This window comes from Parabacteroides sp. AF14-59, from assembly GCF_003479515.1.
GTDB lineage: Bacteria > Bacteroidota > Bacteroidia > Bacteroidales > Tannerellaceae > Parabacteroides > Parabacteroides faecis.
On record NZ_QUHH01000001.1, the window covers coordinates 115,344 to 346,029 of the forward strand.

The window sequence follows — 230,686 nt, forward strand, 5'->3', positions numbered from 1 at the left end:
GATGAAGCATCACGGCGGATACTCGCAGTCAGGAAATACCGGTCATCATAAGAATAAGAGCCACGGGCATATACAGATACCTGCGATTCCTGCGTACGGCTTTCACTTGGTTTTGTCTTTGTCCAATCCGTACCGTTTACCAGATTTTGTGAATATTCATCCTCGTCGGGGAAATTATATACAGTTACATTCGCATCTCTGTAAGAGTTATAACTCATTGAATAACCACCCATCACATTCACCTGATGCTTACCGAACATCTGATCATACGTTGCGACCGTTTCCCACAACCAGTTATTTGTACGTGAATACATCAGATTCCGTGAGTTCTCATCATTTGTTTTACCGATCTCAAGTACACGGACGCTAAAATTTTCATAATAATTATTTTTTGTCCCGGCTGAAAACTCTGAACGAATCTTCAAATGCTCGATAGGATCTATCACCAGGCTTGTCGTTGAAAACAGTTGCTGATTCGGGCGATTCTGGTTTAAACGCATCAGGGTTGCCACAGGATTCACTACTTCTCCGAAAGTTCCGGCTACTCCCAGGTCTTTTGCCCACAAAGGGACTGTCCCTCCAAATTTTCTTTTCCCATAATCATCCAAAACATAATTACCATCCTGGTCCATTTCATAAACAGTAGCGGAAGGAGGCATAAACATGGCTGAAGCTGTGACCCCCGTATGACTGGAAGTATTTATGTCGCCTCGTCCGTTTGTATATACATAGTTCACACGTTCGGAAAGAGATACCCATTTATTAATCTTGAAATCGATATTTGCTTTTACCCCCAGGTTTTCCGCATAGGTATTAAGTAAAGTACCCTCTGTCTTGTTATATTCAGCGGAAAGATAAGATTTCAAAGATTCACTACCTCCATTCAAGGAAAGAGCATATCGTTGTATCTTACCAGTACGAAATATTTCATCGATCCAGTTCGTATGAGTTTGCTGCCCATAAGGATAAATATCGGGATCGATACCGGCCGGTATCGAAACTCCGTCCACATTGGCTGCATCGGTACGTACTTTCACATATTCTTCGGCAGTCAGCACTTTCGGTTTTCGCCAAGCCGACTGAACGCCATAACTGGCACGAGCAGAAACAGTAATTTTACCCTCCTTCGCCTTTTTAGTCGTTACAAGGATCACACCACCCGAACCGACATTCGTTCCATAAATAGCAGCAGAAGCCGCATCCTTCAGGATCGTGATGGATTCCACATCTTCCATATTGAAAGGAGCGCCGGATACACCATCTACTACATATAAAGGTGCTTCTCCGTCACGCGAACCTTTTCCGCGAATCGTTACAGAAGGTGACGACATCGGATCGCCGCTATTATTAGCGATCGTCACACCGGCTATCTGTCCCTGTAAAGCCCCGATCACACTTGTCGAACGGCTCTTTACATCATCTCCGATATCTTTTTTGGATACGGCAACAGAAAGATTCGATTTACGGGATTCCTGTCCGTAACCGATTACAACCACCTCTTCCAGATTCACCAGGTCATCTTCCAGTGAAACATTGATTTGCGAACGACCGTTCACTTTAGTTGTAAAAGGTTTATATCCCAGATAACTGATTTGCAATTCTGCATCCGCAGGGACTTCCAACTGATATTCCCCATCGATATTCGTGAGTGCTCCATTGGCAGTTCCAGTCTGTACAACAGTTGCTCCAATGATAGGTTCCGATGTTTTTGCATCAAAAACCACTCCTCTCACGCTGATTTGTTGCGCAAACAACACGCTCACGCAACAAAACGTGAGAAGAAAATAAGTAACCAACAATCTCATGTTCAATGATTTTAATTAATGTATTTGTTTTATGCTATTTAATATCTTATGAAAGATTTCAGTATTGGGATAAATTCCACAGAAATGTGAAGCTCCGGGACCATAGGCGAAAACAGGAACCATTATCGGTGTATGATCATCAGTCATATAACGAGCTGTAATATGTCCAGACTCACGATCTCCATCAACCAAAGTCAGCCCACCGGTCTCATGGTCGGCTGTCACAATAACCAACGTTTCTCCATTACTGTCGGCAAATTTCATTGCTTCAGCTACTGCTTTATCAAAACTAAGTGTCTCCATAACAGAGCCAGGTAAAGAATTGGCGTGCCCGGCATAATCAACTTTAGCACCTTCCACCATCAGAAAAAAACCTTTTTCATTCGTTTCTTTCAGTTTATCGATAGCAGCATGAGTTGCCTCGGCAAGCAATGGTAGCGACTCCTCGGTTGTAGCCTGCCCCATCCGTTCATCTATACAGATAACCTTTCCTTTGACCTCGTTAATATCATCTATAGTAGTCGTTATATTATATTGAGGTCTCAACTCTTCAACCAAATTACGGCTATCTTTCCTTTTGGTAAGTACATTCATTCCACTGCCGTTCAATAAAGTCAGAGTACCTTTCAGAAGCCAATCGGTTATTTCATCCGTATTGTCACGCTCCGTTGCATGACCGTAAAAAGCAGCAGGAGTTGCATCTGCAATATTGCCTAATGTAACGACTCCACAGGCAAATCCGTCAGAAGCCAATACTTCCGACAGAGAAGCATATACCTCACCATCTTCACTCATGCTGATATAACGGTTACAATTAGATTGTCCTGTAGCAATCGAACTTCCGGCACCCGCCGAATCTGTGGTGTACTGGTCTTTCGCATTGGTCTGCTGTAACCCTACATATTTACATTGCAGAAAAGAAAGACCTTTATTTACCGTCTGGGCAGCACAAATCTGAGCCAGTCCCATTCCATCACCAATCAAAAGGATCACATTTTTAATCGGTTTTTCAGTACCGTCATTCAGGTAAGTCGGCGTGTAAATTTCCACTGGCTTTGTCAGCATCCTGTTCTTTTTACCGAAGCCCCGGAAACCGGCGGTGGTTTTATCCAGCCTGTCGGTTCGGGTAACTTCTTCACTTAAATTGAGCGTATCAGAAATAATCGAGAAATTCTTACTTTCAAAATTGTGAAAGAAATCGGAGCAAGCTTCCGGTTTATCCGTATTAATGATATCCACTCCCATATTATGGAATGTATTCCACGCTGTGATACCATCCGGAGCTCCCCAAAAACGAATCGGTTTTCCCAAAGCATGAACCTTTTCTATCACGTTTGCGACCAGTTTCTTTTCCGGAGCAATCATGGCTCCTTTTCCATTCCATACAGAATAGCGACCGAAAGCATCGCTGATTATCCCGACTCGTTCCAATTGTTCCGGGGTATAGTCAACACCGACTTGTCCATCGAAATAGATATAAGACGGATATTTGGAAAAATCAGACGGAACCGGACAGTTTCCGGTAATTACAATACGAACTGCTGCCGGATTAACAGCCGGATCAAAAACTTCCGGATATTTATTCAACTTGGAAACCAGACAATCGAGAGTCGGTTTTTCCGGTGTTTTGAGTTCAATCAGTAATTGCAGTCTATTATCGGAGTTTTTCCAGGGACGTCCGTTATTTCGTTTATATAAAGAGAGTATAGGCTCTATATATAATTCATCCAGTGTAGATGCCGTACCCAATTCTTCCGGATCATGTGCAACCAGAAGTTCTCCGGTTTCCTCTACTGCGTACACATCCGCTTCGATTGAGTACAACTGCTGCGAATAGGCCTGATAAAAAGGAACCCGCTGACGGTAATCATTATGAGAATGAATCAGGACAGCCTGTTGTGCTGATAAATTTCCGAGTGGAAAAACAGTCAAAAAGCCAGCGATTAAAAGCGAGTTAAAAACAGAAAAGCGTCTTTTATTTATTTCCATTTTCTTTTTGTTTTTCTTTGTTTTTTTACGACCGCAAAGGAACAATGCGTATATTAAGAAGAAGTTTACATGATATTACATTTTTGTAAAATGTTGTTATCTTTGTCCCCGAACGTTCGACAGGGATTAAACTTCCCTGCTCTACTTAATTAAATACCGGTTAATGAATAGCTATATCATCCTCTCCATAATTGCCGTTTATTTTGGCATATTGTTGCTGATCGCCTGGATCACAGGTAGAAAAAGCACAAGCAATGATGCGTTCTTCCTGGGCAACCGTAAATCACCGTGGTATATCGTTTCCATCGGGATGATCGGGACATCGCTTTCAGGTGTGACTTTCGTCTCGGTCCCGGGAATGGTACGGAGCATAGATATGACTTATATGCAAACGGTTTTCGGCTTTTTCTTCGGATATATATTAATAGCTAAAGTATTGTTACCGCTCTATTACAAACTACAACTGACATCGATCTACTCCTACCTCGGAGACCGTATCGGACGAAGAAGTTACAAAACAGGAGCTTCCTTCTTTCTACTTTCAAAGATCGTCGGGGCAGCAGCACGACTTTATCTGGTAGTCCTGATCTTGCAGCATTACGTATTCAGCACCTGGAATATTCCTTTTTGGGTAACCGTCATTATCAGTATTTTCCTGGTATGGCTATACACGTACCGAAGCGGCATAAAGACGATCATCTGGACAGATACACTCCAGGCTCTTTGCCTGGTCGCTATGCTGGTCGTTATTATATGGAAAGTCAAAGATGCCATGGAACTAGATATGGGAGGCATGGTGCGGACATTGACAGAGAATCCTCATTTCCGTATTTTTGAATTCGAGGATTGGCACAGTACGCAACATTTCGTGAAACAGTTTTTCAGCGGAATCTTTATCACCATCGTCATGACCGGACTCGATCAGGATATGATGCAAAAGAACTTGTCCTGCAAAAGTCTGAAAGATGCACAAAAAAATATGTACACGTACGGTTTTGCCTTTACGCCGGTGAACTTCCTGTTCCTTGCCCTCGGTGTATTGTTACTAAGCCTTGCCTCACAAAAGAATATCGAATTGCCGGTATTAAATGACGATATCCTGCCTATGTTTTGTACTTCCGGCATATTGGGACATTCCATTCTGATCTTCTTTACGATCGGTATCATAGCGGCGGCTTTCAGCAGTGCCGATTCAGCATTGACGGCATTGACCACCTCTTTCTGTGTCGACATCCTCGGAGTGGAAAAGGAAGAAGCAACCAAGGCTAAGCGCACCCGCCTGATGAGCCATTTGCTCATCTCTGTCTTATTTGCCATAATTATCCTTATCTTTAAGGCCGTAAACAGCCGTAGTGTGATCGATGCCATCTATATGATTGCTTCCTATACTTACGGTCCTTTACTGGGATTATTTGTCTTTGGATTATTCACAAAAAAACATCCGCGTGACAAATATGTTCCTTATATATGTATCTTTTCACCGCTGATCTGCTTTGCAACGGATTATCTGGTGAAACAACATACAGGCTATGCCTTCGGTTATGAAATGCTGATGCTGAACGGAGCAATCACATTCTTCGGATTATGGGCGGCCTCAGTCAAACACAAAACAATAAAAGCGTAAGAATATGGAAATCAAAAGTGCAGAATTTGTTATCAGTAACACAGACGTAAAGAAATGCCCCGCAGGTAACTTTCCGGAGTATGCCTTTATCGGGCGAAGCAATGTTGGCAAATCCTCCCTTATCAATATGTTGACAGGCAAGAAAGGATTGGCTATGACTTCACAGAAGCCGGGAAAGACTTTGCTTATCAATCATTTTATAATCAACAACAACTGGTTCCTGGTTGACCTGCCGGGTTATGGTTTTGCCCAACGCGGAAAAGAAGGCAGGGAGAATATCCAACGGATCATCGAAGATTATATCCTGGAACGTGAACAACTCACAAACCTGTTTGTCTTGATCGACTGCCGCCATGAAGCACAAAAGATAGACCTGGAATTTATGGAATGGCTGGGTGAAAACGGCATCCCTTTCTCTATCATCTTCACAAAGATCGACAAGATCAGCAAAGGACGCTTACAGGAAAATCTGAAAGCTTATCAGGAAAAGTTACTTGAAACATGGGAAGAACTCCCTCCGATGCTTTTCTCTTCTTCCGAGAAAAAAGAAGGACGGGACGAAATACTTAACTACATAGATACAATAAATAAAAGTTTGAAAGGTTAGATCATCCGGGAGCGACATGGCTCTGGTTACATGGATATCGCCACAGTTATACCGGAGCGGAATGCTCTCCGCTCCGTAAGGTCACGCTTCACCAAGTATAATTGCCGTGTGACCGCAGCCTCCTGAAAGAAAAAAGTTTATTTCATTGTCTTTATTAAAAAAATAAATACATTTGTACTTTATCAAAACCGAAAGGAGTAAATATATGAAAGCAATGGAATTACAGGGTGAACGCCTGGAACTGTTCAACGAAATTATCAACCTTGACACAGAAAGTATCGAGAGAGTAAAGAAGTATGTCAAGCGGATTGCATCCAACAAATCTAAAATATCCCGTAGGGTAACTGTTGACGATATCGACTTCGTTACCGATGAAGAGATAGAAAGTGCCATGCACCCGTTATCCCATGAAGAAAAGATGGAAAGTCTTAGGTTGGCAGAGGAAGATTCGGTCTATTACACACAAGATGAAATGCGAAAAGCTGTCGCTTCATGGAGGAATCTTTAGTTATTGCATGGAAACGCACAGCAAGAAAACAAGCTCGAACAATTTATGCCTGGTACAAAAAAGAAATGGGACTTAGAGCTGCAGATAAATTCATTAATGGGATTTTAGAAACCGTAGACTTGCTGGCATTAAATCCCAATATGGGATCTTATGAACCGGAAACCGAAACATGTAAAAGAAATTATCGTTCCTTTGTCGAACATAGAAACCATAAAATCCTTTACTATGTAGAAAAAAAGACAATCTACATTGTTAGCATTTGGCCTAACAGCCAGAATCCAGAAAGCTTTATCAAACAACTAAAATAAACAACAAAGGAAAGCCCGGCAGCTTTCCTTTTGTTGTTATTTTTATCCCAAAGCTTCCTTTAACTTCGCAATCATGCCTTCATACTCCTTATCCGACAAATAAACCTTCTGCGGATTCATAGTGAACGTACCTCCGAAGTCAGGGCCGTCCTCATATTTGGGAGCCAGATGGAAATGAAGATGTGAAAGTTTATCGGAATAAGCACCGTAATTTATTTTTTGCGGATTGAATACCTTCTGCATGGCACGTGTTACCTTTACCACATCTGCCATAAACGCATTTCTTTCCTCATCGCTCAACATATTCAGATCATGCACATGGTCCTTATAAGAAACCAGGCAACGCCCATAATATGTTTGTTCCCTGAAAAGAAACAGTCTAGATACGGATAAAGGAGCTATTTCGATCATCAGATCGTGTAATGTCTGATTGTTCGTGCAATACAAACAATCCTTAGGATCACTTAAATTCATGTTATATAGATTTATTAAATTGACGCTAAAGTAAACATAAAGCCCGGTAAAAGCAAGGAACTTCTACCGGGCTTTCCCGAATATTTTATATCAGCCTATCAATAGCTGATCTTACATCCGATAAAATAACTGCGCGGAATACCCGGACCATAGATATATCCGGCATCACGTTTCTCGTATTTATCAAAATCATCCTGATAGGAATTAAAGATATTCTGAACACCTGCATTTACCTGCAAAGTAACAGACTGGTAAAGAGGGAAGTCGTATGCAACCTTCACATTCAGGTCAAAGAAATCTTTTGTCTTCTCTTCCCGGTCTTCCGGAATATAACCAGCCAGATGCTGAACCAGCATACTCCCGGTATAAGTACCGGTCAACGAAGCCGTAAATCTTTTCACCGGAGTAAATGAGGAAGTGAAGTAGCCATACACATCCGGCGAACGGAACATCTTTTTCTGAGGTTCCAGATTCTCATTCTCGCTCCAACTTTCCGGCTCTTTATAACGGCTGCGCTGGATAGTTGCACCTGCCTGTATCTGCATCCATGAATATACCGCCTTTGCTTCCAGGTTAATCCCCATTACACGAGCCCCTTTCCCGTTACGGCGTTCCATCAGCAGGTTGTTATCATTGTCACGTCCTATCTCTTCCAGGATGAATACATTTCGTAAATCCGTATAAAAACCTTCTACAAGGAAATTAGTCTGGACCGGACCGAAACGACGATAAAAATCGGCAGAAAGACTCACACTCTGCGAGTTTTCCTCTTTCAGGTCGGGAGATATCTGAATAATAGCCACATCACCACCTACAGCCGTAATATGCAAATCTTCATCGAACGCCTGCGGAGCACGGAAACCGCTTGAATAGGACATACGCAGATTCACATCGCTGATCGGATTAAAACGCACATTGGCACGCGGACTGAATATAGCATGATCAATCAGGTTATGCTTATCCATACGCGCCCCGACAAGAAAACTCCATTTCTCATTCTTCCATTCGTTCTGCAGGAAAACACTTCCGATATGCACTGTCTGCTCGATCGTACGGTGATAACCCAGCATCTTATCCTGCAAATCATCGTAGTTATATTCAGCACCACCGGTAAATTCGGCAGGCATAAACAGGCATTTATCCCATTCATACGAATACTGAGCGCCACCCACAAAAGTCATATCCGTCGTGCTGCCATAAGCATTCGGATTCTTATCGGCACCGTAATAACTGCTTCTTTGCGTATGTTGGGCAGAAGTATAGACATTCAAACGATGCTTATAATCTTTCGAGAAGAGATCGAACTTCAACCCGCCCCCATTGATATTATGCTCCGTTTGCTCGGCTATATCCGCTTCATGAGGAGGCAGATCCAATAAGTTACCGCCACGACGGTATTCATTGATATTATGATATTCGAAAGTCAACTTCGAATAAGTGCTCGTCTTCAGATAAGAACGGAAACCAAGCGTACGGGCATTCAGTTTTCCCAGTTCGGTAAAGCCGTCGCCATCATGGTCGTAAGCCCCGCGATAGCGGTTCTGTCCGAACATATAGATGCCCGCCTTATGATCATCTGTCACCAGCGATGCATTGATTGTCGTGTTATTATCCGGACGGTCGCCGCCAATCATCGTTAATGAATGGGCGATCTGTGCGGAATTCCTCAAAGGCTCTTTTGTAATGATGTTGATCGTACCTGCAATAGCGGAAGAACCGAATAAGGCTGAACCTCCCCCACGCATGATCTCCACACGCTCGATCATATTTGCCGGGATCTGCTCCAAACCATATACACCGGTCAGTGCACTGAATATCGGACGGCTATCCACCAGTATCTGCGTATAAGGACCTTCAAGTCCATTGATACGGACCTGCTGGAATCCGCAATTCTGACAGTTGTTTTCCACACGTACACCCGGCTGGAAGTTCAGACCATCCGCCAAAGAGGTAGCATGCGTCGTCTCAAAAGTTTTCGAATCGAGCACATTCACAAGTGAAGGAGCCAGACGGCGGGTTGTCTCGTTACGGTTTGCCGATACGACCACTCCGTCCAATGCAACCAAATCCTCTTCCGCATCAAAATTGACTTCCAGAGTTTTCCCTTTTTTCAAAGTTACCGGCTTCTCTATAGTCTTAAAGCCTAATGTTTTCATCACCAGTGTATACTTACCTTCCGGCAGGTTTTTCAGGTAATAATGACCGGTTGCATCAGTCGACGTACCGATCGTCGTTCCTTTCAGGAAAACATTGATAAAAGAAAGATGCTCGCCCGTTTTCTTATCCAATATATGCCCTACGATATTGGCATCCGACGGATTCAGGGTCGGAGCATCATCCGCCCATGCCGTCGTAAAGACACAGCACAGGCACAGTATAAGAGTTATAATCTTATTCATTGCGATTTGTTCTGATAAATAGGTAATGTTATAATGCAAAACACGGTACTTCCTAATCCGAAATACCCGATGTTTTATATTTTTGACCCAGGTCAAAAACCTTTTTGACCAAGGTGATAAACGTTTTTGACCTGGGTGGTAAACGTTTTTGACCTGGGTCGAAAAATTAGAAGGATGGGATGTTTTTATTAGATACACCTATCCTTATCAATTGAAGTATTACTATTTGTTATCAGAAAACAGGAGGAGCACGAAGGGAAAGCTGCCCTTTGTCAGGGTGCGCATAGTCCGGATAGACCGGATATTCAACTATTTCAGCAATTTGTTGTGCACTAAAATTCAGATAAAGAGCATGTACTGCTCCGTCTTCCACACTAAGCGTTGTCAGTATGTGGAATAATTGTATTTCGGATAAGGAAGCATGATGGTGGCAGGCACCGCCGTTCAATTTCCCGAAAGGATGCGAATGGACAATCGTCGTACCATGTTCTATATGGACATGAATAAATAACGTAATGCTGCCATAGTAGGCGATAAAGATCACCGGTAACAGCCATTTCAGATATTTATTCATTGTTTGCCTCACACCCATATTATTTAGAAGGTGCAAAATTACAAAATATTTTTTATACATTTGCTTTTATATGTAATACTATTTCCTGCAACTAACCACTTCTGTATTTGTTTTAGGAATAAGGAAATAAACAGTAATAAAAGGAAAACAATATATATATGAAGAAAAAGCAACAAACGGATGCTGCAGTACTATTCGATGCCTGGTGTGAAGTATATAGTACTTCCGACCTGCCACTTCCGGATACTCTCAGGGAAATACAAATCGATGAACTTATCCGTAAGAATAAGCAAGCAGCCTACCATTATCTATATAGTGACATTCCACTAAAGAAAAGACTGGTCTGGCTGAATAAACTATTTTCAGACTGCGGCTTGACAGACTATGAACAGTTGCTGGGATTATTGAAAGAAAACTCTAAATTAATCCGCAGGAATATCGAAAGACTCCTGCTCGACAAAGAAAAGAAAACCCGCAAATTACTTGAACAACTCTATCCGGAACTGGATGAAGAGTCGCAAAACTGGGCCAGGCAATTATTCAAATACTGGGACAATACACATGCTTCCGCTGCCAAAATCAAATTCAGGAATAAGCAGGCAGTCATCGACTATTGCAGTAAGCATATCGAACTATATTGTACGCAACAGATAGCCTGGTTACCGCAAAAACCTTATACAAGACTCCACTGGGCAAACGAAACAGATGTGGATGAGTTTGTACCCCGCCATGTAATCCGGTACGTATTAAGTGAATATATGTCTCTTAATCAAGTTGTCCGGCTACATGCCTGCGATGCGATCGTACCTTTCATCGAGGAAGAAGAATGGCAGGCGATGATGGAAGAACTGTTCCGCTACTGGCAATCGGATAGTGCTGAGGCAAACAGAAGGATGCTTCTGCTCCCTTATTGTTTTTACGGTTCCGAACAGCAGATCGCACAGCTGTCTCCTTTGATCAAGTCGTGGTCGAGAGCCTCCCGCAAACAACTTTCCAGATTTGTCCTCAAGCTACTGGGAATAAAATCGAGTCCCAATGCCCTCCGTATCCTGAATGAATGGATGGAAATCTCTCCCAACGGAACGTACAGGACCACGTCATGGAACGCATTCCGTCAGGCAGCCATCCGCAAAGGCATGACTGTAGAGGAACTGGCAGACCTGATCATTCCAACTTTCGGTTTCAATAGCTCGGCAGAGAAAGAGGTAAGCTATGGCACACGGACTTTCCGTGTAACTCTGAATCCGGACTTTACACTTTCTGTATTCGATCTTGAAAAACAGAAAGTAAGCAAATCGCTCCCCGCCCCGACTAAACACGATGACCGTAAAAAAGCAGAAAAGGCCCGGGAGGAGTTATCTACTTTAAACAAAGTAGTCAAAACCCAGACTAAAATTCAGCGGAAACGCCTGGAACAGTCTTTAAAGAACGGACGAACCTGGCCCCGGAAGATATGGCAAACTATCTTTATAGAAAACCCGGTTATGCGGTATATCACGACCGGACTTGTCTGGGGTGTCTATAAGGAAGGGCTACTAAGGGAGTCTTTCCGGTATATGGAGAACGGAAAATGTATAACTGTCGATGAAAAAGAATTTATCCTTTCTGACGATGCAATCATTTCCCTGGTACATCCGGTCGATCTGACTTCCGAAATATTATCCGGATGGAAGAAGCAACTGGATGATCAGGGAATAAGCCCTCTCCTTCCACAGTTAACTGCTCCGGTATATTATCTGAGTGAAGAGGAAAAACAGGTAAATACGATTACCCGTTATTCCGGGAAACAAGTTTATATCAGTAACATTTACAACTTTGAAACGGCGGATATAACAACCCGGATTGAAAATGACATTCTCTATATTATAGATAAGTCGCTAAATATTGTGATACAACTACCGTTTGTTACTGAAGGAAATGAAGTTCTTTTGAAAGAGATATATTTCTCTTCATTGGGAGAAGATGAAGATATGGAAACTATCCGATTGCCTAAAAATGAAAAACTGCCGTTATCAGCCATACCGGAACGAATTATCTGCAGCATATTAAATATGCTGATCAATGCTTTTTCACTGGAGAAATAAACAGTTGCCAGTTCAGAAAATAAAACGATCCTGTCCCCACTCCAAGCACGGGGACAGGCAGTCTACTATATTCACTTAGTATTTCGTTTATCGAAGAATTTCTTGAAAAACAATATCTGGTAATCGATGGAATTACTCCAGTATTCGCCATTATGTGCGCCCGGACGGACAATAAAGTCGTGGTCGATCTTATATTTCAGCAGCTTTTTATGGAAATCGTTATTTACTTCAAAGAAGAAATCGCTGTAACCGCAATCGAAGATCAATGCCAGATCGCCATTCTGCAGGCGGTCTACCTGATTGATAACCGTATGATTATCCCATACCTCCTGATTCTCGCTTTCCTTCCCCAGCCGATCGCTCATATTCCAGTTATTCGGGAAAGGACGGATATCGACACCGCCACTTGTACTCCCCGCCGCACCAAAAATATCCTTGTGACGGAAAGAAATCCACATCGCACCATGCCCTCCCATGCTAAGACCGGTAATAGCACGTCCTTTACGATCTTTTAGGGTCGGATAATTGGCATCTATATAATTGACAAGCTCTTTGGAAACAAATGTTTCATACCGATAGGAAGGATCGACCGGACTATCCCAATACCAACTGTTCTTACCATCCGGACAGACAAACATGATCCCATATTGATCTGCTATCTCCGGTAAATTAGGCTTTAGGCCGATCCAGGTTTTAGCATTTCCGCCATAGCCATGCAGTAAATAGATGACCGGAGCTGCCTTCTTCCCATTTCCCGGCGTTATTATAACAGTCTGAATATCCTTGTTCATCGCATCACTGCGAACATGGATAGTATCGACTACTGCTGCTTGTGCAGACAGGATAAAAAATGCTACAAGCGATAATAAAAATATCTTTGCTTTCATGATCTGTATAGAATTTATTAGTAGAAAGCAAAGATATTCATTTTTTGGTTAAAAGACTTCTTTCCAATGCTTCAGATTTGTATCGATCGTATCCATTACCTCTTTTGAACGTCCTTCCATCAGTAACTTGTACATAGTCTGTGCAAATCCCAACATTTGTGTAAACTCGATCTTCGGCGGCATCGCCAGCGCGTTCGGATCGGTCATGATGTTGACCAGGACAGGGCCGTCGGAAACAAAAGCTTTTGTAAGCGTCGGCAATACATCCTCCGGCTTGCTGACATTATAACCAGCCATTCCCATCGAAAGGGCGACACGTGCAAAGTCCGGATTCAACATCGTTGTCTGCCAGTCAGGCAATCCGGCAACTTCCATTTCCAGCTTAACCATTCCCAGGGAACGGTTATTGAAAACGATCAGTTTAACAGGCAGTTTATATTGTACGATCGTCGCCAGATCACCCAACATCATCGAAAGTCCGCCATCGCCACACAGAGCCACCGCCTGACGTCCCGGATAGGCTAAAGCAGCTCCGATAGCCTGTGGCATGGCATTCGCCATCGAGCCATGATTGAAAGAACCCAACATTTTCCGCTTCCCGGTAGCCTGTAAGTAACGAGCACCCCAGACACAGGTCATACCAGTATCGACAGTAAAGACAGCATCGTTCGATGCGAGTTCGTCGATAACGGAAATAACATATTCGGGCTGGATCTTTTCTTCTTTTCCTTTTACTTCGGCAGCCGATCTCAGGTTTTTCTTTACTTTATCATAATGCGCCAACTGTTCTCGCAGGAAACTATCATTCGTTTTTTGACGGATCAGAGGGAGCAACTCCTGCAATGTATCTTTTACATCACCGCAAAGTCCCATCTTTATCTTAGCACGGCGCCCCAAACGGTTCGCTTTAATATCTACCTGAACGATCGTATTGTTCTGCGGCATAAAAGCTTCATAGGGAAAATCTGTTCCCAGCAAGACCAATACTTCTGCTTCATGCATACTGTAATAACCGGAAGGCATACCCAACAAACCGGTCATTCCTACTTCATTCGGGTTATCGTACTGGATTTCCATTTTACTTTTAAATGAATAAGCCACCGGAGCATTCAGGCGTTGGGATAATTCGACCAGTTCCTTATGGGCATCTTTCGCTCCTATTCCACAAAACAGGGTCACTTTTTCAGCTTTATTCAACAGGTCTGCCAACTCGTTGATCTCTTCGGCAGAAGGGCAAACACGCTGTTTGGTAGGAAATGATTGTTGGGAGGATTCTCCCGGAGTTGCCGTTTTCGATGTCAGGTCGCCGGGTAGCCCGATCACTCCTACGCCCCGGAAGGAAAGGGCCGCTTGTATAGCCCCCTGCAACATACGGGGAAACTGCTCCGGGGTAGTTGCCACCTGGTTATAATAACTGCAATCTTCAAATAATTTGATCGTATTGGTTTCCTGGAAATATTCTGTTCCGAACTCATGGGGCGGCAGCGTGGAAGCAATAGCCAATACCGGAGCTCCTGAACGTTGTGCGTCATACAAACCATTGATCAGGTGGACATGCCCCGGGCCGCTGCTTCCTGCACAGCAAGCCAGCTCACCGTTCAACTGCGCTTCGGCAGCAGCAGCATAAGCACCTGTTTCTTCATGACGGACGTGTATCCATTTGATCTTTCCGTTTTTCCGTACAGCTTCATTCACCTCGTTCAGACTATCCCCCGTGACAGCATAAATACGCTTCACACCTGCTTTTTCAAGCGTGTCGACTAATTGTTCTGCTACATTCTTTGCCATAATATATTTACTTTTTCTTTTATGTTTTGTTTTATAAAAGAACTATGGTAGAATGCAAAATGTTTTGAAAACAGGAAAAAGATTATATTCTAGTCCGCCTGATATCCATCCGTTAACGTCGATAGAAAAGCGATAATAGCAGCCTCTTCGTCCTGTGTCAGACCGAGGTTGCCGAGTTCTTCTTTGTTGACAGTTGCTGCAAATTCAGGTTGAGGGTATTCTTCTACATCGCGAACATTATAGAAATGGATTATTTCTTCCAATGTATTAAAATAACCATTATGCCCGTAAGGAGCAGTCAGAGCTATGTTACGAAGGGTCGGAACACGAAACTTGCCCGCTTCGGTACTATTCCTCAGAGTACTTCCCAAACCCAGATCAACCGTGTCGCGACCACAAGAATTGTAAGGGAACGGCGTTGCAAAGAAAGGGTTATCCGGATTGGAAGGGATTCCTAAATTATCATAGGTATGATCGGTAAACAAGACCTTTCCTGCTCGTTCATCCGGTTCCAATATATGGCATTCGGCACAAAGCCCTTTTTCTTTAAATAGTTCCAAGCCTTGTTGCTCCTGTGTTGTCAGTTCACATTTACCCGCTTGCCAGGCATCGTATTTAGATGAGAAAGGGTTCATCTCTTCCGAACGTTCATAGGCAGCAATGGCATTTGTTATGTATGAAAAGAGAGAGTCATCGGATGCCGGCTCTCCATATATCCTCACCAAATCCCGGTAGTAACCGGCACGGCGCACTTTTGCTACAACCATAACATTGTCATGATTACCCATCTCCAACGGGTTTGTAAATGGTTGCGCGGCCTGCTCTTCCAGTGTGTTGACACGTCCGTCCCAGAAAAGTCCCCCGACATACGTCTCATCCTCTTCGTTATAATGTAACGGCGGGATATAGCAGGTATAGGCGGAAGTCATTGAGTTGCGGTTACTGAAGCGCCCTTTGACAGCACCTTCAGAAGTGATACGGGAATATATATCTGCAAAACCCTTTTCTGCAGTGTGACAGGTTGCACAGGATTCACCCACAGGTTCCGAAAGATTTTCATCAAAGAAAATCTTTTTACCCAGTAGTTCTTTTTCACTTAATCCGGTATGCTTGTCCGGCTGACATGCAAACAATAAAGCAACACAGACCATCATTCCGGTTATCTGTTTCGTCTTTCTAAAACTATGCATATAAGATGAATTTCTTTATCCGTACAAATATATGATTTATTGAGTTGCATAGCAATAGATTTTATAAGTGTATATTTATCCTTTCTGTCACAAAATAGTTACCTTTGCAGCGATTGTTTAGGGAAATAGTTATGGGAACTTCAAAAGAAATGACATCCGGGGCAGCGCTACCGTTGATCTTCAACTTTGCCATGCCGGTATTGCTGGCTAATCTGCTTCAACAAACCTATTCTTTGATCGATGCGGCTATTGTTGGTAAATTTCTGGGAATCGATGCTTTTTCCGCTGTCGGGGCGAGTACGTCTGTTATATTTCTTATCATAGGATTTTGTAACGGATGCTGTGCCGGTTTCGGTATTCCGGTGGCACAGAAATTCGGTGCAAGAGATTACAGCACGATGCGGAAGTATGTTTCCATCAGTTTGCAGCTGGCAGCAGTTATGTCGGTTATCATTGCAGTCGTTACAAGTATATATTGTAAGGATATTCTAAGGATGATGCAAACTCCGGAGAATATTTTTAAAGATGCTTATTTCTATTTATTGGTTACTTTCATCGGCGTACCCTGTACTTTCTTTTATAATTTGTTGTCCAGTATTATCCGCGCTTTGGGCGATAGCAAGACCCCATTCTGGTTCCTGCTTTTCTCTACCATTCTGAATGTGATCCTCGATCTGGTTTGTATCCTGGTATTTAAATGGGGAGTTGCCGGTGCTGCCATAGCCACGCTTCTTTCCCAGGGAATATCGGCTGTTCTTTGTTTCGTTTACATGTATCGCCGTTTTGAGATATTGAGAAGTACACGGGAAGAGAGGAAATTTCAATCGAAACTGGCAGGAAACCTGATGTGGATAGGCGTACCGATGGGGCTTCAGTTCTCTATCACTGCTATCGGCAGTATCATGTTGCAAAGTGCCAATAATGCACTAGGGTCGGCCTGCATTGCAGCCTTTGCATCGGCTGTGCGTATCAAGTCATTCTTTATCTGCCCTTTCGAAAGTTTGGGAATTGCCATGGCTACCTATACCGGACAAAATTACGGGGCAGGCAAACCGGAACGTATCTGGCAGGGTATCAAAGCCAGCGGGTTGATGATGATCGTTTATGCCGCTTTTTCATTCCTTATACTGATGTTGGCTTCACGCGAACTGATATTTATATTCGTCGATCCTGCAGAAACGGAAATTATTAAAGATGCCATTCAGTTCCTGCATATATCTTGTTCCTTCTTTCCTATTCTGGGTATTCTCTGTATTCTTCGTTACACGATCCAGGGAGCCGGATTTACCAATCTGGCAATGCTTTCCGGCGTATCTGAAATGATCGCCCGGACACTCGTCAGTATTTATGCAGTACCGGCTTTCGGGTTTCTCGCTGTTTGCTTCGGTGATGCCACGGCATGGATGGCAGCAGATCTGTTTCTGATTCCTGCTTTTATATATGTATATAGAAAGATCAAGAAATAAGGCAACCAGGGCATGCTATTAGGGAATGCAGATAGCGCAGAATACGCAAAGTAATCGAATCTCAGCAAGAAAGACTATCTATCCTTTCAGCCTTCAGCCACCCTTACGCATTGAGAAACAATTATTTCAGCTGAAGGGTGAATAAAATGTTACAATACAAATAAAAAATCCACTTTCAAAGCATATATGTTTTGAGAACAAAACACCTATGTTTCGCATTCAAAAGTCCTGACTTTACATTTCAAAACACAGGACCTTTTTCCGGTACCTACCGAATCACGGATGAGTGCTTACCCATTTATTTTGAGTAACGACCTGTTTATTTTGAGTAACGTCCCACGTTTCAGCCTGTCGCCTTTGAGAAACAGGTCACACAGCTAAACTGAAGGCTGAAAGGTGATAAATAGAATGCTACTGAGAGGGACAAAAAATACTTATGTTTTTAATGACAAATACTTATGTTTTACGAATCAAATACTTATGTATTTTGTTGATATCCGATAAGTCTGTCTACTGGAATTTTTAAGGGTAAGAAGTTTTTTCCGCGGAGAGAGCGGGATTCGAACCCGCGAAACCCTTTAGGGGTTTACACGCTTTCCAGGCGTGCCTCTTCAACCACTCGAGCATCTCTCCTTTAAGGAAGAATTTTGAGAACGTAAGCTCTCCATAAAACAAAAAGCAGCCTTTTTTGCTGCTTTTGCGGAGAGATAGGGATTCGAACCCCAGGAACCTTTCAGTTCAACGGTTTTCAAGACCGCCGCAATCGACCACTCTGCCATCTCTCCAATAAATCAAAATTGCCAGAACGTATTTAAACGTTGCTTTTCAAAGCATCTGGTCTCTCTTGTTTACGGGTGCAAAAGTAGGTAAAAGATTAATACGCTCCAAATATTCAGGAATTATTTTTATACTATTCATTTCAAAAAAATACTACAAAATAGTCCTTTTATTGTTTAAGTTTCTGATACTCTTCGCAAACAGCAACCATCATAAAGATTGAATTAATTCACGCTGTGCCTTAAAAAAAGCAACTCTTTGCCTCTCTCCACTAACAGAAATCATAATGGAAGAACGGATAAGAGCCCGTAGCCACTTCCGTAGTTTTTCATAAGTTCCTTCATCCAGTGAGGCGACAGAACTCAGAATAAACGTTTTGATCATGCTTATATGGTAGTTTTTAATTTGTACGCACCAGTAGCTCGTATCAAAATTCACACTCGATATATAAATGAAAACTTTATTCCCTGTCTCTTCAAAATAACCACGTGTTGCCAGAATTTCCATCTCATCCAGAAACTTCATCAACTCCTCTTTCAGAAGCTCCACATCTTCCTTCCCAATCAGATGGATACTCATGAAATAATTAATGTCGTTCACCAGATATTGGAATATCAACGGATCAAGTATATAATAAGAATTACGGACATATCGCGATTCTTCTACACTTGCCAGCTGTATTCCAACAAAACGGTCGGTAACCTCGATTTCATCAAAACGCTTTGCTTTCCCCGGAACCCCACATTGATACAACCATTTAAAAAGATAAAAACGCGAGATATACTTATAATTCATATAAAGCTGTTGCGGCAATATATTCGTACAATCGATCAGTTCCGATTTTTCATCCTCGCGGGACAAACCCAATACATCGACATATTGCTCCAACATATCATAGTCTATCTCTTTCGGATTCACAAAATCAACCAACTTCAGCTGAAACGGCCTGCTTTTAGCTGTAACCGTACCGACTAAATTATCCAATGATATGCCAAAAGCGTTTGCTATAGTAACAATTTCAGCAAATGTAAATGCAACTTCCCCCCGCAAACGTCGATACACAGCTTCTTTCTCAATACACAACAAATCGACTAACGCGCTTACTAAGTTTGTTTTCTGAGGGAACTCTTCTTTGATCGTATTCAGAAGGTTATCATACAAAAGTTCTTTTTCCATGTCAAAGAATTATAAGTTTTAATATCAACACACTGTTTTCATGCAAAGGTAAACAAGGAACCCATAAAAAAGTTACCGGATAAACCGGCATAGCTCTTTTAAATATCCAAAAAAAACTAAGAAAACGAACAGACATTGAATCTCGGTCACCGATAAAAGCAGAAAGTTCCGTTAATAATATATAACCTCATTTTTAAACATTTACAAGGCATTGATAACTTCACGCTGTTTCTCAAAAAATTGAATACGTTGCCTGCCCCCACTGACGGAAATCATAGTCGACGACCTGACAATGGCCTCAAGCCAGGACGAAATACGTTCATAAATCTGGTGATCCAACGAAACGACAGCATTCAGGGTAAATGTTCGTATCAAGCTGACGCGCAAGTGTTTTACTTCTACACAACGATAACTTGTATCGATATGTGTTCCTGATATATAAAAATAGACATTATTTCCCGTATCATCAAACTGTCCCTTGAAAGCCAGAACTTCCATATCATCTAAAAACTGCAGCAAATCTATTTTTAATAGCAGCAAATCTTCTTCGCTCAATAAATGAATACTGATAAAATAACGGATATCATTCGCCAGATAATAAAAAATCAAGGGATCCCAAACATAGATGGTTTGATTAATCCGTTTCGCCGCAGCCACACTTTTCTCTTGTATCTTTTCAAGACGTTCCGTTGGATAAACATCCTGGAACCGGAGTTTCTTATTAAATTCTTTATTCTGATAAATCCATTTGAAAAGAAAAAAACGAGAGATATTTTTATAACTTAAATAAAGGGATTGGGGCAAAATGCCGGAACAGTCCATTACTCGCGATCTTTTATCGTATTTACCTAAATTATGGATATAGATATAATGCTCCAACATTTTGTAATCGATATTGTCCAAATCACCATAGTCAACCAGTCTCAATTGGAAAGGCCTGCTATTTGTAAACCGTCCTCCAACCATATTATCCAACGAAATACCCAAAGTACTGGAAACAATGGCTAGCTCAGAAAACGAAAACGCAACCTCTCCACGCAGTCGACGGTATACCGCTTCCTTCTCCAGATCCAATAAATCCACAAGTGTACTTGTCAGTATTCCCTTGTTCGATATTTTATCTCTGATAGCTTCCAGTATATTTTCATATAACAAATCCCTTTTCATAGTCTAATCTTTTCATGCCAGCTTACATCTTAGTAGCTTTCATGCTTATAATCACAAATATAACAATCGATTAAACGGGAGTCAATAGTATAAAAAAACAAAGCCGCCCAGTTTTCTGCTATTTTCAAGAATAACCTATTTATCCGGTTCCCACATAATCAAATAACACAAGAAACAGAAATCGACTTACGGTAATCACCACGTCAGTAATATATAAACCGGTAAAAAAAGAGAAAAGAGAAAACCAATATTACATAAACAGTTATATTCTACCCTACTCGCCTCAATAACTCTTATTATAGCTCAAAAAAGAAGATCCGTTATCTATTTCATCAAAAAAACAACAGTAATACTTATTATCAGAGAAATGCACTCAAATAAAAAAACATATATTTACTTATACAAATATAGTCAATAACAAAGTAAAAACTAACCCCATAATGTAAACTCAGACAGGATGACAGCATCCTCTCATAATGTACATAGGAATGTGAATCCGAATCAGTTAAAAAAGCCAAAACCTATCTCAGTAATATAAATGAAAATTGCAGCGATAAAAGGGGATGCTGCTAAAAGGGGTTGTCCGTTCTGACGACAGGTTGTGAAATCTACAAAACGGCAGCTCCTTTTCTTTCAGAGATTCAAATACATTCCTTATCTTCGTAAACTAAAATAATAAATATATGTCGCTTACAAAAATATTTTCGTTCATAGCAATCCTATCCCTCCTTTTTTACTCTTGTATAAAGGATGATGATAATGACACAATGATTAATTATGTGAATGTTGGCAATCAGATACCTTCATTCGCTGTTGAAGATACGACTGGAAATACATTCAGCTCCAACCAATTCCTCGACAAACAATCATTACTGGTATTTTTCGGTACTTATTGCCCTGACTGCAAACAGGTTCTACCGGTTATCGAAGAAGTCTGGAAAGAGATGAAAAACGACAGCAAATTCCAACTGATAGCAATTTCCCGGGAAGAAACAGCCGAAGCTGTCTCTGAATACTGGAAAGAGAATCAATTGACAATGCCGTTTTATCTGGATCCTACCCATGGCAGTGTTTTCGCTCTCTTTGCCAATAATACTATCCCGCGAATATATATCATAAATCAGAATAAAGAAGTCGTATGGATGGCTGTCGAGTCTTTGGATATTTCAGCAAAAGAACTAATACAAATAATTAAAGAACTGAAATAAAAAGAAACTGACAATCATTATTCCTTCACAACAATACGGACAGGTCCTAATAAACCTGATTCCAATAAAGGAGATTCTTTGGTATAATGCCTGAAAGTAGCAAAAGTATATCTTTTGCTTGGTCTTTCTTTCTCATTAATCAACCATTCCGGCCATTGCCCATCGACAATTCCATCATCCTGTTTAAGCTCATCTCCTATCAATCGATTGACCCATAAGTTCGTAACCTCTATTCTGAGCTCATTTTTCCCTTTTTTCAAAGCATCTGTTATCTCCACCTCCCAAGGGTTCGTCCAAATCACTCCTAAATCTTTACCATTCAACCAAACCTTCGCAATATTCTTGACCTGCCCCAAATCCAAATAAATTGGTTTCTGTGAAGATTGACTGTAATTAAATGATTGACAATACACTGCTGTCCCGGAATAGTACTTTATACCTTCATCCGGACACTGGCTCCAATCCTGCAATTCTTTAAACTCAACATTAGCAGGACCTCCCCACTTCGGATCAAAAGAGACTTGCCAGCTCTTATCTAATTTCTGTATCTCTTTAGATAATGAAAAATTCTTCATACCTAAACCAGGTTGAGGTTTTCCGTCAAAAACGACAAAGAAACTCTGATTGGGTTCAAACGACAAATCGACAGACGTACAAGTACCATCATCTGTGAACGCCGGTAAATTCCGTATCTCCCCATTAACAGGATTCCATAACTGCGGTTGTTTACCTGTCACACGAAAATGACAAACTGTATTCAATAAGTCCCTGGTACGATTGGACACAAAATAGAAATCCTGTTCGTTCACCTTTTTATGGATGTACCGTATCTTTCCTATGTCCGATCTGAAATCATCACCTAGTTTCATCTGATCCAGTAGACCGGAAGTTAATGGGTAATTCGGATAAAGATTATCTGCCTTATCTCTAATATCCTGTCCCCAATAGACCTGACCTTTACCATAAGTACGTTTTACGAGTCCTGCCGGAAGATCTTTGCCACCCCAAAGATCTGTAATCATCGTCGATAATACCTGATCGCATACAGGATAATCGGTTAATCCGGGAGCATGCATAGGAGGTATTCCCACCAAAGTAGCACCATCCTCTACCAATGACTTTATTTTATCCAATAACCGGGGAGTCATCGTTTCAAAAACAGGAAGTACCAACAGACTATACTGCATTCCGGAAGGGAACTTTATTTTTCCGTTCTCAACTGAAGCGTTGTATAACAAACTCGGCGGACAAGCATCGAAGTTATGTCCTTTTTTATCGATTAAGAAATCGCCCTCCAAGGCAGAGACAGGAGCTCTGAATACAAACGGAGCCTCTTCCGGCGCCAGATAAAGAACATCCGCCACTGTTTGCCCTTTCTGTAGCAGATACTGGCAGCGAGCTATATACCGATGGTAACCGTCTACATAAGGCCACCAAGTCTGATTCCGATCCCAATGTACACCATAAGGGCCCATGGTCATTCCCGGACGCAGATCATCCCGCAACGCCTGATGTTGAAATGTATGAAAGGTAAGCCGGTTAATTCCTGCAGCAAAAGCCCAGTCGGTCTGGTCTTTCATAGATGCCGGATGTTGCTTCCAACCATCTCCGGCAGCAGTAAAGGCTTCCGATGGCACTACACGCTGGCCTTTGATATTGGCTAAAGAGCTTCCCTCTACAGCACTAAAAGATGTATTATACCCACCCATACTCCAGAATTCGCACATCGGTATATCAGCCGAAGCACCCAATTCCAGATCCTGCATCGGATTCATATCATAAGGCTCTATAGAAAGCTTCATGCCATGTTTATGAGCATAAGCCTTTACAAATAAAGAGTGATTTTCAAGCATCAGTTCCTGCATAGTCTGCCGTAGATCCCACAAAAAGCGTTCACTGGTTTGTTTATCTCCCACAATATAGCCAGCATAAACCGGATAGTAAGGTTGAGGATCATACCCTCTCCTTTTTTTAAACTCCTGGCGGAGCTTCGGTGTCCAGTTCTGTGCTCCCATCTCCCAACTATCCATATGTAAGATTTTCAAACCTCCGGGTAAAAGTGTATCACGTTCTCCCAACAAAGAGAATAATTCTTCCGTAAAAACACGAAGATGCGCCATTAAAGCGGTCGTATCTGCTTTATCACATTCAAAACCGACTCCGGGCAGAGGTGCCGGACGTGTTACAGCTCCGTTATTACGAACACCAACCCGCATAATTGTCCATTCCCCCGCAGGAACATCCCAGGTAACAGTCCCATCAACCAATGACCCGGTTAAATCGACAATTTTATCGAGGTGAATGACATCACCCGAATTCAAACTGAGATCGTCATTATCCCTTGACAAGAATTGCTTCACTCCTGGAACTGAACTATAAGGAGCTCTATAGTATAATGCTTTTTCATGAATATCTTTTATAAAAGTTTTTTCATCTGTCTTCGGAAAGGCTAAAACAGCTACATCTTTATAAAAGGCCTGCCATCTTTCTTTCAACTCAGGAGTAAAAGCTCCTTCTCCAAAATAAGGAGGCATCGGATCCGGTTTAGTTAAAGATACTGTTTGTTTTCCTTTCCCGGTCACATGAGTTACAGAAGAAACCAGGCTTTGCATGGATTCCTCTGCTTTTACCCAGGGACCGCCACTTCCCGTCCAACCGGGACCTATACCCAGTATCATGCTAATCCCCAACCGCTCACATTCCTGAACCGCATGTTTAAAACAGTCCTTCCATTCCTCGCTCAAGAAATCTACCTTTCCACGAGGTATACCGACATTTACTTCCAGAAATACAACAGAACCGATACCAACCTTCTTCATAGATTCCAAATCTTTTGTCATTCCTTCTTTAGACAAATTACCATCCATGAAATACCAATACACACCAGGACGGGCTGAATCAGGTGGGGTCATAAAATTTTTCCGTAACATATTCGTATCACTTTCAGCCTGACAGGTACTTATAAGTGTAAAAAGGCTGATGCTCACCAACCAATAAAAAACATTCTTCATCATACAATCAAATTTAAAAGGTTATAAAAGTTGATTCAGAAAATCCGGAATACGTTGATATACTTTATCGACAGTACAAATATATCGGATCTGCTTCATTCTGATTTTAGCATTATGACTTTAGATTTCTAAAAAATGACAACATCCGCCTTAATTCCTTTATTTGTGTTTTTGCCTATAAACCATATATTCTTTTATAATCTTCATTATTTTACAGCCCTTGAATTTTCAAAAATGATATTTATATATTCTTTTTTGACAAAAAAATATTCACGCATTGTTTAGACTGTATTATTATATTATTTTTGACCTGATTTCAATTTCCTAAAAGATACTAGCTTATGAATACACAACACAACAACATTCGTTATCTGAATATTAATTCAATAGATAAGCAATGGGGATTAACTGTTACAACCGCCGGTTATCAATGTATCCCGCCACATAGTATCTACCCATCCAAACGGCAACATCCTCAAAGTTATTCTTTCAACCCGGAAAAGGGACGTATATTGACAGAATATCAATTAGTTTATATTTCTCAGGGAAGCGGCTTTTTTGAGTCTCAATCCTGTAAACGGATAAAAGTCAAAGCCGGGACCATGATCCTGTTATTCCCTGACGAATGGCATACGTATGCCCCAGATGAGGAGGGTTGGTACGAACATTGGGTCGGTTTCAAAGGAGATCTGATTGAAAACTGGATAACCAATAAGTTCTTTTCCAAAGAAAACCCCATCTTTGAAATTGGCATAAACGCCACTATCATAGGATTATACGAAGAGATTGTAACCCATACCATCAAAGAACAAATAGGGTATCAACAATTAATATCCTGCATCGTCCTGTATCTGATGGGAGAAATCTATTATAAAGAGAAAAATAATTCATTAACACAATCAGATATTGTAGAAAAGATCAACCAGGCGAGAGCCATTATGAAAAAGAAACTGGATAATCCTATTTCAGTAAAGGAAGTTGCTCAAAAACTAAATGTCAGTTATTCCTGGTTCCGGAGTACTTTTAAAGCGTATACAGGTGTATCTCCACTGCAATACCAATTGCAGCTCCGTTATTTACGGGCTAAAGAGTTATTGAGCGAGACTTCAATGAATATTTCCGAGATAGCTTATACGCTTCATTTCGAAACAATATCTCAATTTTCTACGTTTTTTACAAAAAAAGAAGGCATGTCGCCTTCTCAGTTCAGAAAACGTTGCCTTCAATAAAAGATAGTAGTCCATATGATCATAACATTCACTGGAGAATATGATTATATGGACTATTCGCCATTGTCAGAATGACAACCGCATTGTACAACGGACACCTTTCGTCTGGATACCCGGATGATCACGATAGTTCAAACGCCAGACATAATCGAGACGAAGGAACTGAAAGATATTTTCAATGCCCACACTTGCTTCCATATACGGAGCTTTTCCCAAAGTATAAGAGCCATAAGGGAAGAGATATAGTCCATCCTTCCCATTTGCTGGATTATTCTTATCCGTCAGATGTCCCCACAAACCACGGAAAGCAAAAACTTCCCTTGCTTTCAACTTCTTGATAAGAGGAAGACGATTCAGGAGATTCCCGTTCATATAATATGTCAAATCCCAGGACGCATATTCATCATTGATGAACTCCATCGCATTCATATTCGTATAAGCTTCCGGTTGAATGGTATAAGACAGGTTGGCATTCGGAAGGATCAATAACGGATACGGGACCTTGGTCCACACTTTCCCTGCCTTGGTGATAATATCCATATAGCCGAAAGCGGAGAACCATAAACGCTTCTGGATTCCGATGTCTGTACGATGATAATCATAAGCCGATCCTAACAAGTCTTTCTTCGCCATCACATGGCTGAAATTAAAGATCAAAGCATCATATGTGATCGGAATACGGTTGTTACGCGTCTGATAAAACTTTTCATTCCTGGCATAACGGAATTTCAACTCCAGTTCGGTCATATCGTAATGTCCGAGACGACTGATAGTACCATCTGTACCGATACGGTCGAAAACCGCATATTCCGTGGCATATTCACGACGGTTACGAACAATGGCATTATACGACAGGCCATTATAATGCTCGTAAGAATAACTCAACTCAGCCTGTCGCAAGTAAGTGGCCCGTGTATCCTTTTGCCGTCTTATTGTCAAAAGAATATTATCTTTACTGGTGTACATATATTGTTGCCCCAACTTATTGATGTCATACATATACTCAAAACGGATTGAGTTCATCGGGAATTCTTTGCGAAACTCCTTACGATCATTGAACGAATATTCAACAAGAGCATTATATTTCAGTTTCTCATCTTTCGTACCATACGCTACATAGCCATCGAAAAACAAGTTCTTGTTGAAAGCTGGCGTCGTTGTTCCTCCCACCCTGAAGCGAGCGCCTTCGATCGAATTGCCACTGATCGTTGTATTCATCGGACCAAATTCAAATTTACTTTTCAACGGGTCCTTATTGGTATCGATATAACCAGATACGAGGGTCGTTACAACCTTCTCCGTTACATAAAAGACCGGGACAGAACGTAGTTTTGCCATTAGATTTTTCACCGAGTTCGGATTCTTTTTCACCGCTTCTTCCGGACGATTGCTTGCCCAGAAATCTTCCGGCTGTCGATAAGCCTCTTTCAAAGTAATGACCGGGGCATTTTCTTTAAAGACCCAAGCCTGTTCAGCATCCAGCTCCTCAAATGACTGATTGCTGTAAATATTCAAACGCCGTGCATACATTCCCTTGGTCTTTTCGTTTAATTTGAAATTCACGCTAATATCATCCTTTGTAATGACACGGGTACCCTCCGGAGTCCGTTCAAATATCTGCTCAATCGTCATTCTGGAAACAAAGTTCAGATTGATATCTTTCGGGACATTGAGTATTGCTTTTTGAACAAAAAAAGTGGAGTCAAGCGTCACATACAAATGTCCCGTAAAACCAAATGTTTCCGAATTAAAGGGAACAAAGCCCAAGTCCACACATTCCTGCCCATTTATATCCAGCGTATCGAGCAAATAATATTTATAGTAGTTAGGTCCGATCGTGGAAAGCGGACTTACAAACCTCTGCAGGAATAAAGGCACATCATTTTTGAAAATATCGACTTCCCGGAACACTTCATTCAATACCTGCTGTATCCCGTCACGAGAGAATACTTCATCTACACCCGATGATTTATTCCCTTTCACTACATGTTTCTCCAACTTCGGATTTTTACGATAATAAACCGTTTCGACTTTTTCTTTTTCTGAAACCGGCAAAATAGTTGTACCGATATCGAGCGTATCTATAAAATCGACCAGAAAATCGAACTTACCGGTCTTACCGTTCTTTTTAGGTTTCGGCTGATAATCATTCATCGCAAAGATCATTTTTTCATACTGATCGTACTGAAAATAATCATGGTTACGAGGATTGTTCCTTTCCCGCAAAGCGATCACCTGTTTTACAAATTCGACAGCCGGATTTTCTTTTTTACTGTATTTTTCTTTCTTCGGTTTGATAACGACCTCATTCAAGGTAATCCCGTTTGGCGCTAACTGTATTTTCAGATCATTTGTTTTTCCCTGAATAATTTTCACTTCTTTCGTGTCATATCCCAGATACGATACTTGCAGGATCCTGCCTGTAGCCGGGGCAGAGAATGAAAAACAACCATCTCCGTCGGTAGCCGTCCCCAGAGTGGTCCCCTTGAATATAAGGGAGACATAAGGCAGTGCCTCTCCTGTAATCGAATCGGTTACAATACCCTTTATTATCGTATTCTGAGCATTTGCCATCCATACGGAGATCAAGGATATCAGCAAAAAAACGAACTTCTTTCCCATCACAACTTCCTATCACCTATTTTTACTTTATCCCTACATAAGACACAACAAAAATACGACAGTATCTTTTTTATCGAGTGTCCCGAAATACGCACATAATATTCTAATGGGCATCAATGAATAAAGAACCACATGCCACTCAGGTATGGCCAAACTTATAATTGGGTATATAACTCCTTACAAAATTTCTCGTGCTTCAGGCGCATGTAATAACAAATGGCAGTCATCACGACAATTTCAAAGAAGAAATAGAGCCAGGGCAAATCAATCAGACAAGTGACGTATAACACAATGGCACGAGTATTGAACGTGAGAATGTTAGTCCATTTCATCAGGGGTAATGAAAGGGTACGGAACTTGTCGCGAAAAGATTGCGGGATATTCTCCATCATACTGTATTTTTCACGCAACTTATCCATCAGCAACTGAAAATCAGGAGTCTGTGCTTCCTGCCTTTTAGTATAGCCTACATAAGTTTTCAGGAACGCTTTCCAAAGGAAGTTACCCTTCCAGGGCGTTTCATCATATATCTTTTGCTGTTGTGCCGACTTATCTAATTCACTACCAGCCTCACCTTTCAGAAAAAAGAGATGGATCTGACGGTAATAGTCGGCAAGTCCGCATTGACGGCTGTGGCAACCAAAACCGGAATATAACGCCAAAATAAAGAGTATCAGTGTAACCACCAGCGTATTCTGCTGATTATTCTCAATACCCAGAATACGAAATTCAAGCTCATGGTGGATATAAAACCGATAGACAAGACCTAGATAGATGGGAATGAACCATACCTCGCTGGCTGCACCGTCGAGAATCCGTCCCAATTTGGTTTTCTTACCCGTCATACGAGCCAGTTGTCCGTCCGCACTATCGTAGAAGTTCGCCCAGGCCAACAATAATATGGCTATTATATTACACAATAATCCGCTCATTCCTTCTGTACGGAAAGAACCTTGTGCAAAGAAAAAGGCAGATCCCGCACCGATAATCATTGAAAGGACAGTTACGGTATTGGGATGGATATCCAGACGTTTGAAAAAAAGTGCCCACTGATAACCGATAGGACGTGTCCAAACAATATCAAGCCATTCTTCGGTATCATCTGACTTATAAGTCGATTTGACATTTTCTGCCATACATTTATTCTATTTGATTCATTGTTTATTACAATATTACAACTGAGCCAGGTATTTATCCTGCCATCTCTGGTAATATTCGGGCTTATCTATCATCAGTTGTCCCTCAGGATCGATGAACAACTGGACGGTGTTTCCTGTGGCACACAGCACATTGTCATGCTCACGGTAGACTTCATAGCTGTAATCAAGCCGTGCACCCGGTTTATAGATATAATGCGTATGCACTATAACCACATCGTTCATAACGAGAGGCGCACAATATTTGATATGGATATCATAGATGGGGGCATAAATACCGGAACGCTGCATATCTGCATAACCTATGCCGGGATAATGCCTGCCGAATGATTCGCGTCCATCCTCAAAATAGGTAATGTACGCCCCATGCCACACCCTCTGCATCGAGTCTATCTCACTGAACTTTACCTGTACTCGACAAATATCTTCAAGATATTTCATCAGGATTGGAAATTAATGACGTTGTCGTTGATTGCGACATTATATACATCGTTTATAAAAGTCATATTGAATATAAATTCTTAAGTATACAATCCCCCATTGATTGAAATCACATTACCGGTAATGTAACCGGCATTCGGAGAAACCAGGAAACCGACCGCTTCAGCCACTTCTTCGGGAGTACCGAAGCGCTGGGCAGGAATAGTCTTTTTCAATATTTCCTCATCAAGGCCTTCCACCATATCAGTCTTAATAAAACCGGGTGCAATAACATTGGCTGTCACGTTCTTCCGTGCCACCTCCTGGGCCAGTGCTTTTGTCGCAGCAATGATGCCTCCCTTGGCTGCAGAATAGTTGGTTTGTCCCGGCATTCCCTTGAGACCGCTCACACTTGCCATATTGATGATACGACCGAACTTATGAACCAACATAGGTTGTAACAACGGTTGTGTCACGTTGTAAAAACCATCAAGAGTGATGTCGAGTACACGGTTCCAGTCCTCTTCCGGCATAAACGCCATAACATTATCACGCCGTATGCCTGCATTATTCACCAGCACTTCGATATACTCCTCTGTATGGGCGCTCTCCCATGACTCGATCGCATCGCGGGTCTCCCGATAGTCGCTTACATCAAATTTCAGCATCTCGCCATCCTGACCAGTTTGCCTTACCAGTTCAAGCGTCTTTTCGGCTTCCGCCGTATTGTTTACATAGTTAATAATAATACGATAACCCATTTGGGCCAATTTCACACAGACAGCACGACCAATGCCGCGGCTGCCTCCGGTTACTAATGCATACTTCATGGTTATGTTCTTTTTAATTTTTTACGATATTCCATATATGCTCTTTTCCAAGTATTTCCGCACAAGTAAAAAGCGCAGTCATTGTCACCCCATGCAGACCGTGCAGCATAAGGTTCTGTCCCGTAAGGAACAGATTCGGAATAGGTGTACGCGGTGAGAGCACAGTCATTACCGGATCTCTGAAATCCTTACGCAGACCATAAGCAGTCCCCTCAGGAGTAAGGGTGTAATCACGATAAGTCAGCGGTGTGCTAGTATAATATCCGGTGATCATATCCCGGAGTCCGGGAATAAATCGTTCTGCCAGTATAATACATTCCTCTGCCACACGCTTCTTCATGGCCTTATATTCTTCACCACGACGGCCGACCTCTGTCATATTCCATGGCTCACACTTACTCCAAAGCATAGGAGTAAGCAAATCCACTTGCTGCACATACTCACTACCATCTTCCGGAATCCGGCAACTTACCAGCACTCCGCTTACCGGACTGTTTTCAAGATAAAACGTCCATACATTAGGTTGATCATAGACATACTGATTCCAGTTGAAGTATTTAAGCGTTCGTGACCTGATACAAAGCGATACAGTGAACATACCGAAGGTGTTTTCCAGTCCGGCAATACGGTTACGATAGATTTTTTTCATCCTATCACTCTGTTTTACCAGATCGCAAGTAACGCCAGGATGCACATTACTGATGAAAATATTGCCTTCATAACTCTCCCCGTTCGAACATACAGCATGTACCAGTTTTCCGTCTTTCTCTACCAGTTCCTGTACTTCGGAATTGCATAGGATCTCGCCGCCATGCCTGCGAATGTCATCAACCAGTGAGTTTACGATCAACGAACCGTCTCCTTTCAACCGCCAACTACTCTCTATGAAACTACTATTGCCATGAGCAAAAGTAAACAGAGGAAGTGATTCCCTCCTCAACTCCATTTTCAAAGAAGTACCGCAAAGCACGTTTATCAGCAAGGGATCACGAAACGTTTCTGTCAGATATTGATAAGCACTTGTTTCAAAAAGTTTAAAGGGGAATGACGGTTTTCCGGATTGAGGATTCAACATATCGAACTGTTGCTCTTCAATTCGTTTCAACATATTTACATATCCGTTCAGAGCTTCACGTTCAGCAGGAAAATCTTCAGCCAATGTCCTGACAAACCTATCATACCCTTGTGCAAAAGCAAAGGTACGATCCGCTATTGTTACCCGGTCAAAATAGGTATCAAGGCGTTCCCACGGCAGACGTAGTAATCCCAGATATTCGAATATAGCATGTAGTGTCTGACCTTCATATAAACCTCCTACATAATGAAATCCCGTATCGAAAGCCAATCCACGTCGCTTGTAACTAAGAAGACAACCACCGGCTTGCGTTCCTCTCTCAAGCAGAAGAACATTCATTCCGGCGCGCGAAAGAATATGAGCACATTCCAGTCCACCCAATCCGCTGCCTATAATAATTACATCGTATTTCATTCTTTATTCTTTAAGGTAGAATACTATCTACAATCATATCACCCTTGTACTCCATATACGTCCTTTCCGTATCGGTTATTGCGGCCGTGACGGTGAATCCCCTGTCGATAGGCAGAACAGTGATCGTCACATTTACTTCCGGACAAACGACAGGTGAAGCAACTGCTGTCATGCGACATTGCTTTATAGTGCCGATCAGTAGTTTTTCCTCCGTCAACTGCATAACACATTCCTTGATGGTCTGGATATTACAAACTCCGGGACATACCGGATTACCAGGAAAATGACCGCGATAAACATCACAATCAGGTAAAAGGACAATACGAAAAACGGCATTCAATCCTTCACCACACCTATCGACTATCTTGTAATATTTATTTTCAAGTAACATAACAACTCTGTAGATCAACTATTTTTCTCTATGAAAATCTTCATTTGCGTATCGGCTATTATCTCATCCCGAAGACGGATTTCACCGGTGATGACAGCCACACCGGCTATCTCTGTACCCATGGTGATAACAGTACGCAATTCATCATCTACATGTGGACGACGATAACAATGAAACTTTTTCACTTCACCTATATATCCCACAGGAGGAATAACAGCTCCAGAAGCCATAGCTCTGTACCCTGCGAATGCTGAAGCCGACTGGGCTATATGTTCGATAAGTCCCGGTTCGGCAAGCAAGCCATCCTCGTCCATGAAATAGTTATCATCTCTGACTGTAAGCGAAGTTACCGCCACATCTCCATCTACATCTATCAGTTTATCGACCATCATGATAGGATCACGTTGCGGGATCAGATTCTTTATATCTTCATTAACCATTCTGCCCGAAATGTGACTCTATATAGTCATACAGATTATCAAAAGTCTGAATCTCCCGTAAATCAGTTGCCGGGATCTTTATTTTATAGGTCTGTTGGATAATAGCCACCAGATCAACCAGACTGAGGCTGTCCAGGGAGAGCGTATCTTTCACATTAGCATCCGGTGTAAAAAGAGTCGGATCAACTTCAAATTCTTCTGCCAATATCGCATTTACCTGTTTTGTAATGTCTTCACGTGCCATAATAATATATTTTATCAGTTTGTTTACTATATGTTTTTTACAATGAGAGTCGAGTTTGTTCCACCGAACCCGAATGAGTTGGAAAGGAATACGTCAAAATTTTCTTCACGTGTCTCCGGCACTACATTGATACAGGCCGTCTCTTCGTCAGGATTCACGAAATTAATGTTTCCTGCAATAAAACCATTTTTCATCATCAGCATCGAATAGATCAGTTCGCTGGTACCCGCCATCCACATTTCGTGTCCCGTCTGGCTCTTGGTGGAAGTTACCGGCACTTTGTAATCACCGAATATCTGAGCTATAGCCAATGCCTCCCTGCTGTCACCGATACGTGTAGAAGTAGCATGAGCATTGATATAACCTATCTGATGTGGAGTCATATTGCCGTTTTTCAAGCATAATTCCAGTGAACGGGCAGGACCGGATATATTCGGAGTAGAGATATGGTCACCGTTACCTGAAAATCCCCAGCTTACTATTTCTGCTAATATGGGTGCACCCCGCTTAATTGCATGTTCATAACTTTCGATTATCACTGTTGCTGCACCACCGCCAGGTACCAGGCCGTCACGATCACGATCGAACGGGCAACAAGCTTTTGCGGGTTCGTCTTCACGCATGGAAAACGACTGAATACCATCGAACGAAGCCACACTGTATAAGTTGGCCTCCTGGGCACCTCCACATATAATACAATCCTGTAATCCGCTACGTATAAGAGTATGTGCCAATCCTATCGCATGGGAACCGGAAGCACAGGCAGCAGAAGCTGTCAGATTAATGCCACGCAATTTGAACAGGCACGCAAGATTCATTGACACGGTGGAGTTCATCGACTGAAAGATGGCACCACTACCGCAAGCGGATGTATCTTTGAATTCACGAAACTTATCGAGCGCATGCATGGTAGCTTCGGCTACAGAATCGTTTCCATAAATAATGCCTACCTCATGGCTGTCGATATAATCCTGATCCAGCTTTGCATTTTCCAGGGCCGAACGCGTAGCCATATAAGCATATTGTGCTTCTTCAGGCATAAACTGTCGTAAATTACGAGGAATGAACGGTTTAAGGTCAGGCAGTTCGATATCGGCACATAAAGCAGAACGGAATCCGGCCTCTTTACGTTCCTGACTGAAAACGATACCGCTCTTGCCGCCATAAAGCGAATCGCGTACATCTTCGAGCGTCTTTCCCAGGCACGACCATATACCCATGCCCGTTATCACTACTTTTCTTTCCATAATTGTCATTTTCGTTTATAATTTCTTTTTATAGCATCGCCTTCTCTTTATGAAAGTTGGGTTCAGAGGTTTCCATTGCGTCAGTTCCCTGATATTGTCCTCCAGTTGAGGACCAGTTTCCGCCCATTTAAAGTGGTGTTTATTATAGATTGGTATAAGGTCATCAAAAAACAGTGCATTCACGCCCAATCCCTGATAGTCAGGACGCACAGCCATTAAAAGCAGTTCCGCTTTCTCTTCCTTTTTCCATTTCAAAGCACGAACAAGATGATACCATCCAAAAGGGAAAAGTTTCCCTTTTGTTTTTTGCAACGCATGCGATAAACTGCCCATCGTTATTGCCACGCCTACCACTTCACCGTTTTCATTCTCTATGACAGGCAACAATTGCTTATCAACCAGCGGCAGATATCGTTTGATATACAAATCAATCTGTTTATCCGACAGTTCCGTATAACCGAAGAGAGGCGCATAAGCCACATTCAGCAGGTCGAATACCTTTTTTCCATATCCTAGTTCTGAAATATCAGTATTAGTCAACTTTTTGACATGCAATCCGAACATCTCTTTTGCTAACCCGGCCACACGGGCATATTTAGGAGGGACTTCTTCAGGGACTTCAATACATACCTGCACCCAGTCGACCTCTTTCTCATAACCCAAGGCCTCCATATGCTTGGGATAGTAAGGATAGTTATATATTGCAATCATCGACCCCAGTTTGTCAAAATCCTCGATAAGCATACCTTCCTTATCGAAATCGAAGATTCCCATCGGCCCTTGTATATAATCCATACCTCGCTCTTTACCCCATTTTTCCACAGCTTTCAGCAAAGCAGCCGACACAGCCGGGTCATCAATAAAATCAATGAATCCAAACCGGACATTCTTCTTTTGCCATTTCTCGTTGGCATGATGGTTGATAATACCTGCTATGCGGCCTACAGGTTTCCTGTCTTCATCGTATGCAATGAAAGGCTGTATATCGGAAAATTCCAATCCCGCATTCTTACGTGGATCGAAAGCCTCGCGAATATCCATATCCAAGTCGGGAACATAGTATTGGCAGCCGGTATACAACCAGCCTGTAAACTTCACGAAATCGTCCATTTCGTGTTTCGTCCCAACCTTTTTCACATTGACAATTTTCATAACGAGAGTAAAACTATGAAAGGTTTTCCTAATTGCAAAGCGAGTAAAAATAGCTGCGACTAATCCACCAGTATTGGAGAATTTAAGAATATTTTCGGGAAAGTTTATGGAAAGACGAACTCATTTTTTATAACCCAACTGTTTACGAAACTCTTTCGGAGAACACCCCAGATGGGCCTTCACATATTTTCCAAAAAAAGATATGTTGGTAAACTCCAGGTATTCAGAAATTTCTTTGATAGATTTATCGGTATGTGTCAGGAAATGCTGAATATCGTCTGTGACATATTCATTGATCCAATCCATAGCAGTTCTTCCACTAACCTTTTTACTTACAGTCGATAGATATTTGGAAGTAACGAATAACCTATCGGCATAATGGCTCAGATTACGCTGCTTTATTTCACTGTTTGCCAGTATTTCTATAAATTTCTTGAATAAGATATCTCCCTGTTTCATAGAAGTAGGGGTTGTTTCAATCGTATTATGGTCCAGATCTGCCAGCAACTCATAGATAATAGCCCGCATAAAAGTAGTCATAACCTCTTTATGATAAGGTGGCTGAGGAAATTTTAATCTTAAACGCATGATCTCAGAATATAGGGAAAACAACTGTAGGCTCTCCTCTCCTATGCAAATGACCGGATTTTGATTGAACTGAAAAAATCTGTTCCAAATATCACTCCCATAATGCAAGAGACTTTGGAGAATGCGGGTAGAAAGACATACTGCATTCCCCCTGAAAGAAGTCCTGTTTTCATGATCATATAAAATAATATTAGGTTTGCAAATTAAAACTTCATACGGATGGAGCGTATAGAGTTTAGCATTCAAATTGACCTGCATTTTTCCTTCCAGACAGGCGATTATCATAATCATATCTTTCGATAACTTGACAGATCCGCGTTCCGTCATATCTTCCAAGTGTTCTATTACAATAATGTCTTTATCAGTATACGTGATACCGGCATTGATTCTTTCACTGGCATCCAGGATATCATTTATACCCACTTGTCGAATTGTATTTTCTCTTTCCATATCTACATAGAATTATCACTTCCATGCAAATATAACTGTATCAATGTATTCTAATATGCTACATATCACCCTAAAAGTGTCCTATTGTTCCTATTTCAAAAAACAAGAAGCATAACAGAAAATTTGTTACAGATAAAAAACAAATGACTTATATAGAATAACTCAAAAAATAAGATTTATACGAATAATACAAGAGAAGTAAAATAAGATTTTGATATTCAGAAGTTTAAAGTAAATGTGCGCGGAATGAGATTCGAACTCACACACCGTAACCGGCACTACCCCCTCAAAGTAGCGTGTCTACCAATTTCACCATCCGCGCTAATGGTGCCCAGAACAGGACTCGAACCTGCACGCCTTGCGACACACGCACCTGAAACGTGCGCGTCTACCAATTCCGCCACCTGGGCATTTCCATTATATAAAAAAGGCGGCCTCTTACCGCTCTTATTATCTGTGAGCGAAAGACGGGACTCGAACCCGCGACCCTAACCTTGGCAAGGTTATGCTCTACCAACTGAGCTACTTTCGCGATAACGGGTGCAAAGATATAGGTATTTTTTTATTTTCCAAAACCGGAAGATACTTTTTTTATACTATTTTTTCCTTCCCAACCCGTTCAATTTCCTATCTTATTTTAATACAGTGAGTTTCACTCTGAAAAAAAATTCAGATGCGGGAAACCAGTTCACTGAACAAAGTAGTCATTACAGCTGCTGATTTATTGGCAGCAACGATCACATCAGCGCCGTCGTTCACAAAATCGTCTGCAAAATGATATCCTTCATTCGTGATAACCGACATACCGAACACTCTCAATCCGGCATGACGCGCTACAATAACTTCAGGAACCGTACTCATCCCGATAGCATCGCCTCCTACCCGACCATAAAAAGCATATTCGGAAGGTGTCTCAAAAGACGGACCGGTCAATCCTACATATACACCTTTCTTTAAAGGTATAGCATGTGAAGCTGCGATCTCTTCTATCGCACAGATAAACTCGCGGTCATAAGCACGTGTCATATCCGGGAAACGGGTTCCGAACAGTTCATTATTCGGACCGATCAACGGATTTGGCATCATATTGATATGGTCGCAGATAATCATCAGGTCGCCAATTTTGAACGTATTGTTTATACCGCCTGCCGCATTCGATACCAATAAATTCTTTATCCCCAACAGTTTCATCACGCGAACAGGAAAAGTAACCTGCTGCATCGAATATCCTTCATAATAATGGAAGCGTCCCTGCATAGCGAGTACTTGCTTTCCACCTAACTTTCCACAAATAAAATTACCTTTATGTCCTGCAGCCGTCGAATGCATGAAATGAGGTATTTCGGCATAAGGGATCACGATAGCCTCCTCTATCCGGTCTGCCAAAGAACCCAATCCGCTACCCAGGATAATGGCTGTCTCCGGATTGCCGGTGATACGCGCGGCTATAAATGCTGCCGCTTCCTGATATTGTTCGTTTGTATAACTCATATTCATAATTTATCGTTTAATCAAGTTATAGGCTATTTGGGCAGCCCGCTCCATAATCTCATCTTCGCCCGGAACCTTTCTATCCCGCATCAGGACTTTTCCATCACAGATCACCGTATCGATACAATTTCCGTTAGCCGCATAGACCAGATTGGATATGAAATTGAAATTCGGTATAAATGCAGGCATATTCAAATCGATCAAAGAAAGATCGGCCAGATAGCCTTCAGCTATTTTTCCTGCCTTCAGGTTAGCAATAGCTGCTCCATTGGCTGTCGCAGACTGGAATATCTCGTCGGCAGTAACGGCTTCAGGGTCTTTTCTCCAAACCTTTCCCAATAAAGAAGCCAGCTTCATTGCCTCTATCATATCGAGATTATTGGATGACGAACAACCGTCCGTTCCCAATCCAACCAAAATACCTGCCTCACGCATCTCCTGAAACTTAAAGTGCATACCGGAAGCCAGTTTCATATTGGATGCCGGATTATGTGCCACTTTTACCTCATGGTCTGCCAACATACGAATTTCATCGTCATCAACATAAATGCCGTGGGAGATCAACAAGCGGGGAGACAACACTCCCAACTTATATAAATAGCGGACAGGTGTCAATCCGAAGTTCTTCACGGAGTTTTCCACTTCACCTTCTGTTTCCGCCAGATGTAGCTGGATCAAAACATTGTGTTCCCGTGCAAAAGCATCCGCCCACTGCAGTAATTCGCCGGAAACGGTATAAATAGCGTGCGGACCTATCGAAAAATGTATCCGCTTGCTGTAACGATCCATTTCATTATATAGTTTTTGGATCGTTTGTTTACTTTTCTCCGTCAACTCCGGTTTAAACTGGTCGAAACAGGCACTGGAAATATTAGCTCTGATACCCATCTCTTCCACAGCCTCTGCGGTTGCATGGAACTTATGGTACATATCAAAGAAAGTGGTTGTCCCGCTTTTTATCATTTCCAAACAAGCTAGTTTAGCTCCCCAATAAACATCCTCTTTTGTCAGCTTGGCTTCGTTAGGCCATATTTTTTCTTCTAACCAGGGCATCAGCGGCATATCGTCGCCAAAACCACGAAACAAAGTCATTGCAGCATGACCATGTGTATTCACAAAACCGGGAATTACGGCTTTACGACGACCGTCTATAACAGTATCGGCCGTTACAGGAACGTTTGAACCTATCTGTTTGATGTATTTGTTTTCTATATAAATATCGGTAGCTACTCCATTCAGTTCTACCCCTTTGATCAATATGCTCATACAAATTTCGCTTTCATATTCTTTATCTTCTCTTCACGGATACGTACCAGCAAGTCTGCTTTCTTATCGCGTTTTACTGCTGCATAAGCACAACTTTCCTTTACTTCGACAACACCGAGATCCTCTTTCTCCAAACCGCCTTTCTGGAAAAGGAAACCGACAACATCCTTTTTACTCAGCTTGTCCCGTTTACCGCGGTTGATCGTCAGTGTCACCCATTCCGAACGAAGAGGCTTCTTGGCTTTCTCCGGCAGGAAAAACTCATCCGGTTCACGGGTGATATATTCAGGGACAGTTTCCACTTCGTTCAAGATCATAAAGGCATTTCCTTCCGCATTCATACGGGCCGTTCGCCCGTTTCGGTGGATAAACGCCTCTTCATTGATTGGAAGATGATAATGAATGACATTCTTCACTTCCGGAATATCCAGTCCACGGGAAGCCAGATCGGTGGAAATAAAGACAGAAGCACTGCCATTACGGAAAAGCGACAAAGCCCGTTCACGTTCCGGCTGCTCCATACCTCCGTGGAAATATTCATTATCCACACCCATCTCGGTCAGGTAATTGCTGACACGTTCCACCGACTCACGCTGGTTACAGAATACCAAAGCCGATTCGCCTTTTAGTTCGCCCAACAGTTTGTATAACGTTTCCAGTTTATCCTTGATCGGAGATTTCACGATACGCAAAGTCAAACCTTTCGCTTCCTTTACACCTGTCAGGAATGACAAACGGACCGGTGCCGTAATACCGGTAAAAGGCGGTATTTCGACAGCTTCCGTTGCCGAAGTCAACACCCTGCGACGCACGCCCGGAAGGTGTGCCAGAATCTCTTTCATCTCATCCTGAAAGCCTAATTCCAGAGACTTATCGAACTCATCCAGAATCAGTGTCCGGACAGTATCCAAATCGATATTACCCCGTTCCAGATGGTCGAGGATTCGTCCCGGAGTTCCGATCAATACGGTCGGCGCATGTTCCAGACTCTTCTTTTCCGTCCGGATCGGATGACCGCCATAACAGCAATTCACCTTATACCCGGCACCCAGAGAACGGAATACCGTCTCTATCTGTAAAGCCAGTTCACGCGACGGAGCGATGATAAGCGCTTGTATCTTTTTCTCCTCGTCAGTCAATGTAGTAAGCAAAGGCAACAGGAATGCCAGGGTTTTACCCGATCCTGTCGGACTAAGCAAAACCATATCTTTGGTTGTACCGGCATCCAATACGGCCTGCTGCATTTCATTCAACGCCTCGATACCTGTATTCGATAAGGCACGGGCTACGATCTCATTTTGTGTCATTTGTATTCTTTATAAAATTCGGCAACCGATTCAATCCCTTTATAGAAGAAGTCCAACATGCAACTCTCGTTAGGAGAATGAATAGCGTTCTGTTCGAGTCCGAAGCCCATCAGGACGGTCTTTATACCTAATACCTGCTCGAAAGTGGAGATAATAGGAATACTTCCTCCACGACGTACAGCCAGCGGCTTCTTTCCGAAAGCAACCGTACAGGCTCTCTCCGCTGCCTGGTAAGCAGGCAGGTCGATCGGACAAACATAACCCTGTCCACCGTGTTTCGGTGTGACTTTTACCTTAACACAGGCAGGAGCCACTTGGTTTATATAATCTTCGAATAGCTGGGATATTTTCGTATGATCCTGATGCGGAACCAACCGGCAGGAAACTTTTGCATAGGCTTTCGACGGCAACACAGTCTTGCTTCCTTCTTCCGTATAACCGCCCCAGATACCACAGATGTCGAATGACGGACGGCAACTGTTCCTTTCCAGTGTCGAATAACCTTTTTCACCGAACAGGGCATCCACACCGATCGCCGCTTTATATTTTTCTTCATTGAACGGGATCTGTGCGATCATCTCCCGTTCTGCCGGAGAAACTTCTTCTACATCGTCATAGAATCCGGGGATCGTGATACGTCCGTCGGCATCGATTATATCCGCCATCAGTTTACATAATACATTGATCGGGTTAGCTACTGCCCCACCGAAATGACCGGAATGCAAATCACGGTTAGGCCCCGTCACTTCGATTTCCCAATAGGCCAGGCCACGCAGGCCGGTTGTCAATGAAGGTGTTTCGGCACTGACCATGCTGGTATCAGATACCAGGATCACATCTGCTTTCAACAATTCTTTATGTTCGCGGCAGAAGGTTTCCAGGCTGGGAGAACCGATCTCTTCTTCTCCTTCAAAGATAAACTTCACATTACATTTCAGCAGGTTGAGCTTCAATGCTGTCTCAAAACCTTTCACCTGCATCATCGACTGGCCTTTATCATCATCGGCTCCACGCGCCCAGATACGACCATCGCGTATTTCCGGTTCGAACGGCTGGCTTTTCCACAGTTCCAACGGTTCGGCAGGCATTACATCATAATGAGCATAAACAAGTACGGTCGGAGCATCCGGCGAAATAATCTTTTCACCATAAACTACCGGATTTCCTTCTGTCGGCATAACCACTGCTTTGTCTGCACCGGAAGACAACAACAACTCTGTCCACCGTTCGGCACAGGCTGTCATATCCGGTTTATGTTCGTGTTTTGCACTGATTGACGGAATACGGATCAAGCTGAACAGCTCTTCCAGGAAACGATCTTTATTGGATTCTATATACGATTTTACTGTCATAAAACTGGAGATTTAATTTTAAATTTAACGTTTTTATTTAGGGTTACAAGTTTACGAATAAATTACTTAAATCTACCTTTTATTGTCCTATAAAATATATCAGAATGTTAACTTTCCATTCCTATGTTTACTGGAATCTACTACCACCAAGTGCATGGAACAGGTTAATAACCCCTTGTATTTTATCAAATTGATCCTGCGCCTGTACTAATTCCGCATCCAATAAGGACTTTTGTGCAGTCAATACTTCCAGATAATTCGTAGAAGAATATTGCATCAATAACTCCGTTTTATGTACAGCTTCCTGTAAAGCACCAACCTGTTGCTTTCCTATCTCTATCCTTTGTTGGGCAACCTGCCATTGCACCAGAGCATCGTTCACTTCTTTCCCTGCATTCAAAACAGATTGTTGAAATGAAAGAGAGGCCTCTTCCTGCCGCGCTTTCGCCACTTTCAGATTAGCGATATTCGTACCTTTATTAAATAATGGTTGTGTCAACGATCCTACTGCGCTCAATAACAAACTACCGGGATTCAGAATCACACCGCTACCGTTATTTGTCCATCCGGCAGTACCGGAAAGCATTATGTTCGGATAAAAAGCTGAACGTGCTGCATTGGTTGAATAAAAAGCCTGCATCAGATTAAATTCCGCCTGCCGTATGTCGGGACGATTAGATAAAAGCTGCAAAGGAACCCCGACCTTCAGCTCTTCCGGAAACAACTGTTCCTCCAGCGTCTTCCGTTCAATCGTTTGTGGTGCCATAGCCAGTAAAACAGACAAACTATTTTCCGTTTCACGGATACTTTTCTGTATGGATAGAATAGAAGCTTCGAGTGCCAAATGATTTGCCTTAGCCTGAAGGATAGCAGTATCATTCGATTCCCCTGCCCGTTTCAATGCTTCCAAAGTCTTTACCGTACGTGACCAGCTTTCCAATGTTTCTTTATTGATTACAAGTTGTCTGTCCAACATCAACAAAGTATAATAACTATTCGCGATGGTAGCCACCAACTGTGTCTGTACAGCCTGTTCATACGCACGGCTTCCTTCAAGTGCAGCTTTCGCTCCTCTTTTCGCATTCGTTACTTTACCGAAAACATCTATTTCCCAGCTTGCCGACAAAGCTAAATTATACGTCTTACCAGGAGCAGAGCCATCGAAGCTGCTAACTCCGCCCTCCGGATTCAACGATAAAGAAGGAAGATAGGAAAGACGGGCATTCATCAGGACAGCTTCGGCTTCCTTCACCCGCAGATGAGCGATATTCAGATCGGTATTATACTCCAATCCCCTTTCGATCAGGTTCTGTAATAAATTATCTGTAAAAAGTTCTTTCCAGGAAAGAGAAGCGACTGTCGCCGTATCTTCCACTGTCATATCCCGATACAGTCCGTCCGTATTGACCTCCGGACGAGAATAAGGTTTATATATCCTGCAACCTGTCATCAGACAGATTGCAAGACTTAAAATAAATAACTGTTTCATACTCACTTTTTCTTTCCTATTTCTTCTAATTCCGTTTGTATAGACCAATCGGCATCTCCCCTGGAGGCTTGTATCGGTCTGACTTTCTCCTGTAGATATTGAAATACGATGAAAAGACCCGGGACAAGGAATAATAAAGCCAACGTTCCGACAAGCATGCCGCCTACCGCACCGGACGCCAACGAACGGCTTCCGTTTGCACCTACCCCATGCGCCACCATTAACGGCAACAGACCAAATACCATTGTCAGAGCCGTCATCAGGATCGGACGCAAACGAACTTTTGCAGCGGCAAGAGCAGCCTGCGTCAGTGACATTCCTGCTTCCCGGCGTTTAGTCGCATATTCCGTCAGAAGAATAGCTGTCTTAGCCAGCAATCCGATAAGCATGATTAGTCCGGTCTGCATATAAATATCATTCCCCAACCCGAACAACTGGGCAAACAAAAAGCTACCCAACAATCCGCAAGGCACCGAAAGAATAATTGCGAACGGAATAAGAAAACTCTCATATAAAGCACTTAATATCAAATAAACCAACAAAAGACAGATACCGAAAATAATAACGACATTATTAGTCGTCTTGCTTTCTTCACGTGAGATGCCTCCGAATTCATATCCGTAATTCTTCGGCAACACCTGATCCGCCGTTTCTTTAATGGCCTGTAATGCATCTCCCGAACTGTAACCGTTTGCCGGTGAACCGTTGATCGAGATCGAATTATAGAGGTTGAAACGCATTAAATCCTGCGGGCCATACGTTTTCGTCAACTTTACAAACTGGCTCAGCGGTGCCATTTCCTCACCGACCCTTACATAAAGATGGTTCAGCGACTCCGGTGTGACACGATATTCAGGATCTGCCTGGATCATCACACGGTACAATTTAGAGAAACGGTTGAAGTTGGATACATATCCGCCGCTATAATAGCCTGAAAGCGTTTCCAATACTTCACCCGGAGAAATTCCTGATTGTTCGCATTGGGCGGCGTCGATATCTACCCAATACTGTGGATAGTTTGTCTCGAAAGCAGAATAAACGGCTTCAATCTCGGGACGTTCGCTAAGTGCAGCCACAAAATTATCTGTTACTTTCTTGAAAGCGTTCAAATCACCGGCAGTCTTGTCCTGTATGTAAAGTTCAAAACCGCTACCCATACCATAACCTGGGATCATCGGTGGCGTCATAGCGAATATCTGCGCATCCGGAACTTCAGTCGATAAACCATAAATCTTATTCACTACATCGGCAGCAGACTGCCCTTCCTCCTTTCGTTCATCCCAATGTTTGAGCGAAAGGAAATACATACCCATGGAAGGTCCCGAACCTGAAAATGAATAACCTACCACATTGGCATTGTATTCTACCTCAGGAATCCCTTTAAGTTGTTCGTTCATCTGCTCCATCACCCGTTGAGTCTGAGGCAGAGATGAACCCGGCTTGGAGTTCATGCTGATCATTACGGTTCCCGTATCTTCATCTGGAATCAGTCCTGTCTTGGTATGTTGTACCAGAAAAACAAGTAAAACAAGTGCAGTCACCAATGTGCCCCACATCAGCCAACGACGTTTGACAAACAATAATACCCCTTGTACATAACGTTTGGTCATCACATCAAAAGCTGCATTAAACGCTTTACGGAAACGGGCTGCAAAATTATCCTTTACATTCCCGGATTCATCTATATAAGGAGTCAATAACAAAGCACAGAGTGCCGGAGACAATGTAAAGGCATTGACTGCCGAAATACCGACGGCAACAGCCATTGTTATACCGAATTGGGTATAGAATGCTCCCGAAGTTCCTCCCATCATAGACACAGGTATAAATACAGCCATAAAGATCAAGGTCGAGGTAAGAATAGCCGAAGATACTCCTTTTATTGCATCATTCGTTGCCATATAAGAGGACTGATATCCCACATCGAACCGCGCCTGGACAGCCTCGACCACCACTATCGCATCATCCACCACCGTGCCAATGGCCAATACCAGAGCAAACAATGTCAATAGGTTGATCGAGAACCCGGCTACCGACATAAAGGCAAACGTACCGATAATGGAAACAAAAATTGAAATAGTCGGGATCAACGTAGAACGTATATCCTGCAAAAAGACATATACCACCAGGATTACCAGCAAGATAGCCTCCAACAAAGTTTTTATCACCTCATGGATCGAAGCATACAGGAAACGGTTTGTGTCGTTCAGTGTTATAAACTCCATTCCTTTAGGAAGGTCACTGCTTATCTCTTCCAGTGTGGCATCGATTTCATTGATGATAATTGATGCATTCGACCCGGCAGTCTGAAACACCATTGCCAGTGCAGCCGGATGACCATTTACCTCCGTTGCATAATTATAAGCCTCATCTCCCAGTTCAATATCAGCAACCTCACGTAACCGTAACACATCGCCCCCCGGCAAAGAACGTATCACAAGATTACCGAACTCTTCCGGTGTAGAGAAGCGTCCACGATACTTCATGGTGTATTGATGGGTATTATCATGATTCTCTCCGAATGCTCCCGTAGCTGCTTCGATATTCTGTTTATCCAATACAGCCGAGATATCTCCCGGAACCAGTTTATACTGTGCCATCTTATCCGGTTTGAGCCAGATACGCATACTATAATTGGAACCGAATTGCATAACCTGCCCTACTCCGGCAATACGCTTGATGCGCGGTTCCACATTAATCTTCATATAATTATTGAGGAACTGGCGATCGTAAGCATCGTCCGGTGAGTAAAGAGCAAAAGTCTTCAACTCAGCGTTCTGCTGCTTCATGGTCGTGACACCGATCTTGGTTACTTCGGCAGGCAGCAAACTCAAAGCTGTAGAAACACGGTTCTGTACATTCACTGCCGCCATATCTGCGTCGCTTCCTTGTTTGAAAAAGATATTGAGGAACACATCGCCACTATTTGAGGCCGTGGAAGTGATATAGTTCATATTCTCCACCCCATTGATTGCTTCCTCCAACGGGACAATGACACTTTTCTGAACAGTTTCAGCATTGGCTCCCGGATAATTGGTAAAGACCTGGATCGTAGGAGGGGCAATATCGGGATACTGCTCGACAGGCAGTGTAAACAAAGAAATAATCCCCATCAGAACAATTGTTATGGAAATGACAATCGATAAGACGGGACGGTCTATAAAATATCTTAGGTTCATACTTTTTTATTTTATTGTTTTTCGGTTTCTTTGACAAGTATCTCCATTCCGTCTTGCAACAATCCGACACCTTCGCTGACAATCCGGTCGCCCGGCCGAAGACCTGAGCGAACAATATAGTCAGTACCGTCGTTCAGCTTTTCTATCTGTAGCTGAACAGCGGAAAGTTTTCCGTTTTCCTGCACTTTGTAAGCAAATACTTTATCCTGTAATTCATAGGTAGCAGACTGAGGAATAACAATCACATCATCCATTTTATAAGGAATAACGACATTACCGATCCCGCCACTAAATAACATACGGTTCTCGTTCGGAAATACGCTTCGTACCGATACTGTTCCCGTCTGCTGGTTGATAACCCCGCTGATACTTTCGATATGTCCGTTTTCCTCATAGATGCTTCCATCATTCAACTGCAGTTCGATCGACGGCATCTGCTTTATCGTTTCGTCCGGCGAACCATACTGCCGGATCAATGCCCGGAGGCGATTTTCCGTCATAGAGAAATAGACATACATTTGTGAATTGTCCGATACGGTGGTCAGCGGTTGAGCCATCGACGGATTAACCAAAGCACCTGTCCGGTAAGGAAGTATCCCGACAATACCGTCCGACGGACTTTTTACTTCTGTGTAGGAGAGGCTGTTGCGGGCATTCACTTCCTGTGCCTGGGCTTGCTCCAGTCCTGCATTGGCAACAGACAGTGCATTCCGTGCTGTCGATAATTCATATTCCGAAATGACGTTTTCACGGAACAATTCCTGTTTACTTTCGTAAGTCAGGCGGGCTGTTTCCACTTGCGCTTGTGCTGCATGTACATTGGCCGTCGCTGTTCTTAAAGCAGCCTGGTAAGGAACCGGATCGATAACAAAAAGAGTTTCTCCCTTCTTCACTTTTTCGCCTTCCTGAACACAAAGCCGGAATATCGTACCCGACACTTGCGGATAAATTTCAATATCCTGTCGCCCCCGGATAGAGGCTGAATAAGATTCTTTGATTTCCGCCGGAGTAGACGTCACGGTTAATACTGGATAAGCCTGATGAAACTCCCCTTCTTGTTTATTCTTACAAGATATCAGAAACATAAAGCAGAGAATGGTAATAAATTGAGATAAATTTTTCATACGGTTACTAATTTGAACAATCTTTCATTATCTGGAACTATCTCCGGTAACAACTGATTTTACCGGAGCGCAAAGATATAGTTTGTCGTAACCTGATCACATATCATAATCCTGTCATATCGGGTACTTTTCAATACAAATCAAAGAGGGATTCTAAAAAAACATACTATCTTCGCGGAGAAGATCCGAATAAAATATGACAAATATAAAATACGCTTTACACCGACCTGGAAACGAAAATGCAGCCGGAACAACCGACCTGAAAGAGAGTATAGGACATCCGTTGGATCCAAACTGTTGCACAATCCTGTTATGTACGGCGGGGATGGCTACTGTCTCTACCAATTTCCAAAAGCGGATATTGAAAAAAGGAGATGTAGTCTTTATCTTTACCGATATAGTATTCGTTACGATCGAAGTTTCAGATACATTTTCCGCCCTGTATGTTTCGCTTTCCGAAGAAGTGATGGAAGAAGTCTTTTATAAAATCACTCCCACTTCGTTTTGGAATTTCATATATGACCACGTCATTCTCCATCTATCGAAAAATCAATCCATGCTACTACATACGTGGTATCAGCAAACAAAATGGATTATTGACGAATGTGCACAAGAATATAAACTGACGCTGTTACGTAACAACATCCACAGTCTTTTTATGGCTATCGACAGTGAAGCGAAAGAAAAAAATATAGGAATCAACGATCACTATAAAAGAGATCAGACATGGGCTATCCTGGGAAAGTTCGCCAGCCTGTTAGCTGAGCATTGCCATCAACACCGGGAAGTAAGCTTTTATGCAGACAAACTCTGCATAACACCTGATTATCTTTACAAATTGGCTTATAAAGGAATGGAGCAAAGCCCCAAAGAGATAATCGAACAAATGATCATCGTAGAGATCAAAACTTATCTTTCCAATACTAATTTGTCTATTAAAAACATTGCAGCTGAGATGAATTTCGAAGATCCGTCATATATGTGCCGTTTCTTCCGGAGACATACCGGGTCGTCGCCGACAGAATACCGGAATATCTACTTAAAATAATACTCACGAAATAAAACCAATTAAAAATGGAAACAGAATTAATTTTCGCGACAAGAGAAGATTTTCAGGAGTGGTTAAAGAATTACGGCCAGACAAACGAGGGTGTCTGGTTACTATTCGGGAAAACAAAAACATTAAAAACATTATCCGCAGAAGAGGCGTTGGAAGAAGCATTATGTTTCGGTTGGATCGACGGGCTGATCAACTCTATCGACGAGCACAAATACAAAAAGTACTTTTCCCAAAGAAGGAAAGGAAGCAAATGGTCGGAAAAGAATAAAAAGATTGTAGAAAAGCTTATCAAAGAAGGAAGAATGACCGGGTTCGGAATGCAGGCCATCGAAGAAGCCAAAAGAAGCGGAGAATGGGAAAAGGTACGGGACAGAAATGTTACCGATACTCAAAAGTCTGAATTTGAATCCCTGATAAAAGACTACAATCAGGCTTATGCTAATTACCTTACGACAGCAAAGTCGACTCAAAATAATTTTATCGGCTTCTACTTTGAAGCAAAAAGAGAAGACACCCGGCTGAAAAGACTGGAGAAAATAGTCGGGTTATTGGAGCAGAACAAAAAGTTAATGTAAAAACGGCCACTCTTTTCATGCTTTGATATTTGGTATTTCCCCGATATATCCCGATCTTTATCGGAATTAATAAACCTTGAATTCTACAAAGTTATGGAAGAGTCGTTTGATTTCTCAAAAGTACCATATGATTTTGGTATGTGTGCAGCCGAGAACTGCCCAAAAGCAACTACCTGTCTACGCCAGATCGCTTTAAAGCATGCTCCCGAAGATATGATTTTCCTGCGGATAATGAATCCAAACACATTAAAGAAGATGAAAGGAGCATGCAAGCTTTACCGCCCTAACAACAAAATCATTAATGCCCTTGGATTTATGCGCACGGTAAATGCGTTGACCTTAAACGTCGCAGATACTTTCCGGTTACGGATGATAACCTTTTTAGGCCGGAAAAATTATTATCTGAAACGTAAAGGGGGAGCACCTTTGTCACCCGCCGAACAACAATATGTCGTCACCCTTGCCCAGGAGTTGGGAGTTGTTCTGGAGGAGTATTTCGACGGATATGTAGAGTCATATAATTGGAATAAGTAATCCTGCTCCGACTTCTTCGTTAGTTTCCGTAAATTTCCTAAGCAGGAAACGCCAGTTCCCTGCTTAGGAAATTACAGTTTCCCGCGAAGGAAACTGGAGTTTCCAAAGCACGAAACTACGAGGAAACTGTAATAAACTAGTAATCAGACAATAGTCGTATTTTTAACAGGATTACTTTTTCACCAGATTAATCAGCCATTTCACCATCTCCGGATCATTATGAGAGAGAAACAAACTTTTCTTTTGGTCAAGCATAACAATAGCCTGCATATCTTCTTCTGATAAGGAGAAATCAAACACATCCATATTCTCGATCATACGTTCTTTATGCGTCGATTTCGGAATAACGATCACATCCCGTTGAATCAGATAACGTAAAGCAACCTGTGCAACCGACTTTCCATACTTTTCACCGATTGTTTTCAATAGTTCATTAGTAAAAAAGTTATTTTTACCCTCTGCAAATGGTCCCCATGACATGACCCGTGTTCCATATTCCTCCATGATCCTCTGGGGTTCTATTTGCTGATTGAAGACATGTGTTTCTACCTGATTGACAGCCGGTTTTATCTCACAGCACTCCGCCAGATCGACAAGACGGTCGGGATAAAAGTTACTCACTCCGATAGCACGTGCCTTTCCTGCCTTATAAGCCTCTTCCATCGCACGGTAAGTACCGTAATAATCACCAAAAGGTTGGTGTATCAGGAGTAGATCGACATAATCACTCTGCAGTTTACACAAAGACTCAGCGATAGATGCTTTTGCCTTTTCATATCCGGCATTGGAGATCCAAACCTTGGTTGTAATAAACAATTCGTTCCGTGGAATACCACTTTTACTGATTGCATTCCCTACACCTTCTTCATTAAAATAGGCTTGTGCCGTGTCGACAGAACGATAACCTACGCTCAAAGCATCCAATACACAACGTTCACATTCTTCAGGTGTCACCTGATAAACTCCATAACCTAAAATCGGCATTTCAATGCCATTATTCAATTTCACTGTTTCCATAATCTCTTTAATTATCAATTATTTTCATCTGAGACAAAGCTACTAAATTATATCTACTTATTATCCAAATTCATCACCTGTCCAATCACCGGAACGATCAATTCCAAAGAGTTTTCTTTTGCCATCTCAATTTCGTTTTTCAACGGTTCGTCCCAACGGTGCCTGGCTAATGCGTATTTGGAATGATGGACAGTCACGACCTTACGGGCTTTCAAATCTTTGGCTGCCTGCCCCAAATACTGAGGCATCGTATGGATATTACGCCATCCCTCATTGTACTGTCCGTTTTCCAGAATAGCCAGATCGATATCCGGATACTGTTTGCCTATTTCTTCAAAATGAGTATCGTAACCGCTGTCCCCTCCCATATAGACTTTATACGAAGGAGCTTCCAGAAGGAAAGAAGCCCACAAAGTCTTATTCGATGTCAGTCCCCGACCGGAGAAATGACGGGTTGGCAGACAACGGACCGTAAAGTTTTCGTCCGGCAACGCACTTTCGTACCAGTCCAGTTCAATAATATTCCCTTTATCGAAGCCCCAATATTCAAAATGTTCGCCCACACCCAAAGGGCAGATTACTTTACGGATGCGATCTTTCAGCCGGATTACCGTCTGATAATCCAAATGATCCCAATGGTCATGGCTAATAACCAGATAATCGATATCCGGCATATCTTCCGGTTTATATATATCCGTTCCTTTAAAAGGCTTATTGACAAAGGAAACCGGAGAAGCCATACAAAACACCGGATCGACTAAAATTCGTTTACCGGACAATTGAAGCAGATAGGAAGAATGACCGAACCAGACCATTACATTCGAATCGTCCGCCAAGTTTTTCAGATCAGATTTGATCGCCGGAACCGGAACGTCTGGATTCAGTCCGTCAGGTCTGGAGATCAGGAAATCCCACATACTGCGCAAACGTCCTTTATCGGAAGTCATTAACGTTGTCGGATGTATATTCTGAAACTCTCCGTTTTTATAGTGGGGAGAATGTTCTATTTTTTCCAGTCGTTCCCCTTGCGGCAGACGTCCGAAAGCCGGTTGATTGATAAAAGCAACCACTACCACACCCAAAACGATCACTATACCTATTATAAGTCCTGTTATCATATACCATCTATTTTTTATTTTCATATCTAATCCTTTTATATAAAACAAAAGTACATCCCTTTTATCAGAAGTCTGGTAGATAGATTACTGATATTTTTACCTTTATCACTGTTCTTATTTGTTGATTTTCGCTTATCTTTGTTAAATATTAAACCTTGAATCAAATTAAATAAGAAATCATGAAAGAATTTGAAGCAGCACTAGTCAGTGAAGGAAAGAGTGAAAGAATACCGGAAGAATACAATTTCTTTGGTAAAGTGATTGGTGAATGGGATCTTGACTGGAACGACCACCTCAACACACCTACTCCCAGACGTGTAAAAGGAGAATGGATCTTTTCATGGGTACTCGACGGAATGGCAGTACAAGATGTCTTTATTGTTCCGTCGCGCACAGAAAGATTGATCGATATCCAACCGGACGCAGCTTACGGGACTACTCTCAGGTTATTTAATCAGGAAAAATGTCTTTGGGAAATCTTCTACGGATGCCCGGAAGAATGTGCCCGGCTGGAAGCCCGGAAAGAAGGAGACGAAATTGTCCTGACGGAGATAACTTCGCAAGGTATGAAATGGATATTCTCTGATATTACAGACAATTCTTTCACCTGGCGAAGTACCGCCATCAACGAAGACGGGGAATGGATCACTTTAGCTAAAGTTTTCGCAACCCGTAAAAAGAAATAAAACTTAATTCTGCATCCGATACTCATTCGGAGAAGTTCCCACACACTTTTTAAACAAACGGGTAAAGTGCTGCGGATACTTAAAGCCTAATTCATAAGCGATCTCACTGATGGAACGGCTGGTATCGAGCACTTTCTCTTTTGCCATATCGATAAGATATAGCTGGATTTGCTCCTGCGCAGATTTACCCGTTTCCTTTTTTATCAGATCACCCAGATAATTTGCCGAAAGATGTAACTGGTCGGCACAATACTGAACAGATGGCAGCCCGATATCCTGCGGTTTATCCGACTGGAAATAGTCGTTCATGATCTTCTCGAACTTAGCCAGTGTATCCTTATTTGCTTCTTCGCGGGTAATAAACTGACGGTCGTAAAAACGGACGCAATAGTTCAATAGCAGTTCGATATTCGAAACGATCAGCATTTTACTATGCTTATCTATTCCATGATGTAGTTCCAGTTCTATATTTTTCAGGCAATCGATTACTATCTGCCGTTCCTGTTCCGAAAGATGAAGTGCCTCATACACTTCATAAGAAAAGAAACGGTAATTCTTAATGTTACGACCGAGAGAAGTACCACGGATCAAATCGGGATGGAAAAGCAGCGCCCATCCTTTCGGCTGGATATATTCTCCTTTCCGGGCAACACCTACCACTTGTCCGGGGGCAGTGAAAACCATCGTGCCCTCTTGATAGTCATAGTAATTACGCCCGTATTGCAGGTCACCGCATTTCACATCTTTCAAAAAGACTGAGTAAAAGCCATATCTCAAACGTGCACTTTCTACCTGTACCTCACATTTTGAAAAGTCGACAATACTGATCAGCGGATGCAATGTTTCCAGCCCCATCCGGTCATTATACTGATAAATGTGATCCATTTCTCTAATTTCCATCATATGCTTTCTGTTTTGTTTTCACAAAGTTAGATGTTTTTTGCGTCATTTTTTCATCTGTTAAAGCAAATCAGTAATAATGGTAGATATACCTGTAATATGTGTAATCGTTAACGGGAAAAACAAGAATAATTTTGCATCAGTAATAATCAACAAAATATTCAGAGACGTATATGTTAAGAAAAATCAGACTAACTGCTGCCGTCATTTTCTTTACCCTGATCACCTTGTTGTTCCTTGATTTCACGGGGACAATACATCAGTGGTTCGGTTGGATGGCGAAGATACAATTCCTTCCGGCATTGCTGGCGGTGAATATAGGAATAGTGATAGGGCTTATTGTCCTGACATTACTGTTCGGACGGATCTACTGTTCGGTTATTTGTCCTCTGGGAGTATTTCAGGATGTTGTTTCATGGATAGCCGGAAAACAAAAGAAGAACCGTTTTTCGTATTCCCCGGCAGTTAGCTGGTTGCGTTATGGGATACTTGCTATGTTTATACTTGCGATGATTGGAGGTTTCGGTTCGCTATTGGCTTTGCTGGCTCCATACAGTGCCTATGGGCGGATCGCCTCCAATCTGTTCGCTCCTTTCTATCAATGGGCAAACAATGGACTCGCCTATCTCGCTGAACGGATGGATAGCTATGCCTTTTATACGGTAGATGTTTGGATGAAAGGAATAGCCACTTTCAGCATAGCCATCATAACATTTATCGTACTGACTATATTAGCGTGGCGTAACGGACGAACCTACTGCAATACCATTTGTCCGGTAGGAACCATCCTCGGCTTCCTTGCCCGGTATTCTTATTTCAAACCGGTTATCGATACCGAAAAATGTAACGGTTGCGGATTATGTGCCCGGAATTGTAAGGCTGCATGCATCGATACCAAAGAACACCGGATCGATTACAGCCGTTGTGTAACCTGTATGGATTGCATCGGGAAATGTCGCCGGAATGCCCTGAAATATGTACCGGGACAATCGCTGCCTAAAAAACAGGTTGAAGCAACCACTTCACCATCGGCTTCGGCGTCAGTATTGCCATCGGCATCGGCTCCTGCCACGGAAAAATCCGCTGCTTCACGCCGTCACTTTTTATCGGCTGCCACCCTGTTTGCCGTATCAGCCACATTGAAGGCACAAGTCAAACCCGAAAAGAATGTAGATGGCGGTTTAGCTCCGATAGAAGACAAACAAAAGCCGGAACGCCTCACTCCTATCACTCCTCCCGGATCATTAAGCGCACGAAACTTTACCGGACATTGTACTGCCTGCCAATTATGTGTATCCGTCTGTACCAACCAGGTACTGCGTCCGTCCGGTAACCTTATGACCCTGATGCAACCGGAAATGTCCTATGAACTTGGGTATTGCCGGCCGGAATGTACCAAATGTGCGGACGTGTGTCCTACCAGCGCCATACAGCCGATCAGTGTAGCCGACAAATCTGCCATTCAGATCGGACATGCCGTATGGATCAAAGACCTTTGCGTAGTCAATACCGACGGTGTCGATTGCGGCAACTGTGCCCGTCATTGTCCGACAGCTGCTATACAGATGGTTCCCAAAGATCCCGAAGCACCCGACTCACCGAAAATACCGGTTATCAATACCGAACGTTGTATCGGTTGCGGAGCCTGCGAACATCTTTGTCCCTCCCGCCCACTGAGTGCCATCTATGTGGAAGGACACGAAATGCACCGGACCATTTAATATACCCGAAAATCATCAAAACAAAGCATCATGGAAGAAAAGAATAAAAAGAATATAGACCGACGGAGATTCCTGAAAGTCTTAGGCGGCAGCACACTGGCATCGACAGCCTCACTTTATAGTTGCAAACCGGACAAAAACGCATCCTTCCGGGGAAACGGTTCCGGTGATATTCCTGCCGAAATGACCTATCGCACCACGCCCACGACAGGCGATAAAGTATCCTTATTAGGATATGGCTGTATGCGTTGGCCGACAGTTTCCAACAGCAGTGCAAGAGACAGCAGCGACGAGATCGACCAGGAAATGGTCAACCGCCTGGTCGACTATGCCATTGCACATGGCATCAACTATTTCGACACATCGCCTGCATATTGTAAAGGACGTTCGGAGCATGCCACAGGTATCGCTCTCAGCCGTTATCCGCGCGATACCTATTATATTGCCACCAAATTATCCAACTTCGCGCCCCAGACATGGAGCCGTGAAAACTCGATGGCTATGTATCGTAACTCTATGAAAGAGCTGCAAGTCGACTATATCGACTATTACCTGTTGCACGGTATCGGTATGGGGAATGGTATGGAAGATTTCGAAGGACGTTATATAAACAACGGTATACTCGATTTTCTGCTTGAAGAACGAAAGGCAGGCCGTATCCGCAACCTGGGTTTCTCTTATCATGGAGATATCAAAGTATTCGACTACCTCCTCTCCCGTCAGGACGAGATCAAGTGGGACTTTGTCCAGATACAGCTCAACTATGTTGACTGGAAACATGCGAAAGAGGTCAACACCCGGAATACCGATGCTGAATATCTATACGGCGAATTACAAAAACGGAACATCCCCGCCATCATCATGGAGCCGTTACTGGGAGGCCGTCTCTCGAACGTACACGACCATATTGCAGCGAAACTGAAACAACGCAGTCCTGAGTCGAGTGTCGCATCATGGGCTTTCCGTTTCGCCGGAACATTCCCGGGTGTATTGACTGTGTTAAGCGGAATGACTTATATGGAACACCTGCAGGATAACCTCCGCACCTATTCCCCACTGGAACCGCTGACGGATAACGATCTGGCTTTTCTGGAAGAGACTGCCGTACAAATGCTACGCTATCCAACCATCCCTTGCAATGATTGTAAATATTGTATGCCTTGTCCGTATGGTTTGGATATTCCTGAGATCCTCTTGCATTATAACCGTTGTATCAATGCCGGAAATATTCCCGAAAGCCAACAGGATGAAAATTATGCGAAAGCGCGTCGTGCTTTCCTTGTCGGATACGACCGTAGTGTTCCCCGGCTGCGTCAGGCCAATCATTGTGTCGGCTGCAACCAGTGCAATCCTCATTGTCCGCAGAACATCGATATTCCGAAAGAGTTGTTACGTATAGATAAATATACGGAACAGCTGAAACAAAACTTATTATAGCAGCCGGATATATGAGCTAAAAAGAAAAACAATTTGAACGAATAAAGAACAGGGCATTGTCTTAAAACTGCTACTTTTGTCCAATAAAGATTATATATATGAAAGTGTTACTTATTAATGGAAGTCCCCGGAAAGAGGGAAATACATTTCTGGCTTTGTCTGAAGTGGCAACAGCTTTGGAACAGAATGGCGTCGAAACCCGTATCATCCAACTCGGCAATAAAGCCGTACAAGGTTGCATTGCCTGTAACAAGTGCAACGAATTGGGAAAATGCGTTTTCAAAGATAAACTGTATGAAGAGATACGTGAAAATCTTCAGGATATAGATGGATTGATAGTAGGTTCTCCCGTATATTACGCCGGGCCTAACGGTTCGCTTTGTGCCATCCTTGACAGAGTCTTTTATTCCTGTTCGGATATGCTTGCGTACAAACCGGCAGCCGCAATTGCAGTCTGCCGACGTGGCGGAGCCAGCGCTACCATCGACCGGCTGAACAAATATTTTACGATCAACAACATGCCTGTCGTCTCTTCACAATACTGGAACATCATACACGGCCGCTTGCCCGGCGAGGCTGCACAGGATGCCGAAGGTTTACAAATCATGCGGACACTCGGGAAGAATATGGCCTGGTTACTGAAAAACATAAAAGCCGGGGCACAGCCATTGCCGGAAACTGAAGAGCGGCAAATAACGAACTTTATCAGATAATATTATCTGTCTCATCTGTAGACGTTCAGAGACATAATCACAAAATCAGCCAGATTGTTATGCATTAAACAATCTGGCTGATTCAACTAACAAGCTATAAAAATTATAATTCGTCTATTTCTTCAGCCGACAACCCGGTGCCTTGGGCTATTGTTTCGACTGAAACTCCCTGCTTTTTTAAGTTTGTTGCGATAAGGCGTTGTTCTTCTTTCTTGCCTTTCTTTAAACCTTTTTCCTCGGCTTCCTCCACAGCATATTCCAGCGTAGCACGCCAGTCACGGTAGATCTTCAGATTCTCCTCATAGACGGCACGTTCGTGAGCAGTCATTGTTTCCAGGTTTGCCACATCGAGCAAGCGCTTGAAAGCATCATTTTTTTCCTTGAACGGAGACATATCAAATAAATTCATATTCTTCAATATATAAATCGTGTTTTCAAGAGGCGTCTTACATTCCTCTTCACTCAAATTGAACAGGTCGAACGACAGATAGATCTGTTTCAGCTTGACCTCGCCAAATGTTTTACCTGTTGCCTCGTCGGCGAGGACTACGTCCGTACGCCAGCTCCGGAATTCCGGCAAAGATAATAGAATCCCCGGTTAAAGAAACAACGTTGCGGACAATTCTGCATCTCCAAAATAAATCTACTCCCGTCCACATCTTCGCATAGGAGATCGAAGATCACCGTGCGCTGTTCTATCACTTCGGGTTGGATTTCTTTATCAAGATAGGTCAGGTCTTTGATCTGGCGCTCGCCTTCGAGGGCAGCATTGATAAAGTCGATGGCTACTTGCTTTACTCCGAAAACGGATTTAAAAGCTTTGTCTAACATAATGTTAACGTACTTTTCCATATGTCAATGGTTTTAATGGTCTGTTACCAACTAACAGGTAACAGGACAAAGATAGTTGTTTTTTATTGATTTCAATGCTTAGAGTTGTTTTTTACAACTTATTTTTCATGGCATTTGTGGATATGGTAACTTCTCTTTCATCTTAATCGTCAGCGGCACCCTCCTTTCCCCCGGCAAAAATCATCTATACAATATCCCCGTCGGTTCTATCCTCCGGCTTATTTGCTCATTGAACCATCCTGTTGTTTTCTATACTCCGTCGGGGTACAATTATATTTCTTTGAGAATGCCCGATAAAAGGTGGAGCGGTTGGTGAAGCCGGATTGAAAGACTATTTCATCGATGGTCAGTTTTGTTTTTATAAGCAAATCGGCAGCTTTCAGTAACCGACAGTTATTGATCAGTTCAGCTAGAGTGATCTCTTCAATCTCTTCCAGCTTACGGTAAAAGGTACGAAGACCTATGTTCATTTTCTCAGCGATCAATTGCGCAGACAGGTCTTTGTTCCTTAGATTTTTATTAATGATCTTCAATATATCATTGACGAATTTCTTATGCTCTTTATGGGATAACTTTCCGTTCTCTAACGTGTATGAACTTAATGGAGACGAGAAATATTCACGGAGACTTTCTTTTCTCTCCAACAGGCGTTGGACGGAAGATTTCAGGAAATCCACATTAAACGGCTTGGTTATATAAAGTTCTGCTCCGGCATTCAGCCCCGCAGTCTGCCCTTCAATATCCTGTCGAGCCGATAACAGGATAAAAGGGATATGAGCAGTTGTTTCATCCTCTTTTACCTGCCGTGAGAAAGTCAGGCCATCTGTTCCCGGCATAATCACGTCACAAATGATAAGGTCGGGGTGTATATCTTTTAATATTTCAGAGGCCTCAATGGAACCTGCAGCTGTCAATACATTATAATCGTCCCTGAATATATCGAAGATAAGCCAGCGGATTTCTATTTCATCATCCACAACAAGCAGTGTCGGTTTCGATCTGTCAATAGGACTTTCAGGGATTTGCCAGACAGGTGTACGTTCCAGATTATAATCAGGCAACAATACAGCCGTCTCTTCGTTCGATCCGTCAAGAGAAGCTTCGAGGTAAGGCAGTTTGATCCTGAAATGTGTCCATTCATCCGGGATACTCTCTACTTCAATCGTTCCGCCGAGCAAATATACCATATTGTAAGAGATTGCCAGACCTAACCCGTTACGCGACCAGAATGAGGTATTGTCACTTTGTTCAATGTTCTGCAGAATGCGGTATCTGTCAAACAGAGTAGGAATATCTTTTGCAGCTATCCCCTTTCCGGTATTGGAGACGGTGATATACAAATTATTGGAATCGGTTCCGATCCTGACAATTACTTTCTTCTCGTTTTCCGCGTATTTGAATGCATTGGATAAAAGATTGAGAAGGATGGTGACAATAAAATCCTTGTCGGAATTCCATTGAATAAAAAGGGATATCTCTTTTTCAAATCTTACTGCATGCGACTCCGCCATATCGGTGAATGAATCCACCAGTTTATTGGCTAAAGCAGTTATATCGACAGGTATTATCACAGGTTTTTTATAACCCGACTCGATCCGGTTGAATTCGATCAGATCCTGTATCAGCGAATTCAACCTCTCGGCATTCTGCTTAATGATGGAAGTGTATTTCCGGGCGGGTTCACTCAAGTTCTTCTGCTCCATCAAACGGTTGCAAGGGCCGTAGATAAGCGTTAACGGCGTACAGAACTCATGGGATATATTCGTGAAGAACTGGAGCTTGGACTCGTATATTTCCTCTTTATGTTTCTGTTCCATCTTCTGCAGACGATCCGCTTTTTTCTTTCTATTGTAAACAATCCATATCCGGGTGACAAGCCCTGTCACAACCAATAATAGTAAAAAATAAATGCATCGGGCCCAGGATGAAGCATACCACGGAGGTAAAACTTCGATATTTAGTTTATAGATATAACTTTCTTTTCCCAGTACTTTATTATAATACTTTATATACAATGTATAATTCCCCGGATGAAGGTCAGCGAAAGTGATTATATCGGAACTTCCGTTGGAAGTCCATTCCTTTTCACCGCTATCCAACTTATAATAATAGGAATAACCATTACCGTTCAGATAGTCGGTCGCAGAGAAAGAGAGCGTAAAGAAATTCTCGTCATGCGAGAGTTTCAGAATCGTCTTTTTTCCTTTCTGCGACATAAATTCCTCAACAGGATACTGCCTATCCCGTATAGTGATCGTCCTGAAATAGACTGGCGGCATATAGTGCTGCCCTTCATCATAATAATTGCGACGGATAGTAACAAAGCCATTGGTTCCCCCGAAGAAAAGCGTCCCGTCATTTTCATTTTTGAAAGAGGAACCTTCATTAAATTCGAGTATCGAAAGACCGTCATGATGATCGTAAGTGCGGAACAATTCCTGATCTGTATTATACAAGATCAACCCCCGGTTAGTACTTAACCAATAACCGGCAATGGTGTCAGGAAGAATACTATAAATACTGTTGGTCGGGTATTTATTGATCTCATTCAATAATTTATAATCGTCCGGGCCATACTTTACCAACCCGTAATTGGTTCCGACCAGGTAATTCCCGTGATAATCTTTCTGTATAACATTGGTTTCATTGATCGTATTTCCTTCAAAACGGATATTTTCCCAGGTTGATGTTGCGATATTCAGCCGGAAGAAGCCTTCTCCCTTATTCATGCACCATAAAATAGAATCGTTTTCCGGATAGATATATTGAAAACGATTGGTAAACTCGTCATCTTCACGGACTGTGAATTGTTTTACAACCGCTACTACAGGATGGCTGTCCTGCCATTCGAGTGTTGCCTGTATGATCCCCATGCCAAGCGTAGATATCCACAATAGGGAATCGCGTTCATATATATCGGATATGAATGCTACATTTCTATTCCCACATAACACAGGAACAGGAATGATACGTTTTTCTATCCGGTTAAAATAGCTGAGTCCGTGTTCACTTCCGATCCAGAGGTTATCCTGTCGACTGGATGAAAAAGAAAGGATCGTATTATCCCGTAACCCACTATTTGAAGTAGAGATCAATTCCATACGGTGATCTTCCACCTTTTTGTCCGGTTGAAAATCAAAGACACGAAGAATACCGTCTCCCCGGCTACCCAACCATAAAGTATTCTCTTTGTCTACGAACAAAGCATTTACAGGTTGCCGTAATTTTAACGGAAGATCATTCAGGTGAACAGACCGGATGGAATACAGGTCTTCCGAACAGGTAAATACACCGTGTCCAGAAGTTCCTACCCAAATCATATCCTGATAATTATCCTTACGCAGACAGTTGATTCCACCGGTAATCTCCAATGTATCGAAATAATAACCATATTCACCTTTCCTAAGCAAGGATAATCCTTTCGTCTTAAAGCCGATGAAATAGTCGTCATGGAATTTCAGAAGGGATGTGATGTCGTCTTTTCCGGCAAGATAATCCTTTAAAGGATATACGGGAAAAGCTTTACGACTGGATGTATCGAATTCATACAACGTATATGTGTTATCCACGAAATACGAGATGTTATCTTCGTTCGCACAATAGACGATACCGGCGGGATGCTTATAACCGGGCAAAGGGAAAAGGTTCGCATTACCTTGCTCGTCTATCTGAATGGAAAAACAAATGTTGTCGCCGTTCTTCCGGAATATCCACAATCGATCGGAGTCATCGATAAAGAAATCGGCTATATCGTTTGCAGCCAGATCAGGAATGAATTTTTGCTCAAATTGTTCCTGATCCTTAAGCGTATAATAAATGCTATTGTTACCCTGTATCAGGAAGATATTTCCCCGGCTGTCTTTATCGAGAAAAGCTATCCGGTTAAACATATCGAACGACTGGGTGACAGATGTTTTCAAGTCAATCTTATATAATCCGTGATAAGTCTGAAGCCAGACCTTCCCACCGGTCTGCTCTATCTTCTCAATCCGGCTACCGGCAAAATATTTCTCGCCGTCCCTGGGGCTGTACTTTATAATACGTTTTCCATCATAGATATCTACCCCACGGCTCGTACCTATCCACATAAATCCTTTTTCGTCCTGATAGAATGAAAAGATGTTGCTACTGGAAAGGTTTTCCGCGTTATTTATTTTCCGCAGGTTGAAACCCTTCACCGACGGAGCGATCAGTAAAAGGGCCGATAAGAAAAGAAAACAATAAAAAGTTCTCTTCCCAATAGCGATATCGAAGAATGAAATCATAGACAAATATAGTCTTATTTCCTGTCTCCGCTATGTCTGACAGTGACAAATGTATCTCTCTCCATGACACGCCGATCAGATCTCCCATTATCTCTTCTTCGTATAGAAAGCACTTGATTAGTTTTGCGACATCAATCATAAATATATCATCATGAAAGGTACTTTAATTCTTATTCTTTTAGTGTTCAGCTTCCATTCCGTTATGGCTGTTTCTCCCCGGATAAAAGGGATGATCCGGGATAAAAGCACAGGCAATCCGATCGAATTTGCGGATGTCATAGTATTAAAGAAAGGGGAAACAGCAGCTGTTTCCAGTACGCTATCCGGAACAGACGGATCTTTCCGGATAACAGATATTAACGATGGGGAATATTCATTATTGGTCAGGTTGATCGGATATGATGTCTATACCCGTGAAACGATTGCGCTTCGCCCCTCCCAGCCCGTATTGGATCTGGGTATTATCGAATTGCAACCACTGGAAGTCGGATTATCCGAAGTCGTAGTGGAAGGTACGAAAAGACAGATCATCTATAAACTGGATAAAAAGATCATCGATGCCTCCAACAACCTGATGGGAAGCGGCGGTACGGCTGTCGATATTCTTGAAAACACTCCTTCCATACGGGTCGATGTCAATGGTGACGTAACATTCAGAGGGAGTAGCGGCTTTAAAGTATATATCGATGGAAAGCCGAGCTTCTATTCTGGTACACAGGCATTGCAACAGATACCGGCCGGACAGATAGAAAATGTGGAAATCATCACTACCCCATCGGCACGTTATGATACGGATGGTGAAGTCGGCATGATCAACATCGTCACTAAAAAGCATAAACGACAGGGTATTAACGGCATGGCGAATATGTATGGCAGTACAGCTCTTTCCAATGGAGTCGATTTCCTTATCTCCCAACAATTGAATAAATTACAATGGCATTTTGCCGGACATTGGAACCAACCGATCCGGGAAAGCCACTTCAATCAGCAAAAAACAACTATTGTCGATGATGTAACAACAACATCCATCTCTCATGGTCCCAGAAAAGGGAAGAACTACCATTACGGATTGCGCGGAGGCATCGATTATTCTTTCTCTCCGAAAACATCCGTCAACGCAGAGTTGCAAGTCGTCTACGACAAATTCACCCGCGACGGCAACCTGGACTACACGGAAACCCGCAAAGACGCTACCGGCGAATCCGCCCCGCATAACTTCAACAGCCGCGATGAATTCGATCTGCACTCGACTGTCAATATCGGGAAAGCCGGATTTTCCCATAAGTTCAATGACGATGGACATGCACTTTCCGGTAGTTTCATGTTAGGATATGAAGGAAATCCTATGGAGTATTTCCAAAGCGACCTGTTTGATAAAAACGACCAACGTCAACAGGGGCATCGTGCCTGGGAGGATGAAATACGTTGGACGGTACGGGGTAATGTCGACTATAAATATCCTTACAGCAAGACCGGTTATTTGGAGAGCGGCTATCAGTATCATTCTTACCTGGAAGACGGCGATTACAGTATGCAGTTCTGGAACCCGGAGAAAAAGGAGTTCTACTGGCGCGAAGATATTTACAACACATTCTATTTTCAACGTGGTATCCATTCGGTTTATCTGATAGGCAGCGATAGTTATAAGGCATTCGATGCACAGGTCGGCGTCCGGGGCGAACATACGCACCAGGTATTACGCAGCTCCATCGAAGGTGCAAATCGGAAAGTAAACCGTTTCGAAGTTTTTCCTTCCGTACATATCGGATATACACTTCCCCATGAACAGAAACTGACATTTGCCTATTCGTACCGAACCAACCGTCCGGAACTCTTTTACATGGAGCCATATATCACGTATCGCGATTACTATACAGCCGAGATCGGAAATCCAGACATCCGTCCTGAATATATACATTCCTTTGAACTGAATTACAAAAAGAACTTCGGAGAACAGTTATTACAATCCAGCTTGTTTTACAGGTCGAGAAAAGATAAGATCGAACGCTTGCGTGTCCCGTATCAAGCCGGAGTAACCCTCGACTCTATGGCAAATGTCGGAAACGACCATGCTCTGGGTCTCGAATTAAACGGACAACTAACGATTAACAAATGGTGGAACCTGAATGTAAACGGAAACATTTACTACTATAAGATAGTGAACGATATTCAATCGGGTGGAAAGAAAGAGACCAGTACGAATTATGATATTACATTAAATAATATGTTCCGTGTATTTAAGAACACTCGCATCCAGTTGGACGGTAACTTCGTAGGTCCGTCGGTTACGACGCAGGGACGGTCGGATGCTTTCTGGTTTGTCAACCTGGCAATCCGTCAGCAACTGTTCAGTCCCAACCTGCAATCGACACTTTCTTTCCGGGACATATTCAACTCTGCCCGTTACAGAAGCGATATTACAACAGCAGACCTACAATCCATTACACGCATACGACCGGATTATCCGGTTATAACCTTGTCTATCAGTTATACATTCAATAACTTCAAGAGAGGTTCACAAAACTCACGGGATAACCGGGATCTGTTTGAAGGAACCAATCATTAAAAAAGATCTTAAGGGTGTGCCAAATGTCCGTATAAAACCGTAAAAAGGGTAATCTTTCCCCTGATTTGGGTATAGAACAGGATGTATATTTCTTGTAATTTTGCATTATGAAAATATACATCTAAAAATTAAGTTTATGATACTCAAGGATTTTTTACAAGTTATCCGGACACGGGGGCCACTCAATACACCGGAAATCCATCGTTTCATGGATGAGATGAGCAATGAGGCACGGCGTATCACCTTCGAACTGAACGGTTCCTATCATACCTCCGACGAGGTTCGGGCATTACTTTCGCGATTGTTCGGATACGAAGTCGATCCGACACTGCGTGTATTTCCTCCATTCTATACTGATTTTGGAAAGAATATACAAGTTGGTAAAAATGTTTTTATCAATGCCTGCTGTCACTTTCAGGATCACGGCGGTGTTACGATCGGTGATGATTGTCAAATCGGACACAACGTTGTATTCGCTACCCTCAACCACGGTCTTACACCGGAAGACCGTAAGACCACCTATCCTGCTCCCATTGTACTTGGCAAAAATGTCTGGATCGGTTCGAATGCCACTATCTTGCAAGGCGTAACCATTAGCGACAATGCCATCGTTGCAGCAGGAGCAGTCGTAACAAAAGATGTGGCAGCAAACACGGTAGTTGGCGGTGTTCCGGCAAAGTTCATCCGGAACATAGAATAATGTGTGGAATAAGAAATTCAGAATGAATTCATTTTGTATATAAATAGCTATTTACATTAAGATTTCAAAAAGATATTTCCTATCCGATAAATAATTACTTCTTTTGCCCTCCATACAGAGATGTTTATTAATGGGCGATAGTTGTATTGACATAAAAACGATTGAAGCCTTATGGAATAGCAACCATAAGGCCTTTGAAGCTGTTTTTATAACCTATTACAATAAAACGAAGGCGCTCATATACGGATATATTAAATCAGAATCCGATGCAGAAGAACTGACGGAAGATCTATTCGTAAACCTCTGGATCAACCGTCAGTCTATCGATACTTCCAAATCTTTCGACGCCTACTTACACACGATCGCCCGTAATGCCGCCATCAATTACCTGAACCATAAATACGTACACTTAGCTTACACGAATAAATTCCAGTTTCAGGAATGTAGCTCTACTTCGGAAGAAGACCTTATAGCCAGGGAACTCGGCCTATTGATAGACGATCTTGTCGAAAAAATGCCGGAACAACGAAAACAAATTTATATCCTTAGCCGGAATGAAGGATTAAGCAACACGGAAATTGCAGAACGGTTAAACACGACAAAAAGAAACGTGGAAAGCCAGTTAAGTCTTGCTCTGAAAGAGATACGAAAGGCCATATCCACATTTATATTCTCCCTATTCTGATCTTTTTTTCCAAAAATCTCCTTTTTCTTACTGAGTTTTTCCCTCTTCGCCTGTATATATAATAAAACATAGAAAATGGATAATAGCAACCTATCAAAAATCATCAAACGATATTTATCCGGACGCTTTCCAAAGGAAACCGAAGAAAGGGTCCAAAGATGGATTATTGCAGACAAGGATACAAAAGAAAAAGAAGAAGCCTCATTCGAATATTGGAACGAATTGGACACCGAAATCAATGCAAATACTTATTCCGCATTGAAACGGGTGAATCAAAAGATCGGATATTCAGAAAGGCAAACGCCCCATATTCCATTCTACAAGAAAACTTTACGGATTGCCGCAGTACTTATTCCCCTCTTGCTTATCACCGGAGGATACTTGTATTATACTCAGAATAAACTTATCGAGATCACTGTCGCATACGGAGATACCCGGCATCTATTCTTACCCGACAGTTCTGAAATATGGATCAATTCAGGATCGAATATAAAATATCCAAAATCTTTCACGGGCAACCAGAGACTGGTATACCTTGAAGGTGAAGCGTATTTCTCCGTAAAAAAGGATCTGGCAAAACCATTCAGCGTAAAAACCGAACAATTATCCGTGAAAGTTCTTGGAACAAAATTCAATGTCAAAGCCTACTCGGATGATGAAAACATAACAACAACACTTACAAACGGCAAAGTGGAAGTCAGTACCCAATCCCGGGAAAAACAAATTCTCAAGCCGAATGAACAACTGACATATAACATCAAAACCTCTGTAATGAATATTGAAAATATATCACCGGCAGAAACCGATGCCTGGATTACAGGGCAGATATTATTTATCAATTCATCATTTCAGGATATAAAGCAAACATTGGAGAGACGTTTCAACATTACAATTGATGATAAGACGAATATTCCGGTGTCCAGGCTATATACAGTTAAATTCCTGAAAGGCGAAACACTGGATGAAATCCTTCAGGTATTGAAAGATGTTATCGGCTTTACCTATCAACAACAAGGAACCCATATCATATTAAATCAATAATACAAAGACAAACAATGGATCGAATTAAATCAATACAACTCTATAAGATCATCATTTTACTATTTTTCATTACTTTCTCTTTTGGAGCTATCGCCCAAAAGAAAGAGAAAAAAATCTCCATACAAAACAAAAGCATATCGATCAAAGAGGCATTCTCCGAAATAGAACAACAAACGGATTATAGCATTGCTTACGAACAATTAGCTTTGGACCTGAATAAGAAAATATCTCTTTCTTTGAAGAATGTCAATATCGATAAAGCCCTGAAAGAGATATTGAACAACAGGCAATACACCTATAAGATAAACGGCTATCACATTATTATATTCCCAGTCAGTAAAGAACAAGCTCCCGACAAATCAATAGAAAAACCCATGCAGACAATACGAGGAATCGTTACCGACTCCAAAAGTAACACTCCGATCGAATATGCGACAATAAGTATTTTAAGAAATCCGTCTTTAGGAGCTGTCACTGACAGTCTTGGTGAATTTTGTATAAAGGATGTACCTGTCGGACGCTATAATATACAGACCTCCTATATGGGTTATAACACCAATATAGTCAATGAAATACTTGTCACTTCCTCCAAAGAAATACATCTGGATATCTCATTGAACGAAAACATGCAACAGCTGAACGAGATCGTTGTACATCCGGAAGTAAAAAAAGCAGAACCCGTAAACCCGATGGCCATTACCGGAGGACGGATGATCAGTATGGAAGAAGCAAGTCGGTTCGCCAACGGATTTGACGATCCGGCACGTCTGAGTTCCGCCTTTGCCGGTGTGGCCGGAGATGTAGGAACAAATGCAATTGCCATTCGCGGAAACTCTCCACAATATACACAATGGCGACTGGAAGGGATCGAAATCCCCAACCCTACCCACTTTGCGGATCTGGCCGGATTAGGCGGTGGTATCTTATCTGCATTAAGTACCCAGATGATCGGTAATTCTGATTTTTATAACGGAGCCTTTCCTGCCGAATACAGCAACGCTTTATCGGGTGTTTTCGATTTTCATATGCGTAACGGGAACAATCAGAAATACGAATACGCATTTCAATTAGGATTAATGGGTATTGATTTAGCATCGGAAGGACCGATCAGTAAAAAACGGGGAAGTTCGTATCTGTTCAACTACCGGTTCTCTACAACCAGTCTTGCCAGCGGAGGTGAAAGCAGTCTGAAATATCAGGATCTTTCGTTTAAATTCCATCTTCCTACTAAAAAGGCCGGAACATTCTCTATTTGGGGATTAGGATTAATCGATAAAAATAAAGCCGATGCAGAAGAACGTTCCAAATGGGAAACACAAGTGGACAGGCAATCGGCGAAAAACAATATGACCAAATTAGTCGGGGGAATAACTCATAAGTATTTCATCGATGAAAATACTTACCTACGTTCTTCCCTGTCTGCCACTTACTCAGAAGATCATATATCGGCGGACCAACAAACGCTGGAAGACAAATCAGTACCTGTCGGAGATATCCGGAACAGGAAATGGGATATCGTATTCAATTCCTTTATAAACAAAAAATTCAGTCCGTCTCATACCAACAGGTCCGGGATTACCATTACAGGACTAAACTACGATCTCGATTATAAAGTCAGTCCAAATTTCGGTTTAAATAAACCGATGGAACAAATATCGAAAGGGAATGGAGAAAGCATGGTACTGTCGGCTTTCAGCAGTTCGGTTCTTGCCATTAGCCGGAATATGACAGCCAGTTTAGGTATTACCACTCAATATTTTGCCCTTAATGACAACTGGTCTCTTGAACCCCGGGTTGCCCTGAAATGGATGCCAGTAAACAGACACTCATTCTCTGTCGCTTACGGTCTGCATAGCCGCAGAGAAAAGTTGGATTACTATTTTATCGAACAAGATATCGACGGTAAAAAAGCAACCAATAAATATCTCGATTTCTCCAGAGCACATCATATAGGATTCAGTTATGATTGGAATATCAGTTCTAATCTTCATCTGAAGATAGAGCCTTATTACCAGTATTTATACAACATACCGGTTGAAGGAAATTCATCTTTCTCCTTGATCAACCATGAAGATTTTTATTTAAACAGAATATTAACCAACAAAGGTGCAGGTAAAAACTATGGTATCGATATAACCCTGGAACAATATATGACAAACGGTTTTTATTATATGCTGACAGGTTCCGTCTTCAAATCTAAATATAAAGGTGGAGACAACATCTGGCGAAACACAAGAATGGACAGAGGCTTTTTACTAAATGCCCTTGCCGGAAAAGAATGGATGGTCGGAAAGAGGAAACAAAATATGTTTAGTGTCAATGCCCGTCTGTTTTTTCATGGTGGTGACCGTTATACCCCTATCGATGAAGATAAAACAAATGAAGAACATGATATTATCTTTGACGAATCCAACGCATTCAGCAAAAAGTTCAGCCCGGTCCTGAACGGTGATATCTCTGTAAATTATCGAATAAACAAACGAAAACTATCCCACGAATTCTCATTGAAAATGCTCAATGTCGGAATGCGTACCGGAATGCATTTCTATGAATATGACGAGAAAACAAACAAGATAAAAAAAGAAAATGGCACAGGGATAATTCCGAATGTAAGTTACAAATTGTATTTCTGATTCAGAATAGCCACCTTCACAACCCCATCCAGACGATTTTCAAAGACACGATAAGCCTCTTCAATCTCATTCAACGGAAATTTGTGAGTAATAAGCGGAGTGGTGTCTATCTTACCTTGTTCGATCAATTCGAGAATCTCGGCACAGTCGCAACCGTCCACGCCTCCTGTTTTAAAGGTCAGGTTCTTTCCATACATATCTGGTAAAGGAAGAAGTTGGGGTTTATCATAGAGGGCAACAACGGTGACAATCGCATTGGGTCGGGCACAATCCCACGCCAAACGGAAAGTATCTTCGCTACCCGCTACCTCCAGGACTACATCTGCACCGCCGTGATCGCTGTTACGAAGTACGAAATCCTTGCAGTTTTCGGGTTCCGTCACCAGCATATCCGGGTAATGTTCACGGACAAACCGGATTCTTTCAGGGGACTTTTCACAGACAATGATACGTCGTGGCTTCTTCAGCATCACACAAAGCAATGTACAGATACCGGTAGGACCGGCACCAATGATAAGCACTGTATCATCATTGGAAATCTCCGAAATGCGGGCTGCCCAAAAACCTGTAGCCAACACATCACCAACAAATAGAGCTTGCTCGTCGCTAACCGTCTCCGGAATACGGTTTAATCCACTGTCGGCATAAGGAACCCTGACATATTCTGCCTGACCGCCGTCTATACGACATCCTAAAGCCCAACCGCCATTGGGATCCGTGCAGTTGTTGACATACCCATGTTTGCAAAAGAAGCATTCCCCACAGAATGTCTCTACATTTACGGTTACCCTGTCCCCCGGTTTGACGGAAATAACATCAGGACCTACCTGCTCCACAATACCTACCATCTCATGCCCTACCGTTATTCCGGGTACGGCACGTGGTACACTACCATGTTTAATATGCAGATCACTCGTACAAATACTACCCAGCGTCACACGCACGATAGCATCACGTGAATCTTTTATTTCCGGTTCCGCCTTCTCGCGCAGTTCGAATTTACCATGTTCAATATATGTATATGCAAGCATAATCTCTTTCTGTTGATTAATAGATTTTACAAAGATAGCGATTACACGATAATCATATCCTACTCTTAAAAAAACTTCCTACTTTTGTATTCGAAAAACATTCCATAATATTCATGCAACATAACTCTCTATCATATCCCACCCTGCTCCAACGTCTCACCATCGACAGCAAAGATGATGGGAATAAATTTACGATCTGCAACCGGGTAGATGAAATAAAAAGACTGCTGGAATCAAGTAATTACCGGTTAATTCACGAAGGATCTCTTTCACTTATCTATGCCCGGCAAACAGATCCGGCCGAATGGAACACACTTATATCTTCTCATATCGATTGTGTCTATCAGAATTGCTTTATGGAAGAGGCCGGTGATTGTTGGAAAGGGACTTTCGACAACAGTGCGACCAATGCCGTAATCATCGACCTGATGCTGCGTGATGAACTGAATAACAATGTAGTTATAGCATTTACCGGGGATGAAGAAATCCATTCGGGTGGCGCCGTCGAAGTGATGAATGTGTTGCACAAAGACAAAGTTCACCTCGCCCTCGGCATCATACTGGACGTAACCGAAGAGGGATGGGAAGACGAAGCGGCCTTTTCCATAGAGAATGACCGCGGATTCGATATACTGACAGGTTATCATATCATTCAACTACTCCAGTCTTCAGAACAACCTTGCACGCTGGTTCATCAAGCCGAACCAGATGAAACCTGGGATTACGGCAAAGGTATTGAAGGTACTTTCCCTCCTCTCCCTTGTCTTAGTCTTTGCCTACCGGCTTCAGGGGAACTTCATGGAGAAAAAGGAGTCCTGATCAGAAAGGCCTCGGTCGAACCGTATTCACGGCTGTTGAAGGAGATTTCATCTTTAACCCGGGAATCAACGGAATAGTATCGATCAGTTCCAGATGTTTTACCATATCGAGCGTTCCCTGTTTGTATTTCTGGAAATGAGGAGTTTCGATATGGCTTTTATAGGCTGTTTCATCCGCATAGATTTCAAGTATAGTCACCTCATTCGGATGATCCTTTTCAGCCATTGCATAAAGTAGCAGTACACCCGGTTCCAACCGCATGGAGGCTTCTATCTCTTCCTTCAGATAATCATTATATTCAGCCAACCGTTCCGGATCGACTGTAATTTTCGACAGACGTACCATATTTTCAGCTTCTTGTGCGATCACCGGAATAATCACGGTGGTCAGCAATAAAACGATTAGTAACTTCTTCATTTGCTTTATTTATTTTGTTTCTTATATTAAACCTAACTTCGCTGGTTTTATTGTCTTTCAAATTTCACCGCTATATCACCCGCCACATTCAAAACCCCGATACCATCACCGTCGATACGACCGATCTTAATCAGATCGTTGCTTTGCGACCAGTTTTTACAGAAAATAGCGACATTACCCCACGGTACATAAATCGTAATATCACCGGGTGCGGGTGAGCAGCCCCGTGTCACACCAGCCGTCGTCAGCGCAGGCGACGAATAAAAAATCTTTTCAGTAATATTGTTATAATCATTCAGAGTCACCTCCAAAGGCAAACGCGAGAGGAAATCCCGTGCAGCAGCATTGTCTTCCATCGTAGCCGTAATCGTCCGGCTGCCGACTGTTATATTTAGTTTCATAGATGTTGTAGGAGTTTCGGGTTGTTCAGATGTTTCAGGTGTTTCAGGCATCACCGGATCATCGTCCGATCCTCCGCAGGCAGCCATCGACATAACGGTCAACAACATCAATGGAATTAATAAAAACTTTTTCATATCACTACTATTTATCAGATTATCTTTGTTTTAATTATTCTGATACAAAAATAGAGTCTCAGAAACACCGGGACTTTATACATTTTACTGATAATTGTACCCTAATCATGGATTCTGAAACAACGATAGAAATCGTATGAAGAAAAGAACTACATTTGTAATGTATAAAAATAGAAAGCGATATGGAAGAGATCAATAAAGATGAAATTATCGAACTAGACAGCGTAGATCGTTACAACAAAATCTTCGGACTTGAAACCCAGCATCCTTTGGTGAGTGTCGTCGATTTGACCCAGTCCACACAATGGCCTGAAAGAGCCTGGTTCCGATATGGGGTGTATGCACTATTCCTGAAAGATGTCAAATGCGGTAACATCAAATATGGTCGTCAATATTATGACTATCAGGATGGGACTATCGTCTGCTTCGCTCCGGGACAGGTAACCGACCTGGAAATGCTACCGAACATACAGCCTCATGCACACGGTATTCTCTTTCATCCCGACCTGATACATGGTACCGCCCTCGGTCAGGAAATCAGGAACTACTCTTTCTTCTCTTACGAGACCAACGAGGCACTCCATCTTTCCGAAGAAGAGCGGCAAACTGTCATGGACTGCTTACAGAATATTTCAAACGAACTGAAACATGCCATCGATAAACATAGTCGCCGGCTGATCTGTGCCAATATCGGATTATTACTCGACTACTGTATGCGTTACTATGAACGTCAGTTTCAAACACGGGGTGAGGTAAACAATGACATCATCGTCCGCTTCGAACAGTTACTGAATGATTACTTCGAGGGAGACGCACCACAAAAAGAGGGATTGCCATCCGTGAAATATTTCGCCGACAAGGTCTTCCTTTCCCCCAACTATTTTGGCGATATGATACGTAAACAAACAGGACGTACCGCCTCTGAGTATATACAAGACCGAGTAATAGGAGTGGCAAAGGAAAAATTACTCTCATCCGACAAAACGATGAGCGAAATAGCTTACGACCTCGGCTTTCAGTATCCTCAACATCTCAGCCGCATGTTCAAACGGGTAGTTGGAATAACTCCCAATGAATATCGGATGCAGAACTGAGCACTCAAATATCTTTACCATATGTTTCCCGTATCCGGAATGCACTATATACCGCAAACAATGAGATAACCAGCAATACACCGAACGAAAGCAAATAAGAATCGCGGCCATATATCTGCAAGCCGTCGATATGTTCCGGCTCAAACCTGTCCATCAGGAAACCGACAACATTACCTAAAGCTGCAATCACCATATATGCAATAAAAGTGTATAAACTCAGTGCCACACCCCAGATATCCGAATAATTCGTTTCTTTGATAAGCGCAACTATTATCGGAGATATATTAGCAGCAAATGCCATCAGCACGAAACTTCCACCGGTAAGCCATGGACTATGTATTCCAAAAGCGATAGCCAAAACAAGCAATAGAAAAGACAACGCCGTACCGATTCCGGAAAAAAGCATGAATATCCGTCGACGATCGCCCAGCAAACGACTCAACCCCGGAGCCAACAGACTATTGGCCGCACCTATTATCATAAGAACTGTCAGTACCCACCCTGCCCCTTCTGCACTCATCCCCGAATAGTCTTCCAGAAACTTCTTCCCGATCATACTTTGCACCACAAAATAGAGCCCGAACGTAAATGAACCACAGACAATCACATATATATTATGTTGCTTTTTCAACACATCCAGAAAACGACGAAAGTCGAAGCGGGCACTCTGGGCAACAACAGGCATCGGAAGAGAAACCTTCGTCAAAAGAAATCCGGCATAAGCCACACCCGAAACGATCCCGGCCAGGATCAACGTCGATTGCCATCCCCACGCTTGTACACCTGCAATAAAAGGAGCATTTCCTGCCACACCACCCAAATAACCAAGTACCATCACAAAACCAAGCATCAAAGCAAAATTACCGGGAAAGATACGGTTCGTCTCTTTGGTTATACTCAGATAGACACTGGCAGACCCCATTCCTACCATAATACGTGCAGCATAGAGCATCCACAACGAAGGAGCTAATGCCGAAAGGATACTGCCTACGACCAAAAGCAATCCGCCCCACGCCATCACACGCACCCCGCTGAAGCGATCGACAAACAAACCGACAAACAGCTGGCTGAAAGCATACGTATACATAAATATAGCACCTAACCCCGTTACACTACTTGCTGCAGTAGAAAAATGCTGTTGGATCTCATTAAAGGTCGCCCCCGGTATAACCACTTTTTGCAGGTTTGCAAAGAAGTAGAGCAATACGGCAAAGCCCCACAACAACCACAATCTGAATTTTGAATCTGTCAATGTCTTATTCATTAGTATATCAAGTTATAATTTATACTTAAAAAGAACTTTTTTCATGCTACAAACATACGCCCATTATTCCTCCACGACCATACACAGATTACAGGTTCATCTACCAATATCACTTTTTTAATTACTGACACACAGACAGTAAACACAAATCACTGTTTCTTATACCAATATTACATATTTAAGACTCCGGCAGTATCTACGTACCGGAAAACTGTTATTTTTGTGACAGATAAAAACGAAGACAATGGATAAGATTTTAGAACTGGAAACGATTCATGACTATCACTCCTTCATCGGATACGAAACGTTGCACCCGCTGATCAGCGTTATCGATTTCTCGAAAGTGAAGCCACTGAGACATGCCCGCAAACGATACGGCTTTTATGCCGTTGTATTGAAAGATGTCAAATGCGGGGATGTGCGCTACGGTAAGAATTACTATGATTATCAGGAGGGAACCCTGGTCTTTATCTCGCCGGGCCAGATTGTCGGGAACGAGGATACGGGGGAAACTTACCAGATGAAAGGCTGGGCATTGTTATTTCACCCGGACTTATTATGGAAAACACCTCTCGGACAGAAAATGCGTGAATATACATTTTTCTCTTATGAAGCAAATGAGTCGCTTCATATATCAGAACGTGAACGACAAACATTTCTGAACTGCCTAAACGAAATACAAGAGGAACTGGAACGCTCCATCGATAAACACAGTAAATCCATCATCACAGCCAGTATCGAAGTTTTACTCAATTACTCGATGCGTTTTTATGATCGCCAGTTTGTCACCCGTGAAAAGGTAAACCATGATATACTGACCCGTTTTGAAATGTTACTGAATGACTATTTTGAATCGGATAAGCCGGAAACAATCGGGTTGCCATCCGTACAATATTGTGCCGATAACTTACATCTCTCCGCCAACTATTTCGGAGATCTGATCAAAAAAGAAACCGGAAAGTCTGCACAGGAACACATACAATCGACCGTGATTAACCTGGCGAAAGCTAAGCTACACGATCCGGAGAAAACGATTAATGAAATAGCATATGAAATGGGATTCAAATATCCGCATCACTTCAGCCGGTTATTTAAGAAAATGACAGGAATGGCACCCACCGATTACCGGCAAATGAGTTAAACTGTAATATTGGTTTACTAATCCGTAATCTGTGTATTTACATGCTCTAAGTTTAGCTTTACCTTTGTTATATATAAATGAGAGTTCATAAATAACAAAGGAAACAGAATCATGAAGTACAGAGAATTAGGAAGCAGCGGACTGAAAGTATCCGCCATCGGTTTAGGTTGCATGGGAATGAGCCATGCTTATGGAACAGTCCCCAACAGAAAAGAAATGACAGAGCTATTGGCTCAGGCAATCGATCTAGGATATACCTTTTTCGATACCGCCGAGTCATACGGGACACCGGATAATCCGCACGATAATGAAGAATTATTAGGAGACGCATTAAAATCTTTTCGGAATAAAATTGTAATTGCCACTAAATTCGGTATCCGTTTCGACACGGAAAGCGGCAAAGTCCCCTACCCGCTTATTACAGACTCGCGCCCTGAAACAATCCGAAAATCAGTAGAAGGTTCCCTCCGCCGCTTGCAAACAGATCGTATCGACCTCTATTACCAGCACCGTGTCGATCCCGGTATCGCTCCGGAAGAAGTGGCAGGTACCATGCAGGACTTGATCAATGAAGGCAAAATCATCCATTGGGGTATTTCCGAAGCGACAGAGAATGTCATCAGGCGTGCGCATAGTGTTTGTCCGCTAACAGCTGTGGAAAACCGTTATTCGATGATGGCACGCCATTATGAAGTCTTGTTTCCGGTTTTGGAAGAACTTGGCATCGGATTCGTTCCTTTCTCACCACTTGCCAACGGACTGCTTTCCGACAGATACAATCAGGATTCCAGGTTTGAACCGGGTACGGATTATCGCAGTTCCATGCCACAATTCAGACCTGAAAGTTTTGCAGCCAATCGACAACTGTTAGACATGATAAGAATTCTTGCTGAAACAAAAAACGCTACACCGGCCCAGATATCACTTGCCTGGATGCTTTGCAAGAAACCCTGGATCGCTCCTATACCCGGAACACGCCAACTGAGCCGTTTACAAGAGAATGCCGGTGCATCCGATATTATACTAACAGCGGAAGAAGTGAAACAAATAGACGATACGCTCGGCAGAATGAATATGTCTGAAGTTTTTGGAGGGACAAAAATAAAAGCGAATGAAAATAGAACATGAAAAACAAGTTCCATATCTGAAATTTTATAATTCTGCATTACCTATATCGCCCTTAATCATTAATCAGGAAATGTAACCTGTTCTGTAAATTCACCTCTGCCATGCCGCCATCGACATCCAGATACAACAGGTTCATTTCCGGATAGAACTTCCTCAACCGTTTCTCGATACCTTTCGCTACAATATGATTGGCAATGCAACCGAACGGCTGAATACAAACAACCCTCTTTATCCCCTGACGGGCATAGCTGGCAACCTCTCCGGCTATCAACCAACCTTCGCCGAACTGATTGGACAAATCCAATATCTCCGAAGCATATTTTGCCTTTACATATATTGATTTGGACGGCACATGAAAACGATAACTCTTCACGATCCCTTCCACCTTCCTGATCTTGTCATTCATATATTTCCAGAATATAGGGCTCAGGAAATGCTTAAAGAGATTATCCTTCTGCAAACCATTCTTTACGTTGGCCTGGGAATTTACGAAATACTGCATCACGAAATCAATGATCGGAGGCGTGACCACTTCCATATTCCGGGAACGAAGCCATTCGGTAATATGAGCCTGTCCGTAATTATTGTATTTCACATAGATCTCCCCTACCAGGCCGATCTTCGTAAACTCACGGTCGTAGATGTCAACTCCGTTAAAGTCGGCCACAGCCTGTTCCAACAAGGAAAGCAACGCTTTATGATCGTTTCTGCGGATCACTTCCCCCCCCCTATCGATATAAAAATCAAACAGATGCTGCGTCTCCCCTTTCTTCTTTTCCCGGATGATCGTACTGCTATACATCTGCTGTAATGCATCCGCATAGAGAAGCATATAAACAACAATATCCATCAATTTAAGAACCGGCAGTTTAAACGCCTTCTGATCGTTCTGAAAAACCTCTCCGGCAGCAAACACCAACACCGGAATATTGGAAAATCCCGCGTTCATCAAACCGGATTTGATCTGTGCCAGATAGTTCGTAGCCCGGCACTGACCGCCTGTTTGCGTAATGGCAACCACAACATCATCCAGGTCATATTTACCCGATTGCAACGCCGTGATAATATCTCCCAAAATCAATGTGGAAGGATAACAGACTTCATTATGCCCGTAGACAAGTCCGGCCTCCGCTGAAACCGTATTGGTCTTTGGCAGATTGACGATCTTATAACCTGCCAGTTCTCCGAGAGCCGGAATGAAAGGCGAGATAAAATCGGCAAACCAGGGAGCGAGTATTGTCTTTTGCCTGTCCTCTTTCTTATAGGCAACATCATAGCCCTGGAATGTCTTCGTTCCTGTTACCGGATCAGGTATTATCACCTTCAAAGACTCGATCAGGGAACGCATACGCAACCGGACAGAACCCGGACTGGCTATTTCGTCGATACGTAAGATCGTATGGTTCTTGCCAGCTTGCTTCAATATTTCCCCGGTTTCATCCATAAAGAAAGAGTCGGGACCACAGCCGAAAGAGTTCAGTTGCACCAATTGCACGTTCTGGGGAAGTTTGGCGACTTCCATGGCTGCTTGTACGACCCGGTTAGGATAAGACCATTGCGAGACGATATTCAGTTTACCGAACCCTTTACTTTCCTTATGACGGAAAATATCGTCGGTGAACACATATACTCCCATATCCGAAAGGATTTGCCCTACCTTCTGATGGATCAGTGGATCTGTATGATAAGGCCTGCCCACTACCACGAATACCAGCTTATTCTCTCTGACCGCCTGGTCGAACAAAGCTTTTTGTTTATCCCGCAAAGCATCTTTCGTTTCATTGCGCTCTTTCAGCGCTTTCACAAAGGCTTTTCTGAAAACAACCTCCGATACGCCCAAAGAAGAGAGATAAGTAAAACAGGCTTTCTCCAGTGCTTTGTCATTACTAAAGGTAACGACAGGTTTGTCGAACGGAATACCGAACTTTTCCTCCGGTTCCATAGAGCTCCGGATCACATCCGGATAACCGCTCACGACCGGGCAATTGTATGAATTGACCGATGAGTCGAACTCTTTTTCTTCCTTCACAATCATCGGATAGAAAATACGGTCGACCTTTTGCTCTGCCAATGCCAGGATATGCCCGTGCACCAACTTGGCCGGAAAACAGATGTTGTCAGACATCACACTTCCGACTCCTTTCTGGTAAAGAGCTGTTGTAGACTCGGGAGACAACACCACTTCCAAATCACATTCGGTAAGCAAGGTATGCCAGAAAGGATAATTCTCAAACATATTCAGTACCCGCGGAATACCGATCCGCAAACCGGATACAGATGTCTGCTTTTCACCACTACGGGCAAAAAGGATCTCATTCTTTCTGTCAAATGCGTTATAGCCTTTCTCTGCAGCCGTGGCTTTGCTAAAGAATACTTTCTCGCATTTATTTCCTGCATAACAAATATTCCCGTTATCAAACCGGAAACGAAGGATCGAACATTTGTTCGTACATCCTTTACACTGTAATTCTTTTGTATCCACCGTATTTACATCCGGCAATACTTCCTCTCCAGTAAACAACGTCGGCTTCTTATCAGCCTGCCACATCTTCCGGGCATATAAAGCAGCTCCTAACGCTCCCATCAGTTCGGGATAGTCGGTGGTACTGACCGATTTGCCGGACAGGAGTTCGAGCGCACGGTAAACGGCATCGTTGCGGAATGTTCCGCCCTGCACCACGATATGTTCTCCCAAAAGGTTAAGGTTCGTAATCTTCAGCACCTTGAACAGACAGTTCTTGATGACCGAATAAGCCAAACCGGCTGCAATATCGCCTAACGCGGCATTTTCACGCAATGACTGTTTCACCTTCGAATTCATAAAAACAGTACAGCGTGATCCCAGGTCACTGGGATATTCTGCCAGGCAGGCTGCTTTCGTGAACTCTGAAAGCCCCATATTCATGGTTGCCGCAAAGTTCTGAAGGAAAGAGCCGCAACCGGATGAACAGGCTTCATTCAGTTCGATATTCGATATGACCCCGTTGCGGGTGAATATGGATTTCATATCCTGTCCGCCGATATCCAGTACGAAGGAGACTTCCGGGTCTACATATTGTGCACCGGATAAATGCGCCATCGTTTCCACGATCCCGTGATCGAGATTTAATGCCGACTTGATCAAGTCTTCCCCGTAGCCTGTCGCCGCAGATGAGATAAAGCGGAATGTAACTCCTTTGTTTTTGGCTTCCTGATAAAATCCGTTCAGTCCCTCGATCACCTTCCTCAGGGAATTTCCCTGGTTGGTGCCATAGAACGTATAAACGATATCACCGTCCGTATCCATGATCAGTATCTTGGTTGTCGTGGAACCGGAGTCGATACCCAGAAAGCATTCGATATTTTTCTTCGAACCGAGTTCTGCCCGTTTTAAAGGTTTTATCTTCCGGTTCTCTTTCCAGGACTGATATTCCTCTTCATTAGCGAATAAAGCAGGTAATACATCTTTCCGTTTATGATCCTTTATTCCCAGCTTTTGTATCAGTAAGGATAGGTCTTCGATCGTCTCTCCCTCCCGGTTATAAAGGGCAGTTCCCCATGCCGGAAAATACTCACTGTTTGCCGGGACGATCAGATCTGCTTCATCCAGGTTCAGTAGTTCGACAAAAGAGTCTCTTAATGCAGGGATAAACGTCAGCGGACCGCCTATACAAAGTATCTTCGGTTGTATATCGCATCCCCGGGCAAGCGTAGTCACACTTTGCACAGCGACAGTCCGCAAGATCGACATGGATATATCGGGAACCGGCACATTGCGGGAGATAAGGTTTTGTACATCCGTTTTCGCAAATACACCGCAACGGGAAGCTACCGGGTATAACTTTTCATACTTCAGCGCCTGACGCCCCAGTTCTTCGACAGGAATATTCATCAGGTCGGCCATCTGGTCGATAAAAGCTCCCGTTCCACCGGCACAGCTTCCGTTCATACGGATATCCGGCTGTTTTCCATCTTTAAAGAATACCATTTTGGCATCTTCACCACCCAGATCTATCAGCGTATGTGTATCCGGATATTCTTTATCTACTACTTCTATAGATGCAACAACTTCCTGAACAAAAGGAATGCCTGTCCGTTCGGATATCCCCATGCCAGCCGATCCCGTAATGGCTATCGTAAACCGGCAATCAGAGAACCGGGAAGTGATAGTATTCAGTTCTTCAACAAATAAGGTATTAAAATCAGCCTTATGACGTCTGTAAACTTTGTAAATGATTTCATTCCGGTCATTCAAAACAACAACTTTCAATGTAGTGGAACCGACATCGATCCCGATACTACAAACAGTATTTGGTTTCATATTAAAACGATTATAATAAATCTATACGATAATCTAAATTGAGGGTTATAATATTAGTGGTTACCCTGGTATTATATATGTAGCAGATAAAAACTTATGGTCTCAACCCGCTAAAGATCAAATCAATCACACGTTTCTTGTGTGCTGTCAGAATTTCGTTATATTCAGTTTCCGACCGGTTCGCAATTCGGATGGCTAATCCTCTGAACATAAACGGAAACACACATAACGACAAGATATTTAAGCCCAGATCGATTGCCGGAATATCCTTTATTGTTCCCTTTTTTACTTCCTCAGTTATCCTTTCGGACAATCTTGTAAATATTGCCAGAGGATCACGTTCCACCAACTTCTTGATCAAGGTATCGGGACTCTGATTGACTTCATTCAGGATAAAAATAGGAATCTGAGGATATTCGGACAATATCTCATAATAGGTGCTTATCCATGCTTCTACCATATCGTAGAATGGCATATCCGATGTCAAAGTTGCGGAAACACGTTTAAAGAGAATTTCAAATGCTTCATCGAATATTATCTCGAAAAGATTGTACTTCGACTCAAAATAATATTTTATGTGGGCGACATTAGTACCTGAAGCTGCCGCTATATCACGGATACTGGTTCCGGCATAGCCATTTTTAATAAATAAGTCACGGGCTACATTCAGTATCCGGTCACTTACATCTGATGTTGATTTCTTTTTCACCATATCAATTTAAACGATTGTTTAAGCAAACTTAAACGATCGTTTAAACATGACAAAACATTTACTGTTAATAATTATCAACGAGAAAACAACAGGTATCTGACTGAGACTCTAAATATTAGCTATCTGCTTTGATTATTACAGTTTTCTTGACTTATACCGAGACCGATTTTTTTTCTATTTCACCATGTCTCTATCAATACCAAATTTTTCATCCGTTTGGCATTTTCCGGCAGGCTCCACATGGACTAAAATATCATATATATTGTCTATCGAGTCTTCTATACTCTTCTCTACTTCATCGGCAATCTCATGGGCACGCATTAAAGTCATTTGCGGGTCTACTTCTATATCAAGCGTAATCAGATACAGATTACCTACCATTCTCGACCGGACACGATGCGGATTACCTGCACCGGGCACTTTCTCTACAGCTTCAAATATCTTATTATATACGTTGACATCTTTCACCCCATCCATCAGTTCGACATTGGAATCCATAAAGATACCGATAGACGATTTGATGATAAAGAGGCTGATCACCAACCCCGTGATTGAGTCGAGTATAGGCAACTTAAATATAAATGTAAATATCAACCCTAACAGGACGCCGCATGAAATAACCACATCATTACGCATATTGACAGCATTAGCGATCAGCATGGAACTGTTTATTTTCTTTCCTTGTTTATATTGGTAAGTAGACAACAAAAGTTTACCGATAATAGAAAAGACCGTAACATAGATGGCAATAGCCGATGGAATCTCTTTCGTCTCGTTCGAAAAGATACTTTCAACCGACGACACTAACATCTGTGCACCTGCATAAAAGATCACTAACGAAAGTACCTTAGTGGCAATACTCTCCGCTTTCTCATAACCAAACACATACTTCTTGGAAGGTGGCTTGTTCATCAAACGTGCCGTAAAGATCATGACAACAGATATAACCACATCGGTTGCCGAATCAATACCATCCCCAATTACAGCCAAACTCCCCGCCAACAAGCCGACAACAATTTTAGATACGGACAGTATCGCGTTGCCTATCGTACTTACCCATGAAGTTCTAATCAAGATTTTCTCCCGTGACATACGTATTATTTACTCCATCTTTTTAATTGTGGGAAAAAGGAGTTCATGTTATCGAGCGCAGCTTTTTCATCAAAAGCAGGGTCGCCTTTAAACAATTCTTTCATATGTCGTAAGCTGATCTCTATCATTTCATTCATAGTCACATCTTGTGTAAAAGTTCCATCCTTATAGCAGTAAATACAATAGTCGTTATTTTTACTGTTATCCGTGTTTGTTCCAATTACCTTGTCATTTTCAAGTGGCATACCACAACTCTGGCAAAATAGTTTGTTCACAATGTTCTACTAATTAGGTTTATAATTATTATCAGATATCGAATAAATCTATATTACTCTCTAACTGTCTACAAAGCTAACAATTATTTAAGAATCAGCGATGATTACATCATATTTCCTCTGCCCTTCTTTTGTGTAATAGCCCTCACAGCAAAAACAGTTTGTCCGCACAGCAAAGTCCGAATCATTCCTATCCCCTACTTTTGCCAACAGATATAAAACCTATAAACAAAGAAGTAATATGAAGAAAAGAAAAATCGGTGCAGCAGGACTGGAAGTCTCGGCTGTAGGTTACGGATGTATGGGATTAAGTCATGGTTACGGTGAAACTCCGGAGAAAGACGAGGCTATTGCTTTAATGAGAAATGCCTATGAATTGGGATGTAATTTCTTTGATACGGCAGAAGCCTATGGTGCCGGAGAGAATGAGAAACTGGTGGGCGAAGGCATTGCTCCGATCCGGCAGAATCTCATTCTGGCTACGAAGTTCAGAATTTATCCGGATGAAGAAGTTTCTACGATGCCCCAATTGATGAAGACCGTGGAATCGCATCTGGATGCGTCTCTAAAACGCCTCAAAACGGATTATGTCGATATTTATTATCAGCACCGTGTCAGCAAACAGATCCCGGTAGAAGCGATTGCCTGGTGTATGGGCGAACTGATAAAGAAAGGGAAGATACGGGGCTGGGGACAATCACAATCCACTGCCGAACAAATCCGTCTGGCACATGCCGTCACACCCATGACAGCCGTGCAAAGCGAGTATTCCATGATGGAACGCATATTCGAGAAAGAAGTCATTCCTGCATGTGGGGAGTTAGGGATCGGCTTTATTCCGTTCAGTCCGCTGGGCAGTGGTTTCCTGAGTGGGAAATATACTCCTGCACAAGAATATAAGGGTGATGATGTGCGCCGGGTAATTACTCGTTTCGAGAAAGAAAATATGGTAGCCAACCAACCGTTACTCGACCTGCTTCATCAGTTTGCCCAGGAGAAAAATGCAACTCCGGCTCAGATATCTCTCGCCTGGATGCTGCACAAATATAAATTCCTTGTTCCGATCCCCGGTTCACGTAAACCGGAACGTATCGCAGAGAACCTGCATGCAGCCGATCTCGAACTAACTCCTGGAGAGTTTAACCGGATCGAGACGGAACTCGCCAATATTGAGATCCACGGTAACCGGACAGACGAAGATATTGCCAGGCTTTACCAATAAAACTTAGTACAAATTCCTCCTTTTGCGGATAAAATCGTATTTTCGCCTTCAAACAATAATAGATATGGAAGACAGACATTTCATCAACTACTCCAACATCTTTCTCAATATGAAAGTCAGTGAGGACACGATATGCGACCTCGGCATACCGGAACATTGCCTGCTTTATGTTTATTCCGGTCAGGTAGATTTCCGGGAAGACAACCATTCCATTATAGTTAGTGCCGGGGAATGTGCCTTTATCCGCAAAGGGCATCGGATAAAAATGACTAAATACAGTGATAAGAATACACAGGTCTATCAATCCATCCTTCTGAATTTTCCCCGAAAATTCCTGTTGGAATATTACCGCCATCAGGGTAAAGATAAATTTCCGGAAACAGCCAGACGGAGCAAGACAAGTATCCTGAAAATACCTTCACGCCCTGATGTCACAAGTTTGTTTGAGTCCATCTTCCCTTATTTCAGTTCATCCGACACACCCGATAAGGAGTGGTTGGATATGAAACTGAAAGAAGGATTATATGTCGTACTGAAATCCGATGCCAATGTTTACGCCTCCTTATTCGATTTTACCGAACCCTGGAAAATAGACTTAATGGGGTTCATGGAGGAAAACTATATGTACGATCTGTCTATGGAAGAACTGGCGACATACACCGGACGAAGTCTGACAGGGTTTAAGAATGACTTCCGGAAGGTAAGCGAACTTACTCCGCAGAAATGGATCATCAGGCGACGGCTGGAAACTGCCCACGAGTTGATTGCCAAGCAACATTATAAAGTCAGCGAGGCAATGATGAATGTCGGTTTCAAGAACCTGTCACATTTTTCAAGGATTTACAAAGAGGCTTACGGACTGGCTCCCAGTGCCGGCAGATAACGTAAATAAAGCGTTCGTATCAGAACTAACACCGGCAAACGAATATCTGTTTTTCCGAATCATCATTAAATGCTTCCCCGTCAAATCCTCCGTATTTGTGAATAATATTAAAACCGTTCCATTCCAAATATGAATCCAATTCTTGCGGGAAAAACATTCTCATATCCAGATTTTGAATCGAATTGAACTCACCATTGATAAAGTAATGCCATTCGATTCGATTAATCTGAGTCGTATTTTCATATCGCATTGTCTGCTTTATCAATACATCTCTTCCATCGTCTGTTGTATATGCAGCAATTTCCATCGGTTCTTTTTCGCCTTCTACGATATATCGAATATTCGGATTAAAGCAATCCAACAGAAATAAACCTTCGTCTTTGAGATGATTTTTAACGACACTGAATGCCTTAAATAAATCTTCATTTTTATATAAATGATGGATTGAATTAAATGGAATAAAAATAAGGTCGTATTTTTCCTGTAAATTCAAAGTCCTGATATCAGCTTCAATAAAAGGAATTTCCAATCCTGCTTCGGATGCTTTAATCTTTGCCTGGTCAAGCATTGAAGAAGTATAATCAACCCCGGTAATATCATACCCGTCCTTTGCTATCGGAACAGTAAGCCTGCCTGTGCCGCAACAAAGTTCGAGTATTCGGGTCTCCTTACCTTTCGGCAGCCACTGTTTATAAAATTGCAAATCAGTCAGACCGGTATTCATGCCATCATAAATATTTGCATCATAAATTAAATCACCTACTTTATAATCACTATTCATTTACGTCCTCCAGATTTATTGTTTTATGTTTTTATTACCACTCTGCTCAAAACCTATGTATAACTCTATCCATTCCCCGGATAGTTTCATCTATCGTTGTTGTTTCATATTAAGACGTTCACCATATTCCGATGGTGTAATCCCTTCTTGTTTTTTGAACATTCGGCTGAGGTGTTGGGGATATTCGATTCCGAGTTCATCAGCCACCTGAGTGATGCTTGCCCCAGTTGCGAGTGCATTTTTCGCCCGTTGAATGACATATTGACGGATATAATTGCTTGCGGTGTCGCCTGTTGTCTTTTTGATCATATCTCCAAAATAGTTGGACGACATACAGAGTTTGTCGGCACAATATTGCACGGTCGGTATGCCAAGTGTCAATTGTATTTTCTCCTCGAAATAATTTTGTAGCAGACGGTCGAACTTTATGAGTATATCCGAGTTTTCCAGTTTTCGGGTAATGAACTGCCGGTTGTAGAAACGTTGGCAGAAGTTCAGTACCAATTCGATATATCCTACTATGATAGCGTTTTGCAGTTCGTCATGTCGTTTCTGAAGTTCATCCCTTATCTGCCCCATCAACGAAACGAATACGTCATGTTCTTCATCGGTCATGTGCAGGGCTTCATTGACACGATAATCAAAAAAGGAATAATTCTTTATGCCCTTTTCCAAATGAGTGCCGTGCAGCAGGTCAGGATGAAAAAGCAATGCCCATCCTGTCAGCATGACCTGTTCGCCGTTATCTTCTTTGCCTCCTATCTGACCGGGAGCCACACAGATGACAGTCCCTTTCTTGTAGTCGTATTTACCGCATCCGTATGACAGATCTATCTCCGCTTCATCATGGAAAAAGATACCATAGACGCTATAATTGTTCAGACTATGACGAATGGGAGACACTCCCGCATAGTCGATGACACTGACCAACGGATGGTGATCGGTGTGTCCGAGATAACGGCTGTAATCGCTTACGTTTCTTATTTTCATAATCCTACTCATGGCATCATGCGATATCTGATATATGCAAAAATACATTATTTCAAATGAATAGTCGAATTTCAGCACATCAAAATCAGTAAAATAGGTACAAACTACCCACTTATCGTTACAACAGCTTTTACAAGCCTTGCTAACTTTGCATTATCAAAAAGAAGAATGATGAATAAACAAATCGATATTCCCGCAGCATTATATGACGATGAAGTAATATGCTTCATTGCAGACCGCTATCATACCACTCCGGAAAAAGTGGTTCAGTGTTTTCTCGCACAGGACAGTCTTGTCTCCGAACCGGAAGAAGATCCCATAGCTTTTCGACTGGAGAACAATGAAATGGAAATATTGCGGGGATTGACTCATAACAGTTATTCATAAAATTTACAAGTTATGGTTAGAAGAGATTTTCTGAAAATGTCATCGATGGCAACAATATCGTCAATCGGTACATGGACGGGGGTATCTAAAGTCTTTGCACAATCCCCGTCGCAGTCTAAAGACGTACGTTCTTATGACGGCAATACGTCGGACAGTATGGAATATCGCCAACTCGGAGGACTGGACATATCAGCCATCGGCTTGGGATGTCTGCCTATGGTGGGTTACTATGGCGGCAGATACAATAAGTATGAAATGATAGCTCTGATCCGCCGAGCCTATGACAAGGGCGTTACTTTTTTCGATACGGCAGAAGTCTACGGCCCCTATACCAGCGAAGAGTGGGTCGGCGAAGCCCTCGCCCCGTTCCGCGACAAAGTGAAAATCGGTACGAAGTTCGGATTCGGAGTCGAGGAAAAACAACCGACTGCACTCAACAGCCGTCCCGACCATATCCGTCGGGCGGTAGAAGGATCCCTGAAACGCCTCCGCACCGACCACATTGACTTGCTATACCAACACCGTGTCGATCCTAATGTACCGATGGAGGACGTGGCCGGAACCGTAAAGGATTTGATGCAGGAAGGAAAGGTATTGCACTGGGGCTTGTCCGAGGCCAGCGCCCGTTCCATCCGCCGGGCACACGCCGTTTGTCCCCTCTCGGCTGTGCAGAGCGAATATGCCATTTGGTGGAGAGAACCTGAAACCAAAATCTTTCCGACACTGGAAGAACTCAATATCGGCTTCGTACCTTACTGTCCACTGGGGCGTGCGTTTCTCACCGGAATAATCGACGGTAACAGCCGTTTCGAGAAACCCGACCGCCGGGCAACACTGCCTCAGTTTACGCCAGAAGCATTGAAACACAATATACCGCTCATCACTTTGGTACTCGAATGGGCACAACGCAAAGGAGTAACACCTGCACAATTTGCCCTAATCTGGATGTTGTCGCGCAAGTCATGGATTGCTCCGATACCCGGTACGACCAATCCGTCACACTTGGACGATTTTCTCGGAGCAGAGACAGTCCGCCTTTCAGCATGGGAAATGGAGGAATTCGACAAGGAGTACGCAAAAATCGACCTGATGGGTCATCGGGCAGATCCCTTCACAGAAAGTCAAATAGATAAATAAAAACAAATAACTTCATCCTATAAATCAAATAGCAATGAACAAGATTCTTTTAATTTCAGTATTCACCATTTTAACACTCAATGTCATGGCACAAGAAAAAATAGTACAGACAGCAGGGCGCACCCAATTAGGCGAGTTCGCCCCCAAATTTGCAGAACTCAACGATGATGTCCTTTTCGGCGAAGTATGGAGCCGCACCGACAAACTTGGTCTGCGCGACCGCAGTTTAGTGACCATCACCTCCCTCATTAGCCAAGGTATCACCGACAATTCGCTCGTTTTCCATCTTCAGTCGGCAAAGAAGAACGGTATTACCCGCACCGAGATTGCCGAAATAATCACCCACATCGGTTTCTATGCCGGTTGGCCCAAAGCGTGGGCGGCATTCAATCTGGCCAAAGGCGTATGGGCGGAAGATTCTACCGGTGAAGACGTCAAGGCCGCTTTCCAGCGCGAAATGATTTTCCCTATCGGCGAACCCAATACTGCATATGCACAGTACTTCATCGGTAACAGCTACCTTGCTCCCGTTTCCCGCGAACAAGTATCGATAGCCAATGTTACTTTTGAACCTCGTTGCCGCAACAACTGGCACGTACACCGCGCAAAAAGCGGCGGCGGACAGATGCTCATCGGCGTAGCCGGACGCGGTTGGTATCAGGAAGAAGGCAAGCCGGCAGTGGAGATTCTGCCTGGCACAGTGATTCATATCCCTGCTAACGTCAAGCATTGGCACGGAGCTGCAGCCGACAGTTGGTTCGCTCATTTAGCATTCGAAGTCCCCGGAGAGAATACTTCCAATGAATGGCTCGAACCGGTGACGGATGAAGAGTATAACAAACTCGAACAGAACAAACAATAAATATATGGAACAATTAGATGTATTCGATTGCTCGAATGTGCTTATAGCGAGCTATTTCACTGACGACCGGGGATGTGCCCACGAAAACAGGGAACATACGCTTATTTATCTATGTTCCGGTGAACTGGAAATAGAGGAGCGTGGAAAGAAAACTGTTTTGCATCCGGGGGAGTGTGCTTTCATGCGGCGCGATAACCGGATGTGGTTGCAGAAAAAGGTTGAGGATGGGAAACCGTACCGTTCTGTCGTGTTGAAATTCTCAAGACCTTTTCTGAGAGAATTTTATCAGACTCTTAACCGACAACAAATTCCGACTGATTCTAAACGCGATAAAGTAAGTCTGCGTGTATTGCCAGGCAACAGACCGGACATTCGTTCACTGTTCGAATCCATCATACCCTATTTCGATGCAGGTGAAAAACCGTCTGAAGATGTACTGAAGTTAAAAATGATTGAGGGAGTATATGTACTACTCAATACCGACAGGAACCTTTACGCCTCGTTGTTCGATTTTGTGGAACCGTGGAAAATAGACATTCTTGACTATCTGAATAAAAATTATATGTGCGACCTTTCGATGGATGAAATTGCAAGTTATACGGGACGTAGCTTGGCGACTTTCAAACGAGACTTCGCCAAAATCAGTGACCTGACACCACAGAAATGGATTATCAGACGTCGTCTGGAGGCTGCACATGATTTGATAAAATCAGGTAGAAAAAAAGTGACGGAAGCCTGTTTCGATGTGGGTTTCAAAAACCTGTCTCATTTCTCCAAAATATATAAGGAAGCGTATGGGGTTGCCCCATCATGGTAAAAAACAGAGATGTATTTTCGTAAAACACTACTTAACTAAATGAACTTTATAACAAACCCTTTTGAGCCTCGCAGCAAAGTCGTTGCGAGGCTCTCTTTTTACCTTTGCCTACAGAACATTAAAACATAAAATCATGGAAAAGAACAATCAAATGAATCTCAGCCGTCGCGGATTTCTCAAGACGGCAACCTTGACAGGAGCAGCATTAACCATGCCCACCGGACTGGATAAAGTCTTTGCAGCGAAAACGAAACAGACGGCAGTCTCCGATAACGACAGTGATGCCGCTCATATTACGGGACATCGTATATTGGGTACGGGAAAGGCAGCTTTCGAGGTATCGACACTCGTCTTTGGTGTAATGGGTATGACTTACAACCGCAGTCAGCATCCGGACAAAAAACAGTGCATCCGATTGTTGCATGAAGCGGTGGATCGGGGTATAACACTCTTCGACACGGCTATCATCTATGGGCCGTTGACTAACGAAAATCTAGCCGGAGAAGCATTATCCGAATTCAAAAACCAGATCAACGTAACGACTAAATTCGGACATGAAGTTATCGACGGGAAAGCCACGGGTCGTCAGAACAGCCGACCGGAGACTATTCGTCGCTATTGCGAAGAGTCGCTCCGTCGCCTCCGGCTCGAATCGCTTCCCATGTTTTACCAGCACCGCTCTGATCCGGATACACCGGCGGAAGAAGTGGCATCGACCATTGCCGACCTGATGAAAGAGGGCAAGGTACAACACTGGGGCATGTGCGAAGTCAGTGCCGAGACCATCCGTAAAGCTCATGCTGTTTGCCCGTTGACGGCTATACAAAGCGAGTATCATCTGATGCACCGGCTGGTAGAGGAAAACGGAGTGCTCGATACCTGTCGGGAGTTGGGGATCGGCTTTGTTCCGTACAGCCCGCTGAACCGTGGATTTTTGGGTGGCTGCATCAACGAATACACGGTTTTCGATGTAAACAACGACAACCGCCAAACCCTGCCACGCTTTCAACCGGAAGCGATGCGTGCGAATACCCGTATCGTGAATGTGCTTCAAGCCTTCGGCCGCACACGAGGCATGACTTCGGCACAAGTGGCACTCGGCTGGTTACTTCAGAAAGCACCGTGGATCGTTCCCATCCCCGGAACAACAAAACTGGCGCATCTGGAAGAGAACCTGCGCACGCAGGAATTTACTCTTTCACCCGAAGAATGGAAAGAACTGGAGGATACAGTAGCCGCTATTCCCGTTGTCGGAGACCGATACAATGCCGAGCAACAACGTCAGGTAGGTCGCTAAAGAATCAATCCTGCAAGACTTCTCAAACTTTCAGCATTGGAATAATTGTTTAATTATAAAATAAGAATCATATGAAAAAGTACCTGTATCTACTGTTTGCCACTCTTATAGCGGTAGGATTAAATGCATGTTCTCCCGATGATAATGAGCCGGATAACCCGCAGACCGAGACTCCGGAAACACCCGACAATCCGAATCCGGCCCCAACGGGCAAGACACTGATTGTATATTACAGCTACACGAATAATGTACATTCTATTATCAACGATCTGCAGACGCAAATAGAAGCCGATGTGGTAAGGGTTGAACCTACCGAAAAAGGGATAGACTATGCCGCCAACAATTATGCGATTGGCAGTGCATTGATTCAGGCAATCCGGGATAATCCGAACGATGCGAATTCTTATCCATCTATTGAAACGACAATTGATAACCTGTCCGATTATGACAGAATCATCATAGGCGCACCTCTCTGGTGGAGCAATATGGCTGCGCCCCTGCAAACATTCCTATTTCAATACGGCAGTCAGATGGAAAGTAAAAACATCGGTCTGATCGTATCGAGTGCAAGCAGCGGAATCAACGGTGTCGAGTCCGATGCCAAACGGCTCATTCCGGGCGGAAACTTCCTCACACCAAGCCTATGGATACGTTCATCTCAAACATCCAACTGTCACTCGATGATTGCCGACTGGCTGAATGAGATCAATTAAACAGCAGATAATGATAACACCTCTTTTTATGGGCGATATCGGCATGCAGGAAGTACAGCGAGCGACAATTGCACAGTTAGAAAATCCTCTTCCCGTGCAAGATGCTCTGTCCTTTAAATGACAGTGTCTTGTCATACTGATGGAAATGTTTTGCCATAGTAATGGCAAGAGTCTGCCAAAGACATGGCAGAGCTCTGCCACTACTATGGCAGTGGCCTGCCAAGCCTATGGCAAAATCCTTTCCCCGTTACTACCAGGCATAATCTTCTACATAGGCATCAAACTTCGGTGGTTCATCAATTCCACATCGTACCAGAATGTGCTGTATCTCTTTTTGTTCGGCAGGAGAAAGTAAACGTTCGCCTTTACGAACCCGATAGTAAGTTCTTTCACTGAAAAGGTTTCTCAAACGAGAGATGACGCTTTTCATCTGTGCGTAAGGCAGATTATCCAACAAACGTGTAAAGCCTTTGGCATAAATAACTTTCACGTCAGGACGATAATGCGGACACTCTCCCTCCAGTGTAACCTGGTATTTGGGACTAATAATCATCCAACGCTCGACGCTGTCCGAAATATCCTGTTCTGCCAACTGTCGCAAACAAGTAGAGGCTTTGGGGCACTCCCGTTTTAGGCATAAAGCATAGTTGAAGGGAATTTCCGGGAAAAGATGTTTTTCTTCCATACTAGTGATAAGTGTTTATTGTGTTAGTTTTCGATATAAGATTAATCAAACCAATCGTGTAAATGTAAGCATTCTTTTGGTGTAAACAGAGTGATTCCGGCAAAAAGGAACTAAATAGATATTATAATTTACTTATTGTAACTATTATATTCCTCATCACTTACCGGTTTCAACCATACAGTCATACAGTCAGCCCATTCTCTCGTCCGGTTATTACTGTCTGAATAAATTCGCTGTCGGGACTTGCTCCATGCCAGTGAGGTATATTGTACGGGCTCCGGGGGCGAAAGTGACTGAACCTACTTCATTTTGATCAAGGCTGTCGGCTAAAATCAAATAGCCGGAAAAATCTCTGTTCGGATAATGGGGTAATCATATTTATATCAATTAAAGAGTAAATGCAAAATGACTATTTGGCAACAATATATTACCTTTGTGCAATGGTAGTTGACTAAAATGAACTGCTAAATAGTGATATATAGCTATTTTGATAATGAATCAAGAGATAAAAGACATTCTACAAGAAATATATATTGACCACAAGTTGCAGGATGTCAACTTGGATTATCTGGTTATAGATAAGTATAAATCTGATTTGGAAAGACTATCAAAGCTTAGTGATAGGTGCTTTTTTATTGTCGATTTACACACATTTGAGTATGTCTATACTTCTGCTAATTTTAAGAATATCTTTGGCTTTACACCTGCTGATAAGTCGGATGGTGTGAGTAATGGTAATTTATTAGATTCTAAAATTCATCCCGATGATTTTCTTGACTATAAAAAAACAATGCAAAAAGTAGGAGCTTTTCTTCTCCAACATACCAAAGAAGAACGTCCTAATTTTAGACATGTTTTTGAGTTGAGAATCCAAAATATGCAGAATCAATATATTCGTGTTTCATGGGAACGGCAAGCTTTAGAAACTGATAAATCAGGGAATCTATGGCTAATGTTAGGTACTATTCATGTTTTGTCGAATCAAAGTAATGCAACTAACTTTAATAGCTTCTTTATAAATCTGAAAACAGGAGAACAGATTCCTTTTAATTTTCCAAATGAACCTCACTTTGAGCTAACCCCAAGAGAGAAAGATATTTTGATCCTTATTCAACAGGGGTTATTAAGCAAAGAGATTGCCGAGAAATTGTTTATTAGCGTAAATACGGTTAATATTCATCGGCAAAACATCCTACAAAAAATGCAGGTTGGTCATTCGATTGAAGCATTGGAGTTAGGACGTAAACACGGTATTCTTAGGTAGTTATTTGCAATAAATAACTATGGTTCGAGTTTAGCATTTTTTGAATTGCAACATTTAGGTCATTACTTTTGCTAATTTTACAACTTTCAATATCATAGGCATTTGCAAGAGACAAAAAATCAGGATTTTTAATCTTGTATTTATCTGCTGCTGTCTCGTCTAATAATATAATCTTTATATCTAACCCCTGTTGTTTTATCACTCCTAATTCTTTGGCGGTAGCCTGAAATTCTAAGGTTCCTGCCACCAGACATATTGTCTTACCCGGAGCTGCATATTGGGCTCCGATTGCAGCAGGCAGCCCAAATCCTGAAACACCATATATATCTGATTTAATAACCTTATTGAAACAGAAATTATCTCCGTCAAAAAAATCATTCGGAACTTTATCGATAACAAGCACCATTTCCCTCCCGTTTTCGCTAAGGCATTTTAGTATCTCTGTGTAAAATTCATTTCTTGGAAATTGACATTCTCCCAAAACGCTCTTTTCAAAGCCTTTATTTTTATATAGTTGTGTATTATTTGAAATATATTCTGCCATTCCTGTTTGAGCATCTTTTGTTATGTCTAATAAGACCACCCCCGGAGGATCTGCCATCGCAATAACAAAAGCCCTTTCGACTGTACTTGCCATTTCGTCAGCATTGCGAATTTGATAATTCCACTTGGTAATAGGAGCCGTGATACTAAGCATATCTACTTCCTGGAATGCATCTGTTCCAATTAATCCTGAAGAAACCTGACCTGTTATTACTACCAAAGGTACTTCACTATAAAATGCATCTGCAACACCTGTGATTGTATTTGTTGCTCCCGGTCCGGATGTTACAATAACTACACCAGGCTTATTTGACAATTGTGCATATCCGCACGCCGCATGTACTGCTCCTTGTTCATGCCTAACAAGTATTTGCTTTATCTCATCGTGGTTAAATAGCTTGTCTAAAATTGATATTACACAAGCCCCCGGATACCCGAAAATGGTATCAACGTTGTGATTAGCAAATACTTTAATTAACATTTCAGTTCCTGATAGCTTCATTTCTATGTACTATAAATAAAGTACAAAGTTAGGGCTACTCACTAACGAGAGCAATAGTGAAATATAACTATATCATTGGATTAGAATACTTCTTTTGATGAGTTGAAAAACATCAATGAAGCCAGTTCAAAAATAAAACTGACAGGCAACCGTTATCCCGAAGAACTGGAACGGACAACCGGGTTATAAAGACGAACTTGCGCGTCTATATTCACTGGGTGTCATATTTCCATATTTCTTAAAGAAGCGAACGAAATGTTGGGGATACTGGAATCCCAGTGAATAAGCAACCTGTGTGATTGATTTCTCCGGGTTCAGTAATTCCTCTTTAGCCAGGTTGAGCATTTTCAATTGGATGTACTCTTTAGCAGATTTGCCTGTTTCCTTTTTTACAAGATCTCCAAAATAGTTGGGAGACAGGCAAATCTTGTCTGCAAAATAGTTAACCGTAGGTAATCCTGCTTTAGCGGCAAGTCCGGAATCCAGATATTCGTCAAGCAATCTTTCAAAACGGGCCAATACGTCCAGGTTCATGCCCTGTCGTGTGATAAACTGACGGTCATAAAAGCGCATGCAATAATCCAGCAGCAATTCGATATTGGTACATATCAATCCTCTGGTATGTTTGTCTATCGCATGTTTCAATTCTGTCCGGATGATAGACAGTATATCCCTTATGATCCGGAGCTCTTCTTCCGACAGATGTAAAGCTTCATTCGACTCGTAAGAAAAGAAGGTATATTTTTTGATTTTCTGCCCTAATGACGTTCCGCTAATAAAATTAGGATGAAACAATAAACCGATGGTCTTCGGAGTCGTTCCCGTGAAATCATTGGAATAACCCACCGTCTGACCTGGTGCAATGGCAACAATTGTTTCGGCATCGAAATCATAAATGCTTTTTCCATAATTGATCACACACCCTTTGGTCTCCTTCAGGAAAAGAGAATAAAAGCCGAGAGTCATCCGGTCCCTTCGCTGGCTTTCCGGCTTGTTAAGGTCGACAATTGCCACCAGCGGATGAAGGGTTTCAAAACCGAACAGGTCGTTGTACTGTTCAATCGTATCTACTTTAAGAATCTCATCCATAATATATTAATATTTGATCCACTACAAAAGTAATTCGTTTTTTCCTTATCCTCATCATCGCATGGAAAGAAACCGTAATAATGGTAATGCTTCCCGTAGTTTCGGTAAACTTGAAAGTCAAGTTACTTTCTTTTTCCTGTTATCCATAATAGTCGAGAAGTTCTCTTGTCCCCACTGTATTATATTTTCTAAATGAGGTATTAAAGTCATCCCAAAATCAGAAACATAATACTCTACACGTGGGGGAACTTCCGGATATACTTTGCGATGCACCAAGCCGTCGGTTTCCAATGAACGAAGTGCTGTTGAAAGCATTTTCTCAGAAATAGACGGAATAAGTTTATACAATTCATTAAAACGCATAATTCCGTTTTCCCGAAGTTTCAATAACACGACTAATGCCCATTTATCTCCCAACCATTCTAATACAGGAGAAGCGGAACAATATTCATAATCCAATTTTTTTCTCATTTTTTTCGTAATCAAACAAATTGATACTTAGAAAAACTAACCTAAACGTAAGTAACTGAGTAATAACACAGTTCTTCTTTTTACCAAAAGAACGTCCTAACTTCGCTCCCACAAAAGTAACAAAATATTTTTTTAAGGATTTAATTTATCAGATTATGGAACTATTACATTTTACAGGACAAGTTTGGCGACCACCTTATGAAGCAAGTTCCCAACTGTTACAAGTAACAGCAGGATGTACATATCACAAATGTAAGTTTTGCAGCTTGTATCATGGAACAAAATTCAGGTTATCTCCTATTTCAGAGATTAAAGAAGATTTGAAAGTCATTCAAAAATATCAGCCTAAAGCCAGACGCGTATTTCTGACAGGTGCTAACCCTTTTGCTTTAAGCTACAATAGATTGCTTGAATTGGGCTTACTAATTCGCAAATATCTCCCTTATTGTGAAACAATCGGTACATTCTCCCGCATAGCAGATATTAAGCCTAAAAGTGTAGAAGAACTGAAAAATCTACGCCATTTAGGTTTTGACAGTATCAGTATCGGAACGGAATCAGGGGATGATGAAACACTGACAAAAATGAATAAAGGTAATACAGCCTCCGAGATATTAGAGCAATGTCAGAAGTTGGAAGAAGCTAATATTCGCTATAATTTGGTCTACCTGACCGGACTTGCAGGAAAAGGGAAAGGACAACAAAATGCAACAAATACGGCTGCAATATTTAATCAGTTACATCCTTTTACCATCAATTTTGTATCTCTGACCGTTTTTCCGGAATCAGAACTTTATCAAGAAATACAAGCCGGCAAATACGTAGAAGCGACAGAACATGAACGTTTGTTAGAATTACGAACATTTATTTCAACACTTACTATAAAGACTACTTTGCTGGGAAACACGGTTTCAAATGCAATTCCATTCGTAGGTATGATTCCTAACGATAAAGTCCGGATATTAAAGGATTTGGATGCAGCAATCAAACAACTTAGTGAAACAGAATTAAGGCAATACAGAGATCATATAATATCTTTATAAGAATGAGTCTTTTATCAAAGTAAAGAAAAAGCCCTGCAATGTGATAATTACAGGGCTTTACTTTACATCTTTCGAGGGTCGTACGAAAGAAGGAACTTTCTTCTACGTCTGGTAAACAGAGAATAAAAAATAATTTGTGCTACTGACATACTGCTGTCATTCGTACTTAGTATCTTTGTTTTAAAACTAAAATAGATATATCATATTATGAATACAGAAAAACCATTAGTAGACAAAGATTATATATTGTTCAAAATCGGAGGTAAAGGTGGTTGGACCTTTGTTGAAATCCCTGAAATCCCTATGCCCAAAACATCATTCGGGATGTTGAAGGTAAAAGGAAAGATAGATGACTACGAGTTTTCCAATTTGAATATGATGCCTATCGGGAACGGAAATATAGGTTTACCCATCAAGTCGGCAATAAGGAAGAAAATCAAAAAGGAAGCTCCTGATACAGTTCATATTACTTTATATGAGGATAAAACTCCATTGATAATTCCGGAAGAATTACTTTTATGTATGGAATATGAAGAGGGAGCATTAGAAAAGTTTGAAACTTATAGCGATGGTCAGAAAAAGGCATTTATCGACTGGATCAATTCTGCCAAAACAGAACAAACCAAAGCTGACCGTATCGCTAAAACCATACTCAAAGTGCTAAACGAGGATAAGTTTTATTAGAGTTACTTTATTGGCAAAAAAGACAAATACAATAAAAATGGAAATAAAACATAAAATACAGTTTGGAACTACTACCGATAAATTAGCAAAGAAAGTTCTAACAAAAGAAAAGATAGCAACATCTTCCTTATATGACTATTATTGTATGAACCTAAAGGAAACAATAAAAGAGAATGAATATGCCTATATATTGGATTCACATGGTAGAGAGGTATGCATCATACAGATCAACAAGATTAAAATTGTTGAATTTCAAAATATAACAGAAGAATTTGCAATTGCCGAGGGTGATGGAAATTTAGAAAACTGGCTAAGAATACATACGGAATATTATTCTTTATTATTAGAAAAAATAGGGAAAAAGCTTACAGGAGAAACAAAACTACTCTGTGAGTGGTTCAAGGTATATCAAAGCGAAGAAAAAGAAAAAGCCCTGTAATATATATTACAGAGCTTTATATCTTTTGCTTCTTTTGAAAGCGGTCCGGACGGGACTCGAACCCGCGACCCCATGCGTGACAGGCATGTATTCTAACCAACTGAACTACCGAACCAATGTTTTCATATCGCATCTCTCTCGATTGCGGTGCAAAGGTAGATAATATTTTTAATTACACAACAGTTTCATACAAATATTTCACATCGGATCGATTATTTTTTTACTTTTGTCCCCCATATAAACTATAACAGACATGAAGAATACTCCAGTAGATTATCAGACTGCCAGACGAATAATAGATGGCTACGGATTACCGGATTTCGGGAAAGCTACAATCCGTGAAGTTGTTGCCATATCCACACAATTGGAACAGGAAACAAAAACCGAGTTCATACACATGGAAATGGGTGTTCCCGGACTGAAAGCAGCGCAAGTCGGTGTCGATGCGGAAATAAACGCACTAAAGAGCGGTATCGCATCCATCTATCCGAATATCAACGGTACGCCGGAAGTAAAAGCAGAAGCATCCAGATTCATCAAGGCTTTTATCAACATAGATATAGCACCGGAATGCTGTGTTCCGGTAACCGGTTCCATGCAAGGAACATTCGCCTCTTTCCTTACCAGCGGACAATGTACGGAAGGAAAAGACACCATCCTCTTCATCGATCCCGGATTTCCGGTTCAGAAACAACAGATCGTCGTGATGGGATATAAATACGAATCATTCGACGTCTATGAATATCGCGGAGAGAAACTGCGTGCCATCCTGGAAGAACACCTTTCAAAAGGCAATATCGCAGCCATGATCTATTCAAACCCGAATAACCCTGCCTGGTTCTGCCTGACAGACGAAGAACTGAAGATCATCGGAGAGATGGCAAACAAATATGATACGATCGTGATCGAAGACCTCGCCTACTTCGCTATGGATTTCCGCAAAGAGCTCGGCAAACCTTTCGAAGCTCCTTATCAGGCAAGCGTTGCACATTATACAGATAATTACATCTTACAGATCTCCGGTTCGAAAGCATTCAGCTATGCCGGACAACGTATCGGTGTAACTGCTATCTCCAACAAACTTTACCACCGTGCTTATCCGGGACTGACGAAGCGTTATGGCGGCGGCACTTTCGGTACTGTTTACATCCACCGTGTATTGTACGCCCTGTCATCAGGAACCAGCCATTCGGCACAGGTAGCATTGGCCGCCATGTTCAAAGCAGCCTCCGACGGCCAGTTCGATTTTATCTCGGAAGTAAAGGAATACGGGCGCCGTGCCGAAAGACTGAAAAAGATTTTTACAGACTACGGCTTCACGATCGTTTACGATCATGACCTGGACGAACCGATTGCCGACGGCTTCTATTTCACGATCGCTTATCCCGGAATGACCGGCGGAGAATTGATGGAAGAACTGATCTATTACGGAGTAAGTGCCATCTCTTTAAGCACGACCGGCAGTAACCAGGAAGGTCTGCGCGCTTGCACTTCGTTCATCAAACCGCACCAATATGACCTTCTGGAAGAGCGTTTAAAGCTATTCAAAGAAAATCATACCCTATAATTAACACAAACCCGGCATTTATTTTACACTTATTAACCCAAATGCCGGGTTTTTCGTTTGCTTCTTAACATCAAAAGCCATATATTGTCGCTGTGTATTAACAGTTAAGCGATCTTATCATGGCATCATACAAAAATATCTTCAAAATAACGCATAATAATCTCCTGCCTGCACAAGGTAGCATACTCATATCAGAACCTTTTCTGCAAGATGCCTATTTCCAACGCTCCGTTGTTCTGCTCGTAGAACACACAGATGACGGATCAATGGGATTAGTCTTAAACAAGAAAACGGATCTGGTAGTCAATACATTTTTTCCGGAACTGGAGAAGTTCCCGGAGATACCGATTTACCTGGGAGGCCCTGTAAGTGCCAATCGCCTGTTCTTCATTCACTCACTGGGTGATCTGATTATCCCTGATTCCCTGAAGATAAAAGACCATCTCTATTTTGACGGTGATTTCGAAGCGTTAAAACGTTATATCCAGAATGGTCATTCTATTGACGGGAAAGTAAAATTTTTCCTCGGTTATTCAGGCTGGACAGAAGGTCAGTTGGGTAATGAGATCAACCATAACTCATGGGTAGTAAGCCACGCATCGAAAGAAAATGTGTTGCTGGCCGACGGAGAGGATTTTTGGAAAGATTCATTGGGAGAGCTTGGCAGCAATTATGAAGCATGGACAAAATATCCCAAGGATCCGTATCTTAACTAATTATCTTTCAGTCCGTACCTTTTGCATTACCAAAACGTCGGAATATCCTTTTTCCGTCAGGACCCAATCTTTCATTATTCCGGAAAGAACAAACCCACAACGGGTAAATAAGGCCTTACTGGCTTCATTCTCTATCGGGATATGAACAAATAACTGGTGCAATTTCAGAAACAGAAAAGCATATTCCATCAATACATGCATCGCTTCCGTAGCAAATCCGTTCCCCTGATAAAGCGGATCGACCAGAATACCGATGCCTGCACGCCGGTGATGGGGCTCGAAGTCATACAAGTCGACCGTGCCGATAGCTGCTCCTGTCGAACGCAACTCGATCATCAGACGCAATTGCCTGGTATCGAAAATATCCCGGTGTGACTCCCGGATATACTCTTTCAATATATAACGGGAATATGGGGACATAGTGTTACCCAACTCCCATAGGTCAGGATTATTCTCCCAACGATATAAAAGTTCCAGATCTTCCGGCTCCAGTGCACGAAGCCGGATCATTTCATTTTCCAGTAGTGCCATATTACTTCCCCGGTGATATTAATTGTCCACTCTCTGTACTATAAATATGATAGGTTACTTTTTTGTCAACCAGCTTATCCATAAACAAAAGCATTTGTTCAAAACGAGCATCCGGATAACAAAAGGCATAGTCCGTGAACTCTTTCATCTGATTACGGCGGCAAATGGCATCCATCACACGCTCTTCACTCAAGTTCCATAGATTAATATGCTCCAGTTCAGGCATACGCTTGGCACAAGCCGCTTTCATTGCTTCGAAATGCTCTTCCCGGCAAATCACCAGCAAACGGCGGTGTTTGTTATTCGGCTTTGTCCGAACTCCCAACATCCGTGACAAAGCAGCCAGAGATGCACGCAACAGGATAGCCATCTTGATAAAAAATCCCATCAGCCAGCCGGACTGCGGATAATACTTTTTGAAAAAGATCAGCATAGCCCCGTAAAATGCCTTCACATATTTCATGTCGCCATGCTTGGTACTTTCTCCCTTATAATGAAGGATACGTTCGGGAATATAGTAATTCTTATATTCACCCAATACCAGACGGTATGATAGGTCAATATCTTCACCATACATAAAAAACGCCTCATCCAGCAAGCCGACCTTATCCAAGGCCTCATGACGGAGCAACATGAAAGCACCAGCCAATACATCGACTTTATGCTGTTTCTCCTTATCGAGATAAGCCAGGCTATACCTGGAGAATATACGCGATTTAGGAAACAATTTCGACAAACCGAATATCTTGCAGAACGAAACCCAAGGAGAAGGAAAACTTCGTTTACTTTCCGGAAGGAAAACGCCATGCCCATCCAACATCTTCACACCGATACCACCGGAGTTCGGATTCTCATCCATAAAGAAACAAAGGGTCCGCAAGCTCTCCTCTCCTATCACCGTATCAGGATTCAGCAACAAAACATATTCTCCTTTACACTGGCGGATAGCCTGGTTATTCGCTTTTGCAAATCCCGGATTATCTTTATTCTCTATAAACAGGACTTCCGGAAATTTAGGACGCAAATAATCGATGGAGCCGTCAGTCGAATTATTGTCAACAACAAAAACCTCCGCATCCAGTCCGGCTATGGCAGCACGAACCGAAAACAGACACTGCTCCAGAAAATACTTTACATTGTAGTTTACAATAATAATGGATATCTTGGTTTCGTACATAAAGAGTCTGATTAAATTTTTATCGAATCATTAAAGCTAGTCCGGTTCACAATGGAACGACCGAGAGTTATTTCGTCAGCATATTCAATCTCGTCACCAATAGACACCCCACGGGCAATCACCGTAATTTTCACTTCATAAGGAGATAACTTGCGATATATGAAAAAGTTCGTCGTATCGCCCTCCATCGTTGTACTAAGTGCCAGCACGATCTCCCTCACTTCGTCATTCGCCACCCGCTGCACCAGACTATCTATCTGCAGGTCTCCAGGCCCTATACCGTCCATCGGGGAAATAATTCCTCCGAGCACATGGTAAACGCCACGGAACTGCCCGGTATTCTCGATAGCCATCACCTCCTTTATATTCTCGACTACGCAAACGGTAGAATGGTCGCGCTGCGGATCAGCACAAATCGAACACATGTCGTCATCACAAATATTGTGGCACACCTTACAATATTTCACTTCTTTCCGCAAAGCCAGCAAAGCCGAAGCAAAGTTTTCCGTATAACCTTCATCCCGGCGAAGCATATACAAAGCCAACCGGAGAGCCGTTTTTCTTCCTACTCCCGGTAGCGAAGCCAGCTCGTTCACAGCATTCTCCAATAAAACGGACGGATATTTCTGAGTCATTGATTACCTTTCTTTGACCACAAAGATAATTAATTCCGCACAAACAACTCTATCCGTAATAAATAACGAATCGTTTTTATTAAAAATATCAAACCAATCAAAAACTTCATATTTTTGACACATCCATACAGCCCTTATAAAATCATATCTGTGAAACAATGTTAGCACACAGAATATTTTCTACTAGAAAATTGTTTTATTAAAAAATAGAATATAAGTTTGCAGTATCATTGCAAGTAGAAATATTTATCAGTAGAAAACAAATAAGTAAACGCATGGCAAAGTTATTTTTCAAGAGACATTGGCTTACACTGCTAGGGATAGCACTCGGCGCCGCAGGGGGATTTCTATACTGGAATTTTATTGGTTGCACAACAGGAACCTGCCCTATCACATCTTCTCCTATCAACAGTTCGGTTTGGGGAGCAATTATAGGAGGTTTATTGCTCAGCTCTTTTCAGAAAGAAAATAAAATATCAACGGATAAAGATCAATGATATGGAAGCACTATACAAGAAACAGGCATATTCACTGTTCGGAATGTTTACACTGGCATTGCGCCTTGTAGTCGGCTGGACTTATTTTTCTGCTTTTTGGAGAAGATTAGTACTTGAGAATAAACTTATCCCGGATACGGCAGGTTATATAGGAGAGAAATTCAACCATTTCCTCCCTAACGCATTCGGAATAAAACCGGTGATAGAATATCTCGTTTCAAATCCGGATCAACTTTGGTGGGCGATGGTCGTTTTCACGATCATTGAAGGAATTGTAGGCCTGTTTTTTATGCTCGGTTTCTTTACACGGTTGATGAGTATCGGAGTGTTGAGCCTTGCAACCGGTATATTATTAGGTTCGGGATGGCTGGGAACCACTTGCGTGGATGAATGGCAAATCGGGATATTAGGTGTCGCAGCAGGCTTTACCCTATTCCTGTCCGGCGGAGGTAAATATTCTCTGGACAACATAGTCATTCCCCGGATTCCACTACTAAATAAGTATGCCTGGACAACCTGGTTGACATCCGGCCCGCTTCCACTCGATGAGAAGTCATCGGGAAGACTTTCGGTAGCCGGTGCAACAGCCATATTGTTTCTCTCCCTCCTGACCAATCAGGTATTCCATAATGGAGTATGGGGAAAGCTACATAATAAGTCTGTCAAACCGAAGATAGAAATAAACGATGCCAATCTGGGCAAAGAAAAGTTGTCATTCACCGTCTATCGTGTAGAAGGTGTGGATGTATACGGATCCTTCCTGATCGGCGTTACTTTGAAAAATGCAAATGGCAATATCATCCTCGACAGAAACGGAGAGGAATTATCTGAATTTCCGGAAACAGATATCCGGAATATGTATATAGCGAAAGTGGCTCCTGGTAAGCATAGCCTTGTCATCCCTTTGGGAAGCAAAGCGGAGCTGACAATAAAAGATGAAACACTCGCCAATCTGCCCAAAGGTGACTACGAGTTGACATTGACAGATATCAGCGGTATTACCTGGAAACAGAAACTGAAAAATTAATTATTAACATCAATTCAAATCCAAATGAACAGTAAAAAAATCTTCACATTATTAGTATTGGTCGTAGGTTTCATGACTTTATCCTCCTGCAAAGGACAAGCCAAAAACGCTGCCGGTGAAACAGAAAGCAGCCAGGAAACAACAGCCAATACACCTGTCCATATCACAAAGGCTGATTTTCTGAAAAAGATATACAATTACGAAGCCAGCCCCAACGAATGGAAATATCTGGGAGATAAACCCGCCATCATCGACTTTTATGCAGACTGGTGTGGCCCCTGTAAAATGATCGCTCCTTCTCTGGAACAACTAGCCAAAGAATATGCCGGAAAGATCGATATATACAAAGTAGATGTCGACAAGGAAACTGAACTGGCACAGGTTTTCGGAATACAAGGTATCCCGGCATTGCTGTACATCCCCATGACAGGGAAACCCCAGATGCTTCAAGGAGCATTGCCTAAAGATCAATTAAAAGAAAAAATTGAAACTATTTTACTGAAAAAGTAAAAGCATTCTATCCATAACTAAAAAAGAGGTATCCCAATAAAGGGACCAGACGCAGACGACGCAGGATTACTCCGCGTTCGTCTGCATCCGGTAAAGAAGCTAATAACTCACCGCCACCCTCAACATCGCAATATGATACCTCTCATTTCCAGTCCGTATAAAATGGAATGCCGGTTGCACGGTAAAATGATCCGACACCGTATAATTCCATGTTATTTCCAAAGCCCTCTCCCGGACATCGGAGAAAGAAGCCTGCGAAAAGATCACTCCCAAAGCATCTTCCTGTGAAGCAGAAAGTATCCCTCTGAAAACGCCACCGGCAGCCACATACCGTCGGCAGTCATTACGGTCGGACGGAGCAAAAGAATACTGTCCCAACACCCCCGCCGAATAACGTCCCGAACGCCAACACTCCTGTTCCGCAGAAAGCCAGCAGGCATAATTCACCCGCCAATGTTTTGCCGACGACGTTTCTGTCTGCGCCTGCACCTGTTCCGACGGCAAACGACAGTCAGACGCATCACCGAGACAATTGCTGCCATGTACAACAACACCCAAATTATAAGAACCATGATAACTGTTGTTTGTAGTATAACTTATTTCTGCCAAATCAAGCAAACCATCCCGGCGTGGCGCAACAGTAAAAACCGAACTTCCCCGCTTAAAAGGAAGATAAGCCTTCCCGTTATAGAGACTATTTTTTATCCCGATCTTCTCATTTATCCGATATTCCAGATGCAGACAGACAGCAGACAAAGGATAGTTCGCCAACATATAATTAGCCGATAACGTCGGATAAATTCCACAAGAACTATTCGTGAACAAGGAAGCATATGGAGTCGTAAAATAATCTTCATTCACATTCCGCAATCCCCCGAACAGAAGCACCTTTCCTATCTGCTGGGAATACCCCAGAATAAAAGGACTGAAAGGCAGATTCTCCTCTTCTATATTCGAAAAGACCTGCCTGTCCCCGGCAATCCGTTCACGGGAAGTCTTGTAGACAGAAATCGTCTGAACCTCCAACTTCCCGTTACCCCATAGCCCCAGCCATTCCATCGGTACTGTAGCACGAAGAGAAAGAAGATTCACCCAATTCAACCGCCTGCCGAAATCCGACTGTAACTCAGTTGTGTACTGAACGGATACTTCCGGCTTCTCCCGGGCAAAAACCACTTTCTCCTCGCCCATCTGCAACACTATTACAACCAGCGTGTAAACCGTTTTACGTACCATTGTTTTACGAATTGAGTCAACATACAATATCCAAGTAAAGTCGCAAGCAGCCAGGGGAAATAACTCAGCGGCAGCGGTACAAGCCCGATAGATGCACCTATCCCTGTAAACGGCAGGAGGATACCGATCGCCATGATCGCAAAAGTGGTGAGTAATACCGGCCATGAAGCCCGGCTCTGTATAAACGGTATCTTCCGTGTACGGATCATATGCACGATCAATGTCTGCGAAAGCAACCCTTCCACGAACCAACCGCTCTGGAACAAAGCCTGATGTTCCGGCGAAGTACACCCGAACACATACCACATCAACAAATAAGTCGTGATATCGAATATCGAACTTATCGGCCCGATGCAGATCATGAAACGGCTCAGATCGGAAGCATCCCACTTACGCGGCTTCAGCAAGTATTCACGGTCGACCTTATCGAACGGTATCGTCGTCTGCGAAACATCATACAACAGGTTCTGTACCAGTAAATGAATCGGAAGCATCGGTAGGAAAGGCAGGAAAGCACTCGCAGCCAGCACACTGAACATATTACCGAAATTCGAACTCGCCGTCATCTTGATATACTTCATAATATTACCAAATATCTTACGCCCTTCGAGAACACCCTGCTCCAGCACCATCAAATCCTTTTCCAGCAGAATGATATCGGCACTCTCCTTAGCAATATCGACCGCCGTATCCACCGAAATCCCGATATCCGACTGACGCAAGGCCGAGGCATCGTTGATCCCGTCCCCCAGGAAACCGACCGTATTCCCACCCTGTTGCAGTAACGTGATAATACGCATTTTCTGCATCGGAGTCAGTTTCGAATAAACCGTCGTATGTTGCAGTTCCTTCACCAGTTCCTCATCCGTCAGCTTCTCGATCTCCGGTCCCTGCAACGTATGCGTAATATCTACACCGACCTGACGGCAGACCGCTTTCACCACAGCTTCGTTATCACCGGATAACACCTTCACCTCTACACCATGCTCATGCAACTGTCGGATCGCTCCGGCTGCCGACGATTTGGGAGGATCGAGGAAAGCTAGATAACCGATCAGCACCATATCCATTTCATCCTCCACCGAGAAATCCAGCTCCTTTTCTATCCAACTCTTCTGGGCAACCGCCAGCACACGCATACCGTCACGGTTCATCCGCCCGCTTATTGCCAAAGCAATCTGCTTCAGTTCATCCGTCATCGGGCATACTTCACCGTTATATTCCACATACGAACAGATCTGCATCATCTCCTCGATCGCTCCTTTCGTGATGATCTGCCGTTTACCGTCGTTATCTTCCACGATCACCGACATGCGGCGACGGGTAAAGTCGAACGGAATCTCGTCCACTTTCCTGTATTTATCACCCAGATGTTCGAAATCCAATTCCTTCGCATGCGAAAGGATCGCCTTGTCCATCAGGTTCTTTAGCCCGGTCTGGAAATAACTGTTGAAATAAGCATGTCGCAACACACGCAGATCATCATCCTCATGTACATTGAGATATTTCTCCAACACGATCTTATCGCGCGTCAATGTCCCCGTCTTATCTGTACAAAGAATATTCATCGCCCCGAAACTCTGTATCGCATTCAGATTCTTCACGATCGTCTTGCGGCGTGACATGCTGACAGCCCCTTTTGCCAGATTGGAGGTAACGATCATCGGTAACATCTCCGGCGTAAGACCGACAGCAACCGACACGGCAAACAGAAAGGCATCGAACCAGTCCCCTTTGCTCAACCCGTTGATCAGGAACACAAACGGAACCATCACCAGCATAAACCGTATCAGTAACAAACTCACCTTATTGATTCCCCGGTCAAAACTTGTCTGCGCCCGTACCCCCGTCAGGCTTTTGGCAATCGTCCCCAGATAGGTAGAACGCCCGGTAGCAAACACCACGCCTATCGCCGATCCGCTCACCACATTCGACCCCATGAAGCAGATATCATCCAGCTCGACCACACTACCTGTCCGGTGCGTCCTGTTCCCCAGTTCCGCCCTTTTCTCTATGGCATCCGACTCGCCCGTTAACGACGACTGGCTAACAAACAAATCCTTAGATTCCACAATACGGATATCGGCAGGCACCATATCTCCGGCAGCCAGGTAAACGATATCCCCCGGCACAAGTTCAGCGATATTCACTTCCTGCCCGTCTTTTGCACCCAGGCGATAGACGGTAGCCGTATTCTTCACCATCCGTTTCAAGGCATCCGAAGCCCTGCCCGATTTCCATTCCTGCACGAAACGAAGCACCGCACTCAGCATCACCATCGCCGTAATAACAATAACGGTCACCCATTCCCTGTCTTCCGGCGCAGCCATCAGGACATCTATCACCAGCGAAACAACCGCCAATGCCATCAATATACCGATAAAAGGATTGATAAAGGTTTTAATAAACATGATCAGCCAACGGTCACGTTTTTCGCGTACGATTTCGTTAGGCCCATGAAAACGTAAACGGTCTGTAACTTCTCCTTCCGTCAGTCCCAGACGTGAAGTGTCGAAATAACTGAACACAGATTTCAGTGGTTGAGTAGCAGCCAGGAACACCCGTTCGCTGTTGAAAGAGATTGCGTTGTTGTTCTTTCTTTTCTTTCTTCTGATCCACATGATAACTCTCTTTTGTGAAGCCCCCTGCTCCCAAAGCAGGAGGTCTCCGGTTTGGTATTCGTTTTATGTCTCTCTTTTTGACAGCACAAAAGTAGAGACACCCGGCCAGACAAGCCGTTAGAGAACTATTAGAAGGGTATTAGAGAACCATTAGAATTTTACTGTTTACTTCTGTTTTCTAAATATTATACCTATATATAATTATATAATGAACAAACCAACAACATCACTCCTACCACCCACTTTGGAAAAGAAAACTTCGCCACACTATTTCCCTGAAAAGATTCCGTATCAACCGAACGGCTCTCATCTGCCGAACCGGAACTAACAACCGATTCAGCCTCTACCTTCCCCTGCTCCTTAATAGCAACGCGAGTAACAGACTGTACCCCATCCGACCGACAGCTATCGAACACGACATGCTCTATACCGATCACCTTATTACGTGAAGTCTGATACAGCTTTCGCAACAACATACTATCATTATGAAGGCTATGCACCTCCCCCTTTATCTCTCGATGTTGCACTCTACGCCACCCGGCACTACAACCGGGCAGCAAAACAACCAACAAAACCACAGAAACAAACAAATTCCTCCCTTGCATATCCACACCTATCCCTTCCTTCATTTATTAATGATCACCTGATAACGATTCTCTCCATTTACCCGAAGCGACAAATGCAGGAATTTCTTCTGCTTATAAAGAATCGCCTGATCAAAAGGCAATTTGCTAAAAAGCAACACATCCAGTAACACCTTCGGATCAGGCACATAACAATCCGCCGCCTCCCCCTTCACATGCTGGCTCGAAGGTACACCACCCACCAACCTGTTCACTTCCGGACTCCGATAACCACTTGTGATTGCAATCGGTTTCCCATAAGCAACCCGCAACGGCTGTAACAACCGTTTCACCAACTCTATCATAAGCAGCCTCACCTCAAACGACGGCTCATTCAACAACCCATTCTCCACCGCCACCCTACTATACGTCATTTCCTCCCAGGTAAAATCCCTACTTATCCTCTCTCCCATTTTGTACCGATTTTATTTTATACGAATAATCCACCCCAAACAAAGCCCCGGCAAATGTGCAAGTCTCCCCGAAAGCCACCAGCACGCTATTATGAATCTCCCCTTTCGGAGCAATCCAGAAACCGGAGAAGAGAAGTACAATCCCGCTCATCACAAGCAGGATTGCCATCACCAATTGAACAGTCAGCCTCTTTCTCATACATCCCCTTTCTTCTTACATCCCAACTGCCACCAGCCGACCGCCGACTCTATTCAATCACCGGTCTGTCATCCTCACCCGAATCTCCCTTCTTTTTCTTAGGTTTCGTATCTTCGTCCTCCTCGAACTTCACGATCTCACTCATCCAGCGCAGACTCGTTCCCGGCGAGAAGATCACACGCGCCTTCTTTATCATCGAAGCATTGAACGCCTCCTTCGTTTCAGCCCCTCCCGAACGGATCGAAAGACGGAAACTACCGAACTCACCTACCTGCACAATACTCCCCGAACGAAGTTCCAGACTCATCGCCCAGTTCAGCGAATCCAATATCGCCTTCACATCCGCACTTGACATCGCCGAACGGCTGGAGATCAACTCACACAACTTCGCCATATCGCAGTAACTCGACGACCTCGCCATCGCATAAGTCTTAACCTTGTCCTTATCATCCCCACTAAGAACCTTACGTTGTACCTTTCTGAATTTTAATGTCATAGCTTTTATACATTTAATGATTAATACTAAAACTGAATTACTCGATTTCCGGTCTGTCTCCCGACCCCGAACCTTCCTCTTTTTTCTTAGGCTTCGTAGCTTCATCCTCCTCAAACTTCACGATCTCGCTCATCCAGCGCAGACTCGTTCCCGGCGAGAAGATCACACGCGCCTTCTTTATCATTGAAGCATTGAACGCCTCCTTCGTTTCAGTCCCTCCCGAACGGATCGAAAGACGAAAATTGCCGAACTCACCCACCTGAACGATACTTCCCGAACGAAGCTCCAGACTCATCGCCCAGTTCAGCGAATCCAGTATCGCCTTCACATCTGCACTCGACATCGCCGAACGACTGGAGATCAACTCACACAACTTCGCCATATCACAGTAACTCGACGACCTCGCCATCGCATAGGTCTTAACCTTATCCTTATCATCCCCACTAAGAACCTTACGCTGCACCTTTCTGAATTTTAATGTCATAGCTTTTATACATTTAATGATTAATACGATTGTTTCCGGAGAACGAGACAAAGGTATAAGCAGGTAGATAGGCGGATATCAGCGCAAAACATTCGTGTAAAATAGTATATAATAAGACTTTAGAAGCAATCAAAATCTTAAAATACTATTTTCCACGAACCTTCACACTGATAAATCCTGGTTCTTATTTAACGTTTATCAGGAGAACAATCATTATTCTGTAGGATTATCGATACCCTTTCGGGTATTCTTTTATCAGAACCACAAAATAAATACCCTTTCGGGTATCAAATAAAAAACATTCATTATATTTGTACCCGAAGAGGTATCAAATATGAATAACTTATCATTAAATGAATACGTAAAATCAAAGCGCAAGTCGCTTGGATTATCACGTGAAGAACTTGCATTGAAAGCTGGTGTCGGTCTCCGCTTTCTACGTGAACTTGAACAAGGAAAAGAAACCTTGAAGATGGATAAAGTAAATCAAGTACTAAAACTGTTCGGAATGCAACTCGGTGCCATGCCTATGGACAGGAATAATTTAATAGAACCATGAAACAGGCTAAAATTTATATGTATAGTAATTTTGCCGGGATTCTTACAGAAGATGAAAACGGTTATACATTTATCTATAACCCTGAATATCTTGCAAGTAAAGATGCAGAACCGATCAGTTTAACAATGCCTTTGACAGATAAGCCATATACCAGCAATATATTGCATCCGTTCTTTGATGGATTGATTCCTGAAGGTTGGTTATTAGATATTGTCGAAAAAAACTGGAAAATCGACAATAGAGATCGTATGTCTTTATTATTGGCCTGTTGCAAAGATTGCATCGGTGCAGTTAGTGTTCAATCCTTTTAATACGCAATTATGGAAAGATGTTTATATTGCTATCAGCCATTAGAACAACACGAAACAGACTTTCATTCGCGATGTTCAAAAAAAATATTCGGAACAGCTACACCTCCCCTTCTTCCTTATAGTAAAGCTGATATTGAATCGCTAGCTTTAGAAGTGGTACGCTCGCAAGTTACTATCACAGGTGTACAACCCAAACTATCTGTTGATTTAAAGAAAGAAAAAGGAGGAGAAAAACGTTTTACAATTGTAGGTTTATGGGGAGGTTACATCCTCAAACCACAAACTGAACAATATGCTAACCTTCCTGAAAATGAAGACTTAACTATGCATTTAGCCAGATTAGCAAAGATAAATACCGTTCCTCATTCACTCATACGTTTTAAAGATGGTTCGCTAGCATATATTACCAAACGAATAGATCGAGACAAAAAAGGCAATAAAATACCTATGGAAGATATGTGTCAGTTAACAGAGAAACTAACTGAACAAAAATACAAAGGCTCCCATGAACAGATAGCCAGGAAGATTGTAGAGTTTTCTGCAAATCCCGTCCTGGACTTAATCAATTACGTTGAGGTTTTATTATTCTGTTATCTTACAGGTAATGCAGATATGCATCTAAAAAACTTTTCTCTCTACAAAAAGATAAAAGAATCCACACTAACACCTGCTTATGACCTCTTATCGACTAAACTGGTTATACCTGAAGACACAGAGGAACTAGCTCTCACTCTAAACGGGAAAAAGCGTAAATTAAAGAAATCAGACTTTGACAATCTACTAAAAACGATGAAAGTAGAAGATAAAGTTATCGAAAATATATATGATAAGTTTAGGAAAGTACTTCCTTTATGGTATAACTTTATAGATATATCATTTCTTCCTGAACAAATGAAAACAGACTATAAATCTTTAATAGAAGGCAGATCATTTATATTAAACAAGTGATAGCTGTATATCAAAATTTAATTTTGTCTGATAGTAATCAGTGATTTGACAAGCTCTTTTTTCATAATCCATTCTTTATTTTAGGACAAAGAAGCCTTTTACTTCCTGTTAGGCACACAGATTATGTCCATAAAAATCTTAACTACAACCTTACATAACCATCAAAGTTTAAATTTTTCATTAAATTTTAGCTCAATTACATAATAAATATTATCTTTGTAAAATAACGACTAGTATTATATCCATGAACAAATACACAAAAAAAATTAGACACTCTCTAGAACTTATAGAAGGAGTTTTAGAACTTGTAAATAAAATATCAAACTATAAAAGAAGAGAAGAGTTTGAGTTATGTTAATAAATAATACAGATCAATTAACATCAATATTACAACTACAAAAAATCATAATACTTAAAAATAAACAAGATATTGATTTTTTAGTTTAAATAACTATCATAAAGTACTACATGGGAGAATGGTCTAAAAAAATTGGAGAATATGGAGAAGACATCGTAGAGAAGTTCTTATCCATTATTGGATGGAATGATCCAGCTAAAGGAGTTGTTATACCTTGTATGAAAACAAACAATGAACATCTGAATGGAAAAGGAAAAACATGCGAAACTCATGGAATTGATTTTTTATATTCATATTCTAATCCATTAGTTGATAATCAAATAAATAATGTTGTAATATCAGTTAAATATAAAACTGAAAAATATCCTAATAGTCCTACTAAGTTATTTAAAGGATTTGTTGAGGATTTAATCATGCAACTCGAATGTTTTGATTACTCAGAGACAAAAGAACGACTATTAGATGGTAGAATGTGTAATTCTATTAATGATATTGGAGTTTTGTTCTGGTTAAATAACAAGGCTGAAAGTAATGATGATCTAATATCTATTATTTCTTCATCAAGAATAGATAGATATGCTAATAAAACTATTTATATAATGGACAACAAAAGAGTAGCATTTATTCTTGAAATAATGAAGTATATAAAAGTACAAAATCATCAATATGATTATTCCTTTTATTATCCATGTACAGGACAAAATATAAATCCAATAAATAGAACAAATACAGGGAAAATATTACCTGTAGAATATTTAAACTCTAGTATCATCCCAATAAAATTAGAAAACAAAGATAATCATAAAGAAATATGCCTTTTTATTGGAGTATTGGATAATTTTGATGAAGATGATTTTACTCGACTAATGGGATTAGCAAAAGACATATCAACATCTCTTGCCGGTCAAGTTATTATAGCATTTCCAGACTATAGCGAATTAGAACATGGAGAAGCCGTAGCAATTGCAAAACAAAAATTTCAAGAGGCAGAATATACTAAAACAGTTAAAGTCATCAATTTTAATAATCCATTAGCTTTTTTCTAATTATGAATACTAAACACAATGATATAAATAAAATCATTCCGTATGGTGAATCATTGAGAGGTTTTGTGAATCAAAAGTTTATCTCCCAATCAGAGTTACATAGAATTTTAAAAGAAAGAGGTATATTTACTTTAAACTCTGAAAAAGATTTCATTGTTCCAATATTGCAAACATTATTACTATCTCCTAAAGAATTTGATAAAATAAGAGATGCTTTTACTGCAAAAGAAGATAATGAAAAAAAAATATCAAGAGATATTAATTTTGTTTCTGATAAACAATTATTTGACCCGGAAATTTTGTCAATTAATGTAACAGATTTCATAAAAAAAGAATTACCTACATGTACATTAGAACAACCTATTAGATTTAAAAGGGTAGAAAACAATCCCAATTACCTAAAAGCAGATTTCATTATCCAAAGAAAAGATATAAATAAATCCTGGTATGAACAAACAAATCTTTTCAGAGGAAGTATTGAGTTTATCAATGATAAAGGTAAAGGGAGAGCTGTCATAACTCATACTGCACCAGAGACAAAAGAATTAGCAATATTTATCATGAATCAACAAATAAAAAAATACAAAGAAAGAAAAATTATTCCTGAAAAAGAAAAACTTAGAGAAATCATATTTAATGATTTCTCTAATGAAAATCGTTTTGTATTCTTCTATCGATTAACAAATCATCTTAAATCTGAGTTTTTTACATGTGATAATATAAAAGATATCTCTATAAAACCTGAGGACGGCACATTACCTAAAGAAATAAAATGGATGGAAAAAATGCAAAAAATAGTTTTAACAGGAGAAGCATTAGATAAAAAATACTTTATGAATGAATCAAAATATCATAAAGATTTAATTTTATGGAGTATTGATGCCTCATTTACTTATAATTACAGAGGAGAAAAAGGAAAAATGATCGTTAGTATGGGATTCCCTGATTACATGACTAGCAAAGGGAGTAAATCCGAATTTGAATTAAATATATCTTCTCTATCACCTGAAAAAACTTTAGATTCGAAAACTAGAAGAATACTGAAAGACAAATTATTATCAGAAATGGATAGACAAAAATCTATAGTTTATAATAAATATCTTGAATACAAAAGAAAAAAATGAATATAAATTTCATAGATGCGCATATGGAAAACTTTAGTCTCCACAATGTTGGAAATAAAGTTGCAGATGAAGGAATTATTTTATCCAAGAATCCAGTAATAGTAGATAGTGAAGTACATGAATTAATATCACATTATTTCTTATCTAAATTTAAATTTCAAGAGTTATATCAATTCCATCATGATATTGATTTGAAATACAATGAAGTTTATGATTTTGCATCTAAGATTTTTAGTGATTCAAATTCTTTACATGAACAATCGATCAATCTTGCTAAACATTTATATAAGCAAAGTAAACATCCTCAAATAAAAGGAGGAGATCTTTATATAGCTCTTTTTAAAAACTGTATAATTAATAATGATATAGTTGAAGCTATTGGAATATTTAAATCAGAAAATAAAGATACATTTTTAAAAGTATATCCAGTGGAAGAAAATTTTAAAATAGAAAGTCAACAAGGCATTAATATTAACAAATTAGACAAAGGATGTTTAATTTTCAATACTGAAAAAGAAAATGGTTATATTGTTGATATAATAGACACAACAAACAAAGGATTAGAAGCTAAATATTGGACTGAAGATTTCCTAAATGTCAATCTCCGAAAAGACAGTTACAATCAAACAAAAAACATGCTTACTTTATGCAGTGATTTTATATCAAAATTACCTGAAACAGAAGGAAAAATCGACAAAATATCACTGTTGAATAAAAGCAAAAATGCCTTAAATAAACCATCCATTAATATAGATGATTTTATTCATGACGTCTTTGAAAATCCAGAACTCATACAGAATTTCAAACAACATAAAGACAGATTTCAAGAAAAAAGAAATTTTCAATTTGAGAACAATTTCAACACATCTCCTCAAGCTTTAAAAAAGAAAGCTTTTGGAAACATGACAACGATTAAACTAGACGGAAATTTTGATATTAATATTCATGGTGGTGAAAAATTTATAAAACGTGGTTATGATGAAGAAATAGGAATGTTTTATTATCAACTTTTTTTTAATGAAGAAAAATAGTCGTATATAGAAATTTTCATAAATTGAATATCATATTTGATAACTTGTCACCAACACCTCTTTGTTGGTAATCTCACTTTTGTTAATATCCCACAAGCGTCCATATCTGAGCACAAATCAAAACAACCATAGCAACATGATTTATAGAAATGCGCAATCTGTACACAATCTCGGTCAAAAACAGCACCCCCCAATAAACCAAACAGGAAACCCAAGCAACTCCACTCAGCTGCCCACCCCAAAGCTTTCCCCTATCCTCATCCCTACATCTCAAATATTTACTACCTTTGCCGCCAATTGTAAATCATAAAACGAAACGTCATGAGTAAATATCCATTTATGCTGATTACGTGCCTGTTTATTGCACAATCTGCTTTTGCACAATCATATTCCAAATACTTTCGCCTGGAAAACCAGGATACCGTCAACTTTACTTTTACTGTGAGGAAGCCTGATATTAAGGCAATAGACTGTTATCCTCAACAGATTACCCAAATATCGAAAAACGGGGGAAATTACGAAATTTCACTCACCACTATCAACCCCTACCTGGATGGAAGCAAACTGGCTAAAATGAAAGAAGCCAACTATGACAAATCACGGGAATACGACAGAGAGATCGCTAGGTTTTTGCAATCTACCCCGTTGATAGATGCACAAAATGAACACGTTAGACAAATTGCCGATACACTGTTCAAAGATGAAACACAGACCTTTGTCATAATAGAGAAAGCCCTTAAATTTGTCTATACCTATCTGTCACCTTCTGACTCCATTGCCAAACAGATCGATGCTGGGATTTGCAGAACCGTAGATGTCAATACAGTTATCCAGACAAGAAAAGGTACTTGTAGCGAATATACCAATTTATTTACCGCATTGATGCGCTATATGAATATACCGACCCGTTTTGCAGTAGGATATTGTTATGTTCCCGAATGGAAAGCCGAAAGTACCCATGCCTGGCCCGAATGCTATATAGAAGGTGCAGGTTGGTGTTCTGTCGATCCGACTTTTCCTTCATATATCTCCCCTCATTTTGGTATGGTTAGGATGCGTTACGGAATAGATTACGAAGATTGCGACATCAGAACCCTAAATTATGACATCGAGCCGATCGAGTTTACAAAGAAATGACCCTATGACGACAGAAGATAAAATAAAGTATTTTGAAAATAGGGAAGATTGGAGAAAGTGGTTGACACACAACTTTGAAACCAAAGACGAAATTTGGTTCGTCTTCCCTTGTAAGTCGTCAGACAAAAAAAGTATTACATACAACGACGCTGTTGAAGAAGCCCTTTGTTTCGAGTGGATTGACAGTACGATAAAAGCGCTTGACAAAGAACATAAAATTCAGCGTTTCACACCTAGAAATTCCAAAAGCACATACTCGCAAGCCAACAAAGAAAGACTTAAATGGCTATTGGAAAATAAAATGATACACCCCAAATTTGAAGACAAAATACGAAATGTTCTGTCTGATCCTTTTATTTTCCCAAACGATATAATTGACAAACTGAAAGAAGATAAGATAGTATGGAAAAACTATCAACAATTTTCCGACCCATATAAACGTATCCGAATCGCATACGTTGAAGCAGCAAGAAAACGACCAGAAGAATTTGAAAAACGATTAAACAACTTTATCAATAAAACGAGAGAGAATAAAATAATAACGGGATTCGGTGGCATCGGAAAATACTATAACACTTAACAAACATCCGAGTTTTACAAGACTTTATTCAATACACCCCACTAAATTCTACCAGCGTCATCTTACCGATCAACACTAACGCCTCTTCGTAAGCAATTTCATCCTTGCCGATATGCCCGGCAAGTGTTCCGACCTTTCCGCAAATCTGGAAACAGATCAGAACGGACATAGCAATATGATTTATAGAGGTTTGTGCAGTCCGTTCAACGACTTCTGTCAAGTGAAGCATTCGGATAAACAAGATAGGATACCGGAGCGGACAGCGAAGGCAAGACATGACGGTTCTTTGTATTATGAAATCGATATATGACTGGCGGTCATGGATGATTACTTCCCGGATGAACTTCTGGTGTTTTTTTGGTAAGGTAGACCATATCGTGAAGGCTAACTTATAAATCTTTTCACGTAAATGGTTGCGACCTTCTTTCGACATTTTGTCGAGACTTCGGTTAAAAACTCTCGCATCGGGCACCTTACCACTAGGGAATAATGCTTCTAATTTGTTCAGCTTCTTCATGATATATTCTGATAGGCATTGAATAATCAATAGGGAAAATCACATAACAAGATGTATTGGGACACAGATTTAAAATCCATCAGATTAAAAATCTGCACCCCAAATACAATCTATTTTCAGGGATTCAACTCTTCGAGTAAAAACTTTCCGGGTTTGAACTTAACACTTGTACGTGCCGGGATCATATAAGAAACACCTGTTCGGGGATTTCGCCCTTCCCGCTCATTTTGTTTCCAGGGCATGAAACTACCGAACCCTTGTAACACGACAGAAGTATTCTGTTTGATCGCTTCCGTCAATACTACCTGAAAGGTATTTACAAATTTACGCGACTGTTCTTGCGTGACATGCATCTGTACAGCCAATTCGTTTACTAAATCTGCTTTATTCATAATCTGTTATATATATTATTTTCTAATTTCAGAGACCGGTCACTTGACTTCTCTGACACAACGTAGGCACCGTCCATCTGCATCCGCGTTACCATAATCATAACTACGACTTTCCTCTTTTTCTAATATTTTCACCATGGAACGGTGTATATTATCTCTATTAACCGAGCAACTCCAATAAAAAGAATTACTAAATCCACCGACAAAATACTCAGAGTTAGACTGATACGTTTTTCTAATTGAATACAGCTCTATAATAGTAGGTAAGCGCCAGCCATCCTTTTTATTCAAACAATAATCCCTTGCAGAAGTAGTGTAAGCCCAACCACAACTCTCTGTACTATCCACCTCAATAATATAGGTCTCTTTCAGAATGCAAGTTTTGGAATCCCCCTTATAATCAACATATTCAGCCGATCTCACATTTCCTTGATCATGAGCAAAAGGAAGATAATACTCATCAGGTCGAGCTGCAACAAAAGCATCTACTATATCTTGAGTAATCGTAACAGCATTTTTTATGGCCTTTTTTTGTTTTACCGTAACCGTTTTTGAATGGTTTCCCCCTGTCACAGCGATAATAAACGTTGCAGTACGAGCTTCCTCAATATTAGCCTCTGCATTAAACGTTAAAGTCTGATCACTTCCTGTCGCTACAGAATTTTCAATATCCGACGATATTGCAGTACTACTACCATCCTCACGAGTCACTGTCCACGGTAAACCTTCTGTTCCATTCACAGTTATAAAGTCGGAACTCTCCGTACTCGGCAGATCTATCACATCTTTAGATACAGTAAAAGTTGAACCCGACTGCTTAATAGCCACATCCTTTGTTATATTTCCGGCTTTTACCGATATATTACCGGTATTCTCTGTGCTATTCAAATTGAGTTCGCTCGTTTTATATCCAAAAGTCTGTTCGTTACCATCGGTAGTACCGGAAGTTGTACCCGTCAATACCAACCAATCAGGCGAGGTTGCAGAATATAATAATCCGGGAGTCCCTTTAAATGTTAATGTGCCGCTGGCATCTGCGGTAGCTGCCAATGTGATCGGATCACCGGAAGCAGTCAACTCTGAAGCTTTTTGAGTTACTTTGATATCCTTCGTCAAGCCGGCATCTGTTCCACTGACCGCATTACCGACCTTTACAGTGATTACCCCCTCACGAGTAAAAGCATCCGGATTAACAGCAGCATCAAAAGTAATCTTTTGGGCTGTACCGGTTGTTGGAGTTCCCGAAGTCCCACCCGTTAAAGAAATCCAGCCGTCGGGTAGTACACTGGCTACCCAATCCAAACCGGGGGTTGCCGTAAATGAAGACTCGCCACTTCCTCCTTTGGCTGCAATATCGCTCAGCGTAGAACCCGTCACAGTAGCCCCCGACTGTTCTACGGTTATTTCCTGTTTCAGATTAGTATAAGCAGGATCACCCACGGATGCCCCGGCTTTCACTATTATCTTTCCGTTGCGCACCTGGGACGATGGATTGACAGCCGTCGCTTTTACTTTCAACGTTTGCTCACCGTCCGGAGCCTCACTACCCGATGTAGTCGAATTAGGAACAGCCCAATCCAGCCAGCCGTCACCGTTTAAAGCAACCTGCCATTGCAAGCCTTCAGTTGCAGTAAAAGTCGATTCTCCTTCCGAATCCGTTACTGCCGCCAACGAAATATCCTTTCCTTTTGTCAGGGTCGAACCGCTTTGAATGATTGTTATTTCCTGATCCTCTCCATTTACATCTATCTTAAAAGAGACTGATCTCTCTTCCGCTTTCGGATTGGCCTCCACAGCCTTAAAGACGACATTGGCAGGCCCCTGATGTGTTATGGTTGCCCCCGGCTTGATCTCACTGCCGTCCAACAAGGCTGACAACCAGAAAGGCATATCGAACACCCACTGCTGCCCCGGACGGGCTGTGATCTGTATCTCTTTTTCACCGCCTTTCTTAGCGGGCATTCTGGTCGGATCTACCTCGATAGGAGGTATCTCACCGACAGTAATACGTTCGTCGGAAACGTCTATACCTATCAAAGTCACATTCATGGTATAGTGGGAATTGCGTACAATATCATAATTGTTCTTGTCGCTACCGGGATAAAACCGGAACGTAACATCTTTATACGATACTCCACCCTGCACAGCCTCTCCGGTCAGTTCGATACAGGTTGCATTCGTCACACCCGTTCCGATCTTCTTTTTTTCAACGTCGACAGCATCAGCCCCGCTGACAGTACCCGCCATATTCTCAGGCAAATACCAGTAAACAGTCGCACCGGAACCACTCGCCGTACCCGTATAGGTGACATAACCGATACCATCCGTTGTCAACTGCGTTTCGGGAGCTTCAATCTGCGACAGGGTCGGTGCGTTCTTCAAAACGACGGAAGCAGGTTCAAATGTAAAATCACTACCTACCGAATAGGTAAACGTGATCTTGGCAATGAGACGCGTCAGTTCCACCGTAATATCTTTTATACCTTCAGCCTGAACCACGCCCTCCCATTTTCCCATCATCTTGCATAAGTAATTATCCGGCAATCCTTCAGCGGTCGAAGTATAAGCCAATGTATGCTTTTTTAAGGTCGTTTCATCGGCTATCGCACCCAGATCACCGGCATTCGACACGAAATAAACATGGCTCTTACTATCTTTCTGGCTCTGTTTCAGTTTCAGGTTGACGGTAGTACCGGTCATAGAAGGAAGATACTCGTTCAGCAAACGCTTACCCGTCGCCGCATCGTACTGCCCGATCCACAGGCTGGCAATCTGATTTTCCTGCACCTCCGACAACGGAGCGACAGCTTTAGTCTGTACCGAGTCCCTTCCTCCTACAACCAGTGTATCCGAGTCGATCGTGCCGTCAGAGGTGAAAGTAATGCTACGGGTAACGGGAGTCCGGGTAGCCTGCACATTCAGGTTAAAGCTGGCATCCACATCTGCCAATGTGTGCGGAGTAATCCCTCCCTCTTCTACTTCCGTCCGTGTACAACCGCCTGCAACCAACAGAAACAACAATACAAACAACCTTATTTTACTTACTCGTTTCATTGTATTTCGATTATATATATTCGTCAACTATCTCCCCTCCCCCGACATTACCATTTCCAGTCCACATTATTTCCTTCCACGTCACAACCGTTACAGTCGTACCGATCCCTTCATTGATGTCGGGATCAGGATAAGGGGTATCGGGACTTCCCACATTATCGTCTGTGAAAACGACCGCATTCCAGTCCAGCACCTTCATCAGCAAGCTACTTTCGTTATTCTTCACCTCTAAGGTAAAAATATAGCGTTTGCCTTCGTCAAAAGTGATATTCTTGTCGATAGTCGCTTTCAGGGTCGCCGTTTCATCGTTCCTCACCACATCGATCTCTACCTCGAAAGGCTGGCTGTCTTTGGGAAGGATAATTCCTTTCGTCTTGTTCAACCCCGAATTGTCCGGATCGGATTCCGGTTCCACCGGCTCGAACTCCCCTTCAATGAATACGACCTGTGCATCCGTCCCGCTACCTCCTCCCGTAGGAAGAATACCGGTATCGCTGCCTGCTATCAGGTCGGCTCCCGAAGAGGAAATCCTTTTTATCACCAGCCCCGTTCCGTACAGTTTCCTAAAAGAGGAGGCATTGTCGGGGGAAGGGGCAACATTGAATACCAACATCGCACATTTCCGCCGGAAAGTACCGAGCGTAACCTGTTGCGAATCTTTCGTCACCGCCACCCCGCGAACAAAGCCGGTCATCACATCTTCTTTATGGGGGATACCTGTTATCTTATAATAGCCATCCTCCCCTTTTTGCAGCGGACGAGCCGGAGAAACGGCATAGAAATCGTAAACGCCTCCCCGTACGATCAACCCCTTGCCTTCTCCTTCCACCCGCTTTCCTTCGGAATCAACCAGGCAGGGTGACAAAGAACCGTCCGCTTTTACCACATAGGTGGCCTCGAACGTAGGAGCCTCCGTAGAGAAGGAAGCCTCTTGCGATTCACCGCCTACCTTACCGGTAAGCCATGCCCCGACACGTACGGTCGTCCCAACAGGTAAAAGAGTCGGTGACGGAAAAACAGTTTCCTCTGCACGGGTCAGGAGTTCCGGAACACCCAAATCCGGCTTGCCGAAACTGACCGCCACCAGCCGAGCCGTTTCCGGCATCTCCTCCACCGGACCGGCTGTGCAACCGGCCAGTAATCCTATCAGATATATCAAATACCGTTTCATTATTATAATGCTTTTATACAGTGACTGATAGTAACCCTCATTCCATCGGAATATCATACTCCCCGCCATCATTCCAGTCCGCCACCCGGATATCTGTCAATTCAATCCCCTGCGCCTGCATGCGGATATTATAGATATAATTATATCCCTTCTCCCACTTGGCTGTAAACGTGCCCGGATCAGTCCCGTTACTCCCGGACGGTTTCATCGCAAATACCCGGCCGTCATTCAGCGTCAGCTCCAATGTGGCACTCACATCTGTCACCGGAATAGCCAACCCGAAAGCCTGGACAGGCGTTTGACCGGTTTCATCCGCTGTCTGTACACTTCCGATACCGCGCATATCCCCATCTGCCGTAAACATCAGTTGATCGACTGCCGTCAGCGTACCTTCCAAACCGCCTGTCGAAAGGTTCAGTTTGGCGGAGGTAGACTTTTTAAATCCTCCGCTACTTTTCAGTACCACCTTCTTTATCAGGCAACCGGCAAAAGCCTCTCCCTCCTCCGATACGCGGAAACTCACCTTTGCCAGCGCATGTTGCATCAGAAGCGACACCTCCGGATGCCAACGGTCTACCTGCCCTGTCGCCTTACAGTAGAGATAATCATCCTGATCGGTTTCCCATTGAACATCGGTCGTAACATCCACCGGCTGACCGCCGTCATTAAAGTTGAACTTCTGCTTATCCAACACCTTGACACCACTCATCAACGGCACTTTCGGAGTTCCCGAAAGCGACACGCTTTTCTCGGACGGGGTGTAACCATAGACTGTCCCTTTCTCCGTATACAAGCAAAGGGGCTCCTCTCCTTCCGCTAATTCCCAGACCGGTACGGCAGCAATGGCATTGTAAGTAAACGACTGGCTTTTGATGCCACTCGCATAGAAACTTACTGTACCGCTACCGTTCTCTTTGGTGACGCATACGCCTACGGATGTGAGCGGATTAGGGTTGGGAGTCTTATCGCCGGGGCCTCCCGTTACGATGCTTCTCGACTCCACCTCCAACGACAAGCCCAGGCTCTTTATACTCAGAGGAACACCCTCTTCCGCATCACCGCCACCGGGCCCGGGCGGAACTATTTCCGCCTCGGTACAAGCTGTACACAGCAATAAAAACACAGTCGGTAATAGGTATAAGAACTTTTTCATGGGCTACACTTTTTACGGAGTTATTACAATGGAATTTCGTCCTGTTCGTTATCGACCCAGGCTTCTACCGCTACATCCATTATTGTCAGCTTGTTACGACCAGCCGAGAACGTATAGATGTAATTAGTTCCTGCTTCCCAGGCATTTCCCGGCAGAGTGATAGGGTAAACAACAGATGAACCTGAACTTTCCTGCAACGTGACTTCCACATCTATCTCATTGTCTCCAAAATTTATTATCGGGTAGATTACCGCACTAACCGTCCGGGATACATTCTTTCCGTTTATTGAAGAGGTAGAAGTTCCTGTCGCAATAAAAGCATGTTCACCTTCCGTTCCTCCTTCGTCGATCTGTCTCATCAATATATAGTTCGTTACCGTACGGGACAGACTGGTAGTAGTCGATGTTTCTGTGATCGTTCCGTCTGTCAATGCCATCTTTCCATCTCCAGTCTTAAACAGGTTTGAACCGCCGGTATGATTCTTTATCTCAAACTTGGTGAAGTTCACGTCCTTATCGCTCAGATGTCCCCCGTCGTACACACGAAATGAAATCATTGCCATAGCATGTTTCATATCCAGATTGATCTTATAACCGGGATTTTTTTCGTTTTTATTATCCGGATCTGCATCCGATGCAACAGGAGTCTCTCCGCTGGCACGTCCGTTATTGACATAACGACCCTCTTCTCCGGCAAAATACAGGTAGTCTTTTTCTGTTGAGAGTGAAAGGTTTACCAGATCGGCCTTAGCTGTTGCCGCCCATGCATTGGTTTTCCAATATTTTTTCGCATTGTTTGCTGTGGCATCGATTTCACCGCTGGAGAGAACTGTTACAGGGATTTTAAGGTCGGATTCTTTGCTTATGGATAGTGAAAGATCCGGATCATAAGGATAATAAGCATACACTTTTCCAACCTCTTTTGTCAGATAATAAGGGGCTTCTTTTGTTGATTCATAAGTATCCTTCTTTTCCTTGATCGAAATCCAGTTCGCTCCTTTTTCATCCCCCATATACCAGATATGGTGACCTGTATATTCCGTTCCGTCGGGAGTGTACCAGCCGGTTGCTCCGCTGTTTGTTACCAATACACCCAGTCCCGGAGCATAATCGGAACTGGTGAATTGCTCCACAGGATAGGTGATCGTTTCACCGCTTACTACCGATTTCGTTACCGCCTTGGTTCCCGCATCTACTTTCAAATTGGGAGTGATACCTAAAGATACCTGACCGTCGTTACCCGGTTCCGGGCCGATCTCTGTTTCTGTCTCCGAACAGCTTGTCGCTGTCAGAAGGGCTATCAACATAACCCACATTGTCTTAGTTGTTTTCATTTTCCTTCGTTTTAAAGTGTTTATATTTAATATTTTATATCGGCATATCATCCTGTTCATGATCCGTCCAGGCTTCCACACTGACAGAGGTTGTTTGTATTTTACTCTTATCCGTAAAGAAGAGTGTTACAACATGGCTTTTACCTGTCTGAAAGCCACCTTCGATATGGAAGGAGACCTCCGAAACTGTTTCATGTTCGGTTCCCCTGCCGTCTTTCGTCGTTGTTATCCGAAGGTGCAACGGGTGTTCCGCTGTTCCGTCAACCTGAGAAACCGGAAGCAGGAGATATCCTTGCGGTTCGGGAAGGTCTTCACCGACCGTTACCTCCGGAATGGGCAGGTTCGCTATATCCTGCACCGGGATATTCTTTATCCAATCATCTGACGATATATCGTTTAAACGGGGAGTTTCCTGCTCCAAATCCAGTGTCTGCCGTGTATGTACGTCTACCGCTTCAATCGTTTTTATTATTCCCCATCCATCAGCATGGTCGCTGTAACAAACCAAACGAACCTGTGTCAGTAAATGGCGGAACATACAGGTTTGTATCGGTGCATACCCGCTACCCGTCAGGATTCCCGTTGACATAATATCCGTCGTTCCGTCAACAGTAAAGGTTACTTTGCCCGCTCCTGCAACGGATTCCGACTCACCCTTTGCCGGATAATAGCCGTGCAGGCGGATACGGCGACCGTCCTCCGGATATGACTGGGACTCGGCGAATACGATCGGACGGTTTCCCTTCCCGCCTCTTCGTACTGCTTCATATATACCCCATGTGCCATAACCTTCTCCTGGGACGGTCGTTTCATCCTGCCGGGCAAAGAAAACCTCCAAATCTTTTTCATAGCCGGAACCGATCACTCCGCGCGTTGATTGTCCGATCGCACCTTCCAGGCAGACCGCTGTTGCCGGAACCGGTTCCGGAGTAGGATTGCTGTCTGAACAGGCGACGAAGCCCAGAAGGATGGCGATGGATATGAATGCTATGACTATGAAGTTATTCATGATTTTGATAGTTGTCTTGTTTTTTTAATTTACACACCCCCTGCCCCCTCTCGAAGAGGGGAAAGGTTACTCTTTGGGGGTAATGATAGTACTGCCGTTATTACCCGGTTGCCACTGGGCGATACCGGTTTCTACCGCTATTTTGCCGTCCTCCGTAAAGGTGAGCGTGATAAGGTGCGAATAACCGGCTTTCACGCCTTCACTGATATTGGAGACGGTTACGTTCAATGTTTTGGGATTTCCGTCATAAGTTCCTTTCACCTCTAAACTGACAGGTAAATCTTCTGTTCCCATATTCGCTGTCGGGTAAAGCAACAGATAGCCGGTCGAAGGCTTTTCAGCATCCGGAGCAGAAACTGTAGAAGGGCAGTTTTTAACTGTCAGCGTTTGGTTGGTCGTACCTGTTGCCATAAGTTGGGCACCCTTGGTTTTATCGAGCGATAGTTTCAATCCCGTGGCAACATTCTTCACTTTGATGGAAGCGATCGCCGTCCATTTTGCGATCGCTCCGGCAGAACCCGTACATTTGAACTGCAATTGGGTCAATAGATGATTGAAGGTAAAAGTCTCAAACTTATCCGTCAAAGAACCGGTCTGGACTCCCGTGGCCATTATATCCTCCTCACCCGTAATCGTGTAAGTGACACTGACCGGGTTAGTAGTTCCGCTGTTCAACGCCTTTCGGGGATAGTAGCCGATCAGAATCGATTCGCCGTCTTCCGCCAGATAGGTTTGTTCGGGTTCAAACGTTAGAACCGTGTTACCTGTTCCACCTGTGCGGACAGCATCGATCGACGGGTTATTCCATTGAGCACCCGTTGTTCCGGGGTTATCCAGACGGACGAACGAGACTTCCAGGTCGTTCGTATAACCGCCGCTGATCACAGCACGGGTAGCCTCCGCTATTCCGGCATTCACCTCTATTGCCTGCGCCGTTCCATTCGTTACCGGCTCTTCCGTGTTTGTGCAACCGCCTAAGAAAGCTGTTCCCAACAGACTCATGATCAATAATTTTTCTGTTTTCATATTATACCAGTGTTTTATATTGTTATTAAGGAGTAACTACACCCGAACCGTCACTGCCCGGTTTCCAGTCCGTCAGCGTAATCGTTAAACCGCTTATTTCATCATAGCGGACAACCAGGTCAAGTATCACATGTGTCGTGACAGTTGCGGTGAACGCATCTTTCACCTCTTCCGTTATATCCGTCGATGAAGCAACCTCGCTTCCATCCGCCAGTGTCATCGTCAGGCTAAGGTCGACAGGTTCTTTGCCTTCCTCTTCTCCCTCACCCGGGGATAAACCGAACAAACTCAGCGAAGAGGCATATACACCCGGGCTGACCTCTTCCGGCTCGAACGTCATAAAAGCAGGCGTATCGAACAGCGGCTTGCCGGAAGGGATATGAACCCGTGACGAAACACCGGTCAACCTTCCGGACAAGACCGCCGGAACGACATCATCCTTATCTCCTCCTGTAACCTTTATATTCATTTCCAATGTACGGACAAGGTTTGCCGGAGTTAATTCCTTTGCTACCGTTTCACCTCCGACTACCTCGATCTGCTCCAGACCTGTGCCGTACAAGCTACCCGGACAGGCGATCTGTACGGAACTCGATTTTAACGAAGAAAGTTGTTGTGCCCTGCCGCAGGCTTCCTCATATCCCTTCTCCATTTCAAGCGTGACACCCGTACAACCTGTATTACAGACGGCTACCCGGTAACGCCCCAAAGGCAACGTACCCTCATATCCCGAAGCGTCACCTGTACGCATGAGCGGACTCTCCGAATCTTCCGGGTAAAAATACCAGGTCATATTATCCGGACAACTACTGTTTTGCTTGCGAAGCAGCAAACGGACTTTCCCATTCTTCTCCCAATCCTCGTCCGTCATACGGTAGGCACAAGACGAAATCACCATAATCCATGCGGCACAGATCACACAAACGGCTACCTGTATCATTACATATCTTTTATTTCTTTTATCTCTTTCCATAAAATACCTCCTATCTGATTTGAAAACGATATGATAAGCTGATCTTTAAACCGACCATAAAACCCGTCGAAGCAAAACGCGTTTCCAAATAATTACGGTTATCGAGCGGATCATAGCGGTATTTCTTCCCACTGAAAACACTGCGGTAACCGGCACGGACACGCATATCTACCCCAAAGCCACCGACCAAAGAAAAGCGATAACCCATCGACAGACCTGCCGACCAAAAACAACCTGTCCGTCCGTAAAGCATATCTTCCGACAGGTCGATCGCGCTTCCACGCACATCGAAATCTCCATATTCTGCGAACAAACCGGTATTCAATCCGGTAAACCTTCCCGAAGGGGATAGCCAGACGCTGGGTTCGAGGGAGATTTCGGACACAGCCCAACAGTCACGCGTCTTATCTTTATAAGCAAAGTCGGAATATATGCCGGACAAGGCTACCGACCAACGACCGGCGAAACAACACTCCACCTCCAGGTTCGGCATGAATGCACCCGTTTCTATTTTGGTATCACCGGTTCCTAAACGAATTGACGGGACTACACCGCACCAGGGAAGAAGGTTCGTTTTCACAGCTAGATATACAGGGCTTTGCTTCACCGGAGTTTCTTCCATCCTTACAGATTCGATTGACCGTTTTTGTTCCTCGGGAACAACTTCTTTGCCGACTGTATCTTTCTGTTTTGTCACCACCCGCACTGTTTCCCTGGTTGTTACGGTCGTAGCTAAAGCAATGTCCGGCTCTTCTATCCGTTTACTACGGCGTACCGTATCCGTTACGGAAGCCAAACGGTAATCTTCCAGTTCCGTACGGTCGAAAAGAGGATCGTCGATACGGTACACTTCACGGTCGTAACCTCCTGTCTCGCCACGACGGTACAGGTCTACATAAGGGACTGCACCATACTCACCGATGGCAGCCTCTACCGCTACCGGGTAACGGCTTTCACTGTAATGAATCGAGATGTTTGCAAACCACGGAAGTGGTTTATATACCTTATAGACATGTACCCGATCGCGATAGTTTCCGCTACGGTCGATATAAAAGGCGACACAATCATGGGGAATATCGAAACGGGTTTTCAGGTAGGCACGGATACGCCCCGCACGCAGTGAGGCTTCGTTCACAACCTCTTTATCTTCGTATTCATAGGCATTCACATGCGAGACGATCAAAAGGTGACAGTCGCCTTTCAGGATTTGATCGCGGGATGCGTCGAGTAAACCGCCCATCCGTTCCAGTTGGTAGGCGTTATCTCCGTAATCGGCAAGGAACAGGTCGTTGTCCCGGCGGAAAGAAAATAGGAATGATTCAGCCTTATAATAGGTCGTAGTCTGGGCATCCGCTCCTATCCCCAAAAGGAAGTTGAACAGTAACAGGAAGATTGCTCTTGCCTGTATTTTCCGGTGTAGACCTTTTATCCTATACATATTAATATATAATACCAGTATGTTCAATATTGAACAGTAACCATGATTATCACTAACTCTCTGTAAATATCCACCTTATTTATATAATAAGGGTAGAGGGTAAAAAAAGCCCTCCCTGAAAGTGTCCGCTAAGGAAATTTTCAGGGTGAAAAATGAAGGATTGATGTCTTTTTGAGTCTTTTTGGAGGAAGAAACGGTACTGCCGGAATAACAGTTTCTCTTAACAGATTTAAAAACGATAGCAGTCCCAGCCCGTCTTATGCCATCTTGTAATGAAAATCATATACTATGGCTAAAAAATAGGTTAACTTGTGAAATTTAGTAAAATAAATACGCTTTTTTTAAGAAAACACCCTACACTCCTTGTTTTTTCATTTTTTTCTTCTTACGTTTGTCACGTACTTCATTACAATTCAGTATTTTTCTTATTTATAAAACACTGATTGTAAGACAGAAAGAGGATGTTCTCCCTTATTATATAAATAAGGTTTACCCCACCCGCAAATAGCAGCCGATCGTCTCAGAAACCTGACGGTTTGCTTTGGCAACTTCCGATACGTCAAACTCCTTTAAATAGATACGGGTTGTCCTTTCCGACGTATGTCCCAATGCCTGACTGATCACGCCGATAGGTACATGCAGGTGATACGCCTCCGAAGCCCAGGCATGACGGAACGAATAGGTCGTCAATGTTTCCGGCAAATTCAGCATCACACTGATATCTTTCAGGTATCGGTTTTCCGTTGCCAGACAGGCTTTATACTGTTCGTGGGTCATATCTTCCGATAATACCGGAAAAAGATAGTGCCGCTCTGCACTGCAGTAGCGGTCGATGAGCATCCGCATCTCCGCCGACACTTCCATCCGGATCAGTACCCCCGTCTTCTGACGGCGGTATTCAAGCACCGTACCGTTCTCCACCAGGTTCTCGCCCGTCAGATGCACGATATCCACAAAAGGGATACCGCAGGCAAGGAAAGTGAACAGTGCCAGGTCGGCTGCCAGTTGCTTGGTCGGTTCCTTTTTCAGATCGAGTGAAGCGATCTTCTTTATCACTTCCACCGGCACAGCCCGTTTACGTGTCTCCTCCCGTTTCAACCGCAGTCCGGCAAAAGGCGATCTCTCCTGCCGTCCCCTACCGAACGGCAAAGCACGGTTATACATCGCCCGAAGGCAACTGAGGTAACTGTTCACCGTATTGACACGCAGCCCTTTCCTCTGCAGCCACAACTGGAAGTCCTGCACAAGTTCCGCCGTCACATCCTTATGTGCCGGCCCTACATCTGTGATAAAGCATTCGAAATGGTTCCGTACAGCTCTATACAGATCGGCGGTACTCTCATCTCCCCGCCTACGTTTATCCTGTTCCTGCGTCGCCATCAGCCCGCAAAAATCTTTTCTCTTCATAACTCTTCCTCCATTCATTTTCAGATCGATCAAAAAGATAAAGATAAACATTCCCCCCTTTCAAATTGTTCGTTTTTCACCTCCCCAGCTAACAGCACTCCCCTCCCAAATCCTTGTTCCAGAGGAACAAACCGACCTCACCGCCCCGTTTCCCTCCCTTCATCCCCGTTCCTCCCGGAAATCATTGCAATGATTCTCCCCCATCATCACAATCTCCCCACGAAGTCATCACAATGACTCCGCACACTCATCACAATGAAGGGGGGTAATCATTGTGATGAAAAATTTAACACATGAAAAAGGAATAGATTTTCTTCAATTATTACTCCCTAAAATGGAGTATATACAGCTCCCCAAAAGCTAGAAGCATCTTTTCGGCAGATCGTTTTCAATAAACAAATTGTAGCTGGTCTCGCCTTTTCCCTACCACTTGCTCTGAAAACATTACAATGATCGGCATTATCATCTAACTAAAATATACTTCTATCTTCTATGGAATATCTTTATGTCAAACCTCAAATCCCGGTGAAGCAGAAAAAAATTATCCTCTTATCTCCCCTCTTCATCGAGAGCCGGGAAATAAGAGGATAATTACCAAATTGACAATTTACTATAACAATACAATTATTCTAAAATCAGTTTTTCCAACGAATCAATAAAAACAATAGCTTGTGGGTAAAGTTCTTCCACTTTATCCCGCGTCATCATAATATAATCATCGTAGTCACCTGTCTGACGATTATCATATAGAATAGAGAAAAAGCGAGCTTGCTCTTTTGATACTTGTCCCGATACAACAAATTCTTTTCCAAATGCCTGTCTCACCCCAGAGTGGGTCTTGACACTAATGCCTTTTTTAAGCAATAATGCAGCTACAGCATAATAACAAGCATAATACATTCGATTAGTCGCCGTATTCCAAAAACCATGTTCTATATGTACAGTAATTTCCTGTAAAGTATCTTTCGCATTTTGCAAACGTAAAGCGATCAAAGCTGTTCTCTCATCGTCTGTCATAATACTACTCCTTCCTTCATTACATTCTCATAAAAAGGAGTAATCAGATTATTCCAAAACTTCTTAGGGAAAACTCGCGGACTAATTATGACACCTGTTTCAAACTCGATATCATAAAGAGGATAAGCTATTTCCTGTTCTTCTTTCAGTGAAATATTATCCTTATTTACCAGTATCAGTACATCTATATCACTATCAGGACGAGCATCCCCTCGCGCTTCACTTCCATAAAGTATAGCTTGAGCATCTGGGGCAACACGACGAAGAACTTCACGGATGCGATTTACTATTTCAGGACGTCTCATAGGATTCTCCTTTCTTTATTAATAATATATGTACTCTGCAAATGTAACAAATCCGGAGAGAATAGCAAGAGGATTTCAGTATTGTAATATTCATAATTGAATGATTTAACGATCTATTATTACTTTTCTATAGTCTCCATCGCTTTTCTTCTGAAAGCCATTTCTCAGTAATACCTTTATAGAAATAATATTTTCCTCCACCGGATCTGCCGCAATTTCTTTGCCTCCGATTTCAACAAGTTTTTCCTCCAACATCTGAATAATCCTTTTGCCAAGACCTTTATTCAAATATTCCTCCTCACCGATCAGATAACCAATTTCAAATGTATGATTTTCCTCTACTACATCTCCATACAGCGCGTTAAAATCATGCCCGTCTTCTTCCAAATCTTTCAAGAAAAAGCAATCAGCATAAAGACAATACCCAATCCTCCGATCCTCATGGCAAACAATAAAGTGCTTTAAGAAGTCATATTTCCCATCTCTTTCCCTTATCTCATCCAGCCAATCCTCTTTATCACCAAACCATTTCGATATATACTCCTTATCCAACCATTTATCAAAATATGGTATATCTTCATCCATCAGAGGTTTTAATACAAGTTCTTTCTTATTAATCATGAATTTATTCGTTATAGTATTTTATTTGATAACATCCATTCCTTTGCACTCAAACAAAAGCCATTCAGTCCTAGCTGGCTTCAAAATATGAAAGCTCCTTACAAACTTAAAAGCCATTTCCATACAGGAAGGACTTCAATTGTTTTTCCGCCCATCTCTATCGTCCGTTCCGTATCGCGGGTAATAATCAATAGTTTCTTACATTCTAAGACTTCGGTAATTTTCAGCAAGGCTTTTACTTCCCGGTCAAATGTTCCATCGCTATTGTCAAGATTGTAACAAACCTGAATAGCTGTGTAATCATCAGGAATGTAGAAGTCTACCTCAATACTTTGATTATAAAAATAAACAGCATCATTTCGCCCGTATTTACGCAATAAATTCACGGCTACCATATTCTCCAATAAAGAAGTATTCCCGTCCAATAAAAAAAGATTCAGAATACCGTTATCCGTGAAATAATACTTAGGTGAAGTTTCTTTATCGACCAATTTCCCTGCAATATTCTGTATAGGATTAATAAGCCATGCATCTCTAGCGTATTCCATGTAGTTTATAACTGTCTGCGTTCCAACCTTTGCTCCGGTAGATGATACAATATTTGCAATCCGGGTAAATGACAAAGGTTGCTTGACGCTTTCGGCCAGTTTCTTGAACATGATACGTAAAGCGAATGTGTTATCTACCGTATGACGGGCTGCTATATCTCCCAGATAGATTTTTTGATAAACACTGGTCAGATAATCCCGTTTAACCAATAAATCAGCTCCTTCCGGGAATCCGCCAAAATAGAAATAGTCATTGAATTTTCGCAATACTTCGGCTTTGCCTTCCGTTGATAACAGGTGATTGGAAGTAACAGAAACATCGTTTGCCGTCAAAAACTCTTTGAAAGAATACGGATAAACATCAATAGGAATATAACGTCCACCTAAAGTTGTCTGAATGTCCTGACTTAACATTTTAGCATTACTTCCCGTAATGTAAACTCGATGTTTCGTATCAGCCATACGACGAGCAAATTTTTCCCATCCGGAAACGTTTTGTACCTCATCTAAAAACAAAAGAGGTTTCTTTCCATACATTTCTAAATGAACTTCCAATAACAGATTTAAATCTTCTGCTTTCATTCCGGTAAGACGTTCATCTTCAAAATTGATATAAAGCATTTCATCCCACTGTACACCTTGTGCTAGTAGTTGCTGCATCCGTTGATATAACAGGTAAGACTTTCCCGCTCGCCGAATACCCACAAAAACATAATTTCCAAACTCCTCAAAAGTGAAACTTCGTGGAATCACCTTATATTTGGGGACTTCCACTTGATTGTCAGCGATAACCGTTTTCAGAATATTTTTATCCATATCTTTCTATATTTATTCTCCAAACAATACAAATATAGTCCATTTTTATTTTATACACAAAACAAAAATAGATGTTTATCGTTTTACCGACAAAACAAAAACCATTCTACCCTAAAGTTTGTATGTCTAAAAAATAATACAATACAGTGCAGGAATCCGAAGAAACCTGCACCATATAAAAATAAAATCAGGAATTTGCTTTGCGCTTCTTCACTTCTTCCACGAGCTTTGTAAAAGATTTATCCCTTTTACGTTTCTCATGTTCGGAGGCGGAGAAATGCCAGGCTTCCCGCTTTAGTTTCAGATAGCTTTCATACACTTTTGTATCTAACAGGCCCTTGTCGACTGCTTCCTGCACAGCACAATCAGGTTCATTGGTATGTGTACAATCCTTGAAGCGACACGATTCTGCATAGCTGGAAATTTCCAACATTTCAGCAAGTGAATCGGGATTATCTACAGCCAATCCAAATTCACGGATCCCCGGAGTGTCTATTAAAACACCTGAACCGTCCATCAAGACCATCTCCCGGCGGGTGGAAGTGTGCCGTCCTTTTCCTGTGGACTGGCTTATATCCGATGTCAACAGCATTGATCTTTCACAAAGTGCATTAACAAGAGAACTCTTTCCCACACCCGACGAACCAACAAACACCACCGTTTCGCCTTCCGAGATGGATTCCCGTAACCGGGAAACTGTCTCAGGATGAAGGATACTGGTGAAAAACACCGGCATCCTGCTGGCAAGATGTTTGATCGCCTCTTCTACCACCTGTTTATCAAAAGGCAGATCGGATTTATTGAGTATCAACACGGGATCGATACCTTCTTCCAGTATCTGAACCATGAAACGTTCGACCCTGCGGATATTGAAATTATCATCGAGGCTCTGCACAATAAACGCCTTATCCACATACGATGCAATCGCCTGTTTCTCGGTTACTGTTCCACTTTTCTTACGATACAATGTCCGTTCACGGGGCAGCATATCAACGATAATCCCTTTACTATCGTCGAAAGGTTGAAACAGAATCCAATCGCCCGTACAAGGCAGTTCAAAGCCAGATCTTCCATACATCATATTTCCCGTCAACTCGCATTGGAACAATCCGTCTTCAGAAATAACTTCATAACAGGTGCGATGCACGACAGCTATCCGTCCGTGAGATAACGTATTATATGCCGATTTTTGTTTCAGTTGGTTCAACCTGTCATTCCAACCATACATATCCAAACAGATCATAGCGTTATCTTTTTAGCGATATAAAACACATAGCCGTAGAATCCTTTGTACTTACGGTATAATTCCTCTTCGTGATGTGACATCGCGATAAGTTCTTCGGCAGTTTTATTTCCCGGATATTTGGCTAGAAACTTTTCCCGTGCTTTAACCAAAGGCGCAAAATAATGTTCTCTCCAGCAAGTTTCAGGCAAAATAAAAGAAGCGACAGGAAGATATCCGGCCTTTTGTATCAGGGCTACCTGATTGGGAATGGTATCTATTTCCGGATAAGCCTCCATCCAAAAATCATGGATCTCTGCGGGACGTTCTTCGGTAAACCATGTGCTTTCGGAAACAGCGATATATCCTCCTGTTTTCAGATATTTACGCCATTCGTTCAGTCCGCGTTCAAAGCCAATATTATAAATGGCTCCTTCCGACCAGATCAGGTCTAATTCACCTTCTCCAAAAGGAAGGTTATCCATTGAACCGACGATTCCTTCCACTCTATCCTGAAGATTCAGTTTCCTGGCATTGTCGTTGAACCGGTCGATGAATCCCGGAAAAAAGTCGAGACCTGTAATATGTCCCGGTGCATGCTGCGCCAAGGTCATTGTCTGTCCGCCTGTACCGCAACCCAAATCGGCAATAAGAGACCGGTCGGTCAGGTTATCTATAAAACTCAATGCTTTAAGGGTCACTTCGGGACTTCCAGGTCCCTGACGTTCCGTGTTTAAAAAATATTCGCAGATTAAATTAAAATCGAATTCGTGAATTGTTTTATTTTCGTTACTCATTTTCTTTATGTATATAGCATACCCGTGAAAGCATAACAATGCCGTCATCATTGTACACTGATTAAAATTGAATTAATACAATAGAAATTACACCCGAGCAGAATTACCCGAGAATAAACGAAAGGACAACCTGTACAAGGAATACAGATTGTTTACTACACCAAATCCGATTTAAATAGGTTGTTTAACATGCGGCAAAGGTACATAATATTTTATATTATGCTAATTATATATGCGGAAACTCCACCACAAACACAGTCCCTTCACCCGGATAAGAATGAACATAGATATTTCCTTTGTGGAGGAAAACGATCTTTTGAACCAACGCCATCCCTATTCCATTGCCGACAGCATAGTTACGGTTACTGCCACGGTGAAAGGCGGTAAAGAGATGTTCCATATCCTCTGCGGGGATTCCGATACCTGAATCGGAAAAGCGGAGGATGGATTTTTCTTCATAGAAAGATATCTGCACCGAGGAAGTTTTGTCATCAGAGAATTTACAATTGTTCTCCATCAGGTTGACAAAGGCAGTTTTCAATAGATAAGCATTCCCGGAAACGGTGATCATGGCATCGTCGTCAGTCTCTTCTTCAAAAAGCAGATTGACCTTATACTCCTTATTGGCTTTTAAAACCAGTTCGCGGGCATCGAGCAACAACTCGTCCAAGCGTACCTCTTCCATACTGATCTGCTCCGGCTGATAACTGGCACGAGCCAGATTAAGCAAGCCCTCAGACAATTTCACAACCTTATCCGCATCCGTCAAAGCCTCTTCCACCGCTTTCCGATAGGCTTCACCGGAACGCTCCTTGAGAAGCGTAACCTCCAGACCACCGATCAAGGCAGCCATAGGTGTACGAAGTTCGTGAGAAACATTACTGACAAACATTTTCTGCGCATCGAACGACTGCTCCAATCGGTCGAGCGTATGGTTGAAGGTCACAGCCAACTCTCCCAACTCGTCTTTTTCGTCCGCTACCGGAACTCTTTCGTCCAGATTGGATGCCGTTATCTTCTCCACCTTCCTGACAATATTCGAGACAGGCGACAAAGCACTTCGCGACAGAAAATACCCCACAACAGCCAGTACCGCCAACCCGACACCCCATAATATCAGCAGGATATTCCGTAAAGCATCGAGCTTCGCATAGCCATAACCGTCAAATGCAGCAGCCGTGATAACATAGTCTTTCCCCTCAAACGGATACAAAAGTCCGACCACCTGATAATCTCCTTCAAAGAATTCGATGGATTTCTTTTCGACAATACGTCGGATCATTTCCGGAGTTTCTTTCACCCGGTCTATCTCTTTGGCATCATGATAGAGTAGATTGAAATCCGGTTCGTAGACAGCCACCTCCACCTCATCGATAAACTCCCGGTTATTCATGTAAATAGATTGCATAGTAGCGGCATCGACCTTATGTTGCAGGAATAGATTTGCTTTCGTAATCCCCTCCTTTTTCAGGTCACGATAGAAAACACTTTTCCGGTTACTTTCCGACAAGAACCAGATCATTCCCATCAGAAACAGGAAGACAGTAGCTGTGACTGCCGTATAACGGATCGTCAGTTTAGTCCTGATTTTCATCGGTACGCAGTATAAAACCCATGCCTGGCTTAGTATGGATCAGTTTAACAGGAAAATCACGGTCGACCTTCTTTCGGAGATAATTGATATAGACATCGATAAAATTAGTCCCCGTATCGAAATGAGTATTCCAAACCTTATCAGCTATCTCTGCACGCGACAGGACACGCTCCGGATTCTCCATCATATAAGCCAGCAAATTAAACTCTTTAGGTGTCAGTTTTATCTCACGTCCATCGCGAAAGACAGACTTGCCGGACAGATCGATACGAAGATCGGCATAGTTTAACTCCTGGGGCTGTGTAGTTTGCGAAGCGACAACTTTTCTTTTCAGCAGCACCCTGATACGGGCATCCAGTTCGCGGAAATCGAAAGGTTTGACCATATAATCGTCCGCCCCGGCATCGAAGCCGTCCAACTTGTCGTCGGTTGTACCCAAAGCAGTAAGCATCAGAACGGGGATATCCGGATTCAGTTGCCGCACCTCTTTCGTCAGCTCAAAGCCGTTCATCTTCGGCAGGATAATATCAGAGATCACCAGATCGAACCCCGAAGCCCTAAAAAGACGCAACCCCATCTCCCCATCAAAAGCCACCGACACCTGATAACCGGAATCTTCCAGACCTACCTTCAGGAGCTCCGCTACACGCTGTTCATCTTCTACTACCAGTATTCTTGTCATGGGAAAAGGCTTTTACAAATTACAGTGAATGATATCTGCAAATATAATCATTAATTATAAATCAGACATCACCCCTCTCGGGTATGCATCTATCCCATACAAAGATGAAAACATTATTCTTCCGACAAACTGAACTCCTTATTAGAGAATAATTCGGCCAATCCCGATATCTGCTTCAAACGCAATATTTCATCTTTATCCATTCCTATATTACGCTGTATCCAGGTATCGGACATACCACATTTGGAAAGTTCGGAGACTATATGACTCATCAACTCGATATTATGGGTGCCGCGTGCCCTGTTATGGCGAATCGTCGATGCCATTCTATTGGACAGATCTTTTTCTATGACAGTAACGGGAAGCATTCCGTGTTCACGTTCATATATACGTTTCGACGTTTTCATGACCATATAACGGTGATAACCGTCAACCAATTCATACATATCTTTCTCCGGTACATAATAGCATACGCAAGGTGAGGTGAAGCCATCTTCCCAGATGGAGACTTCCAGTAATTGCATTTCCGGGGGAGCAACCACATTGGGATTATAGCTGTTAGCCATTACTTTTTCAACCGGAACAGGTCTTACTTTGTAGACAGGGCTAGTATATTCCTCCATATAATTCAGAGTTATAAAGTTGTAAAATATTTTCCTTTTGCTTTCTCTCATGAATATTCAATGAGAATCCCATATATTTACAATAGTAATCGTTTTTCAGAATACAGATACAAACCCGTTTATAGGTCGGCAGTTCCTTAAATTCCGGAATATCGATATCATCCAGATATTCCATACGGACCGGTTTCTTTTTTGTCTTATAATTCGTGCTATCTTCCACCCGGATAGGGATCCCGATCTGTTGCAGTTTCTCGATCGTTTCCTCTGCAAGGCATCCTCCTTTATCCCGCCAGAATTTTATGCTGACAGACAACTTCTGTAAATAACCGTTACGCGTCTTCTCAGGCAATGTTTTTAACAGGAATTCCATATAAGACTTCCAGGTCATTCCTTTAGGCAACTTGACCGATTGCCATCCCAAAGCGGAAGTGCCGCCATATAATCCGGCAAAACCGACACCGTTGACCCGTCCGATCATCTTTCCCCACATATCGGGATCTATCGCCCGGTATAGTTTCAGGCTAGCCAGCGCCTGGGAAATAAAAGGACTTGCTACCCGCTGTTTTTCAAGAGGCACTCCGGCCTGATAATACAAGTCGTACAAATGATTATAATCCCATTGAAACTTACCGTTGGCAATCCATATATCTTTCGTTTTCCAATCAAAGATAGGATAAGCGTTATAGACACGAGGCATTACCTGATGAACCCATTTCAAACGCCGATAGGTCTGTACCTTACTTTTTATATGGATAGCCCTCCATCTGTTGAAGCTCTCCTGAGTACGTATCCCGATTAAACAGCAAGTTCTTCCGGCCTGCTTTTTCTCATGCAGCCATCCTGCAAACAACAACTGAAACTGATAATCCCACATGTCTTCATTATAGAATGGAAAATCTTCAGCTTTCAAAGAGTTTTCAGGCATTTCGTTTACCCAGATATTTTGCTGTAGCTTATCCCAGGGACGCCAATAGTTCTGGAACATCGAGGTACAGGTCGGTACTTTGAAGGGAACACAAACTCTATATATTTCCAGAATATCCGCATTAGAAGCCAGTGTCCGGTCTACATAAGATGTCGTTTCCTGATACTGCACCTCATAATCCATATGAAATACCCCCAGTTTTCGCTTCAACCGGTGTTCACGTATATAGTCGATACACAAATTCAACAGCACACCGCTGTCTTTACCACCGGAAAAGGACACATATATATTATCGAAGTCGGAAAATATCTTATCCAACCGCGCTTGTACTGCTTCGTAAACATTTATCTTTTCTCTCATCATCGCATCTATATTCCATTTTAATATATAGTTTCCACTTTTGAGTTACAAAAAAATGATTTGAAGCAAAAATATCTTCATGCCGGGTATGAACGACAGCCCGTATGATTGAAGTGTTTTTGAAATGCTCCAGAACAGCATCGATCAGGGATGACATCGTTTTATTGTCCTCCCCTCTCACATAATAGTTATTGATAACTACACAGGTACTTTTGATCTCAACAGGTATAAAGCCTGTAACCATGTCTCCTTCAATGGCGACGAACCATAAATAGTGTTTAGAAGTTTTGAATGGGTAATTATTATTTTGCCGCAGCACGCTACAGTTCATCACCAGTGGAGCGACCAGTTCGTATAGCCTCGGGGCAATTCCGGATAATACTTCTATACTCATATTCCAAAGAGACTAGGACAACAAAAATCTTTTGAAATACAAAATTAAACAAAATACTGTTCCAGGTTCATTATTTGCAAATATTTTAACTTTAAATAGCGAGCTTCACCCTTTAATTTTCAAAAGTAGCAGATAATAAAATGTATTATCATCCCGACTAGATACAACACAAAAAGTTTGTCATTCGGGACAACAAGATCATCCTACCTTTTGTTATTCAATTAGAAAAACGAAAGATCATGAGAAAAGCATTGAATATTATTATCCCTATCCTGATTTGTTTCCTGGTAGGACTTTCCGCCAGTTATTTTCAAGCTGACGCAATAAAGAACTGGTATCCGACTCTTATAAAACCGGTATTAACTCCTCCAAACATCACCTTTCCTATTGCCTGGAGTATTATTTATCTATGTATGGGATTATCTATCGGATCAATGATCAATTCTGGGAGTGAACGAACAAGATTTTTCATTAAAGCTTTTATCTTCCAACTTTTCTTCAATTTCACATGGAGCATCGGTTTCTTCTATTTTCAGAATCCGCTTATCGGCTTCCTGAATATCATATTGCTCGATATCTTCGTGATTAATTACACCTTGAAAAGTTATCCCGTCAACAAAGTTAGCTCACTACTCTTCATTCCCTATCTAATATGGCTACTGTTCGCTACTTATTTGAATGGGTATATTTTGATGTATAATTGATTGTAAAAAATAAGCCGGATCATGTCCGGCTTCATCTTATATTATCCTATCAATCCAAATTATAAAGTTTCAACTTATTATACAACGTTTTCCGATCGATTCCCAATAGTTGGGCGGCACGGGTTTTATTGTTGCCGGATTCCTGGAGGGCACGTTTGATCAATTCGCTTTCGTGAGCTTCGTCTTTCAAGAGGATGCGGGTGTCTTTTGCAGGGGCATCCGTTAGTTCTTCAGGAAGTTCATGACGCGTAATATAACGTCCTGTAGCCAGAAGTGTTGCATATTTGATGACATTCTTCATCTGACGCAGGTTTCCCGGCCATGAATAAGACTGGAAAAGTCGGATCGTCTCGTTATCGAAACCGATAATATCTTTCTGTAATTCCGCATTTGCCTGGTCAAGGAAATTATTAGCAAAAAGCAATAAGTCCTCTTTACGTTCTTTCAGGTCCGGAATGCGAACCGTAAATTCGTTGATACGGTGATAAAGGTCTTCGCGAAAATCACCTTTCTCTATTGCAGTACGCAGATTCTCATTCGTTGCCGAAATTAACCGTACATTAATAGCTATTTCATCGTTCGTTCCGATCGGTTTTATTTTACGCTCCTGCAGAGCACGAAGCAACTGCACTTGTACCTCGTAGGTCAGGTTACCTATTTCATCCAGAAAAATCGTACCGCCTTGTGCCGCTACAAATGCACCGGTTTTATTATCTATCGCCCCGGTAAACGAACCTTTCACATGGCCGAAAAACTCGGATGCAGCCAAATCTTTCGGGATAGCACCGCAATCTACAGCGATAAACGGCGCTTTACTACGGTTACTCTGTTCGTGGATACGACGGGCAATATATTCTTTTCCAGTACCACTCGCCCCCGTTATCAACACGGACATATCCGTCGGAGCCACCAGACGAACATGGTCGAATAACTGTCGGGCAGCAGGACTTTGACCTTCAATATAAGTATTACTCTCCGATGATTTTACAGCCAGACGATGTTCTGCCGGTACCGTTTTTATCAATTCACGTATCTTTCCCAATAATTCTTCCGGATTCAACGGTTTGGCTATATAGTCAGAAGCACCCAGCTTGATTGCCTGGACAGCCGTTTGTATTTCTGCATAGCTTGTCATCATGATCAGTGGCAAAGAGGTCTGTTTCTCTTTTACCCATTTCAACAGATCGATCCCGTCGCCATCCGGTAAACGCAAATCGGACAGGATAAGATCGTAACCTCCGTTTTCTATCTGACGCTTTGCATCTGAAACAGAGCTAAATGTTTTTACTTCGAAGCCCTTTTTACCCAACCAGGTCTTTAGCATCAAAGAAAAAGTTATATCATCTTCTACTATAAGAATCGACGGCATACATTATTAGATTAAAACCTCTGACAAAGATATATATTTTAACGGAAAATCAGGAACAAATCCAAGTCGCTTTACGCCATGCTCCTTCGAACGGCCCCTGTTTATGATTCTTTAACCACCAATGACAGAAGCCTAACTGAAGGATGAACAACAACACTCCTACTCCGAAACTGGCAGTGACACCCAGGTATTTATACAATCCCAGACCATAACCGAAATAGATAAACGAACCTATAATCGACTGGCTCAGATAATTAGTCAAGCTCATCTTTCCATAAGGAACTAATCCATATAAAATTTTATGGGAAGTTGCCTGTTGCCACAGAAAAACAAAGACAGAAACCAGAACACACATGAATGAAAAGTTACGGAAAGAGGATACAATCGTATTCATCGGAGTAAGCATGCTCCTGTTCGTCAATAAATCCGGCAACGACAAAGACAAATAATACAGAGGGATGAAACAAATAAGACCGATCAAGAAGGCACGTTGCCAAAAAGTACGGTGTTCCGCAAGATTCACAAACAACTGTTTACGTCCGATCAACATACCCAACATGAATAAAGATGCAGTCTGGAAAAAGCGTCCGTAGCTCCAGCCCCATAGAATGCTGAACAGTTGGCCATCCCATAAATTCGATTTGACCATCTCCCAAAAATCAGGCTGGCTGAGGAATGGATACATTTTTCTGTGATGCACCAGCCATTGCTCGGCCGAAGCCATATAATCAGGATGCAGCATTGCATAAAAGAATTTACCCCATTCCACAGGCTGAAGCATCAGGATAACGGCAGCAATTAATACAGCACGATCACTCCAGCGGCAAACAAGAATGAGTACGACACCGATTATTGCATAAAGGACAAGTATATCTCCCGGAAAGAAAGCCCCGTTGAAGCAACCTATAACAAACAATAAACAGAGCCGCCACAGAAAACGCAAACGGAAATCCTTGCCTTTTCTGGCCTGGTTATTATACTGAATAAAAAAGCTGAACCCGAACAATAAAGAGAAGATCGCATAGGCCTTCCCTCCAAAAAGGAAAAACAGTGTGTCCCAGACTCCTTTATCCAGGCTTTTCATAAAATCAGAAGTGACTTCCGGAAATTCGTAGAAATTAAAATGTTCGATATTATGTAAAAACATAATCGCCATAACGGCGAATCCTCTTAACGCATCAACAACTTCAATGCGTGGTGACTTGAGTGGCATTTCGTGCTCCATGGTAAAATAGGTCTTTTTTAATATTGGGCACGAATTTAACAAATAAACCTAACCAAACAAAAAAAGCATCCCCAACAGATGCCTTTTTTGTTTCGCAGACTTAAATAGAATACTCAGAAATAATCTTTCTTTGTTTTAAACGGCTTAAATGTAGAAACGTCCACTTACGATTCTGTAAATATGAATGCGAATACCGTGCCAGAATCCGTAAAAGGTCTTCGTCTATTTCATAAACTCTTATAACTTAACAGAAAAGAGAGATAAAATGTTTTAGCTAACAAAAATATAACAAGGAAGATACTGGGGAACATAATACACAATTGGGGATTTTTTCTACAAACCTGTTCCACAAAAAGGCTGTTATCAACTAACAACCGCCGACTAGGCTCGCTGCCTGATCGATAATCTTTTTCACTTCGGCGATTACCTCCGAAAGCAACGATTTCCATTCTTCTTCAGGCAATGTGGCAGCATTCTTCTCTATAGTTCGTAGCTTTTCAACCAGAGATGTTGCACCCAGCATTGTGAACAAGGGAACCATTTTATGAGATGTTTTTGCAGATAGTTCCCGATCGTTATCACGTAAAGAGTCTTCAAGCAGAGCATTACTCTTACCTGTTTCTTCAATAAATGTCTTCAGGATAGATACGGAAGCATCCCTGTCTTCACCGGCAAAAGCCGTCAGCGAATCAAAGTTGAAATCGGAAGTTACCACCAATTCCGTCGACAACAGTTTATTCAATAAAGAGATTAACTGGCGGGCAGTAAAAGGCTTATTCAGAAAACCGGTAAAACCGGATTCCAGATAATGGTCATGCTCATTCTCCACACTGGCGGAAAGCGCAATGACCGGGATCGAATCACTACCCGGAATGCCGGATTTACGTATGCTTTCCAACAACTGATAACCATCCATTCCCGGCATCTGAATGTCCGTAATGACAGCATCGAAAGCGGTATTCTGTAATAAAGAAACTACCGAGAACGGATCGGTACAACAAGTTACTTCCACATGATTCTGCCGCAGATATTCTTCTGTAAGAGCTAACTGTAGCGGATCATCATCAACCAGCAGGCAATAAACTTCACGTCCGGCAAAAGAAGGTCCGGACGGCTCCACCGTAATTTCTTCCTCCGGTGCAGGAAGAACCTGAACATCGGCCACAGTAAGCGGCAACTCGATGGTAAAGTCACAACCCTGTCCGACTACACTCTTCAATGAAAGTTCTCCTCCCATCAATGCCGTCATCTTCCGGGTGATAGATAAGCCCAATCCAAACCCTTCCGCTTTTTCAGTGGCAGAAAGACGGGTAAATTCTCCGAATATACGTTCCTGCTCTTCGGGAGGGATTCCCGGACCGGAATCACTTACCAGCACATTCAGCCGAGCACTGTTATCAGTTAAAGCAGTGATGGATATCACCATGACAACCCGTCCCTCACGTGTAAACTTAAGGGCATTCGACAACAAATTACCCACCACCTGGCGGATACGGATCGGATCTCCGATATATAACTTATCCGTCCCTTCTTCTTTCAGATTCAGGACAAATGTAAGATCCTTCGATTCGGCAATCGGCCGGAAACTGGTAAATATCTCATTGAACAAGGCCGACACGCTGAATGGAACCCGCTGTATCTCCATTTTCCCCGATTCAAGCCGGTGAAAATCCAGCAGGTCATTGACCAGTGACAAGATATGACTGGAAGAACCGGACATATTTTCCAGATAATACTGCTGCCGTTCGTCCGGATGCCTTTTCAGCAAAAGATCTATATATCCGATGATGGAAGAGAGCGGAGCCCTGATATCATGGCTGATCGTCAACATCATCTTTTCCCGGCTATGCAACAGGTCTTCGGCATACTGCTTCGCCTTCTCCAATTGCATTCTGTAATATTTACTTTTCGAGACATCACGGGTGATCATAAAGATAAAGATGATCACAATAATAACAGAGACGACAGCAATACCGGCAATCAGCAAAGATGTTTCACGCAAAATCAACTGTTTGTTCTGCATACGTTCCAACGAAGCGTTCACCTCTTCTTCTTCGATATCACGTAATATCTGGTTGATCTTACGGGTAACTATACTATTATTATACCTCAGATTGGCAGCACGCTCCAGCAACTGATCCGCCAACAGTTTACGTTGTCCCGCAACACTATCCTGCAGGCTTTTCAGCACACTGGCAATCGTATCCGAAGGATTATAAGCGTTCACCAGGGTATCCGTCACGATCTGGCGGGTTGTATTGACGATAATACTCGTATCTTCACGGCTGGGAGAGAAAGCGTCTGCCAGACGGCGGAAAAAACCGCGCGGCTTCTTTTGGGAAAAGATGGTATCCTGCTTGACTACCACATGTTCTTTTATCTCCTTTTGCTCGATGAATGTATCCTGTTCGGCTATCACCTTTTCGATATTGATCGTATAAAGATGTTCCGTATTCGTTTCTTTCCAGGTTTCCAGCAAACGCCGGGTATTCAACCGTTTCTGCCTTAACAGCATATCGATCGTATCGATCTTCAATAATTGAACTGAGTCGGTGATCAGGACACGCAGTGAATCCATATTGCTGTGAGCCTTATTCAATGTCCGGTTAAAGTGATTTACATCATTCTGAGGCATACCGACCAACTGCCCCAATGCCTCACTTTCATAAAGCAGTGATAACGTATTTGTTACAAGGTAAACTTTCTGGCGGGCTTTTCCGTCCGGTTCTTCCTCACCGGCCACCTGTTCGATAATCCGATAGATATATACGACAGAGCAGATCGCTATTGCAATCAACAACAAATATCCCAGAATAACCTTAAGGGTAATATGTCCACTTTGTTCTGCCATAAAACAAAGGTAGAAGTTTATCTCAAAAAATCAATCCTTGTCGTAAACAATTCCCCATTTGTCCAACATCTCGAAGTCGGTTTTCTTCAGTCCGACTTTCCAGAAAGGTACGGGATCATCATGATCTCCAAGGTACATACGATCACGGACCGTAAAAGACGGATTGGACACCGCCAACGTAGAATCGGAAACATCCGTATGTATTCCGGCAAGATCCAGTACTGTATGGAACACGCTGTTCGTGCTGACCGGCAGAGCCTGATGCGCTTCTGTCATCTGATATTTTTCCGGATAAGTTTCACGGTATGTATCCGAGAACCAAATCACATAGGGTATATGCAACTGATAATAAGTCGGAATCGGAGATGCATGCAGATAACGCGCACGGGCATCATCGAAAATATCTTCACCATGGTCACTCAGATAAAGCATGGAAGCACAGGCATTCGTTTTTGCCAGCATACCGGCAATTTCGCTCAGTACGTAATCTGTATAAAGGATTGAATTATCATAAGCATTGCGCAATTCCTTTTTATAGGAGGCACGGATTCCTTCCGCTTTATCCGGCTTAAACAGAGAAAAATCTTTCGGATAACGTTCGTGATAATTAAAATGCGATCCGTAAGTATGAATCACAAAAAACAGGTTTCCTTCTGTCTTATCCAGTTCTTTTTGCAGATAAGGGAGCAATTCTCCGTCATGCAGCGAAGTAAGATAAGCTGATTTCGGTTTAAATGTACTCATATCGATGAAAGCATCCGCCTCCCGGTAAAACGAACCGATCATCGAAGTACTCAGATTTTGATTGGCTATCACCACCGTATGAAAACCGGCTTCCCTAAAAGCGGTAACGATACTCTTTTCATCATATATCACTCCGTAATCTTCCGCACTGGCTGCCGACAGAATGATGGGGACACTCTTATGCGTATTATTGGATTGTGTCACCACATCGGTAAAATGAACCAGTCCATCCAGTTTTTCCATCCGGGGAGTCGTTTCCCGCTCATAGCCATACAAACTCCATTCCATAGCACGTGAAGTCTCTCCGACTACCAGCACATAAATTTCACGCTTCCCGCTGGCCTGTTCCGGCTTCATCGCATTGAATCTGAAATCAGCGGATGTGATATGATAGTTGCTGTTTTTCTCCGCTTTATTGATCGCGAAGTAAAGATTATAAAGGGCATTTCCCGGATAAAAATCATCTTTCAGAGAGACCTGATGCCCCTGGATCGGAGCCAACAAACAAAGAATAATCCCCAAAATGAAAACACCGAAACTCCGTATGGCCCATTTCTTACGGAAAGACCCTGTCAATTTCGCTTTCATCCGGACAGACCAGGTAGCCAGCAATAAAGTCGGCAACGTATAAAAGAAAAAGACACCTATAATCACCAGAAAGATATTTCCAAGCAATTCACTGGCTTCGGAGGCTGTCGAGCTGGTCAGATTCAGGAACATATCCACAGCAATGACCGATTCGCCGAAAAGGTGAAGCAGCACCAATTGCCCTCCGTCCAGTATGACTTTCGGCAACAGGCACCAGACTACGATTCCCGGTTTACGTGCCAGTAAAAGGAGACCGACCCAAAAAGCATAAGGTAATATCAAAGAAGCAATCCCAACTGTGACAGGCAACGGTTCTGTAAAGAACAAGACACAATTAGGAACAATAAACAGCAACGCAAACAGGAACAGTAAATGTTCCTGGGATGTGAACCAATCCCTCAACTTTATAAAATAACTCATCGATATACCGTAATATTCCTAAAAAAACAACTATTCTTTTCTCTTCTCCCGCATTCATTTACGGGCGAACTGCAAAAGTAGGTGTTATTCAGCATATACTCATACTCAGCACATACAAAAAAAGTTATTTCATGATTATTAAAAATGCAAGTCCTTTTGATTAAGAACTTGCATTCTGCTATTTGTCACAAATAAATATTACTGAACAGTAACCTCATCCAGGAAGAACCAGGCCGGGTAGCCCACTCCATAATGCCAGGACGGACAGGTTTTAACACCTTCAATCTCCACTTTTATATAGCGGGCCGTTACAGGAGAAGGAACATCGCACTTAACTCCTACAAATTTCACCTGTACGGAACGGTCTTCCTCCAGGCTCTTTTCGCCGAACGGCTGCCAGGTCTTATTATCTGAAGAGATAGAATAAGTTACTTTTCGGGGAAGTAATATCCATGCCCCCAGCTGGTGAAGGAAGTCACTTTCAACCAAACGGACAGGCATGTCTTTTCCCAAATCGAGGATAAAGGAACCATCGATCCCCTCCCATCCTATCCAGCTTTCCACGAAAGTGGTTCCACCGAACAGTTCATCGGTCAGGGCTGCCTCACCTAAAGTTTTATATTTACCGGACGGTTCCTGCAACCAGATAATCTTCGCACCCTTTGCCAGGTTCTTTGCCTTGCCGGGCAGATAACGCTCAGTATATAGTTTACAATATTCAGTCGGCGGATTGTTCCGTTCATTCAGGGTCGGAATATTGAACTCGCGCGTACGTTCTTCAAACAGAGCCAGATTGGCTTTTACCTCTTCCAGGTCGTGATTTCCTTCAGCACGTGCTATTTCCAGTCCGGCATATTGCAACGGCAAACGGGATAACCGTACCCGTTTCAACAGAACGGGATCGTCAGCAACCGCTTGCTCTGCCTGGTCGAACAATTCGTTATAACGCTTACGGCAATTCGTATTCAGCATACCATCCTTATGCGTAACCGGCGAGTCATAGATCCAGAGACGTTGTTTACTGGCGAGCAAACCGCCTTCCAATAGTTTCTCATATTGATAGATATAGGGAGATGCTGCCCCATAATAACCATCCATAAATGTCCGCATCAGTGAATCGGCATTCTGATAAGGGTTCCACATCAGCTTGCTGACCATATAAGCGCGCATCTCCGGGAAATCTCCGCCCTTCGATCCTCCGATCTGCGAAAAATGCATGGTAGCATGGTGATCTTTAAATAACTGAATATTCTTTTGCAGAATCGGGAAATTCGGGAAAGGGGAAACGTAATTATCAAAATTGATTCCGTAATCCCATACAAATATATTATTACTGATAGCAGACCAGCCTTCCATCGCTTTCATAAAATCCTGCCCGGAAGCATTGTCTGTTAACGGCACTTCGCGATCACAGTCAATATCGCAAAGCATGATGTTGACATTCGGCAGCGGCTTGACATGTTTGGGCGGATGCATGGTATATAAATAAGCCAACGTCGAAAATTCCTTATCCGGAAAACGGGCCGCCAGTTTATTCAGGAAATGGATCAGACTACCAGACGGACCTCCCTCCTGTTCGTCGAGCGCCTTACATGACGGACAACTGCAATTGGTAAAATTACCATCGTTCTGGCTGACGGAAATCATATTCTTTCCGGGATTGGCCTTAAAGATCGAATCGATCTTCTGCGCAGCCATCTCGAATACTTCCGGGTTGGTCAGACACCACTGGCTGGCTTTCCCGGGGCGGCGTTCGCCATTGATGAACGAATAATATTCGGGATGCGATTCTCCGTATACGTCCGAAGGAAGAATACGATCGAACGTATGCACCCACATTCCTCCGGCAAAGACTTCGGATGGTTCTTCAAAACGGAACCATAATTTATAGACAGGGTCTTCCCGCAAGGCATAGCACTGGCTTTGGCGGTAACGGAAGGCAGGATTCTCCGCACGGTCCAGTTCCGGAATAACCACAGTAGAACGTTTCTCCAACCTATAAGCATCTGCACTATAATAGGCAACTCCGAGATAATCTTCCAACAAAGTTACGGCTCCATAGATATTCCCTTTATCGCCGCCACTGCTGATATAAACAATTCCATTATCTGTTTTCAGGCGAAATCCGTCTTCAGTCAGGCCGGAGGTATCTTTTCCTCCAATCACGATATCTCCTTTACGAGGGGATTTATCCGTCAGTACAGGCAAAGATGCTCCGCTTATCCGTTGCACAAAATCCTGCAGAAGAAGTGCCGCCTGATTATCTACGGAATTATCCTTTTCTATCAGAATACGGGATACAGGTTTACCCTCTTTCACTACAGTCACCTGGGCTTGCAGGCAGGTGGCTACAGATAAAAGGAATGCAGTACATAGGTTTAGTGTTCTCATGTTCATAAGTGTTTAGTAGCTGTTTTTACAGCTTTTGTATGATTCCTATAAATTCTTCATTCGTTATATCCAGTTCCGGCTCTTTGTAATTCACATAATCTTCAAAATAATCACTGGCGATATCGGCAACGATCTCTTTCCCTTCCAGGCCATAGGAAGAAACCAAATCCTCCACCTTACTTCTTATCTGCCGGATCACCTGCAAACGATCTTCATATCGATCCGGTTTTTCCATATCTGTAACATGTTCATTACGGGCAACCAGATATACGACCGTGTAAAATTTATCTACATTACCGAACACTGGGATAAACAACGCTTTTTTATCTTCCGGCAGAGCAGCCAGAAATTCTTGTATCTTAGTCATAATTCTCTTTCAATTAAATTCTGTAGGACAAATCTACACAAAATATCCCTGACTCACGAAAACACACCGACACATTTTTGAGAATCCGTAAATTAGGTAAATATATCCTTGATTCTGGTACAAAGCCGCTTGTTGTAATCCGGTAATTTTGTAATGTGAAATTAATAGAGAATGACATTACCTAATTAAACATTAAAAGTATGGCAAGAAATTCATTCCGGAAACTACGTATTATAATGGTCGCATGCTTTTGCATCATGGGAAGCTTATTCGTTGCAAGCTCCACTAAAAATGTTGTTACAACGACAGACATATCCGAAGCGACAAGTACTCATTTAAAAACTGATATAGCAATGAACGAAAATCAGAATTTAACGCAGATGTGGGACAAAGTGTTCCCACAAAGCGACAAGGTTGATCACAGTAAAGTGACCTTCCGTAACCGCTACGGTATTACGCTCGTAGCAGATTTGTATATACCTAAGAATGTCACCGGCAAACTGGCTGCCATCGCCGTCTCCGGTCCGTTCGGTGCCGTAAAGGAACAGTCGTCGGGCCTCTATGCCCAGACACTTGCCGAGCGCGGATTCCTGACTATTGCATTCGATCCTTCGTATACGGGCGAGAGTAGCGGTGAACCCCGATATGTAGCATCGCCCGACATCAATACAGAGGATTTCAGTGCAGCAGTCGATTACCTCTCGACACGCGATGACGTCGATCCCGAACGTATCGGTATCCTCGGTATTTGTGGTTGGGGTGGCATGGCACTCAACGCAGCAGCTATCGACACCCGCATCAAGGCAACGGTAACTTCGACGATGTACGACATGAGCCGCGTCAATGCCAACGGCTATTTCGACTCGATGGATGCCAATGCCCGTTATGAACTCCGGAAACAACTCAACGCCCAGCGGACGGAGGATGCGAAGAACGGTACGTATGCGCTTGCCGGTGGTGTAGTCGATCCGCTGCCTTCCGATGCTCCGCAATTCGTGAAAGACTACTATGACTATTACAAGACCAAACGCGGTTACCATCCCCGTTCACTCAACTCGAATAATGGTTGGAACAAGACCTCGTCCTTGCCGTTCATCAACATGCCGCTGCTCTCTTATAGCGACGAGATTCGTAGTGCCGTACTCGTAATGCACGGTGAGAAAGCTCACTCCCGCTATTTCAGTGAAGATGCTTTCAAAAAACTAAAAGGAGATAATAAGGAGCTGATGATTATCCCGGGAGCGAACCACGTAGATTTATACGATCGGATGAATGTAATACCTTTTGATAAGTTGGAAATATTTTTCAATAAGAATCTATCCAACTGAACCACGGATGAAAAAATCTATTAACTTTAGGGCCTATAAACGAATTAAAAATCTGATATTCCGACTAAAATTAACGCATTATGATTAAAAGAGAGAAAAGTATTGAACTGCTGAACAGAGCAGTAGCTGATGAAATGACAGCAGTCAACCAGTACATGTATTTCCACTTCCGTCTGGATGATATGGGATATGACTTGTTATCAAGCCTTTTCAAACGTACTGCCATTACTGAAATGATGCACGTAGAACGCCTTGCCGAACGTATCCTGTTTCTGAAAGGTGAAGTAGAAATGAAATGCTCCGGCCCGGTAGAAAAAATCCACGATGTAAAAGCAATGCTTGAAAAAGCGGCAGAAATGGAAACCGGAAGTGTAGACGATTACAATGCATGGGCTAACGAATGTGCCCAACATGCAGATTCTGCTACCAAGAAGGTATTTGAAGGTTTGGTTATCGAAGAAGAAGGTCATCTCGACCAGTTCGAAACAGAAATCGAAAACATGGAAAACTTCGGTGCAAACTATCTGGCATTACAATCTATCGAACGTAGTAAAATTATTTCTTCGGGCGGCACTCCGGCAGAATAATATAAAAAGTTGTTATAAAAGACCACTATATAAAGTGGTCTTTTATAACAACAATCTTTTCAAAAATATTGAACATCAATTCATTATCATTCTAACGGTCTCAACTAGCCTCAACGGAGCTAATGTAGTATCGACTTGTCTTAAAAACCATTTTTCATTGTACGTCAATTGTTCCCCAGGTTGTAACACGGTATATGGTCCATGATTTTCCAATTCTATATAAGTCCCTTCCTTCTGAGCAAAAATCTCAATCTCACCTTGACCCGGAGAAAGTTCCGTAATTGATATATCTGGATATTTTTTGATAAATAACAAGTTATCTATCAAATGGGCCAGCCATCCTTCTTTAGCTGTAGAAAATAACTTTTGAGGTTCCGGAACAGAGTCTTTGTTAAAATGATACCAAAGTATGTCATCATTAACAAATACCCCTTTCAAAGAAGATGCTGGTAAATCCGTATTTTTATCAATAGGGAAAAAACTAACTCCGCCTTTTGTACGACAAACATCCCATGCCGCCACTTTTTTCTCTTCTCGCGAAATATTAAAAATAGAATATGCAATCCTTACAGAAGAATCTCTCATATCAATACTGAATTTTTTCTGAAAACGAAAACCACTGACAGTATCAGGTTTACTATCCAATACTAAAGTATCCTGATCCATCCTAACGACATAAGACTCTGTATCTAATACTGGATATGGAGGCCATCCCCAATCACGCTGGGGAGACGGCCAAAGAGTCGAACCATAATTCAACTGATGCACTGAAGCAGGACTCAGTATTTCTCTTCCATTATAAGTATAAGAAAGTATACGTCCACCTTCGCTGGATGAAACAGAAAACGTATTGTTCCCTACAGATAATGTATGTACTCCTTCATTATTGTATTTGGTCATGGAAGGTGGAACACTACCCATCGAAATACCAAATGTAGAAGAAGGACGAGGCCCCATTACAAACACCAACGTTCCTCCTGCCATGATATCCTGATGACGGAGATACAACTTATTATAATCCATCCCATTTAACGAGACTGATTGAATATAAATATTTTCCGAAGTTAAATTCTTTACTTGCACTTCAAAAGGCTTGTTGCCGACATTCAAAGTGGCCTGATCGATCATTGGTTTACCAAAAACATATAATCCTTCCGCCGGATTAACAGGATAAAAACCTAAAGCACTAAAAACATACCAGGCAGACATCTGCCCACAATCCTCATTACCACAAAGTCCATCAGGCAAGGTTGTATAAAGTGTAGTCATAATCTCATGTAGCTTTTCCTGACTTTTCCAAGGCACTCCTGCATAATTATATAAATAAGCAACCTGATGGCTTGGTTCGTTACCATGAACATACTGTCCTATAAAACCAGAAATATCTAAAGGGACATCTTCTCCTGAGACATTTGAGTGCAAACTAAATAAGGAATCCAAAGCATTAATAAATTCATTATCCGAACCAAATAAATTTATCAATCCCTGAACATCATGGGGAACAAAAAAAGAATATTGCCAAGAGTTTCCTTCCACCCAATCACATTCGCCATACGAAGAATAGAAAGGATCAAAAGGACGGCGTGGTTTCCCTATAGAAGAAACACCATTCATCAATTTATATTCTTTATCAAAATAGACGGAATAAGATGCCGCTCTTTTCATAAAATAAGCAAAATCATCCGTTTTCCCCAGTTCTTTAGCTAATTGTGCAATGCACCAGTCATCATAACAATATTCTAAAGCAGTTGCTACTGATTTATTATATTTATCATAAGGGATATAGCCATACTCTTTCAGATATTTCACACCAAAATCATTTTGCATAGCCGACATGACCATTGCTTGATATGCTTTTTCCACGTCATACCCACGAATACCCTTAAAATAAGCATCAACAATAACAGGAATAGCATGATAGCCAATCATACAATTGGTTTCACTTGCCCATAAAGGCCAAACCGGCAATAAACCGTACTCATCATACTGACGAAGCATAGAATTTATGATATCATTAACCGTATTCGGAGCTATAAGAGTAAACAAAGGATTAGCAGACCGGAAAGTATCCCATAAAGACATTACTGTATAATTATTAGAACCATCTGTTTTATGAACCTTTTTATCGAAACCCCAATAATCATTATTGACATCAGAAAACAGATAGGGGGCCAATAAGGAATGATACAAAGCTGTATAAAATTTTTTCATCTCTGCCCTATCAGCTTTCACTGCGATTTTTGACAATTCTTTTTCCCAGCTATCACAAGCCCGTTTATGAACACCATCAAAATCCCAACCGGGGATTTCCGTATCCAGATTCCGTAATGCATTCTCGATACTTACCGCAGAAAGACCAACCTTAACAAAGATGACTTCTCCTTTTTCCGTATCATAATTAATCAACGCTTTTAGATTTTTCCCTACCGCCTGCTTCAAACCACCAGAGACGACCTGATCGTCTATAACCAGATTACAAGATTTAAAAGGTTTTGAAAAACGAGCAACAAAAAACAACTGCTGGTTACTCCAGTATTTTTCACCTGGTTCACCCCAACCTTTCGACAAACGCTTCCCTGCCAATGTCTGATCATCCACGATCTGCAAAGAAGTCTCTTTTACACTATCTGTCGAATAATGATGAAACAGATCCAATAAAATATGCGCATCATCCGTTGCCGGATAAGTATATTTATGGAAACCACAACGAGGAGAGACAGTGAGTTCCACCATAATATCATAATCCAGTAGTTTCACTTTATAATATCCAGGCGACGCAGACTCCTCTTGATGAGAGAAACGGGAACGGTATCCGGTATCTGGATTTTCGCGTGTTCCGGGTACCACATTAACCGCTCCAACAGTCGGCATCAGTAAAACATCCATCAAATCACTACGTCCTGTACCGGATAAATGCGTATGGCTAAAACCGATTATAGAGCTATCTGTATAATGATAACCAGAACACCAGTCCCATCCTTCTAAATGCGTATCAGGACTTAATTGAACCATTCCAAAAGGAACAGCTGCACCAGGAAATGTATGTCCGTGTCCATCTGTCCCAATAAAAGGGTCAACATAACTTAGAAATTCACTATTCTCAATGTTCGTTACTTTACCTGAGCTACATGCTATCAACAGAGTGAACAATATAAAAATAGAATAATAGTATTTCATAAACAATTAGTTATATTAAAAAGATCTCTGTTCAATTCCAAAATATGTTTGACAAGACAAAGCTACATTCTATTAAATTCATAATCTTCTATTTAGCAAATGAAAACTCCAATTCATTTGCCCAATGTTCTTTCCAATCCGGATGAAAAGCACGACTGTTTTTCTTGGAAACACTTCGTTTACGTGCCAGTTCCATACAAGCTCCGCGAGCACCATCATCATTTACCCGACAGGAGAATTTTATCTTTTCTCCGTTATCCAACGATTTTTTAACATCCGGTATTTCACTCCATGGAATAGCACATTCCGTATATAATGTATTACCTTCACGACGTGTTACTAATTTTCCATCCTTCACCGCACCATCATAAGGTGATTTAGGTTGGCGAGGATAGAAATGCTTACGGGGCATCCCCGGAACCAACATACGCCATATCTCAAAGCCTCCTCCATATTCGGGTGCTACAGTATTCAAGGCATATTCATAATCTGTACATTTATAACCTACGTAGCGAGGTATCGTTCCCTTGGGATGTGACTCCATTCCATCTTCACCAATTGGCAAAACATTGAATGCTATCAAAATATTATCGGTAGGTTTATCCATAGAGGCATCAGGCAATACGGGGTCTTTCCGGTATGAAAAACGACGGACACCTTCCGGCCATTTCAGTTCAACAAGATCATCATAATCAACTGTTTTACAAGAAACTCCAGCTGGTAATTCCGGAGTAAATCCAACCAGATAATAACCGTTTTGACCATAGATAGATTTCCAGTTTCCTAATGTATCAAAGTCTTTTTTTACCATCGTAGCAGCAGTTTTCCCCGTAACGTTCTGTCCAGCTACATCAAAAAACAGACCGCCGAGTTTAACTGTATACCACCAACCTTCTGCTGTGCAACGAATTCTTACTTTCCCAGACAGATCCAATATCAAATAAGTACCATCCCAGACTTTAGGAATACGTTGAGTCATCAACTCTTTTCCTGTTTCCTGATCGTACACAACAACCTCGATATTATATTGGTCTATATCCGGAAAATAGAGAGCTGTACGAATAAATTTATCAGCTGGTAAATCCAAATCCACACCTATGGAACGAGTTGTTTCCGTATTTTCAATATAATTCATCACACGGGCTTGACCATCCGGAGCTTGAAGAGCTCTTTGGTCTCCGTTATCAGCACTCTGCTTCCTTTCCTCGGAGTGCATAGCCCAAACTGTTTGCATACGAGCCACATCCGGATAAAAGAAATCATCGTCATTACGAGTTTCAAAACGATAAGTTCCTTTATTGGGTGTTTGATCTGCTACTTTTGCCGCAAAATAAAAATATTGATCATCGTAAGCTAAATAAGCAGTGGCCATACCATCTGCATTCGTTTCAAACTCCTTGAACGGATACCAGGCTGCTTCTGTCAACGAAACACTTGCACTGGAAGAACCTTTTATGGTTTGAGGAATCACATTTGCCCAATCGTCTAATTTTCCATCTACTTGAATAGTTTTTCTAGAAATGTAGTTAACATGCATATCTTCCCAATGTACAGCTACCCCATCCTTGCCTCCATCAAAATAGACATCCAATGGATATGTATTATCTGCAGTTGCTTCTCCTCCGGCTATATTTACAGAAATAGTCCTTGTCTCATTAGGTCCTAATGAGACTTTTTCCGGATAATTCAGTTGTAAATTTCCTAATTTCACTTGGAGTCTACCACTAACTTTCCTATTCAATATATTCGTCAGAACAAGATCCATTGATGAATGATCCGATACCGGTACAGTCATATCCTTTGCCATTATTTCCAAAGGTTCATATCCCTCAATACGAGCATTTTTCAACGCATACAAAAGCTGTGAAAATGAGCCTTTGCGACCATCAGTTCGCATATAATACCCCCTATAGTTAAGTGGAATTTCATACTTGCCATGATGAGGTTGTATCACATTCCCGTAAAAATCATATAAGATAAAAGAAGATTGTGCGTTCAAAATAAGACTCCCATCTTCCATTGCCTTATAACTGTTTAGGGCATCTTCTGCCTTAGCACGTTCTACCGAGCCTTGCGGCATAGTTACTATTTTTTTCCGGAGTGCAATCTTTTCCGCAATTTCCTTCTGGCTTCTTACATTACGGAACAAGATGTTTTCCGCACCGAAAGCTTCCCCCAAATCTCCGGTAATAACAACAGTCCCGTCATCTATATTTTTCTCATACCCATCGAAAACCATTACCCAAGGTAATCCGTTCTTAAATAATAATTCTTTAAAGTCTCTCTCTCCGATCAGAGCCTGTACAGCCCCCATGGCAGCTGCTGGTGACCAAGAACTATGAATGGATGGTATTATCTCCACTCCGTTCGTCGTACGAACTTCCATATTCGGAACTGTATTATGAGGATCGCCAGAATACATATATCCGCCATAAATTCCCATCGAACGATCATATCCTGCAGAACGATTGGCTGCCACAACCAGCCCTATACGGTCATCCGTATTTCCAACCCAACTTTCAGTATCCCAAATCAAAACCCTTCCTTTATGATCTTTACGGTTATTCCATTCGGGATATAGAACCGGGGATTCCATTCCCTGATAATGAATAGACAAAAAATCAAAAAACGGTAACATATCCATTGTTCCGTCACTGAATAATTTATCCCAAGCATTAGAATTCGAGTCACAGCCACCTATCAATACGTCCACTCCCTCCTTACGTGCTTCCATTACACCTTCGGCCATCGCTTTATAGATTTCACGATAACGTAGCATGTCGGCCTGCCAACCGGAAATAGAAATACCCTCCCAAGGTTCGTTCCAAAGGGAAACTGCTGTAACCGGCCCATTCGGCCATCCATGTTTCAGACACAATTCTTTTACATATTTCTTAAAATCTTCATCCAGTGAAGGAAGCCAGGAATAATCCTGTTTTGTCCGTTTATAAACTCCATTTTCATCCAGAAAAGAACGCTGAGTACCCAGAGGTGTCTGTGACTGTCCTTCACCAAACATCAATAGGACAGTTATATTATTGTCTTTATAACGTTTCATCTCTGCATCCATCCGACGCATTTCATTTTGATAATTACTCATAGTAGTCGGACAGTAAGATGCTCCGTATCGGATAGCCTGTACACCAATCCTGCTTAAAAAATCGACACCCAAATCATCCAATGATTGTTTCGGATACTGCATCTTGACAGGTGATGGTTTCATACTACGTACAAAACTGGTAGCCAAACGCCTACCATATTTTCCTAAATCGAACACAATAGCATAACCTCCGAAGATATCCGGAATTTCCGGTAAAATCTCCATATCAATATATCCATTCGGAGATATTTTGACAGGGGTAGAAATCGTCTGAAGCTCTTCAATCTTATACATCTCCGGTAACCAAATATCATTAGGTACACCCCTTGCTCCATAATGTATCACATATATAGATGCATTAACATCAATAAAGTCTTCCGTGTTACTTATCAATTGAAAAGTAAATTTCACTTTTTCTCCTGGCCAGAATACATTAGCTGGAGCACTTGAATAAATAGTTTTGATATCATAATCGTAATGCCGTAGACCATTTTTTACTCCCATGACATTTTCATATCCAATCCACTCATAAGGTTCTTTCATTTGTGCATGCAATAAGCAGGAGAACACACATAAAAATACCAATAACAAATATCGCCTTTTCATATCTTCATTTTTTATTTAAACTGTTTAATATCCGATCCTTTTACATCTCCAGAATCTTTTACAACCAAAGGTTTAACATTCTGAACTAACTTACATTCCACATTCGTCAGCGTTGTAGCCATTACATTATCAAGAAAAAAAGCCGGGCGAACTTCGGAACCATTATATGACAACTTTACATTTTCACATATCAGTTGTTTTACATTCCGAATAAACCATCCCCAACAAGGTAATATGCGTGAATCTACATGTGGTTGTCCAACTTCAATATTATGCAGCGACGGATCGTCATGTCCTTCATATTCAATCGAGATATCACACAACCGAACTCGTTCGAAAGTACCACCTTTCCAACTCTCCACTGAGGATGCAGATTTTGTTATACAAGTCGCTTTTATTCGTTCTACTTCTATCGTACCACACTCATTGTCCTCATTCAGGATAAACATGAAAGGATTATCCAGATTATCTATTGTCAAATCGTGAATAGAAACATTGTCGACTCTTCCCGGAGCATTTCCCCATCCTCCTGGCTGTAATAAAACAGCAGATAGCATATTGGTTCGTTTATGTTCCTTTGAGGTTCGATGAGGAAACACTCCCGGTCCTTTAAATGTACAGTGAGTTATTCTTAGACCAGTTGCCGGCATAATCATGCGAATACCATTACAGGAAGAGTTAATATAACAATCGGTTATTGTCATATTTTCCCAGTAACCTCCGGCTATCGCGTCGTCACCGGTATAAAATTCAGAATTACGTATCAAAATATTTTTACCTCCGCGAATATGTATACCGTCCCATCCTTCCTTAATTGTAAGATGCTGAAAAGTTGCATTTTCTATTTCATAGGCCATAAAAGCATAATTTGCAGCATGAATAACTGTGATACCAGATAATGTTATATTCCGCGACTCTCCGAACAAAATAGTATGAGGTCCCCTCATGTTTTCCTCTCCATCCGGATCAAAAACATGGTCGCCATCAATTACTCCTTCACCAGAAATAGAAACATCTTCAACTCCAACCCCTAATATCAAAGCTCGGTTCCAGTTATATTTATCTGCATTATCATATTTCTCCATCTCTTTGGCCGGTATATAAGGAGCATAGTCTTCTAATTCCGAAACACCTTTAATAACAGCCTCCTTTTCAAGAAAAAGTGACACATGATCCTGGAGACGGATCGTTCCGGTCAAAAAAACACCGGATGGTACAACAACCGTTCCTCCTCCTTGTTCGGAGCAATACCGAATGGCTTGATCGAATGCATGTGTATTCAATGTTTTTCCATTTCCCTTTGCACCGTAATCCCGCACATTAACTCTTAAATCGGCAGATGACGCAATAGCCCGTACTGCCCCATGAAGCAAAACCAGACAAATGAATAACTTTATTATAATCTTTACATTCATGACTATGATCTTTATATTGTATAAGTATAGACCTGATTCTTCGAAGCTCGTATTTCTTTCATTCGAGAACTTTTACCGGAAAGAATTGTCTTTACAACCGAACTTTTAGGTAGATGATGGTGAAAATCGCTAAAAGCCCATAAAACATATGTATTATCTTTATGATACAGCACACCTGCCTCATTTTCCAGTATTTCGCGATCATATAAATAAGGTTCTACTTCATTATATGCTTTAAAGAAATCGAATGTCGGAAACTCATCGTCTTTACCTCTGACCGGAACAAGCTTTTCTTTATCAACATCCCAAAAGACGAACCAGGACATCCTGTAAGCCAACCCTTTAAATAAAACATCAAGAGGATCAAAACCCAAATTCCGTATCTCCTGTGGTTCAAATGTTGCGATACAATCCGTCCAAATATACATACAATCGAGCCTCATCTTTACTCCCGGACCACTGCGATGGACACCAAACACACCAATATCTTCCCCTGTATAATGATACCCCATTTCCTGCATATCACGTATCATGCTGATATGGGCCGGATACTGGGAAAAAATGCCTTTCGCTGGTTCTTTTTTGGGGCGATAATATCCTAAATTATCTAACTGGTCCAATGTGGCACCACCTTTACGAACAGCATTCATATTTTGAACATGATGAAATTTATTACTCGTCATATTGAATGAACTATCCAGAAAAATCCCCCGGATACCGATATCATCATGTAGTTTTTTCCAGCATTTCATCCAATAAGCATAAATATCAGGATCACGCATATTCAATGCACAAAAACGTGGTGTATAATGATCTGCCTCTATCGCATTAGAAGCATTTCTTATCCAAGGCATTTGTGCTTTCTGCACAACCTCCATCACCGAACCCTCGACCGGAAGACGTCTCAGACGATCAGTTGGTTTTTCTTCCGCATAACTAAACATCTCTGCTAAAGAAGAAATAGCAGTATTTCCCCACATCTCGACCGTCACACCTGCATCATTTGCCTTTTTACATAATTGACGCATATTGTCTTCACCTACAGTATCAGCGATTTTATAATCGATATTACAACACATATTAGAGACTCCATATACATTCATCGTATTCTGACATTCATTAGGCAAAAAAACAGTTTTCAATTCGGCAGCAATAAATGCAGGCATTGCCCGATTTATATACTTATCCATATCTGGTATCTGCCATTCTTCAATCACACCATAGGTAGTCACACGTTCCCGTTTCAATCCAGCATTTTCATGCAAAATATCATAAATAACATCTTTGGCTGCTTCATATATATTAGCCGCTTGAACTTCGGTTAATTCTCCTGGTAACCACAACACTTCAACCGGAGATGTTTTCAGTTCATGCCCTAAATCTGCACAATGCTCATGATAATGAACTAACTCCGACTTTCCTTCCTCTTTTTCGAACAAAGAATTAATGTGTTTAACCTCATTAGGCCAGGTAAGCAATGTCCCTTTTGAAGAGGTTGTGAAAGTGAAGCCCTGTAATGTTGTTTGCAAAGGATGAAACTGGAAAATATTAGGATTCTCAATACCCGGTAAATACCATTCGGAAGAATAGAAATCTTTATTTGTTCCAAATTTAACCTTAGAAGGAACTACGCCACTACGCATCCAGAATTCATTTCCTATCACATCACCCCCTATTTCCCAAGTTCCTCTATCCAGAATTCGATAGATAGGAAGTGTACTACTATTATACACATACTGATAAGTAAATCCCTGCCACGTTTTATTTCCGATTTCACGTGTCAAAGGTTTCAATATGAGTTTAAGTGTGGTGTCCTTTGCCGGTTGCGGACCTTCTGTCCAATCCGATAAATTCCGTCTGTTACGCACCGTATGAAGCATCCATTCCATAAGACCGTCATTTATTTGATCTGCCGAAAATATCAGTTCTATAGAATCATCCGTTATTTTCTGATCAACCAAACGATAATTCAGTAAACGAATTCCATCAGGTGTCGTAATCTCTACAAACATAGGTCTTCTTGGACTTCTAAGTTCAATCCCTCCTATGCTAATACTTCCCAACCCTAAAAATTCGTCTCCGATCATTATCGTTTCAATCATTACATCGTTCTTCAATGTTGATCGAGTTGTTTTTCTGGTTCTATTCTCTTCCGTCATTGAAATTACAGACGGAACAGCTAATAATCCCAAAGCAGCTGTTGTAGATTGCTTTAAAAATGTTCTTCTTGTTTTCATGTGTATTACTTTTTTGGATAAATATATTTCAAGATAATTTACTATTTATCGACTGAACTTTGGATTACAAAGACGACAGACCATCTATCCCCCAATCTTTATTAGGCTCACTTCCCATTGTTAATTCAAGAACTCCACCATCCATTATATCATGATAAGTTATCCAGGTCCTGCTATACACTTTTCCATTAAAAGTTGCAGACTGGATATATTTATTTTCTGGTTTATTATTTTTTGTAACAATAGAAAACGATTTACCATTCCGCACGAAAATATCAGCCTGATCAAAAACCGGAGAACCTATAACAAAAATACTAGAAGCAGGATTTACCGGATAAAAACCAAGTTGGCTAAAGAGCAGCCATGAAGAAGTCTGACCACCATCATCGTTTCCGGGAATACCATCAGGGTGATTCGCATATGTCCGATTCATTACTTCCCGGACTCGTTCCTGAGTCTTCCATGGCTTTCCGGCAAAAGCATACAAGTAAGCAATATGTTGAGACGGTTGATTACCTTGAGCATACTGACCGATCACCCCACTCACATCTGCTGCATATATGCCTGTCAGGAAAGACGGTTGTTCAAACAACGTATCCAGTTTTTCAATAAATCGGTGTTCACCACCTATTAAACCAATCAAACCTTTTATATCATGCATTACATGCCAAGTATATTGCCAAGAATTAGATTCCATAAAATCATTGTCCGCGAATTGATGAGAAACAGCTCGAGGATCAAATGGAGTTTTCCATGAACCATCAGACAAACGACCACGCATGAAACTGCAAGAACTATCAAAGACATATTTATAATTAGCCGATCGTTGCTGAAATAAACCATAACAGGCAGAATCACCCAACTCCTTTGCGACCATTGCTATATTCCAATCACAAAAAGCATATTCTAATGTTTTTGGAACTGACATATTTACAACATCAGCTGGAACATACCCTTTTTTTACATACTCTGTATACCCGGAAAAACCTCCTTTTATAGTATTTTCGATTAAATAGTATAAAGCCTTTTCCCAATCAAACCCTTTAAAACCTTTCATAATTGCATCAGCTATGACTGGGGCAGATGAATAACCGGCCATATTATATCCATTCTTACCAGCCAAGCACCATACAGGTAACAAATGCTCTTTGCTCAAATCGGCCTGACACAACATAGAATTGATCAGGTCATTTATCATATCCGGTCTAATAATCGTCAACAACGGATGAAGCGAACGGTATGTATCCCAAAGAGTAAAGAATGTATAATTCCTAAATTTCTGACTATTATGTACGCAAGCATCCGCACCCAGAAAATCTCCATTCACATCATTGAATAAAAACGGAGCTAATGAACAATGGTACAAAGCTGTATAAAACTGAACTTTTGCATCATAATCTGATGAGTGTATCTTTATTTTGGATAATGTATGATTCCACTTATTCTTCGTACGCTCCACCACTTTATCAAAATCCCAATCTGGAATCTCTTCTTTCATATTATTTTTCGCATTTTCTAATGATGTAAATGAAACTGCAACTTTTATTATAACCGGATCCTCACCTGCATTATCAAAAAGGATTGCAACCTTTATATTATTACCCGAAAGAGAATCCGGTATATCTTTTATTACATCACTTTTTTCGAAAAATATTTGTGAAAAAGTTCTTGAGAATTCTGCATAAAAATAAGATTTAACACCATTTTTAGTCAATCTGAAACCACTAATCGACTTTTCATTTTCCTTCTTTATCCCTGTTAACATTGGATTTGCATATTCTCCTAGTCCATGTTCCAAATCGACAATTACATGACCGGATTGATTTTTGGGGAACCAATATCTATGCATACCCACTCTTTCAGTTGCAGTCAATTCAGCCTTTATATTATAGTCTTCCAAAAATACGGAATAATACCCCGGAGCAGCTTTTTCCCCAACATGAGAAAAACGCGAACGATATCCTTCTTGTGTTTTTTTGTAATCTCCCGGTTCAAAAAGAATATCTCCGGTACAAGGCATAAACAAATAATGTCCAAACCCCATCCCATTACCACTTGTATGATTATGAGAAAACCCAAGCATAGAATAATCAGAATAATGATATCCAGCACTCCAACCAAAACCCTCCGTATTGCAGTCAGGACTAAGCTGGATCATTCCGAAAGGAGCCACAGCTCCCGGAAATGTTAAGCCTCCAAACGCATAATGACCTGGATTTTCACGAATCTCATCATATGTAACACTATCACCAGGATAAGCCTGAACCCATCCTCCTGTTCCGATAAACGGATTAACAAACTTTGTTAAATCTTCACCTGAATATATCTCTTCTCCTGTTACATTTCCTGTAAAAAAAGACAAAGAGACTATTACCATAAGAAAAATAATTTTCTTTCCCATGATTACTATTTATTTATCTATGTAAAACTTATTAGCTATTCCATACCGGAATTCCAGATTCTAAGACTAATAAAAATTTATTATCTATCTCATTTTTATTTCAGTCTGTCAATTTCTGATCTATTCTTTTGATATTTTCTTTGGGTTGATCCTCCTTGCTAAAAAACCAATTTCCAAGAACCAAATAATCCATTTCAGTACCCATAAAACAAGCATAAGCATCTTCCGGCGTACATACAATCGGTTCGCCGCGTACATTAAAACTCGTATTGACCAACACACTACATCCAGTCAGTTTTTTAAAAGCTTTCAGCAAAGCATAATAACTGGAATTTGACAGTTCCGTCACTGTCTGTACACGTCCTGTAAAATCCACATGTGTAATAGCTTGCAATGAAGAGCGATGATAGTATAGCTTTTCCTGATAAGAGAAATTATTATAATCATCCGGAACCGGAAACCTGTATTCCGGCTTTATTTCAGCAACCAATAACATATAGGGAGAAGGTACATTCAATTCAAAATACTGAGCGGCATCTTCTTCCAACACAGTCGGGGCAAAAGGACGAAAACTTTCACGGTATTTGATTTTCAGGTTCAACTTTCTCTGCATCTCCTTATTACGAGGATCCGCCAAGATAGATCGATTACCTAATGCCCTCGGACCAAACTCCATACGTCCCTGAAACCAGCCTATGATAAAGCCTTCATTCAACAAAACTGCAACTTTGTCATATAAAGTCCCATCATCAAATCTTCTCGCTACAGCTCCAGTTTTCCGTATCATATTCCGGACATCCTTGTCCGAAAAAGAGGGGCCTAAATATGCACCGGACATTCCGTCTGGTTTTTCGCATGCCCGTTTTTCCTGAAGATAAATATGCCACACAGCAAGGGCAGCTCCAATTGCTCCACCTGCATCTCCAGCAGCCGGTTGAATGTAACAATTCTCAAACAATCCGCTTCTTTGAATTTTTCCATTTGCTACACAATTCAATGCGACTCCTCCGGACATTACTAAATTCTTACATCCACTCACTTGTTTAGCAGTGGCCACAAGTTTTAATAGAACTTCTTCCGTAACCTGCTGAATAGCATAAGCCAGATCCATATATTCCTGTGTCAGTATACTTTCCGGTTTTCGGGGAGGTAAACCGAACAATTTCTCCCATTTCCGGTTATTCGTCATTTTTAATCCTGTCGCATAATCAAAATAATCCATATTCAAAAGAAAAGAACCATCCTCCCGAATATCTATCAAAAAATCTTTTATTAAAGAAATATATCTCAATGTTTTTTCCGACTTCATACCATAAGGAGCCAACCCCATCAATTTATATTCGCCACTATTTACGCGGAACCCGCAATAATAAGTGAAAGCAGAATATAACAACCCTAAGGAATGAGGAAATTGAAGTTCCCGCAATAACGATATATTTTCTTTGTAACCTCGACTGATCGTCGTAGTAGCCCATTCCCCAACACCGTCCACCGTCAGAACTGCCGCTTCTTCATAAGGTGAAGGATAAAATGCACTTGCTGCATGCGATAAATGATGTTCTGGAAAAAGAATTTTTGAATGAATGCCAAATGTTTCCAATTCTTTCTTCAGAATTCGTTTCATATATAATTTTTTCTTAATCCATACCGGAATCGCCTTAATAAAACTATGTAAACCTTTCGGAGCAAATGCATGATATGTTTCCAATAATCGTTCAAACTTTATAAAAGGCTTTTCATAAAAAGCGACATACGAAATATCCTCTCCATTCAAACTAGCCTCCTGCAAAACATAAGTAATAGCATATTTCGGGAAAGACGAATCATGCTTCTTTCGCGTGAAACGTTCCTCCTGTGCAGCTGCAACAATACGGCCATCTATTAATAAAACCGCCGCACTGTCATGATAGTATGCCGATATACCTATGATTGCTTTCATTTTTAAAATATTGAATAGATAAAAGGAGCCAAGGCCGAACCTTGGGTCAATACGATCAACAAGCTAAAGAAAAGAAGAGTTAATATCAATGGTATTAACCAGTATTTCTTTCTCGTTCTTAAAAAGCTCAAAAATTCTTTCAGAAATTCCATATCTTTATATTTTTGTTACTTTGATAATTAATTATTAAAACTGATTTTCCATATCTTCAGCTTTATATATCTTATTTCTCATGACAAAGACACTACCTACTCCTTTTTTAAAACTACGCAAACATAAAGTATCTTTAAAAAACAATTTACGCAATAAAGCCATAGGCGTTACTATCAGATAAAAGATCAGAGTCAATATAATCGCTGAAAAAAGAAGCTCTACAAGTAAAGCAAAGCCGAACCACAACCAAGAAAGCGGTGTATAGATAACCGGAACCAACCCTGTAACCAACAGGGCTAATACTGCAATTTGATACCACACCGTCCCTCCCGACACTAATCCTACGACTAATAATGCCAAACCCAGGACCACTCCAACATCCGTATTTTGTCTTCTACTTATCATATATTTCCATATTTTGCTGCAGCTTCTCTGTTCCCTATCTTTGAATAAAGGACAAATATTTCCTGCTTTAGTTCCACGTTACCAGGCTCTTCTGCTAATATCTTTTTACAAGATACTATTTTCTGAGCAATCTCTTTCATTGGTCTAAAATCAATCCTTCCATTTGCTGTAATCAAAATATCCAGAAAAGGTAATGCCTTTTCTGGCATATCCGATTTCATGTAAAGTATAGCCAACTGACGAGCCATTACCGGTTCTTTCTTCAACTTATACGCACGGGTTGCATAACGGATGCCTTTATTATATTCTTTTGCATCTATACATAAATTTACAATTTGTTCATACATTACATATTCATAAGGATATTCCAAAATAAATGCTTCCCCGACTTTAATTGCACGAGATAAATCCCCTTTTGCTACAAATGCCTTTAGTAACTTATACATAGCAACTTCCCATTTTATTGTATTAACAGCTAACCCTCCGGCCAAAGCCTCTTCCAATGACTTATCTTTTTTATCATCGGGGGCAATTGTTTCATTAAAAGGCCAGCCTTCTTTCAATAATAAAGTTGCATACTCCCCACATAAAGAGTCCACAGCAGTCAGCGGTAACTCTTTAAACTCCACTTCTACATCGGTCTGTTTAGCATTATTAGCATATAAAAAAGAAGACTGCTTAAAACTCTTAACTAATGCTTCCGAAATCAGGAAATGACCTTTTAAATTAGGATGCAAATGTTCTAACATCAACTCCTTGCCGATAATAGAGTCTGAAGCATATCCTTCAAACATCCTTTCTACATCCACAAACACAACATTCTTATACTTACGGGCCAAACGCTCCGTTATTTCATTTATTTCTTTCGGAGCTCTAAAACGTAACGCGTCCAATTCTTTTGCTTGCATATATTGTTCCTTAGCTTTTTTCTTATCCCCCCTTTTATAAGCCAGGTCTGCTTGATAAAAACAATAAGAGGCATTCAAAGAATCCGGACCATCCACACTTATGAAAGGTTTCTGATCTTTCAAATTACAAACTGTATTCGTCAAAAAAACTCGTATTCCGACTTTCTCATATTTCGCCAAAGTTTCATCTAAATTCTTTTCATATTGTTTAATTCCACCTTTATACAAATCGGATTCCAAAGGAATTTCCTGCTTTTTAACCATCCTTTCCATTAATGTATGGTCATAATCAGTTTTATTCCCATCAGGAAAGAACGCTGCTAAAATTTTCGATAATAGCTGGCCAACCTTTGTTTTTCTCAATTCTACTCCCAGCCTTGCAATCGTGATTTCACTTCCTAAAGTTCCAGTAGAACCAATTCCTAAAGCTCCGTAATATTCATTATGGCCAGCATTGATGATAACTGCATCCGGATGCTGAGCAATGATTTCATCTGCAAAGTCATAAACAGCATATGAATTTAAAGCCGTCATCGAAAGATTAATCAATTCCAGATTAATATCCGGAAAATCCTTATGCAAACGATAATCCAGCATACGAGGAAATGCACCATTATGGAAATAAGGAAAACCTACAGCTGTTGATTCACCTTGTACAAAAATACGAACTACATCTTGAGGTTTCTTTTTCAAAAAACGCTCAATGTTACCATTTGTCGCATTTTTTTCTTGTAGAAAATAGCGCAGAGAGACTTTTTCATTCAAATGCAATAGATAGGGTTGCTTTTTATCCTGTATAAATAAAGAAAGATCGTTTCCAAAGTCTATCATACGCAATCCTCCCTCCAGTAAGAATAATATTATTATCGGAAGAAAACCTGCTACAACCTTGAAATACCAATCTTTCTTTATTTTCATTTTAATAATTCTATTTATCAGTTAATACAATACCAATTATTCATTCTCATATCCGATACTCTGCTTAATATTAGGATTATCTTCCATTTCCTTTTTGGGTATTGGATAATATAAATCTTTAGCATCATAATGTGGTGCTCCGGAACGAGTAGTCTTATACCATTTGGAAATTTCTTTATCCAAGGTTTTCCAACGGCACACATCCACCCAATGTTGTACACCTTCAGCACAAAGCTCCAAGAAACGTTCCTCCCGAATGTCATCTCTCAACTGATCACCACTCGATTTTATATCATAGGACAAATCACCATCATAAGCACGCCTGCGGACACGGTTAACATATTCACGAGCATTTGCCTCATCTCCCGTTGCCTGGCAAGCCTCTGCATACATTAAATAAACATCTGCTAAACGCATCAAAAACATATTGATACCCACACAACAAGATTTTTCATAGGTAGAATATGTCAAAGGCACATATTTTCCGATACTCCAACCTTTAATATTATCTTCAACATCCTTATATTTAGCAGTAACAGTTGTATTTCCATTCATAATTACAGGTGTTCCTGGTTCCAGTGCTGTTACTTTAAGACGAGGATCCGAACCAAAACGTTCTATATTTGCATCATGGAAGTAAATATTCCCCCATCCGGCAGCTTCCACATTTCCATCCGGATTGATAAAGCATAAAGATGCCACAAAAGCATGCATAGAACCTTCACCACCACTCCAGTTTCCCCAGCCAGACGAAGAACCATCTTTCAAATTGATTTCAAGAATAGACTCATTATTAAACTTTGTCTGTGACTCATTAAACATTTTCGAGTATTCCGCAAAAGGAACAAGCTGTTTTCCTGAATTATCAATTACATCTTTTAATTGTATCTTAGCTTCATTATACTCTCCCTGGTACAAATTCACCTGACCAATAAAACTTTTTACTGCATACTTATCAGGACGCGAATAATCTGCCTGGCTTGTCCAATGATCCGGTAACAATGATTCAGCCTCTTTATAATCTTTCAGAATTTGGGCATAAACTTCATCCACCGAATTCCTTGTAGCATTCATTTGATCTGAAGTGGTCGCAACCTGTGTTCGAATAGGAACTCCTTGCTTGCTACCATCTCCATTACAAGGAAAACCTTCACCCCAGAACTGAATTAACTGTTGATGTCCCCAAGCCCTCCAAAAGAGAGCTTCACCATTTATTTGAGACAGACGGACAAGTTCATTTTCCGTAAAAGAACTTTTATCAATTTTTGCAGATTCAGCTAAAACAGTATTCGCACATTGTATCACTTTATAATATCCCCACCAAAGAGTTTGGACATAGCCATTATCAGAGGAAACCTGATTGGTCGCCTGCTGGTTCCAATACGGATCTGCAGTCCAAGCCATGTCTGCCGTGTGATCCACAATGAATGAATGCTTGGACATTACGCGTTTTCCATACAATTCAAAACAGATAACTTCCGCATAACAAGAAGTCATCAATGATTCCATATCAGACATTGTTTTCGGAAAATAATTCGGAGATAATGTTGATGGATCCGATAAATTCAAAAAACTGTCAGAGCAGCTGTTAAAAGTAATAACTGCTATTAAAAGAAATATTATTTTTTTCATATCCTATCCTACATTATAAAGTTAAACTAATACCCCCCATCACAGATTTAGCAGCCGGGAAGCGTGTAAAGCTATAAGTTGTTCTTTCCAGATATCCCCCACTCAACTCCGGATCTCCCTGAAATTTACTGAAAGTAAGAATATTATTACAATTAATAAATACCTTTAAATCTTCCACATAAAACTTAGACAACAATGATTTAGGTAAATTATAACCTAAATGCAAATTCTTCAATTTCAGATAAGAACCATTCTCAACAAAATAAGAAGAGAAATTTTTAAAATTGCCATTCGGATCCTCCCTTACCACACGAGGATGTTCCGTACTTGGATTCTGAGATGTCCAGGCGTCATACACTTTATATGTCGTATTATAATCGCCATAGAAATTTCGTTCGTAAGCTTTTGCATCGTTGAAAATATCAAATTTCGCATTACCTACCCATCCCATTATTAAATCAAAATTCTTCCATGAAAGACTAATATTCAGACCATAAATCAACTTTGGCCAAGGATTTCCAATATAATCTTTATCTTCATTTGTAATTTTACCATCTTTGTTTATATCCTTATAACGAAAATCACCGGGAGCTGTACCAGCCTGTTGATAAATTCCGTCTGACGCTTGAGCATTCAAGCCATCAATTTCAGCTTGATTTTGAAATATACCTTCCACAACATAACCATACAATTGTCCCATCGGTTGTCCGTTTTCAGTACGATATTGCGAACTATTCCAAGTACAATCGCCACTCGGACCTCTCCAGATAATCGGATTAATCTCATCATTCAGTTTTACAACTTTATTTTTATTTGTGGATAAGGTCAAAGCCACATCATAACGAAAGTCTTTATAACTGTCCCGGTATTGTATCATAAAGTCAAAACCTTTATTATTGATTTCACCGATATTAGCAGGATAAGTAGGAATACCACCGTTGCCCGCACTTGTTCCCGTCGAAATAGGTACACCAATCCAATACAACATGTCCGAAGTATTTTTATTATAATACTCTGCTGTAACATTAAGTTTGTTATTCAGGAATCCAACATCCAACCCTAAATCAAACTGAGCAACTTCTTCCCACTTAATAGATGTATTAGCCACTTTTCCATACCAAAAACCTCGTTGTACAGTCTCACCATCGTATGAATAATACAATAAATTATTTGTAAAAGAAGGTTCATACAAAAACTGACCAATTGTGTTATTTCCTATTTTACCCCATCCTCCACGGAGTTTCAATTGTGACAACCAATCAACATTATCAGCAATAAATGATTCTTTAGCAATATTCCACCCCAATGATAAAGAAGGGAATAAACCAAAACGATTATCAGGACCAAAATTATCATAACCATCTCGCCTTATTGTCGCTTCAAACAGATATTTACTATCATATGCATAATTGAAACGGGCAAACTGTGATAAGCTTCTGCTACGTCCTTTACCACCTTTGATATCTTTTTCTCCTGTACCCAGCCCCATATCTTCTGCAACCTGAACCGGAAAACCATTTTTCCAACCACCTGCACTTGAACTTTCTCCCTGAGAAGCTTCATACCCCAACATACCTTTTAAATAATGTTTGTCCGCAAAAGTATGATCATAAGTAAGCGTATAAAACATTCTCAATGTATGACCAGAGCCATAATCTTTGTTATATTCATTACCTCTGGACAATGAACCTATATTCCATGCCTCCTGAAAATCATTATTGGCATAAGAACTGAAATCTCCTGATAAATTTGCCTGGAATTTCAAGTCTTTAATGATTTCCCAATCCAATATAAAATTTGCTTTTCCCCAATAGTTCTTATTATCACGATGATGTACTAATTCGTCCATTACAGCATTGGTACCTTCATAATATCCACCTGCCGGTTGCTTACCCCAACCTCCACCTGATACATTTTCAAGGTCATATACTTTCATTGTCGGGACCTGACGATAAGAAATACCCAAAGGGTTCGATGGATGGTCATTGCCAAATCCCATCGATACAATTTCCGTAACCTTAACTTTTTTATTGATTTGTGTACTACTGGCTATACGAATACTTGCACCTTCATTCCAGTTTCCTATTTTAAAACCTTCATTTTTATTATACTCAGCAGACATATTGAAAGACGTTTTATCTGTACCGCCTGTCATTTGAATAAAATAATTTTGTTTCAATGCATTTCTCCAAATTTCATCATTCCAGTTCGTGTTAGGCAAAGAAGACGGATTATCCCATCCTGATTGCGGATTATTCGGAAAACCAGCAGCTAATTTACGATCAATAAAATCTGGTGTAGATAACATTGTCGGAACATCTACCGGCATGGCAACTCCTACATTTACTTTTGCATTAATATTAATACGACCAGTTTTTCCTTTTTTTGTTGTAACCAATATTACACCACCAGCAGCTCGTGCACCATAAATTGAAGTAGAAGCAGCATCCTTCAGAATCTCAATAGATTCAATATCATTAAAATTAGGAGCTCCACCCTGTATTCCATCTACAATCCATAAAGGATCAGAACCATTGATAGAAGCCGCTCCACGGATAATGATATTTCCATTCGATACATTCACACCGGCAACACGTCCTTGAATAATTTCAGTAACGCCTAAATCCAGATCTTTAAATGTTTCGGGTTTAACAGAAGCTACAGATCCTGTTATATTAGATTTTTTCTGTACTCCATAACCAACAACTACGACTTCATCCAATGCTTTATTATCTTCGTTCAGAACAATATCATAAGCCGTTTTATCTGTTACAATTTTGATCTCCTTATCCAAATAACCGATATAAGATATTTTTAAAATACCACCGACAGGAACAGATATTTCAAATTGTCCATTCATATCGCTAACGGTTCCATTAGATGTCCCCACAATAAAAATATTTGCTCCAATAACCGGATCGCCATTTATATCTTTAATCGTTCCGGTAATTTTTCTAGATGTTTGCTGTACAATTGCATCTCTTACATATAAAGCAATATGCCGGTCTGTAATTTTATATTCCAAAGCATTATTGCTAAATAAAATTTTAAGCACCTCATCAATAGATTGATTCTTAAATCTAACTGATACCTTTTTATTCAGGTTAACATCATTGACATTATATACGAACGTAAAATCCGTTCTTTTTTCTATCTCTTTAATCACCTGAGAAATAGTACCATTTTTCACATCAAGAGTGAGTCTTGCTGTTTGAGAGTAAGAAGTTGCCATTGCCCCCCATATACTCATGAAGAAAAATAGAATAGTGAATCTCATAATAATAGTTGATTTTTTTACATTCTCACAGGGTATACAAATTCCCCTTAAGTACTTTTTGAGATAAAAAAGTACTCTTATTAAATGATTATTCATACATTTGTAATGCTAAAAGGTTATTACTCGGTAGTTAGTAGCTACCGTTGAATTAAAAACATTTAGTTTTAAATTGGGAATGTTAGTAGCGTTCCCAATTTTTTATCAAAATCATGTTGAATCCATAATATGCCTGCTTTTAAGGTTAAACATCTTTATTTACTTGTGATATAAATTTCTCCTTTGACTTTTTGATATTTATATTTAGCAGAGACCTGAAGTATAGATAATATTTCATCCAATGTTTCATGATGAAAAAACTGAGCAGTAAACTTTTTCTTGGCAAGCATATCACTTTCGATATGAATAGAGACATCAAAAGCTCGGCTCAAAGTTCTCATAACCTCCTCCAACGTATTATTTTCAAAATGAAAAACACCATTCACCCACGCAGAATATAAAGCTCCACTTACTTTTTGAACCTTCACTTCTCCATCTGTTCTGTTATATAAAACCTGTTCATTAGGTGATAATATAACATCAGCCTTTCCCGTGTTATTATTGTCGGCAAAAACTGCAACCGTTCCATCCAACAGTGTGGTTTCAATTATATCGGTCTTCGAATCAGAATGTATATTAAAAACCGTTCCCAGAACTTCCACCTTCATTCCATCCATTACTACAATAAAAGGTTTTTCTTTATTTTTAGTTATAGAAAATAAAGCCTCCCCGGTAAACTCAACTTCCCGGTTTTGACTCGTAAACACTTGTGGATAACGAATACTGGCATTACTATTCAGCCATACAACAGAGCTATCAGGTAGTACAACTCTGGTTTTTGAACCGGATATCGATTTTACCTCCAGATAAGACATCTGAGATACGTTCTTCTCGCCGGAAGATATTATAAATAAAGAAGAAACGATCAACAAAGCCAAAGAAGCTGCAATCGAAAGATATTTCCATACAGAAGAAACTCCGATAGTTCTGCTTCTACCACATTTGATCCTATAGCAAACCTTATCAAATAGGGTATTTGGATCAGAAACGATCGGAACAAAATGAACTCGTTCAATATATTTCTGCAATTTCTCATCTCCAATTATATCATCATGCTTTTTCATTCTATACATTCGTTTCTAATAAAGATGATATTTTGGGGCCTCCCCCCTAATAGTAAAACCTACTTTTTTTATTATTTTTTTCATCATGCAGACACAGACGTCTCAAAAAGACATGTAAACCACTATATATCAATAACTTAAAGCACACATTTTCTAGATTTAATTCTATCGTTTCAAATTTACTTACCATGTAAAGCATAAACATTTAAATATCTATCCAACCTATTCATCATTAATATTCAACACCTAAAATCACTACAATTAAAATAAAATAACCATAAAAAAAATTCTAAGTCCCTTTATTTTCTTCATTCAACTTTCACTTTTTATTCTACCTTTGCGAGACAAAATAGTAAGAGGTAAGTAATGAGTGACAATATAGAAGATAAAAACCTGATCAAAAAAATTTCACAAGGAGATGAAGGGGCTTTTCGTGCTCTTTTCGATCAGTATTATCAAAGCTTACTCAGTCTTTCATTCTATTTTTTAAAATCCAGGGAACTTGCAGAAGAAGTGGTAGCTGATGTTTTTTACGCTATTTGGTTAAAAAAAGAATCACTGAACAAAGTAAACGATATTAAGAACTACCTTTATATTTCTACTAAGAACCAAGCGTTGTTGTATATTAGAAAATCTCCATTTATTGACAAACAACCTATTGATTTATATACGATTAATATTGCATCAGAAGAGTCTGATCCGGAAACAAAGTTACTGGACAAAGAATATCAAAAAATAATTCAAGAGGCAATTTTATCTCTTCCCGAAAAATGTAGAGAAGTGTTCCGGCTTTTCCTATCTGAAAAGTTGAAACATAAAGAAATAGCACAAATACTCAACATTTCAGAAAAAACAGTAGAAGCACATATCACAACTGCTTATAAACGAATTGCTTCATATGTAAATAAAGAATATAGTAAAGAGAAAAACATCAACAAAATGTTAAGCATCTTTTTCTAAACAAATATTTACGAACCATTTATTACGGTATTTACAACACAACCACAAACAGACTTTTTATAAAACAATAGACAAAATATCCGCAAAGCGCCATCTTCACCACCACACTGAGCAGGAATCCGATAAACGCTCCTATTCCGGCTTTAAAAGCATCTATAGACTTTTTACCTCCAAGCAATTCGCCTATCACTGCACCGGCAAACGGTCCGAACAATATCCCCCAGGGAGGAAAAATGAATATCCCCGCAATCATCCCTATCACACAACCCCAGTTGCCCCATTTACTTCCTCCGCCATACTTTGTACCAAGCACCGGGGTCAGATAATCCAGCAACTGCACTACCACGACTAAAACTCCCCATATAACCAGTTGAGTAACGGAGAACTGCACTTTATCCGTAAAATGAAGCAACCAAAGTCCCAAATAAGACAAAGGTGGTCCCGGCAGAACGGGTAAAAAACACCCCGCCAACCCGACCAGCAGGCAAATAGCCCCTAATATGATCAAAAAGATATCCATCTCTTCCCGCTAAAACTGTTCCAGAATCTGAATCCGTTTCTCTATCGGCGGATGCGTTGCAAACAAACCGCTCATTCCACTCAATGCACTCTCAGCTTGCTTTCCCGGATGCTGGATGAATAACTGGGCGACATCGTCACGTTCGACAGCCTCGATATCTGGATCTACTGAAATCTTCCGTAAAGCACTTGCTAAAGCTAACGGATTCTTTGTCATCTCCGCCGATCCGGCATCCGCCAGATATTCCCTTTTCCGGGAGATGGCAAAACGCATCAGTATAGAAAAGAAATAACCGACCGCTGCCACCAACAAAACCAGTAGCATCAACAGAACGGCTCCGTTCTTTTCATCTCTCCTTCTTGAAAAAGAAGAATAATAAGCCGAACGCATAGCCAGCTGCGCCACCATCGCGAAGATGCCGACAAACACAATCGATATGATAAGCAGCCGGACATCATGATTACGGATATGCGACAGTTCGTGAGCGATCACTGCTTCCAGCTCCTGATCATCCAACTTATCGATGATTCCCCGCGAAAGTGTCACCGTATAGCTCCTCTCATTGATTCCACTGGCAAAAGCATTCAGAGAATCATCGTCTATCACATTGATTTTCGGCATCGTCATACCCTGACTCATACAGAGGTTCTCTACCAGATTATACACCCGTTTGTTTTCCATACGGCTCAAAGGCCTGGAGCCGGTCGCTGAATTGATAATACTCGTATTGGCAAAATAAGCAATCAGAAACCAAATCAGCACGCCACCCAGCACATACGGTGCGATCTGTACGAAAAAGCCCATAGCCAACTGCATCTGTGTAACCTCCCCCGGCATCCGATAGTCTCCTCCGCCACCGCCGAGAAGCATCACATACAGATAACAAAAAAGCAGCACCAGCACACAGACCAGCACCGGAAAAAGACAAAGCAAGAGCAGCGAACGAAAATTATTCCTGCTCTGCTGTGTTTGTATACCAACGTATTGCATACTTAGAATTCAATTTTGGGAGCTTCTTCCAAAGTGGCCCGCTGTGCGCCCAGATCGAACATGATCTCCTTACGGAATCCAAACATTCCGGCGATCAGATTGGACGGGAATGTCTCCACTGCATTATTCAGCTCTTTAGTAGCCGAATTGAAATAACGTCTTACAGCAGACAATTTATTTTCCAGATCGGCTATTTCTTCCTGCAACTGGAGGAAGTTCTGATTTGCTTTCAGGTCGGGATAAGCCTCCAAAGTAATCTTCAACCCTGCCAATGCAGATGACAACGCATTTTCCGCCTTGATCTTTTCGTCAATCGTATGAACGCTCATCGCACCGTTACGCGCATTGATCACCCGTTCAAGCGTATCTTTTTCATGGGCAGCATATCCTTTAACCGTTGCAACCAACTGAGGGATCAGATCGTGCCGTTGCTTGAGCTGCACATCTATATCCGCAAAAGCATTTTCACGGTTGTTCCGCAGCTTGACCAGCGAATTATACAACGAGATTATCCACAACGCCAGCACGACAATTACTACAATAGAAACTATTAGTACCATTTTCTTTCTTTATTATATTAAGTTAGAATCTGCCCAAAGATATAAAAAGTATTTTGTAGTCATGATTCTTCGCCCGATATTTGTAATTCAATACAACTATTTCAGTATCATTTGCTCATCCGCAAAATAGTTTCATCCCAAATACAACCAGGCTGGTACGCTGCTATTACAGGAAGCTAAACAGATGATCATTTAATCAAGATTTAATATCAAACTCCTCTTTTTTCCCGACAGATTTTAATACCTTTGAAGCCACATAAAAATAAAAGTTGGAGATGATACAAAAAGAACTGATCGACGACCTGCAACTTAAATGGGGTCGTATACAACAGGCAATGCAAGCACAGCATGCAGATGCCTGCCTGCTGAGTGTAGATGTAAACCTGTATTATACAACCGGACGGATTTTCAGCGGATATTTCTATCTGCCTGCAGAAGGAGCACCCTGGTTCTTCGTCAAACGTCCGAACGGCCTGACCGACGATCATATCGAATATATCCGCAAACCCGAACAAATAGCCGAGATATTCGCCGCACGCGGTATCCCGATGCCGGAAAAACTGTTACTGGAAGCCGACGAGTTGACATACAACGATTATATCCGCCTGCAATCCATATTCAACCCGAAAGAAACAGGTAATGCAACCGCCTTGATGAGAACCCTGCGCGAGATCAAAACACCGTGGGAAATCTCGCAGTTCCGTATCTCTGCCGAAAAACATGCCAAGACATACTCGGAAATTGCCGAATGTTTCCGTCCGGGAATGACCGACCTCGAATTTCAGTATGAAATAGAAAAACGCATGCGCCAGAACGGTTCGATCGGAATCTTCCGTGCATTCGGGGCTAACATGGATATCTTTATGGGAAGCATCCTGGCAGGTGAAAATGCAGAAGCTCCCTCTCCTTTCGACTTTGCCCTGGGAGGCAATGGCATGGACGCATCCTGCCCGCTCGGAGCTAACGGCACGATCCTGAAAGACGGGACAGCCATCATGGTAGATATGGCAGGTAATTATACACCGTATATGACCGACATGACCCGCGTATTTTCAGTCGGTAAACTGACGGAAGATGCTTATCGTGCGCATCAGACCTCATTAACGATACAAAATGAAATCGAAAATGTCGCCCGTCCGGGTGTCGTCTGTTCGGAATTATATAACATCGCTGCCGGTATCGCAGAGAAAGAAGGATTTGCCGGAAACTTCATGGGAACCAAACAGCAGGCTAAATTCGTCGGACACGGTATCGGTATCCAGATCAACGAGCTTCCGGTGCTGACTCCCCGTTCCAAAGAAGAGCTGCAACCGAATATGGTATTTGCCCTCGAACCTAAATTCGTCATTCCGGGTGTAGGAGCCGTCGGTATCGAGAACAGTTTCCTGGTTACCGAAACAGGTATCAAGAAACTGACTCATTTCGAAGAAGAGATCATTCAATTACATTAATTAATAAACAATAAAAGCACATGAAAAAGACGATTACTTTTCTGCTTCTACTGGCATTCATCATTATGCCGGCAAAAGCTGCAGATGTAGAAAATGTAAAACCGGTCAAGAACGTTATTCTTCTGATACCGGACGGAACTTCACTGGCTACCGTTTCTATGGCACGCTGGTTGCAATGGTATACCAACCCGGACAAACCCAACCTGAATCTGGACCCGTACCTGTGCGGTACCGTACGTACACACTCATCAAATGCTCCGATCGGCGACTCTGCCCCGACTACTTCCTGCTACATGACAGGCTATCCGAGCCGTACCGGCTATGTCTCTACTTATCCGGAAAATGACGGTGACAACGATATCTATCCGACCGATCCCGAACGTGCTTTCCAGCCACTTACGACTGTGTTGGAAGCCGCTAAAATAACACAGGGCAAATCGACCGGCCTTGTTTTCACCTGCGAATTTCCTCACGCTACACCGGCAGACTGTTCCGCCCATAGCTACAACCGTGGCAAATATGAATGGATCGCTCCACAGATGGCTCATAACGATCTGAATGTAGTGATCGGTGGCGGTGTTTCCCTCCTTCCTGAAGAAAGTGAAGCCTACCTGAAAGGTAACGGATACGGCGTATTCAAAAACGACATCAACGGTATGCGCAACTATAACGGCAACAATATGTGGGCTTTGTTCGCTGACCGTGAAATGGCTTACGACATCGACCGTGACCCGGCTCAACAACCGGACCTGGAAGAGATGACCCGCATCGCTATCCAGAAACTATCCAAAAACCCGGAAGGTTTCTTCCTGATGGTAGAAGGCAGTAAAGTAGACTGGGCCGCTCACGCAAACGACCCTGTCGGCATGGCTACAGACATGTTGGCTTACGACCGTGCCTGCGGTGCCGCACTCGAATTTGCCCGCCAGAACGGTGAAACAGCCGTTATCATGGTTCCTGACCACGGAAACAGCGGTATCAGTATCGGTCGTGCCGAGTGCAAAGGATACGACAAACTAACGAAAGACCAGTTATTCCACCAGTTCTCTCTGTATAAACTGACGGCAGAAGGATTCGCTAAGAAAGTAAACAGCGAACCGAATTCGGAAGTACAGAACATCTTCCGTGAATATGCAGGTTTCGAACTAAGCCCGGAAGAACTGGATGCTTTGAACCATTGTAAAGACTATAAAAACAGTCCGATTCCAGAAGCCGAACGCAAAACTGAAGGCAAAGGTTCACTGTATAGCGGTTCGCTGACCTCTTTCATGTCGAAACTGCTTACCTCAAAAACCTGTTTCGGATTTACCACCGGCGGTCATACCGGCGAAGATGTTTTCCTAGCAGCCTACCATCCCGACAAGGCCAGCCTGCCGATCGGTATGCATACCAATATCGAACTGAACGCCTACCTGTGTGCTTTGTTCGGCATGGACCGCGACAAGCTGGATGAACTTACGGCAGAGAATTTCGCCCCTCACACAGAAGTATTCGAAGACTACCAATGTGAGATTATCCCCGCTAAAGATGAGAAAGGTTCTCCTTCATTAGTCGTGAAGAATAAGAAGAAACAGATCAACATCACACCGTTCAGCAATATCGTTACAATCGGTAAGAAAGGACAGGAAGAAGTCCGGCTGAATTCAGTCGTTGTCTATGTAGATAAGAACAATACATTCTATCTCCCGACGAAGCTGGCAGATTATCTGAAATAAATATAAAGCGGAGACTATTCGGTCTCCGCTTTTTTTATACTTTTGCAAGAAAGACAGATTATACACAAAATGAAAAGTAAAAGTTTAGTTTCTATCGATCAATGTTCCAAAGAGGACATTCTTCGTATTCTGGATAACGCCAGGAAGTTTGAGGAAAACCCGAACCGAAAGGTGCTGGAAGGCAAAGTTGCTGCCACCCTGTTTTTTGAACCCTCTACACGCACGCGATTAAGCTTCGAAACAGCTGTCAACCGCCTGGGCGGACGAGTGATCGGATTTCAGGATGCCTCTACGACCAGTTCTTCCAAAGGGGAAACACTGAAAGATACGATCCTGATGGTCAGCAATTATGTCGACCTGATCATTATGAGACACCATCTGGAAGGTGCAGCACGCTATGCTTCGGAAGTAACCGATATTCCAATCATCAACGCAGGAGACGGAGCAAACCAGCATCCCTCGCAAACCATGCTCGACCTGTATTCGATCCAAAAGACACAAGGAAAACTGACCAACCTGAATATCACAATGGTGGGCGACCTGAAATATGGGCGTACGGTACATTCGCTGATCGTCGGCATGTCGCACTTCAATCCTACTTTTCATTTCGTGGCTCCGGACGAACTTCGCATGCCGGACGAATACAAGAATTTCTGTGACGAACACGGCATCAAATATTACGAGCATACCACTTTCGACGAAGAGGTGATCAACCAATCCGATATCCTTTACATGACCCGCGTACAGCGCGAACGCTTTACCGACCTGGAAGAATACGAACGGGTGAAGAATGTGTATATCCTGCGTAACAAAATGTTGGAAGGAAGCCGCGAAAATCTCCGTATCCTCCACCCGCTGCCCCGCGTAAACGAGATCGCTTACGATGTGGATGACAATCCGAAAGCCTACTATATCCAGCAGGCACGCAACGGATTATTTGCCCGTCAGGCTATTATTTGTGAAGTTCTAAATATTTCAGTTGACAAGTGACAGTTGACAATTGACAGATAATAAATACCTGTCAACTGTCACTTGTCAACTGTCAACTTCTAAATAAACAAAGTTATGTCAGTAGAAAAGAAAAGAGAATTGCAGGTTGCCGCCCTGGAGAACGGAACTGCTATCGACCATATTCCTCCCAGCCAGTTATTTAAAGTCGCCAAATTGTTGGGACTTGAAAATATGGACAACACGATCACGATCGGCAACAATTTCCAAAGCAAGAAGATGGGTTGTAAAGGCGTGATCAAAATATCCGATAAGTTCTTCGAAGAAGATGAGATCAACCGTATCGCACTGATCGCTCCGAAAGTGATTCTGAACATTATCCGCGACTATGAGGTTGTAGAGAAAAAGACGGTTACTTTGCCGGACGAACTGGTCGGACTGGTTAAATGTAACAATCCGAAATGTATCACCAATAATGAACCGATGCCAAGCCGTTTCGAAGTGATCGACAAAGAGAAAGGCACGATCAAATGTCATTATTGCGAACGCAAGATAAATAAAGAAGACATTATTATTAAATAATAGTTGATAGTTGACAAGTGACAGTTGACAGGTATTTCGGCTTTCAGCCGATTGATTATCGGAGACAAAGTCTTACCTGTCAACTGTCAACTGTCATCTGTCAACTGTCAACTCAAAAATTATGAAGCAAGACTGGAAGCCCGGTACCATGATCTATCCTTTACCGGCCGTAATGGTTAGTTGTGGCAGCGAACCTTCAGAATATAATATTATAACTGTGGCGTGGGTCGGTACGATTTGTACCAATCCACCCATGTGTTATATATCCGTACGTCCGGAACGCCATTCGTATCCGATCCTAAAAAAGAATATGGAATTTGTGATCAACCTGACCACACGCGAGTTGGCTTATGCCACCGACTGGTGCGGCGTTAATTCAGGAAAAGATCATCATAAGTTTGAAGAAATGGGACTGACGCCGGGTAAAGCTACATTGGTGAATTGCCCCACCATCGAAGAAGCACCGCTTTGCATCGAATGCCGGGTAAAAGAAGTGGTTGCACTGGGTAGCCACGATATGTTCATCGCCGATGTTCTCAATGTCCAGGCGGATGATAAATATCTGGATCCGCAAACGGGTGCATTCGATATGCAACGGGCAGACCTGCTGGCTTATTCGCACGGTAAATATTATGGATTAGGAGAGTTTGTAGGTAAATTCGGTTGGTCCGTAAAAAAGAAAAAATAAGCGTATGAAAAAGACTCTCCTTCTATTGCCGTTGTTTCTCCTTTGCATTTCAGTCCATGCACAGAAGTTCATCCATATTGAGGATAAAGCTTTCAACTTTGGTGCAAAGGTGGGAGTCAATTCTACATTCCCGATCATTAACTCATTGACAATAGACGGTGTCGAAGCCGAAAATATCCGTCTGCAATATAAAGTCGGTTATCAGGCCTCTTTCTTTTGCAGGATCAATATCGACCGCTTCTTTATCCAACCGGACTTGACATGGTCGCGCAAGCAAGGAGATGTTCTTTTTTCATTGCCGCAAGCTACCGAATCAGACCAGGCAGCCGGAAGCATTTCGGAAACAGACCGGCTCCAACTAAAAACGACTTCACTGGAAATGCCGGTCATGATCGGTTATTATCTTGTAAAGGAAGGTCCTTATGCCCTCAGCCTGATGGTAGGCCCCAAAGTGAAATACAACTACAAGTCACGTTATACGACCCATTTCTCTGAAGTCACCAACGAATACATCAATGACAGTACACCGTTCGGACTGGGCATCGCCACAGGGCTGGGCGTGAGTATCTGGCGTCTGTTTTTCGAATTCACCTACGAATTCGGGCTTAACAAGGTTGAGTCCGATTTTAAGGACAAATCCTCGTTAACCCCGATAGAAAGAAATATCTCGATAGACAAGCGGACCAATATGATGAGCTTCTCGCTCGGTTTCCTGTTCTGATCCGTTTGATTCTTCTCCGTCTATTTTCCGCATATATCCTTGAAAGGACACCAGGCACAGGCTTTTTCCGTCGTCGTCTGCACGAACGGAGTTTCCTGTCCGAATATCTCATCCAGACAACGGCGCAGTTCCGCTTCAAAGTCGGCCGAATAGACAGAGAAATCCGTTACCGGCTCTGTTTTCATCCGCTCCACGCGCCGGCTCACGGCTGCATCGAACGAATCGGAAAAGAGCGTACGCATATAATAAATTCCCGGCTGAAGGGTCTTTCCTGCAGGCACGTCACCCAGCATCCATGAGTACATGAAAACCTGCATCACGGCTTTAGCACGGTCTTTATCTTCTTTATCGAACAGACTCTCTATAGAAGTAAATACCGAAGTCCCGCTCCCACTCTTATAATCGATGATGCGAACCGTATCACGCACCTCATCGATCCGGTCGATAAAACCTTTCAACTGGATTTCCGTCCGACCATCGCCCAGGGTAAACAGGCGGTTAATCTTCCGCTCCGATTCGATATAACGGAAAGGTGTCAGTTTACTGTCGCGCTCCAGTATCTTTTCCACATATTTCCGGATCATCTCACCGATCAGGAAGTTCTGTCCCGTCAAAGGACGTACGACATCCGACATGAAAAAGATCTCCGCAAATGCCCGTGCAATAGCACCGGTCAGGACAGGTGTATCTTTCTTAATCGCCTTCAGTAAATCGGCTGTTACCATCTTTCCGCAAAGAGGCATGTACAACTCTTCCATCACTTTGTGCAGGATACTTCCGAACACATTGCTCTCGATCGTTTCACTGACCTCCTCTTCCTCCTGTATACCCTCGACCACCGAAAAATAGAACTTCAGCGGACAATCCAGATAGGTATTGACCGCACTGGCAGAAATGGCCCTGTGCCCTCCTTTATGGAAAGCCTTCAACCGTTGCATCACTTCGTCCGTTTTCAGGACCTGCAAAGCCGGGGTTTTCGCGGACGAGACATTATAGACGACCAGTTTGTTCTGCAACGGCTCTTCATAATGGTAGTGCAGCTGATAGACAAAACGGCTGACTTCGCCTGTCTGCAAACCATTACTGCGGGTATCGTAGAGCAGGCTGACATGGCTCGCCCGATAAATCAGACGATAAAAATGGTAAGCCCATACACTGTCCTGATGCTCATAAGTGGGCAGGCCGAAACCTCTTCGCAAGTTATAAGGGATAAACGAGTTAGCCGCTTTCCTGAGTGGGAATATCCCCTCATTCATGGAAAGGATGATCAGCCGGTTGAAATCCAGTGCACGGGTTTCAAGAACTCCCATGATCTGCAAACCGGACAACGGTTCGCCCCGGAAAGGGATAGTTATCGTATCGGTCACCCGTTTGAGCAGGCGGAAATAGGTGTCGATCTTCATCTCGATCCCGGCATCCTGCATGATCTCTTTCATACGGTTGACGGTCGTGAAGTAATGGAAGATAAATTCCTGCTCCAGGTCGTTGGTGCGCTGGGTGGCATCTTCTTCCTCTTCACCGGAGGATAAAGCGTGCATCACCTTATTCAGTTCCTGCAGGACATTGATCAGGTAATCGGAAAAGGTATTGACATCTGTTACCGGCAGGAAGAGGACGGACAAAAGAGGCGTCTTTCCCAGATCGGCGGCAGAAATATAGATCTTGTTGTTTTCCGCAATATCTTTCACCAGGGCATTGACCGCTTCCGGACCGGTCGAACTGATATACCGATGGTTCAGGATAGGCAGCACATCACGGAAATAGAAAACCGGCTGACGGTCTACATAACGTACATTTTTCTGCAATGCCAGGATATACTCCATCAAAGAAGCGACTGGCGTACCTGCCAACGGATACCCCATCGTCACATTGATACGGCGTATCTGTTCGGGAATGGCATTCAGTACCGGAATAAGCAAATGTTCGTCAGGCAGGATAACGGCTGTACGCAACGCTTCCTCGGGCGACATTTCATCCTCCTTGCAAAGTTCGTTCAGCAATGTGTACACCTGTTTTGCCTGACCGATACCGGAAGGAATACCGATCACCTCAATCTGTGTTTCCGTTTTTTCTTCCGGAGGAAGCGGATACTGCGACGGGAAGTTTTTAAGATTCCGTTCGACAAAATAGGATGCTTTATTATCCCGGTCCGTCACTTTATCCGAAGCATAATCCCAATAGAAATCAGCGATTCCCCGTTTCTGCAACTGCATCAGGAAACGTTCCTCCGCGACAGACAAGGCATTCAGACCGACAAAGACTACCTTCAGATAAGGCAGGTCGCAACAGTCATCCTGCTCCATCTGTTCAACGACTTCACGGAAGATCATACCTTCATAGCCTCTTCCCTCCGCCGCCAATGCTTCACGCAGATCGGTGTACAACGTATACAGGATTTTCCAGACAGCCAGAAATTCTTCCTGGTTCGGAGAATCTCCCTTCGGATAGAAAGACGACCAGAATGTACGGATTGCCGCTATCTGATCTTCATCCAGGAAACTGAAATCGTTCTCTATCTCCCGCAGGTCCGTCACATTCGTAAACAACATGCGGGCATCTGCCATATATTTATCGACATCATCAAAGTCGTTCAACAGCATTTCCCCCCAATAGAGGAACTCGTCAAAGGTTTCCGTCGAGCCGCTATGCCGGATATAGATATCGTACAGCATGAACAGCATATTGATCTTATCTGCCGCCTGTTTGCCGCTCAACTGCACAAACAGGTCGTTGATGGTCAGGATCGTCGGAGAGAAAAGCGGCTTGTCCGCCACCTCCGAAAGATATTTTTGAAAAAACAGGCCTGTTCGCCGGTTAGGGAAAACAAAAGCCAGCTTACTGACCTCCGCTCCGTATTGCTGATAAAACAAAGAGGCTACTTGGTATAAGAATGGTGTCATATCGATTCAATCCTTTCCAGTTCCTCTGATGTAAAACTAATATTATTCAACGCCTTCAAATTATCCAGTAACTGTTCTACCGAACTGGCTCCGACAAGGACGCTAGTCACACGATCGTCTTTCAGCAACCATGCCAACGCCATTTCTGCCAACGTCTGCCCACGTTCCATAGCCAACTCGTTCAAGCGGCATATCTTGTTTATTTTTTCCTCTGTCACCTGCTCACGCTGCAAATGTCCTGTCGACCTGGCAGCCCTTGAGTTTTCCGGTATTCCATGCAGATATTTATTGGTCAGCATCCCCTGTGCCAAAGGAGAAAAAGCAATCATGCCTACGCCTTCTTTCTTCAATAAAGGTAACAAATCAGGTTCCGTCCAACGGTCGAACATGGAATAACGTGCCTGATGGATCAGGCAAGGAACACGATATTCTCTTAATACGGCCAGTGCCTTTTCCGTCTGTTCGGCATTATAGTTTGAAATGCCCACATACAATGCTTTCCCCTGGCGGACAATATCCGCCAAAGCCCCCATTGTTTCCTCTATCGGTGTTTCCGGATCAGGACGGTGGGAATAGAAGATATCCACATAATCGAGTCCCATCCGTTTCAAACTCTGATCGAGACTGGCTATCAAATACTTCCGGCTACCCCAATTCCCATACGGACCGGGCCACATATCGTAACCGGCTTTTGTCGAAATAAGCAGCTCATCCCGATAAGCTCCCAGTCCTTTCTTCAGAATCCTGCCGAAATTTTCTTCTGCAGAACCGTAGACTGGCCCGTAATTATTCGCCAGGTCAAAATGGGTAATCCCGTTATCGAAAGCCGTATGGGCAATCTTGATAAAGTTATTGAAAACATCCACACTGCCGAAGTTATGCCATAACCCCAGAGAAATAGCTGGCAATAAGATACCGCTGCGTCCACAACGACGATACGTCATCTCCGCGTATCTGTTTTCATTTGGTGTATATATACTTTCCATGGTGCATTTTATTTCTTACAAATGTATATAAAAATTGCATATCGGACACAGTCTTTTTTTAGTGTCGAACATAGTTTTGCACAAATCAACTATCATACTATCATATTTTCGGCATACTGATTGAATTTCATACAACACAAACATGATAGTTGCCCAAAACAACTATCATGCAACTATCATAAACTGTCATTCAACTATCATTTTGGCCCTTTTCATCGAAAAATAAGGTATCCAAAAGCATTACAAAACAGGCTATTTTGCACAGAACATACTCTTTTTTTCAGCAATACTATGTCTTATTTAGCAGAAAACAAGCAGAAATCTTCTCCAAGTCTCCCATCTGAATGTCATTTACACCCCCATCTGAACGATGCTAAGACCCGGGTCTTGAAGGTGTCGAGACCCGGGTCTCAATAATATTTAGTAAGTATGTTATTGAAAATAAGAAGTATACTTCATGAAAACAAACAGGTATTTTTATGATAGTATGACAGTACAATTTCATACTATCATATATACTATCACAGAGTGAATAGCATGAATTTCAATGCATTCAAAACATAGAATGATAGTATGACAGTTACTTTTTCAATCTACTGGTAATAAAAGATCACCACAAAATAATCATCTTCTTTGCTTCCGTTGCTTCTTTAGAATTATCAGTACTTACCGCTGCGCGATAAATATAAACACCCGGACGCACATGAGTTCCCGAATTATTTCTCAAATCCCAGTCTATCGTATAGTCTTTGAACAGTTCGGAAGAACCTGTCTCTTCATGCTTCCAATGCAGACGACCTGTCATGTCGTATACCATGATACCTACTTTCATCCGGGATTCCGGACGGTTGTGCGTAATATGAAATTCGACATTTCCCCTCGCAGGTGTAGGAGTTGCGATCACATTGGTGATGAAAGGTTTTAGACCTTCAACAACATTAAAACTAAATGTATAAGTAGCCGAATTATTCATGATATCCCAAATTTTGAATTCTGCATGATGTAAACCCGGAGTTAAAACCGGAATACCGAATTTCACCATACCTTCCCCATCACTACCTATTATATTTTCATAATAGCTATTGAGAATATAACTACTATTCGGATTATTATCTATAGACAATGTAATACCATGCCCTATACTACTCTCTGTTATATTGATTCCACTTTCATCCCACACTTTTGCATAGAAATAAGGAGTAGAATTCACATCACCACCATCAATAAAAGTAGTATCGTTCAAAAAGAGTGACCGTATTTCCGGAGGCATATTATCATCTTTCGGATTATCCGAAGTCCCAAAAACAGAGAATTTCTTAAATGAGCCGCTTGCATCCCTTTTACTTTCACTTTCATAGGCATACATAGTTATTTTTCCGTTTTTACCAACTTTGTAAGAGATGTCTTTAGGTACAAAAAAAGATATCTTGAACCTTCCGTTCCGTACAGAGTCACTGCCTAAAAAAATCGTATTGATATAATCTTTATATCTGATTTTAGGAACAGAATCCCGATATAGAGGTTTCCCATCTTTTTCACCATACTTAAATGAAATTTTATTATTACCCATAGTTTCTTTTTCATCAAGTGCGTCAAACACCCGGACGTTCAAAACTCCATTAAAATCCGACAGTAAATCATCAGAGGCAGTGCAGACAATTCCTTCCAACTCTACTTTATCCTGTGACTTAAACTCAAAAGAACTATCAGCCACGTCTTTTCCATTGATCGTACTTAACCTGAGCCGATATTTAGGGTAAGATAACTTCAATGCCGGGTCACCGATCAGACTGAAACCGAGCTTGCGAAGTGATGGTTTCTGCTTAGAACTTAAAAAAATATCTCCTAGCGCCTTTCTCTCATTATCCGATCCAAACAGTTCCTTAACCAAATTTTCATTGATATTCTTATTATCTGGAGAAAAAGCTACACGAGTAGTCGTAAACAAAGCAATTCCTCCGCTTACTTTATTCAGGAAAACATCTTCTCCGGCTGAAGTAGCTACCTGATCAAACGGACAGAAATCGCAGGATGCAGTGATCCATATCGGTAAATGCTTATAAGTGGATTGAATAATATCGTTTTGAGTGATCACAGCCTCCTCGCTTAATGATTTAGCACTACCATGTCCGGTATAATTCAACATGAAGCATCCTTCTTTTAATGTCTTCTGGATAAGCGGGGGAATATCCGGATAGGAACTTTTACCTGACCGGTCCTTTTTAAAAGCATCAAAAAGTATCTTGGTTGAAACATATTCAGCATGATTCTCTTCTAATGTATCAGCCAATTCATCCGCATACTTTTGATGGTAAGTAGCATATTGATCAGCGTTACTTCCATCATCACCTATAAAGCAAACCTTATTCTTCCAGTCGCCAACGGGAGCATTCATATAAGAGATCACTTTATTCACAGCATTCCGGGCTTCAGTGATTGTCCGGACCGGAAAGCGTCCTATTCCGATATCTATTATGTCATTACTAATATTCACGCCTTCATTATCATCCAGTAGTCCAAAATAATCATCAACCACATACGAAGTATCATCTAATGATTCATTTGTCTGATAAGTCAACAACATATTATTTTTCATACCTGAAGGAAAAAGTTTCCATTCACTGGAAACAAACCGGTTATCATAGGCTCCGTCTCCAAAAAGTAATAAATATTTAGGAGCGTTCGACTGTTCATTTTTGCTTCGGTCATAAAACATTTTCATCAGACGTCTGTAAGCGGTGGCATCCGGCGTTCCGCTGGAAAACTCATTATAGATTTCTTCTGGGGTAACAACCAGGATATTCTCCAGTTGATCATGCTCTTCGTGTGCTTGTTTCAATCTTTCCGCTTCACTCTTAAAGGCAGATGGAGAAATGATCACCATATCTGCCTGTCGTAAAGCATGTAAATTTTGCTCTGCTACCTTTTGGCTATTATTCGCACTGATAACAGGAACAGAGTTGTCCAGCCTGAAAACCACAAACTCTCTCAACCGATCCTCTTTAGGAATAACAAATGAGAAATTGCTTTCATTCAACACTCCTTCAATTATCCGAGGATTTAAAGCATCAGTCACATCAAGTACAATCGTATTCGCATCAGCATTCTTTATTGTAAAACATGATTTATTTCCTATCGATGAGAGAGTTCGGAAGAACGTCGGTTGACCATAGACTTGCAAAGACCTCTGCAACTGTATATAGATATAATCCAGATAAGCCGTATTATTCCCTTTCTCTGAATAATCAACTTTGACGGAAAAACTATTTTCTTTTCTACCTTTCCAAATTCCATAGGCTTCTGCCGACCGGGCTTTTATATATTCATAAAGTTTCAAATTAGGCGATACACCATTGATATAGCTCTTCACAACCTCTTCCCCATTAATTGAAAGAACAAAATTTTTTGCATCGTTTGTTTTAGCTATTAAACGACAGTCAACAAAAGCATCTGTATCCAATATACCTTCTACCTTTTCAAAAGGAATAGAAACAGTGGAATACAGCGATTCACCAAAAAGTTCACGCCCAGACTTATTAACCGAAACCAAATCTTTCTCATGTAAAAGATAATCATCAAAATAGTCAAATTCTATAGTAGCATCTTTCGTTTCAGATGGGACAATATCCATTTCTTTTACCTCTGAAGAAGTGGTAAGAAAATAATATCCGTAAAGGGAATAGGGATTATTGGTATGTACAAATTTATTTCTTTTACTGTCTTTTCTATAGCTCACTTCTTTATATTCCCATTTCGTCGTTCCTCTTCCATAAAAAAGTATATAATTATCCTTTCTCAATACTGGAACAGCAGGCAGATCATCCACATAGGGTTTGGTAAAATCTTCCTCCAACGGCCAACCGCCATAACCATAGACTGCGACTTTTGAAGGATCTTCGAAACCCATATTCTTCAATTCGGAATAAGTCAGTTTATATATTCCGTCTTTTTCGATCTGTATTTTCACCCAGTGTCCTTTGCTTAATACAGAATTGTCCGCATAGCGTCCACTTGCTTCCAATGAAAAAGAAAGGCAGAAACAAAGTAGGAATGCAATACTAGTTATTGCTGAGAATCTTTTTTCGTGTAGCTTCATATTTTCAACTATTCAATGATCTTTTAACGCTTTCTGTTTTGATTTATTATAAAAGAGCTGGAGAATCAAAAAATAAGTTCACTAACTTTGTTGAAATTGAAAATGACTTAAACAAACAGATCAGATGAAGAAAACATTATCGAATAACCTGTTGACTATTCAGGTGTCACCACATGGAGCCGAACTCAGCAGCATCGTTGCCAACGCGACCGGTAAAGAATTTTTATGGCAGGCAGATCCGGCTTTCTGGAAACGCCACTCGCCCGTATTATTCCCTATCGTGGGCAGTGTGTGGAATAACGAATACCGCCATAACGGAAAGACATACAAACTATCACAACACGGTTTTGCACGGGACCGGGAGTTTGAACTAATAAAGGAAACTGATACGGAGTTGCGTTTCCGGCTACAAGAAAACGAAGAGACATTGCAGATATATCCTTTCCCGTTCTGCCTGGAGATCGGTTATAAACTGGCCGGTAACCAGATCGAAGTTTTATGGTACGTAAAAAATACCGGAAACGAAGAACTTCATTTCCAGATCGGGGCACATCCGGCTTTCTATTTTCCGGACTACGACAAAGAAGATCAGAAAAGAGGTTTCTTTGCCTTTGATAAAACACAGGGATTGACATACAAACTGGTCGAGGAGAAAGGATGCATCGGAGAGAAAGAATATCCGCTTGTACTTGACAAAGAAGGATTGTTACCGCTGGATACACACACTTTCGACAAAGATGCGTTAGTCATTGAAAACAACCAGATCAACCGGGTCGACTTATTGAAACAGGACGGAAGCACCTCACTCTCCGTATATTTCACGGCACCGGTTGTCGGCCTTTGGTCGCCTCCTGCTAAAAATGCGCCTTTTGTTTGCATCGAACCGTGGTACGGACGCTGTGACCGGGTCAATTATACGGGAGAATATAAGGATAAAGACTGGATGCAACATTTGGAGCCGGGAGAAGTGTTTGAGGCTTCCTATTTTATCGAAATTTATTAATTACTTTTGGCTTGATCCAAAAGTAATCAAAAGATCAAGGCTGCACCTGCCTCGCTACTCCGCATCCTGCGTTCGCTGTCGCCTCCGAAACTCGCTACGCTCAAACAGCGGATGCTCCGGGCGCTCTCTCCGGCTGCTGCGCTTAACGTTCGTCAGCTGAGGCCTTTCATAGAACGCAAAGCGTTCTCTTGTGATTGCCGATACTGCTTGTTAAAACAGAAAGCACCTGTTATAATATATAGGTGTCGGTATCGGCGATCCTAAGAGGAAGCAGAGCTTCCTTGGAAAGGCCTCAGCGGGTGAGCGTCCGCGAAGGGGAAAGACGAAGTGGTTAAAAAAATCCGTTGTTTGAGCGTAGCGAGTTTCGGATTTTTGAGCGTAGTCTTTCACCGTAGCAGCGAAGCCGGTGCAGCCTTGATCTTTTGGTTACTTTTCTATCAAGAGAAAAGTAACTCTACTTTAAACCTCTATTCTTCAGCAGCGGTTCCGTATTCGGTTCCTTGCCACGGAAGTTTTTATACATATCCATTGCATCATCGATACCGCCCGGAGTAAGAACATACTGGCGGAATTTCTGAGCTACGTCTTGATTGAAAAGATCACCGCTTTCCTTATAAGCCTGATAAGCATCGGCATCCAATACTTCCGCCCAGATATAACTATAATAACCGGCCGTATATCCGCCACCCATCGTATGATTGAAATAAGTCGTACGATAACGGGAAGGAATCTGTTTCAACAAGCCACGGTCACCCAGGACAGCCTCTTCAAACTTCATCACATCGGCACCTTCATGTACTTCTTTCAATACATGGAAATCCATATCCAGCAAAGAAGCAGCCAGATATTCGGTTGTTGCAAAACCCTGTCCATATTTACCGCTCTTATCCAGTTTCTCGATCAGTCCGGCAGGAATCACTTCATTTGTTTCGTAATGTCTTGCATATTCTTTCAGCAACTCCGGTTCAAACACCCAATGTTCCATAACCTGTGATGGCAGTTCCACGAAATCGCGGGGAACGCCCGATACGCCATAATAATGCACGTCCTTAAACAGGTTATGCAGGCCATGACCGAACTCATGGAATAATGTTTCCGCCTCGTCTGCACTCAGCAAAGCAGGTTGTCCGGGAGCCGGTTGGGAAAAATTACATACAATCGTAACAACCGGACCGAGACGTTTACCATCTTTGTAAGTTTGCGAACGATATGTTCCACACCAGGCTCCGCCACGTTTGCTGGCACGAGGGAAGAAATCCATATACAGAACCCCCAGATGCGTACCGTCTTTATCCTTACATTCGAAAGCCTGAGCATCCGAATGAGGTAACGGTATATCTTTGATCGGAGTAAATGTTATACCATATAACTTGTTAGCCAAAAGGAAAGCACCGTCACGCACATTTTCAAGCTTCAGATAAGGACGGACCTGATTCTCGTCCAGATCGAACTTAGCCTTTTTAGCTTTCTCGAAATAATAACGCCAGTCCCAACCTTCCGCTTCAAAATTGCCGCCTTCTTTCTTGATCTCAGTATTGATATCAGCCAGTTCGTCTTTAGCTTTAGCCAGTGCAGGTTTCCAGATCTCATCCAAAAGAGCATATACCTGTTCCGGCGTTTTTGCCATACGGTCTTCCAACACAAAAGAAGCGTAGTTGTCATAACCCATCAGTTTGGCTTTTTCCAGACGGAGAGTGATCAATTTAAGTACAACGTCTTTGTTGTCGGCATCATTACCATTGTTTCCTCGGTTGATATAACCTTTGAAAATCTTTTCACGCAACGCACGGTTGTCGGCATATTGCAGGAAAGGCATCACACTCGGATTATGCAACGTGAAAAGCCATTTACCTTCCAGACCAGCCGAACGGGCAGCTACTTCAGCATTCATGATCAGACTCTCCGGTAATCCGGCAAGGTCGTCCTTATTATCTACAATTAATTGGAAAGCATTCGTTTCTTTCAGCATATTTTGTCCGAAAGTCAACTGAAGCATGGATATTTCGCTATTCAGTTCACGCAAACGGGCCTGTTGTTCTGCATCCAGGTTTGCTCCGCCACGGACAAAACTTTTATAGGTTTCTTCCAGTAATTTCTTCTGTTCTTTATTGAGATTCATCGATTCCTGATTCTCATACACCGTTTTTACACGGGCAAACAAATCCGGATTCATACGAATATCATCACTGTTCTTTGAAAGTAACGGAGATAATTCACGGCTCAATGCCTGCATCTCATCATTTGTATTCGCACTGTTAAGTCCGTAGAAAATTGCACTTACCTTACGCAGCAGATCACCACTCTGGTCGAGCGCGACAATCGTATTTTCAAAATCGGGAGCAGCTTTCTGTTTTACAATCTCTTCTACTTCCTTTTGCTGTTGAGCGATACCTTCTTTAAAAGCAGGCATATAATCATCCAGTTCGATCTTATCGAAAGGAGGAACACCGAACGGAGTTTTGAACTCAGTTAAAAGAGGGTTTTCTGTCATGGTTTCTGTTTTATTTCCTGACGAACCACAGGCTGTCAAGACAGCGGCTAATCCGGCAGCCATAATTGTTTTCTTCATTATGTTTTGTTTAAGTTACTAATTTGCACAAAGATAGAAAAAAGTTGACAGTTGACAAGACAGATGACAGTTGACAGGTGACAGTTGACAGATAAGCTTTGCGCTTATATATTGTCTTCTATCATTTGCCAACTGTCAATAATAAATTCAGCCAGTCAACCTAACCGAAACTGTCAACTGTCACTTGTCAACTGTCAACTGTCTTGTCAACTATTTCAGTCCTCTGTTTTTCAGCAACGGCTCGATGCTCGGCTCCTTTCCCCGGAAATTGGTATACATATCCATAGCGTCATCGATACCACCCGGAGTAAGGACATACTGACGGAATTTAGCAGCAACTTCCTGATTAAAGATATCACCAGTTTCCTTATAAGCTTCAAAAGCATCGGCATCCAATACTTCCGCCCAGATGTAACTGTAATAACCGGCAGTATATCCGCCCTCCATCGTATGGCCGAAATAAGTTCCCCAGTAACGAGGTGCTATCTGAGTCGGCAAACCGCGACCATACATCGCTTTCCCTTCATATTTCTCAATATCCAGGTCGGCCGGAATTTCTTTCATTACATGGTAATCCATATCCAACAAAGAAGAAGCCAGATATTCTACTGTGGCAAAACCTTGTCCGTACTTACCACTCTTCACGATCTTATCTACCAGCTCCTGGGGAATAACTTCGCCTGTCTTATAATGTTTGGCATATACTTTCAATACTTCGGGTTCAAATGCCCAATGCTCATTGACCTGCGAAGGCAGTTCTACGAAATCGCGAGGGACATCGCCAACACCGTAATAATGAACATCGCCAAACAATGCGTGCAGTGCATGACCGAATTCATGGAAAACGGTTTCAGCTTCATCGGCACTCAACAAGGCAGGTTGCCCGGCTGCCGGTTTACTGAAGTTGAAAACAGTCGTTACTACCGGAGTGACCTTCTTACCGTCTTTATAAGCCTGGGAACGATAACCGCCACACCATGCTCCGCCACTCTTGCCGGGACGGGTATAGAAGTCCATATACAGAACTCCCAGCGGTGAACCGTCTTTGTCCTTACATTCGAATGCATAGGCATCGGAATCAGGTTTCGGAATGTCTGTTATTTCTGTAAAGGTGATACCATACAGTTTGTTTGCCACATAAAAGGCACCTTCACGTACATGGTTCAGCTCCAGATACGGACGCACTTCGTTCTCGTCCAGGTCGAACTTTGCCCGACGGGCTTTATCGGCATAATAACGCCAGTCCCAGGCTTCAGCCTTGAAGTTGACACCTTCTTTCTTTATCTCGGCATTGATGTCGGCCAATTCTTCATTTGCCTTTGCCAACGCCGGTTTCCAAAGCTGATCCAACAGTTGGTATACATTCTTTTCATTCTTTGCCATGTTCTCTTCCAGGACGTAAGCGGCAAAGTCTTCGTAACCCAACAGTTTGGCCTTTTCGAGACGGGCGGTAACCAGTTTCTTTATTACTTCTTTGTTGTCGTTGGCATTATTGTTATTTCCCCGGCAAACATAGGCATTAAACATCTTTTCGCGCAATGCCCGGTTATCTGCATATTGGAGGAAAGGCATTACACTCGGGTTGTGAAGCGTGAAAACCCACTTGCCTTCCATCGAGTCGGCAGCGGCTGTCTCGGCAGCAGCGGCGATCAGGGTTTCAGGCAGGCCTGAGAGATCTTCTTTATTATCGATAACCAACTTGAAAGCATTTGTTTCTTTCAGGGTGTTCTGTCCGAAGGTCAGTTCCAGTACTGAGATCTGCTCGTTCAGTTCACGCAGTTTAGCCTGCTTGTCGGCATCGAGGTTGGCACCGCTGCGAACAAAACCTTTATAGGTTTCTTCCAGTAGCTTCTTTTGTTCCTTATCCAGGTTAAGCGAAGCCTGATTGTCGTAAACAGCTTTCACACGGGCAAAAAGGGCCGGGTTCAAACTGATATCATCAGAATGGGCAGAGAGAATAGGATACAATTCTTGCTCGAGTTCCTGTATCTCGTCGGTTGTGTTCACACTCGACTGCCCACTGAAAGCATACATAACTTTATTCAGTAACTCGCCTGCCTGGTCGAGGGCAACGATCGTATTCTCAAAGGTCGGCTCTTCCGAATTATTCACCAGGACATCGATCTCTTTCTTATGCTCCGCCATTCCCTTCTCGAAAGCCGGTTTATAATGTGCTACTTCTATTTTATCGAAAGGAGGAACACCGAACGGAGTTGTATATTCCGAGAAAAAAGGATTGGGTGCAGCATCTGCTACATCGCTTTTCTTTGAGGAGTTACAGGCTCCCAAAACTACTGCCAGACTGGCAGCCATAAGCGTTTTATTCATAACCATGATATTGTAAGAATTAATTTATGTCTACATTAATTATACGATAGGATGCACAAAGATAGGGAAGTTTTATCTTTCTTTGTTCTTTTAACATTATAATTAGAATAACCATGAATAGAATATGTGAATTGTTTGGCATCAAATATCCTATTATACAAGGCGGAATGGTTTGGTGCAGCGGATGGCGGCTTGCTTCGGCTGTAAGTAACGCCGGAGGACTGGGATTATTGGGAGCCGGCTCTATGCATCCCGAAGTATTACGCGAACATATCCGGAAATGCAAAGCGGCAACCGACAAGCCTTTCGGTGTTAATGTTCCGTTGTTGTATCCGGAAATAGATACACTGATGCAACTGATCGTGGAAGAAGGAGTAAAAATAGTCTTTACGTCTGCCGGAAGTCCGAAGAAATGGACACCTTTTCTGAAAGAGCATGGTATCACCGTCGTGCATGTGGTAAGTAGTTCCGTATTTGCCGTAAAATGCGAAGAGGCCGGTGTCGATGCTGTCGTTGCCGAAGGTTTTGAAGCCGGAGGTCATAACGGACGTGAAGAGACGACAACACTCTGCCTGATTCCTGCCGTACGCCGTGCTACCTCGCTCCCACTGATGGCCGCCGGAGGAATAGGAACCGGTGACGCAATGCTTGCCACTTTCGCCCTCGGTGCGGAAGGCGTACAGATCGGAACGCGTTTTGCCCTGACAACCGAAAGTTCCGCTCACGAGAAATTCAAACAACTCTGCTTCAGCCTCAACGAAGGCGATACAAAGTTACTCCTCAAAAAACTGGCTCCCACCCGGCTCGCAAAAGGTGATTTCAAAACAGCAGTGGAAGAAGCCGAAGCACAGGGTGCATCAGCAGAAGATATGCGCGCTTTACTAGGCAAAGGAAGAGCCAAAAAAGGTATGTTCGAAGGTAATCTGGAAGAAGGAGAACTGGAAATCGGACAGGTTGCTGCCTTATTCAGAAAAGAACAGACAGTTAGTGAAGTGATGGCAGAACTTGTTGCCGATTATCGTAAAGCACTTGCCGGATTGAACAACGAAGCAAATCTTTTCTAACCGGGCATCCGGTGTCCTGATAATTTCCTCGTTAGGAAACTGGAGTTTCTTGCCTGGGAAACGTCAGTTCCCTGCCGAGGAAATCACAGTTCCCCGCGCAGGAAACTACAGTTTCCTTATTAAAAAAATTTAGGAAACTGCAAGCCCCTGACTGATAACCTGTTTAGGCAAAACCGAAGAGATCACTTTATTTTCCCTTGAAAGTCTGTATTTTCGACCAGCCATTGCAGGTTAAACCGATAATGATTCCGGCTACTCAACAGATGGATAATCTGATTCGGTGTCTGTGTCGCTGCCAGATAACCGCGAGGTTCGGCATGCGTCTGATCCATATCGAAGAAACCTGTCCAGGCGCCTCCATCCATGAAACGACTTTTACCGTCTGTCAGTAACTTTTTTACGGGCCATGTTTTTCCTTCGTCAAAAGAAAGGGCAGCATACATTCCATACCCTGTATATTCCCGTCCGTTTTTATCTTTAAAGGTCATTCCGTTCAATCCGTTCTTCAGGCGGAAAGGATGGTTCGTAAAAGAGACCAGTAAAAGAGGGCCTTCCTTCAATCGCATCAATACCAGACGCTGACCGCCGTCGATCGGAGGAAACTCCGAAGCACTATAAGTCCAGGTTCGACCATTATCTTCCGACAGGCTCATGGGCATACGTTCCAGACCGTCTTTATCGACAATGCCGTCACCACGCCCCAAAGCCATAAGACGGCCGTCTGACAGTTGTACTACACCAGCATGAATTCCGGCAATGGTTCCCCCCGAAGCACCGGCTTCGAAAGTTCCGGGATTGGTCTTTCCCATATCTTCCCAGGTCAGACCGTTATCTTTACTGAGATGCAAGGCAGTTCCTCCATTACTCCGGGGCGTTGCATCAGCGGCTTGTATCAGCCAGCCCTCTTTCGTTTTAGAAGAGCCTGCTATTACCTGATGGCGACGGGCATGTTCCGGGGCAACAAGATGGGGGCGACTCCAGGTGGCTCCGTTATCTTTACTGGTACGTATCACCATAGCCAGTGTTTCCCAGGTCCCGGCAGCCTCCACTCCATTCATATGAATCAGTGTCCCATCATTATTCAGGAGAGACGAGCCTGTCACATTCCGGTCGGGGACTCTAAAGAATTCACGCGGTTCGCTCCATTCAGCAGTACCTTGTTTCAGACGGCTTTCCAAAATAACCATTTCCCTACCCGACTCCTCGTCACAAGTGAACCAGATTGCCAATAAATCGCCGTTATCACACCAACTGACAGCCGGACAATGGTTATGCTTATAAAACGGGACACCCGAAGAACAGTCCGGAGTTTTTACATAAACGAGAGGCTCAGCAAAGAACGGGGTTTTCAACGGAGTTCCCCAATTATATTTTTGTTGGGAAATATTTTCCTGCGAAGCAGGTTCGATAGCAGGCAGAGGCCGGGTTTGCGGCATATCAGCCTGGACAACCCGGAATCCGGTCAACCAATGTTTATCTTCCGGAATCATTGCCAGACGGTTGGCGGAGCGCAGAAATCGTTCCGGCGTACTATGGCTTCCACCACGTGTTACTTTATATAATCCGTCAGCACGCCCCACAGGGTCTGTCTGCGGAAAAGCCTCGTAAGGTCCGTACCAGTCGCAGCACCATTCCTCTACATTTCCGTGCATATCGTATAGGCCAAAAGGATTGGCCGGTGTTTTACCGACCTTTAGATTGATAGTCGAATCAGTTCCCCAAACATTCTGCTGATTTTTATGATAAACAGCATGTAGTCCGTCATCCATCCAAAAGTTCCAGTAGGAACCGGCACGACAGGCATATTCCCATTCGGCTTCAGTCGGCAGGCGATATGTTTTTCCTTCCTTTTCCGAAAGCCATTTACAGAAGGCTTCCGCTTCCCGGTAATTGACGAAGATCACGGCTTCGTCGTCTTCTTTTGAAAGACCGCATTTTCCCCGTAATTCTTTATGGGAAGGATCGAATTGTTCGTACTGGGCGTTTGTCACTTCAGTTGTTCCCATCAGGAAAGGTTTTGTGATCGTTACCGGATGGATCGGGGCTTCATCGTAGTCCTCTCCCTGTCCGTGGCTTCCCATATGGAAAGACCCTGCCGGAATCCGGGCAAATTGCATTCCCAGACTATTCGTTTCCTGTGCGTTAATAGTAAAGGCGCCTAATGCTATCAGGCTGTAACATAAGATTGTAGCGTTTCTCATCATTATTCATTTTTCCATATTCCGGAATAAAGATAAATATATTATCGGAAATACAATCCGGGATATTTATCAAAAAAATTCCTGATAATCTTTGACTACCAGGAATCTCCTTTCTATATATTCTGTTTAATCGTACCGGATTTACATTAACCCTGTGTCTCCAGATAAACAACATGAGTCTGAAGATATTCTTCCAAACCATGCTTACCGTCAGCACCACCAATACCCGATTTACGCCAACCGGCATGGAATCCCTGCATTGCCTCAAAGTTCTCACGATTGATATAAGTTTCACCGAACTTCAAGGAACGCATCAGTTTAAAGGCCATATCCAGATTCTGTGTATAGACCGAAGAGGTCAGTCCGTACTCACAGTCATTCGCCCAGGCAATAGCATCTTCCACTTCTGTAAATTCTACAATCGGGAGAACGGGACCGAATGTTTCTTCCTGGATAATATCCATCTTCTGTGTACAATTAGTCAAAAGCGTCGGTTCAAAGAAATATCCCTGGGTTCCGATACGTTTGCCGCCATAAGCCAGGGTTGCACCTTGCTTAACAGCTTTCTCTACTTTTTCTTCCACTGATTTCAAGGCACCGGCATCGATCAGCGGTCCCATATCCAGGTCTGTGATCTCACTGGGGTTACCCACTTTCACCTTGCCAAAGCCATCCAGTAACTTTTCAATAAAGGCATTTTTAATACTAGAATGTACATAAACACGTTCACAACAGTTACATACCTGTCCGGTATTGATAACACGGGAAGCAATGATCGACTTCACAGTCAGATCCAGATCCGCATCCGGCATAACGATAGCCGGAGCCTTTCCTCCCAATTCCAACGACACTTTTGTCACATTGGCTGAAGCTGCTTCCATGGTCTGTACACCTGCTGATACACTTCCTGTCAGGCTGACCATACCGACTTTCGGATTAGCAGCCATCTCGTGCCCGACAACCGATCCGCGACCGTTTACGATATTGAATACACCTTTAGGCACTCCCACTTCATCCACGATCTGGGCAAAGACATAAGCATTCTCCGGAGTCAACTGACTTGGTTTCAACACAATCGTATTTCCCGTCAACATAGCCGGAGCAGCCTTACGAGCAACCAGGAAGAACGGGAAGTTCCACGGTAATATACCTGTTGTCACTCCGATAGGTTTCTTAAAGACAAAGATAGTTTCATGAGGACGGTCACTGGGAATGATCTCTCCTTCATAACGGCGTGCCCAACCGGCCATATAATCGATATAATCAGCAGTAAAGTTAACTTCGACATTAGCTAATCCCTGGGTCTTACCACCTTCACGTACAATAATGTCAGTCAGTTCTTTTTCCCTGTTACGAATTCCCTGTGCTATTTTAGTAAGATACTGTGCGCGTTCTATGGAAGTCAGGCGCTCCCATGCACCTTGTGCTTTCTCTGCGGCATCGATGGCTGTACGGACATCTTCTACTGTCCCGTCAGGCATACGGGAGGTAACTTCTTCTGTAGAAGGATTCAACACATTGATCCACTTTCCGGATCGATTCTCGATGAACTGCCCATCGATGTACATTTTTAAATCTTTCATGGTCTCTTTTAATTGATAATTAATACTATATATATCAAGGTATTCTAATATTTATCCAGCAAGGCATACCAGTAAAACAACACTTTGTAAAAATAAAAACTTATTCTCACAATAGAAAATACTACTGTTAAAAAAAAGTTACTACAATCATTTTATAAATAAAAAGGAGGCGTGGCAAAAGTCTGCATTAAAGAATGCGACACAGAAAGCCACCTTCATGTTTGACTTTTATTTTATTGTCTTATCCAAATATTCATAGAACGCAGGATCTTCACCCACAATTTTCTTTAGGATCTTTCCCACCGGACTAATTACCAATTTAGTAGGATACCCCCTCACGGCATACAGGGCTGTCACATCCGGATCGCCCGCATTACGCACATTGAACCAGGGAAGTTCATGTTTCTTTACCGCCTCTTTCCATTTTTCTTCAGTATCGTTACAATCGATACCCAGGATTTCCATTTTCCCTTTATATTTGGCATAGGCCTTTTTCATATCCGGTATACCTTTGATACACCAGCCGCACCAGCTTCCCCAAAAGTCGAGGACGACATATTTTCCGCGCAAAGAGGATAAGGCCACTTCTTTGCCTTCCAGATTTTTCAGCGTAAAATCAGGTGCGTCGTTGCCTTCTGCCACCTTTTTCTCCGCTTCGGCTATTTCCTTCACCTTCTCCAGGTCGTCATGCATATTTTTGTAGAGAGGAGCCATAATGCCGCTTTTCACCGATTTGGACAGCAGATCAAACACCTCTGCATACCTTTCAGCCTCCGGATTTACCCACATAAGAAAATAAAGCGAAGCCTCTTTATCGGGATTTTGCTTGACATAATCAAGAATAAACTCTTGCTTTTCGCTCTCATAGTCGTTTATTGCTTTATATGCCATCTGTAAAGAGTCAGAACTCACCCCTCTATTTCTCATCTCCCTTCTTTTTGCCCAAGCAGCCTCGAGCTTCTGCTCCACAGGTGCGAGTACTTGTTTAACCTTCTCTATCTCCGCATAAAATTCGTTGCCTTTGACTGTATATTTATCCAGCGAGCCGTTGATCGTTACCACGTGACCCGGCAGCAACATAAAATTGGCCGACTTCATCGACGCGGCAGGAATCGACCCGTCCGGGTTAGGTTTAAGCGAAGGCTTCTCCGTGATGTAGACCATCTTAAGTTCATTGGATTCGATGTTCATTTCAAACTTCCCGTTCTCCAATGCGACCGTATCGCGTACTGGTTCACTATTTCTATCGAAGGTGCGCGACATGACCAGAATCGTATCCGTACTAATCCCCTCCAATTGCCCGCTCACGTTGTATTGGCTCGATGGTTGGCAAGCCGTCATCAAACCAGTCACGCCCAACAAAGCTAACTTTTTTGTATTCATACTATTGTATTTTAATCGTTACTTGTTTAAGGGACAAAAATAGAGAAAAAGAAAATCATGCAGCTGAAACTAGAATAAAAACAATTGCGGACAGTACTTCTTTTTCCCAAAAGGAGTTGTATCGTGGCTTTGCGACACAGCTCCTTTTTTATTTAACACTAAAGGAAGACTACAACTTATATTTATAAAGTTGTGACATCACCTTCTGATATTCATTCTGTAATTGCATATAATTCTGCATACTCTGATACAAAGTCGTTATATCGACAAAATATTCGATCATGCTAATCTGTCCGGTCTGGATTGCCTTGTTCAGCAAAGCCAAGCTATTCTGGCTCTTCAGTACCGTATTGTATTCATCCATCGAAGTTCGCAAAGCAACTGACTGGTTATACAACTGGTGCAATTCGCTTTCAATAGCGGTCGTTGTACTCTCCAACTGTAAGTCTGTGTAAAGAGCCTGTGCCTTTGCCTGCTTAACATTGTTCCTGTTAGAGAACAAAGGGATGCTGACTCCCACCAGGAAACCGTTAAAGCGTTCGCCACCGGAAGCTGTATTCAGACGATAGCCCAACTCAAAACCCGGCAAGCCTTTCGACTTATTGACACTTATCTGGCGACGAGCTGTCACCTGTTCACTTTTCAATGTCAATAACTGCGGATTGGAAGTGACAGCTTCCTGACAGAGTTCTTCAAAAGAGAGAATGTCTTCAACCGGAGCATACGTCGTATCGTTAAACTCAATAGCGATCCCGCCGTTCAATGTTGCCAACTCCTGCAATTTAGCGATACGGGCAGATTCATTCATACGGGCTTCCGTCTTTGCATTCAACAATTCCAGATTGATCTTGTTTGTCTCCAGAATATTGGCATCACCCGATTCCAACCGGGTAGCATACAAAGCGGCTAACTGTTCCGCGTTTTCCCGCCGCTGGTCCAACAATGCTTTTTGCTGATTCAGTAAAACCAGATCCAGACAGACTTCTTTAGCCTGCAGCAAAATCTGCTGACGGAATTCGGCCCCCTGACGATCGAAGCCGGCAGCCTGCGACTTAATCAACTTACTCCGCTGAGCATACACGGTCGGGAAGTCGAATGATTGGGAAGCGACCAACTCTCCCTGCATCCCCATCCCCTCACGGTTTCCATATTGATGTACATACGATACCGACGGGTCGGCCAGGTTATTATCCAGCTTTACCTCCAGTTTCTTGGAAGCTGTAAGCTGCTTATTCGCCTGCAATTCTTTATTGTTGGCTTCGATACTACTCAGGACCCCATCTATAGAATGTTGTCCGCTCGCAGAAAGTACGGTCGAAGCCAACAGAGTGATTACTATGAATTGTTTCATTTCTCCTTATTCATTAAAAGATAGACAATAGGAATAATAAATCCGTTCAGGAAGGTAGACGTCAGCAACCCTCCCAGGATCACAGTGGCCATCGGGCTTTGTATTTCGTTACCCGGCAGATCTCCGTTCAATGCCAACGGGATCAAAGCCAGCGCAGAACTCAAGGCTGTCATCAGGATCGGATTCAAACGATCCAGCGAACCGTGTATCACTGCATCATATACAGAAAAACCTTCACTGCGCAACTGAGCATAGTGGCTGATCAGCAACATACCGTTTCGGGTAGCAATACCGAACAGGGAGATAAAACCGATAATAGCCGGAATACTGATCTCGCCGGATGTCATCCATAAGATCAGCACGCCACCGATCAGCGCTAACGGTAGGTTCAACAGAATCACACCGCTCTCCTTCGCATTCTTGAATTCATTATAAAGCAACAGGAAGATTACCAGTAAAGACATCAAAGATGTCAATAACAAAGTCCGGCTGGCTGCCTGTTCGCTTTCAAACTGTCCGCCGTATTCGATATGATAGCCTTCGGGCAACTGGATAGAATTCCCGATCTTGTTTTGGATATCATTTACGACACTGCGCAGGTCACGTTCGGATACGTTTGCACTGATGACCAGCTTACGTTGTACATTCTCGCGGTTAATCGTATTCGGACCCGTTACGGAACGGACTTCGGCAATATAACTCAACGGTATCTTCTTCCCTCCGGCATCGATCATCAGATTACGGATATCCTCCATAGTTGCACGGCTTTCGTCGGAAGTCTTTACAGTCAGGTCGAATGTCTTTCCATCATCATATACCTGACTGACTACTTCACCTCCTAACATGACATTAATATACTCTTCAAACTCCGGCAGAGGTATTCCATATTTTGCCATCAGTTCCCGTTTGGGAGTAATGGTCAGCTGCGGACGTTCGATCTGTTGCTCCACCTTCAAATCGACCAAGCCCGGAATACTCTGGATAGAGTTTTTGATATCATTACCGATCGTAAACAAACGATTCAAATCAGTTCCGAACAGTTTGATCGCAATATTGGCCTCCGTTCCCGAAAGCATCGCATCGATACGATGGGAAATAGGCTGCCCGATTTCGATATTGGCTCCGCTGATGGTTGACAGCTTCTTGCGTACATCGTTCATAACTGTTTCCCTACTGCGATCTTTCAAGACGAACGGAGCTTCTATTTCCGATACGTTTACACCCAGGGCATGTTCATCCAGTTCGGCACGTCCTGTCTTACGAGCCACAGTCTGTATCTCCGGAACCTGCATCAGCAATTCTTCCGCACGGTGTCCCATCTTATCAGACTCATCCAATGAAATACCAGGTAAGGAACTTACATTGATAGTGAAAGATCCTTCATTGAAAGGAGGAAGGAAACTCCGTCCCAACGTAAAAAATATTCCTAACGATACGACAAACAATCCTATCGTACAACCCAACACGATCGATTTATGTGCCAAAGCCACCTTCAATGCAGCGCCATACACCTTTTTCAGCTTATTGGCAACCCACGATTCTTTATCTATTTTCTTATCAGTTGCTTTACGGTTCAGCAAATAACTACACAAAACCGGTGTCAAAGTAAGTGCCACAACTGTAGAAGCGAACAAAGCGACAATAAATGCAATTCCCAGCGGAACCAGCATACGCCCTTCCATCCCATGAAGGAAAAATAAAGGCACAAAACTCACCACAATGATCAACGTCGAGTTCAGGATCGGCATACGCACTTCGCGGGAAGCATCATATACAACATCCAGGATAGAACGCCTGTCGTCGGGAGGCAACATCCGGTTTTCACGTATCCGCTTATATACATTCTCGACATCGACAATGGCATCATCCACCAACGATCCGATAGCAATCGCCATACCTCCCAGCGACATCGTATTAATGGTCAGCCCCATATAATGCAAAACCAGGATAGAGACCAGCAATGACAAAGGCAACGCCACCAATGAGATCACCGTTGTGCGGATATTCATCAGGAAAAGGAAGAGCACAATCACAACGAAGATACTTCCTTCAAACAAACTGTTCTTTACATTGTTAATAGAACTGTCGATGAAACGGCTCTGACGGAAAATATCGGTAGATATATTTACATCGGCAGGCAAACTCTTTTGAAGGTCAGCCACAATTTCATCCAGTTTATTTGTCAGGTCGATCGTACTGGTATTCGGCTGTTTGGTAACCGTGATAAGGACAGCATGTTTACCCCGTTCGGATGCCGTACCCAATTTAGGGCTTTTGCTTCCTACTTTCACTGTAGCCACATTCTCCAGCAGAACAGGAAAACCGTCCACTGTCTTGATCACACCTTTTGCCAGTTCTTCCGCTTTCGGAGTAGAAAGGATACCACGAATGATATACTCATTGTCGTATTCGTACAAGACACCACCGTTTGCATTACGGTTCATGTTACGGCAAACCGTCAGCACCTCATTCAACCCTACTCCATAATGTTTCATGCGGGCAGGATCGAGTAAGATCTGATATTCTTTGATATCTCCCCCAATTACGGCTACCTGTGCCACACCTCCGGTAGATAATAAACGCGGACGGATCGTCCAGTCGGCAATTGTGCGCAGGTCCATTTGGGTGGTACCGACGGGGTCATTTCCATTATCCTTAGTCGTCAATCCGATAATCATCATTTCCCCCAGGATAGATGATTGAGGCCCCAATGTCGGTTTCCCTACATTTTCGGGAAGACTTTCACTTACAACCGCCAGTTTCTCGGAAACGATCTGACGGGCACGGTAAATATCCGTTCCCCAGTCGAACTCCACCCATACAACCGAAAATCCGGTGGTAGAAGAAGAACGTACACGGCGTACATCCATCGCTCCGTTTACAGCCGTTTCGACCGGGAAAGTAACCAGACGTTCCACCTCTTCAGGAGCCATCCCGTTTGCTTCGGTCATGATAACCACGGTCGGAGCATTCAGGTCGGGGAACACGTCTACATCCGTATGAAAGGCCGTATAAGTTCCCGCTATCATCAGCAGCAACGCACAGATCAGGACAACCAATCTGTTATGCAGCGAGTAATATATTATCTTATTCAACATATTCTGCTCCTCCCATTAATGATTGTGAGTATGAGCCGGAATAGCATTAGAAGCAGAGGCGAGTTTAATCTGATAAGCGCCTTGTGTTACGACCACGTCACCCGGTTTCAAGCCGGATAATATCTGTACTTCAGAACCATTATTCGCTCCCAGTTTTACTTCCTGCTTTTTATAACCTTCTTCATCGAGACGGATAAATACAGAATAAATTCCTTGTTCTTCTATCAGGGAGGAAACAGGGACGCTCAACACCTCCTGCATCGGAGTAGCAAGCAGATAAATCTCGACGAAAGAACCGGGAATAACGGCTCCTTTATTATCAAACTCAAAAGTAACAGGAATATAGAATGAATTGGCATCCGACGCTTTTCCATACGAAAGCAACCGTCCGTGAAGCTCGGAAAGCTTATATACCTGCTCATCATAAGGAGTACGGAAATTAGCAGACTGAACAGCCGGAAGATATTGATAATACTTTTCCGAAACCTCGGCACGAAGCACCAAACGGCTATTCTGAGAGATAGTTGCCAGCGGTTGCCCCACTGTCACATAGTCCCCTTCTTTTACCTGAAGATTCTTCAAATATCCGTTCATCGGAGATACCACCGACACGCCATTCTCTGTCTGCTTACCGGCAACAGCATCATAAGCAGCCTTTGCGTTTTCATAATTCAAACGAGCCTGTTCAAAATCTTTAGCCGAAACAATCTTATCTCCTACCAACTGCTGCATACGCTCATATTCTTTCCTGGCTGTTTCGTATGCATATTTGGCACGGGCAGCTACATTCCCTTCCGACAGGGAGCTGGAAGCCAGGCTCAGGATCGCCTGCCCTTTCTTTACCGGAGTACCGTCAACAAATGATAAACGACCGAATGTCACAATACCGGGAACAGTTGCAACCACCGTTGTTTCATCCCCCTGTGCTGCCAGTACGCTTCCACTGGTTTTTATAACATCCGTAAAAGAAGCCGGTTCCATCACTTTTGTCTGCAGCCCGACAGCTTTCGCCAATTCTTCTTTAAAAATGATTTCGTTGGAGTGTGCACCTGCTGCAGCTTCATTTCCATGATCATGGCCTTCATGCTCGTCTCCCTCGTGTTCGTGATCATGACCTTCATGTTCGTGATCGTGTCCTTCTTCATGTTCATGTGCTTCATGATCATGGTTATGCTCTTCAGGCTTAGCAGCTCCGCCGCCACAGCTTGCGAATATGTAGGCACATAAAACCCACAATAAATATATCTTTCTCATTGTATTATAATATGTTATAAATGCAAATAAAATAGTTCGGCGTCTTGCTTAAAACACCGGAATGCGAATAAGGTTCGCTCCTATCAGAAACAATTATAACACAGGAGGGGCACGCAGTCCGCCGGAGCACGTGATCCAGGTATCGTGCAGAGACTCAATATAAAAGGCTCGTTCACGATCGAACGTTTGTCCGTACAGCAACGGAACAGGAGGGTTAATATAATCAAATAAAACTTGCAAAGGGAAAAGTAAGTGACTTACATCTGCATTTGTCACATGCGACAAAAGAGATGTAAAAAGGGCCAGATTATGCCCGTTGCATCCGCAATCGTGAGAAGACGAGCTTTTATGGTTATGTTCAGTCAACGATTTGAAACAAGGCATACCGTTACTGTGGTGGTGATGTGGCACCACAACCGAAAGCAGCATGATGATACTTGCCACCAACATTATGTAACGGATTATATGTTTCTTCGCTCTCATGATTTATGTTGCAAAAGTAAAAAGTTTATTTTGCAACTCAAAGGCAAACAGCAGATATATAGAAAAAAAAGACCGGCCGAGAGTCACCTCCCAGCCGGACAGTTGTTCATGGTATTAGCATTAGTGGTCTACTCATTCTGATTATACAAGCAAATGTTTGGTTAGGTCAATAATTTATAAACAAAAAATCTAAGACTAAAATAAAATAAAGTTCATCCATTCTAATGCTATTTCAATTAACATCACTTAGTATTAATATTAAACTGCAATAACTATTCGTTCAAACCATCATTGCCGTCTCTCTTAATTGAGATATGCGAATTTACGAAGCAAATACGGGAGTTCTATTTCGCAAATAAGGTATTTTGAGACGCGTCTATTTCTCATTCAAGTATTTACCGACTCGTCTTTTTCGAAAATAAGTAACATGGAGACACTTTAACGTCTATTGTTGCGTTTTCCGAAACAATACGCATTGTTTATTGTTTAATAATTGAACATATATATTATTTAAAAGGGAGAATTGGAATGAATACAGATGTATTAAATACAAATCTGATCGAGGTAATGAAAGATAAAATTCCGGATGGGGTCAACTTGGCGAATACCCTGATGGATATTCTTTATATAGGAAAAGAAGCCGTATACAGAAGATTACGCGGCGAAGTCCCTTTCACCCTCAATGAAGCTTCTATAATTTCAAAGAAATTGGGAGTTTCCCTGGATCAGATCGTGGGTATAAGCTATACCAATAACGCAATGTTCGACCTGAATCTTTTACATTATTCAGATCCTATCAAAACGTATTACGCGATTCTTGACCACTACGTTGAATTATTTGAATCCTTACGGGATGATCCGACCTCGGAACTTAGTACGGCTTCAAATATGATCCCCCAGACTTATTACCTGAAATACGATAATTTGTCCAGGTTCCGGCTATTCAAATGGATGTACCAGAATGAAAAGGTAAATTGTGTAAAGAACTTTTCAGAACTGAACATACCAGACGATCTCAAACGCGCCCAAAAGGCATTCGTAGAAGCGAGCTCATATATACAGACTACGCATTATATATGGGATAGCATGATGTTTCATTATCTGGTGAACGACATAAAGTATTTCGCCAGTGTTCATTTAATTACAGAAGAAGAAGTCACCAAACTACAGGAGGAACTCCTGCAACTATTAGACGATCTGGAAACAATCGCTTCCAGAGGGAAATTTGATTCGGGAAAGGATATACATATATATATATCCAACATCAATTTTGAAGCCACATACAGCTATGTGGAAACATCGAACTTGCAATTAAGTCTGATCCGGATTTTTTCAATCAACTCGATCACTTCGAGGGATAAAGAGATGTGCAAAAATATGAAGGAATGGATTCAGTCCTTACGTAAATTCTCCACGATGATATCCGAAAGCGGCGAAATGCAACGGATACAGTTCTTCAAAAAACAACGGGAGATTGTAGAGAATATGTAAAAAGGCATGAGTTTTTATGTTACTATAATTGAAAAAGGACGGTTATCTTCTATAGATTTCCGTCCTTTTCATATGATATCATTATCTGATCTTACTTATCCAGCTTTTCACAGATAAGTTCTGCGGCTTTCTTTCCGCTCATCAGCATACCGCCGAAGATCGGTCCCATACGGAAACTTCCGCTAACTCCGTTGGCAGCCATACCGGAAACAAATAATCCCGGATAGATCTCTTTTGTGTTTTCAACGGTAGTCTGTTCACCCAGTTCCACATTCAATGAACGTTCACCGATCACACCGCCTGTCGGGGTATTCAGTCGGATATCGTTCTTGCGGGCAACTGTACGGGCTACTTCGCAGTCATGTCCTGTACCTTCCAATACAGCTTTAGCCATAATAGTCAGCGGGTCCACATGCATACCTTCGCGGATTACCGGAGCCCAGTTCACTACAACACCGGCTACGGCATCGTTATGGAATACTACGTCTTCCACCGAATAACAGTTAAAGATAGTAGCACCGGCTTTTGTTGCCTGATAGATCAATGCAGAAGTAGTATGAACTGAATCCATTATATAAGTACCGTTGCCTGCATCATGATAAGAAACACCCAGTTCCTTTACGATCGGCATAGCTTCTTCCTGTACGACAATATCATTAAACATCATAGCACCGCCCCACATACCTCCGCCGGGAGCCAGTTTACGGTCGAAAAGAGCCACTTTCTTACCGGCTTTAGCCAGATAATAAGCTGCTACGATACCGGAAGGGCCACCACCTACGATAGCCACATCAATTGATAAGTTGCTCTTCAGTTTTGCAAAATAAGAGTCAATAATTCCTGTTGAAACGATCTGTTCCATTACATTAAATAATTAGTGTTTAAACATCAGAGAGCACATAGAGGTAAAGCTCTCCTTTATTTAGCAATTCTACCGATTCTCCCTTCACGGCATTACCCGGGCAGGTTCTATGGGTATAATCTCAGCCTGTATATTAAGGCACCCCTATGATAAGTCGCAGCAAAGATAATAAATTATCCGAAATGTGGCGGCCGCTTATTCATTTTCCGTTCAACAAAGTCTTTGATAAACCCTACTGTTTCGTCTACACCCAATACAGATACATCGATAGAGAAATTATAGGAAGAAGCGACTCCCCACTCTTTATTGGTGTAATAATTATAGTAAGCGGCACGCGATTTGTCGGTTTTCATCATCAGTTCTTTTGCCTGCTCGACAGTTACATCTTGTCTTTCTATAATACGCTGGATACGATGTTCGGGAGTGGTATGAATAAAGAAACTCAGGCAGTCGGGATCGTCACGCAGGATATAGTCTGCACAACGTCCTACCAAGACACACGACTGCTCAGCCGCCAACTTGCGGATAGCGTCACTCTGAAACTTGAATAATCCGTCGTTCGATAAGATATCGTTGTAAGGTGTAAACATTCCCATATAGGAATATCCCATCGTAAATGCATATGACAGTCCGCTGGAAGCCCGTTCGTCCGCTTTCTCAAAAAACTCCTCACTCAAGCCGCTCTCTTTCGCTGCTATCGCCATCAGTTCCTTATCATAATAAGCGATGCCCAGCGCTTTCGCCAACTTCTGCCCTACTTCTCGTCCACCGCTGCCAAATTGACGGCCAATGGTCAATATGATCTTGTTATCCATAAATTTATTCAAGATTACCTTTTAAGAATTCTTCTCTACACATAAATACCGTCCCTTTCTATATTACGTTTTAATAGAGCATTCATATTATCACGCAAGCGAACAATATCTATTTTACAATGCAATAGTTCCTCCAACTCATATTTGATGTTCAACAGAATGAAACCGTCAGGTTCTTTCATCTCTACACAAACATCCAAATCACTATCTTCTTTTTGTTCGTTACGAGACACTGAACCGAAAATACCTAAACGAACAATTCCATATTGTTCCGCCATCCGTTGCTTATACAAACGGAGCAATTCTAAATATTCATTTCTAGTTTTCATATTCATTTTATCTCGTTACAACACAAAGATAAGAGTTCCTGTCCTTATTTACAAACAGTAGTAAACTAATATTTATTGTTTAAACTTCCTGAATTGATTTACCAATACAATTGCTGTTACGACCGTTGCGATCGTGTCGGCTACCGGCATACTGATCCAGACACCTAACGTTCCGAAGAAACGGGGAAGGATGATCAAACAAGGGATCAGGAACAATAACTGACGGGTAAGCGACAAAAAGATCGCTTTCTTTGACATACCGATCGAAAGGAAGAAGTTGGTTGCCACCATCTGGAACCCCACGATCGGGAAGACGGCAAATACGATATGAAGACCGAACACGGCAGCTTTCACCAATTCATCGTCGGTTGTAAACATATTCACGATCAGAGTCGGGAACAACTGGCATAACAGGAAACCCGTCGTTGCAACGCCTATCGCCCACTTCATCGTCAGCTTGGTCACTTCCGTCACACGAGGATATAAACGGGCGCCGAAATTATATCCGGCAATCGGCTGCATACCCTGGTTGAAGCCCATAATGATCATTACAAACAGGAAGATGATACGGTTTACAATACCATAGGCCCCGATAGCCATATCTCCGCCATACTCCTTCAATCCACGGTTGATCAGGATAACGATCAGACAAGAACAGAGATTCATCAGGAAAGGAGACATACCGATATACAGGATACCTTTTACTATCTCCTTCTTCAATTTATAAATACCTTTCTTAAAATGAAGCAATTGCGTCGGTCTGGAAAAATGGATCATCTGTCCGGTCAGTGAAATTACCTGAGAAATCACAGTAGCCCATGCGGAACCTTTGATTCCCCAGCCGAATCCAAAGATAAAGATCGGATTCAATATACAGTTTATCACGACCGAAGCCAGTGTCGCATACATGGCCAGTTTCGGGAAACCGGATGAACGCAATACGGCATTCAATCCCAAATACATGTGTGTGACCACATTTCCATAGAGAATGATCTGCATATAATCGCGTGCATACGATATCGTATTCTCACTAGCCCCGAAGAAATAAAGGATCGGATCGAGAAGGAACAAAAAGACAAAGGTAAAAGCGACGCCGAGAAGAACATTCAGCACTAATACATTGCCGAGAACCCGGTTTGCACCTTCGTAATCTTTCTGCCCTAATTTAACAGACACAAGCGTAGAAGCCCCTACCCCGACCAACGAACCGAAAGCTGCCGCCAGGTTCATAAGCGGAAAGGTCAGAGCCAGACCGGAGATAGCCAGCGGCCCAACCCCATGTCCGATAAAAATACTGTCTGCCATATTATAAAGCGAAGATGCCGTCATGGCGATAATCGCCGGAATAGCGTATTGCGTAAGCAGTTTTCCAATACGTTCGGTACCTAATACCAGAGGAGAGTTTTCTTTTGCCATAAAAACCAATTGATATGCAAAGGTACGGATATTTCCGATTAATTTTTACCTTTGTTCTACTATAATAGTTTAAAAGATGGCAGAGAACTTAATCATAAGCGTTGGAAATAAAGAGCAGCAGTATCAAACACTATTCCCCCAGATAGAGTCATTACTGGCTGGTGAAAACGACACAATCGCCAATATGGCAAATGTAGCAGCGGCACTGAAACAGACATTCAATTTCTTTTGGGTCGGTTTCTATATCGTCAAAGACGATATGCTGGTGCTCGCTCCTTTTCAGGGACCGATAGCTTGCACACGTATCCGGTATGGCAAAGGTGTTTGCGGTACGGCATGGAAAGAAGCAGCCACTCAAATTGTTCCAGACGTAGATCTATTCCCCGGACATATAGCCTGTAACTCCGATTCGAAATCTGAAATTGTAGTTCCGGTTATTCGTGACGGGAAAGTGGTAGCTGTACTCGATATCGACAGCGATGAGTTGAATAGTTTCGATGAGACAGATGCTGTTTATCTGGAGAAGATATGCCGGTTGATTTAATATAGAATATTTTTCTTAATCAGCTCTGCAAGTTCGAATTAACCTCCATACCTAACTGTAAACTTCACAGGGGTTATTTTGTTGGATATATGAAAAGGAATGGTTATCTTTGTAATACTGAATCAATTCTTATGAGGAGAAGCGAAATCGTTGAACAGATCAAAAAAACAGTAGCCAGCATAGCACCTACAGCTAAAACGATACTGTTTGGTTCGGAAGCACGTGGAGAAGCGCGTTCCGATAGTGATATTGATTTGCTTATATTGATAGATGGCGATAAGATCACATTGGAACAAGAAGAGGCAATAACACTTCCTTTATATGAACTGGAGCTAAAAACAGGTGTTATTATCAGTCCGATAGTTATGTTGAAAAAAATATGGGAAAACCGTCCTTTCAAAACTCCTTTTTATATAAATGTGATAAATGAAGGAATCGTATTATGAAAGAAATTTTAGATGAAGAGAGTAAAAAAGCCTTGATCGTTTACAGAATGCAACGTTCTCATGAAACACTGAAAGAAGCAAAAGTTATGATACGAGAGACTTTCTATAATGCAGCTGTCAATCGTTTGTATTACGCATGTTATTATGCAACTGTAGCACTTTTATTAAAATACGATATCCAAACCCAAACTCATAATGGTGTAAAAACAATGTTAGGATTACATTTTGTATCCACAGGAAAAATGTCCGTAAAAATCGGAAAAACATTCAATACATTGTTTGAGAAAAGGCAGAGTGGAGATTATGACGATTTTGTATATTGTGACGAAGATATGGTTAATGAGTTATATCCTCAAGCAGAAAAGTTTATAGATACAATAAATGAGTTATTGGAATAACATTCCTATAAATGTACTAAATGGCACACAAAATACAGAGAAGGCTGATGACCATTTTATCTGATCTGCGTAAACCTGTCTGATTTGTATTCTGTGTGCCATTAATATTTTTAGAAGACAATCTCCACCTTCCCATAACAAGGGTTAGCCTCCAATGTCTTACAATAATTTCCCCAGGCAATTTCCGGATAATCCCAACGGTTGTTGACGTACAGGATCAACTGACCATCTGCGCGCTTACTTGAACGGCAGGCAACAGTGGCATCCGGTGAAAGAACCGATAAGCCTTTTCCTGTATTACCGGCATTCAACGTATAGAAATAGATATTTTCCTTCATCCCTTTTGCCATCTGAGTAAGCGGGCGATCGCAATTCGCTCCGGCATCTGCCCAATAATAATAATTGTGCGTATCACTCTGCCAGGGTTGTTCCGGACGGGCTCCATAAGGCACTTTGTTCGGATTATAGAGAGAGGTTTCTCCTTCATTGCCTGCAAAAGCACCGGAAGGATAATAGCTCCAATGTCCCCGGCGTTTCCATTTCAGCCGGTCCATCGTTTCAGGAAGATAGAAAGAAAGACCTGTTTCACGCAAGAAACCATTCGGTTGTCCGTTCGTCAGATAATTGATCTCCATACGTCCTTCGGGAGAGATCAATAGACGGATATCCGTATCCACATCATTATAACGACCGTTCAGGATAACCAGGACATTATCGCCTTGTTTTGTATAAGTGATGCTCTGCTTCTGCCAGTCGGCATCCGATGTAAGGAACTTGGTTGCACTCTTACGCACTTCGGCTCCCGTCAGATGATTCAGATTGATATCCAGATTCAGGAAAGGACCTTTTTCTATAAAGACCTGTCCGTCCGCCGTTGCATGACAGATCAGGCCGGTTTCTTTACTGAACGGGATTTCAAAACGATCGCCTTTTACCACGATACGGTCAGCACTTTCCTCGACCAGTAGCGAACCTTTACGATCCGGTTGCGGCAGTGTGATTTTAGGTTGCCCTAATGTGACAAGCGAGGCATCGATCAAATCTCCCTCCGCTGTAAGGAAACTGACAAGCAGTTCGCCGCCTTCTTTCCAGTCTTCAGCGGGAAGGATCAGGACACCTTTCTGATGCGGTTCGATGGAAGCCATCCGGATATCTTTTTCTATACCGTTATATTGGTAATGTACTTTTATCTCATTCAGGTTCGTATGATCGAAACGGTTATATACCGGAAGAACCAGACGTTCACCCGTTGTATAATCACTGACCTGCTCCGCTAACAGGCGTACAGGTGAATAGGCTTTCTTGGTAGACCAGAACTCCGGTTTCTCACGACGCCAGACATCGACTATTCCCCATTCGCCATATCCTACGCAGTTTCCCTGAAAGTCTTCCGGCTTGGCAGTACGGGCAAACTCCTTCCAGAAAGAAGTACCCATCTTAGGCTCGGGTAACATAAATGTCTCGTCGATATATCCCCAGATGGCACCGCCCAAACCGCCGGGAGCATCGAACAAACCGCTCCACATCTTATCGAGGGAGATTCCCCAGAACTCACGGATATTCGGATCGTCCTGCAATGTTTTATAGGTATAGCAAGCAGGATGTGCCCATTCGTCGAAAAGAGCCGGAATACCATGTCCCTGGAAGTTACGGGTGGCGCGTCCCCATTGGTTCAGGTTTCCATCCACATCTTGATAATGCATGCTCAGAATATCATATATCGGCTTCTTCTCGCCTACTGAACCGGGATAACTGAAGATAACAGGGCGAGTCGTATCCGTCGCTTTCACCCAATCCCAACAAGCCTGAAAGTTCTTTCCGTACACACTCTCATTACCGATCGACCAGAAAAGGATGGATGGATGCGAGCGGAACGACTTTACCATTTCACGGCATTGCGACAAATAACGAGGTGTAAACTCGGCACTATCCTGTGTCTTTCCCGGCGCATAATTCTTCTGACGATAGGTATCGACAAAACAAACAGCCGTTTCACACTCTACATAGATACCGAAGCGGTCGCAATACTCAAGGAACTTTTCAGAAGGCGGATAATGCGAAGTACGCACAAAATTCATATTCGACTGTTTGAAACGGAGGGCATCGAGACTATCGAGTTCGGCAGTCGTGGTACGTCCCAATGTCGGATGGATATCATGACGGCAAGCACCGCGTAACTTGACAGGCTTTCCGTTAACCAGCATACGGTCTTTTACGATCTTTACATCCCGAAAGCCGACCTTCTTAATGAAGCGGCTGATCTCCTTTCCTCCTTCACGAAGGGCTACGGTAAGGGTATAAAGGTTCGGATGCTCGGCATCCCATTTCAAAGGGGCAGACACCGGAAGTTCATGGATATTATCATTCTCTTTCAGTGCAAAAACAGATTGAGACAACGGAACATTCTTTCCGGAAGGATCGGTCAAGGCATAGGTAACCTCTGTATTTCCCGTGGTCCTACCGGTATAGGATACTTTCAGCACGGCATCGCGGTAAAGCGTATCGAGGTGTGTCTCCGCTGCAAAATCAAAGAAACAGGTTTCCGGCAAAGCAAAAACAGTCACATCACGCAGGATACCGCCTATCGGATGATGGGCGTATCCGGAAGCATAAGAGATATCGTCTATACGGTCGGTTACTTCCAGTTGTATCTCATTTTTCGCACCCGGACGAACATAATCCGTCACGTCCGTTTCCCAACGGGTAAAGCCGCCATGATGCTCACGGACCTGTTTTCCGTTTATTGAAAGAACAGCATGGCTATATACACCGTCAAAACGCAGTATCGTACGTTTGCCTTTATAATCCGCAGGAAGAGTGAATGATTTACGATAAAGGTATGGAGTATCGTGTTGGATGGCATAACCTTGCATAGCCAATTCGCCGGGAACCTGGACGGTATTCCATTTTCCTTTCGGAGAAAAACGGAATTGCCAATCGCCATTCAATAGCAAAGAGGGTGAATCTACCCCCGCTATTTTACAAGGGATCAGGAAAGAAGACTCCGGAGAGAGTGTCTCCGATGAATCTGCCGCACCTATTCCCTGACTGAGCAGGAAACAACTACTCAAGAGTAATAATGTTTTTTTCATATATGTTTCATGTTTTATAGTTGTTATTTCTAATGTCACCACCAGAACCAATAGAATGCGACCAATATAGCTATCACGACCAACGACAGGATATTGAACAGGCGGCTCGTATGGAATAATCCGGGCCGATGCGTCGTATAGGCATTTTCCATCGGCTTACGGCTACCCAGTAGGATGATCAATCCGCAACAGAGGAAGAAAACGATCATCATACGATCCATCCACGGTAAACCGGGACAGAGGAACTTCATCAACGTAGAGAATACAAACGATCCGAAAGCAGCTGCTAATGCTCCGTTTGCCGTCGCCCGCTTATAGAAGAACCCTGCCAGAAAGATCGACAAAGCACCCGGACTGATAAATCCGGTGAACTCCTGAATATACTGGAACGCCTGATCCAGTCCCGACAACATCGGTGCGATCGATACGGCAACCAGCAACGACCCAAAACTCGCCCATCTTCCGGTCTTTACCAGCTCATGCTGCCCAGCTTCCTTCCGAAAAAAGGACTTATAAATATCCATTGTAAAGATAGTGGATATACTGTTCATCATCGAAGCCAGCGAACTGACAATCGCCGCCGTCAACGCCGCAAAAGCAATCCCTTTCACTCCTACCGGAAGCAGGTTGCTGAGTAGCCAGGGATAAGCCTCGTCCGACTTTTCCAACGGAGCATTCAAAGCAAACGCAGCAATCCCCGGTATCACGACCAGCAACGGAACCAACAGTTTGATAAACCCGGCAAACAACATACCATTCTGTGCCTCTCCCACCGACTTGGCAGCCAAAGCCCGTTGAATAATATATTGGTTGCATCCCCAGTAATACAGGTTTGCCACCCACAGTCCACCGAGAATAACAGAGATACCGGGCAAGTCCTTATAGCTCGGATGCGATTTATCGAGGATCAGATGAAACTTATCTTCCGCCTGTGCATACAGGTTCGTGACACCCTGCCATACTCCCTCACCGGCTCCCAGCAAGTCCAAAGCAATATAAGTCGTTATCAGTCCGCCTCCAATAAGGAAGATCACCTGAATGACATCAGTCAAAGCAACCGCTTTCAATCCTCCGTAGATAGAGTAGATACCGGCAAAGGCAGCCAGTCCGACTACTCCCCAAAACAGAGGAATACCCATGACCTTCTCGATCGTCAGTGCTCCGAGATACAGTATCGAAGTCAGGTTGATAAAGATAAAAACCGCCAGCCAGAAGACAGCCATGACCGTCTTCACCCGCTTATCGAACCGCTCTTCCAGGAACTGCGGCATCGTGAATATCTTCTTTTCCAGAAATATCGGAATAAAGTATTTGGCTACGATAATCAATCCCAGTGCAGCGATCCATTCATAAGTAGCCATTGCCAGCCCGATCGCATACCCGGAGCCGGACATACCGACAAACTGTTCGGCAGAGATGTTCGACGCAATGATCGAAGCACCGATCGCCCACCAGGCAAGTCCGCGTCCGGCAAGGAAATAATCGCCGGCATCCCGTTCTTCGCCTTTCTTCTTTCGTGAGACAAACAATCCTACGAAGAGGATCAGGGCACAGTAAGCAATAAAAACAATCAGATCTATTGTGTTCATGGTATTCATATTCGTTATCTAATTCTTTTGCCATGCCTTTGGCAGAATACTGCCACTACGATGGCAGAGCTCTGCCAAAGGTATGGCAGGGTTCTGCCATCGTAGTGGCAAAACCCTATTCATCCTGCATCAGAGCCGACCGGCCACCGTCCATCAGGATCGTTGTCCCACTAATGAAACGCGCCATAGGCGATGCAAGATAGACACAGAGGTCACCCACCTCCTCTACTGTCCCGATCCGTTTGACCGGATGCAGGTTGATCGTACGTAAACGCTCTTCCCGGGCATCCGGAAAAGAGTCGAACCAGGTATCGTTGCCCGCCGTATCGATGAAGCCCGGAGCGACACCGACCGTACGGATAGCAGGCCCCCACTCGATCGCCAGGTTACGGACCAGGCCGGTGATCGCCGTTTTCGTCACGCTATACGGAAAGCATCCGGGAATCGTTCCGAACGCATGGTTGGAAGTCATCAACAGGATAACGCCTTCCCCACTCTGTTCCAGATAGGGTTTGCATAGCTTCGACAACCGCCAGTGGGATGCCAGATTCAGATCCAGGTTATACTGCCAGCGTTCTTCCGTACACCCGGCTGCACCCTCGAATACATTCATTCCCGCACTGGAGACCAGAATATCCAACTGCCCGAAAGTACGGATCGTTTCCTCCACCAGCTGTCCCAGTTGTTCGGGACAAGTGACATCGGTCTGCACATACAGCGACCGGACTCCCTGCGACTCGACAGCCTCCCGAAATGCGGCTGCCGACGGATCATCCGCTGCTTTTCGTGCACATCCGGCGACATGAGCACCTGCCCGGGCAAACTCACGGGCAGTACCCAGACCGATACCGGAAGATACACCGGTAACAAGTACTACTTTATCTTTATAGTCTATCGTAAAGCTCATACCAATCAGATATAGAAGTTATCAGGCGCGTTCGTCGTAATACCCGGATGCTTTTCCATCTCTTCCTCCACCAGGTCTACGCCCAGTCCCGGACGGTCGGACAGGTGCAGATGGCCGTCGTACACCATTTCCGCTATCGGATGGTCGATCACCGTATCCCTCCAGGGAACATCATTGAACATAAATTCCTGACGGAAGAAATTCGGGATCGCAGCACACACATGCGAAGAAGCAAGCGTCGATAAAGGCCCGTTCGGGTTATGGGGAGCGATCAGGACGTTGTAAGCTTCCGCCATCGTTGCCATCCGTTTCATTTCAGACGGTCCGCCGCAACGGGTGATATCCGGCATGATGACATCACATACATGTTTCTCCAACAAAGAACGGATACCGAAGCGGGTATAATGGCGTTCGCCTACGCAGATAGCGACATCGGAAGGGATACGTTCACGCATGGCACGTAAGGTCTGCGAACTTTCCGGTCCGGCTGGTTCCTCATACCAGGTAATATCCAGCTTTGCCAGACGTTCGGCCATCTTCACCGCCACCCGGTAATTCAGCATGGCATGTGTCTCGATCATAATATCGAACTCCGGTCCTACCGCATCACGTACCGCCTTCGATACATCGAAAGCCAAGTCTTGTTGTTCTGCCGTCAGGGTCAGATTGGAAGCCAGGTCTTCCCCATAGAAATAGTTCGTATGTGCAAATGGGTCGAACTTCAGTCCGGTGAAACCGGCCTCCTTTACTTTCAACGCCTGTTCCGTATAGTCTTTGGCATTATGTCCGCCACCGGTAAACCAGTAGTTGGCATATAATAAAACGTTTTTGCGATAAGCGCCGCCCAGCAACTCGTAGCAGGGAACGCCCAGCACTTTTGCCTTCAGGTCCAGCAAAGCCATATCGATACCGCTGATGGCGCAAAGGCTGGCACCGTACGGGCCGATCCAGTTCAGATCGCGATAGAGCTTTGTCCAGATAAAATCCGTCTTCATCGGATCGAGACCGATGATACGCTGCCCTACATGCTTAGCAGCTTCAAAGACGATCGGACTTCCCGGCCAGTTGGTCGCTTCGCCCACACCGGTATATCCTTCGTCCGTATATATTTTAAGTAGCGTCCAGTTGTATTTGATACCTTGTACCAACCATACCTTTACATCTGTGATCTTCATTGTCTATTTCGATTTAATTACATGATTCCAAACTGGTCGAAAGCATCGCGGGCTTTCATTCCTTCCTGTATCTTCTTCAATACCATCCGTTCGCCACGTGCTTTTTCAAGGGCACGGGTAAAGACTTCCTCCTCGATAGCGCGGGGAACGACACATACACCGTCGATATCTCCTATCAGGATATCCCCGTCGTCGATACGCACCCCATCCATTTCAATCGGAACGCGATAGTCGATCACCTTTCCTCTCGGAGCCTGGTCCTGTGCATAAGGGCCGTAAGAGAAACAAGGGAAGTCGAGTGCCAGAATCCCTTTCGTATCGCGTGAATAACCATTCACCACGGCACCGGCTGCCTTGCACTGCATAGCCCGGGCACTCATCAATTCACCCCATAAGGCATAACAGGGAGACGAACCGGAACAGACATAGACTTCATCTTCTTTCAGATCGTCCAGCGCTTCGAGCATCAATCCGAAAGAACGTTTCAATAACGGATTCTCCCCGCATTCCTTTCCATGTTCCAACACATCTGCTTCCAGCACTGTCATTGCCCGCCCGACAACCAGCATATCGTCACGAAGCGGACGTATCTGTGGAGGAAGAAACTGACGGGTATATCCCATCTTATCCATAATGTCACCGATCACTGCGGTATAAAGCTCCTCTTTTATCAAAGAGAACAACGCTTTATCATCATTCCATTCTTTCATTTTACTATAGTTTATCAGTATTTATATACTCCTGTTACTGATCACAAAGTTAGCCGGAGTGTACAAAAAGTAAGGCTTAAAACAAAGCTGCAACGTATGCAGGTAGGACCTTTTAAGAGGAAAATGTGTACAAAACGGAAAACTATTTGGTAACCTCCCTCGGAGTGATCCCCATCTGCTGTTTGAATACCCTAGAAAAGTATTGCGGCGACTTGAACCCGCAGATGAAACAGATCTCTTTTATAGACATTTCCGTATTCCTCAACAGTTCGATCGCCTTATTGATCCGTATCTGGTTCAGATAATCCAGCGGAGAGAGATTGAGATGCTGGGCGAAGAGTTTGCGCAGGTAACGTTCCCCTATTCCGGTCTGCCCGGCCACGTCGGTGATGGAGATATCTGTCTGATAGTTCATGCGGATATAAGAAATTGCCTTTTTCAGCGATTCATTTGTACAAATCGGCAGGTAGGATTCGTCCATATAGCGGTAGATCAGAATCAGTAGTTCCGCATAGTACATCACGACCAGGTATTGATAGTATTTGTTTTTCAGATTCATCTCGTTCACGATACGCTGAACGGCCCGCATGATCCGGACATTATTCACGATCTTGATCAGCCGGTTCTCTTCCGAGAAGATAGTGACGGGCGTCAATTCGCCTGTCTCATCCTGGGCATGCGGATTGAAGCGGGAGAAGATCTCCGGCAGAAATTCCAGCTGCATCAGCGTCGTCCCTTCCGAACCGGCCTCGAAGGTATGTTCCACATTCGAGCAGATGATCATCATCTCGTTCTCATTAAAACTGATACTTTCGTTCTCCAGGTGCAGAATGCAATTTCCTTTCTTTACATAGTTGATCTCGATACGTAGATGCTGGTGTGGTCCGAATGTTTCAAATGGCTGGAAAGAGACAAAGCGGAAAACATCCGCCAGTCGTTTGTACTTCAGATTATCCGTTATCCCTTCCAAAAGTCCCCAGAGAGACTGTTCTGTTGTCTTGTTATCCATGGTATTTCCTTTCCCTTATTCAGAAGCAAAGATAGGGAAAAGGCAGTACCGGATTTTACACTTCCGGAAAAAAAGAAGGGCCGAAATGGTATCATTCGGCCCTTTAACTTATACAAAACGGAACTATCCGGTTCGTTCTTTTATTTTTCCAGTAAAATGATCATACCGCCACGTCCCATGATCTCGCATTGGTTCAGGGAAGACAGTTTTCCTTCCCATTGTGTGTTCCGGATCTCCGGTAACAGATAGGAAGACGGCTTGAAGCCAAGCAGTTGTTCATCCAAAGTGATCTTTGCCGTTTGAGGAAGATCGGTCCAGTTTGCCAGTACGACAAGCGCTTTATCTCCGTTGATATAAACGGTAGCCGGGATATCAGCATTATCTGTTTTTACCGGACAACGTTCATCCCAATAGCCTCTCATCACGGCATTCTTCATGCCGAAATCGTCCCAAATATGCCAGAACGGAACAGGGTTTCCACTCCACGGCAGGCGGGGAAGCATACCGTAGACCATTCCACGGAACACATTCCGGGCATCCAACGTTTCACTCATCAATCCGAAAGGAATACCGGACATTTCCACCAGCCAGAAGTCCAGTGTATTGTTTGCAGGGAAACCTTCACCGATCCAGGTACGGTCTACGTAAGGCAATAACTCCAGATAAAGATGCAACGAGTTTGCATAGCCGGCCCACTGATTCATATGGTTCCAGGAGTGGATATCGATCAGGC

General features: G+C 42.4%; 188 protein-coding genes, 6 tRNA genes, 1 pseudogene and 1 riboswitch (2 of these 196 only partly in view). Of the genes and pseudogenes, 65 read left to right on the top strand and 130 right to left on the bottom strand.

What is annotated here, in order from left to right; all coding sequences use genetic code 11:
- Positions 1 to 1,805 carry the 5' portion of a TonB-dependent receptor gene (locus tag DWW23_RS00520; RefSeq protein ID WP_122351355.1) on the bottom strand. 1,309 nt of this gene lie to the left of the window's left edge, so 1,805 of the gene's 3,114 nt are visible here — the first part of the coding sequence; the start codon lies at positions 1,803 to 1,805; its stop codon lies off the left edge, out of view.
- Between the two features lie 15 nt (positions 1,806 to 1,820).
- A complete protein-coding gene (locus DWW23_RS00525) occupies positions 1,821 to 3,794 on the bottom strand; it encodes an alkaline phosphatase (protein WP_122351356.1) in 1,974 nt (657 codons plus the stop codon).
- Positions 3,795 to 3,957: 163 nt separating this feature from the next.
- On the opposite strand from DWW23_RS00525, the gene DWW23_RS00530 reads away from it, so the two are divergent.
- The 4 genes from DWW23_RS00530 to DWW23_RS00545 all read left to right on the top strand — a co-directional run bounded on the left by DWW23_RS00530 (position 3,958) and on the right by DWW23_RS00545 (position 6,841).
- Positions 3,958 to 5,418: a sodium:solute symporter gene (locus tag DWW23_RS00530; RefSeq protein ID WP_122351357.1), complete on the top strand. Its 1,461-nt coding sequence runs from the start codon at positions 3,958 to 3,960 to the stop codon at positions 5,416 to 5,418.
- A 4-nt stretch (positions 5,419 to 5,422) separates the two neighbouring features.
- Positions 5,423 to 6,025: a ribosome biogenesis GTP-binding protein YihA/YsxC gene (gene yihA, locus DWW23_RS00535; protein ID WP_122351358.1), complete on the top strand. Its 603-nt coding sequence runs from the start codon at positions 5,423 to 5,425 to the stop codon at positions 6,023 to 6,025.
- Positions 6,026 to 6,230: 205 nt separating this feature from the next.
- A complete protein-coding gene (locus tag DWW23_RS00540; RefSeq protein ID WP_233564229.1) occupies positions 6,231 to 6,533 on the top strand; it encodes a hypothetical protein in 303 nt (100 codons plus the stop codon).
- A complete protein-coding gene (locus tag DWW23_RS00545) occupies positions 6,518 to 6,841 on the top strand; it encodes a type II toxin-antitoxin system RelE/ParE family toxin (RefSeq protein WP_122351359.1) in 324 nt (107 codons plus the stop codon). Before DWW23_RS00540 ends, DWW23_RS00545 begins: the two co-directional genes overlap by 16 nt.
- A 42-nt stretch (positions 6,842 to 6,883) precedes the next feature.
- Here DWW23_RS00545 and DWW23_RS00550 read toward each other — a convergent pair whose 3' ends face one another.
- The 3 genes from DWW23_RS00550 to DWW23_RS00560 all read right to left on the bottom strand — a co-directional run bounded on the left by DWW23_RS00550 (position 6,884) and on the right by DWW23_RS00560 (position 10,300).
- On the bottom strand, positions 6,884 to 7,315 hold the full coding sequence (locus tag DWW23_RS00550) for an HIT family protein (RefSeq protein ID WP_122351360.1): 432 nt from the start codon (positions 7,313 to 7,315) through the stop codon (positions 6,884 to 6,886).
- Positions 7,316 to 7,413: 98 nt separating this feature from the next.
- Positions 7,414 to 9,714, bottom strand: coding sequence for a TonB-dependent receptor (locus DWW23_RS00555; protein ID WP_122351361.1), 2,301 nt, complete (start codon positions 9,712 to 9,714; stop codon positions 7,414 to 7,416).
- A 232-nt stretch (positions 9,715 to 9,946) separates the two neighbouring features.
- Complete coding sequence (locus tag DWW23_RS00560; protein ID WP_229801066.1) at positions 9,947 to 10,300, bottom strand: hypothetical protein; 354 nt, start codon at positions 10,298 to 10,300, stop codon at positions 9,947 to 9,949.
- Positions 10,301 to 10,446: 146 nt separating this feature from the next.
- Here DWW23_RS00560 and DWW23_RS00565 point away from each other — a divergent pair, with 146 nt between their 5' ends.
- Entirely contained in the window at positions 10,447 to 12,372 is a 1,926-nt protein-coding gene (locus DWW23_RS00565) for a DUF4132 domain-containing protein (protein WP_122351363.1), read from the top strand.
- A gap of 71 nt (positions 12,373 to 12,443) precedes the next feature.
- Here the strand turns inward: DWW23_RS00565 and DWW23_RS00570 are convergent, their stop codons facing one another.
- The 3 genes from DWW23_RS00570 to DWW23_RS00580 form a co-directional block, all read right to left on the bottom strand.
- On the bottom strand, positions 12,444 to 13,259 hold the full coding sequence (locus DWW23_RS00570) for an alpha/beta hydrolase family protein (protein ID WP_122351364.1): 816 nt from the start codon (positions 13,257 to 13,259) through the stop codon (positions 12,444 to 12,446).
- A gap of 48 nt (positions 13,260 to 13,307) precedes the next feature.
- On the bottom strand, positions 13,308 to 15,047 hold the full coding sequence (locus DWW23_RS00575; RefSeq protein ID WP_122351365.1) for a thiamine pyrophosphate-dependent enzyme: 1,740 nt from the start codon (positions 15,045 to 15,047) through the stop codon (positions 13,308 to 13,310).
- 89 nt (positions 15,048 to 15,136) lie between these two features.
- Positions 15,137 to 16,237, bottom strand: coding sequence for a cytochrome-c peroxidase (locus tag DWW23_RS00580; RefSeq protein ID WP_370449227.1), 1,101 nt, complete (start codon positions 16,235 to 16,237; stop codon positions 15,137 to 15,139).
- Positions 16,238 to 16,368: 131 nt separating this feature from the next.
- Here DWW23_RS00580 and DWW23_RS00585 point away from each other — a divergent pair, with 131 nt between their 5' ends.
- The gene (locus DWW23_RS00585; RefSeq protein WP_122351366.1) at positions 16,369 to 17,703 is read left to right on the top strand and encodes an MATE family efflux transporter; all 1,335 of its coding nucleotides are present in this window, start codon (positions 16,369 to 16,371) and stop codon (positions 17,701 to 17,703) included.
- Positions 17,704 to 18,248: 545 nt separating this feature from the next.
- Here the strand turns inward: DWW23_RS00585 and DWW23_RS00590 are convergent.
- From DWW23_RS00590 to DWW23_RS00605, 4 genes are all read right to left on the bottom strand, one after another.
- Positions 18,249 to 18,336, bottom strand: a tRNA-Ser gene (locus DWW23_RS00590).
- A gap of 67 nt (positions 18,337 to 18,403) precedes the next feature.
- A tRNA-Ser gene (locus DWW23_RS00595) sits at positions 18,404 to 18,488 on the bottom strand.
- Positions 18,489 to 18,690: 202 nt separating this feature from the next.
- Positions 18,691 to 19,656, bottom strand: a complete 966-nt coding sequence (locus DWW23_RS00600; protein ID WP_122351367.1) for a helix-turn-helix domain-containing protein — start codon at positions 19,654 to 19,656, stop codon at positions 18,691 to 18,693.
- 201 nt (positions 19,657 to 19,857) lie between these two features.
- Entirely contained in the window at positions 19,858 to 20,823 is a 966-nt protein-coding gene (locus DWW23_RS00605; protein WP_122351368.1) for a helix-turn-helix domain-containing protein, read from the bottom strand.
- A 767-nt stretch (positions 20,824 to 21,590) separates the two neighbouring features.
- Here DWW23_RS00605 and DWW23_RS00610 point away from each other — a divergent pair.
- Entirely contained in the window at positions 21,591 to 22,031 is a 441-nt protein-coding gene (locus DWW23_RS00610) for a TlpA disulfide reductase family protein (protein ID WP_233564230.1), read from the top strand.
- A gap of 17 nt (positions 22,032 to 22,048) precedes the next feature.
- Here DWW23_RS00610 and DWW23_RS00615 read toward each other — a convergent pair whose 3' ends face one another.
- Positions 22,049 to 25,045 (bottom strand): glycosyl hydrolase, encoded by a 2,997-nt coding sequence (locus DWW23_RS00615; RefSeq protein ID WP_122351370.1) that lies wholly within the window; start codon positions 25,043 to 25,045, stop codon positions 22,049 to 22,051.
- Positions 25,046 to 25,383: 338 nt separating this feature from the next.
- Between DWW23_RS00615 and DWW23_RS00620 the strand changes: the two genes are divergently transcribed.
- Positions 25,384 to 26,271, top strand: coding sequence for a helix-turn-helix domain-containing protein (locus DWW23_RS00620; protein WP_122351371.1), 888 nt, complete (start codon positions 25,384 to 25,386; stop codon positions 26,269 to 26,271).
- Positions 26,272 to 26,337: 66 nt separating this feature from the next.
- Here the strand turns inward: DWW23_RS00620 and DWW23_RS00625 are convergent, their stop codons facing one another.
- From DWW23_RS00625 to DWW23_RS00725, 21 genes are all read right to left on the bottom strand, one after another.
- The gene (locus tag DWW23_RS00625; protein ID WP_122351372.1) at positions 26,338 to 28,893 is read right to left on the bottom strand and encodes a DUF5686 and carboxypeptidase-like regulatory domain-containing protein; all 2,556 of its coding nucleotides are present in this window, start codon (positions 28,891 to 28,893) and stop codon (positions 26,338 to 26,340) included.
- A gap of 155 nt (positions 28,894 to 29,048) precedes the next feature.
- Positions 29,049 to 30,029 (bottom strand): CDP-alcohol phosphatidyltransferase family protein, encoded by a 981-nt coding sequence (locus tag DWW23_RS00630; protein WP_122351373.1) that lies wholly within the window; start codon positions 30,027 to 30,029, stop codon positions 29,049 to 29,051.
- Positions 30,030 to 30,065: 36 nt separating this feature from the next.
- A complete protein-coding gene (locus DWW23_RS00635; protein ID WP_222941169.1) occupies positions 30,066 to 30,491 on the bottom strand; it encodes a thioesterase family protein in 426 nt (141 codons plus the stop codon).
- An 80-nt stretch (positions 30,492 to 30,571) separates the two neighbouring features.
- Complete coding sequence (gene fabG / locus DWW23_RS00640) at positions 30,572 to 31,300, bottom strand: 3-oxoacyl-ACP reductase FabG (RefSeq protein WP_122351375.1); 729 nt, start codon at positions 31,298 to 31,300, stop codon at positions 30,572 to 30,574.
- A 13-nt stretch (positions 31,301 to 31,313) separates the two neighbouring features.
- Positions 31,314 to 32,789 (bottom strand): NAD(P)/FAD-dependent oxidoreductase, encoded by a 1,476-nt coding sequence (locus DWW23_RS00645; protein ID WP_122351376.1) that lies wholly within the window; start codon positions 32,787 to 32,789, stop codon positions 31,314 to 31,316.
- A 10-nt stretch (positions 32,790 to 32,799) separates the two neighbouring features.
- Positions 32,800 to 33,180, bottom strand: a complete 381-nt coding sequence (locus tag DWW23_RS00650; protein WP_122351377.1) for a beta-hydroxyacyl-ACP dehydratase — start codon at positions 33,178 to 33,180, stop codon at positions 32,800 to 32,802.
- A 14-nt stretch (positions 33,181 to 33,194) separates the two neighbouring features.
- Positions 33,195 to 33,620, bottom strand: a complete 426-nt coding sequence (locus tag DWW23_RS00655) for a beta-hydroxyacyl-ACP dehydratase (protein ID WP_122351378.1) — start codon at positions 33,618 to 33,620, stop codon at positions 33,195 to 33,197.
- Positions 33,613 to 33,864, bottom strand: coding sequence for an acyl carrier protein (locus DWW23_RS00660; protein WP_122351379.1), 252 nt, complete (start codon positions 33,862 to 33,864; stop codon positions 33,613 to 33,615). The genes DWW23_RS00655 and DWW23_RS00660 overlap by 8 nt, the downstream gene beginning before the upstream one ends.
- Positions 33,865 to 33,890: 26 nt before the next feature.
- Positions 33,891 to 35,111: a beta-ketoacyl synthase gene (locus DWW23_RS00665; RefSeq protein WP_122351380.1), complete on the bottom strand. Its 1,221-nt coding sequence runs from the start codon at positions 35,109 to 35,111 to the stop codon at positions 33,891 to 33,893.
- 15 nt (positions 35,112 to 35,126) lie between these two features.
- Entirely contained in the window at positions 35,127 to 36,263 is a 1,137-nt protein-coding gene (locus DWW23_RS00670; RefSeq protein ID WP_122351381.1) for an N-acetyltransferase, read from the bottom strand.
- 120 nt (positions 36,264 to 36,383) lie between these two features.
- On the bottom strand, positions 36,384 to 37,301 hold the full coding sequence (locus tag DWW23_RS00675) for a helix-turn-helix domain-containing protein (protein ID WP_122351382.1): 918 nt from the start codon (positions 37,299 to 37,301) through the stop codon (positions 36,384 to 36,386).
- 238 nt (positions 37,302 to 37,539) lie between these two features.
- Positions 37,540 to 37,623 (bottom strand) — tRNA-Leu (locus tag DWW23_RS00680).
- Positions 37,624 to 37,626: 3 nt separating this feature from the next.
- Positions 37,627 to 37,711: transfer RNA gene (locus DWW23_RS00685), tRNA-Leu, on the bottom strand.
- Positions 37,712 to 37,760: 49 nt separating this feature from the next.
- Positions 37,761 to 37,833: transfer RNA gene (locus DWW23_RS00690), tRNA-Gly, on the bottom strand.
- 137 nt (positions 37,834 to 37,970) lie between these two features.
- Positions 37,971 to 38,792, bottom strand: coding sequence for a purine nucleoside phosphorylase I, inosine and guanosine-specific (locus DWW23_RS00695; protein ID WP_370449232.1), 822 nt, complete (start codon positions 38,790 to 38,792; stop codon positions 37,971 to 37,973).
- A gap of 9 nt (positions 38,793 to 38,801) precedes the next feature.
- Positions 38,802 to 40,058: an amidohydrolase gene (locus DWW23_RS00700; RefSeq protein ID WP_122351384.1), complete on the bottom strand. Its 1,257-nt coding sequence runs from the start codon at positions 40,056 to 40,058 to the stop codon at positions 38,802 to 38,804.
- Entirely contained in the window at positions 40,055 to 41,365 is a 1,311-nt protein-coding gene (locus DWW23_RS00705) for a DEAD/DEAH box helicase (protein WP_122351385.1), read from the bottom strand. Before DWW23_RS00705 ends, DWW23_RS00700 begins: the two co-directional genes overlap by 4 nt.
- Positions 41,362 to 42,717 carry a dipeptidase gene (locus tag DWW23_RS00710; RefSeq protein WP_122351386.1) on the bottom strand — a complete coding sequence of 452 codons (1,356 nt, stop codon included), beginning with the start codon at positions 42,715 to 42,717 and terminating at the stop codon, positions 41,362 to 41,364. The genes DWW23_RS00705 and DWW23_RS00710 overlap by 4 nt, the downstream gene beginning before the upstream one ends.
- 127 nt (positions 42,718 to 42,844) lie before the next feature.
- On the bottom strand, positions 42,845 to 44,206 hold the full coding sequence (locus tag DWW23_RS00715) for an efflux transporter outer membrane subunit (protein ID WP_122351387.1): 1,362 nt from the start codon (positions 44,204 to 44,206) through the stop codon (positions 42,845 to 42,847).
- Positions 44,207 to 44,208: 2 nt separating this feature from the next.
- Entirely contained in the window at positions 44,209 to 47,385 is a 3,177-nt protein-coding gene (locus tag DWW23_RS00720; protein WP_122351388.1) for an efflux RND transporter permease subunit, read from the bottom strand.
- 11 nt (positions 47,386 to 47,396) lie between these two features.
- Positions 47,397 to 48,521 carry an efflux RND transporter periplasmic adaptor subunit gene (locus DWW23_RS00725; RefSeq protein WP_370449233.1) on the bottom strand — a complete coding sequence of 375 codons (1,125 nt, stop codon included), beginning with the start codon at positions 48,519 to 48,521 and terminating at the stop codon, positions 47,397 to 47,399.
- Between the two features lie 184 nt (positions 48,522 to 48,705).
- On the opposite strand from DWW23_RS00725, the gene DWW23_RS00730 reads away from it, so the two are divergent.
- From DWW23_RS00730 to DWW23_RS00740, 3 genes are all read left to right on the top strand, one after another.
- Complete coding sequence (locus DWW23_RS00730; RefSeq protein WP_122351390.1) at positions 48,706 to 49,557, top strand: AraC family transcriptional regulator; 852 nt, start codon at positions 48,706 to 48,708, stop codon at positions 49,555 to 49,557.
- A gap of 26 nt (positions 49,558 to 49,583) precedes the next feature.
- Positions 49,584 to 50,144 (top strand): YdeI family protein, encoded by a 561-nt coding sequence (locus DWW23_RS00735; protein WP_122351391.1) that lies wholly within the window; start codon positions 49,584 to 49,586, stop codon positions 50,142 to 50,144.
- A gap of 93 nt (positions 50,145 to 50,237) precedes the next feature.
- Positions 50,238 to 50,678, top strand: a complete 441-nt coding sequence (locus DWW23_RS00740) for a DUF6078 family protein (RefSeq protein WP_122351392.1) — start codon at positions 50,238 to 50,240, stop codon at positions 50,676 to 50,678.
- Positions 50,679 to 50,849: 171 nt separating this feature from the next.
- Here DWW23_RS00740 and DWW23_RS00745 read toward each other — a convergent pair whose 3' ends face one another.
- Together DWW23_RS00745 and DWW23_RS00750 are read right to left on the bottom strand one after the other, a co-directional pair.
- Entirely contained in the window at positions 50,850 to 51,695 is an 846-nt protein-coding gene (locus DWW23_RS00745; RefSeq protein ID WP_122351393.1) for an aldo/keto reductase, read from the bottom strand.
- Between the two features lie 53 nt (positions 51,696 to 51,748).
- Positions 51,749 to 52,837, bottom strand: a complete 1,089-nt coding sequence (locus DWW23_RS00750) for an MBL fold metallo-hydrolase (protein ID WP_305036999.1) — start codon at positions 52,835 to 52,837, stop codon at positions 51,749 to 51,751.
- A 155-nt stretch (positions 52,838 to 52,992) separates the two neighbouring features.
- Between DWW23_RS00750 and DWW23_RS00755 the strand changes: the two genes are divergently transcribed.
- On the top strand, positions 52,993 to 53,499 hold the full coding sequence (locus tag DWW23_RS00755) for a hypothetical protein (RefSeq protein ID WP_122351395.1): 507 nt from the start codon (positions 52,993 to 52,995) through the stop codon (positions 53,497 to 53,499).
- A 3-nt stretch (positions 53,500 to 53,502) separates the two neighbouring features.
- Here the strand turns inward: DWW23_RS00755 and DWW23_RS00760 are convergent, their stop codons facing one another.
- Positions 53,503 to 54,402, bottom strand: a complete 900-nt coding sequence (locus DWW23_RS00760; protein WP_075557326.1) for an AraC family transcriptional regulator — start codon at positions 54,400 to 54,402, stop codon at positions 53,503 to 53,505.
- Between the two features lie 170 nt (positions 54,403 to 54,572).
- Between DWW23_RS00760 and DWW23_RS00765 the strand changes: the two genes are divergently transcribed.
- From DWW23_RS00765 to DWW23_RS00775, 3 genes are all read left to right on the top strand, one after another.
- The gene (locus tag DWW23_RS00765; protein ID WP_122351396.1) at positions 54,573 to 56,120 is read left to right on the top strand and encodes a 4Fe-4S binding protein; all 1,548 of its coding nucleotides are present in this window, start codon (positions 54,573 to 54,575) and stop codon (positions 56,118 to 56,120) included.
- Positions 56,121 to 56,150: 30 nt separating this feature from the next.
- A complete protein-coding gene (locus tag DWW23_RS00770) occupies positions 56,151 to 57,557 on the top strand; it encodes an aldo/keto reductase (RefSeq protein WP_122351397.1) in 1,407 nt (468 codons plus the stop codon).
- Between the two features lie 98 nt (positions 57,558 to 57,655).
- Positions 57,656 to 58,270: a flavodoxin family protein gene (locus tag DWW23_RS00775; RefSeq protein WP_122351398.1), complete on the top strand. Its 615-nt coding sequence runs from the start codon at positions 57,656 to 57,658 to the stop codon at positions 58,268 to 58,270.
- Positions 58,271 to 58,373: 103 nt separating this feature from the next.
- Here the strand turns inward: DWW23_RS00775 and DWW23_RS00780 are convergent.
- Both DWW23_RS00780 and DWW23_RS00785 read right to left on the bottom strand, forming a co-directional pair.
- Positions 58,374 to 59,122 (bottom strand): annotated as a pseudogene (locus DWW23_RS00780) (PD-(D/E)XK nuclease family transposase).
- A gap of 218 nt (positions 59,123 to 59,340) precedes the next feature.
- Positions 59,341 to 63,387 (bottom strand): ATP-binding protein, encoded by a 4,047-nt coding sequence (locus DWW23_RS00785; protein ID WP_122351399.1) that lies wholly within the window; start codon positions 63,385 to 63,387, stop codon positions 59,341 to 59,343.
- Positions 63,388 to 63,538: 151 nt separating this feature from the next.
- Between DWW23_RS00785 and DWW23_RS00790 the strand changes: the two genes are divergently transcribed.
- The 5 genes from DWW23_RS00790 (at position 63,539) to DWW23_RS00810 (ending at position 71,012) form a co-directional block, all read left to right on the top strand.
- Positions 63,539 to 65,953: a TonB-dependent receptor gene (locus DWW23_RS00790; RefSeq protein ID WP_122351400.1), complete on the top strand. Its 2,415-nt coding sequence runs from the start codon at positions 63,539 to 63,541 to the stop codon at positions 65,951 to 65,953.
- Positions 65,954 to 66,089: 136 nt separating this feature from the next.
- Positions 66,090 to 66,653 carry a sugar O-acetyltransferase gene (locus tag DWW23_RS00795; protein ID WP_122351401.1) on the top strand — a complete coding sequence of 188 codons (564 nt, stop codon included), beginning with the start codon at positions 66,090 to 66,092 and terminating at the stop codon, positions 66,651 to 66,653.
- Positions 66,654 to 66,783: 130 nt separating this feature from the next.
- Entirely contained in the window at positions 66,784 to 67,338 is a 555-nt protein-coding gene (locus DWW23_RS00800; RefSeq protein WP_122351402.1) for an RNA polymerase sigma-70 factor, read from the top strand.
- 75 nt (positions 67,339 to 67,413) lie between these two features.
- Positions 67,414 to 68,379, top strand: coding sequence for a FecR family protein (locus DWW23_RS00805; protein ID WP_122351403.1), 966 nt, complete (start codon positions 67,414 to 67,416; stop codon positions 68,377 to 68,379).
- 14 nt (positions 68,380 to 68,393) lie between these two features.
- Positions 68,394 to 71,012 (top strand): carboxypeptidase-like regulatory domain-containing protein, encoded by a 2,619-nt coding sequence (locus DWW23_RS00810; RefSeq protein ID WP_122351404.1) that lies wholly within the window; start codon positions 68,394 to 68,396, stop codon positions 71,010 to 71,012.
- On the opposite strand, the gene DWW23_RS00815 is transcribed toward DWW23_RS00810, so the two are convergent.
- The gene (locus DWW23_RS00815) at positions 70,994 to 72,043 is read right to left on the bottom strand and encodes an alcohol dehydrogenase (protein ID WP_122351405.1); all 1,050 of its coding nucleotides are present in this window, start codon (positions 72,041 to 72,043) and stop codon (positions 70,994 to 70,996) included. The genes DWW23_RS00810 and DWW23_RS00815 overlap by 19 nt on opposite strands.
- A gap of 113 nt (positions 72,044 to 72,156) precedes the next feature.
- Here DWW23_RS00815 and DWW23_RS00820 point away from each other — a divergent pair, with 113 nt between their 5' ends.
- Entirely contained in the window at positions 72,157 to 72,939 is a 783-nt protein-coding gene (locus tag DWW23_RS00820) for a hypothetical protein (RefSeq protein WP_122351406.1), read from the top strand.
- On the opposite strand, the gene DWW23_RS00825 is transcribed toward DWW23_RS00820, so the two are convergent.
- Both DWW23_RS00825 and DWW23_RS00830 read right to left on the bottom strand, forming a co-directional pair.
- Positions 72,863 to 73,279 (bottom strand): putative quinol monooxygenase, encoded by a 417-nt coding sequence (locus tag DWW23_RS00825; RefSeq protein WP_122351407.1) that lies wholly within the window; start codon positions 73,277 to 73,279, stop codon positions 72,863 to 72,865. The two genes, DWW23_RS00820 and DWW23_RS00825, sit on opposite strands and share 77 nt — an antisense overlap.
- 47 nt (positions 73,280 to 73,326) lie before the next feature.
- Positions 73,327 to 73,815, bottom strand: a complete 489-nt coding sequence (locus DWW23_RS00830; RefSeq protein ID WP_122351408.1) for a cyclophilin-like fold protein — start codon at positions 73,813 to 73,815, stop codon at positions 73,327 to 73,329.
- Positions 73,816 to 73,997: 182 nt separating this feature from the next.
- On the opposite strand from DWW23_RS00830, the gene DWW23_RS00835 reads away from it, so the two are divergent.
- Positions 73,998 to 74,909 (top strand): AraC family transcriptional regulator, encoded by a 912-nt coding sequence (locus DWW23_RS00835; RefSeq protein ID WP_122351409.1) that lies wholly within the window; start codon positions 73,998 to 74,000, stop codon positions 74,907 to 74,909.
- A gap of 4 nt (positions 74,910 to 74,913) precedes the next feature.
- Here DWW23_RS00835 and DWW23_RS00840 read toward each other — a convergent pair whose 3' ends face one another.
- Positions 74,914 to 76,173, bottom strand: a complete 1,260-nt coding sequence (locus DWW23_RS00840; protein WP_122351410.1) for an MFS transporter — start codon at positions 76,171 to 76,173, stop codon at positions 74,914 to 74,916.
- Between the two features lie 244 nt (positions 76,174 to 76,417).
- Here DWW23_RS00840 and DWW23_RS00845 point away from each other — a divergent pair, with 244 nt between their 5' ends.
- Entirely contained in the window at positions 76,418 to 77,314 is an 897-nt protein-coding gene (locus DWW23_RS00845) for an AraC family transcriptional regulator (RefSeq protein ID WP_122351411.1), read from the top strand.
- 111 nt (positions 77,315 to 77,425) lie between these two features.
- Positions 77,426 to 78,442, top strand: a complete 1,017-nt coding sequence (locus DWW23_RS00850; protein WP_122351412.1) for an aldo/keto reductase — start codon at positions 77,426 to 77,428, stop codon at positions 78,440 to 78,442.
- Positions 78,443 to 78,494: 52 nt separating this feature from the next.
- Here the strand turns inward: DWW23_RS00850 and DWW23_RS00855 are convergent, their stop codons facing one another.
- The 4 genes from DWW23_RS00855 to DWW23_RS00870 all read right to left on the bottom strand — a co-directional run bounded on the left by DWW23_RS00855 (position 78,495) and on the right by DWW23_RS00870 (position 84,791).
- Positions 78,495 to 82,742 (bottom strand): acyl-CoA dehydratase activase-related protein, encoded by a 4,248-nt coding sequence (locus tag DWW23_RS00855; protein ID WP_122351413.1) that lies wholly within the window; start codon positions 82,740 to 82,742, stop codon positions 78,495 to 78,497.
- Between the two features lie 94 nt (positions 82,743 to 82,836).
- A complete protein-coding gene (locus tag DWW23_RS00860) occupies positions 82,837 to 83,454 on the bottom strand; it encodes a TetR/AcrR family transcriptional regulator (protein WP_122351414.1) in 618 nt (205 codons plus the stop codon).
- A 174-nt stretch (positions 83,455 to 83,628) separates the two neighbouring features.
- Positions 83,629 to 84,546 (bottom strand): cation diffusion facilitator family transporter, encoded by a 918-nt coding sequence (locus DWW23_RS00865; protein ID WP_187576546.1) that lies wholly within the window; start codon positions 84,544 to 84,546, stop codon positions 83,629 to 83,631.
- A gap of 5 nt (positions 84,547 to 84,551) precedes the next feature.
- Entirely contained in the window at positions 84,552 to 84,791 is a 240-nt protein-coding gene (locus tag DWW23_RS00870; RefSeq protein WP_221267848.1) for a zinc ribbon domain-containing protein, read from the bottom strand.
- Positions 84,792 to 85,062: 271 nt separating this feature from the next.
- On the opposite strand from DWW23_RS00870, the gene DWW23_RS00875 reads away from it, so the two are divergent.
- Positions 85,063 to 86,043, top strand: coding sequence for an aldo/keto reductase (locus DWW23_RS00875; RefSeq protein WP_122351417.1), 981 nt, complete (start codon positions 85,063 to 85,065; stop codon positions 86,041 to 86,043).
- A 64-nt stretch (positions 86,044 to 86,107) separates the two neighbouring features.
- Positions 86,108 to 86,926 (top strand): AraC family transcriptional regulator, encoded by an 819-nt coding sequence (locus DWW23_RS00880; RefSeq protein WP_122351418.1) that lies wholly within the window; start codon positions 86,108 to 86,110, stop codon positions 86,924 to 86,926.
- 25 nt (positions 86,927 to 86,951) lie between these two features.
- On the opposite strand, the gene DWW23_RS00885 is transcribed toward DWW23_RS00880, so the two are convergent.
- Both DWW23_RS00885 and DWW23_RS00890 read right to left on the bottom strand, forming a co-directional pair.
- Positions 86,952 to 87,707 (bottom strand): class I SAM-dependent methyltransferase, encoded by a 756-nt coding sequence (locus DWW23_RS00885; RefSeq protein ID WP_122351419.1) that lies wholly within the window; start codon positions 87,705 to 87,707, stop codon positions 86,952 to 86,954.
- A gap of 90 nt (positions 87,708 to 87,797) precedes the next feature.
- Positions 87,798 to 88,697, bottom strand: coding sequence for an AraC family transcriptional regulator (locus DWW23_RS00890; protein ID WP_233564231.1), 900 nt, complete (start codon positions 88,695 to 88,697; stop codon positions 87,798 to 87,800).
- A 168-nt stretch (positions 88,698 to 88,865) separates the two neighbouring features.
- Here DWW23_RS00890 and DWW23_RS00895 point away from each other — a divergent pair, with 168 nt between their 5' ends.
- The 6 genes from DWW23_RS00895 (at position 88,866) to DWW23_RS00920 (ending at position 93,910) form a co-directional block, all read left to right on the top strand.
- Entirely contained in the window at positions 88,866 to 89,084 is a 219-nt protein-coding gene (locus DWW23_RS00895; RefSeq protein WP_233564232.1) for a hypothetical protein, read from the top strand.
- A gap of 12 nt (positions 89,085 to 89,096) precedes the next feature.
- On the top strand, positions 89,097 to 90,221 hold the full coding sequence (locus tag DWW23_RS00900; RefSeq protein ID WP_122351421.1) for an aldo/keto reductase: 1,125 nt from the start codon (positions 89,097 to 89,099) through the stop codon (positions 90,219 to 90,221).
- A gap of 34 nt (positions 90,222 to 90,255) precedes the next feature.
- Positions 90,256 to 91,083, top strand: a complete 828-nt coding sequence (locus DWW23_RS00905) for a carboxymuconolactone decarboxylase family protein (protein ID WP_122351422.1) — start codon at positions 90,256 to 90,258, stop codon at positions 91,081 to 91,083.
- A gap of 4 nt (positions 91,084 to 91,087) precedes the next feature.
- Positions 91,088 to 91,900: an AraC family transcriptional regulator gene (locus tag DWW23_RS00910; RefSeq protein ID WP_075557734.1), complete on the top strand. Its 813-nt coding sequence runs from the start codon at positions 91,088 to 91,090 to the stop codon at positions 91,898 to 91,900.
- A 133-nt stretch (positions 91,901 to 92,033) separates the two neighbouring features.
- Entirely contained in the window at positions 92,034 to 93,197 is a 1,164-nt protein-coding gene (locus DWW23_RS00915) for an aldo/keto reductase (protein WP_122351423.1), read from the top strand.
- Between the two features lie 71 nt (positions 93,198 to 93,268).
- Positions 93,269 to 93,910 (top strand): flavodoxin, encoded by a 642-nt coding sequence (locus tag DWW23_RS00920; RefSeq protein WP_122351424.1) that lies wholly within the window; start codon positions 93,269 to 93,271, stop codon positions 93,908 to 93,910.
- Between the two features lie 250 nt (positions 93,911 to 94,160).
- Here the strand turns inward: DWW23_RS00920 and DWW23_RS00930 are convergent, their stop codons facing one another.
- Positions 94,161 to 94,595, bottom strand: a complete 435-nt coding sequence (locus DWW23_RS00930) for a DUF6078 family protein (RefSeq protein WP_075557737.1) — start codon at positions 94,593 to 94,595, stop codon at positions 94,161 to 94,163.
- 493 nt (positions 94,596 to 95,088) lie between these two features.
- Between DWW23_RS00930 and DWW23_RS00935 the strand changes: the two genes are divergently transcribed.
- Complete coding sequence (locus tag DWW23_RS00935; protein ID WP_122351426.1) at positions 95,089 to 95,859, top strand: LuxR C-terminal-related transcriptional regulator; 771 nt, start codon at positions 95,089 to 95,091, stop codon at positions 95,857 to 95,859.
- Here DWW23_RS00935 and DWW23_RS00940 read toward each other — a convergent pair.
- From DWW23_RS00940 to DWW23_RS00950, 3 genes are all read right to left on the bottom strand, one after another.
- The gene (locus tag DWW23_RS00940) at positions 95,852 to 96,904 is read right to left on the bottom strand and encodes a thiamine pyrophosphate-binding protein (RefSeq protein WP_122351427.1); all 1,053 of its coding nucleotides are present in this window, start codon (positions 96,902 to 96,904) and stop codon (positions 95,852 to 95,854) included. The two genes, DWW23_RS00935 and DWW23_RS00940, sit on opposite strands and share 8 nt — an antisense overlap.
- 183 nt (positions 96,905 to 97,087) lie before the next feature.
- Positions 97,088 to 97,993, bottom strand: coding sequence for an AraC family transcriptional regulator (locus DWW23_RS00945; RefSeq protein WP_122351428.1), 906 nt, complete (start codon positions 97,991 to 97,993; stop codon positions 97,088 to 97,090).
- A 117-nt stretch (positions 97,994 to 98,110) separates the two neighbouring features.
- Positions 98,111 to 98,464 carry a helix-turn-helix domain-containing protein gene (locus tag DWW23_RS00950; protein WP_075557740.1) on the bottom strand — a complete coding sequence of 118 codons (354 nt, stop codon included), beginning with the start codon at positions 98,462 to 98,464 and terminating at the stop codon, positions 98,111 to 98,113.
- A 155-nt stretch (positions 98,465 to 98,619) separates the two neighbouring features.
- Here DWW23_RS00950 and DWW23_RS00955 point away from each other — a divergent pair, with 155 nt between their 5' ends.
- The 3 genes from DWW23_RS00955 to DWW23_RS00965 all read left to right on the top strand — a co-directional run bounded on the left by DWW23_RS00955 (position 98,620) and on the right by DWW23_RS00965 (position 100,630).
- Positions 98,620 to 99,507 carry a radical SAM protein gene (locus DWW23_RS00955; protein ID WP_122351429.1) on the top strand — a complete coding sequence of 296 codons (888 nt, stop codon included), beginning with the start codon at positions 98,620 to 98,622 and terminating at the stop codon, positions 99,505 to 99,507.
- A gap of 207 nt (positions 99,508 to 99,714) precedes the next feature.
- Positions 99,715 to 100,191: a YdeI/OmpD-associated family protein gene (locus tag DWW23_RS00960; RefSeq protein ID WP_075557742.1), complete on the top strand. Its 477-nt coding sequence runs from the start codon at positions 99,715 to 99,717 to the stop codon at positions 100,189 to 100,191.
- Between the two features lie 37 nt (positions 100,192 to 100,228).
- Positions 100,229 to 100,630: an ASCH domain-containing protein gene (locus tag DWW23_RS00965; protein WP_122351430.1), complete on the top strand. Its 402-nt coding sequence runs from the start codon at positions 100,229 to 100,231 to the stop codon at positions 100,628 to 100,630.
- 41 nt (positions 100,631 to 100,671) lie between these two features.
- Here the strand turns inward: DWW23_RS00965 and DWW23_RS00970 are convergent.
- A tRNA-Asp gene (locus DWW23_RS00970) sits at positions 100,672 to 100,745 on the bottom strand.
- Between the two features lie 138 nt (positions 100,746 to 100,883).
- Between DWW23_RS00970 and DWW23_RS00975 the strand changes: the two genes are divergently transcribed.
- Both DWW23_RS00975 and DWW23_RS00980 read left to right on the top strand, forming a co-directional pair.
- Positions 100,884 to 102,197 carry a pyridoxal phosphate-dependent aminotransferase gene (locus DWW23_RS00975; protein ID WP_075557744.1) on the top strand — a complete coding sequence of 438 codons (1,314 nt, stop codon included), beginning with the start codon at positions 100,884 to 100,886 and terminating at the stop codon, positions 102,195 to 102,197.
- 119 nt (positions 102,198 to 102,316) lie between these two features.
- Positions 102,317 to 102,913, top strand: a complete 597-nt coding sequence (locus DWW23_RS00980) for a YqgE/AlgH family protein (RefSeq protein WP_075557745.1) — start codon at positions 102,317 to 102,319, stop codon at positions 102,911 to 102,913.
- On the opposite strand, the gene DWW23_RS00985 is transcribed toward DWW23_RS00980, so the two are convergent.
- Genes DWW23_RS00985 through recR form a run of 3 tightly spaced genes read right to left on the bottom strand, consistent with a single transcriptional unit; the run spans position 102,914 to position 105,256 of the window.
- The gene (locus DWW23_RS00985; protein ID WP_122351431.1) at positions 102,914 to 103,444 is read right to left on the bottom strand and encodes a GNAT family N-acetyltransferase; all 531 of its coding nucleotides are present in this window, start codon (positions 103,442 to 103,444) and stop codon (positions 102,914 to 102,916) included. It lies immediately after the preceding gene.
- 1 nt (position 103,445) lies between these two features.
- On the bottom strand, positions 103,446 to 104,621 hold the full coding sequence (locus DWW23_RS00990; RefSeq protein WP_122351432.1) for a glycosyltransferase family 2 protein: 1,176 nt from the start codon (positions 104,619 to 104,621) through the stop codon (positions 103,446 to 103,448).
- Positions 104,622 to 104,632: 11 nt separating this feature from the next.
- On the bottom strand, positions 104,633 to 105,256 hold the full coding sequence (gene recR, locus DWW23_RS00995) for a recombination mediator RecR (RefSeq protein ID WP_075557748.1): 624 nt from the start codon (positions 105,254 to 105,256) through the stop codon (positions 104,633 to 104,635).
- 275 nt (positions 105,257 to 105,531) lie between these two features.
- Here recR and DWW23_RS01000 point away from each other — a divergent pair, with 275 nt between their 5' ends.
- The 3 genes from DWW23_RS01000 to trxA are packed head-to-tail and all read left to right on the top strand — an operon-like array spanning position 105,532 to position 107,290.
- Positions 105,532 to 105,753, top strand: a complete 222-nt coding sequence (locus tag DWW23_RS01000; protein WP_075557749.1) for a DUF6132 family protein — start codon at positions 105,532 to 105,534, stop codon at positions 105,751 to 105,753.
- Position 105,754: 1 nt separating this feature from the next.
- Positions 105,755 to 106,780, top strand: a complete 1,026-nt coding sequence (locus DWW23_RS01005; RefSeq protein WP_122351433.1) for a TQO small subunit DoxD — start codon at positions 105,755 to 105,757, stop codon at positions 106,778 to 106,780.
- Positions 106,781 to 106,804: 24 nt separating this feature from the next.
- Complete coding sequence (gene trxA / locus DWW23_RS01010; RefSeq protein WP_122351434.1) at positions 106,805 to 107,290, top strand: thioredoxin; 486 nt, start codon at positions 106,805 to 106,807, stop codon at positions 107,288 to 107,290.
- A gap of 99 nt (positions 107,291 to 107,389) precedes the next feature.
- Here trxA and DWW23_RS01015 read toward each other — a convergent pair whose 3' ends face one another.
- From DWW23_RS01015 to DWW23_RS01045, 7 genes are all read right to left on the bottom strand, one after another.
- The gene (locus DWW23_RS01015; protein WP_122351435.1) at positions 107,390 to 108,526 is read right to left on the bottom strand and encodes a carbohydrate porin; all 1,137 of its coding nucleotides are present in this window, start codon (positions 108,524 to 108,526) and stop codon (positions 107,390 to 107,392) included.
- Positions 108,493 to 111,147, bottom strand: a complete 2,655-nt coding sequence (mgtA, locus tag DWW23_RS01020) for a magnesium-translocating P-type ATPase (protein ID WP_187576547.1) — start codon at positions 111,145 to 111,147, stop codon at positions 108,493 to 108,495. Before mgtA ends, DWW23_RS01015 begins: the two co-directional genes overlap by 34 nt.
- A gap of 191 nt (positions 111,148 to 111,338) precedes the next feature.
- Positions 111,339 to 111,776, bottom strand: a complete 438-nt coding sequence (locus DWW23_RS01025) for a hypothetical protein (RefSeq protein WP_233564233.1) — start codon at positions 111,774 to 111,776, stop codon at positions 111,339 to 111,341.
- Entirely contained in the window at positions 111,773 to 112,183 is a 411-nt protein-coding gene (locus tag DWW23_RS01030; protein ID WP_122351436.1) for a D-Ala-D-Ala carboxypeptidase family metallohydrolase, read from the bottom strand. Before DWW23_RS01030 ends, DWW23_RS01025 begins: the two co-directional genes overlap by 4 nt.
- Positions 112,164 to 112,382, bottom strand: coding sequence for a hypothetical protein (locus DWW23_RS01035; RefSeq protein ID WP_075557754.1), 219 nt, complete (start codon positions 112,380 to 112,382; stop codon positions 112,164 to 112,166). Before DWW23_RS01035 ends, DWW23_RS01030 begins: the two co-directional genes overlap by 20 nt.
- A 49-nt stretch (positions 112,383 to 112,431) precedes the next feature.
- A complete protein-coding gene (locus DWW23_RS01040; protein ID WP_122351437.1) occupies positions 112,432 to 112,878 on the bottom strand; it encodes an HU family DNA-binding protein in 447 nt (148 codons plus the stop codon).
- 37 nt (positions 112,879 to 112,915) lie between these two features.
- Positions 112,916 to 113,362 carry an HU family DNA-binding protein gene (locus DWW23_RS01045; RefSeq protein WP_122351438.1) on the bottom strand — a complete coding sequence of 149 codons (447 nt, stop codon included), beginning with the start codon at positions 113,360 to 113,362 and terminating at the stop codon, positions 112,916 to 112,918.
- 334 nt (positions 113,363 to 113,696) lie between these two features.
- On the opposite strand from DWW23_RS01045, the gene DWW23_RS01050 reads away from it, so the two are divergent.
- The 8 genes from DWW23_RS01050 to DWW23_RS01085 all read left to right on the top strand — a co-directional run bounded on the left by DWW23_RS01050 (position 113,697) and on the right by DWW23_RS01085 (position 120,456).
- A complete protein-coding gene (locus DWW23_RS01050) occupies positions 113,697 to 113,921 on the top strand; it encodes a helix-turn-helix domain-containing protein (protein WP_075557757.1) in 225 nt (74 codons plus the stop codon).
- Positions 113,918 to 114,232, top strand: coding sequence for a HipA N-terminal domain-containing protein (locus tag DWW23_RS01055; RefSeq protein WP_122351439.1), 315 nt, complete (start codon positions 113,918 to 113,920; stop codon positions 114,230 to 114,232). The genes DWW23_RS01050 and DWW23_RS01055 overlap by 4 nt, the downstream gene beginning before the upstream one ends.
- A gap of 9 nt (positions 114,233 to 114,241) precedes the next feature.
- Positions 114,242 to 115,180, top strand: coding sequence for a HipA domain-containing protein (locus DWW23_RS01060; protein WP_122351440.1), 939 nt, complete (start codon positions 114,242 to 114,244; stop codon positions 115,178 to 115,180).
- A gap of 468 nt (positions 115,181 to 115,648) precedes the next feature.
- Positions 115,649 to 116,584, top strand: coding sequence for a hypothetical protein (locus tag DWW23_RS01065; RefSeq protein ID WP_122351441.1), 936 nt, complete (start codon positions 115,649 to 115,651; stop codon positions 116,582 to 116,584).
- A 2-nt stretch (positions 116,585 to 116,586) separates the two neighbouring features.
- Positions 116,587 to 117,708 carry a hypothetical protein gene (locus DWW23_RS01070; protein WP_122351442.1) on the top strand — a complete coding sequence of 374 codons (1,122 nt, stop codon included), beginning with the start codon at positions 116,587 to 116,589 and terminating at the stop codon, positions 117,706 to 117,708.
- The gene (locus DWW23_RS01075) at positions 117,705 to 118,739 is read left to right on the top strand and encodes a nucleoid-associated protein (RefSeq protein WP_122351443.1); all 1,035 of its coding nucleotides are present in this window, start codon (positions 117,705 to 117,707) and stop codon (positions 118,737 to 118,739) included. Before DWW23_RS01070 ends, DWW23_RS01075 begins: the two co-directional genes overlap by 4 nt.
- A 321-nt stretch (positions 118,740 to 119,060) precedes the next feature.
- A complete protein-coding gene (locus tag DWW23_RS01080) occupies positions 119,061 to 119,876 on the top strand; it encodes a transglutaminase-like domain-containing protein (RefSeq protein ID WP_122351444.1) in 816 nt (271 codons plus the stop codon).
- A gap of 4 nt (positions 119,877 to 119,880) precedes the next feature.
- Positions 119,881 to 120,456 carry a YdeI family protein gene (locus tag DWW23_RS01085; RefSeq protein WP_122351445.1) on the top strand — a complete coding sequence of 192 codons (576 nt, stop codon included), beginning with the start codon at positions 119,881 to 119,883 and terminating at the stop codon, positions 120,454 to 120,456.
- A 28-nt stretch (positions 120,457 to 120,484) separates the two neighbouring features.
- Here DWW23_RS01085 and DWW23_RS01090 read toward each other — a convergent pair whose 3' ends face one another.
- The 22 genes from DWW23_RS01090 to DWW23_RS01195 all read right to left on the bottom strand — a co-directional run bounded on the left by DWW23_RS01090 (position 120,485) and on the right by DWW23_RS01195 (position 143,834).
- Entirely contained in the window at positions 120,485 to 120,973 is a 489-nt protein-coding gene (locus DWW23_RS01090) for a hypothetical protein (RefSeq protein ID WP_122351446.1), read from the bottom strand.
- Positions 120,974 to 121,089: 116 nt separating this feature from the next.
- Positions 121,090 to 121,365 carry an HU family DNA-binding protein gene (locus tag DWW23_RS01095; RefSeq protein ID WP_122351447.1) on the bottom strand — a complete coding sequence of 92 codons (276 nt, stop codon included), beginning with the start codon at positions 121,363 to 121,365 and terminating at the stop codon, positions 121,090 to 121,092.
- 39 nt (positions 121,366 to 121,404) lie between these two features.
- Entirely contained in the window at positions 121,405 to 124,419 is a 3,015-nt protein-coding gene (locus tag DWW23_RS01100) for a BACON domain-containing protein (protein WP_122351448.1), read from the bottom strand.
- Positions 124,420 to 124,429: 10 nt separating this feature from the next.
- Entirely contained in the window at positions 124,430 to 125,590 is a 1,161-nt protein-coding gene (locus DWW23_RS01105; protein WP_122351449.1) for a fimbrillin family protein, read from the bottom strand.
- A 37-nt stretch (positions 125,591 to 125,627) separates the two neighbouring features.
- Positions 125,628 to 126,743 carry a fimbrillin family protein gene (locus DWW23_RS01110; RefSeq protein ID WP_122351450.1) on the bottom strand — a complete coding sequence of 372 codons (1,116 nt, stop codon included), beginning with the start codon at positions 126,741 to 126,743 and terminating at the stop codon, positions 125,628 to 125,630.
- Positions 126,744 to 126,766: 23 nt separating this feature from the next.
- Complete coding sequence (locus DWW23_RS01115; RefSeq protein ID WP_122351451.1) at positions 126,767 to 128,077, bottom strand: fimbrillin family protein; 1,311 nt, start codon at positions 128,075 to 128,077, stop codon at positions 126,767 to 126,769.
- Between the two features lie 34 nt (positions 128,078 to 128,111).
- A complete protein-coding gene (locus DWW23_RS01120) occupies positions 128,112 to 129,086 on the bottom strand; it encodes a fimbrillin family protein (RefSeq protein WP_122351452.1) in 975 nt (324 codons plus the stop codon).
- A 66-nt stretch (positions 129,087 to 129,152) separates the two neighbouring features.
- Positions 129,153 to 130,112: a fimbrillin family protein gene (locus DWW23_RS01125; RefSeq protein WP_122351453.1), complete on the bottom strand. Its 960-nt coding sequence runs from the start codon at positions 130,110 to 130,112 to the stop codon at positions 129,153 to 129,155.
- A 25-nt stretch (positions 130,113 to 130,137) separates the two neighbouring features.
- On the bottom strand, positions 130,138 to 131,085 hold the full coding sequence (locus tag DWW23_RS01130) for a DUF5119 domain-containing protein (RefSeq protein WP_233564234.1): 948 nt from the start codon (positions 131,083 to 131,085) through the stop codon (positions 130,138 to 130,140).
- Between the two features lie 10 nt (positions 131,086 to 131,095).
- Entirely contained in the window at positions 131,096 to 132,523 is a 1,428-nt protein-coding gene (locus DWW23_RS01135; RefSeq protein WP_122351661.1) for a DUF3575 domain-containing protein, read from the bottom strand.
- A 489-nt stretch (positions 132,524 to 133,012) separates the two neighbouring features.
- Positions 133,013 to 133,930, bottom strand: a complete 918-nt coding sequence (locus DWW23_RS01140) for a site-specific integrase (RefSeq protein ID WP_122351662.1) — start codon at positions 133,928 to 133,930, stop codon at positions 133,013 to 133,015.
- A gap of 624 nt (positions 133,931 to 134,554) precedes the next feature.
- On the bottom strand, positions 134,555 to 134,947 hold the full coding sequence (locus DWW23_RS01145) for a HEPN domain-containing protein (protein ID WP_075557771.1): 393 nt from the start codon (positions 134,945 to 134,947) through the stop codon (positions 134,555 to 134,557).
- The gene (locus DWW23_RS01150) at positions 134,944 to 135,252 is read right to left on the bottom strand and encodes a nucleotidyltransferase domain-containing protein (protein ID WP_122351454.1); all 309 of its coding nucleotides are present in this window, start codon (positions 135,250 to 135,252) and stop codon (positions 134,944 to 134,946) included. Before DWW23_RS01150 ends, DWW23_RS01145 begins: the two co-directional genes overlap by 4 nt.
- A 105-nt stretch (positions 135,253 to 135,357) precedes the next feature.
- Positions 135,358 to 135,873 carry a GNAT family N-acetyltransferase gene (locus DWW23_RS01155; RefSeq protein WP_122351455.1) on the bottom strand — a complete coding sequence of 172 codons (516 nt, stop codon included), beginning with the start codon at positions 135,871 to 135,873 and terminating at the stop codon, positions 135,358 to 135,360.
- Positions 135,874 to 135,971: 98 nt separating this feature from the next.
- On the bottom strand, positions 135,972 to 137,237 hold the full coding sequence (locus DWW23_RS01160) for an ATP-binding protein (protein WP_122351456.1): 1,266 nt from the start codon (positions 137,235 to 137,237) through the stop codon (positions 135,972 to 135,974).
- A 187-nt stretch (positions 137,238 to 137,424) separates the two neighbouring features.
- The gene (gene rsgA, locus DWW23_RS01165) at positions 137,425 to 138,480 is read right to left on the bottom strand and encodes a ribosome small subunit-dependent GTPase A (RefSeq protein WP_122351457.1); all 1,056 of its coding nucleotides are present in this window, start codon (positions 138,478 to 138,480) and stop codon (positions 137,425 to 137,427) included.
- A complete protein-coding gene (locus DWW23_RS01170; protein WP_122351458.1) occupies positions 138,477 to 139,256 on the bottom strand; it encodes a class I SAM-dependent methyltransferase in 780 nt (259 codons plus the stop codon). The genes rsgA and DWW23_RS01170 overlap by 4 nt, the downstream gene beginning before the upstream one ends.
- A gap of 226 nt (positions 139,257 to 139,482) precedes the next feature.
- A complete protein-coding gene (locus DWW23_RS01175) occupies positions 139,483 to 140,850 on the bottom strand; it encodes an ATP-binding protein (protein ID WP_122351459.1) in 1,368 nt (455 codons plus the stop codon).
- Positions 140,834 to 141,532, bottom strand: coding sequence for a response regulator transcription factor (locus tag DWW23_RS01180; protein WP_122351460.1), 699 nt, complete (start codon positions 141,530 to 141,532; stop codon positions 140,834 to 140,836). The genes DWW23_RS01175 and DWW23_RS01180 overlap by 17 nt, the downstream gene beginning before the upstream one ends.
- 113 nt (positions 141,533 to 141,645) lie before the next feature.
- A complete protein-coding gene (locus DWW23_RS01185) occupies positions 141,646 to 142,155 on the bottom strand; it encodes a ParB/RepB/Spo0J family partition protein (protein ID WP_122351461.1) in 510 nt (169 codons plus the stop codon).
- Entirely contained in the window at positions 142,139 to 143,443 is a 1,305-nt protein-coding gene (locus DWW23_RS01190) for a DUF3440 domain-containing protein (RefSeq protein ID WP_122351462.1), read from the bottom strand. Before DWW23_RS01190 ends, DWW23_RS01185 begins: the two co-directional genes overlap by 17 nt.
- Entirely contained in the window at positions 143,391 to 143,834 is a 444-nt protein-coding gene (locus tag DWW23_RS01195; RefSeq protein ID WP_122351463.1) for a hypothetical protein, read from the bottom strand. Before DWW23_RS01195 ends, DWW23_RS01190 begins: the two co-directional genes overlap by 53 nt.
- 239 nt (positions 143,835 to 144,073) lie before the next feature.
- Here DWW23_RS01195 and DWW23_RS01200 point away from each other — a divergent pair, with 239 nt between their 5' ends.
- Positions 144,074 to 144,538 (top strand): TspO/MBR family protein, encoded by a 465-nt coding sequence (locus DWW23_RS01200; protein WP_122351464.1) that lies wholly within the window; start codon positions 144,074 to 144,076, stop codon positions 144,536 to 144,538.
- Between the two features lie 49 nt (positions 144,539 to 144,587).
- On the opposite strand, the gene DWW23_RS01205 is transcribed toward DWW23_RS01200, so the two are convergent.
- The 6 genes from DWW23_RS01205 to DWW23_RS01230 all read right to left on the bottom strand — a co-directional run bounded on the left by DWW23_RS01205 (position 144,588) and on the right by DWW23_RS01230 (position 154,493).
- Positions 144,588 to 145,907, bottom strand: a complete 1,320-nt coding sequence (locus tag DWW23_RS01205) for a sigma-54 dependent transcriptional regulator (protein WP_122351465.1) — start codon at positions 145,905 to 145,907, stop codon at positions 144,588 to 144,590.
- Between the two features lie 49 nt (positions 145,908 to 145,956).
- Positions 145,957 to 147,132: a DUF418 domain-containing protein gene (locus DWW23_RS01210; protein ID WP_122351466.1), complete on the bottom strand. Its 1,176-nt coding sequence runs from the start codon at positions 147,130 to 147,132 to the stop codon at positions 145,957 to 145,959.
- Between the two features lie 367 nt (positions 147,133 to 147,499).
- The gene (locus DWW23_RS01215) at positions 147,500 to 149,983 is read right to left on the bottom strand and encodes an ATP-binding protein (protein ID WP_122351467.1); all 2,484 of its coding nucleotides are present in this window, start codon (positions 149,981 to 149,983) and stop codon (positions 147,500 to 147,502) included.
- A 30-nt stretch (positions 149,984 to 150,013) separates the two neighbouring features.
- Complete coding sequence (locus tag DWW23_RS01220) at positions 150,014 to 151,735, bottom strand: phosphoethanolamine transferase (protein ID WP_122351468.1); 1,722 nt, start codon at positions 151,733 to 151,735, stop codon at positions 150,014 to 150,016.
- Between the two features lie 198 nt (positions 151,736 to 151,933).
- Entirely contained in the window at positions 151,934 to 154,126 is a 2,193-nt protein-coding gene (locus DWW23_RS01225) for a DUF4838 domain-containing protein (RefSeq protein ID WP_122351663.1), read from the bottom strand.
- Between the two features lie 25 nt (positions 154,127 to 154,151).
- Positions 154,152 to 154,493, bottom strand: a complete 342-nt coding sequence (locus DWW23_RS01230) for a hypothetical protein (RefSeq protein ID WP_122351469.1) — start codon at positions 154,491 to 154,493, stop codon at positions 154,152 to 154,154.
- A 200-nt stretch (positions 154,494 to 154,693) separates the two neighbouring features.
- Here DWW23_RS01230 and DWW23_RS01235 point away from each other — a divergent pair, with 200 nt between their 5' ends.
- Positions 154,694 to 155,821 (top strand): alpha/beta hydrolase, encoded by a 1,128-nt coding sequence (locus DWW23_RS01235; protein ID WP_233564235.1) that lies wholly within the window; start codon positions 154,694 to 154,696, stop codon positions 155,819 to 155,821.
- Between the two features lie 80 nt (positions 155,822 to 155,901).
- Positions 155,902 to 156,408, top strand: coding sequence for a bacterioferritin (locus DWW23_RS01240; protein WP_122351471.1), 507 nt, complete (start codon positions 155,902 to 155,904; stop codon positions 156,406 to 156,408).
- Between the two features lie 75 nt (positions 156,409 to 156,483).
- Here DWW23_RS01240 and DWW23_RS01245 read toward each other — a convergent pair whose 3' ends face one another.
- The 12 genes from DWW23_RS01245 to DWW23_RS01295 all read right to left on the bottom strand — a co-directional run bounded on the left by DWW23_RS01245 (position 156,484) and on the right by DWW23_RS01295 (position 179,736).
- The gene (locus DWW23_RS01245) at positions 156,484 to 159,585 is read right to left on the bottom strand and encodes a GH92 family glycosyl hydrolase (RefSeq protein ID WP_122351472.1); all 3,102 of its coding nucleotides are present in this window, start codon (positions 159,583 to 159,585) and stop codon (positions 156,484 to 156,486) included.
- An 88-nt stretch (positions 159,586 to 159,673) separates the two neighbouring features.
- Positions 159,674 to 163,291 (bottom strand): hypothetical protein, encoded by a 3,618-nt coding sequence (locus DWW23_RS01250; RefSeq protein ID WP_122351473.1) that lies wholly within the window; start codon positions 163,289 to 163,291, stop codon positions 159,674 to 159,676.
- Positions 163,292 to 163,302: 11 nt separating this feature from the next.
- On the bottom strand, positions 163,303 to 164,706 hold the full coding sequence (locus DWW23_RS01255) for a glycoside hydrolase family 28 protein (protein WP_122351474.1): 1,404 nt from the start codon (positions 164,704 to 164,706) through the stop codon (positions 163,303 to 163,305).
- 11 nt (positions 164,707 to 164,717) lie between these two features.
- On the bottom strand, positions 164,718 to 166,943 hold the full coding sequence (locus tag DWW23_RS01260) for a hypothetical protein (RefSeq protein WP_147382577.1): 2,226 nt from the start codon (positions 166,941 to 166,943) through the stop codon (positions 164,718 to 164,720).
- Between the two features lie 64 nt (positions 166,944 to 167,007).
- Positions 167,008 to 169,344: a GH92 family glycosyl hydrolase gene (locus tag DWW23_RS01265; RefSeq protein ID WP_122351476.1), complete on the bottom strand. Its 2,337-nt coding sequence runs from the start codon at positions 169,342 to 169,344 to the stop codon at positions 167,008 to 167,010.
- Positions 169,345 to 169,444: 100 nt separating this feature from the next.
- Positions 169,445 to 171,283: a carbamoyltransferase gene (locus DWW23_RS01270; RefSeq protein ID WP_122351477.1), complete on the bottom strand. Its 1,839-nt coding sequence runs from the start codon at positions 171,281 to 171,283 to the stop codon at positions 169,445 to 169,447.
- A gap of 2 nt (positions 171,284 to 171,285) precedes the next feature.
- Complete coding sequence (locus DWW23_RS27000) at positions 171,286 to 171,435, bottom strand: DUF5989 family protein (RefSeq protein ID WP_222941129.1); 150 nt, start codon at positions 171,433 to 171,435, stop codon at positions 171,286 to 171,288.
- 34 nt (positions 171,436 to 171,469) lie between these two features.
- Entirely contained in the window at positions 171,470 to 171,841 is a 372-nt protein-coding gene (locus tag DWW23_RS01275) for a hypothetical protein (RefSeq protein ID WP_122351478.1), read from the bottom strand.
- The gene (locus DWW23_RS01280) at positions 171,838 to 173,667 is read right to left on the bottom strand and encodes a hypothetical protein (protein ID WP_122351479.1); all 1,830 of its coding nucleotides are present in this window, start codon (positions 173,665 to 173,667) and stop codon (positions 171,838 to 171,840) included. Before DWW23_RS01280 ends, DWW23_RS01275 begins: the two co-directional genes overlap by 4 nt.
- Before the next feature lie 36 nt (positions 173,668 to 173,703).
- Complete coding sequence (locus DWW23_RS01285) at positions 173,704 to 175,299, bottom strand: RagB/SusD family nutrient uptake outer membrane protein (protein WP_122351480.1); 1,596 nt, start codon at positions 175,297 to 175,299, stop codon at positions 173,704 to 173,706.
- A 13-nt stretch (positions 175,300 to 175,312) separates the two neighbouring features.
- The gene (locus tag DWW23_RS01290; RefSeq protein WP_122351481.1) at positions 175,313 to 178,576 is read right to left on the bottom strand and encodes a TonB-dependent receptor; all 3,264 of its coding nucleotides are present in this window, start codon (positions 178,574 to 178,576) and stop codon (positions 175,313 to 175,315) included.
- A 251-nt stretch (positions 178,577 to 178,827) separates the two neighbouring features.
- The gene (locus DWW23_RS01295; RefSeq protein ID WP_158583142.1) at positions 178,828 to 179,736 is read right to left on the bottom strand and encodes a FecR family protein; all 909 of its coding nucleotides are present in this window, start codon (positions 179,734 to 179,736) and stop codon (positions 178,828 to 178,830) included.
- A gap of 366 nt (positions 179,737 to 180,102) precedes the next feature.
- On the opposite strand from DWW23_RS01295, the gene DWW23_RS01300 reads away from it, so the two are divergent.
- Entirely contained in the window at positions 180,103 to 180,696 is a 594-nt protein-coding gene (locus tag DWW23_RS01300; RefSeq protein ID WP_221267800.1) for an RNA polymerase sigma factor, read from the top strand.
- A gap of 31 nt (positions 180,697 to 180,727) precedes the next feature.
- Here the strand turns inward: DWW23_RS01300 and DWW23_RS01305 are convergent, their stop codons facing one another.
- From DWW23_RS01305 to DWW23_RS01315, 3 genes are read right to left on the bottom strand one after another with little or no spacing between them, the layout of a single operon-like run.
- Positions 180,728 to 181,216, bottom strand: a complete 489-nt coding sequence (locus DWW23_RS01305; RefSeq protein WP_122351483.1) for a DUF456 domain-containing protein — start codon at positions 181,214 to 181,216, stop codon at positions 180,728 to 180,730.
- A gap of 9 nt (positions 181,217 to 181,225) precedes the next feature.
- On the bottom strand, positions 181,226 to 182,206 hold the full coding sequence (locus DWW23_RS01310; RefSeq protein ID WP_122351484.1) for a M48 family metallopeptidase: 981 nt from the start codon (positions 182,204 to 182,206) through the stop codon (positions 181,226 to 181,228).
- Between the two features lie 2 nt (positions 182,207 to 182,208).
- Complete coding sequence (locus DWW23_RS01315) at positions 182,209 to 182,766, bottom strand: LemA family protein (protein ID WP_122351485.1); 558 nt, start codon at positions 182,764 to 182,766, stop codon at positions 182,209 to 182,211.
- A 275-nt stretch (positions 182,767 to 183,041) separates the two neighbouring features.
- On the opposite strand from DWW23_RS01315, the gene DWW23_RS01320 reads away from it, so the two are divergent.
- The 6 genes from DWW23_RS01320 to DWW23_RS01345 all read left to right on the top strand — a co-directional run bounded on the left by DWW23_RS01320 (position 183,042) and on the right by DWW23_RS01345 (position 188,871).
- Positions 183,042 to 184,217: a Xaa-Pro peptidase family protein gene (locus DWW23_RS01320; RefSeq protein ID WP_122351486.1), complete on the top strand. Its 1,176-nt coding sequence runs from the start codon at positions 183,042 to 183,044 to the stop codon at positions 184,215 to 184,217.
- 20 nt (positions 184,218 to 184,237) lie between these two features.
- Positions 184,238 to 185,932 carry an alkaline phosphatase gene (locus tag DWW23_RS01325; protein ID WP_122351487.1) on the top strand — a complete coding sequence of 565 codons (1,695 nt, stop codon included), beginning with the start codon at positions 184,238 to 184,240 and terminating at the stop codon, positions 185,930 to 185,932.
- Positions 185,933 to 186,001: 69 nt separating this feature from the next.
- Positions 186,002 to 186,922 carry an aspartate carbamoyltransferase gene (gene pyrB, locus DWW23_RS01330; protein WP_122351488.1) on the top strand — a complete coding sequence of 307 codons (921 nt, stop codon included), beginning with the start codon at positions 186,002 to 186,004 and terminating at the stop codon, positions 186,920 to 186,922.
- A 75-nt stretch (positions 186,923 to 186,997) separates the two neighbouring features.
- Entirely contained in the window at positions 186,998 to 187,462 is a 465-nt protein-coding gene (pyrI, locus tag DWW23_RS01335) for an aspartate carbamoyltransferase regulatory subunit (RefSeq protein WP_122351489.1), read from the top strand.
- Between the two features lie 121 nt (positions 187,463 to 187,583).
- Positions 187,584 to 188,150, top strand: a complete 567-nt coding sequence (locus tag DWW23_RS01340; protein ID WP_122351490.1) for a flavin reductase family protein — start codon at positions 187,584 to 187,586, stop codon at positions 188,148 to 188,150.
- A 4-nt stretch (positions 188,151 to 188,154) separates the two neighbouring features.
- Positions 188,155 to 188,871, top strand: a complete 717-nt coding sequence (locus tag DWW23_RS01345) for a porin family protein (protein WP_122351491.1) — start codon at positions 188,155 to 188,157, stop codon at positions 188,869 to 188,871.
- Between the two features lie 20 nt (positions 188,872 to 188,891).
- Here the strand turns inward: DWW23_RS01345 and DWW23_RS01350 are convergent, their stop codons facing one another.
- From DWW23_RS01350 to porU, 3 genes are all read right to left on the bottom strand, one after another.
- Complete coding sequence (locus DWW23_RS01350) at positions 188,892 to 191,771, bottom strand: PD-(D/E)XK nuclease family protein (protein WP_122351492.1); 2,880 nt, start codon at positions 191,769 to 191,771, stop codon at positions 188,892 to 188,894.
- Complete coding sequence (gene mgrA / locus DWW23_RS01355) at positions 191,768 to 192,757, bottom strand: L-glyceraldehyde 3-phosphate reductase (protein WP_122351493.1); 990 nt, start codon at positions 192,755 to 192,757, stop codon at positions 191,768 to 191,770. The genes DWW23_RS01350 and mgrA overlap by 4 nt, the downstream gene beginning before the upstream one ends.
- Before the next feature lie 610 nt (positions 192,758 to 193,367).
- Positions 193,368 to 196,853 (bottom strand): type IX secretion system sortase PorU, encoded by a 3,486-nt coding sequence (gene porU, locus DWW23_RS01360; RefSeq protein ID WP_122351494.1) that lies wholly within the window; start codon positions 196,851 to 196,853, stop codon positions 193,368 to 193,370.
- Positions 196,854 to 196,977: 124 nt separating this feature from the next.
- Here porU and DWW23_RS01365 point away from each other — a divergent pair, with 124 nt between their 5' ends.
- Positions 196,978 to 197,856, top strand: a complete 879-nt coding sequence (locus DWW23_RS01365; RefSeq protein WP_122351495.1) for an aldose 1-epimerase family protein — start codon at positions 196,978 to 196,980, stop codon at positions 197,854 to 197,856.
- 454 nt (positions 197,857 to 198,310) lie between these two features.
- On the opposite strand, the gene DWW23_RS01370 is transcribed toward DWW23_RS01365, so the two are convergent.
- Both DWW23_RS01370 and DWW23_RS01375 read right to left on the bottom strand, forming a co-directional pair.
- Positions 198,311 to 200,425, bottom strand: coding sequence for a M3 family metallopeptidase (locus tag DWW23_RS01370; RefSeq protein WP_122351496.1), 2,115 nt, complete (start codon positions 200,423 to 200,425; stop codon positions 198,311 to 198,313).
- Between the two features lie 210 nt (positions 200,426 to 200,635).
- The gene (locus DWW23_RS01375; RefSeq protein WP_122351665.1) at positions 200,636 to 202,753 is read right to left on the bottom strand and encodes a M3 family metallopeptidase; all 2,118 of its coding nucleotides are present in this window, start codon (positions 202,751 to 202,753) and stop codon (positions 200,636 to 200,638) included.
- 113 nt (positions 202,754 to 202,866) lie between these two features.
- Between DWW23_RS01375 and DWW23_RS01380 the strand changes: the two genes are divergently transcribed.
- Complete coding sequence (locus DWW23_RS01380; protein WP_122351497.1) at positions 202,867 to 203,817, top strand: nitronate monooxygenase family protein; 951 nt, start codon at positions 202,867 to 202,869, stop codon at positions 203,815 to 203,817.
- A gap of 182 nt (positions 203,818 to 203,999) precedes the next feature.
- Here DWW23_RS01380 and DWW23_RS01385 read toward each other — a convergent pair whose 3' ends face one another.
- The 7 genes from DWW23_RS01385 to DWW23_RS01415 all read right to left on the bottom strand — a co-directional run bounded on the left by DWW23_RS01385 (position 204,000) and on the right by DWW23_RS01415 (position 215,170).
- Positions 204,000 to 206,018, bottom strand: a complete 2,019-nt coding sequence (locus DWW23_RS01385; RefSeq protein ID WP_122351666.1) for an SUMF1/EgtB/PvdO family nonheme iron enzyme — start codon at positions 206,016 to 206,018, stop codon at positions 204,000 to 204,002.
- Positions 206,019 to 206,164: 146 nt separating this feature from the next.
- A complete protein-coding gene (gene aldA, locus DWW23_RS01390) occupies positions 206,165 to 207,601 on the bottom strand; it encodes an aldehyde dehydrogenase (RefSeq protein WP_122351498.1) in 1,437 nt (478 codons plus the stop codon).
- A 228-nt stretch (positions 207,602 to 207,829) separates the two neighbouring features.
- Positions 207,830 to 208,984, bottom strand: coding sequence for a TlpA disulfide reductase family protein (locus DWW23_RS01395; protein WP_122351499.1), 1,155 nt, complete (start codon positions 208,982 to 208,984; stop codon positions 207,830 to 207,832).
- Between the two features lie 169 nt (positions 208,985 to 209,153).
- Positions 209,154 to 210,335: a TolC family protein gene (locus tag DWW23_RS01400; protein ID WP_122351500.1), complete on the bottom strand. Its 1,182-nt coding sequence runs from the start codon at positions 210,333 to 210,335 to the stop codon at positions 209,154 to 209,156.
- Positions 210,332 to 213,433, bottom strand: a complete 3,102-nt coding sequence (locus DWW23_RS01405) for an efflux RND transporter permease subunit (protein ID WP_122351501.1) — start codon at positions 213,431 to 213,433, stop codon at positions 210,332 to 210,334. The genes DWW23_RS01400 and DWW23_RS01405 overlap by 4 nt, the downstream gene beginning before the upstream one ends.
- A gap of 15 nt (positions 213,434 to 213,448) precedes the next feature.
- Positions 213,449 to 214,687, bottom strand: a complete 1,239-nt coding sequence (locus DWW23_RS01410) for an efflux RND transporter periplasmic adaptor subunit (protein ID WP_122351502.1) — start codon at positions 214,685 to 214,687, stop codon at positions 213,449 to 213,451.
- 93 nt (positions 214,688 to 214,780) lie between these two features.
- A complete protein-coding gene (locus tag DWW23_RS01415) occupies positions 214,781 to 215,170 on the bottom strand; it encodes a DUF6769 family protein (RefSeq protein ID WP_187576548.1) in 390 nt (129 codons plus the stop codon).
- A 528-nt stretch (positions 215,171 to 215,698) separates the two neighbouring features.
- On the opposite strand from DWW23_RS01415, the gene DWW23_RS01420 reads away from it, so the two are divergent.
- The gene (locus tag DWW23_RS01420; protein WP_122351503.1) at positions 215,699 to 216,661 is read left to right on the top strand and encodes a hypothetical protein; all 963 of its coding nucleotides are present in this window, start codon (positions 215,699 to 215,701) and stop codon (positions 216,659 to 216,661) included.
- Positions 216,662 to 216,752: 91 nt separating this feature from the next.
- On the opposite strand, the gene DWW23_RS01425 is transcribed toward DWW23_RS01420, so the two are convergent.
- The 4 genes from DWW23_RS01425 to DWW23_RS01440 form a co-directional block, all read right to left on the bottom strand.
- Positions 216,753 to 217,523: a sulfide-dependent adenosine diphosphate thiazole synthase gene (locus DWW23_RS01425; protein WP_122351504.1), complete on the bottom strand. Its 771-nt coding sequence runs from the start codon at positions 217,521 to 217,523 to the stop codon at positions 216,753 to 216,755.
- Between the two features lie 60 nt (positions 217,524 to 217,583).
- A riboswitch (TPP riboswitch) is annotated at positions 217,584 to 217,679 on the bottom strand.
- A 17-nt stretch (positions 217,680 to 217,696) separates the two neighbouring features.
- On the bottom strand, positions 217,697 to 218,338 hold the full coding sequence (locus tag DWW23_RS01430) for an AAA family ATPase (protein ID WP_122351505.1): 642 nt from the start codon (positions 218,336 to 218,338) through the stop codon (positions 217,697 to 217,699).
- Between the two features lie 35 nt (positions 218,339 to 218,373).
- Positions 218,374 to 218,667, bottom strand: a complete 294-nt coding sequence (locus DWW23_RS01435) for a nucleotidyltransferase family protein (protein WP_122351668.1) — start codon at positions 218,665 to 218,667, stop codon at positions 218,374 to 218,376.
- Positions 218,668 to 218,739: 72 nt separating this feature from the next.
- Positions 218,740 to 220,083, bottom strand: a complete 1,344-nt coding sequence (locus DWW23_RS01440; protein WP_122351506.1) for an MATE family efflux transporter — start codon at positions 220,081 to 220,083, stop codon at positions 218,740 to 218,742.
- 76 nt (positions 220,084 to 220,159) lie between these two features.
- On the opposite strand from DWW23_RS01440, the gene DWW23_RS01445 reads away from it, so the two are divergent.
- The 3 genes from DWW23_RS01445 to DWW23_RS01455 all read left to right on the top strand — a co-directional run bounded on the left by DWW23_RS01445 (position 220,160) and on the right by DWW23_RS01455 (position 221,471).
- On the top strand, positions 220,160 to 220,627 hold the full coding sequence (locus DWW23_RS01445; RefSeq protein WP_122351507.1) for a GAF domain-containing protein: 468 nt from the start codon (positions 220,160 to 220,162) through the stop codon (positions 220,625 to 220,627).
- A gap of 131 nt (positions 220,628 to 220,758) precedes the next feature.
- Complete coding sequence (locus DWW23_RS01450) at positions 220,759 to 221,073, top strand: nucleotidyltransferase family protein (protein ID WP_122351508.1); 315 nt, start codon at positions 220,759 to 220,761, stop codon at positions 221,071 to 221,073.
- On the top strand, positions 221,070 to 221,471 hold the full coding sequence (locus DWW23_RS01455; RefSeq protein WP_122351509.1) for a HEPN domain-containing protein: 402 nt from the start codon (positions 221,070 to 221,072) through the stop codon (positions 221,469 to 221,471). The genes DWW23_RS01450 and DWW23_RS01455 overlap by 4 nt, the downstream gene beginning before the upstream one ends.
- Positions 221,472 to 221,581: 110 nt before the next feature.
- Here DWW23_RS01455 and DWW23_RS01460 read toward each other — a convergent pair whose 3' ends face one another.
- The 7 genes from DWW23_RS01460 to DWW23_RS01495 all read right to left on the bottom strand — a co-directional run.
- Positions 221,582 to 224,563, bottom strand: a complete 2,982-nt coding sequence (locus DWW23_RS01460) for a glycoside hydrolase family 2 TIM barrel-domain containing protein (RefSeq protein ID WP_122351510.1) — start codon at positions 224,561 to 224,563, stop codon at positions 221,582 to 221,584.
- Between the two features lie 35 nt (positions 224,564 to 224,598).
- A complete protein-coding gene (locus DWW23_RS01465) occupies positions 224,599 to 226,152 on the bottom strand; it encodes a sodium/sugar symporter (protein ID WP_122351669.1) in 1,554 nt (517 codons plus the stop codon).
- A 115-nt stretch (positions 226,153 to 226,267) separates the two neighbouring features.
- Positions 226,268 to 227,059: an SDR family NAD(P)-dependent oxidoreductase gene (locus tag DWW23_RS01470; RefSeq protein WP_122351511.1), complete on the bottom strand. Its 792-nt coding sequence runs from the start codon at positions 227,057 to 227,059 to the stop codon at positions 226,268 to 226,270.
- Positions 227,060 to 227,064: 5 nt separating this feature from the next.
- A complete protein-coding gene (locus tag DWW23_RS01475) occupies positions 227,065 to 228,234 on the bottom strand; it encodes a mandelate racemase/muconate lactonizing enzyme family protein (protein WP_122351512.1) in 1,170 nt (389 codons plus the stop codon).
- Positions 228,235 to 228,251: 17 nt separating this feature from the next.
- Positions 228,252 to 228,944 (bottom strand): RraA family protein, encoded by a 693-nt coding sequence (locus DWW23_RS01480; protein ID WP_075557959.1) that lies wholly within the window; start codon positions 228,942 to 228,944, stop codon positions 228,252 to 228,254.
- 142 nt (positions 228,945 to 229,086) lie between these two features.
- A complete protein-coding gene (locus tag DWW23_RS01490; protein ID WP_075557960.1) occupies positions 229,087 to 229,953 on the bottom strand; it encodes an AraC family transcriptional regulator in 867 nt (288 codons plus the stop codon).
- 140 nt (positions 229,954 to 230,093) lie between these two features.
- Positions 230,094 to 230,686: the end of a glycoside hydrolase domain-containing protein gene (locus DWW23_RS01495; RefSeq protein WP_122351513.1), read on the bottom strand. The gene runs 2,095 nt beyond the window's last position; the window shows 593 of its 2,688 coding nt (coding positions 2,096-2,688); its start codon lies off the right edge, out of view — the gene reads right to left on this strand; it ends in the stop codon at positions 230,094 to 230,096.

What these genes read in the sequence shown, in the direction of transcription:
- DWW23_RS00525 (WP_122351356.1), bottom strand. Translation starts at nt 3,794, where the DNA reads ATGGAAATAAATAAAAGACGCTTTTCTGTTTTTAACTCGCTTTTAATC.
- DWW23_RS00530 (WP_122351357.1), top strand. Translation starts at nt 3,958, where the DNA reads ATGAATAGCTATATCATCCTCTCCATAATTGCCGTTTATTTTGGCATA.
- yihA (WP_122351358.1), top strand. Translation starts at nt 5,423, where the DNA reads ATGGAAATCAAAAGTGCAGAATTTGTTATCAGTAACACAGACGTAAAG.
- DWW23_RS00540 (WP_233564229.1), top strand. Translation starts at nt 6,231, where the DNA reads ATGAAAGCAATGGAATTACAGGGTGAACGCCTGGAACTGTTCAACGAA.
- DWW23_RS00545 (WP_122351359.1), top strand. Translation starts at nt 6,518, where the DNA reads ATGGAGGAATCTTTAGTTATTGCATGGAAACGCACAGCAAGAAAACAA.
- DWW23_RS00550 (WP_122351360.1), bottom strand. Translation starts at nt 7,315, where the DNA reads ATGAATTTAAGTGATCCTAAGGATTGTTTGTATTGCACGAACAATCAG.
- DWW23_RS00555 (WP_122351361.1), bottom strand. Translation starts at nt 9,714, where the DNA reads ATGAATAAGATTATAACTCTTATACTGTGCCTGTGCTGTGTCTTTACG.
- DWW23_RS00565 (WP_122351363.1), top strand. Translation starts at nt 10,447, where the DNA reads ATGAAGAAAAAGCAACAAACGGATGCTGCAGTACTATTCGATGCCTGG.
- DWW23_RS00570 (WP_122351364.1), bottom strand. Translation starts at nt 13,259, where the DNA reads ATGAAAGCAAAGATATTTTTATTATCGCTTGTAGCATTTTTTATCCTG.
- DWW23_RS00575 (WP_122351365.1), bottom strand. Translation starts at nt 15,047, where the DNA reads ATGGCAAAGAATGTAGCAGAACAATTAGTCGACACGCTTGAAAAAGCA.
- DWW23_RS00580 (WP_370449227.1), bottom strand. Translation starts at nt 16,237, where the DNA reads ATGCATAGTTTTAGAAAGACGAAACAGATAACCGGAATGATGGTCTGT.
- DWW23_RS00585 (WP_122351366.1), top strand. Translation starts at nt 16,369, where the DNA reads ATGGGAACTTCAAAAGAAATGACATCCGGGGCAGCGCTACCGTTGATC.
- DWW23_RS00600 (WP_122351367.1), bottom strand. Translation starts at nt 19,656, where the DNA reads ATGGAAAAAGAACTTTTGTATGATAACCTTCTGAATACGATCAAAGAA.
- DWW23_RS00605 (WP_122351368.1), bottom strand. Translation starts at nt 20,823, where the DNA reads ATGAAAAGGGATTTGTTATATGAAAATATACTGGAAGCTATCAGAGAT.
- DWW23_RS00610 (WP_233564230.1), top strand. Translation starts at nt 21,591, where the DNA reads ATGATTAATTATGTGAATGTTGGCAATCAGATACCTTCATTCGCTGTT.
- DWW23_RS00615 (WP_122351370.1), bottom strand. Translation starts at nt 25,045, where the DNA reads ATGATGAAGAATGTTTTTTATTGGTTGGTGAGCATCAGCCTTTTTACA.
- DWW23_RS00620 (WP_122351371.1), top strand. Translation starts at nt 25,384, where the DNA reads ATGAATACACAACACAACAACATTCGTTATCTGAATATTAATTCAATA.
- DWW23_RS00625 (WP_122351372.1), bottom strand. Translation starts at nt 28,893, where the DNA reads ATGGGAAAGAAGTTCGTTTTTTTGCTGATATCCTTGATCTCCGTATGG.
- DWW23_RS00630 (WP_122351373.1), bottom strand. Translation starts at nt 30,029, where the DNA reads ATGGCAGAAAATGTCAAATCGACTTATAAGTCAGATGATACCGAAGAA.
- DWW23_RS00635 (WP_222941169.1), bottom strand. Translation starts at nt 30,491, where the DNA reads ATGAAATATCTTGAAGATATTTGTCGAGTACAGGTAAAGTTCAGTGAG.
- fabG (WP_122351375.1), bottom strand. Translation starts at nt 31,300, where the DNA reads ATGAAGTATGCATTAGTAACCGGAGGCAGCCGCGGCATTGGTCGTGCT.
- DWW23_RS00645 (WP_122351376.1), bottom strand. Translation starts at nt 32,789, where the DNA reads ATGAAATACGATGTAATTATTATAGGCAGCGGATTGGGTGGACTGGAA.
- DWW23_RS00650 (WP_122351377.1), bottom strand. Translation starts at nt 33,180, where the DNA reads ATGTTACTTGAAAATAAATATTACAAGATAGTCGATAGGTGTGGTGAA.
- DWW23_RS00655 (WP_122351378.1), bottom strand. Translation starts at nt 33,620, where the DNA reads ATGGTTAATGAAGATATAAAGAATCTGATCCCGCAACGTGATCCTATC.
- DWW23_RS00660 (WP_122351379.1), bottom strand. Translation starts at nt 33,864, where the DNA reads ATGGCACGTGAAGACATTACAAAACAGGTAAATGCGATATTGGCAGAA.
- DWW23_RS00665 (WP_122351380.1), bottom strand. Translation starts at nt 35,111, where the DNA reads ATGGAAAGAAAAGTAGTGATAACGGGCATGGGTATATGGTCGTGCCTG.
- DWW23_RS00670 (WP_122351381.1), bottom strand. Translation starts at nt 36,263, where the DNA reads ATGAAAATTGTCAATGTGAAAAAGGTTGGGACGAAACACGAAATGGAC.
- DWW23_RS00675 (WP_122351382.1), bottom strand. Translation starts at nt 37,301, where the DNA reads ATGGAAAGAGAAAATACAATTCGACAAGTGGGTATAAATGATATCCTG.
- DWW23_RS00695 (WP_370449232.1), bottom strand. Translation starts at nt 38,792, where the DNA reads ATGAGTTATACAAACGAACAATATCAGGAAGCGGCAGCATTTATAGCC.
- DWW23_RS00700 (WP_122351384.1), bottom strand. Translation starts at nt 40,058, where the DNA reads ATGAGCATATTGATCAAAGGGGTAGAACTGAATGGAGTAGCTACCGAT.
- DWW23_RS00705 (WP_122351385.1), bottom strand. Translation starts at nt 41,365, where the DNA reads ATGACACAAAATGAGATCGTAGCCCGTGCCTTATCGAATACAGGTATC.
- DWW23_RS00710 (WP_122351386.1), bottom strand. Translation starts at nt 42,717, where the DNA reads ATGACAGTAAAATCGTATATAGAATCCAATAAAGATCGTTTCCTGGAA.
- DWW23_RS00715 (WP_122351387.1), bottom strand. Translation starts at nt 44,206, where the DNA reads ATGAAACAGTTATTTATTTTAAGTCTTGCAATCTGTCTGATGACAGGT.
- DWW23_RS00720 (WP_122351388.1), bottom strand. Translation starts at nt 47,385, where the DNA reads ATGAACCTAAGATATTTTATAGACCGTCCCGTCTTATCGATTGTCATT.
- DWW23_RS00730 (WP_122351390.1), top strand. Translation starts at nt 48,706, where the DNA reads ATGACAAATATAAAATACGCTTTACACCGACCTGGAAACGAAAATGCA.
- DWW23_RS00735 (WP_122351391.1), top strand. Translation starts at nt 49,584, where the DNA reads ATGGAAACAGAATTAATTTTCGCGACAAGAGAAGATTTTCAGGAGTGG.
- DWW23_RS00740 (WP_122351392.1), top strand. Translation starts at nt 50,238, where the DNA reads ATGGAAGAGTCGTTTGATTTCTCAAAAGTACCATATGATTTTGGTATG.
- DWW23_RS00745 (WP_122351393.1), bottom strand. Translation starts at nt 51,695, where the DNA reads ATGGAAACAGTGAAATTGAATAATGGCATTGAAATGCCGATTTTAGGT.
- DWW23_RS00750 (WP_305036999.1), bottom strand. Translation starts at nt 52,837, where the DNA reads ATGAAAATAAAAAATAGATGGTATATGATAACAGGACTTATAATAGGT.
- DWW23_RS00755 (WP_122351395.1), top strand. Translation starts at nt 52,993, where the DNA reads ATGAAAGAATTTGAAGCAGCACTAGTCAGTGAAGGAAAGAGTGAAAGA.
- DWW23_RS00760 (WP_075557326.1), bottom strand. Translation starts at nt 54,402, where the DNA reads ATGATGGAAATTAGAGAAATGGATCACATTTATCAGTATAATGACCGG.
- DWW23_RS00765 (WP_122351396.1), top strand. Translation starts at nt 54,573, where the DNA reads ATGTTAAGAAAAATCAGACTAACTGCTGCCGTCATTTTCTTTACCCTG.
- DWW23_RS00770 (WP_122351397.1), top strand. Translation starts at nt 56,151, where the DNA reads ATGGAAGAAAAGAATAAAAAGAATATAGACCGACGGAGATTCCTGAAA.
- DWW23_RS00775 (WP_122351398.1), top strand. Translation starts at nt 57,656, where the DNA reads ATGAAAGTGTTACTTATTAATGGAAGTCCCCGGAAAGAGGGAAATACA.
- DWW23_RS00785 (WP_122351399.1), bottom strand. Translation starts at nt 63,387, where the DNA reads ATGATTTCATTCTTCGATATCGCTATTGGGAAGAGAACTTTTTATTGT.
- DWW23_RS00790 (WP_122351400.1), top strand. Translation starts at nt 63,539, where the DNA reads ATGAAAGGTACTTTAATTCTTATTCTTTTAGTGTTCAGCTTCCATTCC.
- DWW23_RS00795 (WP_122351401.1), top strand. Translation starts at nt 66,090, where the DNA reads ATGATACTCAAGGATTTTTTACAAGTTATCCGGACACGGGGGCCACTC.
- DWW23_RS00800 (WP_122351402.1), top strand. Translation starts at nt 66,784, where the DNA reads ATGGGCGATAGTTGTATTGACATAAAAACGATTGAAGCCTTATGGAAT.
- DWW23_RS00805 (WP_122351403.1), top strand. Translation starts at nt 67,414, where the DNA reads ATGGATAATAGCAACCTATCAAAAATCATCAAACGATATTTATCCGGA.
- DWW23_RS00810 (WP_122351404.1), top strand. Translation starts at nt 68,394, where the DNA reads ATGGATCGAATTAAATCAATACAACTCTATAAGATCATCATTTTACTA.
- DWW23_RS00815 (WP_122351405.1), bottom strand. Translation starts at nt 72,043, where the DNA reads ATGCTTGCATATACATATATTGAACATGGTAAATTCGAACTGCGCGAG.
- DWW23_RS00820 (WP_122351406.1), top strand. Translation starts at nt 72,157, where the DNA reads ATGCAACATAACTCTCTATCATATCCCACCCTGCTCCAACGTCTCACC.
- DWW23_RS00825 (WP_122351407.1), bottom strand. Translation starts at nt 73,279, where the DNA reads ATGAAGAAGTTACTAATCGTTTTATTGCTGACCACCGTGATTATTCCG.
- DWW23_RS00830 (WP_122351408.1), bottom strand. Translation starts at nt 73,815, where the DNA reads ATGAAAAAGTTTTTATTAATTCCATTGATGTTGTTGACCGTTATGTCG.
- DWW23_RS00835 (WP_122351409.1), top strand. Translation starts at nt 73,998, where the DNA reads ATGGAAGAGATCAATAAAGATGAAATTATCGAACTAGACAGCGTAGAT.
- DWW23_RS00840 (WP_122351410.1), bottom strand. Translation starts at nt 76,173, where the DNA reads ATGAATAAGACATTGACAGATTCAAAATTCAGATTGTGGTTGTTGTGG.
- DWW23_RS00845 (WP_122351411.1), top strand. Translation starts at nt 76,418, where the DNA reads ATGGATAAGATTTTAGAACTGGAAACGATTCATGACTATCACTCCTTC.
- DWW23_RS00850 (WP_122351412.1), top strand. Translation starts at nt 77,426, where the DNA reads ATGAAGTACAGAGAATTAGGAAGCAGCGGACTGAAAGTATCCGCCATC.
- DWW23_RS00855 (WP_122351413.1), bottom strand. Translation starts at nt 82,742, where the DNA reads ATGAAACCAAATACTGTTTGTAGTATCGGGATCGATGTCGGTTCCACT.
- DWW23_RS00860 (WP_122351414.1), bottom strand. Translation starts at nt 83,454, where the DNA reads ATGGTGAAAAAGAAATCAACATCAGATGTAAGTGACCGGATACTGAAT.
- DWW23_RS00865 (WP_187576546.1), bottom strand. Translation starts at nt 84,546, where the DNA reads ATGTCACGGGAGAAAATCTTGATTAGAACTTCATGGGTAAGTACGATA.
- DWW23_RS00870 (WP_221267848.1), bottom strand. Translation starts at nt 84,791, where the DNA reads ATGCCACTTGAAAATGACAAGGTAATTGGAACAAACACGGATAACAGT.
- DWW23_RS00875 (WP_122351417.1), top strand. Translation starts at nt 85,063, where the DNA reads ATGAAGAAAAGAAAAATCGGTGCAGCAGGACTGGAAGTCTCGGCTGTA.
- DWW23_RS00880 (WP_122351418.1), top strand. Translation starts at nt 86,108, where the DNA reads ATGGAAGACAGACATTTCATCAACTACTCCAACATCTTTCTCAATATG.
- DWW23_RS00885 (WP_122351419.1), bottom strand. Translation starts at nt 87,707, where the DNA reads ATGAATAGTGATTATAAAGTAGGTGATTTAATTTATGATGCAAATATT.
- DWW23_RS00890 (WP_233564231.1), bottom strand. Translation starts at nt 88,697, where the DNA reads ATGAAAATAAGAAACGTAAGCGATTACAGCCGTTATCTCGGACACACC.
- DWW23_RS00895 (WP_233564232.1), top strand. Translation starts at nt 88,866, where the DNA reads ATGATGAATAAACAAATCGATATTCCCGCAGCATTATATGACGATGAA.
- DWW23_RS00900 (WP_122351421.1), top strand. Translation starts at nt 89,097, where the DNA reads ATGGTTAGAAGAGATTTTCTGAAAATGTCATCGATGGCAACAATATCG.
- DWW23_RS00905 (WP_122351422.1), top strand. Translation starts at nt 90,256, where the DNA reads ATGAACAAGATTCTTTTAATTTCAGTATTCACCATTTTAACACTCAAT.
- DWW23_RS00910 (WP_075557734.1), top strand. Translation starts at nt 91,088, where the DNA reads ATGGAACAATTAGATGTATTCGATTGCTCGAATGTGCTTATAGCGAGC.
- DWW23_RS00915 (WP_122351423.1), top strand. Translation starts at nt 92,034, where the DNA reads ATGGAAAAGAACAATCAAATGAATCTCAGCCGTCGCGGATTTCTCAAG.
- DWW23_RS00920 (WP_122351424.1), top strand. Translation starts at nt 93,269, where the DNA reads ATGAAAAAGTACCTGTATCTACTGTTTGCCACTCTTATAGCGGTAGGA.
- DWW23_RS00930 (WP_075557737.1), bottom strand. Translation starts at nt 94,595, where the DNA reads ATGGAAGAAAAACATCTTTTCCCGGAAATTCCCTTCAACTATGCTTTA.
- DWW23_RS00935 (WP_122351426.1), top strand. Translation starts at nt 95,089, where the DNA reads ATGAATCAAGAGATAAAAGACATTCTACAAGAAATATATATTGACCAC.
- DWW23_RS00940 (WP_122351427.1), bottom strand. Translation starts at nt 96,904, where the DNA reads ATGAAGCTATCAGGAACTGAAATGTTAATTAAAGTATTTGCTAATCAC.
- DWW23_RS00945 (WP_122351428.1), bottom strand. Translation starts at nt 97,993, where the DNA reads ATGGATGAGATTCTTAAAGTAGATACGATTGAACAGTACAACGACCTG.
- DWW23_RS00950 (WP_075557740.1), bottom strand. Translation starts at nt 98,464, where the DNA reads ATGAGAAAAAAATTGGATTATGAATATTGTTCCGCTTCTCCTGTATTA.
- DWW23_RS00955 (WP_122351429.1), top strand. Translation starts at nt 98,620, where the DNA reads ATGGAACTATTACATTTTACAGGACAAGTTTGGCGACCACCTTATGAA.
- DWW23_RS00960 (WP_075557742.1), top strand. Translation starts at nt 99,715, where the DNA reads ATGAATACAGAAAAACCATTAGTAGACAAAGATTATATATTGTTCAAA.
- DWW23_RS00965 (WP_122351430.1), top strand. Translation starts at nt 100,229, where the DNA reads ATGGAAATAAAACATAAAATACAGTTTGGAACTACTACCGATAAATTA.
- DWW23_RS00975 (WP_075557744.1), top strand. Translation starts at nt 100,884, where the DNA reads ATGAAGAATACTCCAGTAGATTATCAGACTGCCAGACGAATAATAGAT.
- DWW23_RS00980 (WP_075557745.1), top strand. Translation starts at nt 102,317, where the DNA reads ATGGCATCATACAAAAATATCTTCAAAATAACGCATAATAATCTCCTG.
- DWW23_RS00985 (WP_122351431.1), bottom strand. Translation starts at nt 103,444, where the DNA reads ATGGCACTACTGGAAAATGAAATGATCCGGCTTCGTGCACTGGAGCCG.
- DWW23_RS00990 (WP_122351432.1), bottom strand. Translation starts at nt 104,621, where the DNA reads ATGTACGAAACCAAGATATCCATTATTATTGTAAACTACAATGTAAAG.
- recR (WP_075557748.1), bottom strand. Translation starts at nt 105,256, where the DNA reads ATGACTCAGAAATATCCGTCCGTTTTATTGGAGAATGCTGTGAACGAG.
- DWW23_RS01000 (WP_075557749.1), top strand. Translation starts at nt 105,532, where the DNA reads ATGGCAAAGTTATTTTTCAAGAGACATTGGCTTACACTGCTAGGGATA.
- DWW23_RS01005 (WP_122351433.1), top strand. Translation starts at nt 105,755, where the DNA reads ATGGAAGCACTATACAAGAAACAGGCATATTCACTGTTCGGAATGTTT.
- trxA (WP_122351434.1), top strand. Translation starts at nt 106,805, where the DNA reads ATGAACAGTAAAAAAATCTTCACATTATTAGTATTGGTCGTAGGTTTC.
- DWW23_RS01015 (WP_122351435.1), bottom strand. Translation starts at nt 108,526, where the DNA reads ATGGTACGTAAAACGGTTTACACGCTGGTTGTAATAGTGTTGCAGATG.
- mgtA (WP_187576547.1), bottom strand. Translation starts at nt 111,147, where the DNA reads ATGTGGATCAGAAGAAAGAAAAGAAAGAACAACAACGCAATCTCTTTC.
- DWW23_RS01025 (WP_233564233.1), bottom strand. Translation starts at nt 111,776, where the DNA reads ATGAAGGAAGGGATAGGTGTGGATATGCAAGGGAGGAATTTGTTTGTT.
- DWW23_RS01030 (WP_122351436.1), bottom strand. Translation starts at nt 112,183, where the DNA reads ATGGGAGAGAGGATAAGTAGGGATTTTACCTGGGAGGAAATGACGTAT.
- DWW23_RS01035 (WP_075557754.1), bottom strand. Translation starts at nt 112,382, where the DNA reads ATGAGAAAGAGGCTGACTGTTCAATTGGTGATGGCAATCCTGCTTGTG.
- DWW23_RS01040 (WP_122351437.1), bottom strand. Translation starts at nt 112,878, where the DNA reads ATGACATTAAAATTCAGAAAGGTACAACGTAAGGTTCTTAGTGGGGAT.
- DWW23_RS01045 (WP_122351438.1), bottom strand. Translation starts at nt 113,362, where the DNA reads ATGACATTAAAATTCAGAAAGGTGCAGCGTAAGGTTCTTAGTGGGGAT.
- DWW23_RS01050 (WP_075557757.1), top strand. Translation starts at nt 113,697, where the DNA reads ATGAATAACTTATCATTAAATGAATACGTAAAATCAAAGCGCAAGTCG.
- DWW23_RS01055 (WP_122351439.1), top strand. Translation starts at nt 113,918, where the DNA reads ATGAAACAGGCTAAAATTTATATGTATAGTAATTTTGCCGGGATTCTT.
- DWW23_RS01060 (WP_122351440.1), top strand. Translation starts at nt 114,242, where the DNA reads ATGGAAAGATGTTTATATTGCTATCAGCCATTAGAACAACACGAAACA.
- DWW23_RS01065 (WP_122351441.1), top strand. Translation starts at nt 115,649, where the DNA reads ATGGGAGAATGGTCTAAAAAAATTGGAGAATATGGAGAAGACATCGTA.
- DWW23_RS01070 (WP_122351442.1), top strand. Translation starts at nt 116,587, where the DNA reads ATGAATACTAAACACAATGATATAAATAAAATCATTCCGTATGGTGAA.
- DWW23_RS01075 (WP_122351443.1), top strand. Translation starts at nt 117,705, where the DNA reads ATGAATATAAATTTCATAGATGCGCATATGGAAAACTTTAGTCTCCAC.
- DWW23_RS01080 (WP_122351444.1), top strand. Translation starts at nt 119,061, where the DNA reads ATGAGTAAATATCCATTTATGCTGATTACGTGCCTGTTTATTGCACAA.
- DWW23_RS01085 (WP_122351445.1), top strand. Translation starts at nt 119,881, where the DNA reads ATGACGACAGAAGATAAAATAAAGTATTTTGAAAATAGGGAAGATTGG.
- DWW23_RS01090 (WP_122351446.1), bottom strand. Translation starts at nt 120,973, where the DNA reads ATGAAGAAGCTGAACAAATTAGAAGCATTATTCCCTAGTGGTAAGGTG.
- DWW23_RS01095 (WP_122351447.1), bottom strand. Translation starts at nt 121,365, where the DNA reads ATGAATAAAGCAGATTTAGTAAACGAATTGGCTGTACAGATGCATGTC.
- DWW23_RS01100 (WP_122351448.1), bottom strand. Translation starts at nt 124,419, where the DNA reads ATGAAACGAGTAAGTAAAATAAGGTTGTTTGTATTGTTGTTTCTGTTG.
- DWW23_RS01105 (WP_122351449.1), bottom strand. Translation starts at nt 125,590, where the DNA reads ATGAAACGGTATTTGATATATCTGATAGGATTACTGGCCGGTTGCACA.
- DWW23_RS01110 (WP_122351450.1), bottom strand. Translation starts at nt 126,743, where the DNA reads ATGAAAAAGTTCTTATACCTATTACCGACTGTGTTTTTATTGCTGTGT.
- DWW23_RS01115 (WP_122351451.1), bottom strand. Translation starts at nt 128,077, where the DNA reads ATGAAAACAACTAAGACAATGTGGGTTATGTTGATAGCCCTTCTGACA.
- DWW23_RS01120 (WP_122351452.1), bottom strand. Translation starts at nt 129,086, where the DNA reads ATGAATAACTTCATAGTCATAGCATTCATATCCATCGCCATCCTTCTG.
- DWW23_RS01125 (WP_122351453.1), bottom strand. Translation starts at nt 130,112, where the DNA reads ATGAAAACAGAAAAATTATTGATCATGAGTCTGTTGGGAACAGCTTTC.
- DWW23_RS01130 (WP_233564234.1), bottom strand. Translation starts at nt 131,085, where the DNA reads ATGGAAAGAGATAAAAGAAATAAAAGATATGTAATGATACAGGTAGCC.
- DWW23_RS01135 (WP_122351661.1), bottom strand. Translation starts at nt 132,523, where the DNA reads ATGTATAGGATAAAAGGTCTACACCGGAAAATACAGGCAAGAGCAATC.
- DWW23_RS01140 (WP_122351662.1), bottom strand. Translation starts at nt 133,930, where the DNA reads ATGAAGAGAAAAGATTTTTGCGGGCTGATGGCGACGCAGGAACAGGAT.
- DWW23_RS01145 (WP_075557771.1), bottom strand. Translation starts at nt 134,947, where the DNA reads ATGACAGACGATGAGAGAACAGCTTTGATCGCTTTACGTTTGCAAAAT.
- DWW23_RS01150 (WP_122351454.1), bottom strand. Translation starts at nt 135,252, where the DNA reads ATGAGACGTCCTGAAATAGTAAATCGCATCCGTGAAGTTCTTCGTCGT.
- DWW23_RS01155 (WP_122351455.1), bottom strand. Translation starts at nt 135,873, where the DNA reads ATGATTAATAAGAAAGAACTTGTATTAAAACCTCTGATGGATGAAGAT.
- DWW23_RS01160 (WP_122351456.1), bottom strand. Translation starts at nt 137,237, where the DNA reads ATGGATAAAAATATTCTGAAAACGGTTATCGCTGACAATCAAGTGGAA.
- rsgA (WP_122351457.1), bottom strand. Translation starts at nt 138,480, where the DNA reads ATGATCTGTTTGGATATGTATGGTTGGAATGACAGGTTGAACCAACTG.
- DWW23_RS01170 (WP_122351458.1), bottom strand. Translation starts at nt 139,256, where the DNA reads ATGAGTAACGAAAATAAAACAATTCACGAATTCGATTTTAATTTAATC.
- DWW23_RS01175 (WP_122351459.1), bottom strand. Translation starts at nt 140,850, where the DNA reads ATGAAAATCAGGACTAAACTGACGATCCGTTATACGGCAGTCACAGCT.
- DWW23_RS01180 (WP_122351460.1), bottom strand. Translation starts at nt 141,532, where the DNA reads ATGACAAGAATACTGGTAGTAGAAGATGAACAGCGTGTAGCGGAGCTC.
- DWW23_RS01185 (WP_122351461.1), bottom strand. Translation starts at nt 142,155, where the DNA reads ATGGAGGAATATACTAGCCCTGTCTACAAAGTAAGACCTGTTCCGGTT.
- DWW23_RS01190 (WP_122351462.1), bottom strand. Translation starts at nt 143,443, where the DNA reads ATGATGAGAGAAAAGATAAATGTTTACGAAGCAGTACAAGCGCGGTTG.
- DWW23_RS01195 (WP_122351463.1), bottom strand. Translation starts at nt 143,834, where the DNA reads ATGAGTATAGAAGTATTATCCGGAATTGCCCCGAGGCTATACGAACTG.
- DWW23_RS01200 (WP_122351464.1), top strand. Translation starts at nt 144,074, where the DNA reads ATGAGAAAAGCATTGAATATTATTATCCCTATCCTGATTTGTTTCCTG.
- DWW23_RS01205 (WP_122351465.1), bottom strand. Translation starts at nt 145,907, where the DNA reads ATGCCGTCGATTCTTATAGTAGAAGATGATATAACTTTTTCTTTGATG.
- DWW23_RS01210 (WP_122351466.1), bottom strand. Translation starts at nt 147,132, where the DNA reads ATGGAGCACGAAATGCCACTCAAGTCACCACGCATTGAAGTTGTTGAT.
- DWW23_RS01215 (WP_122351467.1), bottom strand. Translation starts at nt 149,983, where the DNA reads ATGGCAGAACAAAGTGGACATATTACCCTTAAGGTTATTCTGGGATAT.
- DWW23_RS01220 (WP_122351468.1), bottom strand. Translation starts at nt 151,735, where the DNA reads ATGAGTTATTTTATAAAGTTGAGGGATTGGTTCACATCCCAGGAACAT.
- DWW23_RS01225 (WP_122351663.1), bottom strand. Translation starts at nt 154,126, where the DNA reads ATGAGAACACTAAACCTATGTACTGCATTCCTTTTATCTGTAGCCACC.
- DWW23_RS01230 (WP_122351469.1), bottom strand. Translation starts at nt 154,493, where the DNA reads ATGACTAAGATACAAGAATTTCTGGCTGCTCTGCCGGAAGATAAAAAA.
- DWW23_RS01235 (WP_233564235.1), top strand. Translation starts at nt 154,694, where the DNA reads ATGGCAAGAAATTCATTCCGGAAACTACGTATTATAATGGTCGCATGC.
- DWW23_RS01240 (WP_122351471.1), top strand. Translation starts at nt 155,902, where the DNA reads ATGATTAAAAGAGAGAAAAGTATTGAACTGCTGAACAGAGCAGTAGCT.
- DWW23_RS01245 (WP_122351472.1), bottom strand. Translation starts at nt 159,585, where the DNA reads ATGAAATACTATTATTCTATTTTTATATTGTTCACTCTGTTGATAGCA.
- DWW23_RS01250 (WP_122351473.1), bottom strand. Translation starts at nt 163,291, where the DNA reads ATGAAAAGGCGATATTTGTTATTGGTATTTTTATGTGTGTTCTCCTGC.
- DWW23_RS01255 (WP_122351474.1), bottom strand. Translation starts at nt 164,706, where the DNA reads ATGAATGTAAAGATTATAATAAAGTTATTCATTTGTCTGGTTTTGCTT.
- DWW23_RS01260 (WP_147382577.1), bottom strand. Translation starts at nt 166,943, where the DNA reads ATGAAAACAAGAAGAACATTTTTAAAGCAATCTACAACAGCTGCTTTG.
- DWW23_RS01265 (WP_122351476.1), bottom strand. Translation starts at nt 169,344, where the DNA reads ATGGGAAAGAAAATTATTTTTCTTATGGTAATAGTCTCTTTGTCTTTT.
- DWW23_RS01270 (WP_122351477.1), bottom strand. Translation starts at nt 171,283, where the DNA reads ATGAAAGCAATCATAGGTATATCGGCATACTATCATGACAGTGCGGCG.
- DWW23_RS27000 (WP_222941129.1), bottom strand. Translation starts at nt 171,435, where the DNA reads ATGGAATTTCTGAAAGAATTTTTGAGCTTTTTAAGAACGAGAAAGAAA.
- DWW23_RS01275 (WP_122351478.1), bottom strand. Translation starts at nt 171,841, where the DNA reads ATGATAAGTAGAAGACAAAATACGGATGTTGGAGTGGTCCTGGGTTTG.
- DWW23_RS01280 (WP_122351479.1), bottom strand. Translation starts at nt 173,667, where the DNA reads ATGAAAATAAAGAAAGATTGGTATTTCAAGGTTGTAGCAGGTTTTCTT.
- DWW23_RS01285 (WP_122351480.1), bottom strand. Translation starts at nt 175,299, where the DNA reads ATGAAAAAAATAATATTTCTTTTAATAGCAGTTATTACTTTTAACAGC.
- DWW23_RS01290 (WP_122351481.1), bottom strand. Translation starts at nt 178,576, where the DNA reads ATGAGATTCACTATTCTATTTTTCTTCATGAGTATATGGGGGGCAATG.
- DWW23_RS01295 (WP_158583142.1), bottom strand. Translation starts at nt 179,736, where the DNA reads ATGAAAAAGCATGATGATATAATTGGAGATGAGAAATTGCAGAAATAT.
- DWW23_RS01300 (WP_221267800.1), top strand. Translation starts at nt 180,103, where the DNA reads ATGAGTGACAATATAGAAGATAAAAACCTGATCAAAAAAATTTCACAA.
- DWW23_RS01305 (WP_122351483.1), bottom strand. Translation starts at nt 181,216, where the DNA reads ATGGATATCTTTTTGATCATATTAGGGGCTATTTGCCTGCTGGTCGGG.
- DWW23_RS01310 (WP_122351484.1), bottom strand. Translation starts at nt 182,206, where the DNA reads ATGCAATACGTTGGTATACAAACACAGCAGAGCAGGAATAATTTTCGT.
- DWW23_RS01315 (WP_122351485.1), bottom strand. Translation starts at nt 182,766, where the DNA reads ATGGTACTAATAGTTTCTATTGTAGTAATTGTCGTGCTGGCGTTGTGG.
- DWW23_RS01320 (WP_122351486.1), top strand. Translation starts at nt 183,042, where the DNA reads ATGATACAAAAAGAACTGATCGACGACCTGCAACTTAAATGGGGTCGT.
- DWW23_RS01325 (WP_122351487.1), top strand. Translation starts at nt 184,238, where the DNA reads ATGAAAAAGACGATTACTTTTCTGCTTCTACTGGCATTCATCATTATG.
- pyrB (WP_122351488.1), top strand. Translation starts at nt 186,002, where the DNA reads ATGAAAAGTAAAAGTTTAGTTTCTATCGATCAATGTTCCAAAGAGGAC.
- pyrI (WP_122351489.1), top strand. Translation starts at nt 186,998, where the DNA reads ATGTCAGTAGAAAAGAAAAGAGAATTGCAGGTTGCCGCCCTGGAGAAC.
- DWW23_RS01340 (WP_122351490.1), top strand. Translation starts at nt 187,584, where the DNA reads ATGAAGCAAGACTGGAAGCCCGGTACCATGATCTATCCTTTACCGGCC.
- DWW23_RS01345 (WP_122351491.1), top strand. Translation starts at nt 188,155, where the DNA reads ATGAAAAAGACTCTCCTTCTATTGCCGTTGTTTCTCCTTTGCATTTCA.
- DWW23_RS01350 (WP_122351492.1), bottom strand. Translation starts at nt 191,771, where the DNA reads ATGACACCATTCTTATACCAAGTAGCCTCTTTGTTTTATCAGCAATAC.
- mgrA (WP_122351493.1), bottom strand. Translation starts at nt 192,757, where the DNA reads ATGGAAAGTATATATACACCAAATGAAAACAGATACGCGGAGATGACG.
- porU (WP_122351494.1), bottom strand. Translation starts at nt 196,853, where the DNA reads ATGAAGCTACACGAAAAAAGATTCTCAGCAATAACTAGTATTGCATTC.
- DWW23_RS01365 (WP_122351495.1), top strand. Translation starts at nt 196,978, where the DNA reads ATGAAGAAAACATTATCGAATAACCTGTTGACTATTCAGGTGTCACCA.
- DWW23_RS01370 (WP_122351496.1), bottom strand. Translation starts at nt 200,425, where the DNA reads ATGAAGAAAACAATTATGGCTGCCGGATTAGCCGCTGTCTTGACAGCC.
- DWW23_RS01375 (WP_122351665.1), bottom strand. Translation starts at nt 202,753, where the DNA reads ATGAATAAAACGCTTATGGCTGCCAGTCTGGCAGTAGTTTTGGGAGCC.
- DWW23_RS01380 (WP_122351497.1), top strand. Translation starts at nt 202,867, where the DNA reads ATGAATAGAATATGTGAATTGTTTGGCATCAAATATCCTATTATACAA.
- DWW23_RS01385 (WP_122351666.1), bottom strand. Translation starts at nt 206,018, where the DNA reads ATGAGAAACGCTACAATCTTATGTTACAGCCTGATAGCATTAGGCGCC.
- aldA (WP_122351498.1), bottom strand. Translation starts at nt 207,601, where the DNA reads ATGAAAGATTTAAAAATGTACATCGATGGGCAGTTCATCGAGAATCGA.
- DWW23_RS01395 (WP_122351499.1), bottom strand. Translation starts at nt 208,984, where the DNA reads ATGAATACAAAAAAGTTAGCTTTGTTGGGCGTGACTGGTTTGATGACG.
- DWW23_RS01400 (WP_122351500.1), bottom strand. Translation starts at nt 210,335, where the DNA reads ATGAAACAATTCATAGTAATCACTCTGTTGGCTTCGACCGTACTTTCT.
- DWW23_RS01405 (WP_122351501.1), bottom strand. Translation starts at nt 213,433, where the DNA reads ATGTTGAATAAGATAATATATTACTCGCTGCATAACAGATTGGTTGTC.
- DWW23_RS01410 (WP_122351502.1), bottom strand. Translation starts at nt 214,687, where the DNA reads ATGAGAAAGATATATTTATTGTGGGTTTTATGTGCCTACATATTCGCA.
- DWW23_RS01415 (WP_187576548.1), bottom strand. Translation starts at nt 215,170, where the DNA reads ATGAGAGCGAAGAAACATATAATCCGTTACATAATGTTGGTGGCAAGT.
- DWW23_RS01420 (WP_122351503.1), top strand. Translation starts at nt 215,699, where the DNA reads ATGAATACAGATGTATTAAATACAAATCTGATCGAGGTAATGAAAGAT.
- DWW23_RS01425 (WP_122351504.1), bottom strand. Translation starts at nt 217,523, where the DNA reads ATGGAACAGATCGTTTCAACAGGAATTATTGACTCTTATTTTGCAAAA.
- DWW23_RS01430 (WP_122351505.1), bottom strand. Translation starts at nt 218,338, where the DNA reads ATGGATAACAAGATCATATTGACCATTGGCCGTCAATTTGGCAGCGGT.
- DWW23_RS01435 (WP_122351668.1), bottom strand. Translation starts at nt 218,667, where the DNA reads ATGAAAACTAGAAATGAATATTTAGAATTGCTCCGTTTGTATAAGCAA.
- DWW23_RS01440 (WP_122351506.1), bottom strand. Translation starts at nt 220,083, where the DNA reads ATGGCAAAAGAAAACTCTCCTCTGGTATTAGGTACCGAACGTATTGGA.
- DWW23_RS01445 (WP_122351507.1), top strand. Translation starts at nt 220,160, where the DNA reads ATGGCAGAGAACTTAATCATAAGCGTTGGAAATAAAGAGCAGCAGTAT.
- DWW23_RS01450 (WP_122351508.1), top strand. Translation starts at nt 220,759, where the DNA reads ATGAGGAGAAGCGAAATCGTTGAACAGATCAAAAAAACAGTAGCCAGC.
- DWW23_RS01455 (WP_122351509.1), top strand. Translation starts at nt 221,070, where the DNA reads ATGAAAGAAATTTTAGATGAAGAGAGTAAAAAAGCCTTGATCGTTTAC.
- DWW23_RS01460 (WP_122351510.1), bottom strand. Translation starts at nt 224,563, where the DNA reads ATGAAAAAAACATTATTACTCTTGAGTAGTTGTTTCCTGCTCAGTCAG.
- DWW23_RS01465 (WP_122351669.1), bottom strand. Translation starts at nt 226,152, where the DNA reads ATGAACACAATAGATCTGATTGTTTTTATTGCTTACTGTGCCCTGATC.
- DWW23_RS01470 (WP_122351511.1), bottom strand. Translation starts at nt 227,059, where the DNA reads ATGAGCTTTACGATAGACTATAAAGATAAAGTAGTACTTGTTACCGGT.
- DWW23_RS01475 (WP_122351512.1), bottom strand. Translation starts at nt 228,234, where the DNA reads ATGAAGATCACAGATGTAAAGGTATGGTTGGTACAAGGTATCAAATAC.
- DWW23_RS01480 (WP_075557959.1), bottom strand. Translation starts at nt 228,944, where the DNA reads ATGAAAGAATGGAATGATGATAAAGCGTTGTTCTCTTTGATAAAAGAG.
- DWW23_RS01490 (WP_075557960.1), bottom strand. Translation starts at nt 229,953, where the DNA reads ATGGATAACAAGACAACAGAACAGTCTCTCTGGGGACTTTTGGAAGGG.